Annotated in this window: 155 protein-coding genes and 48 pseudogenes (1 of these 203 only partly in view); 86 read left to right on the plus strand and 117 right to left on the minus strand. The window is 59.2% G+C overall.

All coding sequences use genetic code 11. The features are described 5' to 3' along the window. Positions 1 to 71: 71 nt before the first annotated feature. Both RPG13_RS31205 and RPG13_RS31210 read right to left on the minus strand, forming a co-directional pair. Positions 72 to 4,256, minus strand: a complete 4,185-nt coding sequence (locus tag RPG13_RS31205; RefSeq protein WP_337126791.1) for a translocation/assembly module TamB domain-containing protein — start codon at positions 4,254 to 4,256, stop codon at positions 72 to 74. Further along, entirely contained in the window at positions 4,256 to 6,187 is a 1,932-nt protein-coding gene (locus tag RPG13_RS31210; RefSeq protein ID WP_337126792.1) for an autotransporter assembly complex protein TamA, read from the minus strand. Before RPG13_RS31210 ends, RPG13_RS31205 begins: the two co-directional genes overlap by 1 nt. A 1,388-nt stretch (positions 6,188 to 7,575) precedes the next feature. Between RPG13_RS31210 and RPG13_RS31215 the strand changes: the two are divergent. Continuing rightward, positions 7,576 to 9,032: pseudogene (locus tag RPG13_RS31215) on the plus strand (NAD-dependent succinate-semialdehyde dehydrogenase). Between the two features lie 133 nt (positions 9,033 to 9,165). On the opposite strand, the pseudogene RPG13_RS31220 reads toward RPG13_RS31215, so the two are convergent. The 4 genes and pseudogenes from RPG13_RS31220 to RPG13_RS31235 form a co-directional block, all read right to left on the minus strand. Then, positions 9,166 to 9,309, minus strand: a pseudogene (locus tag RPG13_RS31220) (transposase domain-containing protein); the annotation flags it as partial. Positions 9,310 to 9,423: 114 nt separating this feature from the next. Then, complete coding sequence (locus RPG13_RS31225; protein ID WP_287064791.1) at positions 9,424 to 10,425, minus strand: tyrosine-type recombinase/integrase; 1,002 nt, start codon at positions 10,423 to 10,425, stop codon at positions 9,424 to 9,426. Next, positions 10,422 to 11,345, minus strand: coding sequence for a tyrosine-type recombinase/integrase (locus RPG13_RS31230; RefSeq protein WP_337126793.1), 924 nt, complete (start codon positions 11,343 to 11,345; stop codon positions 10,422 to 10,424). The genes RPG13_RS31225 and RPG13_RS31230 overlap by 4 nt, the downstream gene beginning before the upstream one ends. Beyond that, positions 11,342 to 12,490, minus strand: coding sequence for a site-specific integrase (locus tag RPG13_RS31235; RefSeq protein WP_337126794.1), 1,149 nt, complete (start codon positions 12,488 to 12,490; stop codon positions 11,342 to 11,344). Before RPG13_RS31235 ends, RPG13_RS31230 begins: the two co-directional genes overlap by 4 nt. A 388-nt stretch (positions 12,491 to 12,878) precedes the next feature. On the opposite strand from RPG13_RS31235, the gene RPG13_RS31240 reads away from it, so the two are divergent. From RPG13_RS31240 to RPG13_RS31250, 3 genes are all read left to right on the plus strand, one after another. Beyond that, positions 12,879 to 13,760 carry a tyrosine-type recombinase/integrase gene (locus tag RPG13_RS31240; RefSeq protein WP_337126795.1) on the plus strand — a complete coding sequence of 294 codons (882 nt, stop codon included), beginning with the start codon at positions 12,879 to 12,881 and terminating at the stop codon, positions 13,758 to 13,760. Positions 13,761 to 13,770: 10 nt separating this feature from the next. Further along, positions 13,771 to 14,970 carry an IS91 family transposase gene (locus tag RPG13_RS31245; RefSeq protein ID WP_337126796.1) on the plus strand — a complete coding sequence of 400 codons (1,200 nt, stop codon included), beginning with the start codon at positions 13,771 to 13,773 and terminating at the stop codon, positions 14,968 to 14,970. A gap of 609 nt (positions 14,971 to 15,579) precedes the next feature. After that, a complete protein-coding gene (locus RPG13_RS31250; RefSeq protein ID WP_127211011.1) occupies positions 15,580 to 17,421 on the plus strand; it encodes a type II toxin-antitoxin system HipA family toxin in 1,842 nt (613 codons plus the stop codon). 170 nt (positions 17,422 to 17,591) lie between these two features. On the opposite strand, the gene RPG13_RS31255 is transcribed toward RPG13_RS31250, so the two are convergent. The 6 genes and pseudogenes from RPG13_RS31255 to RPG13_RS35025 form a co-directional block, all read right to left on the minus strand. Next, positions 17,592 to 18,017 carry a hypothetical protein gene (locus RPG13_RS31255; protein ID WP_127211010.1) on the minus strand — a complete coding sequence of 142 codons (426 nt, stop codon included), beginning with the start codon at positions 18,015 to 18,017 and terminating at the stop codon, positions 17,592 to 17,594. A 103-nt stretch (positions 18,018 to 18,120) separates the two neighbouring features. Continuing rightward, complete coding sequence (locus RPG13_RS35015; RefSeq protein WP_281033766.1) at positions 18,121 to 18,315, minus strand: BamA/TamA family outer membrane protein; 195 nt, start codon at positions 18,313 to 18,315, stop codon at positions 18,121 to 18,123. After that, the gene (locus RPG13_RS35020; RefSeq protein ID WP_287307514.1) at positions 18,312 to 18,641 is read right to left on the minus strand and encodes a BamA/TamA family outer membrane protein; all 330 of its coding nucleotides are present in this window, start codon (positions 18,639 to 18,641) and stop codon (positions 18,312 to 18,314) included. Before RPG13_RS35020 ends, RPG13_RS35015 begins: the two co-directional genes overlap by 4 nt. 68 nt (positions 18,642 to 18,709) lie before the next feature. Beyond that, positions 18,710 to 19,039: a transposase gene (locus tag RPG13_RS31265; RefSeq protein WP_337126797.1), complete on the minus strand. Its 330-nt coding sequence runs from the start codon at positions 19,037 to 19,039 to the stop codon at positions 18,710 to 18,712. Positions 19,040 to 19,746: 707 nt separating this feature from the next. Continuing rightward, positions 19,747 to 20,262, minus strand: a complete 516-nt coding sequence (locus RPG13_RS31270) for a DUF2285 domain-containing protein (RefSeq protein ID WP_337126798.1) — start codon at positions 20,260 to 20,262, stop codon at positions 19,747 to 19,749. A 115-nt stretch (positions 20,263 to 20,377) separates the two neighbouring features. Continuing rightward, positions 20,378 to 20,668 (minus strand): annotated as a pseudogene (locus tag RPG13_RS35025) (transcriptional regulator domain-containing protein); the annotation flags it as partial. A 1,212-nt stretch (positions 20,669 to 21,880) separates the two neighbouring features. Here RPG13_RS35025 and RPG13_RS31275 point away from each other — a divergent pair. Next, a complete protein-coding gene (locus RPG13_RS31275) occupies positions 21,881 to 23,968 on the plus strand; it encodes a prolyl oligopeptidase family serine peptidase (protein ID WP_337126799.1) in 2,088 nt (695 codons plus the stop codon). Between the two features lie 175 nt (positions 23,969 to 24,143). Beyond that, the gene (locus RPG13_RS31280) at positions 24,144 to 24,869 is read left to right on the plus strand and encodes an OmpW/AlkL family protein (RefSeq protein ID WP_337126800.1); all 726 of its coding nucleotides are present in this window, start codon (positions 24,144 to 24,146) and stop codon (positions 24,867 to 24,869) included. Between the two features lie 923 nt (positions 24,870 to 25,792). Here the strand turns inward: RPG13_RS31280 and RPG13_RS31285 are convergent. Then, positions 25,793 to 26,023 (minus strand): helix-turn-helix domain-containing protein, encoded by a 231-nt coding sequence (locus RPG13_RS31285; protein WP_128177467.1) that lies wholly within the window; start codon positions 26,021 to 26,023, stop codon positions 25,793 to 25,795. A 116-nt stretch (positions 26,024 to 26,139) separates the two neighbouring features. On the opposite strand from RPG13_RS31285, the gene RPG13_RS31290 reads away from it, so the two are divergent. Next, complete coding sequence (locus RPG13_RS31290) at positions 26,140 to 26,421, plus strand: DNA -binding domain-containing protein (protein WP_128177465.1); 282 nt, start codon at positions 26,140 to 26,142, stop codon at positions 26,419 to 26,421. Positions 26,422 to 26,820: 399 nt separating this feature from the next. On the opposite strand, the gene RPG13_RS31295 is transcribed toward RPG13_RS31290, so the two are convergent. The 9 genes and pseudogenes from RPG13_RS31295 to RPG13_RS31335 form a co-directional block, all read right to left on the minus strand. Next, on the minus strand, positions 26,821 to 27,534 hold the full coding sequence (locus RPG13_RS31295; RefSeq protein ID WP_442921372.1) for a LuxR family transcriptional regulator: 714 nt from the start codon (positions 27,532 to 27,534) through the stop codon (positions 26,821 to 26,823). A 497-nt stretch (positions 27,535 to 28,031) separates the two neighbouring features. Beyond that, positions 28,032 to 28,550 carry a Mov34/MPN/PAD-1 family protein gene (locus RPG13_RS31300; protein WP_287307509.1) on the minus strand — a complete coding sequence of 173 codons (519 nt, stop codon included), beginning with the start codon at positions 28,548 to 28,550 and terminating at the stop codon, positions 28,032 to 28,034. Further along, entirely contained in the window at positions 28,538 to 30,322 is a 1,785-nt protein-coding gene (locus RPG13_RS31305) for a ThiF family adenylyltransferase (protein ID WP_337126802.1), read from the minus strand. Before RPG13_RS31305 ends, RPG13_RS31300 begins: the two co-directional genes overlap by 13 nt. Before the next feature lie 351 nt (positions 30,323 to 30,673). Further along, positions 30,674 to 31,296 (minus strand): annotated as a pseudogene (locus tag RPG13_RS31310) (electron transfer flavoprotein subunit alpha/FixB family protein); the annotation flags it as partial. A gap of 94 nt (positions 31,297 to 31,390) precedes the next feature. Continuing rightward, positions 31,391 to 32,728: an NAD(P)/FAD-dependent oxidoreductase gene (locus RPG13_RS31315; protein ID WP_442921373.1), complete on the minus strand. Its 1,338-nt coding sequence runs from the start codon at positions 32,726 to 32,728 to the stop codon at positions 31,391 to 31,393. Beyond that, positions 32,728 to 33,615 (minus strand): dihydrodipicolinate synthase family protein, encoded by an 888-nt coding sequence (locus RPG13_RS31320; protein WP_337126803.1) that lies wholly within the window; start codon positions 33,613 to 33,615, stop codon positions 32,728 to 32,730. The genes RPG13_RS31315 and RPG13_RS31320 overlap by 1 nt, the downstream gene beginning before the upstream one ends. A 1-nt stretch (position 33,616) precedes the next feature. Then, the gene (locus tag RPG13_RS31325) at positions 33,617 to 35,104 is read right to left on the minus strand and encodes an aldehyde dehydrogenase family protein (protein ID WP_337126804.1); all 1,488 of its coding nucleotides are present in this window, start codon (positions 35,102 to 35,104) and stop codon (positions 33,617 to 33,619) included. A 38-nt stretch (positions 35,105 to 35,142) separates the two neighbouring features. Next, positions 35,143 to 35,847 (minus strand): GntR family transcriptional regulator, encoded by a 705-nt coding sequence (locus RPG13_RS31330; protein WP_337126805.1) that lies wholly within the window; start codon positions 35,845 to 35,847, stop codon positions 35,143 to 35,145. Between the two features lie 139 nt (positions 35,848 to 35,986). Beyond that, entirely contained in the window at positions 35,987 to 36,163 is a 177-nt protein-coding gene (locus tag RPG13_RS31335; RefSeq protein WP_337127104.1) for a hypothetical protein, read from the minus strand. On the opposite strand from RPG13_RS31335, the pseudogene RPG13_RS31340 reads away from it, so the two are divergent. The 5 genes and pseudogenes from RPG13_RS31340 to RPG13_RS35030 form a co-directional block, all read left to right on the plus strand. Next, positions 36,078 to 37,044: pseudogene (locus RPG13_RS31340) on the plus strand (GlxA family transcriptional regulator). The gene RPG13_RS31335 and the pseudogene RPG13_RS31340 sit on opposite strands and share 86 nt — an antisense overlap. 361 nt (positions 37,045 to 37,405) lie before the next feature. Continuing rightward, positions 37,406 to 38,419: a LysR substrate-binding domain-containing protein gene (locus RPG13_RS31345; protein WP_337126806.1), complete on the plus strand. Its 1,014-nt coding sequence runs from the start codon at positions 37,406 to 37,408 to the stop codon at positions 38,417 to 38,419. Positions 38,420 to 38,629: 210 nt separating this feature from the next. Next, positions 38,630 to 40,282 (plus strand): ABC transporter substrate-binding protein, encoded by a 1,653-nt coding sequence (locus RPG13_RS31350; protein ID WP_337126807.1) that lies wholly within the window; start codon positions 38,630 to 38,632, stop codon positions 40,280 to 40,282. A gap of 475 nt (positions 40,283 to 40,757) precedes the next feature. Continuing rightward, entirely contained in the window at positions 40,758 to 41,609 is an 852-nt protein-coding gene (locus RPG13_RS31355) for an alpha/beta hydrolase (RefSeq protein WP_337127084.1), read from the plus strand. Between the two features lie 1,010 nt (positions 41,610 to 42,619). Then, positions 42,620 to 42,809: pseudogene (locus tag RPG13_RS35030) on the plus strand (IS630 family transposase); the annotation flags it as partial. On the opposite strand, the pseudogene RPG13_RS31360 reads toward RPG13_RS35030, so the two are convergent. Beyond that, positions 42,809 to 43,318: pseudogene (locus RPG13_RS31360) on the minus strand (IS66 family transposase); the annotation flags it as partial. The pseudogenes RPG13_RS35030 and RPG13_RS31360 overlap by 1 nt on opposite strands. A 485-nt stretch (positions 43,319 to 43,803) precedes the next feature. On the opposite strand from RPG13_RS31360, the gene RPG13_RS31365 reads away from it, so the two are divergent. Then, on the plus strand, positions 43,804 to 45,021 hold the full coding sequence (locus tag RPG13_RS31365) for an arginine deiminase (RefSeq protein ID WP_337126808.1): 1,218 nt from the start codon (positions 43,804 to 43,806) through the stop codon (positions 45,019 to 45,021). A 554-nt stretch (positions 45,022 to 45,575) separates the two neighbouring features. Further along, positions 45,576 to 46,505: a citrulline utilization hydrolase CtlX gene (ctlX, locus tag RPG13_RS31370; protein WP_337127085.1), complete on the plus strand. Its 930-nt coding sequence runs from the start codon at positions 45,576 to 45,578 to the stop codon at positions 46,503 to 46,505. Here ctlX and RPG13_RS31375 read toward each other — a convergent pair. Beyond that, positions 46,447 to 46,880, minus strand: a pseudogene (locus RPG13_RS31375) (IS110 family transposase); the annotation flags it as partial. The gene ctlX and the pseudogene RPG13_RS31375 overlap by 59 nt on opposite strands. Positions 46,881 to 46,980: 100 nt before the next feature. Between RPG13_RS31375 and RPG13_RS31380 the strand changes: the two are divergent. Together RPG13_RS31380 and RPG13_RS31385 are read left to right on the plus strand one after the other, a co-directional pair. Continuing rightward, positions 46,981 to 47,712 (plus strand): annotated as a pseudogene (locus tag RPG13_RS31380) (IS481 family transposase); the annotation flags it as partial. An 88-nt stretch (positions 47,713 to 47,800) separates the two neighbouring features. Beyond that, a protein-coding gene (locus tag RPG13_RS31385; RefSeq protein ID WP_337126809.1) for an IS630 family transposase occupies positions 47,801 to 48,743 on the plus strand; the annotation gives its coding sequence in 2 pieces (ribosomal slippage) (positions 47,801 to 48,138 and positions 48,137 to 48,743; 945 coding nt in all). On the opposite strand, the gene RPG13_RS31390 is transcribed toward RPG13_RS31385, so the two are convergent. Further along, complete coding sequence (locus RPG13_RS31390; protein ID WP_337126810.1) at positions 48,715 to 48,939, minus strand: hypothetical protein; 225 nt, start codon at positions 48,937 to 48,939, stop codon at positions 48,715 to 48,717. The genes RPG13_RS31385 and RPG13_RS31390 overlap by 29 nt on opposite strands. Before the next feature lie 691 nt (positions 48,940 to 49,630). On the opposite strand from RPG13_RS31390, the gene RPG13_RS31395 reads away from it, so the two are divergent. The 5 genes from RPG13_RS31395 to tnpB all read left to right on the plus strand — a co-directional run bounded on the left by RPG13_RS31395 (position 49,631) and on the right by tnpB (position 56,205). Continuing rightward, positions 49,631 to 51,151: a trimethylamine methyltransferase family protein gene (locus RPG13_RS31395; RefSeq protein WP_337126811.1), complete on the plus strand. Its 1,521-nt coding sequence runs from the start codon at positions 49,631 to 49,633 to the stop codon at positions 51,149 to 51,151. Between the two features lie 224 nt (positions 51,152 to 51,375). Continuing rightward, positions 51,376 to 52,446 (plus strand): GlxA family transcriptional regulator, encoded by a 1,071-nt coding sequence (locus tag RPG13_RS31400; protein ID WP_337126812.1) that lies wholly within the window; start codon positions 51,376 to 51,378, stop codon positions 52,444 to 52,446. A 367-nt stretch (positions 52,447 to 52,813) separates the two neighbouring features. After that, positions 52,814 to 55,240: a CehA/McbA family metallohydrolase gene (locus RPG13_RS31405; protein ID WP_337126813.1), complete on the plus strand. Its 2,427-nt coding sequence runs from the start codon at positions 52,814 to 52,816 to the stop codon at positions 55,238 to 55,240. Positions 55,241 to 55,507: 267 nt separating this feature from the next. After that, positions 55,508 to 55,861: an IS66-like element accessory protein TnpA gene (tnpA, locus tag RPG13_RS31410; RefSeq protein ID WP_337126814.1), complete on the plus strand. Its 354-nt coding sequence runs from the start codon at positions 55,508 to 55,510 to the stop codon at positions 55,859 to 55,861. A 29-nt stretch (positions 55,862 to 55,890) separates the two neighbouring features. Then, complete coding sequence (tnpB, locus tag RPG13_RS31415; protein WP_442921374.1) at positions 55,891 to 56,205, plus strand: IS66 family insertion sequence element accessory protein TnpB; 315 nt, start codon at positions 55,891 to 55,893, stop codon at positions 56,203 to 56,205. Between the two features lie 52 nt (positions 56,206 to 56,257). Here the strand turns inward: tnpB and RPG13_RS31420 are convergent, their stop codons facing one another. Further along, on the minus strand, positions 56,258 to 56,479 hold the full coding sequence (locus RPG13_RS31420) for a hypothetical protein (protein WP_337127105.1): 222 nt from the start codon (positions 56,477 to 56,479) through the stop codon (positions 56,258 to 56,260). Here RPG13_RS31420 and tnpC point away from each other — a divergent pair. After that, positions 56,390 to 57,800: pseudogene (tnpC, locus tag RPG13_RS31425) on the plus strand (IS66 family transposase); the annotation flags it as partial. The gene RPG13_RS31420 and the pseudogene tnpC overlap by 90 nt on opposite strands. Before the next feature lie 7 nt (positions 57,801 to 57,807). On the opposite strand, the gene RPG13_RS31430 reads toward tnpC, so the two are convergent. From RPG13_RS31430 to RPG13_RS31440, 3 genes are all read right to left on the minus strand, one after another. Next, entirely contained in the window at positions 57,808 to 58,986 is a 1,179-nt protein-coding gene (locus RPG13_RS31430) for a hypothetical protein (protein ID WP_337126816.1), read from the minus strand. Between the two features lie 155 nt (positions 58,987 to 59,141). Continuing rightward, on the minus strand, positions 59,142 to 60,656 hold the full coding sequence (locus RPG13_RS31435) for an ISNCY family transposase (protein WP_337126817.1): 1,515 nt from the start codon (positions 60,654 to 60,656) through the stop codon (positions 59,142 to 59,144). A gap of 111 nt (positions 60,657 to 60,767) precedes the next feature. Then, positions 60,768 to 61,517, minus strand: coding sequence for an integrase catalytic domain-containing protein (locus RPG13_RS31440; protein WP_337126818.1), 750 nt, complete (start codon positions 61,515 to 61,517; stop codon positions 60,768 to 60,770). Positions 61,518 to 61,609: 92 nt separating this feature from the next. Between RPG13_RS31440 and RPG13_RS31445 the strand changes: the two are divergent. Continuing rightward, positions 61,610 to 61,786: pseudogene (locus RPG13_RS31445) on the plus strand (transposase domain-containing protein); the annotation flags it as partial. A 28-nt stretch (positions 61,787 to 61,814) separates the two neighbouring features. On the opposite strand, the gene RPG13_RS31450 reads toward RPG13_RS31445, so the two are convergent. The 3 genes from RPG13_RS31450 to RPG13_RS31460 all read right to left on the minus strand — a co-directional run bounded on the left by RPG13_RS31450 (position 61,815) and on the right by RPG13_RS31460 (position 63,727). Beyond that, the gene (locus tag RPG13_RS31450; RefSeq protein WP_337126819.1) at positions 61,815 to 61,997 is read right to left on the minus strand and encodes a hypothetical protein; all 183 of its coding nucleotides are present in this window, start codon (positions 61,995 to 61,997) and stop codon (positions 61,815 to 61,817) included. Positions 61,998 to 62,143: 146 nt separating this feature from the next. Beyond that, complete coding sequence (locus RPG13_RS31455; RefSeq protein WP_337126820.1) at positions 62,144 to 62,956, minus strand: SDR family NAD(P)-dependent oxidoreductase; 813 nt, start codon at positions 62,954 to 62,956, stop codon at positions 62,144 to 62,146. A 9-nt stretch (positions 62,957 to 62,965) separates the two neighbouring features. After that, positions 62,966 to 63,727, minus strand: coding sequence for an SDR family NAD(P)-dependent oxidoreductase (locus RPG13_RS31460; protein WP_337126821.1), 762 nt, complete (start codon positions 63,725 to 63,727; stop codon positions 62,966 to 62,968). A 172-nt stretch (positions 63,728 to 63,899) separates the two neighbouring features. Here RPG13_RS31460 and RPG13_RS31465 point away from each other — a divergent pair. Further along, positions 63,900 to 64,356: pseudogene (locus RPG13_RS31465) on the plus strand (transposase); the annotation flags it as partial. 240 nt (positions 64,357 to 64,596) lie between these two features. On the opposite strand, the gene RPG13_RS31470 reads toward RPG13_RS31465, so the two are convergent. Together RPG13_RS31470 and RPG13_RS31475 are read right to left on the minus strand one after the other, a co-directional pair. Next, positions 64,597 to 66,204, minus strand: a complete 1,608-nt coding sequence (locus RPG13_RS31470) for a carbamoyltransferase C-terminal domain-containing protein (protein ID WP_337126822.1) — start codon at positions 66,202 to 66,204, stop codon at positions 64,597 to 64,599. A 342-nt stretch (positions 66,205 to 66,546) separates the two neighbouring features. Then, complete coding sequence (locus RPG13_RS31475) at positions 66,547 to 66,795, minus strand: O-methyltransferase (RefSeq protein ID WP_337127086.1); 249 nt, start codon at positions 66,793 to 66,795, stop codon at positions 66,547 to 66,549. Between the two features lie 913 nt (positions 66,796 to 67,708). Here RPG13_RS31475 and RPG13_RS31480 point away from each other — a divergent pair. Next, positions 67,709 to 68,865 (plus strand): annotated as a pseudogene (locus tag RPG13_RS31480) (integrase core domain-containing protein); the annotation flags it as partial. Between the two features lie 28 nt (positions 68,866 to 68,893). On the opposite strand, the pseudogene RPG13_RS35035 reads toward RPG13_RS31480, so the two are convergent. The 4 genes and pseudogenes from RPG13_RS35035 to RPG13_RS31495 all read right to left on the minus strand — a co-directional run. Further along, positions 68,894 to 69,373, minus strand: a pseudogene (locus RPG13_RS35035) (IS3 family transposase); the annotation flags it as partial. Positions 69,374 to 69,470: 97 nt separating this feature from the next. After that, on the minus strand, positions 69,471 to 70,985 hold the full coding sequence (ltrA, locus tag RPG13_RS31485) for a group II intron reverse transcriptase/maturase (RefSeq protein ID WP_442921375.1): 1,515 nt from the start codon (positions 70,983 to 70,985) through the stop codon (positions 69,471 to 69,473). A 617-nt stretch (positions 70,986 to 71,602) separates the two neighbouring features. After that, positions 71,603 to 72,043 carry an IS3 family transposase gene (locus RPG13_RS31490; protein ID WP_337126824.1) on the minus strand — a complete coding sequence of 147 codons (441 nt, stop codon included), beginning with the start codon at positions 72,041 to 72,043 and terminating at the stop codon, positions 71,603 to 71,605. Beyond that, positions 72,040 to 72,471, minus strand: a complete 432-nt coding sequence (locus RPG13_RS31495; RefSeq protein WP_337126825.1) for a transposase — start codon at positions 72,469 to 72,471, stop codon at positions 72,040 to 72,042. The genes RPG13_RS31490 and RPG13_RS31495 overlap by 4 nt, the downstream gene beginning before the upstream one ends. Before the next feature lie 475 nt (positions 72,472 to 72,946). On the opposite strand from RPG13_RS31495, the gene RPG13_RS31500 reads away from it, so the two are divergent. Continuing rightward, positions 72,947 to 74,554 carry a carbamoyltransferase C-terminal domain-containing protein gene (locus tag RPG13_RS31500; RefSeq protein ID WP_337126826.1) on the plus strand — a complete coding sequence of 536 codons (1,608 nt, stop codon included), beginning with the start codon at positions 72,947 to 72,949 and terminating at the stop codon, positions 74,552 to 74,554. Between the two features lie 120 nt (positions 74,555 to 74,674). Beyond that, positions 74,675 to 75,037, plus strand: a pseudogene (locus tag RPG13_RS31505) (IS256 family transposase); the annotation flags it as partial. A 533-nt stretch (positions 75,038 to 75,570) separates the two neighbouring features. Here RPG13_RS31505 and RPG13_RS31510 read toward each other — a convergent pair. Together RPG13_RS31510 and RPG13_RS31515 are read right to left on the minus strand one after the other, a co-directional pair. Beyond that, positions 75,571 to 75,876 carry a hypothetical protein gene (locus RPG13_RS31510; RefSeq protein WP_337127106.1) on the minus strand — a complete coding sequence of 102 codons (306 nt, stop codon included), beginning with the start codon at positions 75,874 to 75,876 and terminating at the stop codon, positions 75,571 to 75,573. Between the two features lie 137 nt (positions 75,877 to 76,013). Further along, positions 76,014 to 76,195 (minus strand): annotated as a pseudogene (locus RPG13_RS31515) (arginine deiminase-related protein); the annotation flags it as partial. 31 nt (positions 76,196 to 76,226) lie between these two features. On the opposite strand from RPG13_RS31515, the pseudogene RPG13_RS31520 reads away from it, so the two are divergent. After that, positions 76,227 to 76,505: pseudogene (locus tag RPG13_RS31520) on the plus strand (ATP-binding protein); the annotation flags it as partial. A 108-nt stretch (positions 76,506 to 76,613) separates the two neighbouring features. On the opposite strand, the pseudogene RPG13_RS31525 reads toward RPG13_RS31520, so the two are convergent. The 4 genes and pseudogenes from RPG13_RS31525 to RPG13_RS31540 form a co-directional block, all read right to left on the minus strand. Continuing rightward, a pseudogene (locus RPG13_RS31525) lies at positions 76,614 to 77,051 on the minus strand (transposase); the annotation flags it as partial. A gap of 174 nt (positions 77,052 to 77,225) precedes the next feature. After that, positions 77,226 to 77,834, minus strand: coding sequence for a 4'-phosphopantetheinyl transferase family protein (locus RPG13_RS31530; RefSeq protein ID WP_337126828.1), 609 nt, complete (start codon positions 77,832 to 77,834; stop codon positions 77,226 to 77,228). A gap of 348 nt (positions 77,835 to 78,182) precedes the next feature. Then, positions 78,183 to 78,491 (minus strand): hypothetical protein, encoded by a 309-nt coding sequence (locus RPG13_RS31535; protein ID WP_337126829.1) that lies wholly within the window; start codon positions 78,489 to 78,491, stop codon positions 78,183 to 78,185. A 141-nt stretch (positions 78,492 to 78,632) separates the two neighbouring features. Further along, a complete protein-coding gene (locus RPG13_RS31540; RefSeq protein ID WP_337126830.1) occupies positions 78,633 to 85,910 on the minus strand; it encodes an SDR family NAD(P)-dependent oxidoreductase in 7,278 nt (2,425 codons plus the stop codon). Positions 85,911 to 86,610: 700 nt separating this feature from the next. Between RPG13_RS31540 and RPG13_RS31545 the strand changes: the two are divergent. The 4 genes and pseudogenes from RPG13_RS31545 to RPG13_RS31560 form a co-directional block, all read left to right on the plus strand. Next, positions 86,611 to 87,004 (plus strand): annotated as a pseudogene (locus tag RPG13_RS31545) (IS21 family transposase); the annotation flags it as partial. A gap of 110 nt (positions 87,005 to 87,114) precedes the next feature. Beyond that, on the plus strand, positions 87,115 to 88,629 hold the full coding sequence (locus RPG13_RS31550) for an ISNCY family transposase (protein WP_337126817.1): 1,515 nt from the start codon (positions 87,115 to 87,117) through the stop codon (positions 88,627 to 88,629). Between the two features lie 171 nt (positions 88,630 to 88,800). Then, positions 88,801 to 89,243: pseudogene (locus tag RPG13_RS31555) on the plus strand (ATP-binding protein); the annotation flags it as partial. A 203-nt stretch (positions 89,244 to 89,446) separates the two neighbouring features. Further along, complete coding sequence (locus RPG13_RS31560; RefSeq protein ID WP_337126831.1) at positions 89,447 to 90,709, plus strand: ATP-grasp domain-containing protein; 1,263 nt, start codon at positions 89,447 to 89,449, stop codon at positions 90,707 to 90,709. A gap of 610 nt (positions 90,710 to 91,319) precedes the next feature. Here the strand turns inward: RPG13_RS31560 and RPG13_RS31565 are convergent. Together RPG13_RS31565 and RPG13_RS31570 are read right to left on the minus strand one after the other, a co-directional pair. Beyond that, on the minus strand, positions 91,320 to 92,453 hold the full coding sequence (locus RPG13_RS31565) for a serine hydrolase domain-containing protein (RefSeq protein ID WP_337126832.1): 1,134 nt from the start codon (positions 92,451 to 92,453) through the stop codon (positions 91,320 to 91,322). 145 nt (positions 92,454 to 92,598) lie between these two features. Next, positions 92,599 to 93,180 (minus strand): amidase family protein, encoded by a 582-nt coding sequence (locus RPG13_RS31570; RefSeq protein WP_337127087.1) that lies wholly within the window; start codon positions 93,178 to 93,180, stop codon positions 92,599 to 92,601. On the opposite strand from RPG13_RS31570, the gene RPG13_RS31575 reads away from it, so the two are divergent. After that, entirely contained in the window at positions 93,142 to 93,582 is a 441-nt protein-coding gene (locus RPG13_RS31575; protein WP_337126833.1) for a hypothetical protein, read from the plus strand. The genes RPG13_RS31570 and RPG13_RS31575 overlap by 39 nt on opposite strands. A gap of 4 nt (positions 93,583 to 93,586) precedes the next feature. Here the strand turns inward: RPG13_RS31575 and RPG13_RS31580 are convergent, their stop codons facing one another. From RPG13_RS31580 to RPG13_RS31615, 7 genes and pseudogenes are all read right to left on the minus strand, one after another. Further along, positions 93,587 to 94,630 carry an ABC transporter ATP-binding protein gene (locus RPG13_RS31580; RefSeq protein WP_337126834.1) on the minus strand — a complete coding sequence of 348 codons (1,044 nt, stop codon included), beginning with the start codon at positions 94,628 to 94,630 and terminating at the stop codon, positions 93,587 to 93,589. Then, positions 94,627 to 95,646, minus strand: a complete 1,020-nt coding sequence (locus tag RPG13_RS31585) for an ABC transporter ATP-binding protein (RefSeq protein WP_337126835.1) — start codon at positions 95,644 to 95,646, stop codon at positions 94,627 to 94,629. The genes RPG13_RS31580 and RPG13_RS31585 overlap by 4 nt, the downstream gene beginning before the upstream one ends. Continuing rightward, complete coding sequence (locus tag RPG13_RS31590; RefSeq protein WP_337126836.1) at positions 95,643 to 96,536, minus strand: ABC transporter permease; 894 nt, start codon at positions 96,534 to 96,536, stop codon at positions 95,643 to 95,645. Before RPG13_RS31590 ends, RPG13_RS31585 begins: the two co-directional genes overlap by 4 nt. A gap of 1 nt (position 96,537) precedes the next feature. Further along, positions 96,538 to 97,476 (minus strand): ABC transporter permease, encoded by a 939-nt coding sequence (locus tag RPG13_RS31595; RefSeq protein WP_337126837.1) that lies wholly within the window; start codon positions 97,474 to 97,476, stop codon positions 96,538 to 96,540. 13 nt (positions 97,477 to 97,489) lie between these two features. Beyond that, entirely contained in the window at positions 97,490 to 99,070 is a 1,581-nt protein-coding gene (locus RPG13_RS31600; RefSeq protein WP_337126838.1) for an ABC transporter substrate-binding protein, read from the minus strand. Positions 99,071 to 99,620: 550 nt separating this feature from the next. Further along, positions 99,621 to 100,387, minus strand: a pseudogene (gene menC, locus RPG13_RS35040) (o-succinylbenzoate synthase). Continuing rightward, positions 100,367 to 100,951: pseudogene (locus RPG13_RS31615) on the minus strand (IS110 family transposase); the annotation flags it as partial. The pseudogenes RPG13_RS31615 and menC, both read right to left, overlap by 21 nt. Between RPG13_RS31615 and RPG13_RS31620 the strand changes: the two are divergent. Both RPG13_RS31620 and RPG13_RS31625 read left to right on the plus strand, forming a co-directional pair. Beyond that, a pseudogene (locus tag RPG13_RS31620) lies at positions 100,922 to 101,105 on the plus strand (IS110 family transposase); the annotation flags it as partial. The pseudogenes RPG13_RS31615 and RPG13_RS31620 sit on opposite strands and share 30 nt — an antisense overlap. Positions 101,106 to 101,570: 465 nt before the next feature. After that, positions 101,571 to 103,511, plus strand: coding sequence for an MBL fold metallo-hydrolase (locus RPG13_RS31625; protein WP_337126839.1), 1,941 nt, complete (start codon positions 101,571 to 101,573; stop codon positions 103,509 to 103,511). 646 nt (positions 103,512 to 104,157) lie between these two features. On the opposite strand, the pseudogene RPG13_RS31630 reads toward RPG13_RS31625, so the two are convergent. Beyond that, a pseudogene (locus RPG13_RS31630) lies at positions 104,158 to 105,220 on the minus strand (IS5 family transposase). 497 nt (positions 105,221 to 105,717) lie between these two features. Beyond that, positions 105,718 to 106,092, minus strand: coding sequence for a hypothetical protein (locus RPG13_RS31635; RefSeq protein ID WP_337126840.1), 375 nt, complete (start codon positions 106,090 to 106,092; stop codon positions 105,718 to 105,720). Positions 106,093 to 106,428: 336 nt separating this feature from the next. On the opposite strand from RPG13_RS31635, the gene RPG13_RS31640 reads away from it, so the two are divergent. Continuing rightward, positions 106,429 to 107,055, plus strand: a complete 627-nt coding sequence (locus RPG13_RS31640; protein WP_337126841.1) for a TetR/AcrR family transcriptional regulator — start codon at positions 106,429 to 106,431, stop codon at positions 107,053 to 107,055. 532 nt (positions 107,056 to 107,587) lie between these two features. Here the strand turns inward: RPG13_RS31640 and RPG13_RS31645 are convergent. Continuing rightward, a pseudogene (locus RPG13_RS31645) lies at positions 107,588 to 107,909 on the minus strand (IS3 family transposase); the annotation flags it as partial. A 982-nt stretch (positions 107,910 to 108,891) separates the two neighbouring features. Here RPG13_RS31645 and RPG13_RS31655 point away from each other — a divergent pair. The 15 genes and pseudogenes from RPG13_RS31655 to RPG13_RS31725 form a co-directional block, all read left to right on the plus strand. Further along, entirely contained in the window at positions 108,892 to 109,668 is a 777-nt protein-coding gene (locus RPG13_RS31655; RefSeq protein WP_337126842.1) for an SDR family oxidoreductase, read from the plus strand. An 81-nt stretch (positions 109,669 to 109,749) separates the two neighbouring features. After that, on the plus strand, positions 109,750 to 110,649 hold the full coding sequence (locus RPG13_RS31660; RefSeq protein ID WP_337126843.1) for a 3-keto-5-aminohexanoate cleavage protein: 900 nt from the start codon (positions 109,750 to 109,752) through the stop codon (positions 110,647 to 110,649). A 97-nt stretch (positions 110,650 to 110,746) separates the two neighbouring features. Continuing rightward, positions 110,747 to 111,734: pseudogene (locus RPG13_RS31665) on the plus strand (thioesterase family protein). 2,640 nt (positions 111,735 to 114,374) lie between these two features. After that, a complete protein-coding gene (locus tag RPG13_RS31670; protein ID WP_337126844.1) occupies positions 114,375 to 114,692 on the plus strand; it encodes a LysR family transcriptional regulator in 318 nt (105 codons plus the stop codon). A 647-nt stretch (positions 114,693 to 115,339) separates the two neighbouring features. Further along, positions 115,340 to 116,473, plus strand: a complete 1,134-nt coding sequence (locus RPG13_RS31675; RefSeq protein ID WP_337126845.1) for a hypothetical protein — start codon at positions 115,340 to 115,342, stop codon at positions 116,471 to 116,473. A gap of 1,093 nt (positions 116,474 to 117,566) precedes the next feature. Continuing rightward, entirely contained in the window at positions 117,567 to 118,274 is a 708-nt protein-coding gene (locus tag RPG13_RS31680) for a class I SAM-dependent DNA methyltransferase (protein ID WP_337126846.1), read from the plus strand. Positions 118,275 to 118,662: 388 nt separating this feature from the next. Next, on the plus strand, positions 118,663 to 119,637 hold the full coding sequence (locus RPG13_RS31685; RefSeq protein WP_337126847.1) for a thiamine pyrophosphate-dependent dehydrogenase E1 component subunit alpha: 975 nt from the start codon (positions 118,663 to 118,665) through the stop codon (positions 119,635 to 119,637). Between the two features lie 5 nt (positions 119,638 to 119,642). Then, positions 119,643 to 120,644, plus strand: coding sequence for an alpha-ketoacid dehydrogenase subunit beta (locus RPG13_RS31690; protein WP_337126848.1), 1,002 nt, complete (start codon positions 119,643 to 119,645; stop codon positions 120,642 to 120,644). A gap of 700 nt (positions 120,645 to 121,344) precedes the next feature. Next, complete coding sequence (locus RPG13_RS31695; RefSeq protein ID WP_337126849.1) at positions 121,345 to 121,683, plus strand: hypothetical protein; 339 nt, start codon at positions 121,345 to 121,347, stop codon at positions 121,681 to 121,683. Between the two features lie 65 nt (positions 121,684 to 121,748). Beyond that, positions 121,749 to 122,228: a M24 family metallopeptidase gene (locus RPG13_RS31700; protein WP_337127090.1), complete on the plus strand. Its 480-nt coding sequence runs from the start codon at positions 121,749 to 121,751 to the stop codon at positions 122,226 to 122,228. Positions 122,229 to 122,292: 64 nt separating this feature from the next. After that, positions 122,293 to 122,640: an NIPSNAP family protein gene (locus tag RPG13_RS31705; RefSeq protein ID WP_337126850.1), complete on the plus strand. Its 348-nt coding sequence runs from the start codon at positions 122,293 to 122,295 to the stop codon at positions 122,638 to 122,640. Between the two features lie 1,302 nt (positions 122,641 to 123,942). Continuing rightward, positions 123,943 to 125,484: an IS21 family transposase gene (istA, locus tag RPG13_RS31710; RefSeq protein WP_337126851.1), complete on the plus strand. Its 1,542-nt coding sequence runs from the start codon at positions 123,943 to 123,945 to the stop codon at positions 125,482 to 125,484. A gap of 15 nt (positions 125,485 to 125,499) precedes the next feature. Continuing rightward, positions 125,500 to 126,147: pseudogene (istB, locus tag RPG13_RS31715) on the plus strand (IS21-like element helper ATPase IstB); the annotation flags it as partial. Positions 126,148 to 126,645: 498 nt separating this feature from the next. After that, the gene (locus RPG13_RS31720) at positions 126,646 to 128,751 is read left to right on the plus strand and encodes a recombinase family protein (protein WP_337126853.1); all 2,106 of its coding nucleotides are present in this window, start codon (positions 126,646 to 126,648) and stop codon (positions 128,749 to 128,751) included. Beyond that, positions 128,747 to 128,890 (plus strand): annotated as a pseudogene (locus RPG13_RS31725) (ATP-binding protein); the annotation flags it as partial. The gene RPG13_RS31720 and the pseudogene RPG13_RS31725, both read left to right, overlap by 5 nt. 119 nt (positions 128,891 to 129,009) lie before the next feature. Here the strand turns inward: RPG13_RS31725 and RPG13_RS31730 are convergent. The 4 genes and pseudogenes from RPG13_RS31730 to RPG13_RS31745 all read right to left on the minus strand — a co-directional run. Next, a pseudogene (locus tag RPG13_RS31730) lies at positions 129,010 to 129,576 on the minus strand (transposase); the annotation flags it as partial. Between the two features lie 180 nt (positions 129,577 to 129,756). Further along, positions 129,757 to 131,145 carry a CapA family protein gene (locus tag RPG13_RS31735; RefSeq protein ID WP_337126854.1) on the minus strand — a complete coding sequence of 463 codons (1,389 nt, stop codon included), beginning with the start codon at positions 131,143 to 131,145 and terminating at the stop codon, positions 129,757 to 129,759. Between the two features lie 150 nt (positions 131,146 to 131,295). Further along, on the minus strand, positions 131,296 to 132,657 hold the full coding sequence (locus tag RPG13_RS31740) for a M20/M25/M40 family metallo-hydrolase (RefSeq protein WP_337126855.1): 1,362 nt from the start codon (positions 132,655 to 132,657) through the stop codon (positions 131,296 to 131,298). A gap of 312 nt (positions 132,658 to 132,969) precedes the next feature. After that, positions 132,970 to 133,386 carry a hypothetical protein gene (locus tag RPG13_RS31745; RefSeq protein ID WP_337126856.1) on the minus strand — a complete coding sequence of 139 codons (417 nt, stop codon included), beginning with the start codon at positions 133,384 to 133,386 and terminating at the stop codon, positions 132,970 to 132,972. A gap of 292 nt (positions 133,387 to 133,678) precedes the next feature. Here RPG13_RS31745 and RPG13_RS31750 point away from each other — a divergent pair, with 292 nt between their 5' ends. Then, positions 133,679 to 134,623, plus strand: coding sequence for a LysR family transcriptional regulator (locus RPG13_RS31750; protein ID WP_337126857.1), 945 nt, complete (start codon positions 133,679 to 133,681; stop codon positions 134,621 to 134,623). Positions 134,624 to 135,139: 516 nt separating this feature from the next. On the opposite strand, the gene RPG13_RS31755 is transcribed toward RPG13_RS31750, so the two are convergent. From RPG13_RS31755 to RPG13_RS31765, 3 genes and pseudogenes are all read right to left on the minus strand, one after another. Then, the gene (locus RPG13_RS31755; protein ID WP_442921403.1) at positions 135,140 to 135,415 is read right to left on the minus strand and encodes a hypothetical protein; all 276 of its coding nucleotides are present in this window, start codon (positions 135,413 to 135,415) and stop codon (positions 135,140 to 135,142) included. Between the two features lie 7 nt (positions 135,416 to 135,422). Further along, positions 135,423 to 135,843: pseudogene (locus tag RPG13_RS31760) on the minus strand (IS110 family transposase); the annotation flags it as partial. A gap of 476 nt (positions 135,844 to 136,319) precedes the next feature. Further along, positions 136,320 to 136,616: a hypothetical protein gene (locus tag RPG13_RS31765; RefSeq protein ID WP_337126858.1), complete on the minus strand. Its 297-nt coding sequence runs from the start codon at positions 136,614 to 136,616 to the stop codon at positions 136,320 to 136,322. A gap of 600 nt (positions 136,617 to 137,216) precedes the next feature. Between RPG13_RS31765 and RPG13_RS31770 the strand changes: the two genes are divergently transcribed. Further along, positions 137,217 to 137,630: a hypothetical protein gene (locus RPG13_RS31770; RefSeq protein WP_337126859.1), complete on the plus strand. Its 414-nt coding sequence runs from the start codon at positions 137,217 to 137,219 to the stop codon at positions 137,628 to 137,630. Between the two features lie 47 nt (positions 137,631 to 137,677). Here the strand turns inward: RPG13_RS31770 and RPG13_RS31775 are convergent, their stop codons facing one another. From RPG13_RS31775 to RPG13_RS31785, 3 genes are read right to left on the minus strand one after another with little or no spacing between them, the layout of a single operon-like run. Next, positions 137,678 to 138,673, minus strand: a complete 996-nt coding sequence (locus tag RPG13_RS31775) for a tyrosine-type recombinase/integrase (RefSeq protein ID WP_287307411.1) — start codon at positions 138,671 to 138,673, stop codon at positions 137,678 to 137,680. Next, on the minus strand, positions 138,663 to 139,607 hold the full coding sequence (locus RPG13_RS31780) for a tyrosine-type recombinase/integrase (protein ID WP_287307412.1): 945 nt from the start codon (positions 139,605 to 139,607) through the stop codon (positions 138,663 to 138,665). Before RPG13_RS31780 ends, RPG13_RS31775 begins: the two co-directional genes overlap by 11 nt. Beyond that, on the minus strand, positions 139,604 to 140,830 hold the full coding sequence (locus RPG13_RS31785; protein WP_337126860.1) for a tyrosine-type recombinase/integrase: 1,227 nt from the start codon (positions 140,828 to 140,830) through the stop codon (positions 139,604 to 139,606). The genes RPG13_RS31780 and RPG13_RS31785 overlap by 4 nt, the downstream gene beginning before the upstream one ends. A gap of 149 nt (positions 140,831 to 140,979) precedes the next feature. Between RPG13_RS31785 and istA (RPG13_RS31790) the strand changes: the two genes are divergently transcribed. Continuing rightward, positions 140,980 to 142,167 (plus strand): IS21 family transposase, encoded by a 1,188-nt coding sequence (istA, locus tag RPG13_RS31790; RefSeq protein WP_337127091.1) that lies wholly within the window; start codon positions 140,980 to 140,982, stop codon positions 142,165 to 142,167. Positions 142,168 to 142,179: 12 nt separating this feature from the next. Then, a complete protein-coding gene (gene istB / locus RPG13_RS31795; RefSeq protein ID WP_337126861.1) occupies positions 142,180 to 142,935 on the plus strand; it encodes an IS21-like element helper ATPase IstB in 756 nt (251 codons plus the stop codon). 473 nt (positions 142,936 to 143,408) lie between these two features. Here the strand turns inward: istB (RPG13_RS31795) and RPG13_RS31800 are convergent, their stop codons facing one another. From RPG13_RS31800 to RPG13_RS31825, 6 genes and pseudogenes are all read right to left on the minus strand, one after another. Beyond that, positions 143,409 to 144,809, minus strand: coding sequence for a hypothetical protein (locus RPG13_RS31800; protein WP_337126862.1), 1,401 nt, complete (start codon positions 144,807 to 144,809; stop codon positions 143,409 to 143,411). Between the two features lie 363 nt (positions 144,810 to 145,172). Next, positions 145,173 to 145,926: pseudogene (locus RPG13_RS31805) on the minus strand (ISAs1 family transposase); the annotation flags it as partial. 181 nt (positions 145,927 to 146,107) lie between these two features. Continuing rightward, positions 146,108 to 146,233: pseudogene (locus RPG13_RS31810) on the minus strand (IS110 family transposase); the annotation flags it as partial. Positions 146,234 to 146,720: 487 nt separating this feature from the next. Continuing rightward, on the minus strand, positions 146,721 to 148,121 hold the full coding sequence (allB, locus tag RPG13_RS31815; protein ID WP_337126863.1) for an allantoinase AllB: 1,401 nt from the start codon (positions 148,119 to 148,121) through the stop codon (positions 146,721 to 146,723). Positions 148,122 to 148,137: 16 nt separating this feature from the next. Next, positions 148,138 to 149,448 carry a Zn-dependent hydrolase gene (locus tag RPG13_RS31820; protein WP_337126864.1) on the minus strand — a complete coding sequence of 437 codons (1,311 nt, stop codon included), beginning with the start codon at positions 149,446 to 149,448 and terminating at the stop codon, positions 148,138 to 148,140. Then, a complete protein-coding gene (locus RPG13_RS31825) occupies positions 149,445 to 150,098 on the minus strand; it encodes an aspartate/glutamate racemase family protein (RefSeq protein WP_337126865.1) in 654 nt (217 codons plus the stop codon). Before RPG13_RS31825 ends, RPG13_RS31820 begins: the two co-directional genes overlap by 4 nt. Before the next feature lie 155 nt (positions 150,099 to 150,253). Between RPG13_RS31825 and RPG13_RS31830 the strand changes: the two genes are divergently transcribed. The 4 genes and pseudogenes from RPG13_RS31830 to RPG13_RS31845 all read left to right on the plus strand — a co-directional run bounded on the left by RPG13_RS31830 (position 150,254) and on the right by RPG13_RS31845 (position 154,308). Continuing rightward, entirely contained in the window at positions 150,254 to 151,159 is a 906-nt protein-coding gene (locus RPG13_RS31830; protein WP_337126866.1) for a LysR family transcriptional regulator, read from the plus strand. A gap of 32 nt (positions 151,160 to 151,191) precedes the next feature. Beyond that, positions 151,192 to 151,415: pseudogene (locus RPG13_RS31835) on the plus strand (IS630 family transposase); the annotation flags it as partial. A gap of 305 nt (positions 151,416 to 151,720) precedes the next feature. Beyond that, on the plus strand, positions 151,721 to 152,995 hold the full coding sequence (locus RPG13_RS31840) for an IS5 family transposase (RefSeq protein ID WP_442921401.1): 1,275 nt from the start codon (positions 151,721 to 151,723) through the stop codon (positions 152,993 to 152,995). Positions 152,996 to 153,462: 467 nt separating this feature from the next. Beyond that, the gene (locus RPG13_RS31845; protein ID WP_337126867.1) at positions 153,463 to 154,308 is read left to right on the plus strand and encodes a helix-turn-helix transcriptional regulator; all 846 of its coding nucleotides are present in this window, start codon (positions 153,463 to 153,465) and stop codon (positions 154,306 to 154,308) included. Between the two features lie 402 nt (positions 154,309 to 154,710). On the opposite strand, the gene RPG13_RS31850 is transcribed toward RPG13_RS31845, so the two are convergent. Continuing rightward, on the minus strand, positions 154,711 to 155,082 hold the full coding sequence (locus RPG13_RS31850) for a hypothetical protein (RefSeq protein WP_337126868.1): 372 nt from the start codon (positions 155,080 to 155,082) through the stop codon (positions 154,711 to 154,713). Positions 155,083 to 155,595: 513 nt separating this feature from the next. On the opposite strand from RPG13_RS31850, the gene RPG13_RS31855 reads away from it, so the two are divergent. Continuing rightward, positions 155,596 to 156,618 (plus strand): IS110 family transposase, encoded by a 1,023-nt coding sequence (locus RPG13_RS31855; protein ID WP_258120175.1) that lies wholly within the window; start codon positions 155,596 to 155,598, stop codon positions 156,616 to 156,618. A gap of 269 nt (positions 156,619 to 156,887) precedes the next feature. Here the strand turns inward: RPG13_RS31855 and RPG13_RS31860 are convergent. Next, positions 156,888 to 157,064, minus strand: a pseudogene (locus tag RPG13_RS31860) (IS3 family transposase); the annotation flags it as partial. 359 nt (positions 157,065 to 157,423) lie between these two features. Between RPG13_RS31860 and RPG13_RS31865 the strand changes: the two are divergent. After that, positions 157,424 to 157,621, plus strand: a complete 198-nt coding sequence (locus tag RPG13_RS31865) for a hypothetical protein (RefSeq protein WP_337126869.1) — start codon at positions 157,424 to 157,426, stop codon at positions 157,619 to 157,621. Further along, the gene (locus RPG13_RS31870; protein ID WP_337126870.1) at positions 157,611 to 159,683 is read left to right on the plus strand and encodes a recombinase family protein; all 2,073 of its coding nucleotides are present in this window, start codon (positions 157,611 to 157,613) and stop codon (positions 159,681 to 159,683) included. The genes RPG13_RS31865 and RPG13_RS31870 overlap by 11 nt, the downstream gene beginning before the upstream one ends. 23 nt (positions 159,684 to 159,706) lie before the next feature. On the opposite strand, the pseudogene RPG13_RS31875 reads toward RPG13_RS31870, so the two are convergent. Continuing rightward, positions 159,707 to 159,793, minus strand: a pseudogene (locus RPG13_RS31875) (integrase core domain-containing protein); the annotation flags it as partial. A gap of 788 nt (positions 159,794 to 160,581) precedes the next feature. On the opposite strand from RPG13_RS31875, the gene RPG13_RS31880 reads away from it, so the two are divergent. Continuing rightward, positions 160,582 to 161,358 carry a methyltransferase domain-containing protein gene (locus RPG13_RS31880; protein ID WP_337126871.1) on the plus strand — a complete coding sequence of 259 codons (777 nt, stop codon included), beginning with the start codon at positions 160,582 to 160,584 and terminating at the stop codon, positions 161,356 to 161,358. A gap of 191 nt (positions 161,359 to 161,549) precedes the next feature. On the opposite strand, the pseudogene RPG13_RS31885 reads toward RPG13_RS31880, so the two are convergent. The 11 genes and pseudogenes from RPG13_RS31885 to RPG13_RS31935 all read right to left on the minus strand — a co-directional run. Further along, positions 161,550 to 162,562: pseudogene (locus RPG13_RS31885) on the minus strand (1-aminocyclopropane-1-carboxylate deaminase). 257 nt (positions 162,563 to 162,819) lie between these two features. After that, positions 162,820 to 163,254 carry an exopolysaccharide production repressor protein gene (locus RPG13_RS31890; protein WP_337126872.1) on the minus strand — a complete coding sequence of 145 codons (435 nt, stop codon included), beginning with the start codon at positions 163,252 to 163,254 and terminating at the stop codon, positions 162,820 to 162,822. Continuing rightward, entirely contained in the window at positions 163,163 to 163,480 is a 318-nt protein-coding gene (gene fdxB / locus RPG13_RS31895; RefSeq protein WP_337126873.1) for a ferredoxin III, nif-specific, read from the minus strand. The genes RPG13_RS31890 and fdxB (RPG13_RS31895) overlap by 92 nt, the downstream gene beginning before the upstream one ends. Next, positions 163,477 to 163,680 carry a CCE_0567 family metalloprotein gene (locus tag RPG13_RS31900; RefSeq protein WP_337126874.1) on the minus strand — a complete coding sequence of 68 codons (204 nt, stop codon included), beginning with the start codon at positions 163,678 to 163,680 and terminating at the stop codon, positions 163,477 to 163,479. Before RPG13_RS31900 ends, fdxB (RPG13_RS31895) begins: the two co-directional genes overlap by 4 nt. Positions 163,681 to 163,704: 24 nt before the next feature. After that, positions 163,705 to 164,155 (minus strand): annotated as a pseudogene (locus RPG13_RS31905) (DUF269 domain-containing protein). 361 nt (positions 164,156 to 164,516) lie between these two features. After that, positions 164,517 to 165,671 carry a TlpA disulfide reductase family protein gene (locus RPG13_RS31910; protein ID WP_337126875.1) on the minus strand — a complete coding sequence of 385 codons (1,155 nt, stop codon included), beginning with the start codon at positions 165,669 to 165,671 and terminating at the stop codon, positions 164,517 to 164,519. Positions 165,672 to 165,968: 297 nt separating this feature from the next. Continuing rightward, the gene (locus RPG13_RS31915; protein ID WP_337126876.1) at positions 165,969 to 166,208 is read right to left on the minus strand and encodes a hypothetical protein; all 240 of its coding nucleotides are present in this window, start codon (positions 166,206 to 166,208) and stop codon (positions 165,969 to 165,971) included. Between the two features lie 1,437 nt (positions 166,209 to 167,645). Next, positions 167,646 to 169,649, minus strand: a complete 2,004-nt coding sequence (locus RPG13_RS31920; protein WP_337126877.1) for a class I tRNA ligase family protein — start codon at positions 169,647 to 169,649, stop codon at positions 167,646 to 167,648. Between the two features lie 335 nt (positions 169,650 to 169,984). Further along, a complete protein-coding gene (locus RPG13_RS31925; RefSeq protein WP_337126878.1) occupies positions 169,985 to 170,764 on the minus strand; it encodes a phytanoyl-CoA dioxygenase family protein in 780 nt (259 codons plus the stop codon). Between the two features lie 201 nt (positions 170,765 to 170,965). After that, positions 170,966 to 172,270 (minus strand): lysine N(6)-hydroxylase/L-ornithine N(5)-oxygenase family protein, encoded by a 1,305-nt coding sequence (locus RPG13_RS31930; RefSeq protein ID WP_337126879.1) that lies wholly within the window; start codon positions 172,268 to 172,270, stop codon positions 170,966 to 170,968. 1,010 nt (positions 172,271 to 173,280) lie between these two features. Then, positions 173,281 to 173,531 (minus strand): annotated as a pseudogene (locus RPG13_RS31935) (1-aminocyclopropane-1-carboxylate deaminase); the annotation flags it as partial. A 286-nt stretch (positions 173,532 to 173,817) separates the two neighbouring features. Here RPG13_RS31935 and RPG13_RS31940 point away from each other — a divergent pair. Then, positions 173,818 to 175,619, plus strand: a pseudogene (locus RPG13_RS31940) (ABC transporter ATP-binding protein). A gap of 618 nt (positions 175,620 to 176,237) precedes the next feature. Here the strand turns inward: RPG13_RS31940 and RPG13_RS31945 are convergent. The 6 genes and pseudogenes from RPG13_RS31945 to RPG13_RS31970 all read right to left on the minus strand — a co-directional run. Continuing rightward, positions 176,238 to 177,251 carry a 1-aminocyclopropane-1-carboxylate deaminase gene (locus RPG13_RS31945; RefSeq protein ID WP_287230642.1) on the minus strand — a complete coding sequence of 338 codons (1,014 nt, stop codon included), beginning with the start codon at positions 177,249 to 177,251 and terminating at the stop codon, positions 176,238 to 176,240. Positions 177,252 to 177,531: 280 nt separating this feature from the next. Next, positions 177,532 to 177,924, minus strand: coding sequence for an exopolysaccharide production repressor protein (locus tag RPG13_RS31950; RefSeq protein ID WP_287230639.1), 393 nt, complete (start codon positions 177,922 to 177,924; stop codon positions 177,532 to 177,534). Further along, a complete protein-coding gene (gene fdxB, locus RPG13_RS31955) occupies positions 177,921 to 178,238 on the minus strand; it encodes a ferredoxin III, nif-specific (RefSeq protein WP_287230636.1) in 318 nt (105 codons plus the stop codon). Before fdxB (RPG13_RS31955) ends, RPG13_RS31950 begins: the two co-directional genes overlap by 4 nt. Continuing rightward, complete coding sequence (locus tag RPG13_RS31960; RefSeq protein WP_287230633.1) at positions 178,235 to 178,435, minus strand: CCE_0567 family metalloprotein; 201 nt, start codon at positions 178,433 to 178,435, stop codon at positions 178,235 to 178,237. The genes fdxB (RPG13_RS31955) and RPG13_RS31960 overlap by 4 nt, the downstream gene beginning before the upstream one ends. Next, positions 178,423 to 178,911, minus strand: coding sequence for a DUF269 domain-containing protein (locus RPG13_RS31965; RefSeq protein ID WP_337126880.1), 489 nt, complete (start codon positions 178,909 to 178,911; stop codon positions 178,423 to 178,425). Before RPG13_RS31965 ends, RPG13_RS31960 begins: the two co-directional genes overlap by 13 nt. A 380-nt stretch (positions 178,912 to 179,291) precedes the next feature. Continuing rightward, positions 179,292 to 180,388: pseudogene (locus tag RPG13_RS31970) on the minus strand (TlpA disulfide reductase family protein); the annotation flags it as partial. Between the two features lie 1,249 nt (positions 180,389 to 181,637). Here RPG13_RS31970 and RPG13_RS31975 point away from each other — a divergent pair. Then, positions 181,638 to 182,411: an acetoacetate decarboxylase gene (locus RPG13_RS31975; RefSeq protein ID WP_287230628.1), complete on the plus strand. Its 774-nt coding sequence runs from the start codon at positions 181,638 to 181,640 to the stop codon at positions 182,409 to 182,411. Positions 182,412 to 183,461: 1,050 nt separating this feature from the next. Continuing rightward, the gene (gene pyrE / locus RPG13_RS31980; RefSeq protein WP_287230625.1) at positions 183,462 to 184,058 is read left to right on the plus strand and encodes an orotate phosphoribosyltransferase; all 597 of its coding nucleotides are present in this window, start codon (positions 183,462 to 183,464) and stop codon (positions 184,056 to 184,058) included. Between the two features lie 1,109 nt (positions 184,059 to 185,167). On the opposite strand, the gene RPG13_RS31985 is transcribed toward pyrE, so the two are convergent. From RPG13_RS31985 to RPG13_RS32000, 4 genes and pseudogenes are all read right to left on the minus strand, one after another. Next, positions 185,168 to 185,680, minus strand: coding sequence for a hypothetical protein (locus tag RPG13_RS31985; RefSeq protein ID WP_442921376.1), 513 nt, complete (start codon positions 185,678 to 185,680; stop codon positions 185,168 to 185,170). Between the two features lie 64 nt (positions 185,681 to 185,744). After that, positions 185,745 to 186,044, minus strand: a pseudogene (locus tag RPG13_RS31990) (SidA/IucD/PvdA family monooxygenase); the annotation flags it as partial. Further along, positions 185,963 to 186,604 carry a SidA/IucD/PvdA family monooxygenase gene (locus RPG13_RS31995; protein ID WP_337126881.1) on the minus strand — a complete coding sequence of 214 codons (642 nt, stop codon included), beginning with the start codon at positions 186,602 to 186,604 and terminating at the stop codon, positions 185,963 to 185,965. The gene RPG13_RS31995 and the pseudogene RPG13_RS31990, both read right to left, overlap by 82 nt. After that, positions 186,552 to 187,508 (minus strand): annotated as a pseudogene (locus tag RPG13_RS32000) (flavin-containing monooxygenase); the annotation flags it as partial. The gene RPG13_RS31995 and the pseudogene RPG13_RS32000, both read right to left, overlap by 53 nt. A 336-nt stretch (positions 187,509 to 187,844) precedes the next feature. Between RPG13_RS32000 and RPG13_RS32005 the strand changes: the two are divergent. Beyond that, positions 187,845 to 188,030, plus strand: a complete 186-nt coding sequence (locus RPG13_RS32005; RefSeq protein ID WP_287230621.1) for a hypothetical protein — start codon at positions 187,845 to 187,847, stop codon at positions 188,028 to 188,030. 53 nt (positions 188,031 to 188,083) lie between these two features. Further along, on the plus strand, positions 188,084 to 188,680 hold the full coding sequence (locus RPG13_RS32010; protein ID WP_337126882.1) for a hypothetical protein: 597 nt from the start codon (positions 188,084 to 188,086) through the stop codon (positions 188,678 to 188,680). 9 nt (positions 188,681 to 188,689) lie between these two features. On the opposite strand, the gene RPG13_RS32015 is transcribed toward RPG13_RS32010, so the two are convergent. The 11 genes from RPG13_RS32015 to nifH all read right to left on the minus strand — a co-directional run bounded on the left by RPG13_RS32015 (position 188,690) and on the right by nifH (position 201,046). Further along, complete coding sequence (locus RPG13_RS32015) at positions 188,690 to 188,860, minus strand: hypothetical protein (RefSeq protein WP_287230616.1); 171 nt, start codon at positions 188,858 to 188,860, stop codon at positions 188,690 to 188,692. Positions 188,861 to 190,030: 1,170 nt separating this feature from the next. Continuing rightward, the gene (locus RPG13_RS32020) at positions 190,031 to 190,369 is read right to left on the minus strand and encodes an ArsR/SmtB family transcription factor (RefSeq protein ID WP_127209745.1); all 339 of its coding nucleotides are present in this window, start codon (positions 190,367 to 190,369) and stop codon (positions 190,031 to 190,033) included. Positions 190,370 to 191,182: 813 nt separating this feature from the next. After that, on the minus strand, positions 191,183 to 192,067 hold the full coding sequence (locus tag RPG13_RS32025) for a universal stress protein (protein ID WP_337126883.1): 885 nt from the start codon (positions 192,065 to 192,067) through the stop codon (positions 191,183 to 191,185). 99 nt (positions 192,068 to 192,166) lie between these two features. After that, positions 192,167 to 192,946, minus strand: a complete 780-nt coding sequence (locus tag RPG13_RS32030; RefSeq protein WP_127209747.1) for a response regulator transcription factor — start codon at positions 192,944 to 192,946, stop codon at positions 192,167 to 192,169. Between the two features lie 37 nt (positions 192,947 to 192,983). Next, positions 192,984 to 193,463: a NifX-associated nitrogen fixation protein gene (locus tag RPG13_RS32035; protein ID WP_128176666.1), complete on the minus strand. Its 480-nt coding sequence runs from the start codon at positions 193,461 to 193,463 to the stop codon at positions 192,984 to 192,986. A 20-nt stretch (positions 193,464 to 193,483) separates the two neighbouring features. After that, entirely contained in the window at positions 193,484 to 193,978 is a 495-nt protein-coding gene (nifX, locus tag RPG13_RS32040; RefSeq protein WP_287230687.1) for a nitrogen fixation protein NifX, read from the minus strand. Then, entirely contained in the window at positions 193,944 to 195,326 is a 1,383-nt protein-coding gene (gene nifN / locus RPG13_RS32045) for a nitrogenase iron-molybdenum cofactor biosynthesis protein NifN (RefSeq protein ID WP_287230611.1), read from the minus strand. Before nifN ends, nifX begins: the two co-directional genes overlap by 35 nt. Then, entirely contained in the window at positions 195,323 to 196,825 is a 1,503-nt protein-coding gene (gene nifE, locus RPG13_RS32050) for a nitrogenase iron-molybdenum cofactor biosynthesis protein NifE (protein WP_287064783.1), read from the minus strand. Before nifE ends, nifN begins: the two co-directional genes overlap by 4 nt. A gap of 56 nt (positions 196,826 to 196,881) precedes the next feature. After that, a complete protein-coding gene (gene nifK, locus RPG13_RS32055) occupies positions 196,882 to 198,423 on the minus strand; it encodes a nitrogenase molybdenum-iron protein subunit beta (RefSeq protein ID WP_128176672.1) in 1,542 nt (513 codons plus the stop codon). A 135-nt stretch (positions 198,424 to 198,558) separates the two neighbouring features. Next, positions 198,559 to 200,061, minus strand: coding sequence for a nitrogenase molybdenum-iron protein alpha chain (gene nifD, locus RPG13_RS32060; RefSeq protein WP_127211487.1), 1,503 nt, complete (start codon positions 200,059 to 200,061; stop codon positions 198,559 to 198,561). Between the two features lie 91 nt (positions 200,062 to 200,152). Next, complete coding sequence (nifH, locus tag RPG13_RS32065) at positions 200,153 to 201,046, minus strand: nitrogenase iron protein (protein WP_337126884.1); 894 nt, start codon at positions 201,044 to 201,046, stop codon at positions 200,153 to 200,155. A 966-nt stretch (positions 201,047 to 202,012) separates the two neighbouring features. On the opposite strand from nifH, the gene RPG13_RS35045 reads away from it, so the two are divergent. Continuing rightward, positions 202,013 to 202,135, plus strand: coding sequence for a hypothetical protein (locus RPG13_RS35045; RefSeq protein WP_127211488.1), 123 nt, complete (start codon positions 202,013 to 202,015; stop codon positions 202,133 to 202,135). A gap of 57 nt (positions 202,136 to 202,192) precedes the next feature. Continuing rightward, complete coding sequence (locus RPG13_RS32070; RefSeq protein WP_337126885.1) at positions 202,193 to 203,419, plus strand: MFS transporter; 1,227 nt, start codon at positions 202,193 to 202,195, stop codon at positions 203,417 to 203,419. 899 nt (positions 203,420 to 204,318) lie between these two features. Here RPG13_RS32070 and RPG13_RS32075 read toward each other — a convergent pair. Then, complete coding sequence (locus RPG13_RS32075; RefSeq protein WP_337126886.1) at positions 204,319 to 204,735, minus strand: DUF418 domain-containing protein; 417 nt, start codon at positions 204,733 to 204,735, stop codon at positions 204,319 to 204,321. Positions 204,736 to 205,188: 453 nt separating this feature from the next. Continuing rightward, on the minus strand, positions 205,189 to 205,443 hold the full coding sequence (locus RPG13_RS32080; RefSeq protein WP_337126887.1) for a hypothetical protein: 255 nt from the start codon (positions 205,441 to 205,443) through the stop codon (positions 205,189 to 205,191). A 1,171-nt stretch (positions 205,444 to 206,614) separates the two neighbouring features. Here RPG13_RS32080 and RPG13_RS32085 point away from each other — a divergent pair. Continuing rightward, positions 206,615 to 207,148, plus strand: coding sequence for a peroxiredoxin (locus RPG13_RS32085; protein WP_127207993.1), 534 nt, complete (start codon positions 206,615 to 206,617; stop codon positions 207,146 to 207,148). 176 nt (positions 207,149 to 207,324) lie between these two features. Continuing rightward, positions 207,325 to 208,734: an RNA polymerase factor sigma-54 gene (rpoN, locus tag RPG13_RS32090; protein ID WP_337126888.1), complete on the plus strand. Its 1,410-nt coding sequence runs from the start codon at positions 207,325 to 207,327 to the stop codon at positions 208,732 to 208,734. A gap of 12 nt (positions 208,735 to 208,746) precedes the next feature. Here rpoN and RPG13_RS32095 read toward each other — a convergent pair whose 3' ends face one another. The 6 genes and pseudogenes from RPG13_RS32095 to RPG13_RS32120 form a co-directional block, all read right to left on the minus strand. Continuing rightward, positions 208,747 to 209,352 carry a nitrogen fixation protein NifQ gene (locus tag RPG13_RS32095; RefSeq protein WP_128176714.1) on the minus strand — a complete coding sequence of 202 codons (606 nt, stop codon included), beginning with the start codon at positions 209,350 to 209,352 and terminating at the stop codon, positions 208,747 to 208,749. A 431-nt stretch (positions 209,353 to 209,783) separates the two neighbouring features. Then, a pseudogene (locus tag RPG13_RS32100) lies at positions 209,784 to 210,835 on the minus strand (LLM class flavin-dependent oxidoreductase). Positions 210,836 to 211,160: 325 nt separating this feature from the next. Continuing rightward, positions 211,161 to 213,083, minus strand: a pseudogene (locus RPG13_RS32105) (SDR family oxidoreductase); the annotation flags it as partial. Continuing rightward, a complete protein-coding gene (locus RPG13_RS32110; RefSeq protein WP_287181329.1) occupies positions 213,028 to 213,621 on the minus strand; it encodes a nuclear transport factor 2 family protein in 594 nt (197 codons plus the stop codon). The gene RPG13_RS32110 and the pseudogene RPG13_RS32105, both read right to left, overlap by 56 nt. A gap of 153 nt (positions 213,622 to 213,774) precedes the next feature. Then, positions 213,775 to 213,894: pseudogene (locus RPG13_RS32115) on the minus strand (ferredoxin); the annotation flags it as partial. A gap of 44 nt (positions 213,895 to 213,938) precedes the next feature. Further along, the gene (locus RPG13_RS32120) at positions 213,939 to 215,156 is read right to left on the minus strand and encodes a cytochrome P450 (protein ID WP_337126889.1); all 1,218 of its coding nucleotides are present in this window, start codon (positions 215,154 to 215,156) and stop codon (positions 213,939 to 213,941) included. A 417-nt stretch (positions 215,157 to 215,573) separates the two neighbouring features. Here RPG13_RS32120 and RPG13_RS32125 point away from each other — a divergent pair. Both RPG13_RS32125 and RPG13_RS32130 read left to right on the plus strand, forming a co-directional pair. Further along, positions 215,574 to 215,870 (plus strand): annotated as a pseudogene (locus RPG13_RS32125) (IS110 family transposase); the annotation flags it as partial. A gap of 577 nt (positions 215,871 to 216,447) precedes the next feature. Then, positions 216,448 to 216,591: pseudogene (locus RPG13_RS32130) on the plus strand (IS256 family transposase); the annotation flags it as partial. A 345-nt stretch (positions 216,592 to 216,936) separates the two neighbouring features. Here RPG13_RS32130 and RPG13_RS32135 read toward each other — a convergent pair. Together RPG13_RS32135 and RPG13_RS32140 are read right to left on the minus strand one after the other, a co-directional pair. Continuing rightward, on the minus strand, positions 216,937 to 217,359 hold the full coding sequence (locus RPG13_RS32135; RefSeq protein WP_128248116.1) for a hypothetical protein: 423 nt from the start codon (positions 217,357 to 217,359) through the stop codon (positions 216,937 to 216,939). Next, complete coding sequence (locus RPG13_RS32140; protein WP_128248117.1) at positions 217,349 to 218,431, minus strand: hemin-degrading factor; 1,083 nt, start codon at positions 218,429 to 218,431, stop codon at positions 217,349 to 217,351. The genes RPG13_RS32135 and RPG13_RS32140 overlap by 11 nt, the downstream gene beginning before the upstream one ends. Before the next feature lie 315 nt (positions 218,432 to 218,746). Here RPG13_RS32140 and RPG13_RS32145 point away from each other — a divergent pair, with 315 nt between their 5' ends. The 12 genes and pseudogenes from RPG13_RS32145 to RPG13_RS32200 all read left to right on the plus strand — a co-directional run. Further along, positions 218,747 to 219,067, plus strand: a complete 321-nt coding sequence (locus RPG13_RS32145) for an iron-sulfur cluster assembly accessory protein (RefSeq protein WP_127207986.1) — start codon at positions 218,747 to 218,749, stop codon at positions 219,065 to 219,067. A 175-nt stretch (positions 219,068 to 219,242) separates the two neighbouring features. Then, entirely contained in the window at positions 219,243 to 220,460 is a 1,218-nt protein-coding gene (nifS, locus tag RPG13_RS32150; RefSeq protein WP_337126891.1) for a cysteine desulfurase NifS, read from the plus strand. Continuing rightward, positions 220,457 to 221,608: a homocitrate synthase gene (nifV, locus tag RPG13_RS32155; protein WP_337126892.1), complete on the plus strand. Its 1,152-nt coding sequence runs from the start codon at positions 220,457 to 220,459 to the stop codon at positions 221,606 to 221,608. Before nifS ends, nifV begins: the two co-directional genes overlap by 4 nt. 422 nt (positions 221,609 to 222,030) lie before the next feature. Then, complete coding sequence (gene nifW / locus RPG13_RS32160) at positions 222,031 to 222,411, plus strand: nitrogenase stabilizing/protective protein NifW (RefSeq protein WP_337126893.1); 381 nt, start codon at positions 222,031 to 222,033, stop codon at positions 222,409 to 222,411. Between the two features lie 180 nt (positions 222,412 to 222,591). Then, a complete protein-coding gene (locus RPG13_RS32165) occupies positions 222,592 to 223,440 on the plus strand; it encodes an electron transfer flavoprotein subunit beta/FixA family protein (protein WP_337126894.1) in 849 nt (282 codons plus the stop codon). Positions 223,441 to 223,458: 18 nt separating this feature from the next. Further along, positions 223,459 to 224,567, plus strand: a pseudogene (locus RPG13_RS32170) (electron transfer flavoprotein subunit alpha/FixB family protein). An 11-nt stretch (positions 224,568 to 224,578) separates the two neighbouring features. Then, complete coding sequence (locus tag RPG13_RS32175; RefSeq protein WP_127207980.1) at positions 224,579 to 225,886, plus strand: FAD-dependent oxidoreductase; 1,308 nt, start codon at positions 224,579 to 224,581, stop codon at positions 225,884 to 225,886. 12 nt (positions 225,887 to 225,898) lie between these two features. Further along, the gene (locus RPG13_RS32180) at positions 225,899 to 226,198 is read left to right on the plus strand and encodes a ferredoxin family protein (protein ID WP_128176693.1); all 300 of its coding nucleotides are present in this window, start codon (positions 225,899 to 225,901) and stop codon (positions 226,196 to 226,198) included. Positions 226,199 to 226,369: 171 nt separating this feature from the next. Beyond that, positions 226,370 to 228,139 (plus strand): nif-specific transcriptional activator NifA, encoded by a 1,770-nt coding sequence (gene nifA / locus RPG13_RS32185; RefSeq protein ID WP_337126895.1) that lies wholly within the window; start codon positions 226,370 to 226,372, stop codon positions 228,137 to 228,139. Positions 228,140 to 228,643: 504 nt separating this feature from the next. Continuing rightward, positions 228,644 to 230,122 (plus strand): nitrogenase cofactor biosynthesis protein NifB, encoded by a 1,479-nt coding sequence (gene nifB / locus RPG13_RS32190; RefSeq protein ID WP_337126896.1) that lies wholly within the window; start codon positions 228,644 to 228,646, stop codon positions 230,120 to 230,122. A gap of 32 nt (positions 230,123 to 230,154) precedes the next feature. Further along, positions 230,155 to 230,349, plus strand: a complete 195-nt coding sequence (locus tag RPG13_RS32195; protein WP_127207976.1) for a 4Fe-4S dicluster domain-containing protein — start codon at positions 230,155 to 230,157, stop codon at positions 230,347 to 230,349. A gap of 84 nt (positions 230,350 to 230,433) precedes the next feature. Next, positions 230,434 to 230,686: the 5' portion of a nitrogen fixation protein NifZ gene (locus tag RPG13_RS32200; RefSeq protein ID WP_337126897.1), read on the plus strand. The gene runs 68 nt beyond the window's last position; 253 of the gene's 321 nt are visible here — the first part of the coding sequence; it begins with the start codon at positions 230,434 to 230,436; the stop codon falls past the right edge of the window.

Consider the following 230,686-nt stretch of genomic DNA (forward strand, 5'->3'; position numbering starts at 1 on the left):
TTACACTGGGACATTCGCCGCTGCGCCGCTCGTTCTTCGGACAACCAACTGTTCTGCGCGAACGGCCGGTTTCAATATTCCCGCTCGTAGAAAACGCCGCCCTTGGCTTCGCCGGCGTCGGTTGTCTCGCCACGCAGCTTGACGCCGCGCCCGACGTCGAGATCGATTGCCGCCTTGCCCGAACCCGGCTTGTCGCCCTTCTGGATCGTCACATAGGTGCGATCGTTGAGATACTTGCCCGCCGAGACCGCGGTGCCGCCCTCCTCGTCCGTGATGACGTCGAGATCGTCGACGCCGATCGCGCTGCGCAGGTTCTGGAGTAGCGACGTCGAGCCGCCGACACCGGCCAGTTGCGCGGCGGCTTCGGCAAGCTGGGCGATCTGCAGCGGCGACAGGTTCGACATCGAGCGGCCGAAAATAAGTTGCGCCAGAACCTCGTCTTCCGGCAGCGCCGGCACCGACGAGAAGTTGAACTTCGGATTGGTCGCCTCGCCCGACACCACGATTGTGACGGTGGCGCTGCTCGTCGTCGATGTCGCTGTGAGATTGAGATAAGGCACCAGCGACCCCGAAAAGCCGACCGTGCCTTCGGTGAAGGTCAGCCGCTTGGCGAAGATCGTCAGCCGACCGCGCTGCAAGGTAAAGGTGCCGACCGCTAGCGGCGACGATGCCGGGCCGGTCAGCCGTAGCGAGCCGCCGAGCTCGGCATCGACACCCCTGCCCTGGATGAATATCTGGCTCGGCGCGTTGACCGTGACATCAAGATTGAGGCCGCTGCCACCGCTGCTGCCGCTCGCCGTCGCCGGGCGCAACGCCTTGTCCTGCGCGCGCACGGCGGCCGGTGCATTCTTGTGCTTGACGTCGAGCGCCGCCAGCGAGCCCGGCAGTTTTTCGGGAACGGTGATGACGGTCTTGGCCAGGTTGACCGTGCCCGAAATCACCGGCGCCGATGCGAGCGGACCCCTGATAGTCAGGTCGCCGCCGAGATTGGCGGTGACCACCCTGCCGTCGGTGTAGCGGCCGTCGACGAGCTTGACCGACAGGTCGGCCGGAAAACCTTGCGCCGGATTGATGCCGACCGTGCCGCTGGCCGACAGGCTGCCGGGCGTCGACAACGTTCCGGTCAGGCGGTTGATCCTGGCGACGCCACCGCCGATCGCCACATCGGCGGTGATATCGTTGATCGCAAGGCCCGAGCGTGCATCGATCAAACGGGCACCTGACGTGCGGACCGTGCCTGTGATCACCGGCGCCGTCGCCGGGCCGCGCACCTTCAAATTGACGTCGGCCGTGCCGCTCAAGGACAGGCCTTGCGCGGCGAGTGTCCGAGTAAGGAAGGCGAACGGCACCTTGCCGGAAAAGTCGAGATCAAGGGTGGGCGTGCCTGATGTCGTCATCGTGCCGCCGCCCTTGAGGCCGAGGCCGGCGCCGTCGCTCATGTTGGCGTCGAACGCCAGTCTGTTGCCCGAATACGTGCCGGAGGACGAAACTCCCATGCCGCCGAAACCGGCACCGCGGGTCTGCGACGTCTGAACACCTTGAGTGTCGATCTTGAAGGCGACGGCCGGACTGGCCGGCGCGCCCGTCACCTTCACCGTGCCCGAGATCGAGCCGGCGGCATCGAGGCCCGGCGAGAAACTGTTGGCGAGCGAGATCGGGACGCGGGCCAGCGTCGCGTTGAGGTCGAGCGCCTGCCCAGCCTTGGCCGTGACCGTCGCCGTGCCGCCGCCGAGGTTGAGCACCAGCTTGTCGAGGCTGGTCACTCCCTTGGCGATGTTGATGGTCGAGGCCTGGGCGATGGCCGCCTTGATGCCGCGGATGGTCGCCTCGCCGGAGGCAAGTTCGATGCTGGTGGTGCCGTTCGCCACCCTGACCCGCCCGGACGCGCTGGCCGGAATGCCGGCGACCGTGGCGCCGCCGCTAAAGCCTGTCCAGTCGCCATTGCGCTTCAGGTCGACATCGATGCCGCTGATCACCGTGGTTCCGGAGGTGATCGTGTCGGCCTTGATCTTGCCGGAGGTTGCCGGTGCGTTGAGATAATTGGCGACCAGCGCGTTGACGGCGATTGTCTTCGCCGCCAGTTCGCCGCGCGAAATTGCGGTGCTCGTCGCATCGATCGCGACCGTCGGCGCTCCGTCGTCGTTCGCAAAGCGGATGGTGCCGCGCACGTCGCCGGCTACCGTTTGGCCGGCAAGTCTGGCCAGCGGAGCAATATCGGCGGCATCGAGGGTCAACGTGCCGAGCGGCAGCAGGTTGTCGTCGAGCCCGAGGTCGCCGGAGACCCTGTTGTCGGCTAACGAGACGGCAAGTCCATTGATGGAGCGCTTGCCATCGGTTGTTACCAGCGATGCCTTGAGGTCGAGCGGCTGGTCGTCGACCGAGCCGGTCAGCGAGACATCGGCGGCGGGACTGGCGATATCGGCCTTGCCGCTAGCGCTCAGCCTGATCTGCTTCACCGCATGGCCGGACGCCGTCAGGCTGTCGCTGTTGGCCGAAACCGAGAAATCCGGTGCGCTGCGCACCCCGCTTGCGGTCAGCGCGAAACCGACGGTACCGCCGACCTTGGCGCCGACCAGCGGCGACAGCACCGACACGTCGCCCAGCGTGCCCTTGATATCGGCCCGGATATCGGTGCCTTGCGCACTGGCGGTGCCGCTGGCGCTAAGCGTGCCTGAGGTGAGTTGCAATGCGTTGGCGGCGAACGCCCCGTCCGGGTCGCGGGTCGCGGTTGCGGAAAACTGCACGCGCTGGCCGAGAACCGAGCTGATCTGGGGCGGCAGCGCCGTCGAAGCCGCGTCGGCATTCATCTTGAGCGTCATCGACAGATCGGCAAGCGCCACTGTGGCCGTTACGGACGCATTGAGCGCGTCGCTGCGCAGCGTGCCTTCGTCGACGACGACCTGATCCTTGCTGACCGAACCGGCGAGACCGGCGCTGACCCTGCCCGTTGTCAGCGGCGCCAAAGTCGCGACGTCGGTGTTCAGGCCGGCCGCCGTCAGCTTGATGGTGACAGGCCCGCTACGGTTCTGGATATCGAAGCCATCGGAATGGACTTGCCCGATCAGGTCGTCGACCCGCGTGCCGCCCGCCACCACCGAGACCAGCGACGCGCCGATATCCACCATCGGCGCCTTGCCATCGCCGAAAGCGCGGGCCGTGGCATCCTTGATCGCAACGGTTATCGGCTGTGCCTCGCTGCCGAGGCCAAGCACGATCGGCGGCCCTTTCGCCGCGAGTTTCACAGAAAGATCGCTGGCGCCGTTCGGATCGACGATGCCGGCGGCGATAGCGTGCATGGCGCCGCTGTCGATATTGGCGCGCTCGACATCGACGCCGCCGGCCGCGGTCGCTGTGCCGGCGAGGTCGAAGCTGGTCTTGCCGGCAAACAGCGGTTTCAGGGTTTCGGGCAGGAAGCGCTCGAATTCGCCATCGCCATTGGCCTCGACATAATGACCCTTGTCGGTGAGCTGATGGCGACCGGTAAGCTGGGTGACGATCCGGCCGTCGACAACGAAGGTCCCGATGCCATTCCAGTTGGCGAGCGGTCCGGTGCCGGAAACGACAATGTTGACCGGCGGCGCGCCCGGCAGGTTGAGCAGGTTGGCGATGATGCCGCCGGCCGGCTCGGATGCCTTAAGGTCGAGGTCGAGCTTGTTGTCGGCCGGCGCGAAATGGGCTTTGGCGTCGACCATGCCTTGCTTGCCGTCATGGCGAACGATGTTGAGGTTGGTCTCGATCGCCAATGGTGAGGCGTCCGCCTTGAGCGCCCCCTTGGCTGCAAGTTCGGCGACACCACTGCCGGCCAGAGCCTGCCCGAGCGCGATTTCGGGCAGGTCGAGTTGACTGACGTCGATGGAAACCGGCAGCGTCGTCGCTCCGCTTTGGATCGGCTGTGTACTGGCCACCGGCAGCCTTGCCAATTCGATACGCTCGGCCCCGATGCGATCGGCGCTGAAGCTCTTCGACAGGAGTGCCAGCGGCGACCAGTCGACGGCCAGGTTGCGCGCTACCATCCAGGCGCCTTCTCGATCCTCCAGAACGACATGATCGATCCTCAGCGCGCCCGACCAGATACCGTCGATGCCGACGACAGTGACCTTGCGATCACTGGTCGAGGCCATGGTCGAGATGATGCCGGCAAGGTTTTCGCGGCCGCGCTCGGTTTTGGTCAGCACGACGAGCCCCCCCACCGCCGCTGCCACGACGATGAGCAGCGTGTAGAAAAGGATACGGAGGATGCGCCTGAATATTGCCATCAGAACGCCTGCCCGATTCCGACATGGATCTCGAATTTCCGATCGCCGGGGTCGCGGTTGAGTGGTATGGCGGCGTCGATGCGCAGCAGCGGCCCGAACGCCGTCAGATAGTGCAAGCCGACACCCGCGCCGATCTTCATGTCCGAAAAATCGGGGACCTGCCTGGTCGACACCGTACCGGCATCGACGAACGGCACGACGCCGATCTTGTCGGTGACGGCGATGCGCATTTCGACCGAGGTCTCGAAGAAGGAGAGCCCACCGGTCGGCTTGCCGGTGTCGTCCTTCGGGCCTACGCCTTGAGACTTGTAGCCGCGCACCGAGCCGCCGCCGCCGGAGTAGAAGCGCCGGTTGGCCGGCACATTCTGAAGCCCGGTGCCGATGATCGAGCCGATGGCGACACGTTCGGCGAAAACAAATTTAGAGGCCGAATCGAGCGACTGGTACGCCGACCCCTCGCCCCTCAGCTTGACGAAGGCAGCCTCGCTCAAAATGTCGTAGCTGGGCTCGCCATAGGCCAGCACCCTGAAGCCCCGGGTTGGATTGAGCTTGTTGTCGCGATTGTCGTAGACATATTGCAGCGGAATGCTGGCGATCAGATAGGTGTGCTTGCCGAAAGCGTCGTGGATCCTCGAATAATCAAGCGCGACTTGCGCGGAAACCGTCTGCTTCTTATCGAGTTCGTAGGATAGGCCGGTGCTGCCCTTGACCGAGAAATGATCGTAGGCGTCGGGGTGCTCCAGCACGGTATTGACGCTGGCAATGAATTTCGACGCCGGCCCGACCACGCCCGGCTTTTCGAACATGACGCCGGCACTGTAATTGAGCTGGCTCAAGTCGTTGCTGCCGATGCCGCTGATCTTGCCATCGATGCGCAGCTTTTCGGCGGGGTCAAACAGATTGCGATGCTCCCAATTGCCTTTGAGGTCCAGGCCATCGGTGCTCGACAAGCTGCCGCCGAGATCCAAATGGCGCGGCTTGCGTTCGCTGACCTCGACACCGATCGGGATATTGCCCTCGGCGTCGAGCGCGTCGGCTTCCTTCACCGTCACGCTGTTGAAGACCTCGAGCCCGAGCAGCCGGTCGCGTGCATCGTCGATCTCATCGGGCGAATACTGGCGGCCGCGCTTCAGGCCGGTCATATACTCGGTGAAGTCGCGGTCGACCTTTTCTGTGCCCTCGACAGTGGTGTCGCCATAGCCGGCGACCGGCCCGGCCGCGACGGTGAGCGTCACGTCGAGCGTCGAACCGGCGTGCTCGGCGACGATCTCGCGACCCGTCACCTTGGCCAGCGGCCTGCCTTCTTGCTTGAGTGCCCGCACGATCGCCGCCTCGGCTTTGAGCACGGCGCCCGAACTGGCGTCACCGCCGGCGATCAGGCCGAAGTCGGCACTTGCCAGCCCCGCCGCATCGCCCTCCAGCCTGATGTCGCCAAGCGTGAACTTCGGCCCGGCCGCAATGTTGATCACCACCGGAATCGGCTGCGGGCCAGAAAACTCGGCATCGGGCGGCAGATCGTCGAGCGGCTTGCCCTGAATAGTGATGGTGACGACACCCTCGTAGAGCGCGTCCGCGTAAAACGCGGCGACAAGTTGCTCACGGTCGCTGCGCGCCTTGGCCAAAAGACCCAGCGAACCTGATACCGGGTGTTCCTCGTCGGCTTTCAGCGCCGAGGCGTTTTCGAGCTTCTCGGCGAGATCCTCGTCAGCGTCGGGCGCGTCTATCGTCACCGTGTAGCGCAGCGGGTCGACGATGTCGGCGTCCTCGTCGCTGGAAAGCTCCCACAGCTTGAGGCCGAACAGCTCGAACGCGGCTGCGGACCTTGATTGCGCAGCCAGCGCGGTCGAGCAGACCACGGCCAACAGCACGATTTGCAATAGCACGCCGCCTGACGCGCAGCCCACTGCCGTCTGCCTTCCATGCACCGGCATTAGGACAACCTAGGGCAATAGTGCTGCCAAGGCGGCAGGCTGATGCTGCGGCTGGGCAAGTCCCTTGGCAAGAGCATCTCGCCGCTGTAGCTCGGGCGGGGCCATTTGAGCGACAGACTGGATGAGATCATCGTGATGGTCGCGCCGCCGCTATCGACGATCATCAAGCATCTGGCAGTTTGTAGAAGGTCGCCAGCTTGAGCTGGTTGATCCCTCCCTCGATCGAACAAATCCTTGTTCGTATATCGGCAACGAGGTGAGCTGCCCTGTCGAAGGAGGACGGATCAAAAGCCGCCAGTTCCAGCCGGCCCCGAACAATTGAACATTCTGCCGGTCATGCAGTGTGGCGGCGAATTTCAAACCGCTAAAAACAACCTGCATTATGCACAACCTGATGTGTAGGATCGTATTCATCATCAGATGCTTAAGAGCAAAAGATGTGCCACTTGAACGATCGATTTTGATCTCAGCATTTCGGGCATACCTCGATGCCGATTGCGGGAGCGGGCACGGCTGCGATCCTGGCTGCGGGGTTGTGCCTTGCGTCGATTGGGAGGGGCGGTGCATAGGCGTTCTTTCGGCGGGCACTGGTTGCCTTCCGAACAAATTGGCGGATTGCCGACATTCGGCATGTCTGCTTCGAGCGAAGAAATGGATGCCAAATGCGAAGCGGCGGCATTGCCCAGGGCGGAACCTTTCCCTGCGCGAAAGAGGCTCTGACGTCCTTTTTCCTAGTCTGTTGACGATTTCCCCCGAGAAGACCTATCCATCGCATCTCCGCTTGATCCGGCATGCGCGGCAAGCTTGGAACGAAACCAGATAGAGACCGTCGCTGCTTAGGCCCTCCGGGCTGCTGCGGATATTGGGCTGCGGACGTCGCGACGAACAGCGGCGCAAAGTGGCCTGGACTTTGCGCCGTGCTTTACTGCAGCACGGACAAAGTCAGTTACAGGACTTCCAGTTCACAATGTGCGTGTGAATGCTTCGCCTTCGCCGTTCCGCCTTCCGTGTTGTCCGTAAACTTCGAAGAGAGGCGTAATTATGAAATCAGCGATTGAGGCCGAACTCGACCAAGAACCTTATCCTGAGTTCCTCTAGAGCCGCTATTGAGACAGCGCTCCTCTGTATCCGGGAACGTGGCTGTCGCTCAGAGACATGTTGAAGCGACGTCCGACTGTAACGGCCCCAAGCATCGAGCAAGGGACACCCGCAAGCCATCGACCAGAGGAGTTCAGGAATTCTCCCTTTCAACTTGAGTGGAATGGTCTACCAGCCGTCTGGCCGAGGCCCTATAAGGAAGCCGCAGGTGCGGAGTACACACCGACGCCCTGCCGACATACACATCCGCCGCGTTTGAGAGGAATCCGGTATTGCCCCTGTGCCTGCCGATGATCCGGCACCTGAAATCCCCGGACCTGTTTGGCGCCATCGATCGCCTGCCGGCACTCGGCACGCCGGTTAGCAAGCTGACATTCGACGTCCTCAACCCGTCGAGCGGCGAAGTGCTGGCAGCACTGCCCGACATGGGGGTGGCGGAGACACGCGCTGCGATCGACAGGGCCTATGTAGCGCAGCCTGGACGGGCGGCGCTGACCGCCCGAGAACGCAGCGACGTTCTGTGGCGATGGCATCAGCTGATCATGGACCACGCTGGGGATCTTGCCGCCATACTCACTGCAGAGATGGGCAAGCCGTTTGCCGAAGCCAAGTCGGAGGTTTCGCATGCGGCCGCATATCTGCAATGGTACGCCGAAGAAGCCAATCGCATCTATGGCGAGACGATCCCCGCACCGTCGACAGACCGTCGCATGATGGTGATCAAGCAGCCGATCGGCGTCGTCGGCACAATTACGCCATGGAATTTCCCAGCGTCGATGGTGGCGCGCAAGATCTCGCCGGCCCTGGCGGCGGGCTGCGCGATCGTGCTCAAACCTGCTGAACAGACGCCGCTAGTGGCAGGTGCAATGTTTGCCCTCGCGCACCAAGCTGGCTTTCCAGACGGCGTCGTCAACCTGATCTATGCGTCCGAAGGTGACGGCGTTGGACGCGAACTCTGCTCCAATCCCAAGGTGCGAAAGATCAGCTTTACAGGCTCGACTGAGGTTGGCCGGCTGCTCATGCGCCAGTGCTCGGACCAGATCAAAAAGGTCAGCCTCGAGCTCGGAGGCAATGCCCCTTTCATCGTCTTTGATGACGCCGATATCGACGCTACGGTCGACGGCGCGATCCAGGCGAAGTTCCGCAACGCCGGCCAGACTTGCGTTTCAGCGAACCGTCTTTACGTCCAATCGAGCGTTCACGATGAGTTCGTCGAGAAGTTCGTGGAGAAAGTCCGGCACTTGTCGGTTGGCGACGGCTTCGCGGCCGGAGTGGACGTCGGACCGCTCATCGACATGCATGCTTTGGCCAAGATCGAGTCCCACATCGCAGATGCCGTTGCCAAAGGTGGGACAATTCGATGCGGAGCCGAACGTATCGGCAAGGATGGCACCTTCTTCGAACCCACAGTCCTCACTGAAATTTCCAGCATCATGGCGGTTGCGCAAGAGGAAACTTTCGGGCGCTGGCGCCGATCATTCGCTTCGACGATGCGGATCAGGTTGTGCGTGAGGCCAACGACACGATCTACGGCCTCGCCGCTTATTTTTATGCCTCGAACCTGAAGCGTGTCTGGCGCGTGGCCGAGGCATTGGAATATGGCATGGTTGGCATCAACACGGGGCGTATGTCTTCGGAAGCGGCGCCCTTTGGCGGCATGAAGCAGTCCGGCATCGGGCGGGAGGGTTCCCGCCACGGGCTCGAAGACTACCTCGAAATGAAATATCTCTGCATGGGCGGCATCTGAAGAACCTGCTTGCGGCCTCCGAATAGAAGCACTCGATTGGGAGCCGACGGGCGGCTCCGCAACCCGAGCGGGACGCCACATGGGCCCTTCAGGTGGAGACGGTCATTGCGGCGGTGATTGGTAAGCGCTGTTCTCAGGCCACGGCCCTGAGTTCGGGAGCCGGGAGGTAGGCCCAGGGCAGCAGGTCGTCGATCTGGCTGTTCGGGTGGCCATTGACGATCCTGGTGAGGACATCGGTGAGATAGCCGAGGGGCTCGACGCCGTTCAGTTTGCAGGTTTATGCCGACCGCCGAACTATGCCGAGCGCCTCTTCCGATCATGGCGGTATGAAGCGCTTTGCCCGCCATTTCGACCAAGAACCGGTCGTTGACACTCGGCATAGTTCTGATGCTCAAAGGGCATTCAGGAACTCAAGAAGCCTGTCGTTTGGTCGAAATCGTTCGGCCTTTGCGCGTTCGTATGGCTTCAGCTTGGCAAGTGCGGATTCCTTCAGCTCAAGATGTGCGTGAAGATAGGTCAGCGTCGTTTCCATCGCCTCATGGCCCAGCCATAGGGCGATGACCGAACAATCGACGCCCGCCTGCAGCAGCTCCATGGCAGCGCTGTGCCTCAAAACATGGGGCGACACCCGCTTCGAGCGGAGGGGGACGCAGTGTTCGCGAGCCTTGGCGACATATTTGTTCAGCAGCGCCTGCACGCCGTCGGCGCTGAGCTTGCCGCCGTGCGTGTTCGGAAAGAGAGCCGTTGCGCCCCGCTTCCTGGGCTCGTTGAGCCAGCCCCGAAGGGCTTGCTGTGCAACCTTTGTGAGCGGCGTACTTCGCTCCTTGCGGCCCTTGCCAACGCATCGCACGTGGGCACCGTGCCCCAGCATCACCGAGTCCCGGTCGAGATCGATGATCTCCGAGACCCGCAACCCCGTTTGCGCGGCCAGCAACAGCAGAGTGTGATCACGCCGTCCCAGCCATGTGCTGCGATCCGGACAGGCCAGGATCGCTTCAATCTCGGGCCTGGTGAGAAACTGAAGCTGTCGCTTGTCGCATCGCTTGCTCGGGATCGCGAGCACGCGTTGAATCTGGGCGCTATGGGCCGGCTCCTCGAACGACGCATATCTGAAGAAAGACCGAATGGCCGTGAGGCGGAGGTTCCGGGTCCTCACTGAGGCGGATCGCAGTGTCTCGAGGTCCTCCAGGAATGCGCCGATGAAAGGCGCGTCCAAATCCCGCAGTGTCAACTGCGACGGAGACCTGCCAAGGCGTGTCTGCGCGAATGCAAACAGGAGCCGGAAGGTGTCGCGATAGGAGGCGATGGTGTTGGAGCTTACGCCTCGATGTCGCATGAGCCGATCGGTGAACCACCGCTCGATCAGCACGGCCAGATCGTTCGAGGCACTCATGAGCGAACCTCCCACCGCTCATCCAGCAGTCGCGCGGCATGGGTCATTAGCTCCGGCGCGGCGGATAGATACCAGTAGGTGTCGCGAACATTGGCGTGGCCGAGAAAGGTCGAGAGGACCGGCAGTTCCCGCTCGACATCTTCGCCCGCACGATACCAGTTGGTCAGGGCCTGGACGGCGAAACGGTGACGAAGATCGTGAATCCGCGGACCATTGCGCTGCCCCCGCTGCCGCAGACCGATCTGTCGCGACAGCTGCCAGAACACCCGGTGCACGTATTGGTGCAGCAATCTGCCGCCCTGCTCGGCGACAAAGAAATAGGGGCTACGAGGCGCGACGAGATGCGCGTCGCGTCGCGCGGCATAGTCCGACAGCACGGCGACCGTCGTGGCATGGAGCGGGACCAGCCGCGACTTGCCGAACTTCGTCTCCCGAATGGTGAGGATACCTTGGTCGAGATCGACGTCGTCTCGGCGCAGGTCGAGCGCTTCGGAATGGCGTAGCCCGGCGACCGCTATCAATCCGAACAGACAATGATATGTCCAGCGACGCAGGGCGTTGGCCGGCGGCAGCGACAGTGCCGCCGCCAGAAGCGCCGTGATCTCAGCATCGTTATAGATGTAGGGCTTTGCCCGCCGCGCCGGCGACACAGCGTCTCGAGGTGGCACTTCCGTCATGGGGTCGAAATGAGCGAGGTGCTGAGCGAAGCAGCGCACATCGGTTAGGCGGATGGACCAACTCGGTTGTCGGCCGATCAACGTCACCCACTTCATTGCCAACGCCGTGGTGACGGTCTCGGCGCCGCGAGCCTCCATGAAGGTGACGAAATCCGACAACCGTCGAGCGGGGCCATGATACTTGTATCCCAATCCCTGGCGCATGCCCACATAGCGCTCGAGCGCTGTTCGAAGACGGCTCATTGGACACCTCCCGGCCAGGGCAGGCTCAGTTCGCGCAGCTTCTCGATGTCGAGCTTGGCATAGATCCTTGTGCTGTCGATGCTCCGGTGACGAAGCAACTGGCCGATCTCGGCAAAGCTGGCCCCCGACCGCAGCAGGTCGGTCGCAAGGCTGTGGCGGAAGAGGTGCGCGCCGTGGTGCGCATAGCCGTGAATACCCGCCCGCTCGAGGGCCTCCTTCGCGATCATCGTGATGGCGCAGCCTGAGGCAAAGCCGACGTGCGGAGCAAGCATTCGCAGAAATAACCGGCGACACGGTGAAGCCGGTCGCCCATGCCGGATGTAGGCGACGATAGCCGCACCGACGTCGTGGCGTAGCGGCATCATCGCTTGCCGCCGCCCCTTGCCATGGACGAGGACACTGCCCGACTGCCAATCGATATCGTCAAGACTGAGCGCGGCAACCTCGCTGGCGCGCAAGCCCAGCTTGGCCAGCGCCATCAAAACCGCATAGTCGCGAAGCCCCATTGCCGTGGTCCGATCGCAGGCATCGAGAACCACCTGAACCTTCTGTGGTGGCAGGAAGGTTGGTAGGCCAGCAAGCCGCCAGCGACGGATCGACGGCACACAATCGGCCAAGGCCACCGAAATGAAGCCCTTCAGATGCAAATAGCGCAGGAAGGCGCGCACCACCCCGCACATCGCCTTACCGCTGTCGGCGGAGCCATCGAGAGCATGTCGCTCGACATAACCGATGACGATTTCCGGGGTGAGCGCTGCAAACCCATCTGCGCCAGCCGGACAGACCTCCTGCAGAAATCGGCGTGAGAGCAGCTTGTGGCTTTCCACCGTCGAGGCGGCGAGCCCTCTCTCATTCGTGAGGTAAGCCGCGAACACATCAACAATCTGCTCGTACTCCGTACGCTCAATAGGAAGGGCGGTTGGTATCAAACCTTCTTGCCGTAACGCGGCAAGCAAGCGCCGAAGCGCCGATCGGTCGCCCGAATCGATGTTCCAGTGTTTGGAACGGTGCTCCAGAAACCGCTCAACATGAACTTCGCTTAAATCCCGGAGATCGTGCCCGTTACCGACATGCCAGTCTCTCAGCTCACGAAATAGGCTTAGCGATCGCCAGGTGCATTGCCGACCGAAGCCTTCGTCCGACAATCTGCCCGCATAAACGCGTGCAAACTCGCCATATGGCCGTGGATCAGCTTCCGATACAGCGTGCTGCGTTGCAGATAGTCACTTGCGTTCATGTGTCCTCTCCTTCGCGTCAATTGCGACGGAGAGAGCCTAAGCTATGCCGATCCAGCTACCGCTACGTTGAGGAAAGTGTTGGTAAAAACTTGCTCACTCGGCATAGTTCGGCGGTCGGCATAAACCGCCTTGGACTAACCCGCTCCGCGAATGCGGAGCGGCAAGGAGGGTGAGTGCCGACAGCGTGATCTGATCGCGTCGCCTGTCGCGCTGGTCATGTGTCCACAACAAGCTCCGACTGCGTCAGCATGGAGTGGCTGCTTGCAGCCTATTCCATCGGACAAAGGAGCTTGTCATGACCCAACTTCGCCAGCGCATGAGCGAGGACATGGAGGTGCGCAACCTCACGCTCAACACCCAACTCTCCTATCTTCAGCAGGTGTCGCTGTTTGCACGTCACTTCGGCAAGTCGCCGGACTTGCTCGGGCGCGAGGATATTCGGACCTATCAGGTCTATCTGACCAACGAGAAGAAGCTGTCGCCTGGTTCGATCCACACAGCAATTGCGGCGCTGCGCTTTCTCTACTGTGTGACGCTCGAGAGGGATTGGGCGCCTGAAGAGGTCCTGCCGCTTCCCAAGAAGCCGCAGAAGCTGCCGATCATCCTCAGTGCCGAGGAAGTTCAGCGGTTCCTCGGCTGCGTCCTCGACCTCAAACACCACGCCATCCTGACCACTTGCTATGCCGCCGGCTTGCGCATCTCGGAAGCGGTGCAGCTGAAGCCCACGGGCATCGACAGCCAGAGAATGGTCATCCGCATCGAACAGGGCAAAGGCCAGAAGGACCGCTACGTGATGCTGTCGCCCAAGCTCTTGGAGATCCTGCGCAGCTACTGGAAGGTGCGGCGGCCAAAGGAGTGGCTCTTCCCCGGCGATCGTGCCGGCCAGCCGATCACCAGGGATGCGGTGGGACAGGCCTGCGCGAAAGCGCGCGACCGCTCCGGATTGTCCAAGCCGGTCACGCCCCATTCGCTTCGCCACGCCTTCGCCGTCCATCTGCTGGAGGCCGGCGCCGACGTGCGCACCATTCAACTGCTGCTCGGTCACCGCAGCCTCGCGACCACCGCCCATTACCTGCGGATCGCCACCAACAAGGTCTGCGCCACGTCGAGCCCCTTCGAGCTCTTGCCAAGGCCGGCGCCCACCCCGCCGCCGCCCGCCAAGCCGCAGTACTTCTGAGCTCGCGCCGATGGCCCGCTCGGGGCCGGAAGTGGCGGACATCTTCCGCTACTACGGCGAAGCCTATCGCGAGCAGCATGACGCGCAGCTGTCGATCGCCCAGCGCCGCGTCATGACGGCGATCGAACTGTGCCGGACCGCCGCGCTCGGCGGGCATGTCGAGCAGTGCGATCACTGTGGCCACCGGCGCATCGCCTTCAACAGCTGCCGCGACAGGCATTGCCCCCGCTGCCAATCGCTGGCCCGCGCGCAGTGGCTCGAGGATCGTCGCGCCGAGCTGCTCGACACACAGTACTTTCACGTGGTCTTCACACTGCCCGGCGACATTGCCGCCATCGCCTATCAGAACAAGGCGCTCGTCTACGGCCTGCTCTTCCGCGCCGCCGCCGAGACCCTGCACACCATCGCCGCCGATCCCAAGCACCTGGGCGCCGAGATCGGCTTCTTCGCCGTGCTGCACAGCTGGGGCCAGAACCTGCTTCATCATCCGCATCTGCACTGCGTCGTCGCCGGCGGCGGCCTGTCTGCCGACGGTCGTCGGTGGATCGCCTGCAAGCCCGGCTTCTTCTTGCCGGTCCGGGTGCTCTCACGCCTGTTCCGACGATTGTTTCTGGAGCACCTGGAGAAAGCCTTCGACGCCGGCCAGTTGCAGTTTTTCTCTGGCCTGCAGCACCTGAGCGAGCGCGACGCCTTCCGGCGCTATTTGGCGCCGCTACGAAAGGCTGAGTGGGTCGTCTTTGCCAAACCGCCCTTCGCCGGACCTGCCCAGGTGCTCGACTATGTCGGGCGCTATACGCACCGCGTCGCCATCTCCAACAACCGCCTCATCGACATCGAGGACAACGCCGTTCGTTTCCGCTGGAAGGACTACCGGCACGGCAATCGGCAGAAGGTCATGACCGTCGCGGCCGACGAGTTCATTCGCCGCTTCTTGTTGCACGTCCTGCCCGAGGGCTTTCATCGCATCCGCTACTACGGCTTTCTCGGCAATCGCTACCGCGCGCAAAAGCTCGCCCACTGCCGCGACCTGCTCGGCATGCCGGTTCCAGAGCCGTCGGATGGCTCATCCGAAAGGGATTACCGCGACCGCTATGAGGATCTCACCGGTCATTCCCTCAGGCAATGCCCCGCCTGTCGTCAAGGCCAGATGATCATCGTCGATATCTTCGACGGCGCCACTGGACCCCCGCCATACTGGGATACCTCATGAAAGAACCGCTCCGCTTTCGCAGTCACCGCATCGCACGAGCCGTTCGGCCGGAAAACCGAGTCGGTCCCGCGAAGCTGCGCGCCGTCACCCCCGGCTGCCTTTGCCGGGCAAGGCGCGACGCCGGTCCTCACTTTGCCGAACCTATATCTGTGCCGCTTTCGGCGCACGCGACCCCTGCAGTCGCTGCGTCCACGACCGCATCCGCGCCCACGCCATGCCTGTTCATGGCCACGGCCTGATTGAACGCCCATAGCGGCCACCCGTGCCGGCGGCTTAGTCCAACACGTTTTTAGCTCACCGTCGCGATCCATCTCAGCGCGCTCTAGCCACCGCCTTTCTCCGCGACGCCAAGCTAAAAACGCTCTGCCTTATGCCGCGCGCGGCATAAGGCGCTTTCGATCAGCGAGGCGACGACTGCCCAGTGTTCGGCGCCGCCATCGGAGCCTGCAAAGAGGGCGTTCTTCCGATGGATTGCCGAGCCGGAGACCGCGGCGTCCGAGAACGTATTATAACTTTCACGTATGTAAAAGACGCGAAAGTTAGAATCTCTTGAAAGTTGGAGGAGGCTGTGCTAACTATACCGTATCTTAAATACGCGAAAGTTATAAGATGGCTCTTCACCTCGTCGGCGAAAACATTGATAAAACCCGGAGCCACTATCGGGCTGAAACGGGCAAGCTGGTCCAGCTAATGCGCGGCATCTACGTCGATGCCGGGGAGAACATTGAGGCCACCGTACTCAAGCACGCCGTCCGCATCGCCAAGTACCTATATCCCAACGCTTACCTCTCGGCGGCGAGCGCTGTCCTTCTCCGCCCGACCCGCGATGGCCGTCTGTTCCTGAGCGGACGGAGAATACAGCGCACTCGCTTGCGCTCGCTCGAAATCATTCAGAACGCAGCTCCCGACCACCCCTCAGTCGCTCAAGCGATTGTCGATGATGGCATGGGAGAATTCCGGATTGACGTCTCCTCGATGCGCCAGCGCTTCCTCGAAGGTTTCCGCCTGCGCAGCGAACATGCGGCATCCATCGACGAGACAGTGCGCGAGGCAATCGCGAACCGTCTCATAGAAGAATACGGCAGCGCCCAGGGCGCTGCCGACGCGACATGGGCGCTTGCCCGAGAAAACCAGTGGTATCGCGAAGGCGAGCACGCCGAGCGCTTCCTCCTCCGCCGTCCAGTGACCGCAGAGCCCGCGCGCAATGAAGCCGCGCTCGATCTGATCGTAGCGTGGCACGGCGCTCCGCTGGGCAAGCTCACACATGATGGTTTCGAGTGGCGCTGGAATCCAGACGATCAGAATGGCCCGGCGCTCATCCGCCAGACCGCGCCGGGCAAGCTCCCTCCTTTCATCCTCTCGCTGCTGCCTGAAGGCTGGCTTGAGTCAGTGTTGAACGACCGCGACGAGCGAGCGATGCTGCGCTCGGGCAAACGCTACATGTCGAACATCACCATCGTCGAGCGTGCGAGCGATCTCTCCGCCCTGCCGCCCGATATCCTACTAACCCGGCTCAATGGCTTCACTAGAAACTCAGTCTTCACTGGCCAGTATGTAGGGCCGGGCCGCGGCGATTTAGAGCAGAGCTTCGAGCGCAATCTGGCGGAGATTTTCGAGCGTACCGATACGCCACGTTTATCAGGCGTTCAGATCAAAGCGCCGATGTTCCTCGATGCCGACGGTACTCTCTCCCCCAGTACCGGCAAACCGTTCACCCATATCCTCAAGCCTGCCGGTACAGGTGGATTTGAAGCCCTGCCGGTTATCGAATGGCAGTCGCTCGCTTTGGGCCGCTCGGCCGGTTTCACGACGCCCGCGACAGCGCTAGTCCCCATGCCTGACGGGATGCCTCCGGCGCTGCTCGTCGAGCGGTTCGACATCAGAACGAGCCTCGAGGAAAAGCACCTTCTCGCGCTTGAGGACTTCTGCTCGGTACTGGGCGTGGCCACCGAAGCAAAATATGACGGCACGATGGAGCGCATCGCGCGGGCACTAAGGCCGCTATCGACCTCTCCCGAGGAGGACCTGCTGCTTGTCCTCAAGCGATCCTTGTTCGCCTGGCTGATCGCCGATGGAGACATGCACCTTAAGAACGTGGCACTGCTGAAAATCGCAGAGCCCGGCAGCACACAATTCAGCTCGGTCCGCATGGCTCCGCTCTACGACGCGGTCACGACTCGCGTGTTTCCACGCCTCGAAAGAGACCGGATGGCGCTCAAGCTGAACGGCAAGGATGATCGTCTGCGCCGCGCCGACTTCAAGGCTTTTGCGAGCACCGCGGGTCTGAAGGCAGCGGTTGCCGACATGGCGATTGATGACTTGGTTGCCGTCGTCTCACGCGCGCTCGATCACCTCCAGTTGCCGCCGCCTTTGTCTGACGGCTCTCAGGGCGCGAAGATGGCTGAGCAAATGCGCGCGATTGTTCGCGAACGTATTGAAGGGTTCTCGTAAATGATTACACCGACGCCAGGGTCCGCTCTTTAATCGAGACTCTCGGCCATGGACAGGAGAGTGATTACGGTTACCGCGCGGGAATGTCACAGTCGACCTTTGTCCAATGGCATCGGCGGTGGACGATCCGGCGATCGCCGTTTGATCGACTGCGATAGCGGCGAATTTATTCACGCAAAGAGCTGGATTCGGCGGCTGGCAAGAACCTTCGCACCTGATTTATCTATCTTGGCGATTGCTGGATCGATGAGCGGATCGGCCCCTTTCCTATACTCGCCAGCGCGTACCAACAGTTCCACCTCCTGGTTGACCAGCATGCGCGAGAAGCTCGCATGCGGCAGTCTACATGCTTCGAATTGAAGAAAATGCGGCGCCGCCGCGCCGAAGATGCACTGCATCTGGGGCACGAGATTGCCCCTCCGCCCAAGCGCCATCAGCCAGGCGCCATCAGCCAGGCGCCCTCGCGGTCCTGCACCACGAATGGTCGACTCTGAACGCTCCCGAGCAGATGCCGCCCCGATGCCGCTGACCGTGATCTTGCGCTCGTCGCTCGAAGCCAGACGCGAAAATAATGCCGGCGAGGTTGTCTTGTCCACGCTCGTTCCTGCTTAGCACAACGAGCGCCTCAATAGGCCGGGCGACCTCGATGGGCAGAGCGTAGAGGGACAATGCGAAGATGCGCATCAATATCTTCATCGCTCAGAACCCCTGTCCGAAGCGGACATAGATGCCATACTTGCGATCGCCGGGGTCGCGGTGGAGTGGTATGGCGGCGTCGATGCGCAGCGGCCCGACGGGCGTGACATAGCGCAGGCCGACACCGGCGCCGACCTTGACGTCGGAGAAGTTGGGAACCGACATATTCGATACCGTGCCGGCATCGACGAAGGTCACGATGCCAACCTGTCCGTAACGGCGATGCGCATCTCGAACGAAGTTTCGAAGAAGGACAGGCCGCCCGTCGGCTTGCCGGTGTCGTCCTTCGGGCCTATGCCTTGAGAGTTGTAGCCGCGCACCGAACTACCAGCCGCGGGATAGAAGCGCCGGTTGGCCGGCACATTCTGAAGCCCGGTGCCGAGGATAGGACCAACCGCGACCCTTTTAGCCAGAACGAACTTCGAGGCTGGATCCAGCGATTGAAAGGCCGATCCCTCGCCCTTCAGTTTGAGGAAGGCCTCGCCGCTCAAAATGTCGTAGGAGGGCTCGGCATAAGCCAGCACCCGGGATCCGCTGGTCGGGTTCCGCCAGTCGCATCTGTCTTCGTAGACATATTGGAGCGGAGTGTCAGTTACAGGACTTCCAGTTCACAATGTGCGTGTGAATGGTCCGGCCGACCGCCAACCAGATCCGCACTTGGCTCGGGACCGGGATCATGAAACACCAGCGCCTTCACCATCGCCGCCGCCGCCGCCAGTGTTGGCGGCGTGGTCAGTAGAATCCGCAACCGCACCTTGCCGGCGACCTCCCGCTCGATCACCGCTGGGGATGCCGCCGGCCGCGAAACGGCGACAGGCTCATCGGGAGCCACGACAGCTTCGGCAAAGCCCGTCTCGCGGGCTCTCACCGTGCGGCGCCACTTATAGATCAGGCTGGTCGCGACATCGTACTGACGCGCCACCGCCGCCACTGTCGCCCCGGTGCCGCGGCCAGTATCCGGCGCTGATCCGCTTCACTCCAACGACGACGACGCTCCGGCCCCGTCAATAACGTCACATGGCTCATGCTGTGCTGCTAACTACGCTCGTAAGGACGACCGTAAGAGCGCAGCCGCGTTACAGTGACATGCTCGCGCAAGGCGGCGCTCGCCGGAGGCGTAGAGCTGAATGGCAACCGGTCGCCTGATTGAGAGGCAGCTCCTGTGATCGCGCTCGCCCCGATGCCCTAAGTCTCTCGGGCACCTCTTAAATGGTCATCCCCCAATCTCTCAGACGGACATTGCTATTTCATGTGCTTAACGCCGTACACCTGAACGGCATGCCCGGCAGGAGACTGAGCTCGCTGCCGGGCCGGGTACGCCTTGGGAGGTGGCGTAAGTCAGCGGCTCTCGTGGCGGGGCGACCACTCAGTCCGCGCGTTTTGCTGAATAGCGTGCATGTAGCGTGCCAAGCCAAAAAGCGTTTAAAAACAGCCGATTGTCAGTTTTCCTCTACGTTGCGTACTCGACATTGTCGGCTATCAAACAATGCCGAACGTGCCTGTTGGCATCGACCGACGCCTGAAGCAGAGCGCACAGCCGTTCGCTGCCATGTCGACTGGGCGAACAAGTGGTGACCGGTTTAGCTCCGAACTGTTCGCCGGCTGACGCGCAGGGCGGACTGTCACTTTTCAAGTGAGGAAATCTCTGTACCCTCCGTTCATGAGCGCACGGCCACGAGAGACGGCGCGGCGAATGCGGTCGCGCAGATGATCGCGAGGATCTCTCCAGTCGGCATGGACGCGCCGGTGACCAATCAGCGCTTCGGCGAGCTCGCGATGTGACGCGCCAGCAAGTGAGCCGTCGAGCGCACGAAGAACGAAGGTTAGACGGGAACCGCGTTTTTCTGGCGGAAACAAACGGGCGGGCGGGTGTTGGCCCAGACTTAGAGCATTGAGGCACTCGAGCGCCCTCAGGCGGTGCTTCGAAAGCATCGCGGGCCAGATCGCCTCGGTTTCGAGGTAAACAGGGTGCAAGATATCGCCGCCAGAGACGGCGAGCTGGAGCGTATGCTCGGCGTTGCGAAGGAGAACATGCTGGCGCTTGTCGGGCGCCAGCAGGACCGTCGCACGACATTGTAATGCCGAGAGTTCGAAGGGCGCTCTCGTCGACGATGCTGACAGCTGTTCTGCAATGACCGGCAGCACATGGCCGCACCAGAGCGGAGACCAGAAAACGAGCGAATTGCGCCCATAAGACTCGGCGAAACAAGACACCCCAGCGCGACAGTTCGCCGGCCGACGCGACCACGTCGAAAAAGGGGCGGTATGACAAAGTATTGGCCTGCTGGCTTGCACCGGACACATCACGCTGGAATGCTGGATTGCGGCGCAAAAACTCCCAGGCCCATTCACGCGGCGTCAGACCAGCGGTGTAATCGTATGATCTTTCATCCCGCCAATCAGCCTCATCCGCTCCAGTCAGGAGAACTGCAGGCACGACTGTGTCCCCCTGCTCGCGCCCACGAACGTCGAAACATCGTGCCGTTTTGCAAAGCACCGACCCCGAAGGCACCAGAGATGGGTGGCGCCGTTTCGTCGAAGCGTGTGCCATTGGCACTGTCGAGGGCAGAAGAGGCGCGCCAATAGCGACCAGGCCGTCGAACCCCCACAGCGACAGCCAGCGCGGCCTCTGCACGCCAACGCAATCGATTTAACAGCGGTGATCGGCTGCGGCGTCCGATTCCGGACGTTCCTTGAAAGCGCGGTGGCGCCGCGGTGGATTGCACGTTGGTTTTCGGCAAGTTCTGGTAGCGCGGGTGTAAAAAGGTCAGTCATCGCAGGTCTCCTGGGGGAATTTTCCGCCATTGGAGGCCAAGTTTCACGCGATGGCAGCCTGTGCAGTTGTACAGGTTAAGCCGACCATTCAGTGGGCCGCAAAATGAACCGGTGACGCGCGCAATCGCTTCTTTGGATGGTGCTCACGCCGGGCTACTTGCGAGCGGTATGGAGACCGAGCGACCGCCTGCCCTGGATGCAGCCAATTTCCCAGGCAGACTTGCCCCCGCAATGCCCTTGTCGGGCATATCACTGCGGGGCGTCAGCGAAACACCATCGACTGATGGCAGCGTCGCCGAGATACCTGCACCGAGCCAAAGTGCCCGGTCTCCTGAACCATCATCATACCTTGCATATTGAATGAGGGGTCGCCAGCAGCTGACGTTCCTTAGCGACCACTCCAATTTGTTCGTTGGAACGCAGCTTACTCGGCTATCCATAGGCTTCGAAAATGAAAGCAAGAGGACGGTGCAGGCCAATATTGCTGGCGGGGCCTGGACAACCATCAGGACGGCCAAGCGGCGCTCTCTCTTTCCTGGATCTCCGATTTTTTGCGCTCGTGGTGTCTAGGCGCGCAGCCCGGCTAGTTCCCTCAAGGGCGTCCTTCGCCTGAGGCCGTGTGCGTGAAGCGTTCCGGAGCGAAGATGTGGGGGGCCAACCAAGTTCATTCTGAGCTTCACTGCCTGAGTTCTGCACGGTGTCACCGACTCGCGGAGCTTGATGCGGTGAATACGAGGTGCGTTCGTTGTCGGATTCTCGACGATGTCGGACATGTGACACAACGCTGTCAGGGCGATCGCATTGTTCCGAAACGATTTTCCAGTTGGCACGACAGATGCAGTCCTATGCGCAAAAGCACTGCGACGCCGCACCGACTGAGAAGAACCCACCGGATGATTGCACTTTTCGAACATGCGGTGACCGCAAACACTGAGCTTTCCCGAGCAGATGGAAGCCATTGCGCTTTCATTCCTTTGGTTGTCCGGACATGAGCGAATTCGATTTCCGTCCAACGCTGGATGCACCCGACGATGACCCCCATCTTTGGCTTGAGGATGTAGAAGGCGAACGGGCACTTGCGTGGACCGCCAGCCAGTCGGCAAAGACCTTGAAGCACTTCGCGGGAACGCAGTTCGAGCGCGACCGGGCGGCGCTGACAGCGATTTTCGACCGTCCCGACAGGATTCCCCTGGTCACGCGCTGCAGTCAATACCTCTATAATTTCTGGCAAGATGACGGAAACCCACGCGGACTGTGGCGCCGGACCACTCTTGCCGCCTACATGAAGGCGGATCCCCAGTGGGAGCTACTGCTCGATCTGGACGCCCTCGCGGCTAGCGACGGAGAAGACTGGGTCTGGGGCGGCGCATCGATCAAGCCGGAGATGCGCGAAAGAGCCGTCTTGCGCCTGTCGCGCGGCGGCAGCGACGCAGTCGTGCATCGCGAATTCGACCTGAGGTCTTTGAGCATTGTCGCCGACGGTTTCAATCTCCCGGAGGCCAAGGGCGGGATAAATTGGCTCGACCCTGACACGCTTCTGCTCTTCAGTGCGCTTGGTGACGGCATGGCCACCCGCTCCGGCTTCGCGCGGACCGTGCGGTTGTGGAAGCGTGGCGCGGATCCCCTCACCGCGCCGGTAATCTTCGAGGCGGGTTCCGAATCCCTTGGCGTGTCTGGTCATCTGGACCGCACCGCCGAGAGCGAGCGCCTTTGGTTCATCGAGGGTCCGGGCTTGTTCAAGGCGATAGGACGAATCGGCGACCGCAGTGGGCCGAAGCTTGAGATCAACCTTCCTCGGGACGCCAGGTGGAATGTCTTCGGCGATTGGCTGGCAGTAAAGCCGCGCAAGCCCTGGACAGTGGGAGGGACGACGCATGCTGCCGACGCGCTGATCGGCATCTCGCTTTCCTCTTTCATCGCTGGCGAACGCCGTTTTAGCACTTTGTTTGAACCGCACGAGAGGCGTTCCCTGCAGTCATTCTTCTGGAATGACGGGAAGCTCATCACCTCTTATCTAGTCAACCTCGTTCCGCGATTCGAGATGTTCACCCCCGGTCCCCAGGAATGGACGCGCCGAGCCTTGGACACGGTGCCCGCGCAAGGGACTGTTCACCTCTGGTCACTCGACGAGGAGGATCACGAGACAAATGGAGTGGTCCTCGTTTCGGCTCAGGATCCGATCACGCCGCCGCAGCTTTCCCTCTTGGATGTCAATGCCGCGGTGTCTCTCGGTGCCCCAGTAATCCTGAAGCGCAACCCGGAGAATTTCGACGCAACCGGTCTGGTGGTCACACGCCACGAGGCAGTCTCGATCGATGGTGAATTGATCCCCTATACGCAGGTCGGTCCGGCGAACGGAAACGGAAATGCCCCGGTTCACCTTTCCGCGTATGGCGGGTTCGGCGTATCGCTCCTGCCCTCCTACAACTCCTCGCTCGGCAAGCTGTGGCTCGAGCGCGGGGGCACGTGCGTGGTGGCGAACATCCGTGGGGGCGGCGAGTTCGGCACCAGCTGGCACGATGCCGGACGGAGGGAGGGCAAGCGTCTCGCCCATGACGATTTCGCCGCCGTAGCAGCCGACCTCGTGCGAAGGGGCATCACACTGCCGAGACGGATTGCCGCTGAGGGCGGTTCAAACGCCGGCCTGCTGATCGCCAACATGCTTACCCGTTATCCCGAGCATTTCGGCGCTCTGTTCTGCACCGTTCCGCTTATCGACATGCGCCGCTACACTAAGCTCTTCGGCGTGAGCGGGATTGACGAATATGGCGATCCCGACAAGCCGGAGGATTGGACGTTCTTGAGGGGAATCTCCGCCTATCACGCCGCGACGCCGGGACAGCCCTATCCGCCGATCCTGCTCGCCACCACGAAGCGGGACGACCGCGTCCACCCCGCTCATGCGCGCAAGATGGCCGCAAAGCTGCAGGCCCTTGGCTATCCCGCTTACTTCTACGAGCCCAGCGCGGGCGGGCACAGCTACGGCAAGGACAATCGCGAGCGGGCGGCATTCATTGCCTTGGGCAACAATTTCCTTCGCAGTGCCATCGGTTGGCAAGACGATGGCGTTCGATAGGTGGCCAAACAAGGCAACATTTCAAAAAGGTAGCACAGGTCCGTGGTGCGCGAATGCGCAAATAACGACGGCACAGTCTCGTGCAAAGTGAGCATGAGATTCCTTCAACACAATTGATCAAAGGAGATTCTTAGTAGTGCAGTGCGCCATTTCTGAAGAAAAAGGAGAGAATATCATGGCCAGAACGCGAGTGGGCGTGGTCCAGGGAATAACAGCGGCCGTGATCCTCATGGTGATGGGTCAGCAGGCCGCCGCGGCGGACCTTGTGCAGGCCGCGAGCATCCCGGAAGTAGGAGTTTTGGCCTCGGACGAAGGAGACTTGGGAGACTTGGCCTCGGAATGGCCAAGCCCTTGGCAGATCCGCCTCCGAGGGCTGGGGATCATCACCCAGGATTCGGGCTATGTCAACGGAGTACCCGGCTCCGATCTTTCCTATTCGGGCAGCGTAGTCCCGGAACTTGATATCACCTACTTCTTCACGGACAACATTGCCACCGAACTCGTACTGGCCACCACGCGTGCCAACATCTACGGCGAAGGAGCGGTCGGCGGGCTGGGCAACATCGGCACGGTTTGGATGCTGCCGCCCACCCTTACGCTGCAGTATCATTTTACCGATTTCGGAGCCTTCAAGCCCTATGTTGGCGCCGGCGTGAACTATACGATGTTCTTTAACCAGGATGCCGGCAGCGCCGATGCTCTCAAGCTCAAGAACACGTCTGGTGCTGCGCTGCAGGTCGGATTCGACTATATGGTGGACGAGCACTGGGGCATCAACTTCGACGTGAAGAAGCTTTTCCTGAAGCCAGACTTCGACGTCACTGTGAAAGGCGCGAAGCAGACGGGGAGCGCCGCGCTCGATCCATGGTTGATAGGCGCAGGTCTCACCTACCGTTTCTGACAACGGAAGGCGAAGGCGGCTTACTCAAAGCCCGAGTCAAATGAAGGGCGCCTCGTGCGCCCTTTTTTAAGGTCGCCCCCTGCACGGGCGATGTTTAAAGATGCCGTTGTCGAAGAACGGCCGCCCTCGTCCAGTGGACTAAGAAGCATACACTTGTCAACGCGGCCTCGACTAACGCCCGAATGGAAGTGCTTCGACGCGCCTTGCATCAGGATGGCTTGGATTGCTGATGGAATGCTGCGGCCAGGCTGTTTGCCGGCTTCGGTCTCCCGGACGTCATCTAAGCTTATTCGCCCCGCCAAGGCCCGCACGGAGCTCCTCGACGCCAACGAGATGCCTTGTTCAGCCATGCTGCGACAGCTGCAGGCTCTTTTACTGCAGTACTGGTGGCTGACGCCCCTGAAGCATTCCTCGGCAGGCCAAGGCCTATCTTTGCCATGCCCCATGGCTTGACCCACGGTACGATGCCGGACTCCAGCTCGGCAAACGATGCGGCGGGGGAACTCCTGATAGAGCCTGTCGCCCGAGCGCCCGCCCTCGCCAATCTCTCCGCTAGCCGTTCGCTGTCTTGCATGCATCGTTTGTCTCCGCTCGCCAATCGGGACTTTCCCTGGAAGCGGGACGGAAGCGGGGGTGGGCGGCGAATTGCGACCGGAAGGGCCGCCGTCCAGGCGGACCGCATCCGCAGGACCGAAACGAAGAGAAGGACCCGAAGCGAGAGCGAAGGGTTGCGGGGCGCCGCGGCGGGCCTACAACGGGGCGCGCCCACCTTAGCACTGCTGGGAAAGGCCCAACAGAGAAGAATTGCGAGGGCCTGACGACCCGCGCCAGGGGCTAAGCCAAATGGGCGAGACGCCGCACGTACCGAGAAGCGCGTTCGATCCACGAGCAGCCGGTGCGCGCCGCGAGGCGCGCCGGCGATATTACCGCAGGCTCAACAGAATCTCGCACGGGTCAGCGTCAAGCACCGCAGTTACGTCGAGAAACTCAATGACATCGAGACGCCGCTCTCCGCCCTCATACTTGGCCACGAAGGATTGCGGCCGACCAAGTTTCTCAGCCACCTGCGCCTGGGTCAGGCCTTTGGCCTTGCGCAGCGATATCAGCTGGGCCAGAAACCGCTGGTGGCGGGGAGATCGAAGAGATTTGGGCATGTAGGCGAACCGGTCAGGTACAGACCGGCTCAGCGACTAATCCCGGTTCCGGATTATCCCATTTTGGGATATGCTGTCTTGAATCCAGCGATCAACATGCGAGGTTCGCGGCAGACATGAATCGACCAACGGGAACAGATGGGACTGAAAGCTCAACACTGCGCGATGAGGTCCCCTGGTCGGAGAGCCTCACGAGCTATGACCGGCAGCATTTCAAGATCTATCTGAGGATCCTCGACGCCTGCGCCGACAATGCCAGCATAGAGGAGATGGCAGATCTCATTCTCGGCATCGACCCGGCTCTTGAACCGTTGCGCGCCCGCAAGGCTGTGCGCAGCCATATCGACCGGGCGAACTGGATAGTGACGACCGGCTACAAGGAACTGTTCGCCGGCTGACGCGCGGCACGGACTGTCACTTTTCAGGCAAGGAACTCACGATAGCCCCATGAGCGCACGGCCGCGAGAGATGGCGTGGCGGATGTCGCGGAGGTGATCGAGAGGATCCGTCCAGTCGGCGTGTACGCGGCCTGTCCCCCCATCAGCACTTCAGCGACCGATGTGACGCTCCCGGCGAGCGATCCGTCGAGAGCCCGAAGAACGCAGTTCACTCTGAGGCCGCGTTTTTTCCGGCGGAAAAAGGCGGCAAGCAACTCGCGGTAAACATAAAAGATTGAGGCACTCGAACGCCGACAGGGGATGATTTCGTGCGAGGCCTCCTCGGGGGAAATTCCCGGCCATTGGAGGCGACCTTTCGCGCCAGGCAGCCTGTGCAATTGCACAGGTGAAGCTAACTTGTCAGTGAACCGAACGCGCGAGGCGCGCAATTGCCCGCCTGGTAGTCGTCACCCCAAGCTTCCGGCGAGCGTTGCCCAGATGAAAGGCGGCCGTGCGCTGCGTGATCCCCAGGATGCAGCCGATCTCCCAATTGGACTTGCCTTGTGCAGCCCACTTGAGGCACTCGTATTCGCGCGGCGTCAGCAAGACACCGTCGATCATTCGATTGGTGGTCAGTTTGCGGCGAACGAACACATGAAAACAAGTCGCGATATACGACAGACCTTCTTCATAGCGCTCTGCCGCGCGGAAAAATGCAGGAACAGGCTTTTCACCGGCAAAGGTCATCGCCGCGAAATTGCCTCGGCCATCGATAATCGGAAATGTCACGCCGCAGCAGATGCCAAACTGCGCCGCTTCTTCGAACACCTGAGCCCCTGAAGCCTCTTCCGCACCGCTCAGATCGGATGCCCATTGAAATGTGCATCCGCCAGCGCGTGCACGTAGAATTACGGGGTCGACACTCTGATACCGCTTCGCGAGATAGTGTGCTGTCCAAGGCGCCGGATAATTTGAGATCAGCGTGGGCTTGCCATTAGGACGGGGTGGCAGCGAGAGGTAGGCAAAAGCGAGCAGATCAAATCCAGAGGCGACATCGGCCATAGCGCTGCGGAGATCAGCCTCATCGATGCTCTCTGAAAGCCGTTCCAAAAATCTCTCGAAGACAGCTCGCACGTATCTGGGCCCTACCTTAACTCACCCCCGCACAGGCAGCGAAGCGCTGCAACGGCGCGTACCGCCGGGCAGACAGCGGGTAGACTAGCGGCCTAACTCGCCGGGAATGCAGCACGTCATAAAGCAGACCAACGCCTTGAGTCGGCACAACGTCGCGCCGACCTTGTGTCCGCTCGAACAAAGACGCAATTTGCAAGTAGCGCAATGCCGGCGGATGACTTCCTTTCCGCAACGTGATTGAATTAATATCTACCCTGCGGGCGAGGAGGTGCGCTGCCGTGGCGTGCCGCACCGGACTGCGGATTGTTCTGCAATGGATTGATGTTGTTGCCCGTGCCGGTAGCTGCTCAAATTTCTCGAGCAATCGGGCGATCGCGCCCGATGTGAGTCTGATCCCGATAATCTGGCCACGTCGACACTGCCGCAGATTGTAGTGCGTGAGATTCATTTTACCCTCATTCTGCTGTCGGATTAAGACAGTCAGAATTTGATTTTCGCTATTCCTCGCCCCTCTCAGAACCGCGACCCGCGTAGATTAAAATGGTCCCCTCTTTCTCGTCTAACACTTCAAAGAGAAATAATCTGGTCCGCAATTGGCAGAGCCATGGATGCAGAAACCATTCGTTTGGTTTGCCGCACATGAGCACCATGAGGGGCTTCTGATTACGCGCTGCCGGTGTCTTGATGATCGACTTCAGGCATGCTCGATCCGTCCAGCTCAGGCGGTTCGAAACGGCATCCGGGTGGGTGTGCCAGTCCCCGAGATATGTGTCCAACCTCCCGGAACGTTCGTAGTGCCTTGCGATTTCCGCCTGTTGCCAGCTTTGATCAGGGACAAAGCTGCTTCGTTCGTGAGATGCTTGGGGCCCGGCCGGAATCATTGCTGTTACGACGGCAGCATCGTTTTCGGCCCAGTATCCCATGAAGGTCCCACCCGTTTCCCGATCATACCAGAGGTCGGCATCGGTTTGCATGTCCTGCACGATCGCTTGAGGCAGCCAGACTACTGGTTGCATCCGCATTCCTTCATCGGAGGCAAGCGATCGACCCGCCAAGACGGCGGCACCCGCCTGACCCCGTCATGTAATGTGAGGGTGTGAACCAAGGACTCCTTGAAGTCTTTTGGCTGGGAAAGAATGTCCACAGTCAACCGGACAGCCTCTAAAGATAATTCATGGAGGTCGAACGAAGCCCCAGTGAAGGTCAGCTCCGCGCATCCAGCCGGCTGATTCAGGCCGGACGTTTCTCCTGACCCAGGAGCTTTATCGATCAAACCTTTAGCATAGGAGAATTCGCGGCAGGTTGGACAGCCGGATTTCGGGTGGTAGGCCGCAACGACGCCTCCCTTCAATGATAGCGTTCCGAAAAGTGAGATCATCGGCTTGCCTGCGGACTTGCAGTGATCGGCCAGCAAACGTGAGATCCCGGAAGAGGCCGTTGCGTCGATGACGATGTTGGCCTTCGCAAAGATCGGCGGTAGAACTGAATGGTCTCCTCCTCCTCCGTTCCCGTCGGCCGCTGTGGCTATCCCCACGTGGTGATGGATCGCCTCGACCTCGACCCCCGGGTATTCGGACTCCACATGCTGCTTGACGGCAGTGGTCTTTCGCATTCCCCAGGCCGTCGCACCAAGTGGCCATCGGATGGAGTTTCCTGGCTCGACGATGTCATGGTCGATGACGGTCAGATGAGAACAGCCGTTGCGGGAAAGCTCGATGGCAACTGGGGCACCAATAGCTCCCATTCCGAAGATGGCAATCACCTTGTCCTTCAAGATGCCCACCGACGGAACTCGGGCGCCGATGTCGGTGGGCCCGGCTCGGAGCGTAGGCACGATGATCATCGATGGGCTGGTACCTCTCTGCCCCTGCTTCATAGGCCGGAACGACTTTGCCGGTCCGTAACGCAGTGGAAATAGCCATGTGTCGCCGTGCCTACCGTGGCTGAGTTCCGTCGACTGGACGGTGACGGACATTGAAATGGGGGGCGAGCCATAAGTGACCGCACGCCCTCCGAAGGCAATCTGGTCCTGCACCTTTCGATCACGCCAACCCTCGCGCGGTGGCGGCGCGAAACGACCTACGCGCCTCCACGGAAATGTGCCTGTGACCTTCTTCGACTCAAGTCCGTGGGGGAGAGGATATGTCCGAGTAAATAGAACGGTTCCGTCCTTGGCTTTAATTTCCTCAACCGCACCCTGGAACCTGATTCTGTTGTCCATCTTCTGCAGGGTGTAGGACACCCTTAGCGTTCCCTCTGTTTGATCTGCTACGTTCCAGTCGGAGTCGATCAACATGTAGCTCCCATCGACATAGCCAGGGAATGCTGGGGCAATGCCGTTCCACCAGACTTCCATCGGTTCGCCCTGCGGATCCTCCACGCCCGTGCCGTTCAGAGCGTTGCTGAGCTGTTTCTCAAGAAGTTTCGCCAACGTCCACTCGATGGACCACAGTCCCGTGTCACGACCCAACAAACAAAGGTTACCGTCAGTCGGTGAGCAATGCTTGTGCGGAAAGGTTTCCGGATTTCCTCGAAGGAAGACTTGCGGGCGGACGAAGGGATAGCTGTCGGGGAAAACTGCGCGAAGATGGCAGACTTCCCCGGATGCAAGCGGCCATTCGAACTGGAGGCAGAGCACCCCGTTTTTCAGTTGATCTTCGTCGATTCGCAGCGAGTCTCGGGCGAAGAATGCGAGGTCACGAAGTTCGAAATCCAATCGTCCTACGCAGGTACGCTCCCAGTGGGGGAGCATACCTGCTTTCAGATCGCCATAGCCTATCCAGGTCATCCTACTGGACGATCCGGCGGCTGAGGTGGGTCCTTGGGGCCAGGAGGAACGCCGGGGGGACGACCCGGAACGCCATCCGGAGGGCCTGGGATCGAGTCGGGCGGTCCAGGCGGGGTGTGGCCTGGATTGCCGGGGGTTGGTGGCCGTGCCATGTTGATTCTCCATTTGTGTTCGGTGGAAGGTAAAGTCACATTCGCGGCGTTCTCAGTTAAGCTGAGAATACGATCGTTTTGTTCTCGTTGAGCATGATCCGCCTCTCACCCGGCTTTCGATATCGCGGCCAGTCGCGAGGAAATCTTCCGCAGGATAACGAAAAGGTCGCCGACGAGGCCGTAGCCAACGACCTCGAAGATTGGACCTCCTCGCCCTTGTTGATGGCGACACGACCTTCGGAGCTTCGTGCCGGCAGGGTTCAGTTTCGGAGAGCTTCTTTTGGAGGAAAATGGAAAGCCTCGGGTCGGCTGCCGCCGAGATATTCTCGACGGCAGCCGCATTGCCTTGGGAGGCGCTTGGATGCGAAGCGGTGCGCACGGTGATCGATCCCTTCTTGGCGTGGGTCGAGACTGCACCGTCTGGATGGCATTGCCGGCATAGATCGGCCGCTTGAAGGTGTCGGGCGAGATGACTTCGATGATGTCGGAGACCTCCGCGTCATCGAGCAGTGCGGCCAGGCGCGGCGCGACATTCTTGCCCGACGCGGTCGCCGGCGCAATGATGGTGTCATAGGCGCCGGCTATGCTGATGACTAGCGCTGCCGGTGGTTCGGCAAGGCGTGCGGTGAGTTCGTCGGCTTCGGCGAGCAGCACCTTGCTGACGCCATTGAGCCTGGCGGCGGCATCGGCAGCTCCCTTGGCGCCCTTGCCGGCGACCAGCGCATGGACATCCGAACCGATCTGCAGTGCCGCCGACAGCGCCTTGGCGGTCTTGTCGGAAAGCGTTGCGTTGTCGTGTTCGGTAATGAGCAGAATAGCCATGTTCTTGTCTCCGTTCCGATCGCTTACCGCACGCCGGCTGTTCTTCCCGTTGAGATACCGCCCACGCGAAGCGAAGCCAGCCTGCAGAGGAGCCTTATTCGCGTCCCGCGCGCCATTGTCTGTATGCGAGGTTCAACCGTGCACCCACGTCGGTAAACGGCTGCGGCGGCAATGCCTGAGGCTTCTCAAATGAGCGGAATATTTCGCCGAGCTGGGATCGATGCCCCGCCACGAGTTCGGCCGTTGCGATGCCCGCGGCCGTGGCTTTAGTCCCCCCTATGCCGTTGCACGCGCATGCTGCGAAGATGCAGTCTTCCACTTGGCCAAACAGTGGCACCGAATTCCAAGTAAGCGCCATTGCGCCTGCCCAACGATGCTGCATCTTCAAGTGACGATGATCGGGAAAGCGGTCGGCGAACTTGCGGTCATGGAGGTCGCTCGCACACTTGATCGAGCCGGCGCCAACTTCGATCTTAGGGTTATAGGTGTAGCGCGAGCGGATGAGGATTCGGTCGCCGTCGGCCTCGTTGATACGTCGGACAGTCGTGCCCATCGGCGCGGCCGGTGTCGCTCCCCATTTCCGCGATCCGGCAAGCGTAGAGGGATCGAACGGTTCGGTCAGCGAGGCGTAGGTGAAGAGGTGAAGAAGTTGACCGGTCCCGAACCCGAAGCTCTCTGCGTGGCCGTTTGTTGCCAGGATCACCCGGCCGGCCCTCAACTCGCCTTTGGGTGTCTTTACCGTGCAGCCGCTCGACGATGTTTCGATGGACAGGGCGGGCGTCCGCTCAAACAGCCTGACGGGTTCCCGAAACAAATCCGCAATGGCCCTCACCAGCGCTGTAGGCTGCACCATGACCGCGCCGGGAGTGAAGAGCCCGGACTTGAAGGATCGCGTGCCCGTGACTTCCTCGATCTCCTCGGCACCGAGAAGCTGGTGCGGTTCACTCAATGAATTGAGCTTGGACGAGTACGTCGCGAGATGCTCCGTGCCGGCATCGGTCATGGCCACGCTGTATTTGCCACTACGATCGAACACGTACTTGTCCCAGCCATTTTCCTCCGCCAGTCGGGCGTAATGTTGAATGGCCGTCCGTGCTACCACTATCTCATTGTGGCTTTTGGTAACAGCGTCCACCCCGAAATTGCCCGACGAAATGTCGTGGGGCAAATCAATGATAAATCCGGAGTTACGGCCACTGGCCCCGTTCCCGACCACGTCGGCATCGATAACGGCGACGGAAAGTCCTGGGTGGAGATGGGCCAATCTCGTAGCGGCCGCCAACCCGGCGAAACCCGCGCCGATGATGACGACATCGACAGTGATGGTCCGATCCAGTTCGGGCGTTGGCGTCCTCGGAGGGAGCAATGCCGCCCAGCCGGACTCCACGCCATGGGCGGGCAGGCGGCGCGCACGAAAAGTCTTGCTGGTCATCATTCCGCTTCTTGTTCGACTAACGCGCCCAGCGCCGTCCGAAGCGTCGCGATGCGGTCCGTCGAAAGGGGACGGAACGGCTTTCTCGCGTTACCGCACCCATATCCAGTGAGTTCCGCGGCCGCATACACGCTTGGGACATAGTCGCCGTCCCAAAGAAGGGACATAATTGGCTCCAGTTGCCGCCAGAGCGACTGCACATCCTCCCAACGCTTTTCCCGAGCGGCCTTGACGATCGCCACGCACGTGCGTGGCGCAATGTTCGCGCCGCCCCAGATCAGACCGGAGCAACCCGCGAAAAGGGAGAACGGGACGAGCGGATCGGCACCGTTGATGACATTCAGGCCGGTGCCGATCAGCCTGACCTGTCCGATCAAGTCTCCACTGCTGTCCTTGACTGCGCGGAATTCGGGCAATTCGCAGAGTCTGCGGAGCAGGTCCGGCGTTATGCGCACACCGACCGCCTGGGGCACATTGTACCCAATGATGGGCAATCCGACCTTGGCAACTTCGGCGTAGAAGTCGAAGACGCTGTTGTCGTCCGACGGACCTTCGAAGAAGGGCGGAAGGATCATGACACCGTCCGCACCGGAATCCTTCGCGAACTGCGTCCTTTCGACGACGTCGGCCGGGAGCAATGCCGAGGCCTGGGCGATCACCTTGGCCCGTCCGGCGACGATGCGCGCACCGCGTTCGATGAGGGACCTCGATTCATCTGGCGACAGATAAACATGCATGCCCGTGCCGGAGCTGAACACGATACCGTCGACGCCCGCGGCCAGATACCGCTCGATGAGTTCCTGGAAGCGATCGAAATCGATACGCCCGTTCGAGTCGAACGGGGCCGTGATCGCGAGATTGAGACCGGAGAAAGCAAATGATGACATTTCAGAAACCCTCGTTCGAGCTGCTCAAGTCGATCCAAAGCGTTTTGGTCTGGCAATATTGATCATGCGCGTGGAAAGCCTTGTCCCGGCCGCCGAAGCCCGATTGCTTGTAACCGCCAAACGGCGTGGCGGCGTCCCCCTCTCCGTAGCAGTTCACGGTGACGGTCCCCGCCCGGATCGCCCGTGCGGCCCGAAGCGCCCGTGTGCCGTCGGCGGTGAAAATGGAGGCAGCCAGACCATATTCGGTCTCATTGGCAAGCGAGACAGCCTCCGCGAGGGAGTTCACCCCAATGACACAAACAATCGGCCCGAAAATCTCTTCCCGGACGTGCTTGCTGTCGTGGCGGTCGAATTCCATGATCGTGGGCTCGATCGTGGTTCCGTTGAAGACCTTTCCGCCAGCCACCACCTTGCCATCGCCTGCCAGATAGCTGCTGACCTTCTCGAAATGCGTGGCTGAGACAAGCGGACCGATGCGGGTTTCCGGATCAAGCGGGTCGCCCGCGGTCCAGGTCTTGGCGACTTGCGTCAGTTTTTCGAGAAGGCGGTCCTTCACGTCCTTGTGGACAAAGACACGTGAGATGGCCGAGCAGTTCTGACCCATGTTCCAGAACGCGCCGTTGCCGATGTGGGAGGCCACGGCGTCAAGATCGGGAACATCGTCCATCACGATACAAGGGTTCTTACCACCCATTTCAAGAACCACTTCCTTCAAATTGCTCTCGGAGGAGTACTTCAGGAAGCGACGACCAGTGTCGGTGGAACCTGTGAAGGAAATTGCGTCGATGCCGGGATGGCGACCGATTGGTTCGCCGACGTCCGGACCATCACCGGTCACGACGTTGAAAACCCCAGGCGGCAGCCCGGCATTCAGAGCGAGCTCTGCGACCCGCAAAGTGGTAAGCGACGTCTCTTCAGCTGGTTTGACGACGATCGTGCACCCCGCTGCCAGAGCAGGGCCGATCTTCCACGCAAGCATGAGAAGAGGGAAGTTCCAGGGGAGCACGATGCCGACGACGCCGATCGGCTCGCGCACTATCAGGCCAAGAGAGGCGTCATTCGCAGGTGACACCTGGTCATATATCTTGTCGACGGCTTCGGCATGCCATCTGAGGCTGTTGATAGTCTCGGGCACATCGATGTTGATGCAGTCGCTGATGGTTTTGCCGCTATCCAAGCTCTCCATCAGCGCCAGCTCAAGTGCGTTTTCCTCGATGACGGACGCCAGCTTGAGAAGCACCTTTTTCCTATTCGCCGGGGCAAGCTTCGACCACCGGCCGTCCTCATACGCCAGCCGGGCAGCCGCGACGGCCCGGTCGACATCGGCTGCAGAAGCCGCCGGAAGCTTCGCCAAAACCTCGCCCGTCGCCGGATTCAGGGTTGCAAAGGTTTTGCCCGACAGGGCGGCCACCTGGACCCCGTCCACGATCATCTTGCTGGGCAGTTTGAGCGCAGTCGCCTGCGTCTTGTAGTCGACTTTATTGAGCATTTCTGTTCTCCCTAGTGTCCTACTGACACCGACAATGATTATCCTTCGAGTTCACCTTGCATGCCGCTGGGCACGGCGTAGAGCGCCATATCGCTTCGGAAAACTTCGAGATGGGCGCGCACCACGTCGCCCGCCCGCTCTGCATCACAGGCTTCGATGGCCTCGATCATCTGATCGTGTTGCCGAGCAGCGGTTTCCTGGTCCTTTTGAATCCGCGGGCCGCCGTTTTGGCGATAGAAGATCTTCCCGATCCGGGCGTGATCGATGAGAAGCTTCTTCAGACTGGGAAGCAGATACTGGTTGTGTGCCATCTTCCCGATGTTCAGATGGAACTGGTGATTGAAGATCACCCTGTTCTCGACGTGGCCGTCGGCAATGGACTGCCGGAACTTGTGCTGAGTATGCTTGAGGACTTCGAGGTCCCGAGCGTTATGGTTGACAGCCGCGAGCTTCGTCGTTCCGACGTAGATCATCGGGGCGACGATCAGGAAATCCCGAAGCGTCTGGTAGGACATGATGGAGACGCGCGCAGCGCGGTTGGCCTCAAGATCGACGTAGCCCTCGCCCGCCATCTGTCTCATGAGTTCGCGGACCGGCGGACGAGACAGGCCGAATTCCTCACTGAGAGCGACTTCGTCGAGAACCGCCCCCGGCTCGAGCTGCATGGTTAGGATGCGATGCACCAGTGTTTCAGCAAGAATGCCCTTTCGATCCGTCGAGGCAGCAGGTTCATCCAGGATCATAGCGGCTCCTCAATTTCAAAGAAAGACATATGGTAGACAAAGATCATGAGTCAAGATAGGTAAATGATATTACCCTGATGCGGTGACAGCCATACGGCAGCTCGCAGGGTGTTCCAACGGGTCGAGGCAAGAGGGTGTTTCATTCATCACCACGGCGCAGACAGGCACGGTCGGTCCGGCTGAAGGTCGGGTTTATCCTGGCCAGCTCCTTCACGTTGACCGCCTTCGCCATGTTTATCGACACACTCAGACTCGCCAGCGATGAATCCGACAGGTCAGGTCGGATCAATGCGGACTGGGAGGTGTTGTCAAACACCCGGCATCTCGTCACGTCGAGCTGCGGCGTCCAGGTCTCGCCGACGTCTTTATTCCTTGACCCGATGGAGTTTGACTACATTGTCGTCGTAGGGGGACGATTGACCGACGGCCAGGCCGTCGACAACGAAACCCTGAGGTATCTTCGGGATGCCGCGTTCAAAGGAGCGCGATTGATCGGAATCTGCACCGGAACATTCATTTTGGCTGAGGCAGGTCTTATTGGCCGCGCACGAAACCTGCGTCAGCTGGCTTCACTACGTCGACTTCAAGGAGCGATTTCCTGATTTACAGGTTCGGGCGGACAGAATCTATAACTTGGATGCCACGCGGGGATCATGCGCGGGCGGCAGCAGCACTGCCGATCTGGCGGCAGAATTGGTGCGACGGCACATTGGAAACGCGGCCGAACGGAACGCGCTCGAAGTGCTGCAGATCGACAAAGTTCGGAACGCAGAGTGGGTGCAACCGCGTCGGCCGTTGACGATAGAGACGCACGGCCCGAGGCTCCGCGCTGCTCTGATCCTGATGGAGCAGAACATCGAGAACACACTGTCGGTTTCCAGGCTGGCCGCAGCATTGGGTATTTCGCGACGACAACTCGAACGGCTGTTTTTCAAGGAGGTGAACAGCTCTCCTGCGCTTGTCTACCGGCGCGTGCGGCTGGAGCGCGCAAAGCAACTTCTCAGGAAAAGCGACACTCCTTTGATCGAGGTCGCTATCGGGTCAGGTTTCGAGAACGCCTCTCACTTCGCCAGGGTCTTCCGAAGGGCTTACGGTCAATCACCCTCTGCCTGGAGGCGTTCGGAGTTGACTTGGCCAAATGGCGAACGTGGAGCTTTGCAGAATACGTACTCACTGGGCGCCGACGCGGTTGAATAACTCGGTGATGGATGGCCGTCTTCCCGTCCACGTCCGCGACGCATATTACGGCGATTACGCCTTGCGACGGGTGCCAGGTGTTAGCATCGGGTCCTGACAACCCAGTTTTAACGGCCGAGATGAGGATTTGACTAGCAAGAGTCGCCGGGTCGACCCCTCGAAGAGACATATTGTAGACAAGCTATGATAGGCTATCTATGGTGATGGGCGATGACGAATAGCCTGCCGCGCCGCTCACTGCGCTTCGGACCTGGTCGTTTACGCAGCCGATTTTTCCGAAATATACTGGGCGCGTTAGAACACATGGTTCGGGTGCGCACGCGGGTTTTACTTCTTCTCATGGCTGGAGTAATGATAACTCATGTCAAATTATCGACGGCTTCCGTTGAGTGCGCTGCGCGCATTTGAAGCTGCCGCACGGCATTTGAGTTTTACCAAGGCTGCCAATGAGCTTTCGGTCACTCAAGCGGCAGTGAGCCGCCATATCTTGACGTTGGAGGACCACCTCGACACCCAGCTTTTCAACCGCGGAAACCAGAAGGTGTCATTATCTCCCGCCGGCGAGGAATTATTTGAAGCTGCGACCCTCAGCCTGGCGCATATTGCAGCGGCTTTTGACAGCGTGAAGAGAGGCCAGAAAGCCCGACGGTTGACCGTCGGCATGCCGATGTCGTTCGCAACGCTGTTTATGAGCCACCGGATTGGAGATTTCGTCGCGAACAACCCAGAGGTCGACCTGCACTTGGTCTCGCTCGAACGCAGCCCGGCGCCGGCGACGGACGGTTTTGATGTGTCCGTGGTAATGGGGTATCTGGCGCGCCCGGGGTTCACAGCCACCGAGCTCTTCGGCGAGGAAGTCTTCCCGGTTTGCAGTAGATCATATCAGACACACTCCCCGCGTATTCTCATTCCGGAGGACCTAGTAAACGAGGTCCTCTTGGATATGGACGATCAGCATTGGTCCGCCTACCCATGGTCACCCTTCAATTGGGCCCACTGGCTTGGACAGTTCGGCGTTTCGTCCGACTTCAAACGCGCCATCACGTTCACTAGTTATCCAACGATGATCCAGTCAGTGATCAAGGGCTACGGCATCGGGCTGGGCTTCCGTCATTTGGTAAGTGATTACCTCAATGAAGGCACCTTGATAAGGCCTCTAAGTGAAAGCTATCTGACCGGCCGAAAACATCATTTGGTCATTCCGGATACCGCAATTGAGCGAGACGACGTCCAGATCTTCCGTAACTGGCTGATCACACAGGTTGCAGATCTAAATCCGCCGGCACCGGCGACCGAATACACCAAGCCAATACCGGTCCGACGCAACGAGATACCGACTGAGCATGCAGAGACGCCACCGCCTGATAACATTTAGTCCTGCGTTACATAACTTTTTATCCGGTTGTTTTATCACTCCCGCGCGGCTAGCGTCCTTGGCAATAGGAGGTTGCAGCCTCTCAAGCTGCCCCGAAGGTCCCTGTGAAGCCAGGGAGTCTGTCAGTCCTTTTCGGTGGATTTAACGTGCCCAAACCGGTGCTACGTGTGCTGGCCGGCGACCGCAGGCAATGGTCTTTGGGAGATTCGGATGCGATTTTTCAACAAGCGTGGTCAGCCTATGCCCAAGCTCTTCGGGCGTCTTGCTGGGGAGGTGAAGAGGGGCGGGATGGACCGGCGCGAGTTCCTGGCACTCGCCTCCATCTTTGGTGCGTCAACAGCTGTCGCGTACTCTATGCTGGGCGCCTTGCCGTCGGCACATGCCGAAGAAGCGGGAAAAAAAGGCGGAACGCTGCGAATTGCCATGCAAGTCCAAGGCGCAAAGGATCCTCGCCTAAATGACACTCCAGAACTAGGTAACATTTACCGCCAGTTTCTAGATAATTTGGTCAAATACACGACTCAATACACTTTCGAGCCCAGACTTCTAGAAAGTTGGACCACGAATGAGGACGCGACGGAGTATGTCTTGTACGTGCGGAAGGGTGTCAAGTGGAACAACGGCGACGACTTCACTGCAGATGACGTGATTTTCAACCTGCTGCGTTGGTGCGAAAGAGACGTGCCTGGGAACTCAATGGCCGCACGCATGGCCGCGCTCGTTGACGACAAGACAGGCAAGTCGCGGGAAGGTGCTATCACAAAGGTTGACGACTACACGGTTAAACTCAAGCTGCCCAAGCCGGATGTTACAATCATCGCTGGGATGGCCGACTACCCCGCGATGATCGTTCATCGTAACTACGAAAAGAGCGGGTCGAACCTCGTTGCCGATCCCGTTGGCACGGGCCCGTTTGAACTGGTGTCATGGGAGGTAGGTCAAATGGCCGTCCTGAAGCGTCGGACCAACGGAAGGTGGTGGGGCGGTGAAGCGTACTTGGATGAAGTCCAATTCATTGATTATGGCGCCGATACATCCGTCGTTCAGAGCGCCTTCGAGTCAGGAGAATTAGATGCGAACTACCAGACGTTCGCAAACGATATCGCCGCATTTGACGAACTCGGGTTGGTGAAATCTGAGGCGAAGACATCGACAACGCTCGTGTGCCGAACACAGATTACGAACAAGCCCTACGACGACCAGCGGGTGCGCAATGCACTCCAATTAGCAGTCGACAATGGTGCTGTGTTGCAGATTGCCTACAGTGGCTATGGAATCGTTGCCGCAAACTATCATGTGGCACCACTACACCCCGAATTTTACCCGATTCCAGAAAAGAAGCGAGATGTTGAGGCTGCCAAGCGGCTGATGACCGAAGCTGGTCAGATGGACTTCGAACACGACATTATCAGTCCCGACGCGGATTGGCTGAAGGACGCTGGCGATGCGATTGCGGCGCAGTTGCGCGAGGCGGGGTTCAAGGTGAAGCGGACAGTTCTGCCCGTTAGCACCTTCTACAATGACTGGTTGAAATATCCACTTTCGATAACGAACTGGAACCATCGACCGTTAGGGGTACAGACGTTGGTACTTGCCTATCGCAGTGGTGCTGCTTGGAGCGAGACGGCATGGTCAAACGCGGAATTCGATAAGAAACTGGATGCGGCGTTGACGGTGCCGGATCCAGAGAAGCGCAAACCGCTCATGCAAGACATTGAAACGCTTCTGCAGGATTCCGGCATCATCATTCAGCCCTACTGGCTTTCCTTGTTTAACCATTCTGCTAAGCACGTCAGGGGCTACGCAATGCACCCCACATTCGAGATCGAGCTCGGTAAAGTTTGGCTCGACGGAGCTGGCTGAGATTCGTGATCTTTACCGGATAATTAAGTGGTTTTGCCAATATGACAAAGCCGCTTTATGTCCAAGTCTGCAGCCCGCCCCGCTCCAGGAACTTCGGACCCTCCGGTGAACGCTTCCTTGCGTGCTGAGGGCGCTGCTTGAAGTCCTTGGGATAATCCTAACAGTAGCTCTAATGTCTATCCCGCGAGTGGGGATGATCACGTCGGTCGAGAGACGCCGGCGTTCGAGTTGCGAAGAAAAGGAGCGTCTGGTCGTGGCTTCGAGCCAAGCGTGTTGGAGCTCGCACGATCGGCGGGCATTCACGCGGCATCCATCTAATGAGAAGATCGTTAGTGTAGGCGCGCATAGGCACAGTCCAGTATCTGCTCGCAGTGACTGCCCATTGGATTGTGAGCGTCCACCCAAAGCAGCCCGCGATACGGATAAGAACCGCGTAATACTTCTAGTTTGTTCAATCGAGAGGTCCGCGTTGGAAGTGCAGCACAAGCTGACGAAGACTACCGTTGTATACCGCGAGATTGGTGGTCACCAGATTCGGGCCGACCTTTATCGGCCCGCGGGAAACAGGAAAGTTCCAATTCTTGTTTTTATTCACGGCGGCGCCTTGATCACGGGGCACAGGGAGTTCGACGTTGATCACTCCGCTGCGGCAGAAACGAGGGATTTCCATGCACCGGAGCCTCGCCTTCTAGCCCTTGCGGAGGAGAGAGGATATGCGCTGGTCTCGTTCGACTATAGGCTTGCGCCCGAAACTGAGCTTCCGGAGATAATCAGTGACGTAGAGGCCGCATTCACGTGGTTGGCGGGCGATGCCGTGCACAAGTTCAATCTTAACGTCGATCGCCTGGTAGTAATCGGCAATTCAGCGGGCGGATATCTCACTCTCGTTACGAGGTATCGAGTCAACCCGATGCCGAGGGCTCTCGTTGCGTTGCATGGGTACGGCAATCTACATGCTGATTGGTATGCCCAGCCGAATCCATATTCCTCCTATCTTCACCCAAAAGTCACGCAGGACGAGGTGGCGGCCCAATCCGATGGACGGATAATCTCGAATGATCGTGATCGAACAGGCCAAGGGCATCTAATTTATCTTTACTATCGCCAGAATGGCCTTTGGCCTCAGGCGGTTAGTGGATTTGATCTGAGTTCGATTTCTGAAAAGCTTGCGCCGTATGAGCCTGCCAAGAATGTGACGCGAGACTTTCCGCCGACACTGATGATCCACGGAACTCAGGATACGGACGTCCCCTATAAGGGAATCAGCGCAGATGGCGTCCGTATTCGCGCGCCATGGGGTTCCGCACCTTCTGCTGCCGATCGATAAGGCAGAGCACTGCTTCGAAGGCGGTTAGTTGCAGATAGAGAGTGCGCCTATCATACGATGCGCGAGTTCATCATCAGGCACATGGAACCGTGACTCCAGCGCATAGCCCGCTCGCTAACCTTATGTCGGCACACTCGTCGCATGATGTTGGGTCAGAAAGGGAGCCAAATGCCAAGGCATGAGCGACCGTCCCACAGGTGTAGCTTTGTGAGAGCGTGCGGAGAAAGCAGAAAGGCCATCGGCGGACGTCGGGCTGTGCCGGCGCCATTTGGTGATGCGACTACCTCAATGCGGGCACCTTGATAAGGCCTCTGAATGAAAGCTAGCGTAGACCGTATGTCCGCCACTGCCGAGCGGCTCACCCTCACTGCGCGTCCGAGGCTTGCTCGGACGGTCCGAGCCGATCCTCATCACAGGACGATGAGACGTGGCGGATTAGAGGGAAGCATTTTGTCGGAATCTATGTCGCGAAGCTAAGGAACGCCGTCGCTAATGCAGAAGGGGGCCGGGAAGGAGAACTTCGCTTCTTCGGAGGGGTCGACGAGCCGGCCACCAGCATGAGAAGCAAGCTGGTCGCGAAGGATCATGGGAGCTTGGGGCACAACGTGCTCCACGACTTACGTTATATATTTTCCGATGCTGCCGGCCCAATCTACATGGACGGCGGGCATGATGGAGAGGACGGGAATGACCGTATATCTCCCAAAATTGCAACCGACATAATGAAAATATATGCTCCCGTAAAGTGAACGCCACTGTCTCGGAGAGGCGTAACAAGCCTCTGGTCGATGCTCTCAGGTAAAGCTGCTATCAACCGAAACCTCGGCAGCCTGACGGACCTGGAGCGCGAGAAGGAGCTCCCACCTTGGCAATTGTAGCAAAATGGCGGGAGATGGCGAACGGTCACCCCTTCGCTTCCCGAATCAAGAGCACGTCCGGGATCGATGGATCGTTTGTGATGTGACGTGGGGCGCGGCCTCTGATCAACATCCACTTTGACGAGGTGGACGATGGCGAAAACTCTTAACGAGGATCTTCGGTCGCGGATCTTGAAGGCTGCGGATGACGGCCTGTCGGCCGGTAGGCTGCAGCACGGCAGGTGTCGGTGTTGGCGTATCGAGCGCGATCCGCTGGATTGCGCAAGCAAAGATTGGCGAGCGGACAGCGCGGCCGCAGGGTAAGCGGGTAGCTGATGCCGTTTAGCGCTGGCAGTTCCAAGGCATGAGCGCCTCGATATCGCTCTTTGGCCAGCCATTAGCGATGCGCTCGAATTTTAGCGGTGGTCAGCAGCGTGGCGATGGTGCCCATGTCCGTCCGCCGCCGGTCGCTGCCAGCGAAGAGGCTGTTCTTTCGGGTAATTGTCTGTGGCCGGATGGCGCGCTCGACGGTGTTGGAGTCGATTTCGATGCGGCCGTCGGTGAGGAAGCATTCCAGCGCGGCACGCCGGCCGAGCGCATGGCGGATCGCCTCGGCGGGCTTCGATTTTCCCGACAGCTTCGGCAGCTCCTTTTCCCACAACGCAAATTAGGGCGGCAACGACGGCGACGGATTTCTCCTGACGCGCAGCTATCCGAACTACTGGGTCCGGGCCGCGCACGGCCTCCTCGGGCCACAGCGGCGCCATCTGCTCTGCGCCACCGTCTGCGAGGCAAAACGGAGGAGCCTGCGGCATGCAGTCCGTAGAACTTGCGCCCCACGCGCGACCAGCACGCATTCGGATTCTATATTGTCAAAAGCCTGACAAAACTTTGATCCGAAACGGACAAGCAAAACGGACATGAACAGGTAATATGTTGAAATCAGATCCCTTTTGGCTTGGTATGGCTCTTGCGTTTTAAACGGTGACATTTACCTAGGAGCAGGGCCGTTCGATGTCTGTACCGATGATTTGCTTGAGGGCCTCACTAGCACGAGGTTCTTCGAACAGTTGCAGGCGACCGCCAGATCCGGTGTCTGCGGGTCTTTATCCTGCGGCTCGTCCACGACACCGGACGACGTGCATTTCGCCTACGTCTCTATGTGCGATGTCCTCAATCTACGCGGCATCCTCTTCCAATTTTGGGCGGGGGCGCGAGCGGGGCAAGCGCCTTCGTTCCGGCCGATCCGACCATGACCGCCCTCTTGGCGCAATTGAGTTGCCGCCAACGAGACAGGATCTGCGCCGTCGGCCCGCTCTGAAGGCAACGCAACTCCCATGATGAGCTTAGGTGTGCATTCCGAGGTCGCCCGGCTGCGAGAAGTACTGGTGCACCGGCCAGGCCTTAGCCTCCACCGCCTCACGCCGCGGAACTGCAAGAGCCTTCTTTTCGACGATGTGCTTTGGGCGGAGCGCGCCGGACAGGAGCATGACATGTTCGTGGAAGCCCTGCGCGACCGTGGCGTGTTGGTTCACTCGTTGGACGAACTGCTTTGTGCAACGATGGCGTTGCCGGAAGCGCGCCGTTGGCTCATTGACCGTCGCGTTCATCCTTCCGCTGTCGGGAAAGACATGGTCGATGACTTGCGGGGCTGGCTCGAGGAGATTCCTTCTGATCAGCTCGCTACCTATCTGGTTAGCGGCATTTTGGCTACAGAAATGCCGTTCGAACCGCGCAGCCTGACAGGGCAAACGCTGGTGCCGGAAGATTTCGTCCTCCCGCCATTGCCGAACCAGCTTTTTACACGTGACAGCTCCTGTTGGATTTATGGTGGCGTCTCGGTCAACGCTATGTATTGGCCCGCAAGACAGCCGGAAGCTGCAAATGTCGAGGCGGTCTACCGCTTTCATCCGCGGTTTCGCGAGGCCAGCTTCACTTACCTGGTGCCCGATGGAACAGACCCCGCTTCCAGTCTCGAGGGCGGAGATGTGATGCCGGTCGGCGGCGGTGTTGTGCTGATTGGAATGGGCGAACGAACCACACCGCAGGCAGTCGAGGCTCTGGCGCACCGCTTGTTCACGACGAAGGAAGTGACCCGCGTCATCGCAGCACTGTTACCGCGGAATCGCAGGTTTGTGCATCTTGACACAGTCTTCACGTTCTGCGACCGCGACCTCGTGACGATCTACCCGCAGGTCGTAGATCTGCTCAAGACGTTTTCGCTGCGACCGAACAATGCTGAGGGTGTGCTCGATGTCACTAAGGAGACCAGACCTTTCTTATCGGTAGTGGCCGAGGCGCTGGGGTTGAAGGCTCTCCGTACTGTCGAGACCGGTGGTGATAGCTTCGCGGCCGAGCGGGAGCAATGGGATGCCGCTAATAATGTGATCGCCGTCGAGCCGGGCGTTGTGATTGCTTACGAACGCAACGTATACACGAACACGCTGTTGAGGCGCGCCGGTGTGGAAGTAATCACTTTCGAGGGTGCGGAACTCGGCCGTGGCCGTGGCGGCGGGCACTGCATGACTTGCCCACTGGTACGCGATCCGATCTGACCAAAAGCACTATGACATCGACCCGAGAGGAACAGCAAAGATCCTCCGCAATCACAGCGATTTCGGCCCCAACGTCGTCTCCTGCCGGTCTGCGAAAGCGGCCGTGGAACGGGCAGGCATACCTGCACCACCGACAACATAATCGGCCCCATAAGAATGCGATCAGCGGCGATTGCGCCTGCAAGACCGAGCTGCACACGTATACTCCGATGCGCCGACACTATCGTCGAACATCCGCCGCAGACCGAGCGCGAGGTCTAACAGATGCCGCGAACTATCCTGTAACTGAACTCCGGAGCGTCGCGACTGGCACGGCACGGGGTCGGCGGCATGCTCACCCTGTTTGCGTCGGCTCCACAATCGAGACTTTCGGCGCTACGCTACGTTTGAGGGCGACTTCCAGAACGGATTCTGCCAGCGCCTCGCCATGATCGCTGACCCAAATGACCCGCGCAACCTCTGCGTCATGCCCCACCGCGCTCGATAACCCGATCGGAGTCTTTCCCTTGGCAGCACGTTCAGAATTCTCGGTTCAGGCCCCTTCCGCCGTGGTTATGGTCCGTCCCCATCATTTCACGGTCAATACTGAGACTGCGGCCGACAATCGCTTTCAAATAAGGGATGATGACGCTAGTGATCTGTCGCCGCTCGCCTATGAGGAGATTACTCGCGCCGCTGCGCTGCTTCGAGAGCAGGGTATAATGGTGCATTTGTTCGAGAGCGAGGGCAGCGACACTCCGGATTCAGTGTTTCCGAACAACTGGTTTTCAACCCACGCTGGCGGTTACATAGCGATCTATCCGATGAAGGCCTTGAGCCGCCGGCGTGAGCGTCGGAGCGATATTATTGACATGCTGAAGAGCCGATATAGGGTGCAAGAGGTGATCGACTATTCTGGCCTTGAGCCGGACGGGCTCTTCTTGGAAGGTACCGGTTCGATGGCACTCGATCATATCCATCGGGTCGCCTATGCCGTAAGATCTGAGCGAACCGATCCAATCCCGCTTGAAAGGTTTTGTACCCAGTTCAGTTTTGAGCCGATGGTGTTCTCGGCGAAGGACTGCACCGGGTTCGACATCTACCATACGAACGTGCTGATGTGCGTCGCGACCGATTTCGCCATGATCGGGCTCGACATGATCACTGACTCAGGGAGACGGCGCGAAATCGTCAATCGTTTCGAACGCGCCGGTCGCCGGGTAATCGGGCTGACCAACGCACAGATCGAGAGGTTTGCAGGCAATGCGATTGAGCTCCTTGGCGAGAACGGGCGTATCTTGGCCCTGTCGAAGACCGCATTCCTGGCATTGACGACGCAACAGATTGACATGATCGGCGAGAGCGCGCGGCTGCTGCCACTAGAAATTCCTACGGTCGAGCGGGCCGGCGGTTCTGTGCGATGCATGATCGCTGGCGTACACCTCACGCGTCGAGAAGCTGCGTGCGCTGCGCCACCAGCAGTTCGCGCATCTTGTGGTGCATGAGCGCCGCCTGGTTCTCGACTGATCGCACTGGTACAAAACGCATGGAGGGCCGCGTCACTGCCTCGCAGATGGCCGCTGCATCCGCGGCGTCATTCTTCTGGCGACGGACATAGGCCTTCAGGCCTTCACGTAGGCCGGCGGCATCAAACGCACGTCAGGGCCAAGCTTCATCAACTGGCGGGCCCAGTGATGAGCCGAGCCGCATGCCTCCATGCCGATCAGGCAAGACGGCAGACGCTCGAAGAATCCCAGCACATCTTTTCGCCGGAGCGCACGAGTGACGACGACGTCGACCGCGTGGATCTGGAAGACATGCTTGGCGAGATCGAGCCCGGCGGTGGCGACTGTGCTGAGAACGGTGGTAGTCTTGTCCATGGACGGTGCTCCTTCAGATGAGTGCTCGACAGCAGCCATCTTGGCACGCATCTCACGAGGATGATGCCGTTGCGGGCGCCGTCCACTCCATCAAGAGAGCCTGAGGGCGGTGGCCGAACGCTACGGGATCAACCAGAAGACCGTCGCCAAATGGCGGGAGCGGGCCTCGGTGGCCGATCTGCCGACCGGTCCGAGAGAGCCGAGATCGACGATGATCTCGCCCGAGGAGCAGGCCGTCATCGTCGCCTTCCTACGCTACATACTCTGTTGCCGCTCGATGACTGCCTCTATGCCTTACAACCCACGATCCCACACCTGACGCGCTCGTCACTGCATCGTTGTCTGCAGCGTCATGGCATCAGTCGCCTGCCGGATGTCAAAGGCGACAGACCGGCGAAGAAGAAGTTCAAGAGCTATCCGATCGGCTACTTCCACATCGACGTCGCGAGGTGCGAACCGAGCAGGGCAAGCTGCACATATTCGTCGCCATCGATCGCACCTCGAAGTTCGCCTTCGTCGAACTGCATGAGAAGGCCACACTGCCGTCTCCAGAGACTTCCTGCTGCGCCTGATCGCGGCCGTCCCCTACAGGATCCATACTGTGCTCACCGACAACGGCATCCAGTTCACGACGCCCGGCGCCGGCGGTTCGGCCGTGCCATTGATCAAGGAGGCCATCGCAAACGGCGAACGCTTCTGGGCCCATGCCTTCGAATACGCTTGCGCCACGAACGACATCGAGCACCGGACGACCAAGGCAAGGCACCCGTGGACCAACGGCCAGGTCGAGAGGATGAACCGGACCATCAAGGATGCGACCGTCTTCCACTATTAGAGCACATCCTGTGATCGATGAATCGATTGTGATGTGATGGCTGCGTTTTGTGCTGATTCAACATCCACCTCGATGGAGGTGGACGATGGGAAGAGCATTGAGCGGTGATCTTCGGTTGCGGGTCTTGAAGGCTGCGGACGAGGGCATGTCGGCGCGGCAAGCGGCGGCGCGGTTCGGCGTGGGAGTGTCCAGCGCGATCCGCTGGATTGCGCGGGCGAAGATCGGTGAACTGGGGCCACGCCCGCAGGGTCGCCGCCGCGCCTCCAGCCTCGATGCGCATGAAGCCTTCATCGCCGGGCTGATCGGGGAGCGCAAGGACATCACGCTGAACGAGATGGTGGAGCGGCTCGTCGCCGAGCAGTCGGTACGGATCAGCCGCAGCGCCTTGAGCGCCTGGCTTCGCGGCCACGGCTGGACATTCAAAAAAGTCCGCGCACGCACTGGAGCAGGATCGTCCTGACGTCCTGAAGCGGCGCCGGGAGTGGTTCGACGGCCAGCTCGATCTCGATCCGACGAAGCTCGTGTTCATCGACGAGACCGGCCTCTCCACAAAGATGGCTCGCCTGCGTGGAAGAGCGCCGCGCGGCGAGCGCTGCCGGGCCGGCGTGCCGCATGGCCACTGGAAGACCACGACCTTCACCGGAGCGCTGCGGCTGACGGGCATGACTGCGCCCTTCGTCTACGACGGCGCTATGAACGGCAACGTGTTCCTGGCCTATGTCGAGCAGGTGCTGGTCCCGACATTGTCGGAGGGCGACGTAGTCGTCATGGACAACCTGGCCGCTCACAAGGCCGCCGGCGTGCGCGACGCGATTGAGGCCGCAGGCGCGAGCCTGCTCTACCTGCCGCCCTACAGTCCCGACTTCAATCCGATTGAGAACGCCTTCGCCAAACTCAAGGCGCTGCTGCGAGCAAAGGCCGAGAGAACCATCAAGGCTCTGTGGGACGCGGTCGGCGCGGTCGTCGACCTCTTCACCCCAGCCGAATGTGCCAACTACTTCAAAGCCGCAGGATATGAACCGGATTAAACAGGACGTGCTCTAGAGCCATGATCAGCTGGGCCAGCACCTTGCTGACTTCATCTCTGCCTACAACTTCGGCCGCAGGCTCAAGACTCAATGGCCTCACGCGGGGGCCCGCGGCCTTCGCCAGTTCGGTGCCGCCTTTGGCATGCAGCGGCCCAACGCACATCAAATGAGTATTGATGGTGGGCTGGATAACCAAGGGTCATGACCGTCCAGGGGTCGCCTCCAGTCCGGCGTAGAGCGATTGGCTTCAGAGATTCGACACCAAGTCAACAACAGCTCGGCATGAAGGCGGCCTGCCTTGGCCAGATAACATTTTCTCCTCCGCTACATAACTTTTTATACAGTTGTTATGTAGCTCCCGCGTCGCTAGCGTTCTAGAGCAAACAGGGGCGACGGCCACCTGATCCGTGATGTAGATCCTATCAGACAAGGGCATCTATCGATACGATAGAAGTAAATGTGCCCTGAAACATGGTTTTCAGCAGCAGATAACTATTAGTCTGCGGCTAGACACCTATCGTTTTGGGCACGTTAAGCGAATATAGCCGTGACTGGACGGGGCAAGTTCACGTAGCGCTGAGCACTGCATACGCAGCGCCCGCACGGACCTTAGCTGAAAGGAAGTTTTGTGAAGCTCGAAGACGTTTTGGGCCCGTCCAAAAGCCTGGCACCTACCGTTTGGTGATTGGGTTGATTTTGGGCGGGGGTGGATAGCACAAGAATACCGCCCGTTGCTTCAGAGCTTGAGTGGCCAGTTGACAAGATCCTGACGGCATTTGATCTCGCCCTTAATCGCATAACCACAGTTCATAAGTTACATTAGTTTTTATTGTTAGTGTTGGAATAGGTTCTGTCCTATTCTGATATCAATCAGGGATCATAAGAGCATGTCAGTAAGAGCAGGAGGCCGAGACGCTCGGCAGAAGATGCGTTCCGAGAAGGCGGTAACATACTCGCCGCCAATGGAGCGTGGCCTGCCTTATATGGATTTGCTGAGCCCGGACGAATTGCTTCGGCTCCACAACTATTCCATGCAAATACTTGAAGAGATAGGCATTGAATTCCGCGATGACGAGGCCATTGAACTTTGGCGGGCAGCCGGTGCTGGCGTAATCGATCAGCGCGTTAGAATCGACAGGAACCACCTGCTGGAGCTGGTGGCGAAGGCTCCTGAATACATCACGGTTCACGCTCGAAACCCCGCCAAGACAGTCACTCTCGGCGGACGGAAGACTATCTTCACCCCAGCGTACGGCTCGCCGAACGTGCTTGATCTGGAGGGGAAGCGGCGGAACTCGACAATTGCGGATTTTGTGAATTTTGCGAAGCTCGCCTACCACGCTCCCGCAATGCATATGACAGGTGGCGTTCTTTGCGAGCCTATGGACATTGCGGTCCCGAAGCGCCACCTGCACATGAATTACAGTCTGATACGATACTCCGATAAGCCATTTATGGGAGCGGTGACCTCGCGCGAGAGGGCGGAAGACACGGTCTCTATGGCCAAGATTGTTTTCGGTGACGATTTTGTTCACAACAACACAGTGATGGTGTCCATTGCCAACTGCAATTCGCCACTGGTGTGGGACGCGACAATGCTCGACTCGGTCAAGGTTTATGCCGCGAGCAATCAGGCAATTCTTTTCACCCCATTTGTCCTCGCTGGCGCCAGCACCCCGGCGAGTACATTGGCTGCAGTTGCGCAGCTCAATGCCGAAGCACTCGCTGGCATAGCCTTCGCGCAGCTGGTGCGGCCCGGGGCGCCTTCCATTTATGGGCAGTGGTTGGCGACCGTCTCAATGAAAAGCGGGGCGCCAATGGCGGGAACCCCAGAGATTTGCCACATGAACATGCTGGTCGGCCAACTCGCCAGACACTACAAACTACCTTGGCGCTGCAGTGGAATGTGCACAAGTTCAAAGCTCGTCGATGCCCAAGCAGGCTATGAGGCAGCTCGTAATATGTACGGGGTACTTATGGCCGGTGCGAACTTCGTCCTTTCAACCGCCGGGTACCTCGAAGGAGCCCTAACCCAGAGCTATAGCAAGTTCATGCTGGATGCTGAGCAAATGGTAATGTTTTATAAGCTTGGCCAGGGCCTAGTGAAGAGCGAACTAGATGAAACGCTTGATGCGATCCGACAAAGTGAACCGGGAAGCCACTATCTAGGAACCGAACACACGCTGAAGAATTTCGAACAAGCGTTCTTCGTGCCCGATTTGATGAACCACGATAGCTATGAGCAATGGACCTTTGCCGGCGCCAAAGATGCCGACACGCGGGGACGCGATGCAGCTGAGCGGGCCCTGAGGGAATATCAAGCACCGCCACTCGACGAAGCAATCGACGAAGAGCTTCTTGACTTCATGAAACGTCGAGAAATTGTAATCGGTGAGGCTGTACTTTAGGCGACAAGATAACACAAAATGGCTCTGGTGAGGAACGATGTCTACACGGCGGGCGTGTCAGTCGAGAAGTGGACGGCACCTCGCCTAGATCGTGTCGACCGGGCTCGGCAGGGCGGATGGATCTGTCTGCCTGCTTCACCACGAGCGCTCGCCACAGCAATAGCCGAAATTGCGCCAGGCTTCTTCGGGTTCGAGAACACCTCGGTTAGCCCCTTGCGAAACGCATGGATGAATCCCTGATGAACGCACCCCCCAATATGAATGCCATGAAGTCGTTCACCCCGCCGGACGATCCGGCGAATGGTGGCCGACCAATTGAGCTAGTGGTTCTGGTATTGCCGGGATTCTCGCACCTGGCGCTTCATGCCTTCATCGAACCGTTCCGCATCGCCAATACGGTATCGGGGCTAACGCTGTTCCGGTGGCGGATCGCAGGACTCGACGCCCGTTCTGTCGAGGGTGCGAGCGGCATTTTGGCCACCGTTGATGTAACGATAGACGAACTGTATTCCTGTTCGGGCTACCGGGGGCCAAATCATCTGGCGGTGGTCTCGGGTGAGCCGGTGGGACGGCGGCTGAGTCCGCAGCTCAACAACTTTCTGCGCTCAATCGCACGCCGCGGGGTTCCAATATCCGCGGTTGGAACAGCGACGTGGCTGCTCGCGCAGACCGGTCTTCTGGCAGGCACACGCTGCACGATTCACTGGTCGCGGCTGGCCGCGTTCTCCGAAGTGTTCAGGCAGCCGCAGATCCGCGACGCCCTCTTCGTCAAGGATGGGCAGTTTTCGACATGCGCGGGTGAACTGGCAGCCTTCGACTTAGCAGTCGATCTGATCGCCAGCCATGTGGGCGGGTTTACCGCACAGGAGGTTTGCCGCCACGCGACCGTCGAAGGTCAGCGATCAGGTTCGAATCGCCAGACCGGGCCATCGGGTCTCGCCTTTGCCGGTGTAAGCGATAAGCTTCTTATGGCTATGCGGATCATGGAAGAGAATGTGGAGTGCCCGCTGACCATGAGCGAGGTTGCACATCGGGCTGGCGTGTCACGGCGCCAACTGGAACGCTTGTTTGCAGCACACGTGCACATGCCGCCGGTCCGCCATTATCTCCGAATCCGTGTAGATCATGCCAAGCGCCTGATCGAAGGGACAAGCATGCCCATTATCGATATCGCAATGGCCTGCGGGTTTTTGTCCCCTTCACACTTCGCAAAGTGCTTCAGAACTTTCAACGGCGTCTCGCCGCAGCAGTGCCGCGCTGCGGTACCGGCCTGGGTCGGGCCTGGTCTCGGTTAAATTAGAGGCGAATTAACCGATGTCTCGCCTACCGGGCCAACTCCAAAGTTTACAGCCGTTCGCGATGGGACAAGCTCCATAATTAAGCAGAGGTTTTCCCTTAAGGATTATGACCCGAAATGGACGCCCGATCGGACTTACCTTCATGAAAACGCCCCCTTCAGAGCACTTCAAGACACTGGGCCTAGATGACCACTTCAACGCGCGGCGTAAGGACTTGGAGGGTGGCTTCGCTAGGAGGCCGAGAGATGGCGGCTGGAGCGATTCGATGGCGGGGCTTCAATCTCTCCGGGGCATACCGTTTCTATTCGGAAACGCAGATGGGCCGGACGTTCTGATGCTCCGCCACGGTGATCCGGATACGATCGTGAGGATTGAACCAACGGCATGCAGCTACGTGATGTTCGTTCAAGCTGTCGCCGACCGTCCAGACATGGTTCCAGCCGGATTCGGCGATACCGCTTCAAATTATAACCCAAGCGCTGAATCGATTGCGGGTAACGCGGTAGGTGACTTGGTTTCCACATATTTTATCCAATATGCCGATGGCACTGAGATCGACGTACCGATCCACCGTCGGTTCGGAATCCAACAACGTCATGTATGTTGGGGGGCTAGCCCGTTCGCGGCGGTGCCCGCCCAAGGACCCCATGTCTACGCCACTCATGGCGAAGACATAGCTGTCGGGCGGAGTCCGCGCTTTGACTATGGTACGGCCGAGTCTCGTACGGAATCCGGACGTCTCTATCAGAAAGAGAATCTATGGCTTTATGCGCTGCCGAACGAGCACCCGGATAAAGAGGTGGTCGCTCTGCGTTTGCGGGCGGAATTGGAAGCCTCTCTGATTTACGCGATTAGCACAACGCAGCTTCAGGAACATCCGTTACGCCTTCAGGCCCGGAAAAAACTTAGGATGCGACTCCCTACCGGAGTGAGCCTCAACACTGTGGGGGAACTGGATACCGATGATCGCGGGGATCAAATCGGTATCGACCTAGGGACGGTCATTTCAGCCCGGCAGGTGCTCGACTATAGCGTGTCCGAATGGCTGAGCGACCTGCACGATGTCCAACCTAGAGTGTCTAGATCTGAAATCATAATCGAGTATTCCGCTCATCCAGATGCTCGAATATTTTTGCGGACGGAAGATGGCGAATTGCTGGCGCAAGAGCTTCGGTCGCTGGAAGACGCTTCTGCCGCCTTCAACCCACGCCGGTTGGAAGCGCTGCCGATCGCACCGGCCACCAAACCTGTTAAGTTTCTGATTGTCGAGAAGGGCACAAACGTTCGTGTAGCCGCGAGAATTCACGTTCATGGCCCTGATGGTGAGTATCTCCCTCCCAAAGGCCATCATCGCAAAGTCAACACTGGGTTTTTCAAGGACTCATTCGCCGAATTTGCCAACGGCTTGAACCAAAATGCGTACGTCAACGGGCAGTGTACGATTGATCTCCCATTCGGCACTGTTTTTGTTGAGATTTCGAAAGGATTCGAAATACAGTCCATACGGCGCATTGTTGAGATCGGCCAGGAAACTGAAAGCATCACCTTCGAGTTGGACAGAGTCCTTCACTGGCGCGAACGAGGATGGGTAAGTTCCGATACCCACGTTCACTTCCTGAGCCCCCAGACTGCATTGCTTGAAGGCCAAGCAGAAGGTGTGAATGTCGTCAATTTGCTTGCTAGCCAATGGGGTGAAATGTTCAGCAACGTCGGCGACTTTGACGGTCGTACGACCCTCGGCGCAAAGGATTTCGGTGGGGATGGTGAATTTCTGGTGCGTGTTGGTACCGAGAACCGCCAACAGGTTTTAGGACACATATCCCTCCTCGGATATGAGGGGCAGATGATCGATCCTCTGTGCACCGGCGGCCCGGACGAGTCAGCTATCGGAGACCCGCTTGAAACTACCATGGCGGGGTGGGCGGAACGTTGTCGCCAGCAAGGGGGCTTAGTGGTGATGCCTCACGCACCGAATCCGCAGGCAGAGCGTGCCGCAGATATCGTCCTCGGCCTGGTGGACGCGCTCGAAATCATGACTTTCAATCCGAGGCGTTGGCAGATAAGCGCTTATGCACTTGCTGACTGGTACCGATTTCTCAACATAGGCTACCACCTCCCGCTGGTAGGAGGTTCGGACAAGATGGACGCGGCTTCGCTCCTCGGAGGCATTCGAACCTATGCCAATCTAGGCGTTTTTGACTTCACCTATCAGAACTGGATGGATTGTATTCGACACGGCGACACTTTTGTTACGGTCGGCCCCCTGGTTAATGTGACAGTCGAGGGACGACGTCCAGGAGGGAAGATTTCTCTTCCAGCTGGGGGTGGAAAAGTTGAAATTCATTGGGAGATTGAGTCAGTCAGCGTTCGATCAAGAGCCGTTGAGGTAGTCAGCAATGGGCTAGTCGTCGATCAGTTTGAATACGACAGGCTGTCATTCTCCGGCCAATGCTCATTGCATGTAACGAAATCCTGCTGGGTGGCCATTCGGGTTCGTGGGAGCGTGGCCAACCGCCACACGGACATCGCAGCCCACACAAGTGCCGTATTCATCGAGGTAGGCGAACACCCTATATTTGCGACCTCTGATGCGGTAGCGGTTCTTACGCAGATTGAAGGATCAATCGCATATTTGGACACACTGGCTCCGAGGAGCAGCGAGGCGAAGCAGGCGCGTATGCGGGCTGCGCTGGAGCTTGCCCACCAGCGTTTGCACCACCAGCTCCACCACTATGGTGTGAGTCATGAACATACACCAGTTCATTCAGTTCACGTCGCGCACGAGCATTGAGTTGCGCAAATCGGATATTTGCAACAGGTCCAGCTTCCCGACTCAACATGGCTGCAGCAGTCGAGCAATCATTAGATGTTTAGATGGGGTATTCGGCTTGAGCCCTGTGCGACGGCAATGGTTAGGGATGCAGCGTTTCGAGCTGATGATAGCGTGAGAGTGTCGCCTCACAGTACGCCTCCGGCGAGGGCCGCCTTGCGCGAGCATGTTACGATAGCGAGGCTGCGCTCTTAAGGTCGTCCTTACGAGCGTAGTTAGCAGCACAGCATGAGCCATGTGACGTTATTGACCGGGCCGGAACGGCGGCGTGGTTGGAGTGAAGCGGATCAGCGCCGGATACTGGCCGCGGCATTCGCGCCCGGGGCCACAGTGGTGGCGGTGGCGCGTCAGTACGATGTCGCGACCAGCCTGATCTATAAGTGGCGCCGCACGGTCAGAGCCCGCGAGACGGGCTTTGCCGAAGTTGTCGTGGCTCCCGATGAGCCTGTCGCCGTTTCGCGACCGGCGGCATCCCCAGCGGTGATCGAGCTGGAGATCGCCGGCAAGGCGCGGTTGCGGATTCCACTGAGCACACCGCCGACACTGGCGGCGGCGATGGTGAAGGCGCTGGGTGTTTCATGATCCCGGTTCCGAGCCAGGTGCGGATCTGGTTGGCGGTCGGCCGGACCGATATGCGTCGCGGGATGCAAGGCCTCGCTCTGCAGGTTCAGGAGAGGTTCGGCCGGGACCCGCATGCCGGCGATCTTTATGTCTTCCGCGGCCGCAGCGGCAATCTGATCAAGATTATCTGGCATGATGGGCTCGGCATGTCGCTGTATGCAAAACGGCTCGAGAAGGGCCGGTTTCTATGGCTGTGGCCGGCGGACGGTACGGTTTCCATATCACCGGCGCAGCTCGCCTACCTGCTCGACGGCATCGATTGGCGCAACCCGCGTCACACGTTCCGCCCCCAGCGCGCGGGCTGAGTTTTTCTTTGAGTTTGCCATTTTTCGCGAGTCAGCGGACGCATTTTATGATTCACTCCAGGGCATGGTTGCCACCGCCCAGGATGCTGTTCCGGACGATATCGGCGCGCTGAGAGCAGCGCTGACCGCTGCGTTGGCCAGAGCCGAAGACGAGGCGGCGCGCGCTGCGCTGGTCGAGGCCGAACTGGCGGTCGCCAGGGCCAAGGCATCGGATGATGCGGCGCTGATCGCGCATCAGCATCTGACGATCCGGAAGCTGCAGCGGGCGCTGCATGGTCAGAGTTCTGAACGCTCAGCCCGCCTGCACGACCAAATGAAGCTCACCTTCGAGGAGCTCGAGAGCACGGCGACGGAAGACGAGATCGCCGCCGAACAGGCCGCGGCCCGGACCACCGAGGTGGCGCCTTATGTGCGCAAACGACCGGCGCGCCAGCCATTTCCCGAGCATCTGCCGCGCGAACGCATGGTCGAGCCGGCGCCGACAGCTTGCCACTGCTGCGGCGGTCATCGGCTGCGCAAGCTGGGTGAGGACATCACCGAGACGCTGGAGGTGGTGCCGCGGCAATGGAAGGTGACTCCAACATGTGCGGGAGAAGTTCACCTGCCGCGACTGCGAGGCGATCAGCCAGGCTCCGGCGCCGTTCCACGCCACCCCGCGCGGCTGGGCCGGTCCCGGCCTGCTGGCGATGATCCTGTTCGAGAAGTTCGGACAGCATCAGCCGCTCAACCGCCAGGCCGAACGCTATGCCCGCGAAGGTGTGCCGCTCAGCCTGTCGACGCTCGCCGACCAGGTCGGCGCCGGCGCCGCGGCGCTGATGCCGCTGTTCAAGCGGCTCGAAGCCCATGTGCTGGCCGCTTCACGTCTGCGCGGCGACGACACGACGGTGCCGGTCCTGGCCAAGGGCAAGACTGATACCGGCCGATTATGGACGTATGTGCGCGATGACCGACCGTTCGGCGGCGCCGATCCGCCGGCGGCGGTGTTCTATTATTCCCGCGATCGTCGAGGCGAACATCCCGCGGCGCATCTCGCCGGCTGGAGCGGCATTCTGCAGGCCGATGCCTTTGGCGGTTATGGCGAGCTCTATGCGACGGGTCGTCAGCCGACGCCTGTTCTGGAAGCCAGCTGTTGGGCTCATAGCCGGCGCAAAGTGTTCGAGCTGGCTGATATCGAAGCGGCGGCGCGCAAGAAGGCGCGCGGCGACAAGCCCAACCTGGTCTACCCGCTAGCGGTTGAAGCCGTGAAGCGCATCGATGCCCTGTTCGATATCGAGCGCGCGATCAACGGCCTGTCGCCGGCCCAACGCCACGCCGTGCGCCAGGAGCGGAGCGTGCCGCTGGTCACCGAGCTCGAGCGCTGGATGATCGAGACGCGCGACAAGCTCTCGCGCGGGCACGACCTGACCAAGGCCTTCAACTACATGCTGCGCCGCTGGTCATCCTTCACCCGGTTCCTCGACGATGGCCGGATCTGCCTATCCAATAATGCAGCCGAGCGAGCCCTGCGCGGCATCGCTCTCGGCAGAAAGTCCTGGCTGTTCTGCGGTTCCGATCGCGGCGGACAGCGCGCTGCCGTTGTTACCGCTTGCCTCATCGAGGACGTTACCGGCTCGCCCGGCATGCGGGGTTCAGATCAGTATATGACGGTAGGATATTTGCTTCGCCGATGAGTCGCTGCACTGCTTGTTGTCGCCATGCTCTCACTCGCTTCTGCAGCGTGTAAAGCTGTCGCAAGCTGTATCGCCCCGGGTAGCGGACCTGGAACTCGACGAGCAGTTCAAGCGCGGTCTGATCCGGGCGTTCTTCCAGGCAGTGCGTCATCTCCTCCCAATGATCCTTGAAGGTATCGGGACGTCGGCCACGCGGCTTGTCGCTGAGTAGACGATACGTCTTGGGTCCGATGACAACGCCACGCGCGCGGGCAGCCTCGCGCCAGACAGCGACGCGTCGGGCGAAGGTTTTGTATTGCTTGCGGGTGAATCGGCCTGGGAACTGGACGCACAACTCGTCGAAGAGCTGCATGGCGTTAATGTTGGGGAACTCCTCCAATCGGCGACACGCGATCGGCCAAGCCATGCGGAGCGCCTGGATCCGACCTTGGCCAGGTTCGGCGTAGACCGGCTTTGGCTTCTCCGATGTCTTCGTTGGCGGCGCTGCGGTCGCGGTTGGGATCGCCAGCTTGGGCGCGGCGGACGGACCCGCAATAGGAGCTTGTGTTGAGACCTTTTGGAGGCTTCGCAGATATAGCGGTTTTGCTTCGGTGGAGAATGTCGGACGGATTTCGCCGGCGTGCCAGGCGCTTGATAGGCTTGCCACGAATGCCGCCAGGTTAGGCGGCTCGGATGTCGTCGGGGGCGGTACTTCGCCGTCTGCCAATGCTGCCAGATGAGCCTGCACAGCACGCATCTCCTCCAGAAGCTTTAACGGATCGAGGTTGGCGGCGATTTCGCGCAACTTGCTCTTGGTAGCCATCGGGACACCCTCCGCTTGCAGGAGACGCTCACAGGGGGTTTGTGGCGGATGATAACGCTTTGTCACCTTCGCCCCGTCGCGATGTTTCGCAGCCAGCTTGAACGATGGCTGGAAGAAGTTCACGAACAACCTCGATGCGGCGTAGAGACGCGTGATCGCCCGGGCCGCCGCCAAGCCTTCGAAGCGCCGATAACCCAATAGCTTCCGCACAACGGCGCCATTTTTCTGCTCTATCCACGCTTGGTCGTTCTTGCGGTAGGGCCGCGAGCGCGTGAGTTCGATGCCGTGACCAAGGCTGCGGCGCGGCAATCAAAGTGAGAGCGCGTATTGCCTCACGTAACGATGTTCCTCGAGATTCGAGCGTTGCCTCATCCATTTTGCTCCCGGCTTGGGCTAAGGAGGCCGGGCGCGGAGATGGCCGGGGTTTCGCAGCGCCCGGCCTCCTTAGCGAGCGCCACGGCGCCTCAGTGTGGCCCTGCGATCTCCAGGATCGGCGGCTCCTTGTTCAAGGGGCCAAACAGCAACGCGTCCGCCTGTTCGCTGCGCCAGACCTTTAGCCGGCGCTGAAGCGTTCGAAGCAGTTTGTCCGGGTAATCGCCGGGATACTCGGCCTGCAGTCGTGACAGAAGTTCGCTGCCGGTTCGCCATGGTTCGGCTTCGAACCAATTTCGTAAGTCCGCAGTCGCCTTGACGAGAGGGTCAGGACGCCGCCGCCCCCTTTTGGCTTTCACAATCGGGCGATCCGTCGGCCGGATAGCTCCGTCCTTCCAAGCAGTCCGCAAACTCGCCAGGAAAAGGTCGATTGGCTGAGCTGTTCCGTCAGGGCGCATGGCCGGCGGAGTATCGGCAACCGCAGCGAGTCGCTCCTGCACGGCACGGATATCGCGCAATAGCAGGACAGGATCGAGCCCGGCGTAGATTTCCTGCAGACGGGAGCGGACTGCATCTGAGGTGCGAGGGTCGGCAACCAGACGCTGATGCGGCGTAGCTGGCGGACTATACGTCTTGCGCACACGCGCGCCGTCGCGCTGCTTCGCGATCAACTTGAACGATGGCTGAAAGAAGTTCACGAACAGCCGCGCTGACCGGTAGAGCTTCGCTAGCAGCGTGGCGGCCTCCAGCCCCTCGAACCGACGATATCCGACCATCCTACGCACCACGGCGCCATTCTTCTGCTCGACAAAGGCCTGGTCATTCTTGCGGTAGGGGCGGCAGCGCGTGAAGACGATGTTGGCGGCGGCGCAATAGGCCTTCAATGTCTCGTTCATGAAAACGGTGTCGTTGTCCGTATCCAGGCCGAGAAGCGCGAAGGGCAGTTGCTTGCGCAATTCTGTGAGCACCGTGCTCAACAGCGTCTGTTCGCGAACCAGCAGCGGCGCACATTCCGTCCAGCCGGTCGCGATGTCGGTGAGCACGAGGGTTTGGATGAAGCTGCCGCGAGCCGAAGGGCCGCTATGGGCCACGAGGTCCGCCTCAACGAAGCCTGGCGCTGGATCGTCCCAATCCGCCGACGTTCTAATGGGAATGCTCCGTCGCAGGGCCTGCGCTGCAGGCCGTCGTCGGGGACGTCCCAAGCCTTCTCGGATCGGTCCCAGCGTCCTGTCGATCGTGGCCGCGCTCATCGCCAGCAATTTGCCCCGGATTTCGGGCGCTAGGTCAAAATGACCGTGCCGTTCCATCGCCTCGAGAAGGATGGGCAGCAACGCTTTCAGCCGCTTGCCGCAGACGCGGTCGGACGCCTCCCAGAGCAATATGAGCGCATTGCGTTCCGCTTCATCATAAATCCGCGGCCGCGCTCGCCGGCCTGCAAACGGCCCCTCACGGCGTCGTAGCAGCCGCATCGCGTGCTTGCGGTGAAAGCCCGTGACGACGACGAACTCATCCAAAATTCTCGCCTTCTCCGCTCGCGTCGAAGCACGATAGCGCTCTGAAACCGCCGTCGTCAGTTCTTTCCTTGTCGCCATGCTCAGCCGTCCCATAGTCGCCCCTGCTCTTACCCCTCGGTAGGGAGCAACTTATGTGAGGCAACGGTTGAACATTCAGGAACATTTTCGACGAGGCAATGCGCACCTCTCTCCCAGATTGTCGCGCTATGCAAGGCAATATTCGATCAGCTTGTTGTTGACGAACTCGCTGCCGTTGTCCACGTCGAGGGCCTTCAGAGCGAAGGGTAGGCCCGCGCGAATACGATCGAACGTTTCAACTACGAGAGTGCCTTCTCGAACGACGATGGGCGCAGCCTCCGTCCATCCGCTGGCGATATCGGTCAGAACCAGACTGTGAACGTAGCTGCCGCGATTGATCTCCCCGCAATGAGCCACCAGGTCCATTTCCATGCTGCCGGGAAGCGGCTCGTTCCAATCAGCAAAGGTGCGCATTTTGATGCGCCGTCGCGGCTCTGGCACAACTCTCGGCTTTTTCGCACGGCCCGTGCGTCTCGGCATCTGGAGCAAGCGGTCGATCGTGGCGGCGCTCATCGACAGGACCTTGTCGCGTAACTCCTCCTCGAGCTTCAAATGCCCATTCCGTTCCAACGCAGACAGGAGAATGGGCAGCAAAGCCTTCAGGCGTTTGCCGCAAACTCGATCAGACGCTTCCCACAGCACGATCAAGGCGCCTCGAACGGCGTGATCATAGATCGAGGGCCTTTGACGAGACTGCCGACGCTTCAGCTCCGACGAGCTGTTCAGGACACGGATCGCTGATTTTTCGTGATATCCTGTCGCCGCGATGAATTCCTCCAAGATCCGGCGTTTGTCCTTGTTCGTTGCGGCCGCGTAGCGATCCCTGACTATATTGGCGAGCTCCTTGCGCATGGCATGCGTCATCTTCGTCTTCATGATCCCTCCCTCATGGCAAGGGCATCATGCCGGAATGTGACTTCGCGGGTAACATTTCAGGTGAGGCAACGAAGCCGATCGGTAACAAGTTTCGTGAGGCAATGCGACACAGCCTGATCGTCAGCACCGAGGTGAACGATATCGACCCGCAGGCCTGGCTCGCCGACGTCCTCGCCCGACTGCCCGCCTATCCGGCCCATCGGATCGATGATTTGCTGCCATGGAATTGGAGATCCGCAAAACTTCGGCCCCAACCAGCTGCGGCCTGATCATGCAGCGCAATAAGGTGCATCACGTCTACACCGTCGAACCTGTCACCAGGGACCTCGCGTCAGCGAAGCGCTCATCCAGGAACTGACCCTCGGTCTCGAGCCCGAGGACGGCGTCATCTGGGTGTACGGCGCCAATGATGACGACGGGATCTTGGCCTTCACCGATGAAGGCATCGAGGAGGTCAAACTCCTCCTCGAAGAATATCATCGCGTCTCCCCATCGAAAGCTTGACCCAGCACCGCGGTGCTCAGGTGCTCATGGCCGCCGGATAGCCTCACAAGCATCAGGAAAGGAAGGCTTTCAGCCGGGCGACAGCCGCTATCGCAACCCGTTCGAAGTCGCCCAACGCACCACTAGGGCTTCGGCTTCGTAAGCTTGGCCCGATACTCCTCGTCCAAGATGGATGGGAGGGATATCTTCTTGGTTCGGGCCCCGTCCACGCTAACCATTTCACCGCTAACGAAGCTGGATTCCTCGCTCGCGAGCCATAGGACCGCATTGGCTATATCCTTTGGAGTGCCGATCCTTCCTACAGGGTGAAGTTGTGACAATTCCTGCTCGACCAAGTCTCGATCAGGGTGGAGCTCGACGTAGGCGCGATTCAGGTCGGTATCGATCCAGCCGGGGCACACAGTATTGCAGCGTATACCATCGGGCCCAAGGTCAACTGCCAAGCCCAGCGTGAGACCATGCACGCCGGCCTTTGTGGCGGCATAGGCCGTATGCCAAGGGTTGACTATAAAGCCCTCGACCGACCCAATGTTGACGATCGCGCCCACGCCGATCCGTCTCATTTCCGGGGCCACATACTTGGCCATTAGGAACGGACCGCGTAGGTTGACCACCATAAGTCGGTCCCAATCCTCAACGGTCTGCTCGTCGATGGACTTATGCACGACAATACCAGCGTTGTTGACCAGTACGTCGATCCTGCCAAATTTCTGAAGGACTCCGTCTACGAATGCGCGAACTGACGCCTCCTTCGTGACGTCAAGAGACATAAACGAGAGCCTCTCGACGCTGCTGACAGGAGGGGAGCGCTCGTCGATCAAATCGCCGACGACAACCATCGCCTCTTCATCAGCGAGCCTCTCGGCAATCGCCCGCCCTATGCCTCGATTGCCGCCGGTAACGACGGCGACTTTACCTGATAGCCGATTCCCCAAAAATTCCTCCTATCCTGCCGTGAAGCCGCCATCTATTGGAACGGCAACGCCCGTGATGTGCCTGGCTTCCTCGCTCGCGAGGAACAACGTCAAGCTCGCAATTTCTTTCGGAGTCGCCACGCGGCCCTGGGGTATTGAATCAACGTTCCTTTGAAGGACCGCGTTCACGTTAACTGGCTTGCTATGTGCCGACACAAGCATGGGCGTATCGACCGCGCCAGGGCAGACGGCGTTGATGCTGATTTGTTCTTTGGCGTGATCAAGGGCCATGGCGCGTGTCAACAGAACGACCGCGCCCTTCGACGCACAATAGGCAGCCAGATTGGAACAGCCAACCAACCCCACATTCGAGGCTATGTTGACAATGCTGCCGCCGTCGGTCCTCCTCATAGACTGCACCGCGGCGCGGCTAAAGTAGAACACACCGTTGAGATTGGCGTCGAATGTCTGACGCCAATCGTCATCCGTCGTATCGACGGCGCTTCCACGCCGGATGATGCCTGCGCTGTTGATCAAGACGCTGACCTTTCCGAACCGCTCTACGGTAGAATTAATTACCTGGTCGGCGAAGGCCGAGTCAGCCACATCGCCTAGCATCAATTCGGCCTGACAATTGAGTTTGTGAACCGCCTCCAAGGCTCGTTGGCCCCGCTCTCGATCGCGGCCGACCAATACGACTGACGCCCTTGTCGCAGCGAAGGCCTCCACGATGGCCTTCCCTATCCCCGACGTAGCGCCAGTAACGATAACAACCTTCTTCGAGTGTCTCATGGTGGTGATTGCCCGGTAAAGTGATGTGGCCTTGGAGGTATCTCCGCGGCAGTGTTTAGTGATCTAGGCCCGCATACCGCGAGTTCGCAAGCGTCCAAAAGGTCATGCGGCGTACAAGCTAAAGTCATGGCCTGCCTTGAATAGGTGGCCTATTCACTATCATTGTGGACGTGATCATGCCGGCTTGGTCACGGCGATCCGCGAGGTGATTCCCGGAGCAGCCTAGCAACGCTGCTATGTACACTTCCTCGGGAACGCACTCGATCATCTGCCGAGGAAGCACGCCGACGATTGCCTGCCGGGATGCGCTGGCTCTATGACCGGCGTGAACTCGCCAAGGCCGATCTCGCCGCATGGCTTGTGTCCCCTCGCTATCCGCGGCTGACTGCCTGGGTGGAGGAGACCATCGACAACACGCTTCCGCCTGCCGAGCCAGCACCATAAGCATCTGAAATCCACCAACATGCTGGAGCGCCACGACGAAGAAATCAGGCGCCGCGCATACGTCGTGCGCATCTTCGCCAGCGCCGAAAGCTGTCTGGTCAGGGCGTTTATCGAAACCAACGAAAACTGGATGGAGGCCAACGATCTGCGCGAGCACAAGGATCGCTCTACGCCAAACCGCATGACCAGCACTATGGTCGCCCGATTTGCAGAACTTGACGCATACAATCCTTGCGCCCACGGCACCTCCCATGCGCTCTTGCAACTGGCGCAGCCGGGCCGAGGTGCTCATCCGCATAACTAAACCAGCAAGTCCTTCGTCAAACCACGCATCTACGGGTTTCGTCCATGCACCTGACGCTCCGCGATTAGATGCCAGATAGGGAATCACACGAACTTCAACCAGCGCAAAAGATGTGGGTAATTTAAAGCACCGGCGGACGGATATTTTCTCCGCTAAGCGGTCCTTTCTGTCCACTCGACGCCGTAACGGGGGCCTCCTTGAGGAGATAAAAAGCATCATCGATCACGACTCCATCGAGGCCCGCTGCCCGGGCATAAGCTAGCAAGTCGCTTGCACGATTGATGAAGCCCGCACCGTTGAAGTTCAGCGATGTGTTGCAAAGAACGCCGATTCCGCTTTTCGCCTTGAACGCGGTAAGCAGTTGAAAGAGGTGCGGGTTCTGCTCCTGCGAAACAGTCTGGGCCCGCGCTGTGCCGTCAACATGGGTGACGGCTTCCAACCGGCTATCGAGAACCTTCTGGAAAAGAAGCATATAGGGCGAAGGCCGTGCCAAGTCGAAGTGGAGCGCGAGGTCCTGCTCCAGGCAAACCGGCGCAATCGGGCGGAAACCCTCCCGGTTTTTGATGCGGTTTAGCCGCTCATGGGTTGTCTTTGAGAAAGGCGCCGCGAGAATTGACCGGTTACCGAGCGCCCGTGGCCCGATTTCGCAATTCCCCTGTACCCAGCCGATCACCTTGTCGTCGAGCAACGCCGAAGCCACTTGGCCGTAGTCGAGTGGATGGACCTCGAGTCCGGTCCGGTCGATCTCGTCAAGAACGAAAGGCTGGCCTGAATAGACGTTCCACTTGATCTTTGCATTGCCGGTGAAATGCCGCATAGCGTCGACCGCGGTTCCGATAGCCGAGCCTGAATCGTTAGCGCATGGTGGAATAAAAACGTCGGAGAAAAGATTCGTTTCGAGCCATCTGCGGTTCCACTCACAATTTAATCCGCACCCGCCGGAAATCAGCAGCGGGTAACCCTTTGTCAGGTTCTTTTTCGCAAAAGTGTGGAACGAATCGAAGATGGCGTCCGAAACTCGCCTGGCGAGGTTGGTAAACTTCTGATGGGTTACGCCGATGTTGTAGTAGGGCGAATTCCGCAGATCCTCCTTAGACAAAGGGTACAGATCGCTTGGAAGCAGGAAGTCGATTAGCGCCCGCTCGTCCCGGTCAGGCGATCCGGTCTGCCCATAGGCGCAAAGCGCCATTACCTTGCCTGCGTCTTCGATACGCGTTCCTTTGGGCAAGGTGAATGTCGGATCGGCGAGCCCATAAAGGAACGCATATTTCTCACCAGGATTCGCCATCACTTTTCCCCGATGCACGACCTGCAGGTACTCATCGATTTCATAGAAATCGCCGCACCACCCTTCCCAGATCAGCGCGTAACAGGGCATCCGGGCGGGGAATGGCGACATACCGTAGGAGCCCCAGAGATGGGAGCGCTCGTGCGTCGAGGAATAAAAATGCACCTTGCGGCCGAAAATGGTCCTCTCGCCGACAAGCTCCGATCCCTGAGCTATGCCGTAGTATCCTACTGGGTCGTGGCCGAATCCTGTGTGCCACCCACCGACGGCAATGATATCCGGAATGGCGTCCAGGCGCCCAGCGGCTTCGAGAATAGTCGTCGGGTTAATGGTCGAATATCTGGGAAAGCTATCCTTCTCAGCCTCGAATGAATAAATCAGCTCGGCTGCTGATATGTCCAACGCTGCAATTGTGCCATCATGGCCCGGTTTGAACGACATTACTCTCATGTTTCTATTACTCCCTGGACGCAATGCCGCTTGTCTGCGCGAAATTCTTTAATCCCGCTCAGCAATTCTGTTATTTCGCTGCGACAGAACAAATCAGCTGCATGCACGCCGCATCGAAAGCTCTAAGCCCCAACCTATAGGCAGGACGATCGACTCGATGCCCTTCCTCAGGCGGACGTGTTGGCGGTAACTCTCACCAGCGACCGGATCCGTTGTCGGCGATGACGTAAGTCAGCGGAGCGAGCTTTGGATTAGGTGCGTCAAACACTGGAATATAATAACTATTCCAGAGATCGATCAGATAGAACTCGATTTCTCCGTCTAAGCCCTCGATCACTTCAATTGCATCTTCCGAACGGAAACAACATGGCCCTCCAGTCCGGCTCGTCTCAGCATGTCGTTCGCTAAGACTTGCTTTTCCGCATCAAAATCGCAAGTCTTTACGATCCCGCTATTCGCGCGCGCTGCCTCGGCAAGGTAGATTGTCGAATAGCCATAGGACGTCCCAAGCTCAAGAATGGAGCGCAGCTTTAAGCCCTTAAGAAGGAAATTCATCAATTGGCCAGAATCGGGTTCAGCCAGACGTCAAACGGCCTGCGGAGCATCCGGCATAGAAAGCAGCGCATCGGACTCACATCGATAACCTTCCTCATGTTCGGCTACTATGATATTCTTTCGAAATGGACTTTTATGCTCCGAAATACGCAATTGATTATACAGCGAACGTGATTATACAGCGAACGAGAAACTGGTAAATACACTTATTCGAAATTTTTGCTAATACTTGTGAAGAACCATTGTAACATATGGGTAGGGCGAGTTGGATGCCATTGCAGCGGAGGTCGTCGGCCTCGGTCCTTGCTGCGCGATTCTGGTACAATTTTGTTACCGGCCTCGCGTGGGCCGAGACGATCCGTGCGTTGCGATCGATAATTCCTGCCGAAGCAAGGTCTATGTGGCGATACGGACCGGTCGGCTTTAGAAAAGGTCCGGACGGCCTGATAGCGCTTGTGCGCGACACGGGCGCTAATCCGTTCTTATTTGTCTGACTTCGATATGTGGCGGCGTGCGCCAGAAGTTTTTCATCCAGCCATGCACCTATTCTCAGATGCGCTCCAACAATCGCGGTCCGGCATCTTTGGATGGAAATGAGCGGCGTGGGTGCCGGAAACATCCGCCTTGTCAGTCCAGCATGTAGGCGGCGACGTTGCGATGGGTAGTGGCGACATGCGCACGCCCTAGCCATGCCTGGATGGTCAGAAGGTCCACCCGGACTGCAGCAGTATCATCGCAAGGGAGCGGCGATGAAAGACATGGGTGAGATGGATTTGCGGGCCAGACCGGGCCTGTTTACCACGGCCGCGGCGACGGCTTGATGCAGATGTGCGTTGCACCGAAACGTGTCAGAACATGCATACCGACGAAGAGCGACGTGTCAACAGGGCGATCGACACCTCTCTCGCTCATCGGTGCCTTCAACGCATTTGACGAAACCATCCGGAATCGGCAGATTGTGTTGGCCCGTCTTCTGGACGGCGAAGGCATGAGCGATGTGTGCCGGGAGTTCGGGATTTCGCACAAGACCGGCTACAAGATCTTCAACCGCTACAAGGATGATGGCCTGGAGGCGCTCACCGACCGCTCGCGGCGGCCGGTGCGCTACGCCAACCAACTGCCCGATCAGATCGATCGGACGATCGTGGCAACCAAGAAGGACAAGCCGCACTGGGGCGCCAGGAAGATCAGGAAGCTGCTGATCAGGAGGCTCGCCGGCGATGTCCGCATACGCTCGAAGAGCGCGGTGCATGCCGTGCTCGATCGTCACGGCCTTGTGAAGCGCGCCCGTCAGCGGCGGCGCTTCACGGCCGAGGGCACGCAACTATCACAGGCGGCAGTGCCCAACGCGTTGTGGTGCACGGACTTTAAAGGCGAGTTCCGGCTGGGCGATGGTCGTTATTGTTACCCCCTGACGGTCACCGACCCGGCCTCGCGCTACCTGCTCGCCTGCGAAGCGCTCGAATCGACGAAGGAAGGCACGGTCATCGGGGCTTTCATCCGCCTGTTCAGGGAACGCGGCCTGCCTGCCGCCATCAGGAGCGACAACGGCCTGCCTTTCGCTTCGCCCAACGGCCTCTACAACCTGTCCAGGCTGTCGGTCTTCTGGCTCAGGCTCGGCATCACCATTGAGCGCATCAGGCCCGGCCACCCCAGCAGAACGGCCGTCACGAGCGCATGCATTTGACGCTGAAGAAGGAAACGACCCGGCCGGCGGGCTCAAACATCCTGCAGCAGCAGGCGAGGTCCGAGGCTTTCGTCAACGAGTTCAATGAGGAAAGACCGCACGAAGCGCTCGCCATGAAGGCGCCGGCCGAAATCTACACGCCCTCTTCAAGAGCCTATGAAGGCCTGCCGGAGGTGGAATACCCCTTTCACGATCGCGACGCACTCGTCACCGCCTGCGGCCGCATCTGCATGCACAGGAAGAAGATCAACGTCTCCACCGTGCTCGCCGGACAAAGGCTCGGGATCACCGAGGTCGACGACGGTATTTGGCTGTTGAGCTTCATGCACTACGATCTCGGATACATCGACCTGGAGCAGAGGACATTGCAACCAATCGACAACCCGTTCGGCACGAGGTTGTCACCTATTGAAGTGCACCCCTCGGGTGAGACAGAGATCAGTAACAGTTCTCCGTTTCTGAGATTGCCGCAGGGGCTTCCCACCGCAATCGCATTAGGCCGGATTCATATTCATCCGGGGATTGATAATCGATCGCCGAATGTAGGCGCTGCTTGTTGTACACGGCGTCGATGAATTCGCCGATCCTGTTCCTTGCATCGTCGATGTCGCGATAGGCTCTGCCGTCGGCTTCCTCCTCCTTCAGCGTTCGCATGAAGCGCTCGGCTTTGGCATTGTCGTAGGGATTGCCTACCCGGCTCATGCTCGGCTGGATGTCGTGTGCCGCAAGTCGTGCGGCGTACTCGGCACAGGCATATTGCACGCCGCGATCGCTGTGATGGATGATGGATCCCGGTGCCGGCCTGCGCGCCGCAATCGCTTGGTCGAGCGCCTCGATCGCCAGTTCAGCCCTGAGATGGATCGCCAGTGCCCAACCGATGACTTTGCGGCTGAAAGCATCGAGCACGACAGCCAGATAGGCGAACTCCTCGGCGAGGTGGAGTGGAGTAAGAAGCGCTGCTGCGCTTCTCCTCCCCGAACCGTACGTGCACCTTTCAGCGCATACGGCTCTCTATTCAATTTTGGCCCATGGCCATAGCAACATCATGATAGTTTGAGGTGACGGTGCTGCGAGATTCGCTCCGGAAGATGTATGGATTGATCTCCGGGTTCCGCCATCGGAACTGCGCCTTGGGACTCGATACCATTCGGCGCAGCGCTTTGCCGACACGGTTTCCGCGTTCACTTCGTCCGTAGACGAGCCAGGTTTTTGCCTTGCCCGCATCCGGCGCTCGATACCAGCTCCGCATCAAGGGCTTGATGCGTGACCGATATTTTCGCGCCAGCCAGTGCGCCAGTTTCCAGAACACGACATGGTCGATGTGCCGGAAGGTGCGTGCTGTGAAGTCGGTGAACTTGTAGAAGGCCGCCCATCCCGCCAGTTGGCGGTTCAGGCGGTCCACCATGTCGACCTTGCCAACATCATGATTGCCGGAAAGGGTCTCGGTCAGTTTGCGAACAAACGCCTTGGCCTTTTCCTTGGGTATCGTCGTGACGACGGACATGTGCCCGTTCGACCCTCGCTTGCGAATGATCCGATGCCCCAGAAAGACGAACCCGTCATCGACGTGGGTGATATGGGTCTTTTCCATATTCAACGTCAGCTTCAGGCGGTCTTCCAGAAAGGCCCGGCATTCCTCGCGGATTTCCTCGGCATGGGCCTTCGTCCCTTTGACGATGACGACGAAGTCATCGGCATAGCGACAATAGGCAATCGCAGGTTTCCATTGCCGGTTCTCTCGAACCGTTATGGGGCGTCCCTGCTGAATGCTGAAGTTCCATGCCCAGCGATCCTTGCGGGCTTTCCGGTTCAGGTATTTCGCCTCCAGCCACGCATCAAACTCGTGGAGCATGATGTTGGACAGGAGCGGCGACAACACGCCGCCTTGCGGAACACCCTCGCTGGACGCCGTAAACAGACCACGATCGATGTGGCCCGCCTTCAGGATTCGCCAGAGTAGATCAACAAACCGTCCGTCCTGCACCCGTCGTCGCACGCATCGCAGAAGCAACCGGTGATGAACGGTGTCGAAGTAGCTTGCCAGATCACCTTCGATGATCCAGCGGCCCCTCGTCGTATCCGTGCCATCCTGAAGCTGCAACTTCACGGTACGAACGGCATGGTGCACGCTGCGTTCCGGCCGGAAGCCATAGGACAGGCGATGGAAGTCGCTTTCCCAGATCGGCTCCATGGCCATCAGCATGGCGCGCTGGACAATGCGGTCTGTCAGGGTCGGTATACCCAGTGGTCGTAGCTTGCCATTGGCCTTCGGGATATAGATCCGCTTGACCGGCTTCGGGCGATAGGTGCCCTTCAGCAGGTTCGTCCGCAGGTCGACCAGATGGCGATCCAGCCCGGCCTGCATGCGTTGCTTATCCATTCCGTCAATGCCCGGCGTCCGGGCGCCACTTGACGCCAGAACGATCCGGGCGGCCTCGGCAAGCCATTCCCGATCGGCAATGAGCCGAAGAAGACGATCGAACCGCCGGTTCGGATCGCTTTCAGCCCATGTTGCGAGCTTGTGCTGCATTTCGCTGATTCTCAAAGGTCTTCACCTCGTTTGGTCAGGTAATTTGCACTCCAAGCAGATTGAACTGTTCCCCTTCGCCATGTGGCAGGCTTTCCCTGCCGCGGACTACTACGGGAACTCCGCCAGCATGATGGACATCAGGGTCAACTCCCTTGCGACGCAGAACATCGTGGGCATTCCATCATGCCTTCCCTCGTTCATATGCTGGACATTCCACGCACTGGGGAGGTTGCCGGTCGCAGTCCTTGTCCTTGCGTCCCGCAAGTCGATGCCGCTGCCATGGTCTGGCTGTGTTCTCCCATGGCTCCCTGCAGGCGACCTACATGTACGCCCACATTCGGATGCCGCCGACATACGTCTCCGGCGACCTCATCAGCATTTCGCCTGTTAAGCCGTGTAGGCGAAGGCGACATTTCAGCCCTCGGATGCGGATTAACCGGTTCGTGTTCCTCAACCTTCCAGTGCTACAGCCTCGGGAACCATCTCGGCGTAACGGCTTCGCCTCAATTCCCTTTACCTGCGGGCTACGTCACCCTGCCAGTTGACGACAGGTCACCGCCGCTTGGGCTCTTGCCCCCTCACAGCAGGGAGCAGGGCATTCTTCAAATCCTCCTTTCTCAATGCATTCCAGTCATATGCACCCCGGACCATCCGGGACGAGGCGCACCATAGGTGATGTCGGCGACCCAGAGTTGGTCGATGTCCGCCAATTCGAGGCCTCTTGCCAGATTGGGCACGATCCGCCAGCCATGCCTGGAATTCGTCGTCATCGGCACGAAAGCGGCCCTGCGCAGGCAAAGCAGGTTGTCCTCCCGCATCAGGCGCAGCACGCGCTTGTGGTTCACATGCCAGGCTTCCCGGCCCAGCAGCACGGCAATCCGGCGATAGCCATAGTATGGGTTCGCCAGCGCCAGGCGTTGAATGGCATCGCGCAAGCCTGCTTCCTCGCGGCGTGGCGAAGAGGCCTGCCAGTACCGGTAATAGCCTGACCGGCTCACGCCAGCCAGCCCGCACATCCGCTCGACCGCGATCATGCCTTGCAGCCCGGACACCATCATCGACTGGATGACCGCGTAGATGTCGTCCCGCCAGGCGCGCCGCTCCGCTGGTGCGCTTCCCCGACGTGCTGCAAGGCCTCTTGAAAAAAATCGAGGTCGGCCGCCTGCTGTCCGACGAGACGCTCCAGTTCGCCGATCCGAGCCAATGCTTTCGAAAGCTCGTCAAGCGCTTCCAACGGCAATGCCGGCGCTGCACCGCCCGGGTCATGCGCCTCACCCAGCCGGCGTGCCGCTCGCAGCGGACCCACGCCATCGCGCAGAGCTGCAGGCCCGCCTGCACGAAACTGCTTCTGCCATTGATAGAGACCCTTGCGAGAGATGCCGAGCTCCCGCGCCAACTTGCTCACCTTGGCGCCCGCAGCCATGCGTTGCACCGCAGCTATCTTGAATTCGCGACTGAACCGCCGCCCGGGGTCTTCTTTCCTCATCAGCTCTCCTTAATGGAGAACTGTTACCCTTCTCGTGTCTCAGAATCGGGGTGCACTACAATCTGTTACCCATGTATCCGGGTCGGATAGGGCGCAACATCCTGCCTTGAAGGAATTCGAACCACCGACCCTGTAACTCGGCATGTCATTGCAGCCTTGTCGAAGGAACAGGACACCATGTCCAGAACATGTTTCGGCGCAAAGGTTGCGGAGCGGTGCAGTGCGGCCGACATCTTCGCCCCCCCCGGCGACGCCTCGATTGCCAAAAGGACTGTAAACAAATAGAAGCGAAGCCTTCATATGTCACAATAGTTCTTCAAAAGTACTTAGCACAAACTTAAGGATAGGGGCATTTATCAATTATAGATGGGTGTGGTAAGTAATGACGTGGAGGTCTCGTCGTGCGCGCAACGTGTAAAAATAGACTGCAACACCAAACTCGCGCAGAGCTGATTAAGGAGTTTCGTGGAGATAAGTGGCATTGCGCCCAGGGAGTAATAGAAACATGAGAGTAATGTCGTTCAAACCGGGCCATGATGGCACAATTGCAGCGTTGGACATATCAGCAGCCGAGCTGATTTATTCATTCGAGGCTGAGAAGGATAGCTTTCCCAGATATTCGACCATTAACCCGACGACTATTCTCGAAGCCGCTGGGCGCCTGGACGCCATTCCGGATATCATTGCCGTCGGTGGGTGGCACACAGGATTCGGCCACGACCCAGTAGGATACTACGGCATAGCTCAGGGATCGGATGCAGTCGGCGAGAGGACCATTTTCGGCCGCAAGGTGCATTTTTATTCCTCGACGCACGAGCGCTCCCATCTCTGGGGCTCCTACGGTATGTCGCCATTCCCCGCCCGGATGCCCTGTTACGCGCTGATCTGGGAAGGGTGGTGCGGCGATTTCTATGAAATCGATGAGTACCTGCAGGTCGTGCATCGGGGAAAAGTGATGGCGAATCCTGGATACAAATATGCTTTCCTTTATGCGCTCGCCGATCCGAGCGCAGGACGAGCGCGCAACGAAGACCCCGGCAAGCTAATGTCGCTTTGCGCCTATGGGCAGACCGGATCGCCTGACCAGGACGAGCGGGCGCTAATCGATTTCCTGCTTGCAAGCGATGTGTGCCCCTTGCCCAAGGAGGATCTGCGGAATTCGCCATACTACAACATCGGCGTAACCCATCAGAAGTTCACCAACCTCGCCAGGCGAGTTTCGGACGCCATCTTCGATTCGTTCCACACTTTTGCGAAAAAGAACCTGACAAAGGGTTACCCGCTGCTGATTTCCGGCGGGTGCGGATTAAATTGTGAGTGGAACCGCAGATGGCTCGAAACGAATCTTTTCTCCGACGTTTTTATTCCACCATGCGCTAACGATTCAGGCTCGGCTATCGGAACCGCGGTCGACGCTATGCGGCATTTCACCGGCAATGCAAAGATCAAGTGGAACGTCTATTCAGGCCAGCCTTTCGTTCTTGACGAGATCGACCGGACCGGACTCGAGGTCCATCCACTCGACTACGGCCAAGTGGCTTCGGCGTTGCTCGACGACAAGGTGATCGGCTGGGTACAGGGGAATTGCGAAATCGGGCCACGGGCGCTCGGTAACCGGTCAATTCTCGCGGCGCCTTTCTCAAAGACAACCCATGAGCGGCTAAACCGCATCAAAAACCGGGAGGGTTTCCGCCCGATTGCGCCGGTTTGCCTGGAGCAGGACCTCGCGCTCCACTTCGACTTGGCACGGCCTTCGCCCTATATGCTTCTTTTCCAGAAGGTTCTCGATAGCCGGTTGGAAGCCGTCACTCATGTTGACGGCACAGCGCGGGCCCAGACTGTTTCGCAGGAGCAGAACCCGCACCTCTTTCAACTGCTTACCGCGTTCAAGGCGAAAAGCGGAATCGGCGTTCTTTGCAACACATCGCTGAACTTCAACGGTGCGGGCTTCATCAATCGTGCAAGCGACTTGCTAGCTTATGCCCGGGCAGCAGGCCTCGACGGTTTCGTGATCGATGATGCCTTTTATCTTCTCAAGGACGCCCCCCTCACAGCGTCGAGTGGACAGAAAAGGACCGCATAGCGGGGGAGAAAGCAGCCCTCCAAGCTATGGCGGAAAATGGATGATGATGGTTTGAGAAGGGCGGCGCATCGAGGCGGGTGGTTGAAGCCTGACAGAATCTCTCAAGGAGAGCAATACGCCATGGATGAGAGTATCAACATTGTTCGCCTTCGTCAGCCGACGGACTCGATCGCCTGACGGATGTGCTTCGCACCCGCGCGCGCAAATTGCTTGCGCAGGCGATCGAGATGGAGCCGAAGCCATTCTTGCTGAGATGCGGGATCTGAAGCGCGGACGGACGTGACCGGCTGGTCCGGCACGGTCGCGGCCCGGAGCGGATCATCCAGACGGGAATCGGGGCGGTGCCCGTCAGCCCAGGGGGAGGTCCGGGACCGCGGCGCGAACGGTGAAGCAGAGTGCATCCATTTTTCCTTGTCGATTCTGCCGAAATGGGCGCGTCGGACGCGAAGTCCGGACGCGCTGCTCCCCGTTTTTTACCTGCGGCGTTTCGACGGGCGAGCGCGGCCATAGCGCGTGCCCAATTATACGCCGTGGCGCAGGTCCTTGGCAATCAAGCAGCTCGGAAGCTTCGAGAAAAAGGAATCGGTTGCTTCCTGCGCAGTCTCTTCACGAACGCGACGGTTCCATCGTCGCTAATGCCGTGGATCTGGTCGGGCTAGCAACGCGCATTGCTGCGCCGCGGTCCCCTAAGAACCGGACGTGCGGGTCACCCCGCATCCGGCTCAAGCCATTCTCCAGCGAACAAGTTGACGGAACGTTTCGCAATTCGACGGCGGGCGAAGCAAGTGGTTCACGCAGGGTCAAAAGGATTAGCCGACCCCCGGACCTTGATGTCTCGGGAAAGCCGACGCGAGGCCGGACACACATCAGCACCCGACCACATGTCCGTGCCGAAGCAAGATTGCATTCTCCGGGGTGTCCACTTGGCCGCCGTCGATGCCTCGGCACCTTGTTTTCTACGGCGAGATCCGCTGCTTCATACTCGCGCCCAACGTTTGGCTGGCCGGGATCGGCCTTCAGGCTGCTGAAGCCGGACACAGGATCCGCGGCGGCCAGCGACGAATCCAGCCGGCCCTTTCAGGCGACAGTGCTGCATCGACAGCCGCCAGCACCTGATCCTCAAAGCGACACTGCGCCGTAGCTACCAGCCGGTCAAGAGCCTCCCCTTCCAGACAGCCGACACGCTGCTTAGCAAACTGTGCCGTCAACCGGTCGACGAACTGGTGCCTGCTTCCGTTAACCGAGGCGATCGACACAACGATACCGTCGGGCAGCCAGGCAGCGTGCCGCAGCACCTCGATCTCGGACCGGGCCTCGAGCACGATTCCGGCGCGCGATACTGCTGTCGCTGGAACGTGCCGAGGTGCCGCCACTGATCTGATGGTACAGGCAGAGGTCGATCAACCTCGCAACGTGTTCCAGGTTCGTAACGGTGATGTTCATAGCGCAAGGACCGCTTCTAATCCCGGGGCGTGAGGTGTACGCCAGCGATCGTGCACGCACGGAACCGCCGGCCCGCTCGACCGTAGGAATTGCCAGCGGCAGCAGCCGCGCGCTCTCGCCAATCATGTCAATCTGATCCGTCGTCAATAATGCCAACAGTGCGGTCGTCGACAGGGCCAAAAAGCGCCCGTTCCCGCCCAGGGGTCATGAAGTTGCAAGCAGCCCAATGCTCAACCGGCTGGATCGGTTCGACTGCCTCATCCTTGATGATCTTGGTTATGCCAGCAAGGATCAAGCCGAGACGGGCGTTCTGTTCGAACTCATCGCCGAACGCTACGAACGCCGCTCGCTCATCATCACCTAAAACCAACCTCTCCGAATGGAGCCGGATCTTCCCGATGCCGCAATCACGGTCGCGGCCATCGACCGCCGCGTCCATCGCGCCATTATCCTTGAGTTCAATGCCGAGAGCTACCGTCGCCGTGCCCGGTTGCTGTCGCCGGGATAATCGAACAATTGTCGTCAATGCGTCGCTGATAGCGTATTGCCTCACCCTGGAATGTTCCGAACGATTTTCCGTTGCCTCACCATAATGTTCCTCAGGGCCGGGTTGGGATCAATGCGTCATCGGCTCGATTGCCGGCTCGACGCGCATTGGGCCAAATACCATCGCGTGTGCCTTTTCCTTCCGCCAGATCTTCAAACGGCGCTGCAGCGTACGCAGAAGTTGATCGGGATATTGCCCCGGCTGCTCCGCCTGCAGGCGCACCAGTAATTCGCGGCTCGTCCGCCAGGGCTCTTCGACGAACCAAGCACGCAGCTGGCCCGTGACCTTCACCAGCGGATCCAGCGCCGGCGTACAGGATCCATCGGCAGTGTCGACGAGGCGCCGCTGCGCCGATCGCATCTCCCGCAGCAGCTTTACCGGGTCCAGCCGCGCCTGCGTTTGCGCAAGCCTGGGCCGAACCGGTTCAGGCGTGCGTGGATCTGCCAGCAGTCGCTGGCACGGTGTTGCCGCCGGGTGATAACGCTTGCGCACGCGGGCGCCGTCCCGCTGTCATTGTCGGTGTCGAAACGAGAAGCTGGAACCAATTTTTCCAGTTCTTTTAGATGCGGCGATCAGGCGCTAGCGCCTCAAAAGTGGTAATGCGCGGCCGCTATAGAAATGCAAGACTTATAATCTTGCACAAGCGTCAGGTTTTAATAAAAATCTTCAACTTATCTTTGATCAGGATTCTTTTTGATAAGCCAAGCCGATAACGTTTTTAGAATTGTTGAGCTCAATGGAAAAAGTACAATTGTTTTTTTTCACGTATCCCGTGTTGGATTTAATGTCAATCTCGACGTCCTGAAATTCAAGGATTTCGTTGCATAGTGGGAAACAGGCCTTATAAACGGCCTCCTTAAGAACGAAAAGGTCTCGCCGCTGGAGCAGACGTGAGTCGTACATGCCTTGCTCTCTGGAAGTTGCAATCAAGTCAATCAAACCGTCCGGAAGAGGTTCATTAGGTTCAATGTCGATACCCAGCGCCCCGATGGCTTTCTTCTCTGCAATAGCGGCGGCTGCTACTGTATCGTGATGGGCCAAAGAGCCAACAATTCCGTCTGGCCAGGTCGGAACACCAGATTGCGTCTTTAAGATAGGAATCGGTGGAAATCCTAGTTTACCTAGGAGTGTTCGAGCGATAATTCTTGCCGCACCGCTTTGGCGACGGACTTTGGCGAGAGCGCGCCCCAGCGCAGCAACTTCGGAAGCGAACAAGGCGGCTTCGTCCACGCGTTCTATTGGACGAATGCCGACGAGGATGTTCGATTGATCAAACCTTATAATGTCCATCTATTTGGCCCTCCTTGAGGTTTGCGGATGGGAATCTCACGCCAGCCCGCGTTCCTATCGCAATTAATCGTTGAGCCTGACAACTGCTTGGCCCTCATCCATGCTCGCGTCGCGCAGCCCAGCAACCGCTTCAGCGCCCGGTCGCCCCGCTGGATGCATTGCTTCCCCACTCGGTGCTTAAGGTACCGTCGACCATACACTCATCAGGATCGGTCTGCTTCAAACGGCCTCTTTCGATCCAACTCAAGAGATCGCCAACCACGTTCAGGCATCGCCACGTGCCGTGGCGAGCGAGCTCGTCCTTCACTAACCGCGTAGAGCTCGACGAGATGTCCGTGGTGTCCCTCTTCAGGCGCCGAAACAGCCGACTCCTGCCCAATACTCTTCTGCAATCATATCCTGTCCCCGATCCCACGCCAGACTGACGGCCTGACCGTGGCTGCGATCACCTGAGTCCACACCTTCCCGCTCGCTGCCGAGATGCTTGGCGATGATGCGGAGCTGCTGTGGGAAGTCTATGTCTAAATGGAACCGGTGGACGGCTACATCTGGGTCTACGGCCCCGACGATCAGCAAATCCCGGCCTTCACAGACCTCAGCCTCGACAGCCTGATCGCTTTCATCCGCGAGCACAAAGCCAATCGAGGCCACGGCCAAAACGGTGGCCCAAGACAGCCAAGGTCACGACTGAGCGCTTACGTCTTCACGACTGAGGTTTCGTTCGTCGTAACCTGCAGCCCCGCACGGATATGAGGGATAGCGTCGGAGGGTATGATGCTCCCGCTCTTTCCGCTGTGGTTATTGCGACGGGTGGTGGTCACGTCTGCATATTCGCTCATACAGGTCGCCGAACGTCGCCGCCTCAATTATCTCACCCAATTGCGGCGACCTCCAGCTGTCGATTTTCTTCAAGTGAGCTTGAAGTTCTGCGGCGAGAAGGCTGTCTCCCCCAACATCGAAGAAGTTGTCGTCCAAACTTATCTCCTTGTCACCGAGAAGAGTCTTGACTTCATCAAGAAACAGGCTCCTCGGATCGCCGTGCCCCAACATGTTGTCCTTGCTCGTTTCGACTTCTTCGGGCGGAGATCTTTTCTCTTCGTCTGGCTGCTCATCGAGCGTGATTGTCCGGACCTGGTCGACCCATTGCCTCACGCGTGGAGGAAAGAGTCGCGTCGCTACAATAACCTGGCCGTTGTCAACGGTTGCCAATATGCGCTTGATGACGTCGATCCCCTCGTCGGAACTGAGCGCCAAATCCTTCGCGTGACGTGTCCGGTACGCGGCAGTCACCTGCTCATCGTAGGAGCAATCCCAGTCATCCCAGATGGAATTGATCCATCGGACACCAAGTTGGCCCTGCACCTGGCGCGCAAAGGCGTCCATGAACCTGTTGGCCGCCGCGTGGGCGGCCATCGCGGGTCCGCCGAGGATGGACGCAAGGGACGAGAAAAGGAACACGAACTCCGGTGATTGCGCGTGAGTGGACTGTATCCGCTGGATCGCACCGTAAAGGTTGCGTGTCCCCGCGAGTTTGGAGGCGAACTCACTGGCAGAGGTCGTGTCCTTCATCTCTGAAAGGAACTTCACATCGGCCAGCCCCGCGGCGTGAAAGATCCCGTCAATCCGCCCGAATTCCCGAACCGTTGTGTCGAGCGCGCCGGACAGGCTGTCGAAATCGGATACGTCGGCCTGACGAAGAATCACCTGACCTTTTGCGTCGTCAAGCGCGGCCAGTCGGCGTGTCCAGCCATCCTCATCGATATCCACGCGCCCTGAACTCGAATAGTCGGGTACGGCAAGGGGGCTTATCGCGACGACCGTCGCCCCAAGGCTTACAAGATGTTCCGTCAAGGGCAAGCCGATCCGCCCGAGAGCTCCTGTGATGAGATAGACGCCTTCTGGTCGTGGGATCTCCCGACCGGAAACCTGTGTAGCGAGGGCCACCTCGGAAAAATGCGGTACCCATCGTCGGTTTCCGCGGAGCGCGACGATCGCATCGGGACCAGGCACGTCACGCCCGATTTCATCCCCTAGCTGATAGCCTATATTCGGGTCGTCGATATTCAGATCAACAACCCGGCAATCGACCATTGGGTTCTCCTGCGGTAGTACGATTGCGGGACCGAAGACGCACGCTTTTTCGGGATCTACAGGTTCCTCATCGACCTGAACGCTTTGGTCACCAACGATCCAAAGGTCGACCGGAGCCTGGAGCGCCAGTGTGGAAAGAACTCGCGCCAAATCGAGTATGGCGTCGTAGCTCCGCAAAAGATGAGTCTGCACCGTGCCCGGATCCTCGCACGCCTCCACTGTGCCGCTCAGGTGCCAGAGGCAGAGAATGCGGTCAGCGGGGCGCTCCGAAGCAATCTCGGCGTCGAAGAACGCCTTTAGGCCTTCTCGGGTGGGATCAATGAAGATTGTAGACCCCTTGATTTTTACGGACGAGTTTGAGGGTTTGGCTCGTCGGCAAACACGGGCAACTTCATGACCCGCATCCTCCAACTGCCGCGTGATGCTGTTTGCAAGCATGTCTTCAGCGCGCCCCGCCTCACCAAACGGCCGATCGGCGAGCACCAGCCAACGTAGCGCCTTTGCACTTCCGCCACCGGGAGCCGTGCGGGGGAGCATTTTCTCTGTCCACGTTTGCGCATAAGTGAACACTTCCCCCCTATGCCGTTCTCGCTCGTCGGGCTGCCGCGGACGCCTCGGGCCCGCAGACTGATCGTCCGGCCAGCAACGGTGACCGTCAAACGAGTACGTCGGAAGGGGAAGGCGCCGGCGAGTACCGAACGGTTCCAATTGATCACTGGCCCGCTTCCAATCCACCGCAACACCCGCGGCCCAGAGTGCCCCGAGGCATTCCAGAAGGACATGGCGGTCAGTGGACTCTTCATCGTTCTCGTCGCGCGCGGCTGGGACAATCGATGGGATTCTGGTCTTGCGATTTTCTGGGTTGATCGCTCCATGTGCGAAACGCGCCAGATTAAGCGAAGGGCCAAGGTCAATGAGTGCAGTCACACCAGCCGCGACCATGGTCTGGATAGAACGATCGAATCGGATAGTCCCAATTGCTTGCCCACTCCAGTGGCTCTCTGGTAAGGGCACTTTCACCCCATGCAGGGATCCTGAATTCAGAGCAATGGCCACATCCGGCAACCGCTTTTCAACCATTCGGGCCTGCGTATCGATGATCTCAGCCGCTGGTTTCATCAACGGAGAATGACTGGGGACGCCAGCTGTATTAATGACGTGGTTGGGAATCTGTACTTGTTCGAGCCTCGCCTGAAGCCTTTGGATAAATTCTCGCTTGCCGGTGAACACGACACCGGTATTTGAGTTCACGACACCAACGCTGATCTCGTCAGCTTCAGCTCCATCACGCCAAGCGTCCTCCATAAGGATACGCTCAGCCTCGTCCGGGCCGCATCTGGCCACAAGCATAGCACCGTCGATACCAAGATTCACCATCGCGCGGCTACGAACAACCGTCAGCCGAATAGCATCTTCAAGTTTCAGTATGCCCGCTATGGTGGCCACGACGTATTCGCTCATGCTGTGTCCGACCAGATAATCGGGACGCACTCCACACAGTGCCAGCAAACGCGCCATGGCGTATTGCACTGAGAAAATCATGACACTGATTTCTTCGAAGGAAGCGGTCGCGTATCCGTCGTCTTCTCCAAACATGACCGTCTCTAGGTCACGATTCAGAACCGGGCGACTAGCGGCCGCACAAGTCAGGAAAGCGTTGCGGAAGTCCGGCACGTGATCGAACAGGTCCTTGAACATTCGCGTGTGCTGCACTCCGCAGCCCGGCACCATGAACGCAGTGGAAGGTGAAGAAAGGGTCTGATCAGCCGCACGGTTGGCCTGTTCGTCTAACTTCGCGATGGCCATGTCCAAGTTGCGCGCCACAACGACTGTTCGATAATCGAATTGACATCTCGCCACGCGTAGCGTGTGGGCGACGTCACCGAGATCGATCTCGCGCTTGCGCCGCAGGAACTCGGCTAGATTCCGGCAGGCCCGGCGTAGCGCCGAGGGGCTCTTTGCAGAAAGGCAAAGGGCGTGAGATCCCCGCGCGACTGATCCGGGCCAAGCTCTTACGTTGTCGCTGTTCCATTCCTGTAGCACGACATGGCAGTTGGTTCCACCGATACCAAGGCCAGTGACTCCGGCGGTTCGAACGCGCCCCTGCGGACGCGGCCAAGGTCTCAGCTGCTCGTTGACGAAGAAGTGCGTGTCTTCCAGCCCCAGATCTTCGTTCAGTCGGTTGATGTTGATGGTCGGGGGGATTACCCCGTGCTGAAGGGTGAGAACTGTCTTGATAAAGCTAGCGACTCCCGCGGCGAAGTTGGCATGGCCGATGTTCGCTTTAATCGACCCGAGCGCACACGCGTTGCCGGTTTTGTCTTGCCCTGCGAAAGCCTCTGCCAGAGCGCGGACCTCGATCGGATCGCCGACCTTGGTGCCAGTGCCATGAGTTTCGATATACTCCACGTCTTCAGCGCCGAGTGCCGCGGTGGCAAGTGCTTGGCGCACAACATCGGCCTGGCCTCGCGCGCCGGGCGCCGAGAACGACGATTTGGCGCGGCCATCATTGTTAATGGCACATCCCTTTACCACCGCGTGGATCGGGTCGTTCGCCGCAAGCGCATCTTCGAGCCGCTTGAGAACGACGACCCCTACCCCATCTCCAAGCACCGTGCCATTGGCGTCGGCATCAAAGGCTCGGCACACACCGTCCGAAGAATTGATAAAGTCCTTGACATACTGATACCCCGCTTGAGGAAAGGTGATGCTCGCTGCGCCTGCCAGCGCCATGTCGCAATAGCCGGCCGCAAGCGACTGAGCGGCGACCGCAATCGTCACTAGCCCAGTTGAGCACGAGGTTTGCACCGCCATGCTTGGGCCGTTGAGGTCCAGCATGTAGGACACGCGCGAGGCAAGATAGTCCTTGTCGTTGCCGAGATCCGTCAGGAAGGCGAGCGGAGCGTTAGTGGGATCGATGAGGCCCCCACCCTTCAAATGGTGTAGTAGATAGAGGGGGAAGGACGAACCTGCGAACACCCCCGTCCGCCCCTCATGCTGGGTCGGCGCGTACCCGGCCGACTCAAGTGCCTTCCAGCAGCATTCGAGAAACAGGCGATGCTGCGGGTCCATCAGCGTTGCCTCACGCCTCGAGAGTTTCCAGAAATCCGGGTCGAAAAGGTCCACATCATTGAGATGGGCACCCACGCGCACATAATCAGAGCGCTTCAGAACAACGTCCGGAATCCCCCGGGCCTTGAGCTCCTGCGCGGAGAGCGGGGCGATCGAGCACACCCCTTGGCAGAGGTTTTCCCAGAGCGCATCGACGGTCTCCGCGCCGGGGAAACGCGCGGCCATACCAATCACCGCAATGTCCATCCCGGGGCTGCGTCGCCCGTCGAACGCCTTAATATGCGCCCTGCCCGCTGAGACTGGCGGTGTTTTAGGAAGCTTCCGGATTTGGGGATGTTCCTGCTCGCTGCGGCGCTTTTGGAGAAGAGCCGCGAGTTCTTTGAAAGTCGGATTGAGGAAGACCTCCACTACGCGGAGATCCACCTTCAGACTTTGACGAAGCTGCGCGCAGAGACGGGCGGCCAGAAGGGAGTGTCCGCCGCAGTCGAAAAAGTTGTCGCCCGGCTCAGCACCTTCAGCCTGGAGAAGGTCGCGCCAAGCTGCGCGAACTGCCGATTCGACCTCGTCGGCACCTGTCACTGGAGTGCACATCTCTTTCGCGAGGTCGCGGAGCCGCGACCGATCAAGTTTCCCGTTGGCTGCAATGGGCAATTCCCTCACAGCGATGAAGTCTGACGGAATCGCGTAGTGCGGCAGCTCAGACTTCAAATGCGCCCGCAAAGCAGCCTGCCAGCCCTTGCACCCGTTCCGCAAGACTACATATGCGATTAGTCGATCAGGCTGGCCGGTGGTCGGGTCGAGCTCCGGCAATACGGCGGCGGAGCAGACCCCGGAGTACCGAAGCAAAGCAGCTTCAACAGACCCGGGCACGACGCTAAAACCTCGGATTTTCACCATGAAAGCGCAGCGCCCGATAATCTCTAATTGGCCACCGGGCAGCATGCGGCCAAGATCGCCGGTGCGGAACATCGTGCCACCAGCTCGGAACGGGTCGGGAAGGAACCTTTCCCGTGTCATCTCCGGGCTGTTGAGATATCCATGCCCCACTCCATCGCCACCGACGAAGATTTCGCCCAGGAAGCCCAGTGGTACGGGATGGCGCTGCTCCCCGAGGACATAGACACTGACATTGTACTGAGGTGGACCGACCGGTACCACCTTTTGTGTTGTCGCAGGATCGATCTCGCTCAAATCAATGTGCGCGACCTCATGTGTCTCCGCTATGCCGTAGTGATTGATAATTTTGACATGCGGCAACGCATCCTTCACACGCCCAAGCAACGCCGCTGTTACCACCTCGCCTGACAGGTAGACCAAGCGGAGATCCGGAAGGCGCGGGGGGACGTCGAGGAAGCCGCTGCTGAGAAGCACATCGAGCAGGGAAGGGGTTAATAGTATTCTGGAGATTCGATTTCGTTCGAGGTAGTCGACCAGCTGGTGAGGATCGTAGATAACGTCGTCCGGGATCAGATAGGCTGGGATCCCGGCGAGGATCGGCCGCATTATCTCCCATACCAAGAAGATATTAACCGCCTCGCGCTCATCAGGCCCGTATGGCAGCGCGTGATAATACCACTGGTAAGTGCATACATTGGTTCGGTGGGGGCAGACGATCCCCTTCGGTTCACCAGTCGTTCCAGACGAAAATACAATCTGGGCCGGCGCATCGAGATCTACCGCTTGCGGATTGGCCGGACTGGCCTTGCCAAGTTTCGCTTCCCAACCCTCATCGAGCGACAGCGCAAGACCCGACCAGTTAGGCGGAAGGCTAGCTACGAAACGGTTGTTGGTGAGAACGATTTCCACAGAGGCCTTCTCAAGCATCCGCTTTATCGCCGCAACGGGCTGAGCCTTGTCAAGAACGACATAGGCCGCCCCTGTCTTAAGAATCCCGAACAGCGCGACGGCGTATTCAGGTGAAGTATCCATTAAGATCCCGACACGCGAACCTCGGCCCTGACCATGTCCGAGGAGGTGTGTAGATAGAATCTCGCTCAGGTCGTCGAGCCGACGGTACGTCAAGATCCCAATCTCTGAGACGACGGCAGGGGCGTCCGGATTGAGGGCCGCTTGCTTACGGAATTGGTCATGCAGTGGTAGTTCGGGATAAGGGAGGGTCTCGCCAATTCGAATGGAGGCTGGGAGTTGTGCCTTTGCTTCCCCAACTTCACGCAGGAGGGTAGACACCACTTCCTCCGTCAAGGAATGGGTGTAAAAGTGATCGCTATCGAACATAATCCGGGCAAAGCGCGACGTCGTAAGCCGACGCCATTCGTCCAGGTCATTGGCATTGATCGTTTCGTCCTGAACTCCCCCCATCGCGGTAATTGCCGCACCGAGAGGCGTTGGTAAGTTCCGGTCGTAGGTCTCCGCAAGTTCGAAGTCGGCCCGCATGGGCGGCAAGATGAAGTTGTGCAGGAGTTCCTCATTCGCCAGCGCCTCCATGGGAACCAAGCCAAGGCTCCGGACCACATCGGTTAACTTGTCATCCGCATATATATACATTGGCGGCTCATCCGCCGGCACATCCGCCGACTTGTGAGCAGACACGACAAGATGGAAAGGGGATGGCCGGCCGGCCTTCTCCAGGGAGCGGGCAATCTCGTAGGCTACGAGGGCACCTACGCTATGACCGAAAAAAACAAAAGGCCGGTCGCCGTACTGGCCGAGCGCCTCAATGACCATGGGTACTAATACGTCCATGCTGCGGATGGCGGCCTCCGCTGACCGTTTGCCACGCCCTGGAAGATCTAGGCAAATGAGCTCAACGTCTTCGGGGAGATAATCAGACCAAGTGCGGAACGAGTGGACGCTACCGCCCCCATGTGGGAAGCAAATTATCCGATACGAGGGCTCAAGTGTACTCTTTACGACGCTCAGCAATGCTTTGGCTTCACCAACAACTTGTTCCATTTCTACAATGCTCCACTTAGATTCCGCTTGAGATAACCGTCTATATTTGGGCGTTAATTCTGACTGAGAGTTTCACAATCGAATCATGAGACTTGGAATATCCAATGGCGGACGCAGCACCCCGCGAGGTAATTTCCATCGTTTAGGCAGTGCACGTCCGCTTTCTGCAGACGTCGAACCGGTGGCTCAGCTGGGCGTCATCTCGCAGAAACATATGTCCGGCTCTCGAATTGATCGGTACGACCGGATCAGCGAGGAATTCTTCATTTAAGATCACGCCCTGCATTTAGATTCTCTGCAAAATAAACCAGCGACGATCCGCGATTAGATTAGTCGCCAACTCGAGTTAAGCTCATCGATATCTATAGAGAATATAACTGGATGTCTATTGTCAGAAGACGATATTTGCTACGATTACGCTAATTACTATTAACAAGGTTTTACGATTGTAAACTTTGTACAACAATTAATCTTCATTCTTCGAAATTTTGCTTTTTTGAGCATCGCACCAGTCGCAAGGAAGGCGCCGCTGTCGGCAAGAGCCACGCCAGCTACTTGGGCTTGTCTAAGATTGGCGCCCGGATGAGTGCTGCGTCAGCGGCTGGGTTGGTGAGGACTCTCAGCTCGCTCAACTTTTTTGCCGGGCCTCAATGACCAATACTCCTCCTGGAGCAGCCCCATGCGACTCAAGGCCAGTCCTTCCTTCGAGCGCGGCGAGACCATCTATGATCCCTGGCATTACGTTGCGGTGCTCGCCCGCAAGCCTGGCGCATTTCGCAATGGCGCGCCGTTCCAAGGCTGGTTCTTCCCTCGGCCACGGAGCGGGTGGGCGCGCAAACTCAAGACCGCACATGACGGAGGCCGCCAGATCCTGACGGCCGTTCTCAGCGACGGGCTCGATGCGGTCGAGGCGGCATGCCAGGAGGCGCTCAACCAGAACGTCTGCTCATCCGCGATCATCCTCAACATCCTGGCCCGCCGGCGCGATTCGGCGCCGGCCGTCACCATCCTCACCCGACGCGCTTCGCCTGCAGCATGGGCCACAGGCCGACTGCGCCCGCTACGACGCCTCAGGAGGGCAAGCTGATGTATAGCGCGACAATCTGGGAGAGAGGTCGCATTGCCTCGTCGAAAATGTTCCTGAATGTTCAACCGTTGCCTCACATAAGTTGCTCCCTACCGAGGGGTAAGAGCAGGGGCGACTATGGGACGGCTGAGCATGGCGACAAGGAAAGAACTGACGACGGCGGTTTCAGAGCGCTATCGTGCTTCGACGCGAGCGGAGAAGGCGAGAATTTTGGATGAGTTCGTCGTCGTCACGGGCTTTCACCGCAAGCACGCGATGCGGCTGCTACGACGCCGTGAGGGGCCGTTTGCAGGCCGGCGAGCGCGGCCGCGGATTTATGATGAAGCGGAACGCAATGCGCTCATATTGCTCTGGGAGGCGTCCGACCGCGTCTGCGGCAAGCGGCTGAAAGCGTTGCTGCCCATCCTTCTCGAGGCGATGGAACGGCACGGTCATTTTGACCTAGCGCCCGAAATCCGGGGCAAATTGCTGGCGATGAGCGCGGCCACGATCGACAGGACGCTGGGACCGATCCGAGAAGGCTTGGGACGTCCCCGACGACGGCCTGCAGCGCAGGCCCTGCGACGGAGCATTCCCATTAGAACGTCGGCGGATTGGGACGATCCAGCGCCAGGCTTCGTTGAGGCGGACCTCGTGGCCCATAGCGGCCCTTCGGCTCGCGGCAGCTTCATCCAAACCCTCGTGCTCACCGACATCGCGACCGGCTGGACGGAATGTGCGCCGCTGCTGGTTCGCGAACAGACGCTGTTGAGCACGGTGCTCACAGAATTGCGCAAGCAACTGCCCTTCGCGCTTCTCGGCCTGGATACGGACAACGACACCGTTTTCATGAACGAGACATTGAAGGCCTATTGCGCCGCCGCCAACATCGTCTTCACGCGCTGCCGCCCCTACCGCAAGAATGACCAGGCCTTTGTCGAGCAGAAGAATGGCGCCGTGGTGCGTAGGATGGTCGGATATCGTCGGTTCGAGGGGCTGGAGGCCGCCACGCTGCTAGCGAAGCTCTACCGGTCAGCGCGGCTGTTCGTGAACTTCTTTCAGCCATCGTTCAAGTTGATCGCGAAGCAGCGCGACGGCGCGCGTGTGCGCAAGACGTATAGTCCGCCAGCTACGCCGCATCAGCGTCTGGTTGCCGACCCTCGCACCTCAGATGCAGTCCGCTCCCGTCTGCAGGAAATCTACGCCGGGCTCGATCCTGTCCTGCTATTGCGCGATATCCGTGCCGTGCAGGAGCGACTCGCTGCGGTTGCCGATACTCCGCCGGCCATGCGCCCTGACGGAACAGCTCAGCCAATCGACCTTTTCCTGGCGAGTTTGCGGACTGCTTGGAAGGACGGAGCTATCCGGCCGACGGATCGCCCGATTGTGAAAGCCAAAAGGGGGCGGCGGCGTCCTGACCCTCTCGTCAAGGCGACTGCGGACTTACGAAATTGGTTCGAAGCCGAACCATGGCGAACCGGCAGCGAACTTCTGTCACGACTGCAGGCCGAGTATCCCGGCGATTACCCGGACAAACTGCTTCGAACGCTTCAGCGCCGGCTAAAGGTCTGGCGCAGCGAACAGGCGGACGCGTTGCTGTTTGGCCCCTTGAACAAGGAGCCGCCGATCCTGGAGATCGCAGGGCCACACTGAGGCGCCGTGGCGCTCGCTAAGGAGGCCGGGCGCTGCGAAACCCCGGCCATCTCCGCGCCCGGCCTCCTTAGCCCAAGCCGGGAGCAAAATGGATGAGGCAACGCTCGAATCTCGAGGAACATCGTTACGTGAGGCAATACGCGCTCTCACTTTGATTGCCGCGCCGCACTGATGGAACGCACACAGGTTCTGGAACTGATGGGCACCTTGAAACTCTACGGAATGCGCGGCGCTTATGACATGTCATGGCCACCGGCATCAAGCGCCAGCACGAGCCGCCCAGGATCGTCGGTGATCTGCTGACGGCCGAGATCGCCGAGAAGCAGGCGCGTTCCATCAAATACCAGATGACGATCGCCAGGCTGCCGCTCGCAAAGGAGATCGAGGAGTTCGACTTCGACGGCACGCCGGTCAACGAGGCGTTGATCCGCGATCTCGCCACCGGCACCTGGTCGCCGACCAGCGCAATGCCGTGCACCGGAACCGGAAAATCACATCTGGCCATCGCCCGCGCCCTGATCCGCAACGGCTCGCGTGGCCGCCTCTATAACGTCAGCGATCTCGTCAATCGTCTCGAGACCGAGCACAGCAGCGGCAAGCAGGGCCGCATCGCGCTGCTTGACCTCAAAGTTCGCCGATCCGCCTAGCATGCTTAGCCTTTGCAACAAAACCTCCAAATATCTTTACGGAATCTTTGCGGATGCGAGGCGCCGGCAGTGCTATGTTCAAACAAAGTCTGGGGTCAGGCACGGCTAAAAAAGCTGATTTCGATTTACGCTCAGACTGCCGCACACAACAAGCACGGAGTTGATAGCGAATGGCGAGAAGAGCGCTTATCATGGTTGAAGGTGGAAGTAATATGCTGCGGTACGTCCAAGCGGCCCGGCATCTTGGCCTTCATCCAATCACCCTGGCGGCTGATCCAATCCGGTACGAATATCTTCCGACGGAAAACAATGAGGCAATTCGTGTTGATACAAACAGTCTCGATGCGCTGATCCACGAATGTTCCCGGCTGAGTGCGGCCTATGATATTGCTGGCATCACTTCCGCCACGGAGCTGACCTATGCGACAGTTGGCAAGCTCTGCCGGCATTTCGATCTCCCAGGGCCGAACCCTACGTCGATTGAACGATGCTGCGATAAATTCGTTCAACGTCAGCTTCTCGCGGAGGCCGGCATTCCGATACCTGCATATCGCTTGGCTTCTGACGCGACGGAGGTAGAAAGGTGTGCTGCTGAGATCGGCCTGCCGGTGGTTCTTAAGCCAGCCGTAGGCATAGGCAGCATCGGTGTCCGATTGTGCCGAAACGCCGGGGAGTTGGCCGAACATACGAACTATCTGTTGGGGGGGGAGCACATATGGCGGTCTTCGCCGAGAATACTGGTCGAAGAATTCGCACAAGGCCCACATTATTGGGCCGAGATAATGGGAGATGAGATCCTTTTAATTGGCACCTCGGACTTCGGCCCCCCGCCATATTTCGTCTATCATCAATGGAGCTTTCCGGCCCCACTGTCTGATGCTGAGCATCAGCGTATCTCTGATGTTTCGCTGAGTTGTTTGCGGGCTCTCGGCCTTGGTTGGGGGCCGACGAACATTGAATTTAGATGGACGAACCGCGGCCCAGTCGTCATTGAAGTCAATCCGCGTCTTGGCGGTGCGCCCGGACCTGAAATTGTGCAGGCGGCTTGCGGTGTCGATCTCTTCACAGAGCACATCAAGCTTGTCATCGGCGACGAATTGAATTTGTGCAGGAGCCATCCGCAGACTGGGGCCGCGCGATTCCTCGTTGCGGATCGCGATGGCATCCTCGATTGGATCGATGGCGTTAGTCGGGCAGCTGCGATACCAGGTGTCGTCGAAGTCAAATTGAATGTCGAACCAAAAACACCCATCATTAGAAAAGGCGATTATCGGGACTGGATTGGATATATCATCGCCGTTTCAGCCAACCGTGCTCTGACCGAAACGATACTGCAGCGTGCCGTCAACCTAATCAGTTGGTCAATCACATCAATCCCGGCACGCGGCGAACATGAACAAATCTGTGCCTCTCCACGCACCAACGCAGGCTGACGAGAACGGACGAGATAGACCATAATCCTTATTTTGTTCTGGATACCTCTGAAGAACTCCTGCTCAAACTTAGTAGAGTTATTACGCGGAGCTTTAAGGGGGTGGTCGATTTCAAGCCCGCGCGGCCGTTTGAAGCTATCCTCTCCTGCGTCATCTGGCGTTTGGAACAGAGCGCGATCGTACGCAGAAGGACGACCAAGCCGGTGATCCTAAGCCTCTGTTTCAACGGCACAACGGCGCGGCTTCTCGCCCAGTGGAAAGTGGCATGCGAAGCTATATTCCGACGATCCTCGGTGGCCCTCGGACCGTGCGGGGAACGCGGCTACACATTTCCTGCGCATAGCGGCAGCGCGTGTGGAACTCCCAGCCGGATAGCCGCCGCAATAGGCTCGGGACCTCACTCTTGAGCTCAATGCGATTAAGAACGGGATGGATCAGCCTCCGGGTTCGCCGACCCGCGTCACTCCTACACGCGGGCACTGCTCGACGCTGTGCCAATGATCAAATCCCAGCCGGGGGGCCAGCCGGTTCCGGCAAGTGCTATCGATAAACCAAGCGGCCCGAAGAGTTCCTCGACGCCTCTTGGTCGAAGCGGGTCCACGACCAGCTCTTATTGGGCAGCTAGCTCGGCCATCATCTTAACTAGAGGGCCGGAGAAATTACTGTCCATAGCACTGCTGTTCTCTAGCACGCTGAAGTAGACTACTACAGTGCCGGTGTCGGGGTTTGCGAGCATGTACTGACCGCCGACGCCGCCGTGGCCGAGGAACGTCCCGTCGGTATTCGTGTGGTGGCTATAGCGCATCCAGTCGCGCGGCTTCTGTAGGGGAGGGCCGAGATTACGGCGCGTCTCTTCGATGAAGGCGGCATCGCCCACGCGACGGCCATCAACACCCTCGCCCTTGCGCGCAAATAGCAGCCCATATCGCGCGAGATCGCGGGCGGTGAGGCAGGCGCCGCCGCAGACCAGCGGCACACCCTCGCGGTCACATGTAATATGAAAGCATCCTTCGATGCCTGCCGCCTCGACAATCTCGATCAGCCAGTCGCGTAGCGGCCGGCCGCTGACGCGCTCGACGATCCAGCCGAGCACATCGCTGTTGGTCGACTTATACAGCGCCTCTCCGGTGCGATTCGCTAGGTCACCGCCGGTGATGCCGCAGATGAAGGAGCGGGTCGTCCCTTCCTTCTGACCATCCCGCGGCAGGCGATAGCCCCAGGCGGGCTCCCCCTCGTAGATCGCCGCGCAGGGGTCGCTGTAGTCCTCGCTGAAGTCGTTGGCGACGTTCATGTCGGCGACCGCCTTGACGGTCGCCTCGGCGTAGCCCGTTCCGATCTCCGGCAGATAGGTGCTTACCTGCGCGTCGAGGTTGACGAGGCCGTCAGCCACTGCGCGACCGAGCATTAGGTTCAGTGTCGTCTTAGTGATAGACATTATGGTATGTGGCCTATCGGGCCCGAAGTCTGGGGCATAGGCCTCGTAGAGTATGCGATCGTCGCGCACCACCACGAAGGCCGAGAAATGTGGCATGGCGAGATAGCGTGCGACCTCGGGCCGCTCGCCGATGGTCCAGTCGACCTCCTTCCTGAGCGGCAGGACGGCGGGGGCGCGCAGCGACATGGCGTAGCGCATCGTGGTGTGAAGGTTGTGGAAGCCACTGCGGCGGTAGTCGGGCAGGTTCCAGCGCGGCTTGTTATCGAACAGTGTGACGAGGTCGGTATTGGCGATCGAGGGGATCATCATGCGGCGGGCCTTTCGAAGTAGGGATGTTCATGGGACTCATGAAGAGTGCGCGTGAGTGTCTTGCAGCGCCCTCATAGCCGATCCAGGCGCTAACGCCGGAATCTTGCTGGCTTCGGGCCGCCGAAGATGCGGTCGGGTGAGAGGTTCAAGCAGACAGGCCGCAGTATGCTGCGTTGTTGCGAATAGAACCCCCGCCATCCGAGCCTCGCCGTCGAGCGGCGGCGGCTGGCTCCGCCGGCCGGGATTGATCATCGGAACAGCGTCGAGGAAAGCCCGCGTGTAGGAGCCGCGCGGGTCGGCAAACACATCGGCCACTGACCCGCAGAGTGTCAGTGGGCCGTGGTAGTTCCTCCACATAGGGACAATTCCGCTGGGCGATGACGAATGGGTCGCCGGGGTAGCGGCCGGGAAAAATGTCAAGTGCGGCGGCCCTATCGCGCACAGTTCGGCAAAGGACAAAGCCTGGAATGAGACCAAACGATTGATCCGGACGGTCCGGGCGACCGGAAATGCGTCCCCGGGACGGGAGCAGCCCGACGAGACCGCACCACGATGTCGAAAAGCGAATTGAGTCGCTACGGTCGCTGGCATGTGCAATCGGAACGATGCTGGCGGCAAGCCCCGCTGCGGCTCCCACAGAGGAGCCGCCTTTAGAGCAGCCCAGATCCCATGGATTGCGGGTGATCCCATGGAGAACCGTTCTACTCGATCCTGTTCCAATTCCGATGTTGTCCTGCCGAGGTCCTTAGCCCTCCAGCTCCGGGCGACGAAAAAAGAAGCTGTCGGTGCTGAAGCGGTAGCCTTTGAATTGCCGGCTTCCTTTCTCTTGAAAGCGACCGGCTTCGGTAGCTCCGAGAAACTCGCGAAGGAATGGCATGCCAAAAAGGCCCCTGTGGGCGGGGGCGACGAACGTAGCATCTTCGTGGAGCTCGATAGCGACGTTGATGCGCGGATTGATTGGTCGTGCGCCGTGCGGGCCAGGCGCATCGAATTCGCGGATGTCGCATTGCCCGCGCGCACGAGCGCGGCCAAACCGATGGAATCGTACTCTATGCATTCACTCAATCTCACTTCAGCGACCTTTGTTCCTTCTGTCTTCTTCGCATCGTCTGGGAGGAGCGATGGATGACTAGTCATTTCAGCGTTGGCCCAGCTTCAGACAGCCATCTCTGCTCCGACGGGATCGCGGTTTCGCGATCCAGCGGGAAATGGCATTTGAAGCTGTGATGCACGTCGTCCCGGCTTGCTGTAGGTTCGGGGAAGACGCTGCTACAGATGTCCTGCGCGTAACGACAGCGGGTGTGGAACTCGCAACCGGATGGCCGCCTCATCAAGCTCGGCACCTCACCCTTGAGCTCTATCCGGTTCAGCACCGCATCCGGGTCGGGCTCCGGATTGGCTGCAAGCAGCGCTTCCGTGTAGGGATGGCGCGGTTGATCGAAGATACGCTCGGTCGAGCCGACCTCAATAACGCGGCCGAGATACATGATCGCCATGCGATCGCTCATGTGGCGCACAACGTTAAGATTGTGCGTGATGATGAGGATCGCCATGCCGAGTTCGTCTTGAAGCCGCGCGAGGAGATTGAGCACCTCGCCCTGCACTGAGACGTCGAGGCCTGCCGTCGGCTCATCGGCAATAATCAAATCCGGATTCAGGACAAGAGCACGCGCGATACCAACGCGCCTGGCCTGACCTCCGGAAAGCTCATGGGGATAGCGGCGAGCAAAATCCGCCGGCAAGCCGACCATTCGAAGCAGGCGTGCCGCCTCCGCTCCGGCATCGCGCTCCTTCAGCCCATGGATGCGGAAAGGCTCCGTCAACAGTGATCGAACGGTCAGCCTCGGCGAGAGTGATCCGACGGGATCCTGGAACATCATCGCCATGCGCCGTAAGTAGGGCTTGCGTTCAGCCCCGGTGAGATCCTCAATTTCCCGTCCGTCGAAGCTGATGCTGCCGCTCATAGCCCGCTGCAAGCCGATTATCGTGCGCGCGATGGTGGATTTTCCTGAGCCGCTTTCACCGACAAGGGCGAGTGTCTCGCCCTTGCGGATTTCAAAGGAGACACCGCATATCGCGTCGATGAAAGGGGCTTTCGTCCCGGTTGCGAGCGCGTTCAGCGGACCCATGGTGCGGAAGCGGACCCGCAGGTCCTCAACCCGAAGCAGCGCGGTCATGCCGACACCAACCGCTCTTTGTCGAGAAGATGGCATCGGACGACTTGGTCCAGGCCGATGCGGTACTCGACCGGGTTCTCTTGCACACAGCGATTGAATGCCTGGGGACACCGGGTGTAAAAGATGCATGCTTTCTTGCTGCCGAGGAGACTGGGCACCTCGCCCGGTATGGTCGGCAAAGTGCGCGTGCTTTTTTTGATACGCCCGGGATCGCACTCAAGCAGCGCGCGCGTGTAAGGGTGACCGGGATTGTGGAAGATGTCCCGAACGGCGCCCTCCTCCACCACTTCGCCCGCATACATGACGGCGACCCTGTCGCAAAACTCAGCCACCGCGCCGAGATGATGGGAAACGAACAAGACCGAGCAGCCGATCTCCTTTTGCAGTTCTTTGAGAAGATGGATGATCTGCACTTCCAGCGTCGCATCAAGCGCAGTGGTTGGCTCGTCGGCGACGAGCAGCGCCGGTTTCACAAGAAGCGCCATGGCAATGCAGACACGCTGACGCATGCCGCCAGAGAAGTGATGCGGATAGGCGCCGATACGGCTTTCGGGGTCGGGAATTCCGACTCGGTGAAGCATGTCGAGGGCACGAGCGCGCTTTTCACTCCGGCTTCCTTGATCGTGGTGCTGGATATCGATCATCTGGGTCTCGATGGTCCGCACCGGATTGAGTGCAGTCATCGGGTCCTGCAAGATCATCGAAAGACGATCGCCGAGCAGGGCCCGTCGCGTATGAGAGGACATTTTGAGCAGGTCTTTACCTTCGAACAGGACGCTGCCGGACGTCACATCTGCATTTTCTGGAAGCAGGCCCATCACTGTATATGCGAGCGTCGATTTTCCGGATCCGCTTTCCCCGACGATGCCAACCACCTGCCCGGCTGGCACATCCAGCGATACATTACGCAGGGCATGGACGCGCCCACGCGGTGTGCCGAAATCGAGATTTAGATCACGGATTTCAAGAAGCGGGCGACCGGACGAGGGAGGCGGTTGCGGATCGTCGCGTATCATAGGTCTTTCCGCAACTTGGGATCGAATATGTCGCGCAACGCCTCACCCAAAAATGTGAAGCCGAGTGTTGCGAGAACGATGGGAATGCCGCCGGCGATGACAAGCCACGGCGACTGATTTATGTGGTTGTAGCCATCGTTCAGGATCGCTCCCCAATCGGGCGTCGGAGGGCGAACGCCCATGCCGAGAAAGCTGAGGCCAGCCGACATGGCGATGACGGCCGGAACGTCCATGCTCACGAGAATGAGAAGCGGGCCGAGGACGTTGGGCAGTACGTGCACGGCCAGGATGCGCGTTGTGCCGGCCCCCATGCTACACTCTGCGGCGATGTATTCACTGCTGCGCAGCGCTTCTGTCTGGGTGCGCACGACACGAGCGTAAATAGGCATGGACGTTATTGCGATGACGAGAATGACACTCGCCAAGCTCGGTCCCAGAAGCGCGATCATGGCCAGCGCGAAAATGATGCTCGGAAACGAGCGTATCGTATCGAAGAAAAGCAGGAGAGCATTGTCGAGCCAGCGAGGACCGAAGCCCGCGATCAAACCAAGTACAAGTCCGACTGCCAGCGAACTGCCGAGGGAGGCAAAAGCAACGAGGAGAGGAATGCGGCCGCCCATAACTACGCGAGAAAACGTGTCGCGGCCCAGTTGGTCTGTGCCCAGCAGAAATTCCTGTGAAGGAGCGGCAAAACGCGGCCCGACCATGATCCCGATCGGATCGTGCGTGATGATCAGTGGAGCGAAGATCGCAACTGCTGCTATGAGTATGGCAAGCACTGCTCCGAGCATGCCCAGGCGGTTTTTACGAAATTGCCGCAAAAAGGTGCGAAAGGCGCCGTTATCCTTGGAATCGATGGCTTCCGGACGGATGGCTTCAACCTTCGCCATGTCAGAGCTTTTCCCGGGTTCGCGGATCGAGGAATGCATTGACGAGATCCGAAAGGGTCGTGGCAGCAACGATAAGGAACGTGGTGACGAGCACGGTCCCCATTACTATTGGATAGTTGCGCGCAACAACCGCATTCACGATCAATGCGCCGATGCCAGGCCTCGCAAAGACCACCTCGATAAAGACGGCGGACGAAAGCAGCCAAGCCATGCCTACGCCGAGTATGGTCACGGTCGGCAAAATCGCGAGCGGCAGCGCGTAGCGCGTAACGATGCGCCATTCCGAGATTCCGAAAGAGCGGGCCATCCGCATGTGGTTTTCTCCCAGGACCTCAAGCATGGATGCGCGTACCAGCCGGGAAATGTAGCCCACCCAGCCAATCCCTGTGGCGAAGCCTGGGAGGATGAGGTGGATAACTCCATCCCAAAAGCCATTGCCGGCTCCGATCGCTGGCAACCAGCGCAGGGTCACCGCAAAAATCATCAGGGCGTAGATCGCCACGACGAAGGAAGGAATTGCGATCGCGGCGACTGTCACGATGCCGGCCACATGGTCGATCAAGGAGTTGCGTCGCATCGCCGAGTAGCATCCGAGCGGCACGGCTACCACGACCGCCCATAAGATCGAGACCAAAATCAGTTCAATAGTATAAGGCAATTGCTCGAAGACAATGTCGGCGACAGGTCTTTGGCCGAATACGTCGAAGCCGAGATCGCCGTGGAACAGCCCGCCGAAGAAGGTAGCAATCTGCACGATAAACGGCCTGTCCAGCCCCATTTGCTCGTAGAGTTGCGCCTTCATTTCGGGCGTCGCCCGCGGGCCGAGCAGGACCGCCGCGGGATCGCCGGGCACTGCTCTGATCATCAGGAACAGAAGCGTCACCGCGATCGTAATAATTGCGATCGCGAGGACGAGCCTTTTCAGAAGGTAAAACCACATGTATTACCCGAACCTAAACTGGCTTGAACGCAATATATAGCGGCTGTCCATCCGGGCGGGTGGCGGCCTCCGTTGTAGCGGTGCGATACACGATCTGCATTCCGCCATGGGTCAGGAAGCGAAAGCCGCCGGAATCCTCCATTAGATCCTGCATCTCCTGGTACAGCTTCCCCCGCGCTTCCGGTTCGTCGATCGTGACCGCCTCCGCAGCCAGCTGATCATAGCGTTCACTGCGGAAGCGTTCCCAATTCGAAGACCCGCCGATTTGAGTTTGTACGAACCAGGATGTCGCATAATACGGATCTGGCAACGACGCGTAGTTGGTTAACATAAGCTGCAGATCTTTCCAGCGCTCGCCTTCCGATTCCACACCGAGCGTCCAGAATGATCCGGCATCATGAAATTTTAGCTCAAGCGAAATGCCGATTTGCGATAATTGCGCCTGAATTGTCTGAGCTATAGTCGAATACGTACTATCGTTTAAGCAGTCAATAGTAAGGGCCAGATCGGCTACACCGGCTTTCTCCAGAAACTGCTTGGCCTTCTCAACGTCGCCTTCCGGCGGCACATTGCCCTTGTCGCGGTGCCCTACAACACCGGGAGCAAGGATTCCTGTTGCCGGCGCTGCTTGACCCGAATAAGCAGCATCGAGGATCTGCGGCACATTGATCGCCCATTGGATCGCCTTCCGGACATTGATGTCCTTCAGCTTCGGGTGTTCTATGTTCATGCCGATCCAGTTGAAACTAAGCGATTGGTATTCCTCGAACTTCGTGTCGGCGGAGGGATTGTTCTTGAACGGGGAATCCAGACTGACTTCAGAAAAATCGACATCGCCCGCCTGATAAGCTCGTTCCGCCGCCTTGTCGTCAACGATTGACACGAGGCGGATTTCGTCAAAGCCCGGCTTCGGGCCGGACCAGTCGGGATTGCGTGTCAAGACCGCATACTGGTTCGGCTGCCAGTCTGCGAGCACATACGGGCCGGAGAAAGCAGGGGGTTTCGTGCCAAAGGTGCCGCCGTCCTCGGTTGCCTTCATCACCGCATCTTCGGAAACGATATGCCCAATAGCAGAGGGTAGCGTATTCATCCAGAGCGGCACAAACGGCGTCTTCAGCACGATCACGCCTGTATAGTCATCTTCGATATCGACGTGATCGAGCGTACCCCAATCGGGCTTCACTGGAGAATTGTGCTTGATGACGCGCTCGAACGAGAACTTGACGTCCCTTGCAGTTAGCTCGCCATGGTCGTCGGTGAACTTGATGCCCTTCTTAAGACGGAAGCGGATATGGGTCGGATCGACCTTTTCGATTTTTTCTGCCGCCTCCAGCTCCCACACCCATTGGGAACCCGGCTTGTAGCGCGTGAGCTTCGAATACACGCAGCTCATCAATTCTGCTTCACTGTTTTGAACGTAGAATCCAGGGTCAAATGTCGTAGGATTAATAGACCAACGCGCCCTCAGCACCTTGCCCTCGGCTGCCCAGATGGCTTGCGAGAGTGGCATGCCGGCGGCAACGATACCCCCGCCGAGCGTCGCGCCGGTTTTGAGAAAGGCCCGGCGGCTCACATTTCCTATGATATCCTTCATAGTTCATTCCTCCCGTTTATGTTAAGCAATTTCCCGCTCACACCGGTTGCTTTTGTGTTCATCGACTGTAAAAAGCGCTCCTCCCGCTCTGACAGTTGAAATGATGTCCACTGCCAGTGGCTTTTTCGTCGGCGCCTCAACGTTTATCGGCGAGACTCCCTGATTGGGACCTTCAGCACAGCTTGAGAGACTGTCGCCCCCTATTGGCTCAGGAACGCTAGCGACGCGGGAGCGACAAAACAACTGGATAAAAAGTTATGTACTGCAGGACTAAATGTTATCAGGCGGATCGCAGGCCTGCATGCCCCGCTGCTACTCGTTGCGCCCGGCTGGTGTTACTCGACTGTGTTCGGCAGCCGACGCCGGGGGATCGGATTCAGGTCTGCAATGTGTGTGATCAGCCAACTGCGAAAGATCTTGTCGTAGTTCGGGTCCGTATAGGGCTTTCCTCACCTCGATGTAGGCTATGCCGATGGACTGCCGCTCAGCCTACGCGGACGCGGCGCAGTTTCATAAGGAGGCTTGTTCCCTCGCGCGTCATGGGTGAAACTCATGTCTTGATCGTCTCGACTGAAGAGGAAATGGTGTCCAGAAAATCCCAGTCCATCGTCACGCCGATCCCTGCGCCGTTCGCCGGGATGGGCATCAGGCCATTGGACGTTTCCAGGCGCTCGACGACGATGTCGCGTTCAAAATAGCGAGATGATGACGAGGTGTCTCCCGGACGCGAGAACTGTTCCAGCGTGCAGAGATGGATGTTGTGGGCACGGCCGATCCCGGCTTCCTTCATGCCGCCGCACCAGACGGGCACGTCATAGGCGAGGCAGAGGTCATGCACCTGCTTAGCCACCGTATGGCCGCCCAGACGGCCGACCTTGATGTTGATCAGCCGCCCGGCATCGGACTGCAGCGCCTTGCGGCAATCGGCAACGTGCGGATACTTTCATCTAGACAAATCGGCGTGCGCAGTACGTATTGCAGTCGCACATGGTCATGTAAGTCGTTCCAGGCCAGCGGCTGTTCTATATAGTCCAGCCCATAATCGTCCATGTTTCGCAGCACGGGCAGATCGGCCAGCGTGTAGCAGCAGTTTGCATCCACGGTCAGATGGATGTCGGGGAACTCGGCGCGCACGGCATCGAGAAGCTTCAGGTCATGGCCAGCCTTCACCTTCAGCTTGATCCGGCGATAGCCTTGCTGAACATGGTGGGCCACTTCCTGCAGGGTCCGCGGGATCTCCTTGATCCCCAGCGAAACACCAACCTCGATGTGGGAGCGAGTGCGGCCCAGCACCAGCCAGAGCGGCGGACCCTCCATCTTGGCCCAGAGATCCCAGAAGGCCATCTCGACCGCGGCCTTCGCCATCTGGTGATCGCGCCACGGCCGGAACAATAGCTCGATTTCCTGCGGATTGGCAAAATTCTTGCCGACGACCGCAGGCAGCAGTACATCGCGCATTTTCTGCCTGGCGGCGAGCAGGGATGCGGTGATGTCCGCCAGCTCTGGCATACCGTCAGCAAGTTCCCGTACCCGGACCTCAAACCCCACCTTACCGGTGATGCCCACCTTGAGGCCGAAGTTACGCAGCAAGCCGCGGATGTCGTTCTCGATCGCGATGGCCTTCTTCTGCAGCAGCTTTCGAGCGGTGAGCAGGGCTCGGCGCTGCTGGCTCGTTACTGTCTTGACGTGCACTGGCCGGAACAGGTTGACCCGCATCATCTGGGCGATGCCGCGCGCATCGTTGCGGTCGGTCTTGTTCACCTGCGCCTTGAGGAACGCCTTCGTGTGGCGGGTCTCGATGCAGACTACGGGCAAGCCTGCTTCGGCCAATCCGCTGAACAGCCACTGTGAGCCCTGCGGCGCTTGCTTATCGGAGCGAGCGCCGTGGTTCGTCATCCCGCTCGGCGTGGCGTGCCGGAAGGATCGTGGCTCGGGCCCGCAAACCGCGATGCTTGCGGTCGTTGCTCTTGCCAACAAGATGGCCCGCATCGTCTGGGCACTCATGGCGAGAAGCGAAATCTACATGGCTCCGGCCATGATCGGCATAGTTACCCGGCCTGAGGTCGTCGAGCGTGTAGGAAGGTCGAACGGAAGGTATGGCGCAACGGTCATAGAGACGCAATCGGGAGAACCAGAAGCGCGACAAGGGCTACGAGCCCGTCAGATTGATTTGCAACCGGTCCGCGAACACCCATACGGGCCCGCAAAACGTGAACAGCCGATTCAGTGGTCGGATACATGTCAGCACCCGACCATGCGCTGCCCAATCTAAAGTTTCTTCTTGCACTAAGCGGGGCGTCCATAAACGTCGCGCTATACGGTAGGGCACGAGCGTTCTCAATCAAATAAAGTCATTGGTCGCATTACATTTTTGCGGGGTTCCCAACGCTTTCAAATGTGCTAGCGGAGTGCAGCAAATCAACCTCTCTCGCCTGGATTTCATTCCAAGATCAACAGAGCGACGGGCTTGCGGGCGAGATCAACTCGGCATCCGGGCGCAATGAAATTGGAACAAGGGGCAGCTTGGCCGGATCAGCACCCCAAGAAGGAAAATAAAGTGTCTCTCATCCAGCTCTCCGAACATCTTTGGAAGTTTCAAGATTCTTGTAACGTCTACATTTTGAAAAGCGGCACGGAGTGTCTGTTGATCGATGCCGGGTCCGGCGCTGTTATGCAGTATCTTGGGGCTATCGGCATCGAGCGGGTCGCATGGGTTCTACATACTCATCACCACAGGGATCAGTGCTGGGGAACACCTATCGTTCAGAAGGCTGGGGCAAAGATTGCCGTACCGGAATATGAACGTCACCTATTCGATAATGTCGAGGCTTTTTGGCAGGCTCGACGCATCTATGACAACTACAACGACAGCAACGTGTTTTTCTCGCTAGGAGAAAATCTTGCGGTCGATGCTGTACTCGAGGACTATGGCACTTTTCTCTGGAAGGAGTACGAATTTCGCGTGTTGCCGGCGAAGGGTCACACATATGGCATGGTCAGCCTGATCACACATGTGGATGGTGAGAAAATTGCCTTCACGGGCGATCTGATGATAAGTGGCGGAAGACTCTACCAACTTCACGCGATGGAGTACAGCTATGGCGATCTTCTTGGTGTCGAATTCACAATGCAATCCGTTCTCGCTCTGAAAAAGCAAAACGTTCAGAGTGCCTATCCGTCGCACGGGGAACCAATCAGCAAGGTTAAAGCCAATATTGAACAGCTTGAATCACGGCTCGAAACACTTGCTGGTATAGGTGGCCTAAATACGTCGGGTCACGACAGTCGGGAACAGAATTTTGACGAAAAGCATGTCATCCGCGAGAGCAAACTACAGCCGATATCCGAACATCTTCTGTGGGCAGGGCCGTATACCTGTTCCAATTTCTACATAGTATTGAGTGGGAGCGGGCACGCGATGCTGATCGACTACGGGCTGGCGTCGATTGGACATTGCCATTGGGGCGCCGATTCCGACGGCTTGCAGGCCCTGCGTTTTGTTGAACATCATATCGATCAGCTGCGCGAAGATTATGGAGTCGGGGATATAGAACTTGTGATTCCCACGCATATCCATGACGATCATGTCGCCGGTATACCGTTCCTCCAGAAACATTTCGACACGAAGTGCTGGGCTCTCAATTGTATTGCTGACGTAATTGCCGATCCCGCTGCGTGGGCAAGTACACCTTGCTGCTTCCACAAACCTATTACAGTGCACCGTGTTCTCCGTGATGGTGAGGCATTTCAATGGAGAGGTTTCGACTTTGTGGTTCATTACGCGCCAGGGCAAACCGAATACCACGCTATAGTTTTGGGCAACATCGATGGTAAGCGGGTCGTTTTTAGCGGAGACAATCTGTTCCTTCGCAATGTTGGGGCCGGAGGATTTGAGCGCAAGAGTCCCAAGCAGACCACAGTTATGCGCAACAGCTTTCAGTTAGACATGCATCGCCGTTGCGCGAATGTTATGCAGGCCACGAAGCCTGATCTCGTATGCCCCGGGCACGGAGAGCTGATTCTCATGGATCAGACAAGGATCGCCGAATACACAGAATACATCGAGCGTAAGGAGACAGCCTTTTGCGAAATAGTAGATAAACCCGCAAATCATTTCATCGATCTATTCTGGGCACGAATGCTGCCATATCTTTCGGAGGCCCGGCCAAATAGCAAGGTGACTTACACGGTCAGGATCCGCAATAACTTGGAGCGCACTGCTGTATACAGTGCTCACCTTCTATCGCCATTTGGTTGGGCTCCGGATGGAGAAGCCGAGAGCATCACGCTTCAACCGGGTCAGCGAGGCGAGGTAATTCTGGGGGCCACTGCCCCGTCCCAGGTTGATCCGAGACGAAGGCTCATCACCGCCGAAGTTCTGATTGACGGTGTATCGCAAGGACCGGTCTGCGAGGCCCTCGTGTCAACCTTACTACATTAGTTTCCGTCCCTAAGAGACCGTTTGGAAATTCTACTCTGGCGGCCGTCTGTGTCGTTTTCTGCGCTTCCGGTGCTCACGGACCAGATGTCCGCTGCGCTCCGGTTCTCGAACCGCGATCATATGACTCGCAAGATCGAAGCGAAACAGTCTCTAAGCGACAACCCCTTGAACTTACAAGCGATAGCAGGTTTGCATAAACTAATACATTTGGTGCCGGTCCGAACCAAGGATACATTTATGACGCGCAGGATTTCAAGAAGCGGACGGCCGCGTGAAGCAACGGGGGAACTGTTTCGGCGCCGTTCGAAGGATATGTCAAGAGAGAGCTGTTTGGCTGGCGACGCGGCTGATCGTTAAGGAAGAATGGGGCGTAGGTTGGTAAGAACGCGCTGCGGAGGGGGAAGACGCCGTGCGGCTTCGCCGGGCCGAACCTTTTGGCGATGATCCTGTGCGAGATACGTGCAATGCCATGCTCGGCCACGGCGCATGCCCAGCGGATGCAGCTGGACATCTCGATTTACCGCCCTTTTGGCCTGAACGAGTAGCGATGACCGGGCAGCTGATGAGTGCGCGTTCGACGGAGCAATTTACCGCTGTGCGGGCCGACCAATTCGGCCGGTGGCTGCCGATCTCACCGATTTCGCCGTCATGCGCACGCAGTTCGCCCCTCGTGCCAGACGTAGCGCGTGAGATTGTAGACGAGATTGGCCATGCCGATTTTTGTCCTGACCCGCGCGATACCCATGGTTCGCAAGAACAGGCCCATGCGGGACTTCTGCTGCGCGAAGACGTGCTCGACGAAGGCGCGGATTTTTGAGCGCCGGCCATTGGCCCGTGCCATCGCCTCGCTCATCGGCCGGCCTTTCGGCTTCTTGTGGTGAATGTCGGAGAAGTAGCCGTGCTTCTCCAGCCACGCCTCATTCTTCTTCGAGCGATAGGCCGTGTCAGCCCACACCGTCGAGCCGGTGTTGTTCTTGTCCAGCACGTTTCAAAGCTGCGCCCCGTCATAGACCGAGGCGCTGGTGACGTTCCAGCCGCGGATGAAGCCGTGCCGGCGATCGATTTGTAGCCGAAGGCGGGAACGGCGATGTCGCGCTGCTTCGTCTTTCCCTCCTCGTCGGCCTTGGCCTTGGAGAACTTCACCGTCCAGCGCGTCCCGGTCCTTCTGGCGCAGCTGGCTGGCTTCGTCTGCCACTCGTCCGGCACCTTTCCTGCCTTGATGTTGGCCTTTTCGGCATCGCTGTTGCGCTGCTTCGGCGCCGCCACGATCGTGGCATCCACGATCTGGCCACCCATCGCCAGATAGCCGGCCTTGCCGAGGTGGTTGTCGAACCGGGCAAACAGGTTCTCCACTGACCGGGCCCGCGTGAGGTGCTCGCGAAACAGCCAGATCGTTTTGGCGTCTGGAATCTTGTCGCCGAGCCCCAGGCGAGGAACCGCATGAAGGAAAGCCGATCCTGAACCTGGAACTCGGCCTGATCGTCCGAGAGACTCTAGAGCGCCTGCAGCACCATGATCTTGAACATCATCACCGCATCAAAGGGCGGCCGGCCGCCTTTGGCGCCTTCGGAGCGCTTCAGCGCCTTGGCCAAAGGCTTGCGGAAAACCTCCCAAGGCACCAGAGCGTTCAGCTTCTCCAGTGGATCGCCGGCCTCGCTCAGCCGCACATAACGCTCATCAATGTCCCAGAACCCCGCCTGTCCCCGCATCCAACGCGTCCGAGCAAATCACAAGGCGAAGTGAATCAAAATACGTTCCCGATTGCGAGGTTTTTCGAGGTGTCCAGCTATCTCATCTTCCGATTTGATGACCCGAGCCCCTTCAACGATGTTGACGGCGTCAAAAAACCTCCAGTCCGCGCTGCCGCAGCGCTTGGGTTATGCTCGGGTTGACGTACTCCACCGCCACTTTGCGATTGGTGGTCCCGATTTCGCTCTGTCAAATATAGGTCAGCTGCAGTCGCATATATCACCTTAAGAGTTCTAAGTCTCGCATTTCTATAATGGCCGCGCATTACCACTTTTGAGGCGCTGGCGCCTGATCCGCCGCAGCTGAAGAACTGGAAAAATTCGCCCCAGCATCATGTCTTTGCCCTTAGAGGCGAACCCGAAGCTCGCCAGAGCGTATCTCCACGCCCCAAGTTTCTCCAACTGGGAACACGCGAACAAAAAAGGCCTGGATCGCCCGCGAACTATCACACGCTGATTTAGCGCGGCTTGCTGGCGAACCGAGGCAGATGCCAAAGGGGATTTTCGGGCCTGTCCTTCGAAATGAGGTGAGAGGTGGTTGTGGTCTGCAAAGCTGCGGTCGGGTGATTGAGAAGAATCTGTAGGAGCCCGACGGCGGCCAGCACGTTCTGGACCTGCGCGGCCAGGCCGTCCGGACCTCTCCGGATGTCGCACGGCTGCGTCGCCAGATAGACGCGCACCCCAGAGCCGGCGCAATCATGCCGCCGCCTTCCTAGCACCCGCCGCAGCGCCGCCTCGCCGACCTCGTCCACGCGCACGCCGCCGGCCAAGGCGATCTCAATCACACCGCGCCGCTCCATCTCGGCCGCCGCGCATACGGCATTTCGATTCACTTCGAACTTTCCCCGGACAGCCCTGCATCCGAGAGCGGGCTATAAAGGTTTCCTTCTCTGAACGGCGGCAGCTGGCCTTTTACGGTGACGCTTGCATACGAGAGTCCCGATGGAGCAGTCTGGCGATTCGAACCAGAGCGTTATCCGTCAACGATCGCACGGCGATATACATAGTGGACCATGTTGCATTGGCCGTCAGAGCAGATGATAGAGCATTCAGGCACCACCTCCAACGTGCTAGGAGCTGGGCGCTGCGTGTCGTCCATGACCTCTGTCGAAAATGGGCGGCTACGACATTGAAATTTGCAGCTCAGGTAAGAAACCTGCTGGAGGGCTATGCCAAAAATTATTGATGTTGAGCTAACCCGACTTCGTATCGCTAGGGCAGCCGGTAAGGCGATAGCGGGGAAGGGCATTTCCGCGGTCACGATGATCGATATCGCCAACGCGGCCGGCGTGACGACGGGGATGATTACGCATTACTTCGAAAGCAAGGCGGACATTATCGCAGCTGCCTTGCGCATCCCTTTTCTTAACATGGAACGCAAGATCGCACATCTGCTGGAAAAAGGAGAAACCGATCTTGCGGTCCTGCTTGACGCGGCGATACCAGCGTCGAAATCTCAATCCGAGGATAGTGTAATCTGGGTGAATTTCTGGGGAGTCATCGCAGCCGATCCTGAATTTCGTAAGCTCAATGCGGCGCTGCATCGCGAGGGAAAGAAAATTTATGACCGGGTCATCCGGGCGGCTTGGCCGGAGAGTGAAGAGTGGCCAACCGAGGTGTTCGAGACTGCACTGCGGTCGATTATAACATTCCTCTTCGGGCTGAACGCCGGCGGCGTCACAAATCGTGCCGTCTGGACGACTTCTGTTCAGCGCTCACAACTGGAGCTACATTTGGGCATGGTTCGTTGTTGGGCGCGACAACATGCGCGTAGCATTTGCGATAGCGGAAATTAGACAATTCGGAATAAAACCATGCGCAGTTTACATTTTGCGAACTCCGGCAGGAATCAATTGTGCCATGCAACATTAACCATGGCGGCGTGTGGTGCTGAGCGCGTTCGGGCCCTTGACACCGTGTACGACATGTAGCCGGAGTCTACGAAGTCGCTGACTTCGCACCAGATCTCGGAGTACGCCGACCGACAAGGAGGAGAACTGCAAAGGGTCCTAGTGGCCATTCGAACGCAGCAATGACCACAAGCCAAAGAGCCATTGTGAAATCCTCAACTGCGTTGGTGCAATGGCCATCACCCGCTCACGCGGAATTCTTCCGGCGTCATCCAAGCATTGCAAAAGAGGGGAGAGCATTGCAAGCTCGCATTTGCGGCCGCCACATCCGACGCCCTTGATCCTTCATAATTCCAGGATTTGAAAACGCCGTGGTTAGACATGATCATGCCGAGATTTCCGGGCTGAGCGGTCGTTCCATCAGTTCACGCCCCAAGCGGCGGCCGAAGATCGCGGTGTCCGGGGGCGCCGCCAATCATTCGCGCGTGGACAACGAGTTGAGCACGCGGAAGCGCCGGGCCGCAGGCGAACTGGTCATGGATGAAATTCAGCGACCAGCGCGTTTTGGCCTTCGCCTGGACCAGGATCGAAGCCCGCGCCCTACCGCTCGGCGCCGGAGCGTCGCTAGCGCACGGCCGTCTTGTTCGCGGTATAGCCGGTAGATGCGGTTAATACCCGATGCCTCGCGCTCGCGCCTGAGTCAGAATGAACGCCGGCGATAGCGAAGCGCAGGCGCTCGTTGGCAAGCTCGCGTAGCCGGCCGCGCGTTTCCGTTTCAGGTGGCGACAAGAACGATACCGGTGACCTGATGTGGTGGACGGCCTCCGCTCCCGGCATCGCAATGTGCCAAAGTGTGGCTGTCGAAGTCACATGAGGGAGAGCCGTCCACCACATCAGGTCACCGGATCAAAAGGAACAGGCCGGCCGTCGCGACAGGGCCCATCGTGACCTGCAGGTGCGACGGTTCCGCGCTTGATGGCGAACCCTACCATTCTATTTCGAATGAAACTCGCGCAGTACGGACGCTTCAGCATTTGGTCGGGGAGCAGCTTCAGCTTCGCGTTCCCTCCTCCCTTTCCAGCCGTTTGGCATCGGAGACATCCATCCCGCCATACTCCACCTTCCAGTTGTACAGTATTGCCTTCCGAGACCCGGTGCGTCCACCCGCTGCCTCTTCATCAGTCCACGTAACAAAATTGAGGCTGGACTCTAATCTCAGATAGAGGAGGCTAAGGTCCGCCTACTGAACTCAAATTGATCTGCTGGCTGAGATTCGGCACGCTGTCTGCGAGAGGGGAGTCGCCACCGCGCTTTACATGCTAGGGCGGGTACGATCACGCAGACATTTTGAGTTTCAAGCAATGGCATCAATGAAGTCTATTCAAATAACTTGTATTACGCGACTCGATCGCTGCGCCGATAGCTTCCATCAAGTTCACGACTGTGATCTAAGCGGAGCACTCCCCGATTACTCCGCTATGGGCTCAAAATCGGCCCTTGCAACGCCCGGGATAACCAGCAAAACCGCCTAATAAGCAATCTTGAGTGAGGCATATCCTATTTTGATTACGCACCTTCAATGTTCCAACCGTCCAGGAGACTGGCCCAAGAAACCGAGCCGCAACGGTCCTAGCCGACCTTGACAGCAGCTTTCTAATATATAATGTTCGTTTTATCTCCGAGGGTGACTGGGTTCGCCACCGTAGTGGCGCCTAGCGAAGATAACTCGTTTCTTTGCACGACTGGTTCGCGACAGAATTCTTGATTTGGAAGGGATAGGAAATGGATCTCGGGCTAGATAATAAGCGTGTTCTGATCACCGCGGGTGCTGCTGGCATTGGAAGGGCAGTGGCAGAACGCTTTGCTGCCGAGGGTGCAAAAGTGCTCGTCTGCGATGTCGACCCCAAGGCGATTCAAAGTGTTCAGCCAAGCGCGGGCATGGTTGCAGTCGCCGCTGACGTTTCGAAGTCCGATGCCGTGGCTAAGCTCTTTGAGGGAGTTGATCGCCTCCTGGGCGGGCTGGATATCTTAATCAACAACGCTGGGATATCTGGGCCGTCGAAGCCGGTGGAAGCTGTGAGTGATGATGAATGGAGAGCCACCCTCGCCGTAAATCTGGATGGCGCCTTTCATTGTGCAAGATCCGCGGTGCCACTCATCAAGGCAGCGGGCGGAGGATCCGTCGTAAACATGTCTTCAACCGCCGGGTTCCTGCCTTATTCGCTCCGCTCTCCGTACTGCACCGCTAAGTATGGTGTTATCGGTCTTACAGATGTCATGGCAATGGAGTTGGGCCAGCATAACATCAATGTGAACGCGATTTGTCCTGGCGCTGTTGATACACCCAGATTGGAACGGGTGCAGCAAATGGCTGCACAATCACGTGGTGTGCCGATTGAGCAAATCCGGCAGGCAGAGCTCAAATCGTTTTCGATGCGAAGGCTGGTGAGTGTCCAGGAAATCGCCAGCATGATTCTATACCTTTGCAGTCCTCACGGCCGAATTATTTCAGGACAATCGATCGCGATCGATGGTCAGACAATATCCTCTGAATACTGAAAAACGCAAAAAAGTTTCGACGAGCGGCCGCGCGGTATAATGCACTGCCCGCGCTACCTTCGCTCACCAGGGAGAAGATCAATGCCTCTATCTATGAACCGCGATGTCTTTATCACTTGTGCCGTGACGGGTGTGGGAGATACAGCGTCGACGTCCCATCACGTACCTCGTTCGCCAAAAGAAATTGCAGCCGCCGCCGTTGAGGCTGCCAAGGCGGGAGCCGCGATCGCTCACATTCATGTTCGCGATCCTGAGACTGGGGCGCCATCGCGCCGTAACGACTTGTACAAGGAAGTCACTGATCGCGTTCGACAAGCGGATACTGACGTTGTACTGAATATTACCGCGGGAATGGGTGGGGACCTAATATTTGGAAGCGTCGAGCAGCCGCTTCCACTCGCTCCCACCACTGACATGGTCGGCGCCTCCGAAAGGTTTAGCCACATTCTCGAGTGTAGGCCAGAGATCTGTACGCTTGACTGCGGCACAATGAATTTCAATCTCGGGGATTATGTAATGACCAACACGCCCGCGACACTTCGGGCCCTCGCCAAGATGATGACCGATTTCGGTGTCCGTCCGGAGCTTGAGGTGTTTGACACGGGGCATCTCTGGTTCGCCAAGCAGCTCGTTAAAGAGGGTATTATCGAGGATCCAGTCCTGGTTCAGCTCTGCATGGGAGTCCCGTGGGGTGCCCCTAATGACCTCAACACTTTCATGGCGATGGTGAACAGCGTTCCTTCGGACTGGATCTTCTCCGCCTTTGCGATAGGTCGCGACGCGATGGCGTATCCGGCGGCGGCCGTGCTGGCAGGCGGTCACGTGCGCGTCGGTCTCGAAGACAATTTGTACGTTGCCAAAGGTCAGTTTGCAACCAACGGCCAGTTAGTCGAGAAGGCGGTCAATGTCGTCGAGAACATGGGCGCCAGGGTCATTGGTCCTGAGGAAGTTCGTCGGAAACTAAAACTAGCCAAGCGGTAAGTGCCATGCTTCCTGCAGGGCAGCAATTGCGACCTACTTCCTTCGAAGGCTCGCAAAGGTTCATCCATGAAGATGGCAATTCGGAAGCTAATCACAAATGGCTAAATTCAGTAAGGCGGCTTGCATCGGAATTGGCGTTTTAGGTGGAGCTTGGGCTGCGCGCCCCGTCCTGGCCGGCATCGAAACGAGTATCTTCGATCCGCATCCGGAATCTCAGCGGCTGATCTCCGAAATCACGGCGAACGCCGAGCGCGGGTATCGGATGCTCACGAGCGCGCCCCTTCCCGCCAAAGGCACTTTAAGTTTCAGCGGGTCGCTCGAGGACGCTGTGCGAGGCGCAGTCGTCGGCGACCGCCTTCTAGAAGCCCTTTGGCGGGGAGCCCTCTGGCTCATCAAGGACGACGTCTGCGATACCGGTGCTCTTGATAATGTGATCCGCCAAGCCGGGGCAGCGTGGCATTCGAGAGCTCGAACGGATTCGGGATCAGAATATCGTCGGAATCATGCAGGCCCTAAAGGCCGGCGACGAGGGGCGTGGCTGGGGTGCAGGGAAGCCGATGGCTGAGTTCGAGGCTCATCACCGGAAGACGGCGCCGAAACTTTCGGCCAATCCAAGTAATGAGGTATTAAAGCTTCTCGAAGTGAAAGTTCCTGCTGATTGGATCGACTATAATGGCCACATGACCGAATACCGGTACACGCAATGTTTCACCGATGCTTGCGATGTGCTCCTCCAGGCGATTGGCGCCGACACGGAGTATGTGAAGGCCGGCCACAGCTACTACACGGTGGAGAGCCACGTTCGGCTGCTTGCTGAAGCGAAGCTCGAGGATGCGCTTTACGTCACGGCGCAACTCCTGCCGACGGACGGCAAAAAGATCCATACATTTATGCGACTGCATCGAGCTTCAGACGACACCCTGCTGTCGACTTACGAGCACCTAATGCTTCATGTTTCGTCGAAGGAGGGTCGCTCCGTTCCCCCACTACCTGAGGTGATGAGGAAGCTCAAGCCTTTCATTGAGGCCCATGCGGTTCTCCCGGTACCTGATGCTGCGGGACGATCAGTTGGAGAGAGGAACTGAATATGCGCTGCAAAGTCGCGCCAGTCCTCCGCTTTGGGTCGAGTTGCCCGTTTGATCAACCGGATTGTTGTTCTTTTGAAAATAACGGAGACATATAGGGGCCGGTTCAGTGAGAACAGATAAATTGGCCTGCCGAGGGAGGGAGACCTAGCGCGAAGATCGAGCTCGTCGCAGAACAGAATTCGTCCCACCGCTGCATGATGGGTCAGGAAAGTGACGCGCCTCAATCTGATTAGCGACGTGGGAGAGTCTGTCCCAAAATCTACTACCTGCAGCGGTTTGCGGCAGGTAAGCGGCGAGCATGGGCCGTTGGAGGCGTGTCGCGTTCGGGACACGTCGTCCGGTTGAGCGTAGTGATCTCGGCGACGGTGAGAACGCTGTGGGGCGTCGTCTGGCTTGGCGCGCGCCGACATAGTGAAGAAGAATTTGCGCCAGCTGGCCACCGCGATTAGCCGAGGAACTTCGCCACCCTCTCGGCGGTCTCGAGCCTCGTCTCCTCAGCACGGTCTTCATGACCTCATGGAACACCTCCGCCTTCCAGCGCATCCGGGCTGCTCAATCCCTGCGGAGATCGTCGACCAGCAAGTTGGTCACCAGCTTCCAATCGATCGGCTCGCGACCGGGCGGCGGATTCTCGTCAAGGGTATGGATATCACAGACCTGCGGACCCAACGACCCAACTTCCGGCCGCGCCTTGGGTCGTACGTCATCGCGCAGTGCAATATAGGAGCTCTCGAGACGTCGCTCTCGCGGCCATGCAACGCGGGCGCTCGGACGCGCCAACGAGCGCGATGGTTGGCACAGGCTCTCCAGCCAACGGGAGCTCTCCTTCGTCTCGATGGGCACGGCGTGGGATTGACGTGCCGCTTGAGCGAGCGTTCCTTTGAATTTGTAATCCAGAACTCCTTACCTCCGTCAGACCGAGGGGTGTGCCCGTGAGGGGACGGCCGGGCTCGAATGCATCGGCCTCCCGCACAAGGTCAGCACGTTGGGCTGCCCGGCTTGCAGCGCCCGGCGTTGATGGTTTTGGTGAAGCCGATTTTGCCCGGCTGCGCGCGGCTTTAGATAAATTCGGTCGTGTCCTGCAGAACAAAAAATCGGATCTTCGCTCGCCGCACGCGCGCCGCGGTCGCGGCAAAGTGGCCGGCGAGAATGTATCTTCGGCCACACGCGGATTGTCAAAGAAGCGGTAGGCCCGCCTTCGCCGCCGCCCAGTCGCCGCGGGCCGCCGGGATTGGCTTGCCCGGCGCAGCCGATACCTGACAGCAACCGTCGCAGCCGACCGACTCGTAGAAGGCGTGCAACAGCATCGTACACAGCGACGTTCCCGGCGCAATCGACGGCGCCGAGTCCGGATGGTCTCGTCGAACGCGAGCCTCAAACTCGAGCAAAACAGCGAACCTGTCCGGTTATCTGAGCCGTATCCAGAAAATCCCGAAATCATCCGGCGAGCTGTGATCACGCTCAAAACGACTGCGCCAGTACTTCTTCCGCTGCCTGTTACCCGGCTCTTGGAGACGATACCTGGATGGTTCGATCATCGCCAGTGCGTTCGCCGCGACGGTAACAGACGAGTGGCTGTTTCAGATCCGGCAGATAGTTGGCTGCGTGGCTCGGTCTTGTGCTTCCGGCAAAACTCTCCGGGCGGCAAGGATCATCTCGGCCGGATCAGTAAACAGGGCGGTCCCTTACTCCTCGACTGCTTGTAGTTGGCGACCATACCGTCGTTTAGTTCAGCCGCAAAGGCAATGGGGGCCGCTGAGCTTCTGACGCAAAAGCCGCATAAGGTGGTCGTTTTGCACTCGCAAACAAGACAGCGCAGATCGTGTGGGCTCTGACGATCACCTGCAAACGCTTTGAAGCTTCGGCCACCGCGTGACCCCTGCGTAGAGGATGCAGAAATTGATAAGGTTCTATATCGTATGACGACACGCGTCGAGCCGGATCGGAAACCCACTCAGTGGGTGCGGGTTGAAAAGCGGGTTGACCTGTTTGGATCCGATCAGCGGACGTCATAAAAGGCCAGCGGCGTGAGACGCGCCGTACTTCAAAGGCCGTATACATGGCTGTACCCGTCAAAATCACCTCGCCATTCAGAGGCCGCTCATAAACGTCCTGATTAGTGCCGCTTTTCCCGGGTTCGACGCCAAGATCGCGTCGATGTTTGCGCGGCATGAGCGTGCGCGATATCCGTGGCCGTCTTGAGGAGCATCGCGGTGCCGCCAAGGTTTGATCTCAGCCGTCATCGACGCCATCCTGGAGGAAGTGGCCGAAGGCGGAAACTGGCCGCTCGATGTGACATTCGTCTTCTTCGACGCCATCTGATCAAGATCAGGCACGAAGGCTTCGTGCGCAAGAAGGTCACCGGAATTCGCCCCGTCCGAAGCTGGCAAGAATGTCGGAAAGCCGACAAAATAGTCGATGGGCGGGCCTCTAGGTATGGACGAGTGGTGTCAACTCACATCGGTGCGCCAACTGGCGCGCAACTTGCTAGGTCACCGAGGACGCCGCAGCACGTACCGAGCCCGGAGATGGCAATTCAGTCTCACGCGTGTAGCTGCGAGTTCTTTTTGGGCCAGAGGACGCGCCTTGTATGTCCGGACGTTCGGTTCTCGACTGCCGATCTGATTAGAGTGTGGAATGGCAAATCCAGATTATGATCTCCCGTCCCTCACGGTCCTTGCTGCCCTCGAGGTATTCGAGGCATCGGCACGCCATCTTTCGCTCGAGCATGCAGCTTCCGAGCTGAACGTGACATCAGGAGAGATCACTCGGCAGATCAAAGTCATTGAGGACGAGCTAGGTGTTCTGCTGCTTGTGCGGTCAGAAAACGGCGTGGTGCTTACCAGCCTTGGCAAAGACCTCTACACCGAGCTGGCAACCATCTTTTCCAAGGCGTCCGATGTCGTCACGACGATTAAGCGCGGCGGATTGCCTCCATCGTGGCGATCTAGCTGACTCCGTGCGTGTGGCGCTTTGAGGTAAAGCACGATAACCGCATGATTGCAGAATATTGGCGCGATTATCGCCACGCTGGGTTAAGCTGGCACATCCGCTATGGCTCCGGCTCATTGCCTAACGAGAGAGGGGAACCTATTGTTTGGCGACCTCATCTACTCGGTCTGGGGTGAGCCGTAGCAGCACGGCGCGAGCGCCAGTGCTTGCTGAACTTCTCCTCTTGGACCGGCGAATGGATCGAACCCGGCTGTGCCGATTGGGAGGAAGTCCTATGCCGCAACCGGGTTCGACACGGGTGGCTTGCAAGCCGCCCAGGCTGATCACCGGGTTGCCGAGGGGGTGGGCACCGACTAACCCGAACTTAGTGGAAGATGGCAAGCTCGGGACAAAGATCAGACCCCCTTAGTTCAAACGCGTTCGGTATAAAAGACCCGTTCGCCGCGTGAATTTAGAAGGGTTCAAGGCATCTTTCCCGACAAAGGGTCGTACGTGTAGTTTTACATTCGTGCGTTTAATGATGAGCTTGTCGCAATTTTTAGTATTAATTTCACGCTTATTTCACAACAATACGTTTAACATGGTAGCTATGATGGTTCGTAAACGTAAAGGCATCCAATGTATGCTCGCTGGTTTGTTCGGAGACTTCGATGCAAGACCGCGTAAACATCTTAATTATTGGCCACGGGGTGCTTGGTGGGGCTGCCCTTGATCTTCTTAGTCAAAGCGGCAGACCCTACGATCTGTATGTCGGAGCAAAAGATGTGGAGCGGGTCTCTTTAAGGGTCAATTTGGCGAAGCAAACGGCCTTGAACCTCGGCCACCATCCGACCATAGAGGTGGTGCCCATGGATCTCATAAATGGAGAGGCTACAGCGGAACAGCTTGCGGCTCTCCGTCCTGACATCATTTTCAACGCAACGACGTTGCATTCATGGTGGTTGATAACCCAATTGCCGCCCGACGCGTATCACCAGATCGATCGAGCGCGCGGTGGCGTATGGACGCCAATGCATCTCGTTCTCGTGCGACGCCTGATGAGAGCTGTACGAGAGGCCGGGCTCGAGACTATGGTCGTGAATGCATCCTACCCTGATGTTACAAATGCCGCCCTTGCCGCCGAGGGACTCTCTCCGGCGATTGGGATCGGAAACGTCGCGAATGCTGTGCCGGGTATCAGGTTAGCGGCCGCGCAACTTCTGGGTTGCGAAGTGAAAGCAATCGATGTGCGGTTCTTTGCGCAGCACTACGTCAGTTATCGTATGCCGAGGACCGGTTCCACGGACGGCGCGCCCTACCATCTGACCGTATATCGTGAGGGCCAGAGAATTGGACCTGAGGAAATGGGCCACGATTTGATCTTCGCGAACGTTGCCGGACGTTTTCGGCGGGTGGGAGGCCTCGAGGGGGAATCGGTGACTGCAGCGTCAGCGACAGCTGTTCTTCGTGCGTTGGCCGATCGCGTAGAACGTGTCGTGCATGCGCCGGGTCCACTGGGGCTCGTGGGAGGCTATCCCGTCAGGGTTGCTCCGACAGGCATTTCGATCGACTTGCCCGAAGGCCTGTCATTTGATGATGCGGTGGAGATTAACAGGGGATGCCAGAGATATGATGGTATTGAGGCCGTGGAAAGCGACGGCACGGTGCGCTTCACGGCCGAGGCTGCAGACGTTATGCGCGAACTGCTCGCCTACGATTGCGACGCAATGGCGCTGGACGAATGCGAAGACCGCGCGAAGGAATTAGCAGCAAAATATGCTGAATATCGTCGTCGCTTCCACTAGTCTCGGACCCTTCGCGTCGCCTGGCTTCAGAGCACATCGGCGGTCGCGGTGGGAATGCCATCCCGGTATGCACGATTGGCGCGGTCGGGGAACCTGCCCAACCTCAAGGCCCGCCATCCAACTCGGCAATGTGACGGTCGACCCGTAGGTCTCGAGCTATTGCTGCGAAGCCCAACTGTGAGGCTCGACATCGATGATACGATCGATATGGTTCGCTGCTTTCAGCGTCAGTCGCTCGTCAAGGCCACTATGACGAGCTCTGCTTCCTGCCGATCGATGTCTGCGCCGCCGGCCGGTGCTTCGGCGGCCAGGGAGATCCGCCGCCATGTTTGCTATCACCACTCGGGTTGCCTCGCCTTCTCCTTGGCTACATGACGATCCTCGTGCGCGAGCTTGTGCCGGCAGACCTAGGGAGAGCCAGGACCAATCAACCAGGACGACTACACACCCCGTTCCTCGCGACGCTGCGCGCTGGCACAGAGATTAAATGATCAATGACGACTCTCTTGCTTAGATGCGCGCCCGCAATCTCGCCGGTCAGGTAAGGGTTCCAGGGCGCGTCGCTCCCCATGTGGATGCACTTCCCCGTCGGCATCGAGTGTCCCAATGTACCGTACAGGTCACCCGGGATCATCGGGACATTTCTTCCAGTTTTCCCACGAATTCGAATGAGCATCTGAGGTTGACTGGCATATGCAGCCCATGAGGTGAAAATTTTGACAGAAATGTTACGATGTATTCAGTGTTTTTTCGCAACACGAACTTCAGGTACTGTCGCATTCCGCGAAACTGTAACGTTATATAACGGAAATTTGTCAAAAATCTACTTTTATTCTGCACTCCGATCGTTACACTCTCTTTTAGAATACTAGATCGTCTTTTCTGCTACCCATGTGGGAGTGTCGATCACTTGTTGTGGATAACGTCTGCAGCACCGGCAGCAGACAGATTACCTTGTGTCCAGACGCCTTCGCATGGCCAAGCAACCATGCTCCGCATCGTGGCACGGGCTCAGTTCGTGGTTTCAGCTGCGGCCATTGCGCGCCCATGAGGGCAGTGCCGCACCTATCTGCCCTTACAAGGAGGAATTAATATGAACACCCTGGGTAAGCAGACAGCACCGGAGCAAGCCGCACGAGAGCGCATGAAGGCATCCCATGGCCTCGACGGTGACGCCGTTCGCTTGGCCCGCTTATATCGCGGATGGGCGAGTGCCTTCGATCTGGATCAGGCCCGCGTCGGGTACTGCGGGCCGATCATTGTGGCGGAACTGGCAGGCGCCGTGCAGACGGCGTATTTAGCCGGACCGCGAAATGCCATCGCAATCCTGGACGCTGGCTGCGGAACGGGGCTCGTCGGCGTGGAACTGGAACGCCTCGGCTTCCGGTTGATTGACGGGTTCGATCTCTCCGAAGAAATGGCCGAAAAGGCCCGGCAAACCGGCGCCTATCGCGACGCCCGAGGCAACGTTGATCTTAACGGGCCGCTCTCCGGCCACTCCAGCGCGAGCTATGACGTGACGGTCTGCTGCGGTGTCCTCACCCTCGGGCATGTCCGACCGGATGGGTTGCGCGAGCTGGCTCGCGTCACCCGCCCAAACGGCTTCGTCATTGCAAGCACCCGTAAGAGCTATGCGGAGACGACATCCTTTGAAGAACAGGTGCGGCGTCTCCAGGATGAGGGTGTCCTTATACCGGCACAGTGTCTAAAGAACGGCAGATACGTTGCCGAGGAGGACGCGCACTATTGGGTGTTCCGGGTGCCCGAGAAGACCAGCGCACCAGAGGAACCGAGGCCATGACGACGCTAAGTCATATTTTGCTGTTGAAACAGGCAGCCGAGCAACGGGTCAAGCTCATCCCTGACGGCTCGTGCGAGTTCACGGGCCAGCATAGGCTGACCCCTATGTCTCTCATGGCCGCTAACATACTTGAGACGCCGAAGGCCGTTAACGCTGAGGCCGCGTAGCCGCAATTCTCGTCCATACTGTTAGCAGACAATCGCGCAGTCCGCTGGTTCATCAGCGACCTCTTGCTCCAGACTTATGAGAGGACCAGGAAAGTGCATGAACAATTCCGGAATCAGGGCCTGTGCTCTGTCATCCCAGGCGGCATCCTTTGCCTTCAAATTGGAGCAACGTGTGGATCATGCAGTTAAACGGTGATCAGAGACTGGAGGCTTATCGGCGGATGCTTCGCATCCGTCGATTCGAGGAAGAGGGTATGCGCCAGTTCAAAGATGACAAGATCCCTGGTTGGTTCCACTCGAGCGTGGGTCAGGAAGCCGCTGTGGTAGGGGCATGTCTCGCCCTTCGGGACGATGACGCTATTACCGGAACGCATCGTTCGCATGGCCATCCGATCGGGAAGGGTGCGAACTTGGACGAGCTTATGGCCGAGCTGATGGGAAAGGCGGGCGGCATTTGCAAGGGGCGCGGCGGTTCAATGCACGTTGCCGACAATTCGGTCGGGATCATCAGCGAGTCGGGTATCGTCGGAGGGGGCATTCCTCTTGCCACAGGGTGTGCGTTCAGCGCCAAGGTGCGCGGCGTCGATCAGGTTACCCTTTGCTTCTTCGGCGATGGGGCGGTGAACCAGGGCACCTTCCATGAGAGTCTCAACATGGCGTCGCTGTGGAAGCTTCCGGTTATCTATTATTGCGAGAACAACGGCTATGCAATGACCACCTCGGTGGTGCAAAGCCACGGGCAGCCGGACATCAGGCTGCGGGCAGCCGGCTACGGCATGCCAGGGGTAACGGTTGACGGGCAGAGTGTGGGCGCCGTTTATGAAGTTGCGTCAGAGGCCGTCGCCCGAGCACGCGCGGGAGAGGGCCCTACTCTGATAGTAGCCAACACCTATCGGTTCGATGAGCACGATTTCGGCTCGGTGATTCCGGGAGAGCCTTATCGATCGGTTGAAGAAGTCGAGGCTCAAAAACGCGACCGCGATCCGATTTTGCTGCATCGCACTGTGCTTCTCGATGACGGCATAAATGAAAAAAGATTGAGAGCGATCGAGAACGAAGCCGACCAAGCCGTGAAGCAGGCAGTAAAATTTGCTTTGGCCAGCCCCATGCCTCGGCCCGAAACCTTACCCGATTTCATGTTCAACTCACCCCCGGCAGGCCTTCACAGCTTCGTGGCTCGGCTGGAGAGGAATTAATCCAGATGGAAACTGATGCCCAGAAATTTCCAGCGACGCCAGGCACCCATATTCAGATGACTTATTTTGAAGCGCTCATGCAGGCGCATATGGAGGAAATGGATCGCGATGAGCGCGTCGTCTTAATAGGAGAGGAGCTCTCGGTTCACGGCTGCGCCAAGCTTATTGAGCGGTTTGGCAAAAACCGGATTTGGAACACGCCGATTTCAGAAGGCAGTTTCACCGGCCTCGGAATCGGGGCTGCCATCAACGGATTGCGGCCGATCGTAGACCTGTCAGGTGCCAGCTTCGTCTATCTCGCCTCGGATCAGATCATCAACCAGGCCTCGAAATTGCGGTATATGACTGGAGGCCAGATCGAGATTCCGATCGTGTTTCGTTGCTGTATGTCCTCGCTGGGGTCCTACGCAGCGCAGCATGCCGACCGGCCTTATCCGTTCTTCATGAATGTGCCTGGCCTCAAGATCATCAGCCCGACCAGCGCAGCCGACATTAAGGGTCTGATGAAATCGGCCATTCGCGACGGCGGTCCGGTAATGGTCTTCGAAGACACACGCCTGTGGCCGATCAAGGGCAATGTGCCTACAGATCCAGACTATCTAATCCCGATTGGCAAAGCGGATGTGAAGCGCGAAGGAGAAGATGTAACCCTTATCGCTGTTGCCGGTGTCATTGGGCCGACGATGGAAGCTGCCATGGCGCTCGCCGAGGAAGGCGTTTCGGTCGAAGTGATCGATCCACGTACGTTGAAGCCGCTCGATCATGAGGCCATCAAAACGTCAGTCGCCAAGACCGGACGGCTTTTGATCGCTGAGAACGCGCACCGCGTCTGCAATGTCGGAAGTGAAATCGCCGCAGTGATGGCGGAGGAGGCCTTCGATCTGTTGAAGCGCCCGATCCTGCGGTTGAGCGCTCCAGATATTCACGTACCCTTCAGTCCGGCCCTTGAGAAGGATTTTTTCCCGACGAAGGATCACATCATCGCCGCCGTACGGCGGCTGCTCTGACAATCTCAAAGGCTCCAGCAGGATGGAAATTTAAATGACGGCCGACGTCATCCTACTTTCTGCTTTTGTGACGATCCCGCTAATCGCACGTGCTGCCGAACCGAAAGGAAACGGCCTACGGAGCAATGGGTAAAGGAAGCGGCGCGTCGAACTCGCGTGGTACATAGGAACCCGAGTCCAACCATAAAGGACGAAGCCGATCCTTGGAGTGGTTATGACTCCTGGTTATCCGGGGCGCCATTGATACTCATTTGAAGTGCAGTCAGCCACTGCCTAAGCTCAGTGCCGCGGGACTTTCTGCGTGACTGGTTAGTAGCATTGCCGGCACGAGGTGCGAGGCGCTCTATGACGAATTCCAAATTGGGTTCACCAGGTCCGGATAGGTTCGTACTCCGTGACAATTGGAGTGACTTGCGGCAGTTTCGACCGATGCCGGATATTGACTTTCAAAGGCTCGATGGATACCGGAAGGCCCGCCTAAAAGCCGCAATGCGCGAATCCGGTGTCGCACTGTGTGTCCTGGTGAGTCCAGTCACCATTCGCTATGCGGTGGACTACAATACTTTTCCCTTGTTTCAGTCGCGTATCCCCAGCACCTATCTCTTTTTGCCCCTCGATGGGCCAGTCACCCTTCACCAGGCCTATAGCTACGGATCCTCCGCAGACAGCGTGAGGCCGGGTAGGCCGATTTCGTTTTTCGATGGCGGCAACGAACTCGCGGAAGCCGCGAGACTCCTCGCCGACGACATCGGTTCGGCTCCTGAGCGAAATCGGCACCACCAATCGCAAAGTGGCGGTGGAGTATGTCAACCCGAGCATAACCCAAGCGCTGCTGCAGCGCGGACTGGATGTCATTGACGCCATTAACATCGTGGAAGGGGCGCGGGTTATCAAATCGGACGACGAGATATCCTGCATCCGCTGGGCATGGGCCGTAGCCGAGCATGGCATTGCACGGATGCAGGAGAGCGTGGGGCCAGGTGTCACCGAAGTGCAGCTTTGGGGCTACCAACCTCGCAAACCAGGGCGGCTGGCATGAGGGACGAATGCTAGCTTCAGGGCCGCGAATTAAATCCATGGCTGCAGGAAGCTATCCAACGAGTCATCGAGCCGGGAGACCTGATAGCATTTGACACCGATATGGTGGGGCCATTTGGGTATTTCTGCGATGTCTCACGGACATTCTACTACGGGAAGAATCCGCCTAGTGCGCGCCAGCGGCAACTGTACCGCTTGGCGTACGACGAATTGCAGACAGACATGAAGATCGTACGTCCAGGCCTCAGCATGAAGGATCTAGAAGCGGCAGCCTGGCCGGTGCCCGACGAATTTCAGGAGCCAGCTTATAGTTGCGTTATACATGGAGTCGGTATGTGCGACGAATATCCGCAAGTAAGGCCATTATTCCGTGGCCCGGTAGCATACGACGCGACACTCGAAGCAGGTATGGTCGTATGCGTTGAAAGCTATATTGGCGCCGTCGGCGAAAGAGATGGGTTAAAGCTGGAAGAGCAGCTGCATGTGACCTCCGACGGGTATGAATTGCTATCGGCCTACCCGTTTGAGGAGCGTCTTTTGGAGTAGTTCCATCGAAATACCTCCGGGACGTGCAATCAAGCGGCATAATTTAACGAGCTAAGGCTGACCTATGATCTATGAACTGCGGCAATACGTACCGACTGAGGGAATGAAGGACAAGATGCGAGAGCGGTTTGCTCGCGATAGCTTGCCGCTTTTCAAAAAGACGGGAATTAAACTAATCGACTTCTGGGAAACCCTAGAGAGTGGCGAAATCTGGTATGTGGTCGAGTGGCCCGACGAGAAGGCCGCGAGTGTTGGTTGGCAAGAGTTTGTGCAAACGCCGGAATGGAAAGAGATCGCGGCACGCACCGAGCGGGACGGTCCGCTGTCGACGAGCCGAGCGATCGTGTTGAAGCGGCCGCCTTTCGTCAAGGCCGAGTGGCTCACACCGATCACTCTAACGGACGACCGGTAGTGCAGGCAAGTTCACGCCCCCGTCTTCTGGCACAATCGGCTTAACGTTCGGGTGCCGCGCCCTCGAATGTAGCCGGGGATGACAATACTGGTATAGGCTAGTTTCGCGTCTTGAGACGAGCCTGCGGTATGTTGGTGGAAGCCGACAAAGAGCTCCAAACTTCAGCATCTTAATCGTAGAGGACGATTATACACTTGAGCTCTATTTGAGGAACGCTTTTGGCAAAGCGGGCGCAAACGTTGTCTATCCGGCCGACACGATCGAGGACATTCTCGACGTCATCATGTCCTCGTTTTGATAGACGGTGCTGTCCTTAGTGTGACCTTACAAGGCGAGGCAATGTTTGCCGCGGCCGACAACCGCGAAGCACTACATGTGACCGACTGCACATTCGTCGGAGGAGCTGCCTCATGAGCGAACCTCCATCGCTAGCACCCTAGCACCCGCCGCATGCTGATCTTGTTCGCCGCCTAGTATGCCGGACTTAGCCATGTGCATTGGCTGTTGAGCATCTCGACCGCAAACTCGTTCTCGATTTTCTCGACGATCTCGACGTGCAACGCCCGGCTGTCGGCAATCCGGTCATTTTCTACCATGTAGCAGCAAACGACTTCGCATCTTAGGCGTCGCCCAACGCGTTCTCGTCTTCCCGATCAAGAAGTCGCACACTGAGATAACGCATCACCTCGTACGACGTGAATTTGATGATGTCATCAGCGATCCAGATTGCAGATCAGCGAACGCCGCGGTCGTCATGATCAGGCGCTTCTGATTTCGGGCACGCACTGGCGCGCGCGTTTCAGAAGCCTTCGGCGGCGGCAATGCCTGCGACCTCCAGCTCGGCCGAGGGCGACCACAAGTGCTCCTGCGGGGTAAAGGTCGTAAAGAACGGATCGTGCCGATTGTGTTCTCTAATGAGTCAAGGGGCGGCCGCTCGGTTGTGAGCGTTCTCGACGCGTTCGGGTGTCTGGGTTCTCTTCGTGCTCACGTGGCACTTGATGGGGTAAGCTGGGTATGGTGCGGCTTGGTTGAAAGCGCAGTCGGCCGATCTGGTTGGCCGCATGCTACACAATCGGCGCCGTCATCCGCTCCGGCCACAGGCCGTGCGTATTTCAAACGATCGTGAGCATGGATTTCACCGCATCGTGAGCACGGATTTCACGGGATCATGAGCAACGATTTCAGAGGATCGTGAGCAGCGATTTCAGACGATCGTGAGCAGCCTCCTCGAAGGTTGTGGACGCTTCGGCCGACATCTCAACCGGGCTACAGGTTGCCTCGTCAATGCAACGAGGAAGCCTGATGCCAACCCAGAGATTGTCGATGCGCCGGATCAGAGAAGTTTTACGTCTAAGGCATGTCCAGGGCCTGACCGAACGCGTCATCGCGCGCACGCTCGGGGTGAGCAATGGCGTCGTGCATGGTTACCTGCGGCGTGCCCGTCTTGCGGGGCTGAGCTGGCCGCTGCCTGAAGGGATGGATGATGAAGGCCTTGAGCTGCTTCTCTTTCCGGCACCGAAGGCGGCGTCGCAAAGCCCTCGGCGGTCCGTTCCCGACTGGAACTATGTGGAGAAGGAGTTGCGCCGCCGCAGCGTCACGCGGGTGCTGCTGTGGGAGGAGTATCGCGCCGCCAATCCCGACGGTTTTGGCTACACCTGGTTTTGTACGACCTTCGAGGCCTGGAAAGGGCGCGCGCGCCCGACGATGCGCCAGACGCACCTGGGCGGCGAGAAGGTGTTTGTCGATTTCGCTGGCGATACCATCGACATCTTCGACCCCATCACCGGCGAAGCGCGTCCCATGAAGCTGTTCGTCGCAGCGATGGGCGCCTCGAACTATACCTACGCCGAGGCGTGCCCGAGCGAGAGCCTGCCCGACTGGATCGGCCTTCACACCAACCTGTTCCGGTTTCTAGATGGCGTGCCGAAGTTCGTGGTCTGCGATAATCTCAGGGCCGCCGTCACCAACCCCGACCGCTACGACCCCGGTCTCAACCGGACCTATGCGGAGATGGCGAGCCATTACGGCACCGCAGTTCTCGCAGCCAGGCCGAGACGCCCGAAGGATAAGGCAAAAGTCGAGGTCGCCGTGCAAATTGCCCAGCGCTGGGTCCTGGCGCGGCTGCGCAACCAGCGCTGCTTTTCCCTGGCGGAGCTGAACGCCGCCATCCGCCTGCTCGTCGCCGAACTCAACGCCCGCCAGATGCGCGGCTTCGGCTCCAGCCGCGCCGAGCTCTTCGCCGAGATCGACAGGCCGAAGCTGGGAGAACTGCCGGACCAGCCATACGTCTTTGCGCGCTGGAAGCGTTGCCGCGTCGCGCCCGACTATCACGTCGAGGTGGACGGGCACTGGTATTCCACGCCCTACCGCCTCATCCGTGAGCTCGTCGATGTGAGCATCGCCGACAACACCGTCGAGATATTCCACAAGGGGCAGCGCATCGCCAGCCACGCCCGTGCGCCCAACCGGCGCGGCCACACCACCGTTGCCGATCACATGCCGAGCGCGCATCGCCGCTACGGCAAGTGGACGCCGGGGGGACTGATCGCGGCCGGCGAGAAGATCGGTCCCGCCACCGCCGCCTTCTTCCAGGCTGTCATCGCTGACCGGCCGCATCCCGAACAGGGCTTTCGCACCTGTCTCGGCATTCTGGCGCTGACCAAGAGCTACGGCAACACGCGCGTCGATGCAGCCTGCCAACGCGGCATCCTAATCAAGGCACGCTCCGTCGCCTCGATCCGTTCGATCCTCAAGAACGGCCTTGATCGGGCCTTCCTCGACGAGACGCCCGACCACCAACCCCTGCGCCACGGCAACATCCGCGGTCAGGGCTATTTCCACTGAACCATGGAGTTCTCAATGCTCGCCCATCCCACCCATGAACGGCTGATCGCACTCGGCCTGGCCGGAATGGCCAAGGCCTTTGAGGAGCAGCGACGATCACCGGATCTCGATGCCCTGTCGTTCGAGGAGCGCATCGGGCTTCTTGTCGATCGCGAAGCCGCCGAGCGCGACACCAAACGGCTCACCACACGCCTCAAATTCGCCGCGCTGCGCCAGAGCGCGTGCGTGGAAGATGTCGATTTGCGCACCCCGCGCAGCATCGACCGCGCCGTCTTCGCCCGGCTCGTCGCCGGCGACTGGATCGATCGCCATGAGAATCTGCTGGTCACGGGCGCAACCGGCCTGGGCAAGAGTTGGATTGCCTGCGCGCTCGGCCACAAAGCCTGCCGCGACAATCGATCGGTGCTCTATCATCGCGTCCCGCGCCTCTTCGAGGCGCTCGCGCTGGCTCGAGGTGACGGACGCTATGGTCGCCTGCTCAAGACGCTCGGGCGCGTTCAACTCCTCCTTCTCGACGACTGGGGCCTGTCTGTTCTCAACGCGTCCGAACGGCGCGACCTCCTGGAGATCCTCGACGATCGCCACGGTCGCGCATCGACCATCGTCACGAGCCAAATTCCCGTGGAACTCTGGCACGACGTCATAGGCGACCCAAGCAGAGCAGGATGCCCCCGTCATTGATTGGCTGGTGTCTCACATCACGGTGGTTGACCCTCGACACGCGCTCTGTGGACAGCGGTTTGAGGTGGCATCACTTCGGTCGGGGCGCGGACCTGCCTTTGTTGTCATCCGCCTGCCGGATGGGCGGTTACGCAATATCCGCCGATCAGCTACGGATTTGTCGCGCGCTATCGATGATGATGATGAACATCGTGGCGCGACTGAAAAGTTAATATCCGTTCGGACTTTGCTTCCTTTAGTGTATTATGCGCGAATCACCTTTAGTAACTCAATAGAGAGTTGCGATGGTTGCTCATGCTTTGGCGCATCGGATTGCCGTGTCTCTACCGGAGACCAGTGTTCCACTAGTACGGATCAAGCCAGATACGCCCAGCCTTTGGAACAATCTCCCACCAGTATCTCAGCACCAAGTCGCGCAGATGCTCGCGACTCTGATCCGCCGGATGCCGCCGAACGCGCCAGCGGCGAGGGAGGGGTTTGATGTTGGCTGTTCCGAGCAGTCCTGACGAGCGGCTCACGGCCGTCCGGCGTTCAAAGTTCGCTTACGTGTATGTGCGCCAATCCTCGATAAACCAAGTGCGCCACCATCAGGAAAGCACCGAACTTCAGTACAGCTTGGTGGACCGCGCCGTCAGATTGGGCTGGCCGCCGGATCGTGTCGTCGTCATCGATCAGGATCTTGGAAAGTCGGGAAACGGCCAAGTCGAGCGCGGCGGCTTCCAACGGCTCATCGCCGAGATCGGGCTCGGCAACGCGGGTCTGGTGGTCAGCCTCGATGCATCTCGATTGGCGCGCAACAACCGGGACTGGCATCAACTCCTCGAGTTGTGTTCATTGTTCGGCGTTGTCATCGCCGATGGTGAACGTCTCTACGATCCCTGCGCTTATCACGACCGGCTGCTGTTAGGGCTCTCGGGGATCATGAGCGAAGCGGAGTTGCACCAGATCCGCATCCGCCTGCATCAAGGGGAGCGGCAGAAGGCGGCGCGGGGCGAGCTTCGCATACCGCTGCCAGGTGGCTTGGCCTACAACCGCTCCGGCCAGATCGTGTTTAACCCTGATGAAGAGGTGCAGGCTCGGCTGCGTCTGATCTTCGACAAATTTAGAGAGCTTCAGACCGCGCGACGCGTTATGCGTTACCTGCGCACGCATGACCTACCCGTACCTGTGCGGCCGCTTCGCGGGCCGGCGCCCCATGAATTGGTGTGGCGAGACGCCACTATCGCCCATGTCCACCATATTTTGCACAACCCGGCCTATGCCGGCGCATATGTCTACGGCCGGCGCCGAATAAATGCGGTCCGCCAAGGTCCAGGTTCGCACCGCGCAACCTCGAAGGTGGCCATTGACGACTGGGAGGTTTGCATCAAAGACGCACACCCTGGTTATATTAACTGGGAGGAGTTCATGGCCAATCAGAGACGCCTCGCCGACAACACCAATCGATACGAGGCCGGCCACCGCGGCGCGCCACGCAAGGGCATTGCTTTGCTGCAGGGCTTGGCGGTTTGCGGCCAATGCGGGCGGCGGATGACCGTGCGCTACAGCGGCCCCGACAGTGCATGCCCCGTTTACTGCTGCCTGGCGGACCGCAACCAGACCGGCAGCTCTCTCTGTCAGGAGGTTCGGGCGCCCGCAGTAGATGAGTTGGTCGCCCAAACCCTCCTGAAGGCGTTGGAACCTGACCAAATCGCCATCGCCATCGCTGCGCTCGACGAGATTGCGGAGGAAACGCGGAGCCTCGAGAAACAATGGACGCTACGGCGGGAACGTGCGCGGTATGACGCCGAGCGGGCTCGACGACAATACGACACCGTGGAACCGGAAAATCGTCTCGTCGCCAGAACCCTGGAAAAGGCATGGGAAGACAAGCTGCGCTTGGTCGATGAGATCGAGCAGGAATATCGTCGGTGGAGAGACCGAGAGCCCTTGGTGTTACAGACACAGGATCACGCGGCGCTTCAGCAACTCGCCGAGAATTTGCCGGCTATCTGGCACTCAGAAACCACCCAACCAGAAGACCGCAAACGTATGTTGCGCTTCATCGTGCAGGAGGTCGTTCTCGACCAGAAGAAGATACGCGGCCAGGTCGCCATCAGGATTCTTTGGCAGACCGGCGCAACCAGCGAACATCAAATCCAACGCCGAGTTCAATCTTACGATCGAGACTATGGCGAACTCGAGCTTGTGCGTGAGCGGATCACGCAACTCAATGCTGCGGGCGATATGGACAGGCAAATCGCCAAAATATTGAATGACGAGGGTGTCCGCTCGGCGCGAGGCAAGCTGTTCAGCTATGAGAACATCTGGCTCTTACGCCACCGTTGGGGAATCCCCACAGCCAAGATCAACGGCGTCGCAGCCAATCCGCCGCGCTGGCCTGATGGAACCTACTCTGTACAGGGCGCAGCCGCTGCAATCGGCGTGACGGCTCAAACCATCTTCGATTACCTCGCCCAGGGACTTATCAACGGTCGGCAAAGCACGAAAGGCCAGCCTTGGCAGATTAGCCTTTCCAGCGACCAGATCGATCAACTGCAACGCCGCCTGCAGCGGACCAGGCGATCAAGGAAAGGTGCATCATGAAGCATTCGCGGATCCCACCCTCGGTGACGCGATTCTGGATCGCCTCGTTCACAACGCTCACCGCCTTCAACTCACCGGAGAAAGCATGCGAAAACACAATGCCCGCGCCCGCCCTCTTGACGGCGCCTCAAACACCTGAATCAATGAACACGTCGGTCGAAACGGCCGCTCATGATCGCGCGAAATACCTGCTCACGATCAAATGAAACGAGCGCTCACCATCGCCTGAAACGGCTGCTCACAATCAGCGAAATGCGCAAGGCCGAGCTCGTCGTGCGCCCGCTCGATCATGGTCTTGGCGGCCGTCACCTCGGCTTGGCGCACCGCGGTCGAGGGCTCCACATCGACGATGACGGCGTGCTCCACGTCGATCAGATAGTTGGTGCAATAGGCGTAGACGGCCGGGCCGCCCCAAGAGGCGGTCCAGCGTGCTGCAGGATCGACAGGCGATACGAACTTTGGCTCTACCGGCGTGGCGGCCCCGAAGGCGGCGTCATCCAGAGTGGCGAGATACTCAGCCACGGCCCGCTTGGCTTTGGGATTGAGGTCCTCGGCCGTTTCAATCCCGCGCTGACGATGGGCGTCGGCGACGATCATGCTGGCATCGACCGCAAAGCCTTCGCCGCCGACGAGCCCTTCCGCTATGCAGCGCCGCACGACGGTCTCGAACAGTTCGCGCAGCAGGTCGGCATCGCGGAAGCGGCCGTGGCGGGTCTTGGAGAAGGTCGAATGGTCAGGCACATCACCCTCGAGGCTAAGCCGGCAGAACCACCGGTAGGCCAGGTTCAGATGTACCTCCTCGCACGGCCGGCGCTCCCCGGTAAGTGGTTCAGGATCAATTTCTTGATCCGAACCGTTCTTGGCCGCACGCCCAAGCCGCCGCTATGGGCACCTCCGTTGCGCAACGGAGGTGGTGAAGCGCGATGTGCCATTTGGATACGGTGCCTGCCGCTTTCTCAACCCGTTGATCGCGAACGTGAGGCAATTACTCCGAGCCGAACGAGATTACCGTGGCGAGATAGGCTGCAATCTGATCACTCCAACGCCGTTGTCGATGGTGATTTCGGTCCCAAATGGCTTCGAGATCTTTTGTAGCCGCTCTAGAATGGCACTTGCTTGTGGCGGTGAAGCGAGCCGCGGCAATCCCCGGTTGGCAAACCTCTTCGAGAAACCGAGCTCGATTGGATAGAGCCGCAGTTCCGCAAGCTGGTTCTCCTCATATCGGCTAACCGTCACGATGCTCTCATAGATGACCGGATCGTTAAATCCTTTTGCCTCTTCCGCGACCGTCACTTCGGCATCCGTGTCGATCCGTGGGTCCTTACCGTAAGCGGCAAACATGTCAGCCCCCACGGGGGTTCGGAGGTCGTCATAGATGAAATTCCCCAAGCTATAAAAGATCGGCCTGCCCTTGTAGATCTCGATGCCTCGCACCTGGTGCGGTCCATGCCCGACATATGCGTCGGCTCCGGCATCAATTAGCTGATGCGCAAACGATTGTTCGTAGTTAGGCGGCTCCTGGCTCCAGTTCCCGGGCTGGTGACAGTGGCTAGTTACGATGCAGAAGTCGGAGAACTGCTTGCCCCGGCGAATGTTTCGTAGAATGTCGGTGACATCGCGCGGGTTGGGCTCGTAGCTGTAACCGGGCTTGTCGCCCGTTTCATATGTCACTCCTCCTTGGTAGGGATCTGGAGTGAATACGACCCGTTTTGGATCTTTGCGGGCCGGATCTGGAGTAGGCAAAGTATCGCGTAGCCGCTTCAAGCTCTCGAGCATCGCCGGCGGGACCAAGATACTAACCGCTAGACGAAGGGCGTTGACTCCTGGTCTGCCTGGCGCTTCTCCAGCGGGATCGCACGCACGAGACATAGGTGTGTACCTTGCAGCAAATGACACCAACGCCACGCGACCGCGTGCGGTCTCCAGAAAGCGGGCAGCGCCGGCTTGCGCGAGATTCTCGCCCGCACCTGCATGAACGATACCGTTCTGATCAAGCAGCTGGCCCGTCTCACGCATGCCTTCAACGCCCCAATCCAGCGTATGGTTATTCGCACGACTGACAATGTTGAATCCCATCGCCTTCAAATCTGGTCCGATCTCCGGTGGGCTGACAAGATATGCACCGCCGTACTCAGCCTGCGGACTTCCCTTGAACGATCGGATATCGAAGATGTTGGTTTCCAAGTTGCCAAACGTGACATCGGCGCCATGGAGGATCTTGACGATGTCGCTGAAGCCAGGATGCTGGCCTTTGGTCAGCGACCGCGACACAATGACGTCGCCGACTGCAACCATCGTGAAGCCGTCCGCAACGTTCGTCGCAATCGAACCGACTGTATCATAGCTACCCTGCTGGACTGAGTCATAATCGGCTACGCGTGAATTACTTTCCATAGCATTCTCCATATGCTGACAGTGTTGTTATTAGGTAGAGCGAGCCACTAGACAGTTAATCTTAACTGTCCGACAAACTCATCATCACAGGCTGGACTGCATGCTTATCTTTGAGACGGGCAGGCTGTATTGATCCAGATCTCACTAAAGTCACATCGAATCAAGCTCATGCAGCAATGCAGCACCAGTACGAATTCCGCTATAGAAACAGCTGAGCTCCAAATTTTCGTTTGGTGCGTGGTTTGCTTCGTCGTGGTTTGCATAGGGCGTAACGAAGGCGGGAATTCCAAGAATTTTGGTGAAAACATAGCCCGGCAGGCTGCCGAAGCCGGCTGGAATAAGCAAAGGCTCTTCGCCCTGCGCAGCGACAAATGCCCGACGCAGCAGCGCGGTAAAAGGCGAGGCAATGGATGTTTTCGAAGGGTACATGTCCCCTAATGGTATAAGCTGCACATCGGGCGCGTACTTTTCTACATGGGCAGCAATCTTGGCAAAGACGTCCTTGGGATCCTGCTCTTCCACGAGTCGGATGTCGCACTTCACAGCAGCTTCGCTGGGCAGAACGGTCTTGCCTCCGGGGCCGCCATAGCCCCCATGGAAGCCATTGATCGTCAATGTCGGCTGGAAGCAGAGACGGTCGTAGAAAGGCCTTTCCTCCGGCGCGTCCAGCCGGGAAATATCGAGCTTTCGCTTCAACGCCTCGATATCGATCGGTAGGCGCTCGACCGCGATCAAATCTTCCTGGGAAGGCGGCTTGATGTCGTGGTGGAAACCGTCAATGGTGATTTCACCGTCAGCATTCTTCATGGTGCCGAGCAGATGCACTAGCGTCCAGATTGGATTGGGCACTACGCCGCCGTAGTTGCCCGAATGCAGATCGCTGTTAGCGTGGCGGCAGCGCAGTTCAAAGGACACCTCACCTCGCGAACCAAATTTGATCAAGGGCGCACCGCTGGCATGGCGCGGGCCATCGGCGGTAACCGCGAGATCCGCTTTCAGCATGTCTTTGTTGGCCCGCACGAAGTCGGCAATGTGCGGGCTGCCAATCTCCTCTTCGCCTTCGAGCAGCAGAATGACGTTGCAGGGCAACGCGCCATGCACCGTGAGGTGGGATTCAATTGCCAGGATCTGCGCAAAATGCTGGCCTTTATTGTCGCCCACACCGCGGGCGTAAAGGCGCCCGTCACGGATGGTCGGCTCGAAGGGCGGTGAAAGCCATTTGTCGATCGGGTCAGCCGGCTGCACGTCGTAATGACCGTAAAGCAGCACGGTCGGCTTGCCCGGAGCCTTTTCCCAGCGTGCGACCACCATCGGGTGCCCCGCTGTCGGTCTCAGACTAGTCTCGAGACCAATATCCGTCAGCACTTCCACCAGGAGAGCGGCAACTTCGGCGATGCCGACATTCTCGGCGCTGATGCTTGGATGCCGAAGGTAATCGATCAGACGGTCGAGGAAGGGGGTGCGGTTCGCCTCGATGTGCTCGAAGACAGCGTTTAACGAATTAGAGGACATACTGTACCTGTAAGAAAATGAGAGTCAAAGGATGGAGGGCGTATTGGTGGCATGCCACTGTTGTGCGGGAGTGCCACTTGTCATTCAGATGGCGCGCACTCAGTCGCACGGGTGCAAACGGCCAGTGCATCCGCTGCCGCAGCTGCGGCCCGGACGGAAAGCAGCGGCCGATGCCGGACGTACATACCTTCCCGCAGCGCCGGGCGTTCGATCTTGCAACGAGCAAAGGCGTGTCGGCGTAGAGACCGATACCGTCTCGCATCGGTATGCGGATGTCCGTCTCGAGATCAACCTCGTATCGGGCCTGCGGCACTACTTCGCGCTCCTCTGCCTGCGCGACTCGCAGGTGTGCCGACAGCCGCGCTCACCGATACGGCGAAAGCCACGATGATGGTAATCAAGCGGCGCGCTGGCTTCCTTACCGACAACTTTTCTCAGGTCGCCCGCGGCGGATGCCGCGCCGTCAGAGAGCAAATGCGTGTGCGAATCATAGAATCCAGGCAGAACGAGTTTGGCGCCTTTCAGGAAAGGCGCGACATCCTCGGCAGTACCCACGGCCGCAATGCGCCCGTCGACTAGTGCGATCGTTTCGGTCTCCGGCTCCGCCTCATCTATGGTGAGGATGCGTGCGCCGCGCAAGACTATCGTCTGGCTATCGGCGAAAACAGATCCGGACACGACAGCAAACATGGCCAACGTTACGCCGGTCTTGAGCAGCGTTTCCCTCACCCGCGCCCTCGCCGGCGAGCGAGAAAATTGGGTTCCGTTGGGCCATGCTCAATCTATCCCTCCCTTAAATGGCTTTCCTCAAAGCCGAAACACCCACCCGGTATTTGACGTCGCGGATACGCTGGCCGTCTGGAAAACACCGCCTCTCGGAGCCTCTACTTACCCCCGGCAATACGCCGAAATACGTCCTCGGGTAGGTGTTCGCCAAATAGCTATTCAGGGATAAAGCACTTGAACGCTAGGTCGCAAACCAATATTCCTCCCGGTCAGCATCAATCAGATTAAGTCTAAAATGTCCCGGATTCTTCCCCCATTACCGGCACTTCGGGCCTTCGAAGCGGCTGCGCGGCATCTCAGCTTCGCCAGAGCAGGAGGCGAATTGAGGGTAACTCCAGGCGCGATTAGTCACCAGATTAAACAACTGGAGGAGTGGGTGGGCGGCCCTCTGTTCAAACGAGAAGCCAATAGAGTTGTTCTTACGGAAACAGGTCGAATACTCTCCAATCGAGTCAATGCCATTTTTGGTCATATCATCTCTGCGGGCGCTGCCGCCCGTTCGGCGGAGGGTAAAAACGGTGTTCATATTAGGTGTCAGCATTCGATCGCCGCTAAATGGCTTGCCCCTAGAATAGGACGCTTCCTTGATAGTAATAGCGATATTGCGGTTACTGTGCAGGCTGGGCCCCAGCGTTGGACTGCCGCCGAGAAAGTGCCTGACCTTTCTATTTATAATAGCCGGGGCTCGGTTCCCGGATATCGAGAGGCTTTATTGCTTTCCGGCCACCTGGTAGCAGTCGCTGCCGCCCCACTCGTTTCGAAATTACCGCCCATGGTAACACCTGCCGACCTGTTGAGCGGCCCATTAATCGAAGTGAGTTTCAACGAACCAGGTTGGCATGACCAAGGCTGGGAGTCCTGGTTTGCTGCAGCCGGTTTGGGCCATGTCGTGCCCTCCAAATCCCTCTCATTCAGTTTGATGCATCTGGCGATCGAAGCCTGCGTTACTGGAGCTGGCTTCGCTTTGGTTCCTGATTTTCTGGTAGAGCGTGAGCTTGTGTGCGGAGATTTGGTTGATGTCTGCGGCTTTAAGCTGCCTAATACCCAACCCTTCTATCTCATTGAGCCCGATCCTAAGCCTGGTCGCTATGAGATTGAGTTGCTAAAGAATTGGATTTTAGAGGAAGCCAAAGCGTTTAGAGATCACTCCCCGTCAAACCGGCAGCTGAAAAGTGGGTAGCTTTATCTATCTTGGGCCGTGGCTGGGATGTCACGGATTCGTCGTCTAGCTTCGGATCGCGGGGCGAGGACATTCCAAAGGATAAATCGGTCTAGTCGCGACCGCTTCAGTTCGATAAACCTCAACGTGGCACCATGGATTTCAGTCTTTGATCGCTCCTGATCCTTGGCAGTCGTAGAGAACATCAGGGTACGCCGAACAGCGATTCCCAAATATTCCTTTCTCATATCGAGACTAGTGCCTCTGCGCAGGGGATTTGACGGGTTTGATGGGTTTTAACTTGGGTAGGCTGTCGGGATATCGACGAGCAGTTCGATGCTGCGCGCGAGGCCGGTCGCCTGAGGATCAATCCAGCGCGCGCCGAAGAAGCGCTGCATGTCGCGTTCGGCCGGGGAGCTACCGTTGAGCAGGCCGGAGGTCCAAATAAAGGCGAGGTACTGGCCCTGTTTTTCGGTGAAGCTGGGATGGGCTGAGGGTTCGAGGTGAGAGCCCTGCCGCAGCCTCTACAGGCGCTCCTCATTTGCGGCGCCCGTGCGCACCCCTCTTCGGACCTCGTGGGCTCCAGCCGGCGACAAAGCGGGCATAGGCGGTTTCGGCCTGCTCCACCCAGCGGCGCTCTTCTTCCCGGTGGCTATTGATATTGTAGGCATGCGCTGGTCCTTTTTGTCCGAGCGCCGGCCGATGACCTGCCTTGAGCTCGACGTCGCGCAGCTTCTTGGCGTGCAGGGACGGCCTTGCCCACGCGTAGCTCTCCCCCTTCATCAGCAGATGCCAGATCACGACGGCGAGCATGCCGCGGGCGCAACAAGCCACGGATGTCGTTCTCGATGGCGAGGGCCTTTTCCTGAAGCAACTTGCGGGTCGTCAGCAGCGCTCGGCTCTTCTGGCTCGTCAGCGTCTTGACATGCACCGGCCGGAACAGATTAACCCGCATCATATCTGGGCGATGCCGCGGGCATCGTTGCGGTCGGTCTTGTTGATCTGCGCCTTGAGAAACGTCTTTGTGTGACGGGTTTCGATGCAGTATCCGGCCGTCGTTAGGTCACTGAACAACCATTGTGACAAGGGGCCGGCCTCAAGCCCGATCCGGGTCAGGTTCCACGCGGGGTTCTTCAATGCCTCAGCAAGATCGTCCGGATGACTTGCAACCTTCGTCTCTCGTCCCCGTTGTCCACGATGCAAACGGTAGTCTCTTTTAGGAAGAGTAGAGTAGGCGGCAAGCGCCGCGCCGCCGTTCAGCGGCCGGTTTCTTCCCGCCTCTCCCGAACCGAGCATGCGCCTTTCGTTACGCACTCGGCTCTCCAGAAGACATGGCAAAGTCAGGCATCGCCATCCATGCGAGACGGAATCTGCAGACGGGGGTGGGTCCAGGCGAGCATATGTTGCTCGACCAATCTTTGCGCCAAAGCCGTCTCGTTGGCCGCCGACTACTGGGCTGGCATGACGCCAAGATGTCACGCGACCCCGCCTTGGGGCGTCTCCTATGCAGCCACCGCGCTATCCTCATGCCGACGTACCAGTCGAGACTGGTGAACATCCGACCAGCATAAGCGCAGCGGCGCGGTATCAGTTCGAAAGGTGAAGGCGCGTACGGAAACGAGTTCTGCCCCGTGCAACTTGACCTCCAAGCTTCAGGAGCTCAATCCCATCCTGCGTGGGTGGGCGGCGCAGGTTGGCAGCATTTGCTTTGGGAATCTCAATGCGCGGGCCATAGGCGTAGCGCTTGTCCCAATGCATGATGAAGCGGAATCCGAGGAACTCCGCTTGTCATGACCGTGACCTTCGTCTTTTCCGGCGACAACTCAAGGCCTTTGGTCCGGCGCAAGTAGTCCGCCAGCGCGGTCTTCTCCGCGAGGGCATCCTCCTGCGTACCGGACACCAGCACCACAAAATCGTCGGCGTAGCGCACGGGCAGGAACACACAGCGACCAGCCATGCGATCCCAGTAGCGCTCTGCCTGCCGCGGTCCTCCCGTCACATTGACGGTTGGCATGAGCCTTAGTGCGCTGATACGCCCACCGTGCGTACCGTTCTTCGATCGCGGCGAGCGCGATGTTGGCAAGCAGTGGTGAGATAATCCCGCCCTGAGCGGTTCCGGCCTCTGTGCGAAGGAACTGTGCCTCCGACAGAACACCGGCTTTCAGGAATTGCCCGATCAGCCTCGTACGGCATCCAGTTCCGCCGCGTGTCCTTGTCGCGTTTATGCGGCAAGGCAGCTCGTCGGATATGCTCCAAGGCGCCATGCGTACTTCGTCCGGGTAACCCCATAGGAGACATGCCGTGGGGCGGCATTGCCAGCCCCGGTCGAAAATCAGCAGCTTGAGAGGGGCTATTCCATGTTCACCTCCCGCGCCGCCACGGCGCACCATCCAGTCCGGCATAATGTTTCATGCTGCGCTTCCCTTTCTGATGCTTGTGGCTGTGCGGATTCCGACGTGAAGCCGGCCGCCATTCCGATCAAAGACCGGCCACCGTTCCGATTTGAAGCCGGCCACCATTCCAATCAAAAGCCGGCCAGTTTTCGGCACTGAACATTACCTCCTGGGTCAGCAACTTTGGCATCAATCACCTCGCGATGAACGGGGACATTTTGATGCCGGCAAAGAGAAGGCTGACCATGAGACAATTGAGACAAATGCTGCGGCTTGCCGGAAGCGGGACGAGCTCCCGCGAGATTGCGGTCGTATTGGGGATAGCGCGCAGTACGGTGCAGGATAATTTGCAGCGTGCAGCCGCGGTTGGATTGAGCTGGCCCTTGCCGGGCGAGCTGACCGACGATGCGCTTGAGCACAAGCTCTTCAGTCGCAACGGCGTCAAACAGGGCACGCGGCGACGCACGGAACCGAACTGGGCCGATCTTGCGGTCGAGCTCAAGAAGCCCGGCGTCACCTTGCTCATCCTGTGGGAGGAGTATCGTGGGTCGCATCCCGACGGTTACGGCTATAGTCGTTATGTTGCGGCCAAATTTATGTTGCGTCTCGGGGGGATGAGCCAAGGATCTCGGTGATTTCCTTGGCCCAAGCCACCACATAAGAAGAACGGCGAGGGAGTTCGCTACAGGGCTTTCAGGAATGCCATTAATGACGGCAGAGATCGCTGCCGTGGGGGCTCTTTCAAGCCGCTGATATCAACCTTGGCCAACGCCTTGGCCTTCATTTCCAGATCAACCTCGGCGTAGATGTGCGTGGTGTCCAACGACACATGGCCGAGCCAAGCGCGGATGGTGTTGATATCGACACCGGCACGCAGGAGGTGGACGGCTGTCGTGTGCCGAATCGTATGAGGGCTGACGCGCTTCGTCGCCAGGGTCGGCACGGTTTTGCTCGCCATGGCGGCATATTGCGTCACGACGCGGTGTATTCCGAACCGTGTCAAAGGTTCCTTCATCCGCCCCAGAAAGACTGCATCGCTCCTATCCCGATCGGTCACGAGGCGAGCCAGCGATATCGCCGTCGTTGGCCACAATGGGCAGATCCGGACCTTGTTTCCCTTGCCATGGAGTCGCACTGACGGGGACGTGCACAGCTGAAGATTGCCGACCGTCAACTTTGCTGCCTCATCGGCGCGCGCACCAGTGTTGTAGAGGAATAGCAGCAGGGCATGGTCGCGCACTCCAAGACTCACACGCCTGTCGGGTTGGCCGAGGAGCGCATCCATCTCAGCTTTTTCGAGATAGCCGATCGCGGCCTTTGCCGTCTTCTTGAATGGTATCGCCCTTATCTCGGAACACCAGGCCAGGTTGACGGGCGAACGCATGCCGATGAAGCGTGCCAGTGAATGAATGGTCGCAAGCCGTTGGTTACGGGTTGCTTCGCTGCATCGGCGATCACGTTGCAGATGGTCCAGGAATTTGCGGACGATTGCCGGCGTCAGATCTTCCACCGTCATACGATCGATAGCACGACCTCCCTGCTTGCTTGCAAACGGCAGCAGCAGTGTAAGCGTGTCGCGGTAGCTGGCTTGGGTGTTGCGGGAAAGATTGCGTTCGGCAACCAGGTGCTCCAACAGGAAACGACGGATCCACGGACCAAGGAGGCTCTCATCCTTCATGGTTGGCCCCCATTGCGTATTGCGCAAAGCGCTGGCTGGCTGCATCGAGGAGATCCGGCGTCATGTGCAGATAGCGCTGTGTTGAACGGATATCGATGTGACCAAGGTAGGTTGCGAGTTGCGGGAGCAATCGCTGCACGTCTTGGCCGGAGCGATACCAGGCAATCACCCGGTGCACGGCTGCCGTGTGACGAATATCGTGCAGTCGTGGCGGCCGAAGCTCGCCGACAGGACAACTGATTCCGGCGGCATGGCGGACATGCTGGAACCAGGAAATGACCCGCACGTAGTGCCACGGCCGGCCATCGCGCGTGGTTAACAACGGTGATTCTTGCCCGCGCGACAAAGGGAGAAGGCGCCGGCGTTCGATATGCGCAGCCAGCTCGCAGTTGAGCTTTGGTCCGATCGGCACAAGACGCGTTTTGAAGAACTTCGTGTCGCGGACAGTGATGATCTGCTCGGTCAGATCCACGTCGTGCAGGACCAAGCGAAGCGCCTCGCCGATGCGCATACCGGTACCGTAAAGCAGCAGGAGAAGGGTACGATAAATTGCCGGCACCTGAGGACTGTGCCCAACCTTCAGGATCGAGGTCGCGTCCACCAGTCGACGTAGCTCTTCGGTCGAGTAGACGTACGGGGTCTGTTGCGGCGGCAGCTTCGGGATTGTTGTCGGCAGCGGCGAGAACGTCGCATGGCCGCGGCTGACGGCGAACCGGTAAAAGCCGCTCAGGACTTTGTAGCGCAGCATCCAGGCGGCGCTGAGCGAGCCGCTGCCTTGGAGAAACGCGGCTACCGTCTCTGGGGTAATCTCGCTGATCTCGGGATTGCCCAACACACGGCAGAACCTGCGCAGCAGCACCTCGGCGGACTCGAAACGCATGCCTAATGACCGCTGCTTGGCCAGATAAACGTCGACGACATCGGTCAGCATCATTGCAGCGCTCCCAGGTCGAATGCACCAACCTCGCGAATAGCTGCCAAGTTCACCTTGGCGTAGATACTGGTTGTCGCCGCGCTACGGTGCCCCAGGTGGTCTCCGATCTCTTTTATCGACAGACCTTCGGCAAGAAGCCGGGAGGCGCAGGCATGGCGCAGCGCATGCCCGCCGCGATGGGCCGCTTCGATTCCAAGCGCGACAAATCTGCGGTTCGCGACATCATAGATGCTCCCCGCCTTCAACGGCCGACGGGGCGCTTGCATGCAGAGGAAGACTTCCGGGCACGACGACGATGGCCGTATCGTGTCGATGTAGTGGGCGAGCGCCTCAGCAACAGACGAGACGAGCGGATAAATCTGCGGCTGGCGGCGCTTCAAACGGAAAAGCCGTAGCGTCCGACCGGCCCAGTCGATCTGATCGAGGCGCAATGCCACTACTTCCCCGCTGCGCATTCCATAGACCGCAAGTAGCAGCAGGATTGCACGATCGCGGATGTCCCGCGGCTTGTCGGTCTCGGCATCGGCTAACATGCGCTGCACGTCTGACCAGTCCGGGGCGTACGGCAGAGACTCCTGTCGGTAGAGCCGGGGACGGCAAATCGATCCGGCCAGGCTGTCTGCGCACATTCCCCGCTTTCCTGCGTAGCGCAGAAATCCGCGCAGAGCCGAAGCGGTGTTGGCGACCGACACCCGGGACCATCGTCCCGTCGCCTGGGTAACGAAATAAGCGTCGATGTCCCCGGCCTGAAGATCCCCGAGTTGCCGGTTCGTCTGGTCGCACCAGCGCAGGAACCTACCGATCACACGGGTCCATTGCTCGAGCGTCGATGGTGTGAAGCCGCGCTCATCGCGCATCCATCTCACATACTCATCGAGTTGGCTCTGATACTCGAACCCGGCACTCGGTTCACGCCACCAACCGAGAAATCGAAGCCAAGGTCGTCCGATATCGATCAGTCTTCGCGCCGCGGTGACGGCTCCGTGGGCTTGTTGCCTCTCAATGGCGATCTGTCGGAGGGCCTCGATGTCGATGCCCTCCGAAGCGGCATCCGGGCCGAGACGCGTAGCAATCCACAACAGCTCGCTGCGCTTGGTTCTGAGAGAAAAGGGAGTGGCGCCGCGTTCCGCGCAGTGGCGAAGGTAACGATTCCGCTCTTCGGCAAACGGCGCGTCATCATTGTGGTGGCCCGACGAGTGGCCGGAAAAAGTCGTCTCATCCATAGCAAACCTCCATTGGAAAAGGCTTGCTAGCCAGCCATTAAGTTATGTTGCGTCAAGGACCCAACGACGGCCAGACGCCTGAGAAAGAAAAGGGCTTCCGCAACATAAATTTGGCCGCAACATAACGGCTAAAGTGTTATGCCGAACATATCACCTGCTTCTGCGAACTCTTTCGCAGTTTCGAGCAGCGGCTTTCGCCGACGATGCGCCAGGAGCATGCGGCCGGCGACAAGGTCTTCGTCGATTATTCCGGCAAGAAGATCCCAATTGTCGATCGCAAGACCGGTGAGATCCGCGAGGCGGAGATCTTCGTGGCGGTGCTGGGTGCGTCCAGCTACACCTTTGCCGAGGCCACCTGGACGCAAACGCTCCCCGATTGGATTGGCTCGCATGTCCGGATGTTTCGTTTTTTTCACGGCGTTCCCAGACTCGTCATTCCCGACAATCTGAAGTCTGGCGTCAGCCGCGCCAGTTTCTACGATCCCGAGATCAACCGCAGCTACGGCATGATGGCTTCCCACTATGGCGTCGGCGTTCTTCCGGCACGGCCCAGAAAGCCTCGGGATAAATCGAAAGTGGAGAATGGAGTGCGTTTCGCCCAGTCCTGCATTCTAGGGCGCCTGCGCAACCAGACCTTCTTCTCGCTTGCTGAAGCCAATGCCGCCATTGCCCAGGCGCTCGATCGCATCAACGACCACGTCATGCGCCGGCTGGGCGTCAGTCGCCGGCAGCTCTTCGAGACCGTCGAGCGCCCGGCTTTGGCCAGTCTTCCACTGGAGGATTACGAGTTTGCCGAATGGCGTTTGGCCCGCGTCTCGACGGATTATCATGTCGAGTTCAAGACCTTCTTTTATTCCGTGCCCCACAGCCTCATTCGTCAGCAGGTCGATCTGAGAGCAACGGCGCGCACCATCGAGATCTTCCACCGCGGCAAGCGCGTCGCGGTGCATCAGCGCCGCTATGGAGGTCCTCGCCATGGAACCGATCCGGATCACATGCCCAGTTCCCACCGGCGCTATGCCGAATGGACGCCGGAGCGCTTTCGGCGTTGGGCCACGTCGATCGGGCCACAGACCGAAGGTCTGGTCATCGCAATTCTCGCCAGCCGTCCGCATCCCGAGCAGGGCTTTCGAACATGTCTGGGCATCCTGCGTCTGTTTCGCGACATCGATCGCAATCGGGCCGAAGCCGTGTCAGCCCGCGCTGTCGAGATCGGTGGCCTGAACTGCAAGAGCATTGCTTCGCTCATCGCCAACCACAAAGCCGCACGCCATTCCACCGAACCAACCGCCATCGTCGATCACGCCAATCTGCGTGGCCCTGATTACTTTCATTGAGGAGATCCACCCATGCTGATCAATCCCACCATCGACATGCTGCGAGAGCTCGGCCTTTACGGCATGGCAACCGCTTTCCAGGAACTCGACGCACAGTCCGAAGTGCGCGGCCTCGAGCACGGCGAATGGCTTGCCATGCTGCTCGAACGCGAGGCGACCATGCGCCGCCAGAAGCGTTTCGAGGCTCGCGCCAGGGCTGCCAAGCTTCGCCATGACGCGCAGATCGAGAATGCCGACTTCCGCGCCGCACGCGGCCTCGACCGCAATATGTTCATGGCGCTTGTCGGCTGCGACTGGATCAGAAAGCATCACGGTCTTCTTGTCACCGGACCAGCCGGCGTCGGCAAAAGCTGGCTTGCCTGCGCTCTTGGCCACCAGGCCTGCCGCGAAGACTTCTCAGTCGCCTACCACCGGGTTCCCAGGCTGTTCGCCGCCCTCGCGCTTGCAAGAGGCGACGGGCGATACGGCAGGATCCTCAAATCTCTTGCCAGGACCGACCTGCTGATCCTCGATGACTGGGGACCGGAAAAACTCAATGATGACCAACGCCGCGATCTCCTGGAGATCATTGAGGATCGCTACGAACGACGCTCAACCATCGTCACAAGTCAGGTACCCGTGGATCGCTGGTGGGAGATTATTGCAAACCCAACTTTGGCCGACGCTATCCTGGATCGCCTCGTTCACAACGCCTATCGCATCGATCTCACCGGTGAAAGCATGCGAAAACAGCGCCCGCCGATCGCACCCGAAAACACCGAAGCTTGACCTGAAACAAAACCCAACCCAAACATCAACCAGACCCAGGATCAGTCCGAAAAATGGCCGCCTTCAAATCGGAATGGCGGCCGGAATGAAATCGGAATGACTGGCCGGCTTCAAATCGGAATCGATGGCCGGCTTCATCGGAACACGCATGGCTGTCCACACAGACCACGTTTCATCCTCAGCTCGAAGCGCAGCACCTCAACCCATTCAAGACGTGGGGCAGAGCCTAATACCCCACCTAAACACCTAGGCGATTGGGCGGTCGCTTCGCAACATCAGCCCGCGCGCCTACCCAGGACGGCAGTATCGAAACAGGCCGATGCTTTGTACTAATCTAGCTCAATTCCTGGTAAAAATAAAAACGGCGTAGGTGCGCCTCACCCAAAGTTTCGCGACAACTCCTTAGGACAGTTCTCGACTCGACGCCCGAGCTCTTCACGGGGGGTGACATCTTGGCAAGCGCAGGTGGAAATTCAGTCGGTAGCGACCGGTAATAGAATCCCGCTCCGCCCAACGTTCATCACGGCATCGAAGCTTGCGCGCGACTGAAAACCTGCTAAGCGGCCGCCGAATACATAACAGTCAATTCCACACAGCATTTTCTCGATAGACCGGCTTGGCGGGTGCAGAGCCGTAACCTCTCCGGGCCTGACGTACTCTTGAACGACGTACGGGTTGCGCGCGGCCCGGTCGATGTGTTCCTCCCACAGCGTTGAGGATGTGACGGGCCCAACCAGGACATGCTCGCCACGCGTCGCGTTCGTAGGCTTCAGAACAAGATTGGCCTTGTTCTCCCGGATGTATCCGATGAGCTCGATCCGACGCCGTTCTGGGTCAGTTGTTACTCCTGCTCTAACAAGACGGGTCCATGGTATATGGCGTGCAATAAACTCGATCTGCTCGGCGTTGAAGTTCGAGCTGAATCGATCATCGCTAAGTACAGCAAGAATCGCCTTGTCAGATAGTACCCATTCGGCGATCCATGGGTTTATCGATACCACTTCCTGAGCCGCGCAGGCGTCTAAGTAGTCTCTACATTCTATAGAGTCAATCATGTCTCTGACATCAAGTTTGTTGTAAACAAGTTCGATGAGTTCTCCGTCCGGCCCCACTAGGCCACGAGGCGTTCGCTTCATTGCGTTAACGTCTAGCAACGTTGCTGCAGCGCCTACATCTCGTAGACCGTTCACAATCCAATCTACTTCGTTTTTATAACGCCCGCGAAAGTTGACTACGGCGGCGGTTCTGAGTTCTCTGGCAGTCGCAGCCCGATAGGCAGACACCAGCTCCCCGACAAAGCAGTTCGGATCTTTCGCGAAAGGCTGCTTGTCCACGTCGAGTGACAGGCCATGTGTCAATGGGTTGGGTATACGGCTCCAGACTTTCGCGGCGATACCGTTCTGAATAACGCCGCCAGGCCCTCCGGTGTTCGTTTCAATTATTTTATAATTGCCATCGTCGCCGATAAGGCCATCCAGTCGGCATATTCTTACAATCGGCCGATGTTGTGGGAGACAGGTGATCCAATGCCGTAAATGTTTATAGGTTGGAAATAAATCCTGTACGTCTTCATTGCAGCAATACAGCTCAGCGGCGACATCAAGGAGTTTGATCATCACCTCAGCGGTACCGCTGAGGTGATTTGCGAGCCCGCAGTCTATCGCAAGGGGCCGGAGACATACGGGATACGCCCGCCCCTCAAAGTGCATGCCCGCCTCTGCAATCGCGCTGGAAAGTTCGTCTTGAGCCTCCCAGATTGAGGCCGAATCGCAAGTTGCGAGCTCGCAGAGTCGGCGCTCGATTTGTGCATCTGCCTCGCTGATTGCAGGCACTGTCGCAAGTGCCGCTGGTCCCGACCCCATCTGAGTTGTCATAGGCAGCTCCTATCTATTGGCCGTATTGGCATTGGAGTTTGCGCGTCCCGAAACATTCTTGGGCACAGCGCGAGTTTAGCTCTAGCGTCGATACCGGTCAGGCATCAGCAGGCCGCCGCGCGCGGCAAATCCCATCTTCGCATAGCGCCGCGTTGCCGGCCATTTTGTGCCCGTTATTCGCTAACAGCACTCGAAAGATAGTGTGTTGACGTTTTTTCAGGAACTGCCAAATCTGGTGGCTTGACGCCGCCAGGATACGCAGCTTCGGCCCGGTCGGCAGTTCATCTCTGCGGAGGCTACGCTACTATAGCTCTCGACGTAGGTATTGAGGAATGTCTACCTCTTTGCCGCTGTCGAACCACGTGGCACACGGGAAGTTACCGGCCAACGCACGGTGCGGTGCAGAAGCTCGACGCGGACACGCCGCATACTCAATCTCTCGGCAGTTCGCCGGTGAAGCGGCGGGAGCATCATGAAATGGCGCTCGATCTCGGTGCGCAAGGTGGGCTGGTTGGCCTTGACGGCGAGCAGATAGTCGGCGCCAGCCTCGCGGATCGCCGTGGCGATCACGGCATTGGTGGCGATGGCATCGATCGAGACGGGCGCGCCCTTGAGGCCGTCGTGCTTGCCGAGGCACTCCAGCAGCACGGGAATTGAGTCGTCTCGCCACTCTTGTAGGCCACCGCTTCCTAGCCGAGCACGAGGCGTGCGGTGGTGGCGAAGGCCGAGACCAGATGCGGCGGGGCCTTGCCGGCGCTCCCCATCGATAGCGACGAAGTCCGGCTTGCCCGGCAGGTTTGGCGCACCCATTTGGTGAAGGCATCCGAGAACAGCGCTGGATCGACGCGGTTCATCAGCATCGTCAACCAGCGCCCCCCGGCACGCCGTGATGATAGGGCAGATAGCGGCGCAGGAAGCCGAGATGGGCAGCGCCCCATTCGGCAATCCCGTCGTAGTCGTCGCAGTCGCAGATCGTTCCGCAGACAACAAGAAGCAGAACTTCCGCAAGCGGATGCGCGACCCGCCACGGCTCGCGCGGGTCTTCGATCGCAAAAAAGTGCTCCAGCAGCGCCTTCAGGCGCGGCTTCTCGAAACCTTCGAGTCCGGTAATGGTCATAGCGGGGCTCCGAATCATCGAAAGCCACATGAAATCAGATCAGCAACAACCCCAAAAACGCGTTAACCCGAGTTCACAGCCTGGCATCTGCCCCGGCACCCTCGTCGGCGACAGGCTTGTAGGCTAATGTCTTCGTCTCCCCACTCGGACACCGCCATTCAGCACAGCCTGCGGCGCTCCCGCTTAGCACCCGCGCCCAATGGTGCGCCGTCGCGCAGGCATCCATGCCGATGAGGCACGGCTCCATATCACGAAACAACGGAATAAGCTGATCGCGCCGAACTTTTCGACGAAGTACTGCGTTTCCTGCATTTCTGGTCCTTTGATAAGGCCATCCTGGGACATCGCGATGCCGCTGGTCGGGGGCCGGGTAATCGGGGGAGCGAGTCGCCCAGAGAACCAATCAAATCCTTGGAAGGTGGCTGTTCCCCGATAAGATGGAAATACGGGCTCACGACCTGACGCCGGGCCCAGGCATCTGATGAAGAACAACCATGGAAGAATATATCACTCTCGACGTGTCGATAAAAGATGGAGTGGTTGCCGCCCTCCCCAGAAGGCATCGCAATGTGCCAGGATAGTGGTGTTTACAGCCACTGAGCGGAAAGGACGGCAACTGTCCCTCGGCTTTAGCCGCTATCTCATCTGGAGCGGCTGATCAAACCGAGGATTCTTGCCGAGCGACTTTGTCCCGAGATCCCAATCTGCATCCCATTCTTGGACCTGATGGTTTGGACCTTCATTGTTGCGGCGGGTTTTCCTGCGGATTGTCTCTGCCACTTCAAATGCGATGCTCAAGCGACAGCTGCGTTACCGCTCGGGATATTAAACAGTGCATTCCCCGTTTGACCCGGAATGAACTGGCCGAATCCGGGCTCCACGACAATGCTTCCTATGGGCGCTGCGTCTTGGTAAACGACCGTCCCGCGAACCCACGTCCGCTTCACACGTCCGCTCACTTTCATGCCTTCGAACGGCGTCCACTTCTGCTTGTAGAACGTCTGCTTGGGATCTACGACCCACTCCTCGGAGGGGTCGAAAAGGAACATGTCGGCGTCGCCGCCGATCGTGATCGCGCCCTTCTTCGGGTAGATGTTGAAGACTTGTGCCGGTGCTGTCGCGTATACCCTCGCCAGCCTGGTGAGGGGGATTTTGCGCTTGATACCTTCGTTTATAAACAGCGGAATGGCGCTTTGAATGTTGTTCATCCCAGCTGGCGTATCCCAGACCGAGCCTTTGCCGCGCAGCTTCTCCTCGATCGTATAGGGCGCGTGGTCGGTGCCGACGCAGTCGATCTGGCCGTTGCGGATCGCTTCCCAAAGCTTGTCGGCATTGCCTGGAGCACGCAGCGGCGGATTGCATTGGGCGAATGGCCCAACCCGCTCGAAATCATCCGCGTCGAGAAAGAGGAAATGCTGTGCGGTCTCGACGCTGACCGGGTGACCTGCCTGGCGAGCTTCCGCTACGAATCGCGCGCCTTCCGGTGTGCTGGAGTGGACGACATGGAGATGCACGCCCGCGATGATCGCTAGCGTCACGGCGCGCTGCACGGCCTCCCATTCCGAATAGTCCGGACGGCTCTCCATATAGGCGCGAGGATCGTTGCGGCCGGTTTCCTTCAATTGGGCCGTCAGAAACGTGATAATGTCATTGTTCTCGCAATGCACGGCTATCCGGCTGTTGGCCGCGCGGATCGCCCGCATGCCGGCAAGGAGTTCCCCGTCCTTCACCATCGGGATCTCCGGCGAATAGGACATGAATGCCTTGAACGCGATGGGCTCGAGCGCCATCAACTCGCCCACGTGCTTGCAGCTATCCGGCGTTAGCGCCAGATAGAGCCCGAAATCGGCAACCGACTTTTTAGCGGCTTCTCCCTTCTTGAGCAGGAAAGAGGGTTTGTCGACGGTCAGCGGATTGGTGAGCGGCATTTCGAAGACGGTGGTTATGCCGCCCGCGACCGCCGCCATCGATCCGGTCTGAAAATCCTCGCCGGCCGTAAAGCCCGGATCGTTAAAATGGACATGTGGGTCGACGCCTCCGGGAAAGACAATCCGGCCATCGGCGTCGACGGAGTCGCGCGCCGAAAGCTCTTCCGAACTGATCGCGGCGAACTTGCCGTCCTTGACGTAGAGATTGCCGTAATCGACGCGGCTTTCGCCAACGATATGCGCGCGCTTTATAGCCAGATCGAACATGGACGTACCTTTGAAATCAGGAAGAAACGGTTTCGGAAACAAGCTTGGCAAGAAATCGCGAAAGCGCGCGTGCGGCGATCGCGCAATCGTCGAGTGACGAGAATTCGCGTGGATTGTGGCTTATGCCGTCCTTGCTACGCACGAAGAACATCGCAATCGGCAGGCGAGCTCCCAAAATCATGGCGTCGTGGCCTGCCCCGCTCGGCAGTTCAAAAGCCGTAAGATTGATTTCGCGCATCGCGACGGCCTGCTGCGCGCGCAACCGGCCGTCCACGGGTGTGGGGGACAGGGACAAGGTCTTCGTCCAGGACAACTCGACATTGATTGTGCCGGCAATTTCGCTTGCCACATCGACGATCCGCGCCACCAACCTGTCCAGGGGCTCCGCCACGATGTCGCGGATATCGATGCTGAAGCGGACTTCGCCGGGGATCACGTTGGCGCCATTAGGGAATACGTTGAGCTGTCCCACGGTCGCGACAGCGGTATCGCTGGACTGGGCCGGCAACTCGCTGACCGCCGATACGATGCGGCTTGCCGCCACAAGGGCATCGCGGCGATAGTGCATGGGCGTCGCCCCCGCGTGGCTGGCCAGCCCTTTCACGGTTATTTCCAGGGCGACAAGGCCGCAAATGCCACTGACGATGCCGACAGGAAGTCCTTGTCTTTCCAGCACCAGTCCCTGTTCGATATGCACTTCGACAAAGGCGGCTATTTCCGCGGGTTCGCGCCGCGCTTCGATAAAACGCGCAAGCGAGAGGCCTGCTTCCTCCACGACCGAGGAAAAGGACCTCCCTTCCTGGTCGCGCAGCGACCGGAAGCCATCCTCGGGAAGCGCGCCCATCACTGCGGTGCTCCCAACGAACCCGACATTGAAGCTGCTACCTTCCTCTTCGGAGAAGATGGCGATCTCATAGGGGCGCTCGGGTTCGTAGCCGGTGGCCTTCCACATCTCCACCACTTCCAGAGCAAGCAGGACCCCCAGCACGCCGTCGAAATGTCCGCCGTTCGGCACAGTGTCGATATGTGACCCGCAAAGGACGACAGGCAGGCGATCGTTCTTGCCGGAAAGACGGCCGAAGCAATTGCCCGCGGCATCGGAACGGACGTCGAGCCCCAGCAAACGCATCCACTCGCACACCAAATCCTTCGCCTGCTTTTCTTCTTTCGAATATCCGAGCCGGCAGGAACCGCCATCCGCCGTGAGGCCGATCTCGGCAATGGCCGAAAGGCGGCTTGCGAGCCGCTCGCCAGAGAACCCGTTGAGATCCAGCGCGCTGTCGTAACCGGCAAGAAATCGCTCGCTGAACGCTTGCATCGCGCTCATCCGGATGCCAATGCGACGATACCAATCGCCATGGCCACAGCGCTGACGCTCGGGTCGACCACAGGGACTTTGAAGGTTTCCCGCAGAAGCGATTTGTAAGGCGCCATGCCGGCACAACCGAGTACGAGCACATCGGCGCCAAGAGTCTTGAGCCGCGTTGCCGCGGCCAGCACGCGCCCTCTCGCGGCAGCGCTGGTCGGTATGTCCGCCACTGGTATGTCCACGGGCTCGAACCCCACGCAGCGTTCCAGGAGGCCGTAGGAGCGTACCAGTCTCAATTCGGCATTGCGTGTTTCCGACGAGGTCGAGACTACGCCGAAGCGCTCGCCTAAATTGAGTGCCGTGGACAATCCGGATTCGCAGATGCCGAGTACCGGCTTGGCCGTAACCTCGCGGGCGGAATAGAGGCCCGTATCGGCGAAACAGCCGATGACGAAGGCATCGGTGCGCGCCGCTTCCGCCAGGACCAGGCGGCAAAGTGGTTCGATCACGCTGTCTATGTCCCTTTGGGTTTCAATGCCAAGGGGCGCGCCTTCAAGTGTCACACAATCGATCTGGTAAGCGCCGTCGGCGCGCAACGAGTCGATATTTTGATTCATCAAATCAGTGAAAATGCGGTTGCTGTTTGGATTTATCAACAGAACACGCACTGACACTTTTCCCCAACCGATCATGACACTTTGATGACGATAAACGCTACGCCGTACCTGTTTGAGCTATCGAATTTAGTCCGAGCAAATTTATGGTCTCGACAAGGGAGACGGCGCAAGCGAAAGTTTCGCATACTCAAACCTGAGAAAAACTAATGCTTAGAAACCACCGCCGTCTTCCACCGCTGAATTCGCTACGCGCGTTCGAGGCGACGGCCAGGCAAGGCTCGATCACGCGGGCGGCGGAGGAGCTGGGTGTTACTCAAAGTGCTGTGAGCCACCAGATAAAGGCACTCGAGGCTTATACGGGGGTGACGCTGCTCGACCGGCGCGGCAACAGTTTTACGCTAACGCCTGCCGGGCTGCGCACTATGAGTTCGCTGCGGGAGGGCTTTGATTTGATCGCCGATGCGGTGGCAAACCTTAATACGCCTGAGATCCGTGGCGAAGTTGTTGTCAGTTGCCCGCCCGCCATGACGGCTCTCTGGCTGGTCAAGAGTATAGGCGCATTTCTCTTGAAACATCCTAGGATCCGGCTGGGGTTGCGTTCATCGACCTCGTGGAAAGCCGTCATCGGCTCAGACGTGGATTTATGCATCCGATATGGCACCGGCATATGGGAGAACCGACGCACAACCTTGCTCAGCGAAGTCGATCTGTTTCCGGTGTGCAGTCCTTCCCTTGCTGCGGGGCTGCGGTCGCCAGCCGACCTCAGGACCGTGCCGCTGCTCTATGCGATCGACGACAATGAATGGGATTCATGGCTCTCGTCCATCAACATGAACGAGTTGCCGCGAATGCGGCACTACATGGGCAACGATTTCGCGATGATAGAAACGGCCGTCAATGGATTTGGAGTGGCTATGGGCGACAGCGTGACCTGTCGTCATTATCTGGAGTCCGGTATATTGGTCGCGCCTTTCTCGGAGCGTAAAAAGTCAAATTACTCATTCTATTTGATCGAGAGGTCCAACTCGGAAAAGAAACTTGCCACCCTATGCATGCGCAATTGGATTACTGCTAATTTTGGAGACACTAAAAGTCAAAGTTCGAATGCTTAGTTTGGCTGCGTGGGAACGAGGCCGTAGACGGGTCATCGTGTTCCTGGTTGAACGCCGTCGAGGGCTTCTTCGCAAGCTCACACGGCGACGACTGAAAAATGGTGTCTTTCATTCCGTCGTTGATCTTCAGGCAGCCATCAACCGCTTTACCAAAGAGCACAACGAAGACCCAAACCCGTTCATTTGGAAAGCAGACCCTGACAACATCATCGCAGCCGTCAGACGTGGGCACCAAGTGTTGGAATCAATGCACTAGGCGGTGTCGGCCCAGTGTTCGGCGCGGCGTCCGATCCGGCGAAGAGCATTCTTGCGCTTGAGCGCGCGGTCGGAGGATGGACCGCGCGACTACGTTGTCGACCGTGAACTATCCGCAAGCCATTAATCTGGCATGTTGATTGAGGCTGACGTTGCCCCCAGTTTCTATCCAGTTTTGAGTTCGTTTCCGGCGTGGGTTGTGCCCTGCTGGGCGGGTGAAGCGACGGGCGCTGGCGCGGAGCCTTTGGCATAGCGCAGCGCGAGCGACCGTCGCGGGTTGAAGGTGCTGGCGAACTCGGCCGGTGTCTGCCAGGCGATTTGGGAGTGCGGCTGGCGCAGGCGATCGACTGGCCTGTGCTGGAGGAGCGTTTCGGCGCCGTCTATTCGGACGGCCCCGGCATGCCGCCGCTGCCGATCCGGCTGATGGCGGGGCTGGCGATCCTCAAGCACACCTTCAACCTGTCGGATGAGGTGCTGTGCGAGCGCTGGGTGGAGAACCCTTACTTCCAGTATCTCACCGGCGAGACGTTCTTTTGCCATACGCTGCCGTTTGACCGCTCCTCGATGACGCGTTGGCGCAGCCGTATGGGCGAGGAGCGGATCGTGGCGCTGTTGCAGGAGAGCCTCAGCCTTGCGGTCAAGACCGGGGCGATGAAGCCGGCCGACACGCGCCAGGTCATCGTCGACACGACCGTGCAGCCGAAGAACGTCATGTTCCCGACCGACGCCAAGCTCATCCACCGGGCGCGCGAACGGCTGGTGCGGCTGGCCAAGAGGAACGGGCTCCATTTGCGCCAGAGCTATGTGCGGGTCGGCAAGCTGGCGCTGATCAGCCATCAGCGCTATGCCCACGCCAAGCAGTTCAAGCGGGCGAACAAGGCGCTGCGCAGGCTCAAGACCTATCTCGGCCGGACCATTCGCGACATCTCTCGCCAGATCGCCGGCGATGCGGGGCTGGACGCGCTCTTCAAATGGCCGCTCTACCAGGCGGCCACCGTTCTCGAGCAACGCCAGCGCCAGTGCGGCCGCAAGATCTACAGCCTGCACGCACACGAGGTAGAATGCATCGGCAAGGGCAAGGCGCATATGCCCTACGAGTTCGGGGTGAAGGTGTCGGTGGCCACCACGCTGAAGCGCTCCAAGGGTGGCCAGTTCGCCCTGCATGCAAAAGCACTGCCCGGTAATCCCTATGACGGCCACACGCTGGCAAGCGTCATCCCCGACATGGAAAAGACCATCGGCAACGAGATCGGCCGCATCCTCGCCGACGCCGGCTATCGCGGCCACAACGCACCGCAGAGCCACAAGTTCAGGGTCTTCACCGCCGGCCAGAAGCGCCGCGTCACCCCAGCCATCAAGCGCCAGATGTGGCGGCGGTCGGCGGTCGAGCCCGTCATCGGCCATATCAAGAGCGAACACAGAATGGCCCGCAACTACCTCGCCGGCCAGCAGGGCGACGCCCTCAACGCCATCCTGGCCGCCGCCGGCTACAACTTCTCCCTCCTGCTCAGGTGGCTGAAGGATTTTTTGTCGCTCTTGATCGCCCTGCTTCAACTTCGGCCGAAGTCGGTCGCCGCTTAGAGCCCGGATTGTTCACGGTCGACTACGTTGCCATTGAACTCGGCCTGGCCGTTTTCGAGGAGTCGCGAGAGCCCTTCCTGGCGTGAGAGCTTTTCTCGCGGATTGCCTCTGCAGACTTGGTCTACTGACGAGTAGGTCGAGCTTATCACGCAGCCATGCGTCGAGTCCCGCAATGATTAAAGCGCTCATTTCCCGCCGCGCGAGGGGCTCGTTGGCCGATTGGCCCAACGGATGTCACCCTCGTAACCTAATTAATATTGTAATCGCAATTGTACAAATCCGCAATCTCACAAACTCTGGCGTAACTTACACTTCAATCAAAATAACTTTCTCCGTTGCGCAGCCTGATAGAGCTTTGGCGATGTCGGCTTGCGATGATGCGCACAGGCGACAACCTAGCAGCCGGCAGCTTTGTGCACCTATGCACCAGTGACGACATTCGGTGCAATTGGCTGCGGAGGAGACAAATGGAACGCCCGCCAATGACTGCGGTCTCTGAACGTCAAGAGCTGGCCACCGAGTCGTCAGACCGGTTTGCTATGATCTCATCGGCCCATTCCCCGAATGCAGTCGGGGATACGCTTGCAATCAAGTTCGACCGATTTGTCGAGCAGACTGATGGTGTCGCTCAATGCAAGCAATTGTTCGAACTGCTATCTGCGTTTGCCCTAAATTTTGGTTGCCCGTGGATCGCCTACGGCTCTCTAGCACCCGAGCGAAAATTTTCGAAGCCGTTCCGGCGCGGTCCGACAGTCATGGTGAATTTTCCTAGTGAATGGCAGGAGCGCTATTTCGAAATGGGATATGACAGAATAGATCCGATAATTAAAGCGAGTCGAAAGCGGTCAGGCGCCTTTCTCTGGAGTGAAGTCTACGACGACGAAAGCACGACCGAAGCAGAACGCCGTGTTTTCGATGAGGCAGCAACGTTCGGCGTAAGGTCCGGCATTACCGTTCCATTGCATGGTCCCAACGGAAGATTAGCATTCATGAGCTTTGCTCAACGCTGCGACAGGACACTTCAAAATAGAGCAATGACCTACTTGCAGCTTGCCGCAGTTCATTTTCATCGAATGGGTGCGAAGTTTGCAAGTTTGAATGAATTCGATGCAGGCCCCGTTCTTTCGTTTAGGGAGAGGGAGTGTATCTTGTGGATATCGAGAGGAAAGTCGTCATGGGAGATAGGAAAAATTTTGGCGATATCTCCCAATACAGTTAATTTCCACTTGAAGAACGTGAAACACAAATTGGATGCTTCTAGCAGAACGCTTGCGGCAATAAAAGCCGTAAGCCTTGGAATTATTGAATCGTGAAACGACGTCAAAAACGTCATCCTTAAGTCACGTTCCGTCTGTCCGGCGGCCCATTCATCACACGCTTGATGGGCATCCTTATCTTCCGAGGTCAAAGGGCGCGCTATGGCCACATTCTTCATTGGAGCGCCGTGAGGACCGAGATGGCAATCTGCCGACTTCCTCGGAGAGCCAAGATCGACAGCCCTCTCCGCCGAGAAGGAGGCCGCCGTCGTCGGCTTCCGGCGAAACGCTGCTGCACTCGACGACTGCCTTTGCGCTTGCCGCCGACGGTCCCGCATCTGACGCGCTTCCTCGCATCGTTGCCTTTAGTGCCATAGCATCAGCAGTCTGCCAGGCCCTAGACTTAGACTAGGGTGACAAGCCAGGACGAAAGGCATCCAGAGTTGAGGATCCGAGGCATTACTGCGAACTTCCCCGGGCTTTAGTTGCACGAACGAGCAGCGAGCTAAAAGGCGAGCGCCGTTTAGCCATTCTTGACCCAAACGGTTCGCCAATCGATCCAGGATACATCCGTTCGTGGATCTGGCGCGCCAGTAAAATGGCGCGCTCATAATCGCCCTCCAAGTGGACGCGCAGCACTGAAGCGATCAGCTCCGTCACCGCAGTTGTTGATTCAATTGAGACCGAGCAAGTGCCTGCCATCTTGGCCAGCCGCACGGCAAAATCAATGTCGTTTGTGACGCATATGCCGGCTCGGCTTTTGTCTTCCACACAGATCACGCTCATGTCGTGTTGATTAAAAAGCGCGAGGGATGTTGTCGCGTTCTGCAAGGCTGGCGCACCATATCACCGCTGCGTCCGGGGCTACTGTGACGGAATTGGGCGTCCCCATGGCCTGTTACGATAGTGCCCGTGACGACTCCGTCGCTGGGCTATGTACCCAGCAACTCGACCGTAATCTTCAGGATCGAGAAAAGATGAGCCTCCGAATTTCAGAACGGTCGCGCTCATGTGCCCACCAATCTTGTTTTTCTGTTCAAGTTGTCGATGAGGGGTGCTGCAGATCACGACACCGCTCCTTTGAGATCGCGTCAAGCGCCCCCTGTGTATAGCCCGAGAGGATGCACACAAACTATCCAGGAACCGGGCTCTCAAAAACTACTAGGATCAGTAGGTGGCAGCTATGGATGCACTCGGTGCGCCTTACACTGCACATGGTGCATGCGCGACTCAGGCTCGGCGCGCGATTTGACCTGCTGACCTGATGAGGTGGACGGCCTCCGCTCCCGGCATCGCAATGTGCCAAAGTGTGGCTGTCGAAAGTCACATGAGGGAGAGTCGTCCATGGAGAAGGTTAGCACAATCGGTCTGGATGTCGCCAAGCACGTGTTTCAGGTGCACGGCGTTGACGCGCAGGGCGCAGTGGTTGTCCGCCGGAAGTTGCGTCGCGACGATGTAGTCGCATTCTTTACGTCCTTGCCGGCGTGCTTGATCGGCATCGAAGCCTGCGCAACGAGCCATCACTGGGCTCGTGTCCTCACGGCTCTGGGGCATGAGGTTCGCCTGATGCCTGCGTCATACGTCAAGCCATACGTGAAGCGGCAGAAGAATGATGCTTCGGATGCCGAGGCAATCTGCGAGGCGGTCACGCGACCGACGATGCGCTTTGTTCCGACAAAGAGCGAGGAGCAGCAGAGCGTGTTGATGCTGCATCGCGTCCGCGAGCTTTTGATCCGGCAGCGGACAATGCTGGTGAACGCCTTGCGCGGCCACTTGGCGGAGTTGGGCATCATCACTCGTCAGGGTGCTACAGGGCTGAGCATGCTCGTCGCGTTGGTTGAGGACGAGGGGCACGACCTCATTCCCCCGCTTGCCCGATCGGCCCTCTTTCTTTTGGTACAGCAATTGCGTGAGGTGCACGAGAAGGTCGGTGAGCTGGACCGACAGATTCACATCTGGCATCGTTCGCACGAGTTGAGCCGTCGCCTCGAAACGATCCCCGGCATCGGTCCGATCACCGCCAGCGCAATCGTTGCGACCGTGACAGATGCTTCCCTGTTCAAATCCGGCCGGCAACTCGCGGCTTGGCTTGGCCTGGTGCCGCGACAGAACTCATCCGGAGGAAAGGATCGGCTCGGGCGGATCAGCAAGCAAGGCGATCCCTACATCCGTCGCCTTCTTGTTGTGGGAGCCCATGCCGTGCTTCGCTTCTGTCGTAAGGGCAAAGCGGCACCCACTCGCTGGGCTGCCGAGCTTCTGGCGAAAAAGCCGTACAACGTCGTTGCGGTGGCCTTGGCAAACAAGATGGCCCGGATCGTCTGGGCGCTGATGACTACGGGCAAGCGCTTCGCGGATTCACCGGCGTAGTGACGTAGTCGCAGAGGATGCACAGAGGTTGGTGAGGTGCTGATGGTGTGATGACGGACGGTCGAACCGGGATCGGAAAAACCCGCTCAGTGGGTGCCGCTCAAAAAGCGCGTTGACCTGTCTGGGATCCGATCCGCGGACTTCATCAAGGCCAGCGGCATGAACAGGCCGCACTCAAAGGCCGAATACATGCCTGCACCCGACCAACCTGTCATCAATGTCAGAAAGCCCTTGCCACGCGGAGGCCGTCCATACATGCCACTGAACTGTCATCCGGCGGCGATTAGAGCCTCAGCTGTTTCTGTTACGCCGTAGGGCGCGGGTTGAGCAACCGGCGGAGACGCGAAGCCCATATCGAGCGGAGCGGCATAGCCGGTTGCGGCGAGGGTTCCGGCGAAGGCCGCCGGGGTCTGGTAGGCGAGCGAGGAATGAGGCCTCGCCGTGTTAAACAACACGACGAAAGAACGCCCACAGGACCGAGGAACGCAAGTTTCTTTATCCATGGCATCCTTGGGCCGGGCGTTGTGTTCACGTTCATGAGGTGATCGAGAAGACAGACCGGGAGGTTTTCCGCTGCAGTCTCTTCGGCCACGCCTCCGATCGGTGGCTGGAGGTTCCGGCCTGGATGTTTGATCGCGCGGTCTGCACCACGTGGCGCATTGCCGCTGCCCACATGTCGATCCCAGAACGCTTGGCGTCTTGGTGACACTGCTGCAGGACTCGACGGCCAATTCCCACACCCCATCGCAATTGGAGGATTCGGGCGCAGCATCGGGTCCTCACGACGCGAATCGGGGAGAGGTCCATGCCGCGCCAGCCTACGACATATCAGTTCGATCTGTTCTCCAACCCGCACGACGCGCAGACCGCGCAGATCCCACCATGGCAGGCGCTGCCGGAAGAGACGCGCCTGACGCTGACAAAGCTGATGGTGCGCCTGATACTCGACCACGTCGACGGCGAGCGCACCGTTCCACTGGAGGAGGCGCGCCATGATGCATGAGAAGATCCGGCCCCACCATCTGGAGCGCAAGGCGATCCTTTATGTGCGGCAGTCCTCGCCCCATCAGGTTCTGCACAATCGTGAGAGCCGCGCCCTGCAGTATGCGATGCGCGATCGCCTGGTGGCACTCGGCTGGTCTTGCATCGAGACGGTCGATGACGATCTCGGCCGCTCTGCTGCTGGCGGGGTCGCGCGAGCGGGCTTCGATCGGATGGTCGCCGCAGTCTGTCTCGGCAAGGTTGGGGCGGTTGCGGCGCGGGAGGTATCGCGCTTCGCCCGCAACAGCCGCGACTGGCAGCAGCTCATCGAGATGTGCCGCGTCGTCGATACCGTGCTGATCGACCAGGAGACGGTCTACGCACCGCGCCAGGGCAATGACCGGCTGCTGCTGGGATTGAAGGGCAGTCTCAACGAGTACGAGCTCGATCTTCTGCGTCAGCGCTCCCTGTCGGCCCGCTATGAGAAGGCCCGGCGCGGTGAACTCGTCGTCGCTGCCCCGGTCGGCTTTGTGAAGGTCGGCGACCGGTTGGAGAAGAATCCCGATCGTCGCATGCAGGAGGCCATCACCCTTGTGTTTGATAAGGTGGCGGAACTCGGCAGTGCCCGCCAGGCCCTGCTCTGGTTCCTTGAACATGGGCTGGATTTGCCTGCCAAGCGCAACAATGGCGATGTGGTCTGGCGCAGGCCAAGCTATGCGACCATCCACCGAATGATCGAGAACCCGATCTACGGCGGCGCCTATGCCTATGGTAAGACTCGTGCTGCGTCGGGATATGATGCAACAGCCATTCGCTCGCGCAGCCGCCGTAAGGCGCGTGATGAATGGCTGGCGCTGATCCCGGGTGCACACGAAGGCTACGTCGGCTGGGAAAGGGCGGAAGCGATCCGCAAGATGGTGAGCGACAACGTGCCCACGAGCCGGCATCACGGGGCGCCCAAGCATGGCGACGCTCTGCTCGCCGGCCTTGTCCGCTGCCGACGCTGCGGCCGCAAGCTGACGGTCCGCTACACGGGAACCAAGCACAACATTCCGCGCTATTCCTGCTGGCGTGGTCTGCTTGACAATGGCGAGCCGCGTTGCATCGCCTTCGGTGGACTACGCGTCGACGATGTCATCGAGGAAGCTCTTCTGCGGGTTGTCGAGCCGGGAGCGATAGCCGCGGCCGTCGAGGCCGAAGCGCAAGCGGCCAGTCGCCGCGATCAGGTCCGCGATGCCCTGATGCGCGATCGCGAGGCGGCACGCTACAACGCCGATCGGGCGTTCCGGCAATACGACGCCATCGATCCGCAGAACCGGCTGGTCGCGGCGGAACTGGAGTTGCGATGGAACCGGGCACTTACGCGTGTCGGCGAGATCGAGAGCAGGATTGCCGCGCATGATGCCTCGACATCGGAGCCATCACTGCTGTCGCCAATACACGTCACCGCGCTCGCCGCCGATCTCAAGGCTGTGTGGGCGGCGCCGACGACGGATGCAAGGCTCAAGAAGCGCATCGTTCGTACCGTCATCCGGGAGGTGGTCGCCGATATCGATGACGAAGCGTCAGAGATCGTTCTCCTGATCCATTGGGTTGGCGGCGTCCATACTGAACTGCGCCTGCCGAAGCGGCGCCGTGGACAGCGCAACAGCACGTCCGGCGATATCATCTCGGCCGTCCGCCAACTGGTGCTCATCGCCAATGATGATCTGATTGCCGGTATCCTCAACCGCAATGGGCTGGTGACCGGCCACGGCAATCGATGGACACGCGAACGGGTCACCGCGCACAGATCGCATCACAAGATCCCGGTCTTCCGGCCAGCGGCGGACGGCAAAGAGCCATGGCTTAACCTGAACAAGGCGGCGCGCCTTCTCGGCGTTGCACCGAAGACCCTCAGGCTCGCCGTCGAGGCGGGTGAGATCGAAGGCATTCATCCTTTACCGGACGGTCCGCGGGTCTTCAGCCGATCAACGCTTGACGAACCGGCGGCTCAGCGCATCGTTCATCGCGCGCGGCAAAACCCAAAATACCCCATGGGATCGCATCCAGATCAGCAAAGCCTATTCACTTCAACGACATAGACAGATGGGTGTTATGAAACAGGATTTAAGTCCTGCCTCCATTCGGCGATGGCGCTTCGGGCGTGATCGAGGCCGAAGAACAGGCTCTCGTTCAACAGCTCATCGCGCATCGGCGGCCAGCGAGAGCGCGGTCCCTAATGCGGCGACAGCATTTTCGATAAGCCAGATCATAGGGCGACGTCTCGCTGATGCATTCGGAAGGTCCCCTGCATCGAATGTGCCAGAAAGGAAATATCATCAAAGCAACGAGTTAGCAGATTTGTGATCCTGTCGGGGATCCGACATTGAGGGCAAAACCTTGCAGCGGCGGCGGATTTGCACGTCGTGGTCGCTATTGCCGATAGGCTAACAGGGCAGCTCCGCACCGGTGCCTGGGTCCGGGCACAACGTCCGTTTCATGGCTGCCGCCAAGGTCGGGGGAATCCTGGCCAATAATGAACGTCCGGTCAGGTTCCTCCAGAACAATCTCGCGATCGAGCTCTCTACGATCGCGGCCGCCTTCGGGCGGCACCATCTCAGGGGGACACAACCAGCGGTTCCCGAATCGACGGTCCGCGCACACGGAAACCCACCCGAACTGGAGCAACTGTCCATTGACGAAGGCGCGCAAATTCGGCTTTTCCCCTTCTTAGAAAGCTTTGCTCGCTTTCCACGATTCAAATGGTACTTTCGGCCGGTGAAGGCGAGTCGCCCCGTACCGGACCAATCGCCGCGGTGTCCTTGATCTCTCGATTTCGGATACTTCGCAAACGCTTCTATTAATATCCTTGGGTGTCCGACAGGCACCGTCAACCATGACCAAGGAACGCCGCTATGTCGATGGCAGTAAGGGACTTCCACTCCCTACATCATCAAAGGAGGTAAAGAGAGCCGGGAACGCCTTGCCGTCATTTCGCGCGTGCTGGCGCCTTCAACGCAATCGCTGCTCGATCGCTCCGAGCCGCTTTCGGGTTCCACCGTGATTGGTGCCGGCTGCGCGGGCGGAGATGTAAGCTTCGAGTTGGCGCAGCGGGTCGGGACAAATGGCCGCTTCGTCGGCATTGACTTCAACGAAAGCAAGCTTGTGCTGGCGCGCGAAGAAGCCGCCGCGCGCGGCATCGGCAATATAGAATTTCACAACGCGAACATACTCCATCCCTGGCCGGCGGACGGAGCCGCGCTGATTCCTGTCCGCTTCGTGCTCACGCATCTTGCCGATCCTGAACGACTCCTCGAACGGGCATGGGAGGCGCTCCTGCCAGGCGGCGCGATCGTTACTGAGGACATCGACTACGGCAGTCAGTTCTGCGATCCACCCTGCCCGGCTTTTGACCGCTATGCCGAGCTCTATGTCGAAGCGGCCCGTCGGCGCGGCGCCGATCCTTTCATCGGGCGCAGGCTTGTCCGCCTCCTTGAAGGCGTCGGGTTCGCGGATGTCGACTCAGCACTGGCGCAGCCATACGGCCGACCAGGGGACGTCAAGCAGGTTCCGATGCTTACTTTCTCGGCAATCGCTAACGCACTGACGTCATCGGGTATTGCCACCAGCGACGAGGTCGGTCGTGTCACAGCCGAGCTCGACGCCTTTGCTGCGCGGCCTGATACCACAATGTCTTGCCCGCGCATCTTCCAGGCTTGGGGCCGAAAGCCTGTGGGCGCTCAGTTCCGACCGTCCAAGAGCGCGGCCATAACCTGAGGGACCATAGCTGACAGATTTTCCGCAATGAGCCCCAGCCCGAGCGGCGAGCTGCCTCGGCACGCACGGGACGGCCGCGCGGCCGCCTCAGAATGCTGGCATCCTGGGCCAGAGAGCCGGCTAAGCGGCCTCGAACGAACTTTCAGCTCATCGCCGCACGGCAGGACGGTGTAATCGAAATCTGTCGAGCGTCAGCCGTTGCGGAAGGTGTAGCCGTAACCGTTGATCGCGGGCGCGCCGCCCAGATGCGCGTAGAGGATCTTCGATCCCTGTTGAAAGAAACCTTTCTGGATAAGGTCGATCATCCCTTGCATTGATTTGCCCTCATAGACGGGATCGGTAACCATGCCCTCGAGCCGCGCGCATAGACGGATCGCCTGCTTGGTTTCCTCGGATGGAATGCCATAACGCGGGTACGCGTAGTCCTCGAGCAACACCACGTCGTTCTCGACGGGTTCCGTTCCGAGCTCGACGAGCATCGCTGTATGTTGGGCAATGCTAAGCACCTGCGTCTTTGTCTTTGCGGAAGTGGCAGAGGCATCGATACCGATCACGTTGCGCTGTCGACCGTCCTCGGCGAACCCGACGATCATGCCGGCATGCGTTGAACCCGTGACAGTGCAAACGACAATGTAGTCAAAGGCAAACCCAAGCTGTTTCTCCTGGGCGCGCACCTCCTCGGCGAACCCGACATAGCCGAGGCCGCCGTACGGGTGAACAGACGCCCCGGCTGGTATCGCGTAAGGTCTGCCGCCCCTGCCTTGACCTCATAAAGCGCTTTTTCCCAACTATCGCGGATGGCGATGTCAAAGCCCTCGTCGACCAGGCGCACCTCTGCTCCCAAGATGCGGCTCAAAAGAATGTTGCCGACCCGGTCGTAGACGACATCCTCATGTGGAACCCAGCTCTCCTGAACCTGGAGACATTTCATGCCGATCTTCGCGGCGACCGCTGCCACAATCCGGGTGTGGTTTGACTGCACGCCGCCGATGGTGACGAGCGTATCGGCATCTGACGCGATCGCATCGGGGATGATGTATTCGAGCTTGCGCAGCTTATTTCCGCCGAATGCGAGACCGGAGTTGCAGTCCTCGCGTTTGGCGTAGATTTCCACCTTGCCTCCTAAATGCTTGCCGAGGCGGTCGAGCTTCTCGATGGGCGTTGGTCCAAAGGTGAGCGGATAGCGTTCGAACTTCTCCAGCATGATTTCTCCAGTAACAGGCAATTGACGTAAACCAGCTGCGCACCGGGGTTATTGATACGCTTTTCGTTGAAGTCAGTGCGTTGGTTATTGAGACGAAAACAATCCCAGGCGGCAGGTTTCGGGGCCTAAGGAAGTGGAAATACCGTATCTTTGGACGGGAATGACCCCACTGCATTCGGCTCGAGCGTGACAGTGTTCCTCCAACAATCAGCTAGAATTTTTAATTTGTTGGCACGTGACTCCAAGATCACGAGCCCTCAAGGGAGGAGCATCGATATGCCGAGCATTTGATTGCGCAGGGACACATCTGAAGCTTCATTCCTACCCTCATCATCATCGGGCGACTGGTATCGGAGTTGGTGGCCACGATCCAAAACGTCAGCACTTTGGCGAGCTTCGCGAGCGGAACCGGATCGCCAGATCAGAAAGAGCACGCTTGCGAAATATACCACCTGGAGCAGCAGCGAGCAGGCCAGCGTCGTTACGATCGCGAGCGGGATGGAATGGGAAGCGAAGCAAACAGTCACAGCGTTGGCGCACAGGGCCAGCCCCAGGGACGCAACGCGGTTCTCCTGGTCTCGTCTCGTTAAATCCTGCTGCTCACGCTGCGATCTGGTCGGCCGCGACATGGGTCTGGCAGTTCTTAGGGCAGACGCGCCCGCAGGCTCCGCAACCAATGCATCGGCCGGCATGGTCGACGACCATGATCATGCGATTGAGCTCACCATCGAAGTCGTCGTCACCGCCGTCGCAGGCGCCGAGGATTTCACCCGCGTCATCGACGCCGTAAAGATGCATGACCTCGCGCGAGCAGACCTTGAAACAGCGGCCGCAGCCGATACAGATCTTGCCATCTATAGCGGTCAGATATTCCGGCAACCATATGGAGCCGTCGCGGCTGATGAAAGTGCACCTCATCCTAAACTCTTCATTTTGGCGAGCTCTCTCCTGGCAGCATCCAACTCGGCATAAACGGCGTGCGTTCTCTCGGCGACCTCCTCTATGTCAGTCCATTTGACCGGGAGACCCTCAGCAAGGTCGCGCAAGTTCGTTTTAGCAATTGCCGCGCGCAGCTGCAGCTTTCGGACTTTCTTCACCATCTCCTCCAGGTTTGACATGATCCTCCCTCGAAATCCGTTTCTTCACGCTCGCGCCGCGTCGGCTATAGCTGCAGTCGCATCGTCGACCAGTTTCGTGCCGGAATCTGCGAGTTTCCGGAAAGTCTCGAAGCCGAACCGGTGGACGTCTCGACAGGACGACCACTGCCGACCGTAAAAAGCACGCGCCCGTGGCCCATTGGTTTCATCTCCGTGTTGGCGATGCCATCACGCCGCGCTCCTCGATCGCAAGCCCCACTGCGGTGTAAAACATGTCGAGCCTCCACAGCGCGTCCGGATCAGATCGCCGATGATCGAATTTCCGGCGCAATTCCTTCGTGATGATGAAGTCGGCCAGCAGCTCGGGATCCGATTTGCCTTTGCGGGACCCGGAGGACTCGTGAGCACGAACCAGCCGCGCAAGGAATTCAACGAGCGGGGTGGCCAGGGCCGCCTTGTCATCGTTGACAGCAGGGCCAAGCGCTGCGTGAGACATTTCGTTTTCCTCAATTTCGGTGCTCGTCATCGAAAGACGATTTCTGCTTTCATGTACGCGGATGTCGGGCCCGCTTGCGCAGCCGACGTCCGGCTTGGCCGGGCCGTTTCCACGTAAATGCCGTCCTTTTGGCCGAACTTGAACAAGTCCTGGACCGTGACGTCTTCCACGACGGGCCAAAATCGCGTCGAACATCGCGCCCGCGGCGATCCGGTTGAAGGTCATTAAGACCCGAGCCTTGACCTGCAGCGAACGACCCACCCTGTGCTGCATGGACATACTTACAGCGGGCACGCCGCAGAAAGCTGGCGAACTGACCAGGGTTCCATTCCACTAGTGATCCCTTTGCGATCTTTGCTCATCAGGCGATTGCGCTTTGATTTTCAGGAGCCTTGTTTTGCGGAACCACGCAAAGCTGCGCGTAGCAGGCGTTCTCACCCGTGTAGTTGGCCAGGGCTTGGAGCAATGGGGTAAGGTAGTACTGTTTGATGTGGTCCGGCATCGTCTCCGGATCACCAAGAGATTTCAGTGCCACCTCGATCAACTCGATCGCGCGATCTTTGTTGCCGCTCTCGTAATAATATTGAGCGACCGGGACGTACCAACGGAATTTAAGGGGTCCGTCGCCTTGCGGAGGATTCAGTGTCAGGATCTGTTCCGAGAGCTTGTCGCCCATTGCGATGCGCTCAGCACGGGGGAGATGGGAGTTGTCCATCGCGGGATCGAAGAGTTGGTTCAGGGCCATGACCATCCAAGACACGGCCTCGAACTTTTTGTCGATCGCGTCCTCGACTAACTGTCGCACGGCTGGCAAGCCGGTCTGCATGTCGCGCAGCTTGTGAAGGAGTAGATCCACATGAGTTTCCCGGAACCCGATATAATCCGGCATCAAGGCGAGGCCTTCTTCGATGGCCGAGAGTGCTGCCGTCCAATCCTCGGCCTGCATCGCCGGCTGAAGTTTGGCATATATTGGCTTGGTAACCGATAATTCGCGCGCTGTGCGTTGGTTATTGGCGATCCGGCCGATATCGGCCGCTTTGGCTTCATCGCTGCTGCGCCAGCTGCCGTTGAGAACATTCGGTAAAATGTCATCGAGTTCCGACGGGTGTCCGATGAAAGCGATGTGGCCGTCGCGATCGACGACGAACGAGGTGGGAATCCCGAGAGAAGAACTGGCTTCCATCCATAGTCTGTCCATTTCGCCTGTGTAATCGAACGCGATCCGATAATTCAGATTCGGGAACCTCTCGGTCAGCCACGCATCCAACTTGGTCCGCGCCTCGTCCGCGGTTGGAGCCTGTTCGCTAGCTGCGACTCCGACGACCTCAAATCCGCGGTCTTTATATTTCTCTTTCAGTTCCACCAAATGCGGCATAGCCGCCACACAGGGTCCGCATCCGGTCGCCCAAAATTCAACAAGATACACCTTGCCGGACTGAAAGTTGGCGAGGGGCTCGCCACGCAGCCAGTCGTCCACTTTGATTGGAGGAGCCGGGGACTCCATACGCAACACCATGTTGTTCTCCAAAGCTCTATTCCCCACACCTTTTCTGGCGTTTATGCGCGAGTTGGCTCTTCTCTCAAAAAGGAACACACTGAGGTGACCATCACTGGGTCTTGCGCGTTCGCATGCGGTCAGCCCTCACCCATTATTGCCGCATCTCAACCAGCAAAGGCCATGCCAGCGCGCTTAGCACGCCGCAAATGTATGATCGGGCTTGGAAAAAGGTCCAAGGGCACCGACACGGCCGGTTCTCTTGAACCCGACATGTTTTCTGCCGCTGTCGAGTTCTGGACACGCATCACTCATGCGTCAGTCGCCTCGGGCAGCGAAGAGCTTGGCCATCTTGCGTACGGTGAGATTGGCACCGGCTCGTAAAGCAGCAGCACTTCGGCGCCCCTCGAAAGTGTGCTGACGACTGGATCCCGCGTGCAGCGAACGAATGCCCCACGGCTCATGGCTGATCTTTTCTCCTAGCCCCGATGAGCCCAGCGCGTCGGGTGCGAGCTGCCGGATGTTGCGTAGCTGTTTCGCTAGATGCAGAATCAGCATTCGCGATCCGATTTTTCGCCACAGACCTTAGGAAGCATTGCAGGTTCCACCACCGCGGTGCTCGGCTTAGCATCTGCTCCGCTCGTGGGCGAAGCGGATGCCGCCGTCGCCGCGAGGAATAAGCCCGATGATGATGATGATGATGCGGCCCAGGCCTGCTTTCCCTGCTGTTGCCGTCGAGGAGGTCGTGGATCTCACCGCCCCATGCGGAACGTGACATCGCGCAGAACGCGATGCACGACGTGAATCTTTTCGATTCGGAGGGCTGGATCAGCATGTGTCTGGCTTATCGCTTCTGCCCATCGGCGCCGCATCACTGCCTACCACGGGCGGCATTCGACTCGGAAACGGCCATGCCCCCGCGATGACAACCCGACACCGGGATCGACAGCCACCCGCAATTGAAGGGCCAATCACAGCCTGGTCGTTGCGCAAACTGATGCCCATCACGCTCCCCTGACCCAGGAGACGTCTGGCGCCTTATCCATCGGGCCAACCGCCCTGGGGCCGATCCAGGCAATTGAGGATCGAGCATCGGTCGGGCGTAGGCTGGGTTGCGAGTTCGGCCTTTGGTTGGGAGGACCGGCTTAGGACGCGCCTACGAAACTGGACGTGGCGAGGCCACACTGGAGTATGCCTTCCCTGAAATGGTGCTGCGCTAAGTCAAGCCAATCCTATCAATGACAACACTGCCTTCGCAGAAATGCTTGCAAAGCTAAGCTTTCAACCTTTCGACCTATGTGATTAGGCATCGAAAGGTGCGCGGCTCGCAAGAAGCAGGTGCCCGTGGTCAGACATGCAATGAGCCGGTTTGATGGCAGCGACTACAAGGCATCGAAGCTTGCGAGTTTCCTGCCACCCCAGCCGGAGTTTCCTTTGCGGGGAGCGATCAACTGCTTTCCTCATGCGAAAGACGGGTGCTTTGTGGAGAGCTTTGCCCCATCTGCCGAGGTGATCTCGTCGAAGCTAGCGGCTTGCACTGCGCAGGCCTGCATCTCCGTCCAACCCGCGACTGTCTCAGCTGCCTCCTAGGCGTCCAGCGGCAGTCCGCTGAATCAGCTTGTCCGGTTTTCGGACTCATAGAGCCTCCGGTTCAAGCTTCAGCTGAGCAAAGCAAGCAATTCCCGCCCCGGGCATAATATCTATGATTCCTTCGCGCGCGAGCAGCGCTCACATCTCATCGCTCACGTAGCTGACTTTCCGTTCCTTGAACCGGTAACGGGTCTCGGACGCATGGAGGCCGGCCACGACATAGGGATCGGGCTCAACCGTAAACGCACCATGGATTTCCGACGTTTCCAAAGAGCCGCGCTTGCCCCAGTCATCGACCAGAGCGGGCGTGAACCTTGTCGCCTAGGTCAAAGCTGTCCAGAAGCGCGGCGCCGCCGCGTATGGTGGTTTGCTAGCCTCGTAGACATAGTTCACCACCCAGGTGTCTCATATCGATTGCTGGTGCTTGAGAATAGAATTGTCGGATTTGGTGTAGAACCCTAGCACAGGTCCGAGATCAAAGATCGTCCCCGGCGCAAGGCGCCGGACAGACGTGGGCCATGTTTCGGTTGAGACGCCATCTATGCCTCGCGCCAGCGTGCGGGCAAATCGGGGCATCAGCGGTGCGAGTGTCTGCGCCAGGATCGCAGCGGCCGTAGCCTGAAGCGCAAGCGAAGTCCGGGTGCGGGCGGGATAGAGACGCCGCGCCGCTGCATAGTCTTGCGCCTGACGGTAGATCACGCAATCGCGCACGAAATCGCATGCCTGCGCGGCCGCGCGCCGGACCGAGAAGCCATCGTCCGAATAGGCGCGTTCGATCGCCGCGCGATGGATCTCTATCCGAGCAAAGAAGGCGCGGTCGGCCGGAGCCCAGTCGCCTGCGTCGGGCACACGGCCACCAAAGTCTTTCTTGATTTCCTGGTCCAGCCCATCAAGCCAACTCAGCCATATCCGTTGGAATATCTCGTTCTCGGTGCGGCGTAGCGCGTCCCGCGTGAAGTTCGTCCGCTCACCTTCCGGGCGTGTCAGGCCCAAATGAAGACGCACGATGTCGACTGTCTTTGGGCCCAGAACCTCCTTGCCCCAGACCGCATGGCCGCGGCTGGTCGAGAACTTCTGGCCGTCGAGCAGGTAGAACTCGTTCACATGATAGCGGATGCGCGGCGTCCAGTGGGAGAACACCTCGGCATAAAGAGCGGGGTAGAGCAACGCGTGGTAGAAGGAATTGTCGAAACCGAAGAAATGGACGATCTGCCAGTCATTGCTGGGCGTCGCCGCATTCCAGTCGCGACCAAGCAAGCGAGCTAGCGCCTGGATCTTGTAAAGAAAACCGAAGGCCATCTCCGGCCAAACCCAGATCACCTGCCCCGGGAGCCCTTCGGCCGGCAGGCCCCAGTCCGAGGGGTGGGTAATGGGCACGGAAAAGTCGCCGCGTTGACGTAGACGCGCGAACAGGTCCATGATCCGAACGGGAGCTCCCGACGCCTTTAAATGCCGGTCGATATTGTCGTAGCACCGTTCTAGCGCAAGTTCGGCACGACGCACGGAGCCGACCACCGGCGCCTCGGCCGAGTGCCGCGACCGGACTGCACCCAGGTCATGGCATAGGTTCGGCGCGCCGCATTCCTCGCAGATGTTTCCGCCAGCTGAGCCACCGCAATCGGGGCAGAGGCCGCTTACATCCGGTTCGTAAAGGTAGTCGCCTGTCACTGCATCGAAAAGCGCAGGGCTTTGGCGCAAATCTACCGCCGTGCTGCTCAGAAGGCTACGGAAACACGCAGCTTGAAACTCTGCATAAGCATCATCGCCCAACGTAGGTAGGAAGCTGTGGACCTCACAGTCGAGGAGTGCAAGCGTGGCCCTAATCTCGTCCGCGTAGTGGCGCGCCACCTTTGAGGGCGTCGATTGATCGGCGTCGGCACGCGTGGCGACGTAGCTCTGGTAATCGTCGCTTCCAGTCAGGTGATAGGCTTCGGCCCCTTTCATGCGCAGGAAACGCGTGTAGACATCGGCGCCAAAATAAGGGCCAGAAAGATGCCCTAAATGCAGATCGCCATTAGGCGTCGGCGGCGTCGAGAAGACGAAGACCGGCCGGCGGGGAGCCGCGACCTTCGCAGCGGCATCGAGAGCGGCCTTGCCGTCACGCCAATAGACATCCACGAAATTTAGATCTTCGTCCCCTTCGTTGCGCAGCACATGCGCTTCAAAAGGATGGAACAGAACGACATCGCCGGCTTTGACCGAGATTTCCCCAAGGTCGGTCGTGACCTTGCCCGCGCCAGACAGGACCACGAAGGCCTCGATTTCGTCGTGCCGATGGGGCTCGGATGTGACCCCCGGTCCAACCTTTCCGAATGAAAATCCCGTGCCAGCGCTTCCCGTTCCAAGCGTGGCCATGTCGATACCGAAAGCCCGCGACAGCTCCGTTCGAGAAAACGTGGATTTGCGCATGACGAACCTCAGCTGTTGAAGCAGTGGTATCTTCGTGCGAACGCAACAGCCTCCTGTGCAAGTTGCGAAGCAGAGGCGGTAGCCCGACCCGTTGGCGGCCCCGCCAGAATAATCCGGCTCTGGCCCCCAGGCGGGCGACGACGGGCGCGCCAGTTAGGGCTTTAGGCGTCACAGAAGCCGCCCGGCGACCACCTCTACAAACAATCGACGTGCCGAAGCATCGTAACGGCTGCGGGCGATGCTCCACTAGCCGGCAAATCAGAACGCCATACTCTCTGCGCATTTTTTGAGCGGTCGATCAGTTTCATGTGCATGCCTCGCCTGGCTGCGTGAGCTCAATCGCGATAGAAAATTCCATTTGGGGGCTTGAGTTTGTTGAGATCGGCCACTTTGCCCTCGGGAGGGTTGAGGGCGCGCTTAAGCACGTTATATTCAGCGCGGGTCGGTCCACCGGTTGAAGCACGCTGGAACACCAAGTAGAGTGTCCGCCGCGAACTATTGCTTTTGTTCGGTTTTGAGTAATGCGGTGCGTAATCGTCGAAGATGAAGATGTCGCCAGCCTTCCATACTACGGGTTCCCAGGAAAACATTTCGGCGACTTCAGGATCGATCACCCCGCCGGCATCCATGGTAAATACCCCCTTTTTGTGGTTGCCGGGGCTGAAGAAAAGCCCGCCGTTGTCCGGGTCGGAGTCGTCAATGCCAATCGCAACGACCGCATGGACCATCCGCTCGGGCAGTCTGTGTGGAATGTGGTAAATGTCCTGATGCGGGCGATAGCCGCCGCTGTCGGGATAGTGGAAAATCAGCAACTCCTTGAGCCTGCGCGAATCTTCGCCAAGCAAGTCCTCGACCGCAGACTTTATGCGCCGATCTTCTAGGAGCAAACGACGCAATGGATCATGGAAGTCCAGAAAATTCTCGACCTTAGAGGTGATCTTTCGATTGTCCGTCGTTTTCTCGAACCACATGAGCCATTTATCATCGCTGACCTCCCAGCGTGATACATCTTCAACATAACTGGAGATACGTTCCAGAGCTGCGGGATCGAAGAATCTTTCGAGCGTGACATATCCGTCTTTCTGCCACTTTTCTCTTTGTGCATCAGTCAACATGCGAAAAGCCTCCTGTTGGAAAGACTGGTTGGTCGAACATTCCGGTTAGGGCAATCGGGCGCTGGTCAGGTTGTGGGTCGACGGAAACAGTACTCCACGGCATATGGCACGACGCTAAGTGCGTCTCGCTCTCCAGCCTCCGCTGCAGTGAAGGCGGAATCGTTCCTTGGATGCCACCGCCAATGGTCAGTAGTCGGCCGGTCATATCCCGCTGCCCATTTCTTCTGCGACGGTGTCGGACCAGCTCTCGACAGAGGTAGGGCTGATGAAGCCGGGATGCTCGGGGTTGGCGCGCGGCGCGCGCCCCAGAAGGCTGTCGAGGATGCGACGCGCTCGCCAGGCCAGCAGGCTTAGATTCGGATCAGCCAGCCCACGTTGTCCTAGGCTCGCGTTCTGTACGAAGATGCGTCTGTCATGCGGTCCGTCCCAACACACCGAAAAATCTTCGCAAATAGCCAATTCGTTGTCGATCTTTTCCAGCCGGTCCGCCATCGGTTCCAAGAAGCCTGGCACCGCGTTCTCGTAACCGGTGGCCAGGATGACGATGTCGGCCGTGACTTCTTCGATCTCCTCCATGCCGTGCTGCAGGGTGAGTCTGTGGCCCGCGCCGGCGTTGATGCAGTGCGAGACAGTGCAGCCCGGCCGCAGTGTGATTTCGCATCGGTTTGGCTCTAGAAACGCGTGGCGGTATAGCGCCTGATAGATCGCGCGCAACGTGCTTTCCGAAATGCCGTCCGAAGCAAGCATGAAGCGCCGCAGGAACAGCTTGCGCTGCGACTCGCTCATTGCCGCGAAACGATCCGAAAAGCAGGGCATGAACAGCTCGTTTGTGAACGGGCTGTTGTCGATGGGCAGGTAGTTTTCGCGCTGCGAGGCCCAAATGATCGAAGCAGGCCGGCGTTCTTTTGGCAGGGCGACAAGATGCAACAGCACCTCGGCTCCTGACTGTCCCCCGCCAACCAGGCAGACCTGTTTGTTATGCACCTCTGGATGGATGTGCAGTAAATCAGATGAGTGGAACAGGTTGCGTCCAGTCCAGCCCTGAAACTGAGGCGGAATATGCGCCTGCTTGCCAATGCCGACCACGACGTTCCTGGCGCCGAGAACCGCGTTATCGGTGCGAACCCGAAACTCGCCGTCAAAGCGGATTTCGCGCACCGTCTCGCCGCCGCGGACGAGCGGATTCCTTTGGAAGGTCCAGTTCAGGTATTGCTCGAACTCAGCTCTGAGCACGGCCTCGAACTGTGCATTCAGGAAGTGGTACAGACGCCCGTTCTCGTGCAGGTAGTTTACGAAAGTGTAGGCTGATCGCGGATTCACCAGCGTGACCAAATCCTTGAAGTGGCTGACCTGGAGCTCCGAGGAATCGAATGCGCTGCCTGGGTGCCAGCGGAAGTCGACTTGCCGATCCAAGAACAGTGCCCCTTGCCCAATTTGCTCGTGCATCTGGCACGCAAGGCTCAAATTAGACGGCCCAGCACCCACTCCAATGCAAGAGAGCTCCACTTGTCTTTCTCCTATAGGTGCTTCCCAATTAGGCGATCTTCGCGGGGAATATTGGCTATCGGCTTCACGCTCCACGCGGGCATTCTCGACTGCGGTGCCGCTGGATTTGCTAGATTTTCTCCCCGCTTTCGTGTGGTCGGCTGTGAAGCCCATGGATCCCAGCCAAGTGATGAGATCGACACTGATGCCGGCGAGTTGTGGGGCGTGGGCGGGATCGACGTAGCTCCTCTCGCTTTGATGATGATCGCGTCTCGCTCAGCGAGATGCTTTCGAACCTTATTCCGTGTTTTAATCGGGCGCAGTCGCCCGCCTTCGACATGATGCGCGGACCTTTGACCGGCTTGGGGATCAGCGAGGACGCGATCTCGAATGCGGTACAGCATTTTTCCGTGAGCCTAATCATAAGAGGACATCCGCTGATGTGTTCGGAAGATTCTCTGCATCGAACGTGCCAGAAGGAAATTATCATGAAAGCAATGGGTAACTGGTTTGTGATCCCGTCGGTTATCCGACATTGAGGGGGAACCTTCCGCCGGCGGCCGATTTACAACGTCGCTGTCATCTTGCCGCTAGGGCTAATAGGCCAGCTCCGCACCGGAAATTAGGGACGGCCGGCAACCCAAGTTTACGGACTGTGGCGCGGAAACGGCTCTTGCCACCTCCTCGAAGCGCGAATCTGAAAAAGACGCCTTCGGAAGGCGCGGCCTCCAGGAGGTCTCTCCCGTCTTGCGAAAGATCGAGGCGAGATTCGGATGCCTTCTTCACTCACTCGAGGCGCAGCACTAAAGATGGTCACACAGCTATGTCGGGGGCATGTATGTGCCCCATCCTGCAGCACCACGAGCCTGACGGTGCTCGCGACCGGCGAGACGCATTCGGTCGCAGCTTTGTCGAGGCTGCCTTCAGGCGGTCGGGAAGGAGATATTCTGGGACGGCGAAGGTGTTGACGAGTTGGCCGCGAACGGAGGAATAACGCGGCGCTGATCCAAATAGACAAACGTTGTTTTGGGCCGTACCTCTGCTCCCATGGTCCGCTCAATAGAAAATGTCGCCGACCCGGTCGTAGTCTGCATCTCATGCGGACCCAGCTCTCCTGAAGTAGACGACATCTCATGCCAATCTTGGCGGCAACCGTCGCGATCATACAGTTTGGACTGCCACTCCGCGATGGAGACAAGTATGTCGACATCTGACGTGGTCGCGTCAGGAATGACGTATTGAGCTTACGCCGCATGTTTTCGCCGAATGCAAGATTGCCGTTGCCGAGAAGCCCCTTAGATCCTGTCGTCAATGTCCGCATTTGCCTCCATCCACCGCCGGTTGTCGAGTCCGTGACAATTGTCCTTGGCCTGTCGGACTCTCAACGCGTTGAGCAACAGGCAGAAGTTTTGAGCCCTTTTTGTAGTTGGCACAACTTTTGATGCTGACCGTTTGAAGGGCAGCAGGGGCTGCCCACCGATCTTATTGTGGTGGGTGATGTCGAAAATTCCAGTTTTGTCATTTAACTTCCTTAGGACGGAGCGTGTTGATGCGCCCGCTTTAAAACAATGAACCGTTTCCCCGTCCATCAGCGCGGCGCCACTTCTCGTGGTGTTCTCGCCTTGACTGTGCACCACTGGCACAGGCAGCCGGCCCGGCTCGCGATCATCATGGCCGCGATGCTCGCCTCCACGCTGGCTGACGTGCTGATGCCGATCTATTCGGGCCGTCTCATCGATGCTGTTGCAGCTGGCGCTGCTGTGGCAGCACCAACTTGGGATTCGGCCCTTGCAGCCTTCTCTGTACCGATTGCGCTAGCGCTCGCTGCCATCGCCATGCGCCACATCGCCTTCATTGGCATTACCGACCTTCTGCTGAAGATGATGTCCGATGTCGCGAACGAAGCGTTCCATCATGTCCAGCGCTTTTCGACAGACTGGCATGCGAACACCTTCGCCGGCTCGACAGTGCGCAAGATAACGCGCGGCATGTGGGCGCTGGACCTCCTAAACAGCACTATACTACTCGCGCTGTTTCCGTCCTTTATCATTCTTATAGGTTCGACGGCAGTGCTCGGCTGGCACTGGCTGATCATGGGCGTGATCTTTGCTTGCGGCTCCCTCATCTACCTTGCATTTTCGATTTCGCTGGCGCTCAGCTATGTCGCGCCGGCGGCGAGCCTTGCTAAAAGATGGGACACAAGGCTCGGCGGCGCGCTTGCGGATGCGGTTAGCTGCAACGCTGTGGTCAAAGGCTTCGGCGCGGAGGTCCGCGAAGACGAGCGGCTCGCAAATATCATGACCAAATGGCGGCACCGCACGCGCCGGAGTTGGGTGCGCGGAACGATCATCGGCTCAACCCAAGGCGTCACTTTGGTTGCGCTCAGGGTGGCGGTGATCGGATATGCCCTGCTTCTGTGGACTCACGGACAGGCAACGCCGGGCGAGATAGCATATGTTATCACGTCCTTCATCATCCTACAGGGCTATCTGCGTGATGCCGGCATGCATGTCCGGAACGTGCAGCGCTCGGTTAATGATATGGAAGAACTGGTTGCCATCCACAACCAGCCGCTCGGGGTTGCTGACAGTCCAGAGGCCAAGCCGATCCGGATCACGAAGGGCCGCATCGATTTCGAGAACGTCCATTTCCGCTACGGCAACCATCCTCTGCCGCTCTATAGCGAATGTTCGCTGTCGATTGAGGCTGGCGAAAGGGTCGGGTTGGTTGGTCCCTCCGGTTCCGGCAAGACAACATTCGTGAAGCTCATCCAGAGACTCTATGACCTGAGCGGCGGCCGGATCCTGATAGACGGCCAGGACGTCTCCGAGGTGACGCAAGAGTCGCTTCGTTCGCAGATCGCAATCGTGCAGCAAGAGCCAATCCTGTTTCACAGGTCGCTCGCCGAGAACATTGCCTATGGCCGGCCTGGCGCGAGCCAGGCCGACATCGAGCAAGCGGCACGACTGGCCAGTGCGCACGAATTCATCGCGCCCCTGCCGAAAGGCTATGGGACATTGGTCGGCGAACGAGGCGTGAAGCTCTCCGGCGGCGAGCGCCAGCGGGTGGCGATCGCGCGCGCCTTCCTCGCGAATGCGCCGATCCTCATCCTGGACGAGGCCACATCGAGCCTCGATTCGGAATCCGAGGTTCTCATTCAAAATGCAATGGATCGGTTGATGGTTGGTCGGACCACGCTTGTCATCGCACACCGGCTGTCGACGGTCCGCGCGCTCGATCGGCTGCTCGTCTTCGATCGTGGCCGCATCATTGAGGACGGCGATCATGCCGCGCTGATCGGTCTCGATGGCGGCATTTACCGCCCCTCTTTGAACGGCAGGCGTTGGAACTAGCGAAGGGCCTTGCCTGAGCGCCAACCGGATTGCGCGATGCGCTGGCCCGTTGCCGGAGAGGCGCGTGGCCTGTGAGCGCTTACCGAACAAGCGCGGGCGGCGACTGCCGGCGGTCGGCGGGGCCGGAAAACGGCGGCAATGTCGGCGGTCATTTGGGTGTGGAAATGCGCGGCGCCCTCCCTGCCGCCGTTACCCACATCTCGCCAAAGGAATCGAAGTCAGCGCACATTGAAATGGTGGCGGTCCTTTCCGGCCGGCTGGTACCCTGTCGCTGGCCCTACCCTGCCCAGGACGTCAACGCATCAAACTCCCTCCGGTTCGCAATGTTGTCTCTCAGAGTCTGGAAGCGCAGGAATCTCCGACCGCAGCCTTCGCTCAGATCTCGTCATTTGCTCCGGCGGATTGGATCCCATCCTCTTGCTCACGAGTGGCAGCGGAGCACGAACTCGCCGGCCTTGTGTCTTTGATTACAGCCAACCGTAGGAAGGAATTGGGAATCGCCTGCCCTCTGCGGAGCGACTGAACAGTCCGCAGATCATCGACGTCGCGAGATTGATCGCGGCCTCCGGCTCAGCGCTGACCGAGGTTATGCACGTCCGGTACGGCAGGACGGCGGAATCGTGGTCTGCCGAACGTCAGCCGTTGCGAAAGGTGTAGCCGTACCCGTTGATCGCCGGCGCGCCGCCGAGATGTGCGTAGAGGACCCTCGATCCCTGTGGAAAGAAGCCCCTCTGGACGAGATCGATCATCCCTTGCATCGATTTGCCCTCGTAAACGGGATCGGTAATCATGCCCTCGAGCCGCGCGCATAGACGGATCGCCTCCTTGGTTTCCTCGGATGGAATGCCATAACCCGGGTACGCGTAGTCCTCGAGCAACACGACGTCATCCTCGACGATTTCCGTTCCGAGCTCGACGAGCATCGCCGTATGTTGGGCAATGCTAAGCACCTGCGCCTTTGTCTTTGCGGGGGTGGCAGAGGCATCGACACCGATCACGTTGCGCTGTCGACCGTCCAAGGCAAACCCGACGATCATGCCGGCATGCGTTGAACCCGTGACAGCGCAAACGACAATGTAGTCGAAGGCAAACCCAAGCTGTTTCTCCTGGGCGCGCACCTCCTCGGCGAACCCGACATAGCCGAGGCCGCCGTACGGGTGAACAGACGCCCCGGCTGGTATCGCATAAGGTCTGCCGCCCCTTGCCTTGACCTCATAAAGCGCCTTTTCCCAACTATGGCGGATGCCGATGTCAAAGCCCTCGTCGACCAGGCGCACCTCTGCGCCCATGATGCGGCTCAGAAGAATGTTGCCGACCCGGTCATAGACAACATCTGCATGTGGGACCCAGCTCTCCTGAACCAGGAGACATTTCATGCCGATCTTGGCGGCGACCGCTGCGACCATCCGAGTGTGGTTGGACTGCACGCCGCCGACGGTGACGAGCGTATCGGCATCTGACGCGATCGCATCGGGGATGATGTATTCGAGCTTGCGCAGCTTGTTTCCGCCAAACGCGAGACCGGAGTTGCAGTCCTCGCGTTTGGCGTAGATTTCTACCTTGTCGCCCAGATGCTGGCCGAGGCGGCCGAGCCTCTCGATGGGCGTGGGCCCAAAGGTGAGCGGATAGCGTTCGAATTTTTCCAGCATGCTTTCTCCAGCAAGAGGTGATTGGGCTGCACCAGCTACGAACCGGTGAGCCCAAGGGCTTATTGACTTGAAGCCAGCCCCATTTCGAGACGAGTGCAGAACAGGTTCATCGTTGTTCCAGCGCCGAGTTCGTCATTGCGACGAAGCAGCCCCGCATCCGGCGTGCTGCGATGACTTATGTGCCCAGTTGACCAACACCTGCATCTCCTGGCGTAAGAACAAACCGAATGCGGTCGCGGCCGACTAACAAACACGTTTCCCTATACGGTCAGCTCAGTGATCAGAGCGATCCAAAGTGATGTCGACTGAGCACTGCTCTGGCGACCGCGCCCCAAAGCAACAGCGCTATGCTGGGCAGCTGGGACACAGCTGAAATTTGATTCCGCAGCCGATCAGAGTCAGGCGACTGATATCGAGCTTCCTTGAAACCATCGACATGATGGCCCCTGTGGCGAGCTGTGCAAGCGCGGCTAGACCGCCAGATAGAAAAGAGCACGCTGCCGAAATAGCCGACCTGAAGCAGCAGCGAACATGCCAGCGTCGTGACGACTGCCAGACGGATCGAATCCGCAGCGAAGTAAACAATCAACGCATTGCTGCACAGGACCAGCCCCAGGAGCCGACAAAAGGATATGAAGTGCACCGCGTTCTCCTGGTTTGTCCGCCAGATCATGCTGCGAGCTCGTCGGCCGCGACATGCGTCTGGCAGTTCTTTGGGCAGACTCGGCCGCAGGCTCCGCAGCCGATGCAGCGGCCGGCATCATCGACAACCATGATCATGCGATTGAGGTCGCCGTCGAAATCGTCGTCATCGTCATCGCAGGGGCCGAGGATTTCACCCGCGTCATCGACGCCGTGAAGATGCATGACATCGCGCGAGCAGACTTTGAAACAACGGCCGCAGCTGATGCAGATCTTGCGGTCGATGAAGGTCAGGTACGACGGCATCCAAATGGAGCCGTCACAAGTGGTGAACGTGCGCCTCATCGTACATTCTTCATTGTCGAGAGCTCTCGCTTGGCAGCATCCAACTCGGCATAAAGGGCGTGGGTTTTCTCGGCAACTTCTTGTATCTCGGTCCACTTGACCGGAAGATCCTCGACAAGTTCATGCAATGCCATCTTGGCAATAGCTGAACGCAACTGAAGCTTTCGGACTTTCTTCCTCATCTCTAGGTATGACATAGATCCTTCCTCGAACAATGCTTTTCTTTACGCGCGCTATCTCGGGCTAGGCTTCGCGTATCTGCAGTTGCATCGTCGACCAGTTTCGTACCGGCCTCAGCGAGTTTGCGGAAGGTCTCGAAGCCGAACCGGTGGACGTCTCGACAAACCGACCAACCTCCCGAAGCCCCCACGGGTTTCATTCCAACTATTGTCGACGTCGACACGCCGGAGCGCTCCTCGATCGCAAGCGCCACGGCGGTGTAAAACATGTCGAGCCTCCACAGCGCGTCCGGATCGTGATCGCCGATGACCGGGGTCGCACGTCGCTGTTCCTTGGTGATGATGAATTTGGCCAGCAGCGCGGCGTCGGAATTGCCTTCCCATAACCCGAAGGAATCCTGAGTACGGATCAGCCGCAGGAGGCATTTGACGAACGGGCGAGCAAGGGCCTCGTCGTCCTTGTTGACAGCAGGGCCAACCGGTGCATGAGGCATTTCGTTTTTCCTCAATTTCGGTCTCGTCTTCAGAGGACGATTTCTTTTTCCTGCGATGCCTACTTTGGGTCCACTTGCGTGGCCGACGAATGGCTTGGGCGGGCCGGTCGCAATAGTATCCCGTGGCCGACCTCGACATTGCCACGCGTGCGAGACCTTCCACCGCGGCACGAATTCACGGCGAACATCACCTGCGCCGCGATCCGACCGGACGTCAACGCAATTGAAATCCAACCTGCCGCAAGCCGCCCGCCCTTGCTGCACGACATAGTTGCTACGAAACGGGCCACGACTGGGCGGATCGGCCAGTGTTCAATTCCAATTGTCATCCCCTGCGCGACCTTGCTCAGGAAGTGACTGCGTTTTGAGTTTCGGATGCCTTGTTTTTGCGGAGCCACACAAAGATCCGCGTGACAGGCAGGCTCACCCGTGTAGTTGGCCAGTGCGTGGAGCAATGGGGTAAGGTAGTGCTGTTTGGCGCGGTCCGATATTGGCCCCAGATGGTCCAGCGATTTGATTGCCACCTCGATCAACTCGATCGCGCGATCTTTGTTGCCGCTCTCGTAATAATACTGAGCAACCGGATAAACGGGCCATCGCCTTGTGGGGGATTTAGTGTCAGTATCTGTTCCGAGAGCTCGTTGCCCATCGCAAAGCGCTCAGCGCGCGGAAGATGGGAATTGTCCATCGAGGGATCGAAGAGTTGGTTCAGGGCCAAGGCCATCCAAGACACGGCCTCGGACGTTTTGTCGATCGCGTCCTCGACTAATTTTCGCATGAGCGGCATGCCGGTCTGCATGTCGCGCAGCTTGTGAAGCAGTAAATCCGCATGAGTCAGCCGGAAATCGTAAGAGTCTGGCATCAAGGCGAGACCTTCTTCGATGGCCAAGAGTGCCGCCGTCCAATCCTCGGCCTGCATCGCCGGCCGAAGTTTGGCGTATATTGACCGTTCGCGCGCTCTACTTTGGTTATTTGCGATTCGCTTTGCATCGGCGGCTTTCGCTTCATAGCTGCTGCGCCAGCTGCCGTTGAGGACTTTCGGCAAAACGTCATCGAGATGCGCCGGATGGCCGATAAAAGCGATGTGGCCGTCGCGGTCGACCACGAACGAGGCGGGAATCCGGAGTGAAGAACTGGGTTCCATCCACAGTCGCTTCATTTCACCTGTGTGATCGAACGCGATTCGATAATTCAGATTCGAGAACTTCTCGGTCAGCCAGGTATCCAACCTGGTCCGCGCCTCGTCTGCGGTTGGGCCCTGTTCGAAAGCGGCAACTCCGACGACCTCAAATCCGCTGTCTTCATATTTCTCTTGCAGTTCAATTAAATGGGGCATGCCCGTTACACATGGTCCGCACCAAGTCGCCCAGAATTCAACGAGGTAAACCTTGCCGGTCTGAAAGTTCGTGAGGGGCTCGCCACGCAGCCAGTTCTCCACTTTGATCGGAGGAGCCGGGGACCCCATACGCAGTTCCATGTTCGTATCCAAAGTTATCTCACCTTTTCGTCGCTTTTGTCGCGAGTTGGTTTCTCTGTCAGAGTCGGAACACACGAGGCACGAGGCCATCGCTCCTCTTGCGCGTCGCTGCCATCGGCCCTCTCACAGTGTTGCCTCCCATCAAGCTGCAACGGACGTGCCAATTCCCTCAGCTCCGGTAAGCGGCGGGGAATGCTTTGAAAATTCTCCACGAGCCCAAATACGGCCGATTGTCGTGAACCCGACATGTCTTCTGCCGCTGTCGGGTTTCGAGCCAGCCGCCATAAGAAGGTACGATTGGGTCGGATAGGCATTCTGCCAGCAAATGAGGTCCGCTGTATTTCTCGCGATGGATGACAGGCGTTGTCGGGTGATCGGGCACTATGCAAGGCGCGCCACGCGGACCAGCGCCTCGAACCGCACCGGTAAAGACGGCCAGGGTAACAGGACGGATATCGCAAGTTCCCTTGAAATGTCTCGTCCCCCTGCGGCGGAGCGCGTCCAGCGTGAACGCTCACCTTCCGGGCCTGGCAGCGCCGAATGGGTACGCACGACGTCAACCTGCCTCTGGGCCCAGAGCCCCCTTGCCCCAGCCGCATGGCCGCGGCTGGTCGAGAATTTCTGGTCGTCGAGCTGGTAGAACTCTTTCACATGATGGCGAATGCGCGGCGTCCAGTGGGACAACACCTGGGCATAAAGAGCGTTAATTCCCGGGCCGACGGTGGTGGAGCATAGCGCCCGGTCGGAGCTATTTGCCTGAGGGGCGGAGATCCTCTTGCGCACGAACGAGACGTCCTCCCAATCGGCAAGCGGTCCCGTTCGGCGCTATCCGATGTCCGACAACGTCGGATACATAACGTAGCTGAGCAAGATCTATCGCTTTACCTCGAACGATTTCTCATTTGGCATGGCGCATGCGCGTTGATCCGCAAACCCCGTCATGAGGAGAAATCGGAGCTGGCGCCACTCCACTTCCTCCTACCACGAGGGCAGACGGGAAGCAGCGCCTTCAAAAGAGGAACAAAATCAATTTACCTCGAATGTTGCCTCTCGACCACAACCGGAGCCAGGAACCGCGTCCGCGACCATCGCCAATGAGCGCGCCCCAAGGCAATTGCCCAGCGCAAAATGGCTACGCGCGATTACGCCATGCATCCCTTACGAGGCTAACGACAGCACCTCGGAGAGCCTCGCCGCCACCATGCAGACCGATCTAAGCCCAGTTGATCCAGCACAAAGGAATTCAAACATGCACCAAGACACCGTACGGGCTAGAGCTTTCGCCATGCCCCTGACCAGCCCGGCGTATCCGGCCGACCCATATCGCTTCCGCAACCGGGAGTATCTGATCATCACATATCGCACCGATCCGCAGAAACTGCGCGACCTTGTGCCGGAGCCGCTTCAGGTGTGCGAGCCTCTGGTCAAATTCGAGTTCATTCGCATGCCGGACTCGACGGGCTTCGGGGACTACACAGAAGGCGGACAGGTCATCCCTGTCTCCTTCTGTGGCCGCAGGGGGAGCTACACCCACTGCATGTTTCTCGACGACCATCCGCCGATAGCGGGCGGACGCGAGTTGTGGGGCTTTCCCAAGAAGCTCGCTAGCCCAACGCTCCGAACGGAGACGGATACCCTTGTTGGCACGCTGGACTACGGGCCGGTCCGCGTCGCGACGGGTACCATGGGCTACAAGCACCGAGCCGCCGACCTCGCGAGCGTGAGGGCCTCGCTCGCCGAACCGAACTTCCTCCTCAAAATCATCCCGCATGTCGACGGCACACCGCGCATCTGTGAGCTCGTGGAATATCATCTAGAGGACATCGATCTGCGGGGCGCCTGGACCGGCCCGGCAGCCCTGAACCTCTGGTCGCATGCGCTTGCCCCCGTCGCCGAACTGCCAGTGCTGGAAGTAGTCTCGGCCGTACACCTCGTCGCAGATCTCACGCTCGCGCTCGGAAAGGTCGTCCACGACTATCTCGCGGAAGCCGAGCCCTCGCCATCGGAAAGGAAGAAACCATGAACTTTTAACAATGATTTCTCATTGAATCAACGGGACGGGGAGCCGGTGGCCGGCTTCTCGACAAGGTGGCGCTGATCACCGAAGCCGCGAGCGGGGTCGGCAAGATAGCGCGGTTCGGCCGCGAGGGAGCAAGAGTGGTCCGCGGATCTTGATCACAGCGAAGTCCAACAACGGCGTCCGGGATCGTCCGGGATCGATCGATTGACAAAAAATGGTTGCCAGCGTGAGGGGCAGGTGGAAAGCGGCTGATGCAGGCGATCGAAGCCTTCGGGCGCCTCGATGTCCTGGTCAGAAACGCCGGCGTCCAGGACGTAGCGCCGCTTGTGAGTTCTGCCACTAGGCACTTCCCGCCCGTGATAGGCTCCATGTCACGGTGTCGGCGAACTCAATGCCACCAAAATCAGTGTAAGGCTCGGCCTGCTGTTCGGCGTCTGCCTCAGAGGCAGACGCTCGCCCCTGTCGCCGATATCGCGTAAAGACTCGGCCGGAGGGGAGGTGGACTACGGCCTACCTTGGACTTTGCTGCTGGTTTTTACCGTCGTCAGACGAAGCGAGCCGAAATGTTGCGCCGCGGTGCTGATGAAAGAAATTCTCGGCAGCTCGAACTTTACCTCGCCTCTACGAGGAGGTTGCACGAAAAGCGCGGCCTTGCCCACTCGTCATCACAAGAGCGACACGGGCCGACATGGCGGCCGAAACGCTCACCTCATGCGCAACCTGGTTAAGAAGCTGGCGCAAACGGGGCCGAGCGAGGCGGAACTCGAGGGGGCGAGGATGAAACGCCCAAATCCTCAAAGAGACGGCCCGCGTCGAGAAAACCCGTGCCTGGCCGAGATCGGGCAAGGGCCGGTAGCCAAGGCTACCCAGCCGTAGCGAAGCCCGTGATCACGCTTTAGGCACCCAATAACGATAATGGAAAAATCTGCGCGAAACGGTCGCACCGGTATTGACATTAATTGACACACCCCGCGAACACTTGCATAAGCCACATAGCGGTAGTGACTAGGTGCATGCCGCACCCAATTTTTCCCTAGGGGCGAGGTCTGATCTATGGCGGCACTGGCGAAATTCAGACCAGTTGATTCCGGCCAACACGACAAGGACGAACTCCGCGAGATTGTCCGTGAGCGCTCTTTTCGATTCGGACGCTACACGCTCTCGTCGGGCATAGAGAGCGACATCTATTTCAACATGAAGCCTACCATGATGGTGGCGCGAGGCGCGCAACTTGCCGCTCTTGAGTTCCTAAAAATAGCTGAGCAAGTGAAAGCAGAGTACGTCGGCGGCCTTGAAATGGGAGCGGTCCCCGTAATCGGATCGATGGCGGCTGTCAGCTCGGTGATCAACAAACCCATAAACACGATCTTCGTTCGCAAGGCTCCAAAGTCCCATGGCACAAAGGACGTGATTGAAGGTCTTGGGCCTAAAGAAGATCTCGAGGGAAAAGTAGTCCTGATCGTTGACGACGTTGCCACAAGCGGCAATTCGATATTGAAGGCGATTGAAGAGGTTCGCCGCGTCGGCGGCATTGTGGGTGACGCTGCTTGCCTCGTGGACCGTGACGAGGGAGCTACGGCGCTGCTAGCCCAACATGGCGTCACGCTGCACTCCGTACTGCATGCGAGCGAATTTGTGGAACGCCACTGACAATCTCATACAACGTCTTTCCGGCGACCTAGCCTTAGAGGACATTCCGCCGCTTTGCAGCGAGTGCAGGCGCCTCGCGAGTAAGAGCGATTGCCCTTGCCCATCCTCCCTGCTTTTGGTGCAACATATGCTCGCTGCCGTTCACCAGCTGCTTGACGCCATTGACTACCTCTCAGAGCAAGGCGCCATTAGACTGAAGGCTTTTACCGATTATCTGGTGGCGGTCGTTCGAATAGCTTCAGAGAGCGGCGACGCGGCACCCTGGATTGATCTAGCAACCCGGTTTAGCGCTCTTTTCGGTCCCGACAAGGTTGCCCATTAATCTCGCGCTTATCGCTTTTTCGTGGAACGAGCAGCATCGTCGGCAAATGCGTCATCGATGCCAGCGGCATGCCGGCGCATATGCGAGCGTAAAAGCGCCGAGCAGCCGGTGCTGAATCTCGGACGTGACGCCGATTGGCGCGATGCGCGTTGGCTCGGGGCCTTGTGCCCAAGCATGGGTGCGTTCCCATTCCGCGGCATCATGCTCGCGATCCCGTCTGTGCCGTGCTCAAGCAAGCGAGCCCGAGCGAACCGCCCCGGTTGCGGATTTAGACAATCGTTGGTGGAGTTGGCTGACGAATTGGCGCGTTCGGCCTCGGTTGGAAGACCGGCTTGAGGCGGGCCAACAAAACGGAATTGGCGAAGCCACGCTGGGGTATGCCTTCACTGGGGTCGCGTCCCGCACGTGCTGTAGCGCAGCGTTAGCGAAGCCGCTCGCGAGCGCGCCCTCGATAGCGCTGAGCGGGCGAGCGGCTTCGGGGCGGGCGCAGGGGCTGGGTAGACTGGGCCGGACTCACCTCACCCGGTCCAGCCACGACATGCATCGCCAAAGGCAAGGACCCTCCCCGCTGACCGCGGGCTCAGCCATGGCCGCTGAGGCCGCTGCACTCTTTCGAGTGAACGTAAGGTCTTGTCGAGCGTAGGGGAAAGTCACGCCCACAGAATATTACGATGTGCCGCTGGGTCCGAGCACTTGTTCGGTCAAGATGCTCTCGGCTAAGGCTCCCGCCTCGCCGCAAAAAGGCGGACATCATTCCGCGGATGCCACCGCCGATGATCTCGAACATTCATATCCCGCTGCCCATTTCTTCGACTTGGAGGTCGGGCCAGCGCTCGATCAAGGCAGAGCTGATGAAGCCCAGATGCTCGGGATTCGCGCATGGGGCGCGCCGCAGAAGGCTATCGAGGATGCGGCGCGCTCGCCAGGCCAGCAGGCCAAGGTTCGGATCAGCCAGCCCCCGCTGCCCAAGGCTGGCGTTCTGAACGAAGACGCGTCTGTCTCGCGGTCTGTCCCAGCACACCGAAAAATCCTCGCCAATGGCGAGCTCATTGTCGGCATGCTCCAGACGGTCCGCGATCGGTTCCAGGAAGTCCGGCAGCGCGTCCTGGTACCCGGTGGCCAGGATGACGATGTCGGCGGTTACTTCTCTGATATTGTCCATGCCGCGCTGCAGGGTCAGCCTGTGGCCCGACCCGGCGTTGATGCAGCGCGACACGTTGCAACTTGGCCGCAGTGTGATGTCGCATTGGTGTGGCTCGAGAAATGCGTGGCGGTACAGCGCCTGATAGACTGCACGCAAAGTTGCTTTCTGAGATCCCGTCGGAGGCAAGCACGAAACGCCGCAGGAACAGCTGGCGATGCACCTCGCTCATCGCCGCAAAACGATCCGAAAAGCAAGGCGTGAAGAGGTCGTTTATGAACGGGCTATTGTCGAGAGGCATCTCGCGCGTCAAGACCCAAGTGATAGCCGCTGGCCGCCGTTCTTTCGGCAGGCCGACAAGGTGCAACAGCACCTCGGCTCCCGACTCTCCCCCGCCAACCACGCAGACATGCTTTTTGTGCACCTCAGGACGGATGTGCGCTAGATCAGATGAGTGGAACAGGTTGGGTCCAGTCCAGCCGTGAAACTGAGGCGGTATTTGCGCCTGCTTGCCAATACCGATGACGAGGTTTCTGGCGCTAAGAACCGCGTTGTCCGTCCGCACGCAAAACTCGCCGTCAAAGCGTATTCGCGGACTGTCTCACCGCCGCGGACAAGCGGATTCTTTTGAAAGGCCCAGTTCAGGTATTGCGCGAACTCGTCTCTGAGCACCGCCTGAAACTGCGCATTCAGGAAGTGGTACAGACGCCCATTCTCGTGCAGGTAGTTTACGAATGTGTAGGCTGATCGCGGATTGACCAGAGTGACCAGATCCTGGAAGTGGCTGACCTGGAGCTCCGCTCTTCGACGGGCGCGGCTCGTTCTTCGAGGGGCTAACATAGGATGACATCTCACAAATGCGTTCGGAAACTCCCATGCATGAAGCGTGCCGGAAAAGAAGTCTGCTCCCAAGCAATGAGCTCTGGATTCCAGCTCGTCCGGAACCCGACATTGTCGGATAACCGACGATGCGGGCAGATGGATGCTCGCGGCAGTGACCCTTCCACACCGCGGGCCGGGCAGGCTCAGGTCAGGCATATTTTCGCTGCGTCGAAATACGGTCGGCCACGTGTTTGGCATCATGCCAGACGCCCCAGATGAAGCTGGATCCTCTTTGCGACTGCCAAGGTAAACCCAGGAAATAGAGTCCGGGCTCGATCGAGACGCCACGGTGGTGCCTTGGCTGGCCCTTCTCGTTGAAGGCGCCGACCTTCAGCCAGCTGTAGTCGACAGCAAAGCCTGTCGCCCAGACGATCGCCGCTATTCCGGCTTCGGCCAGGTCGAGCTCGCGGATCGGATTGGTCACGCATTCCGGATCCGGGTCGATCCGACGGGCCGCGGGCTCTTCCGAGAGGTCGAGACGGTTGCGAGCGACATAGACGTCGGCTTCATCCAGCAGCGACATCAAGCCGGCGTCGCCGCGGGCAATGTTTTTCGCCAGATCGGGCGCGAAGCTCATCACGCCGTCCTGGTACGTGCTTGTCATACCGAGGAGCGTAAGCCCCTGCGCGGCCAGACGACGGAAATCGATCGTCTCGCCGCCGCGCGCGCCGCTCACCGCGACCGTGACGTGTTCGGTGCCGGGTCCCGGGGTCTCGGCGTCCCACTTGCCGAGGACGCCCAGCCACCAGCAGACGTCGCGCCCGCGATAGGCCCGCGGCGGGCGATCGTGAGGGCCCACCGAGAGGTAGACGCGCTTGCCAGCGCGCTGGAGTTCGTCCGCGATCTGCACGCCCGAGGATCCCGCGCCGACCACCAGCACCGCGCCTTTCGGCAGTTGCTCAGGGTTGCGGTGCGCGCTGGAATGCATTTGCAGCATGCCCACATCCCCGGGGACGACGGGCGGAATGACGGGGATCTGGAAAGGTCCGGTCGCGGCGACGATGCTGTTGGCTTCGATCACGCCGTCCGACGTCTCAACGCGGAATCCGGGCCGCCCGACATTTCTTTGCCCGAGCTTGACCTCCACGCCGCAGCGGATCGGCGCATGCCGTTATCTAGTTGACAAACCCACCGGCGACTGCGTGACAGGCTGGCCTCCCTAGGAGGCAAATGGTGCGCTGCACAAATTTTTTTGCCTTGCGGTGCGGCACAATAGCACCCTTTGGTGGTATTGTTGGTTTTGGGGCTGGACGGGGCGGCAATCCCAACGTAACGTGCGGCCAAGTCTCGGGAGGGAGCTTGACAATGGGTGATTTTCTGATAGGGCGCAGCCTTACCACTGGAAATGGCGTTAATAAACCTTACGTTAAGACCTGTTGTGCAACCAATCGGCGACGGGCTCGTTCCGTCTTCCAATCCCAACCCATTGAAGGAGGAACGCATGACGAATGTAATTGATCGCGCTGCTGATCTTTTGTTCCCCGAAGTAGGGAGCCGGGTTCGCAATGTAAAGTTTTTCTGCGGTGGTGATGATAACGTCTCCGCAGTCGATCTGGCGAACCAGATCCTTATTGCCGAAGAGCAAATTAGGGATGGTACAGCTAGAACTGTAAATAATATCGACTAGCGATTGACAGTTAGCCGCCTTCATGTAACGGCGCCTCCTAGGGAGGCGCCGTTATGCGTTTTAAAGATTTATACGACGAAGCTGTTGCCCAAGTTCAAGAGCCGCCGGTCCGGTTTGAGCTATTGAAGGCTCTCATCAATCAACGCCACCACGGCGTTGGCGAGATCGAAGTCAGAGCTATTTCCTATCCAGTCCAGAACCATCAAGCTCATTTTGTGACACTTGGCGAAGATCGGACAAGCGCGTATGACGAGGAATTCACTGTCGCTGAGATAAGGTATTGCGATGGTCTGGACGAGCATCCGAACGAACGCCGCTTCGCGCTCACGAAAGAGCTGATGCACGTTTTTGATACGGAAGAAGAGAAGACAAACACCCGCGCCAGGTTTGTCCAGCTTATGAGTGAGATCCAGAATACCCCGCTGCCTCAGCACGCCAGCGCTATGTACCTGTCGGAAATTGCGACAAAGTGGATGGCTGCTGTAATTCTGTGCCCCAAGCACATACGCCAGCCGCTTCTCGACCCCTACAGAGAAGGCACTATGAAAGAAGCCGAGATCGCGGCGAAGCTCCAAATCCCAAGGAGCTTCATTCCGGACATCATGGACGACTATTACAATAGAGCGTTTGACACGTTGATGGCCAAGTAGGGCTATCCGTCACCCTTTTTTGTCTCGGTGCTTCCTTCGCACTAGTTCTTCTATCTGTTCGTGCGTGAGCTTCGGCGCATGGGCAATCTTGTTCACCGCGTCGTCCGATTGATCGGTTTTCAGTTCGCGCGCCGCCTCGCGGAACTTGTCGATCTGCGATTTATCTTCCCGCTTGGCCATAGGAAATGGGCGGGGAGTGATCCCCGCCCAAACTCTATCTTATGAGGCGCGGCTGGGAATAGCCCGCCGCGCGCGAACTGAGATGGAGCATGGGAACTCCAGTCTCCCGGGAACTACCATTCTCGGGTCTGGCCGCCGTACCAAGCGGAAGATCACTCATTAAACTAGTTCGCAGATCGCAAGATGCGCCCTGGACAGGTATTGCGGAAAGTTGTGGGTGTGCCACCGCGCTCAGGTCTGCACCGGGTTGGGGGCGACCGAGGCACCAAGGCTGCGCCCGATGAAAGGATCGGGGCCGCGCCTAGGGGCTGCTTCGACATAGAGCAGGCGTAGCGGTCGAAGCCGGGCCGGGTGGATCGCAGAACTGACTGCCGTAATCGATGTCCTCAGTAACGATAGCACCGCCTGGCAGGAGCCGGTCCCATGCCCGTTCGAGAAGTCGCTCAGGTCTGCAAGATGCGTGAGCACGAAGCGGCGTAAACCAGCGCGGCTTTGTCTGCCGGCCAGGGATGGAGCTTGTCCGCGTCTGCCGATCCCTCGCGCAGCGGCATCTTCGCGCCAGCACTAGCTTGCTTTCGTCGAGGTCAATGCCGACGACGCGGCCATTAGTCCCGCCCCCGGCGCCAACTCGATGCTTACATTCCGCCCGCGCAGCCGGCGTCGATCACAGTGGAACCCGAAAGCGGCTTTAACCGATCGAGCAGCGATTGCGTTGAAGCCGCCAGCACGCGCGAAATGACGGTAAGGCGCGCCCGCCCTACTGCCGGCTTTGATGATGTGGGAGTGGGGGTCCCTTACTGCCATCGCATAGCGGCCTCTGTGATTCATGATTGACGGCGCCTCTCGGGCACGAAGCGACTTTAATGGAAGCGTTTGCGGAGTATCCGAAACGGAGAGGTCACCACACCGCGCCGATCGCTCCGGTACGATGGACATTTGAACCGCGAAAAAGCGGCTCGATCGTGACATTGTTCTGGGATGCCTCCGACTTGGGGCAGCCACGAAACCACGTCGGAACGTTGTGCCCGGACCAGACAGTCGTCGCTGCGCGGTTTTAAACTAAGAATCGTTAGCGACCCAGCCAGTTCTTGCATGCATGTCGTTACCCAAAACCGCTTTGCTCCCTCGGGTCAGGCCCAAGGGCAGGCTTTGGGCGACATGCGCTGGCCGTCAAGTGCCGGAGCGACGCGGGCGGTATGCCATCTGCCATAGCTCCCCCTCGCCGAAAATTCCGTCCAGCATGTTGAGAAGTTCGCGTACGGCATCGGATTTGCTGGAATAGTATCTCATCTGCCGGTCGCGCCGGGTCTCGACGAGATCGAGCGCCCGCAGTTTGGCCAGATGCTGTGACAGGGCCGATTGGCTGAGCAGAACCTTCTCGGCGAGAGCGCCGACCGACATTTCACCCTCAGCAAGATAGTTCATGATCAACAGTCGTTTCTCGTTGCCCATCAGCGCCAGAAACGCAGCCGCTGATTCGGCATTGGCGATTAGCTTTTTCGAGACCATCGATCCCCCATACTTTCCTGCTCATCGGACGCTATGGGGGGGCAATAGCGTCTGTTTTCCATAGACCTCACTCGCGAAAGTGCGCTGGCAATTCAACGCTACCGGGAATAGGTCCGATAACGACTGTCCACCGTAGGGCCTTCGCCTCGGGCGCGCCGGACAGCCGCGCACCACTGCGCACCCCAACCATGCCGGCGTGGCCGGAGACCAGACGCGTTTGCCCTCCAGCGAGATCATTTCACTTTAATTCGAGCGTGATTCTGTAGGCCCGACGATCGGCCTCGACCATTTGACGAGCTCATCGAAAGTGTTCTTTGGCTTCCAACCGAGCTTGGTGGCCGCCTTAGCAGGCGTCGCCAATCGGTAGGTCCAGTCGGACTGAAATAACCGCTTGTCTATCCGGATCAGCGCATGGTTACTCCTGCGTTAGCGGCCTAGCTCGTCAATGCTTTCCCCCTTCCAGACGATCTCCCTCCCGACACGCCGCAAGGCAAGCCTCGACAAAGCTGCGGACCGAATGCGTCTCGCGGTCGCAAGCACAATCGTCAGGCTCGTGGTGCTGCAGGATGCGCCAGGAAAGTGAGCGACTAAATTGAGTGGTGTACCTTGGGCATCAGAAGAACTGGGAGGACTCCGTTCCACCTTCCGCCTTGCGCATGACTGGAGAGATTTCCGGTGGGCGTCGCCTCCCGAGCAACGCTTTTTCATGTACGTTATTCTCCGTAAAATCGATTGTTTCGATGGAGCGCATCCACGGTATGAATGCGGGCATCGCCGTACCCTCGAACAGCATCGGTGCGGCTCCGCAACCAGTCAGCGAGCCAAAAACAGCGGCAATGTGGGCTTCTCGAAAATCCACCTCGTGACGCCGCCAAACAGCCGCTCACGCAGCCGACGGCTGCCGTAAGCGCCCATTACTATCATTTCGGCAGACGTGTCGATTGCGTGCTGCGCAAGTACCGTGGCAGCCGATTTGCCGGCACTTGGCAGTAGGTCAATCGACACCCGAGCACCGTGCCGAGTGAGATAGGCAGCGATGTCGGCTCCAGGCTCCGTGCCGTTCGCGTTGTACGCCTTCGGATCGACCAGGGCGACACAAACCTCCTGAGCAGCGCAAAGGAGACCCAGAGCTTCCCGAACCGCACGGCTCGCCTCCAGTCGTGAATCCCAACCGACCAGGACGCGCCTTGGCCACAGCGTCGGCTCAGCGCCGTCCGGCACAATAAGCACCGGCTTTCCCGTATCGAATAAGCTGCCGTTGATGACGAGAGGTCCGACAATACTGTCGTTGAGAAGTGCGGGGCCGACAATTGTCAGGTCGGCGCAGAGCGCCCGCTGTCGCACAACCTCACCTACGCGGGTCGCATCGCAATAATCCGTATCGACGTCATAGGAAAGGCACATGGCCCTCAGCAGTTTCTGGATATCCTGAGAGCGATTTTCCTGTCTGGCCACGTCCTGTGTGAATCTGTCGATTTGCCGAAACCGATTGTTCAATTTGGCAATTGCCTGTGAACTTCCTACAGGCCACTCGGGGACACAATCTCCAATCGGCAGAGGTGACATAACGAGCATCTGAGGCGGTGTAATCAGTACGGAAAGGTGCGCGCCGACTTCGACACATAAGGTGGCAGCAGTTCTGACGTCCTGATCGGAATGGTCAGCATCGGTCACACAGAGTACGCTTTTAAAGCCCATTTGCCTGCTTCTTCTGAGTATTCGTTTAGGGGCGTTTCAGGCCGCAAGACCGGCTCACAGCGCAAGGGAAAGGGAGTGGCGCCACACCCGGCACTTGGTTCAGCCGTCCGGCTTCTCGAGCGAATAGCCGGCCGACCTGACGGTACGAATGACGCTGCCGGGCGAAGCTGTCTTCAGGGCTTTTCTGATCCGGCTGATATGGACATCGACCGTGCGTGCACCGACATGGATGTTGGCCGGCCAGGCCGCTCCGATAAGCTCGTCCCGGCTAAAGACCTTCCCGGGAGCTTCAATCAGAAGCCGCAGCACGTTGAACTCGATGGGTCCGAGGTGGATGTCGTGGCCATTGCCGCGAACCCGGTGGGCGTCGAGCTTCATCTCGAGGCCGCCGCAGGTGAGCCAGCCGCCGTTTTCAAGACCATTTGCACCCCGCTTCGTCAGCGCCAGTCTCGCCCGTAGACAGTCGAGCAGCTTGGCCGGGGCGATCGGCCGCACAAAGCTCTCGTCAATGCCAGCCTTTAGGAGATCGAGGTGCTGGTTCTCGGCGCCGGGCGCGATCAGGGCAATAATGGGCAGCCCGCCGGTCCGGGGCTGCCGCTTGAGCCGGGCGCAGATAGGGGACCCGGTTATGCTCGCTGGCCCGCAGTCCAGCACCACGGCACGGAATTCCCGTTCGTCGGCCAATGCAAGCGCTTCCTTAGCGCCGCCTGCCGGCTCAGTGGCAAAGCCGTCCACCTCGAGTATGTGGCTGAGGAACAGATAGAACTCGGCATCTTGCGAGCAGATCAGGACGAGTGGCTTCATCAGCGCTACCCCAAGAGCCCCATCACCGGCCTGGCCCGCCTCGGCCTGCGTGGGCTGGCTATCGCGCTCGCTCAAGACCTGTCATGGCCCCTTTGCTCGACACCTGCTCCCATCACGCGCGCGCTACCTCGGGATAGGTTTCGATGGCTGCGATTGCGTCGCCGACCAGTTTCGTGCCGGCCTCGGCGAGCTTGCGGAGCGTCTCGAAGCCGAACCGGTGGACGTCGCGCAGCGTCTTCGACAGAGCGACCAACCGCCCCGCCGTGAAAAGCACGCGCCCAAAGCCTTCATGGCTCAGCTCTATCATCGGCGACGCCATCAGGCCGCAGCGCTCCTCGATCGCAAGCCCAACGGCGGTGTAAAACATATCAAGTCTCCACAGCACGTCCGGATCGGGATCGCCGATGATTGGGATTGCACGGCGCTGTTCCTTAGTGATGATGAAGGCGGCCAGCAGCTCGGCGTCCGCTTTGCCTTCCCACGCCCCGTAGGAATCCTGAGCACGGATCAGCCGTACGAGGCATTTGAGGAACGGGTTGGCAAGTGCCACCTCGTCCTCAGCGACAGCAGGGCTAACCGCAGGGCCAGACATTTCGCCTTCTCCTCTTTCAGTCACTCGTCCTCGAAGGACCGTTTCTTCTCCGCGACGCCTGCCTCAGCCAGCACCTTGCGCAACCAGGGGGGAGGACTCGTCCTGAGCATCATCTGCGTGCGCAACAGCACCTCTTGGATGCTCTGAGGCTGCCGCACCTTGATCGGATGAATTTTTGCCGAAACAAGCTTGGCTGCCGAAGGTCCGCCGATCGCCAGGCAAAACAGGAGGTGGCAGCCCTTCAGCGCTTCCACCTTCGGTGTGATACGGTCATCGCCCTCGGTCCGATGTTTCCCCCTTTCGTCGGAAACGTCGTCGAAGGCCACGGCTTCCACGAGTTTCCACTCCTCGCGCGTCACATCGTAGATGACAAAGCGCCTGGCCGACCCGAAATGCGCGTTGAGCTCCCTCATGTCTTGGGTTGCGATTGCCACGCGCAAAGCGCCTGCTCGTCGTTTACGCATCGGACCATGAACCTCGTCAGTGACGAGTGAGAGGCGACGCACGGGGAGCACCCGGCGTTTCGCGCTTGCGGAATGGATCAAGTTCCTGAGGCGTCGGCGCATGCCGGTTGGCTTGGAACATGTTGGCAACCTCGAAAACCAGATCACGGGTCCCTTGATAGAGGATTGAGAGCTTGTGCTGGCTGCCGAGCCGGTCGAAGACGGGGAAGCCGACGCGCATGAGGGGAATGCCAAGTCGTTGCGACGCTTGGCGTCCATGTGAATGCGTGACCAGAAGATCAGCGCCGCCGGCAAGCGCTTCCAAATCGCCGAGATCGCCGATCTGAATCGACTCCGCCGGTACCTCTTGCAGAATTTGCGACATATCGGTCGTCGTGACTGCCGCCGCGATTTCCGACCCCATATCCACGAAGAAGGTTGCGAATTGATAGAGTTGGTCTGGTTCAGCAGCGACCGCAATTTTCTTGCCTCCGAAATGGAAATGTCCGTCGAGCAACGCATCCTGCAATTGCGCCCGTCGACGGCACACGCCTGTCGGCACAGGCTCGCCAGAAATCCCTGACAGCAGGGAAAAGAACTGATCGGCGCTCTTCAATCCGGTCAGCGTCTCGAAGAGCACGTAAGGGACGCCGGTCACCTTGTGCAGAACCTCGGCCGGGCGGCGCATATGCTCGCCGATGGCGATGCAGTGCTCGACCGCGCCGAGCTCGCGGATGTCCTCGACGCTCGTCCCTCCATAGGTAGTCGTCACCCAGTGATCGGGCACAGTGCCGTCGAGCGAGCCTGAGACGTCCGGCAAAATCACCGGTTGCAGCCCAAAGCCTTCAACCATCTCACGCAAATGCTCGACGTCAGCCACGGTGAGATTCCAGCCGGGCAGGATCGCGATCGTCTTTGACTGCCGCGCCCGCTCGCCTGGCCGTGTAATGCCTTCGATCATCGCGGTGACAGCGGTAGCCCAGCCCTCTTCGAGGGCGCCGCTGAAATCCGGCGTGTTGGCCAGCACGATCTCAGTACCCGCGAGTTCTTCCGCCCGTTTCAGCCTGATGTCGGCGATGTCGCCTGCGGAATCCTCGCCACGGGTTTCCACCAGGGCCGTCGTGCAGACCCCGATCAGCTTTGGCTTCGTGCGAGTCTTGAGATTCATGATCGCCTCTTCCAGATTGTCCGCCCCGCCGAGGATGGTCGCCACTTCATCCATCGCGGTGGTCTGTAGGGGGATCGTTTCCTTGAAATGCCGCACTAAGAGCACGAGCGCGAAGCTGGTGCAGCCCTGGCTGCCGTGGAGCAGCGGCATTGCGCCCTCGACCCCGAGAAAGGCCAGGGCGGCACCCAGCGGCTGTGATGATTTCAGTGGGTTGACCGAGGCTGATTTGTTCTTGGAAAGGATGCGGGTCATCGAATTTCCTCAACACCAGCCGAAATCGTCCGCGTCGCGCCGGCGAATTCCTGGACAGCGCGCATGGTCGCCGTGTCATTCTTGGTGCTCGGCAATTCGTCCTTCACATCGGGCTGGCACTCCCACGGGGCCCGCTCGCGCACCTGGCACCAGATCGGGCTGTGAATGGCGAGGTCGATCTGTCGTACAAGTTCCACCATGCCGTCGTAACCGGCGTAAGGGTGTTGGCGCTCCTGGTTGATGTCGAGCCAGGGCGTCTTGGCCTTGAGCGCGACGAATTGCGTGCGCCCACCCGACAGCAAGATATCGGCCTTGCCTTCTGAGAGCATGGCGTAAAGGTCGCGCGCTGCCATCTGCTCGAACATGTGGTTGTCGTCCTTTAGGATCTGTTTGATCCGCTCCTTGTCTTCGACCGTGGATTTCTTGACCGAGGTGCCCACGATCTCCATGCCGATCTCCATCAGCGCATGGACGACCGACCAGGACTTCACACCGCCCGTGTTGAGCAGCACGCGCTTGCCTTGCAGCCGCCGCCGGTAGGCTTCGAGCTTTCTCCATGCCACCGCCTCCTGCTCGACGATCAGCGTCTCTGTGCGGTCTAGGATCTCCGGATCGGCGCCCTTCCTCACCAGCAGCTGAGCAATGCTTCGGAGTGCTTGCGACGTGTCCGAGATGCCGTAGAAGGAGCCCTCAAAGAAAGGGATGTCCCAGCGCTCGTCCATCTTGCGGGCCAGATTAATGAGGGCCGTCGAGCACACCACCATAGCCGCCCGGGCGCGGTGCGCGGAAGCAACGTCGAGATAGCGCGCGTCCCCCGGAATGCAGGCGCGCACCCGGATCCCGAGCCGATCAAGGAGCGGCTTTATCAGCCAGAATTCGCCGGAAAGGTTGAACTCTCCAAGGACGTTGATGTCGTACGGCCCGGTGTCGTCGGGTTCCACCGTGCCGATGACGTGGTCGAGCAACGCCTCGGCGGCGAGTTTGTTGCCAAGGTTCTTGGAGCCGGCCAGTCCCGGCGCATTGACCGGAACCACGGCCAAGCCAAATTTTTCGGCGGCGCGTTTGCAGACGGCCTCGATATCCTCGCCGATGAGGGCCGTTACGCAGGTCGAATAGACAAACACTGCCGGCGGCGCATACGTTTCCTTGATTTCGCGGATCGCCTTGAAGAGCTTCCGCTCACCCTGCCCCATCACCACATCGAGTTCGGTAAGGTCCGTCGTGAAGCTTGTGCGCCACAAGGTCGGCCCAGACGAAGCTGCACCGCGGTTGTCCCAGGAATTGCCTTCGCAGGCGAGCGGCGCATGGACCAGGTGCGCAACGTCAGTGATCGGCTGCAGCACGATCTTGGCCCCGTCAAAGGCACAACCGCCCGCTGCCGCTCCCGGCGTCAGCGGCCGTGCGCAGCCTTCCTTGCGCGCCTTGGCATCCTTGCCACGGTTCTTGTCGCAGGCGGGCTCGTCGAAAACGTCCTGGATCTTGGCACTGAGCGAGGTCATTGCGTCAGTCTCCAGTCGGCAATGAACGGGCCCGGGCGAATTGCCGGCGGTGTCTTCTAGCGGGTGAGGTCATAGGAATAGTCCGTCACGCCCGTCTGGCTCGTCTCGCGATCGAGCTTGTCGAAGATCTTGTCGAGGATCGTCGTCAGCACGCGTAATCCGCCCTGGTAGCCCATGAGCGCAAAGCGATGGTGGTGGTGCCGGTCGAAGATTGGAAACGTCAGCCGGATCAGCGGCGTGCCGGTGTCGCGCTCCAGATACTTGCCATAGGAATTGCCGATCAGCAGGTCCACTGGCTCGGTGAAGAGCAGCGACCGCATCGCCCAAAGGTCCTTGCCCGGCCAGACCTGAGCGTCCTTGCCGAAGGGCGACGATGCAAGCAGTTCCTTCAACTCGGCTTCCCACGCCGAGGTGCCGTTGGTGGCGAGGCAATGTGTCGGCTCGCCGCCGGTTTCCATGACGAAGCGGGCCATGGCGTACACGAAATCCGGATCGCCGTAGATCGCGTATTTCTTCCCGTGCAGCCAGGACTGGCTGTCCGCCATGGCATCAACCAGTCGGCCGCGCTCCAGGCGGATTCCCTCGGGGATTTCCTTCCCGGAAAGGGCCGAGACCTTCATCAGGAATTCGTCAGTCGCCTGGACGCCGAGCGGATAATGGAACGAAGCCGTGGCGTGCCCGACTTGCTGGCAGTAGTCCAGGGTTTTTCGGGTGTTGTAGTGCTGCAGTGAAAGCGTCGCCTCGGCGTCGAGTGCTCCCTTCACCTCTTCGATCTTCGTGCCACCGTCATACATGCGGTATTCCCCGTCCGATGGCGTGTCGAACTGGTCAGACGCGTCCTGGATGAAGGTGTAGGACACGCCCATCACATCGAGCAGGCGTTTGAGTTCCCGGTTGTTGCCAACGCAGTAGCCGTCGAAGCCCGGAATGACGTTGATGGTTCCCTTGGCTTCCGTGCGCTGCTGGCCTTTCCAGAAGTGCTCCAGAATGCCTTTGAGCATGCCGTCATAGCCATCGACATGGCTACCGACGAAGGCGGGCGTGTGGGCAAAGGGCACGTCAAAATCGCGCGGGACCGAATTTTCGTCCTTGGCGTTCTCGATGAAGCTGTGCAGGTCGTCGCCGATGACTTCCGCCATACAAGTCGTCGAGACTGCGATCATCTTCGGGTCGTAAAGTTGGTAGGTGTTGGCGAGCCCGTCTACCAGGTTCTTCAGGCCGCCGAATACCGCCGCGTCCTCGGTCATCGAGGAGGAAACCGCCGAAGCAGGCTCCTTGAAATGGCGCGACAGGTGCGAGCGGTAGTAGGCTACGCAGCCCTGGCTGCCGTGGACGAAGGACATGGTCCGCTCGAAGCCCGCGGCCGCGAACACCGCGCCGAGCGGCTGGCAGGCCTTGGCGGGATTTATCACAAGCGCTTCTCGGGCGAGGTTCTTTTCGCGGTATTCCCAGGTCTTGGTGAATTCGCCTTGATCGGTAACGATCTGATCCGGGTGCGGACATTCGAAATTCAGCTTCTTCTCGGCAAGCATCTGCCTGTATTCCGGCTCGCGGAACAGGGGAGCGTGGTCGAGAATCTCTTCAGCCGACTGCGGCATTGGTGTTACCTCTTTTACATCTGGCCGCGCCATACGGCAGCTCAGGTACGTCGAGACGTTTGCGGTTTCCCGAGGCTCACAAGCCGCGGGGGTTCATCGTCTCTCTGGGGGGAGAATAGGCCAGGGGACGGGCGTCTATTCGGCAGCTATCGCCTGCCCATGGGGCGGGCTTTCTTTCCAAGGCGCCTGGTAGAGGCCCCAGACCGGATTGTTGATGGCAAGATCCACGTCGCGCGCGAAAATGGCAAAGCCGTCATAGCCGTGATAAGGTCCCGAATAGTCCCAGGAGTGCATCTGGCGGAACGGAATGCCCATCTTCTGCACCGGGTATTTTTCCTTGATGCCAGAGCCAACGAGGTTGGGGCGAACTCCCTCGATGAACTTCTCCAACTCGTAGCCGGTAACGTCGTCATAAATCAGTGTGCCGTTCTTTACGTAATGGCCGGTGCGCTGATAGTCGTCGTTATGGGCGAACTCGTAGCCGGTGCCGACAATGACCATGCCGAGGTCCTCGTAAGCTGTGATGACGTGACGGGGGCGCAGGCCGCCGACGTAGAGCATGACGGTGTTGCCTTCGAGGCGCGGTCGGTACTTGGAGATGACCGCGTCAACAAGCGGTCTGTACTTGGCGATGACCTTCTCGGCCTTCTCCTCGATTTCCGGCCCGAAATGCTTGGCGATGTTGCGGAGGGAAGCTTCGATCTGGGACGGTCCGAAGAAATTGTACTCCATCCAGGCGACGCCATACTTTTCCTCCATGTGCCGGCAGATGTAGTTCATCGACCGGTAGCAGTGGATGAGATTGAGCTTAGCCTTTGGTGCGCGCTCGATCTCGGCGAGTGTGGCGTCGCCCGACCAGTTGCCGACCACGCGCAATCCTATCTCCTCAAGCAAGATGCGCGAGGCCCAGGCGTCGCCGCCAATATTGTAGTCGCCGATCACGTTCACGTCGTAGGCACCAGCCTCGAACTCGACGTCCTTCTTGTCGAAGACCCAGTCGCGGATCGAGTCATTGGCGATGTGGTGGCCGAGTGATTGCGAAACGCCGCGGAAGCCCTCGCAGCGCACTGGCACGATAGTCTTTTCGTGCTCCTTGGCCTTTTTGCGAGAAACTGCCTCGGTGTCATCGCCAATGAGACCAATCGGGCATTCGGATTGCACGGTGATGCCCTTGTTCAACGGAAACAGTACCTCGATCTCATCGATGATCTGTTCCAGTTTCTTGTCGCCGCCGAAGACAATGTCCTTCTCCTGGAAATCGGAGGTGAACTGCATTGTCCCGAACGTGTCGATGCCCGTTGTGCCGACGTAGTAGTTGCGGCGCTGTGACCAGGAATATTGGCCGCAACCGACGGGCCCGTGCGAGATATGGACCATGTCCTTGACTGGGCCCCAAACCACGCCCTTTGAGCCGGCATAGGCGCAGCCGCGTATGGTCATCACACCAGGAATGGACTTGATGTTCGATTTGACGTCGCATTCGGAAATGACTTCACTTTCCTCGCCAGCCTCGTCTCCGCTCTTTGCGACGCTGAGATGCTTTTTGCGGCGCTTCGCCGCTTTGTCGGGATATTGCGATAGTACATCCTCAATAAGCTTCGCATGGAGAGCACCATCATTCTCGTATTCCAGGCTCATGGGACCCCTTTCAAGGTGTCTGGTGACGCCTCACCGACGAGGCGCCGTTTTTTGCAAGGCGCGCCAGCTCAAGGAGCGCCCAATATCGTCGTTACTGGGCGGCCGCCTTCGCCGCTTCCTTGGCCTGAAGCTCGGCAAGCATCTGCTCGTCGGTCTTCATGATGCCGAAGTCGAGGAGCATTTCCTCGAGCTCCTCCATGGTGATCGGTGTCGGGATGGTGCCCTGGCCCGAATTGACATGGATCTTTTCGGCCAGCGCGCGATACTCGCCGGCCTGCTTGGAGTCGGGCGCATATTGGATCACTGACATCTTTCTGAGTTCGGCGTGCTGGACGATGTTGTCGCGCGGCACGAAGTGGATGAGCTTGGAATTGAGCCTGGAAGCCAGTGCTTCGGCCAGGTCGAGCTCACGGTCGGTCTGACGCTCGTTGCAGATCAGTCCGCCGAGCCGCACGCCGCCCGAATGGGCATATTTCAGGATGCCCTTGGCGATGTTGTTGGCGGCATAGAGCGCCATCATCTCCCCGGACATGACGATGTAGATTTCCTGCGCCTTGCCCTCGCGGATCGGCATCGCGAAACCGCCGCACACCACGTCCCCGAGCACGTCGTAGGAGACATAGTCGACATCGTCATAGGCGCCGTTCTCCTCAAGGAAGTTGATCGAGGTGATAACGCCGCGACCGGCGCAGCCAACACCCGGCTCCGGGCCGCCGGATTCCACGCATTTGATGCCTCTATAGCCAACCTTGAGCACGTCCTGGAGCTCGAGGTCTTCGACCGAACCTTCCTGTGCCGCGAGATGCAGGACCGTATCCTGAGCCTTCGAGTTCAGGATCAGGCGGGTGGAGTCGGCTTTGGGGTCGCAGCCGACGATGAGGATTCTCTGCCCGAGGTCGACAAGGGCGGCGAGCGTATTTTGGGAGGTGGTGGACTTGCCGATGCCGCCCTTGCCGTAAAAGGCGATCTGACGCAGACCTGACATTATAGCTTTCCTTCCTTCGTTCCATCCGTCACGGCTGCCCGCGACATGAATGCCGATGGGCAGCTCTTGCCGCCTCACACCGAAGGGTCTCAAGACCCGTGCCAACTTGACCGATTGATAGCCAACAAGAATTTTTGTCTTTTCTCTTCCGCGAGTTAGCTTGAGCTCTAACAAGTGCTTGCTGCCAGAATAGGTGATTGTCGGAACAAGCCGTGTAGCGGACCCGACAATGCCCGACACAAAGCGTCGGATAGCGATCCTCGAGGCCGCTACGGCTGACTAATGGGGCAGCGCCGAGGCGACTTGGTAGGGAAACGGCTACAGGGGAATCGGCCCTGCAGTCCGTGCAGCAGCTGGTATCCATCTGAGCGGTAGATTAAACACGGGCCGCCACCGAACGGCGTCGAAAGAATGTGCCGCTATTTGCATGGGCGCCAATTGAGGAGTCGGTTACCCTTCACATCCGCTGTCGGCACTATTTCGGGTTGAGCAATGGCTCGCGGAGCTGGTGTGCTCCGGCTACGGCCGCGGTGCCTCGCAGCCCCAGCGCCTTAGCAACGCCACCGGTCATTTGCGAGAAGTAGCCCTGCTCCAAAGGATCCACGACACTACTCTGGCCAGCGATCGATTTGCGGCGTCTTCCACGGTAGGACGCTGAATATAGCGCCCTCATCAACGAACGACTTTGCGGAGCCGATCCCGCCCTGGAGGGCGCGCGTCGCATTGGAATGGCTGGAGCGGGTTCTCGCCGACACGACCCAGGCTAAGGTGCGGGTGACCTGAACGAGGGAGTGGGGCGACCCTGACCTCCCGCCGCTTTGCCGCAGAGGCGTTTGAGGACACCCTGCCTGTTCCCGCCGCCGTACATCAGACGTCGGTGCTCGGTAGCTGCTTTGCGCGTGCCTGGTTCGAGACCGACCGGCGAAGTCGGATGGATTAGCCTGATGGGATGCCTCCGACGATGACATCCTCATCCGGCTCGGAGTAACCGGCACCAATGTTGCACGCCGCACTATTACAACGTGTCGGGCAGCGATGAACATTCCCTTCGTGCAACGCCGCCGGCAACGGCGGCCCCTCTGTCTTTAACGCGGGTCAACGCAGCCAACCCATGTTGCAGGGCACCCAAACTGGCGGGGCTTATTCATGACCGGATCCGCGACAGGCTTCATGGGTGCTGTTCAGCACGACCCAGAAAAGCCGGATCAACGGTCTCGTCCCGCATGGGGTGCGGTCATTTCACTTGCCTTGGGCACCTTCGGGCTGGTGACGGCAGAGTTTCTGCCTGCCAGCGTGCTGACGCCGCTCGCGCATGATCTCGGTATCACAGAGGGCGCCGCTGGACAGACGATGACAGCGACGGCGATTGCTGCGGCGATCTCGGCGCCGTCGATGGCCATCATCACAAAGCGCCTGGACCGCAGGATCGTCCTGTGTGCGATGATGCTGCTTCAGATCCTGTCCAACCTTCTGGCGGAAGTCGCGTGGTCGCTTCCGGTCTTCCTGGCGGCACGTGTCGTGCTCGGCATTGCGCTCGGAGGCTTCTGGTCGATTTCGGCATCGCTGGCGATGCGGCTCGTTCCAAATCACCTTCTGCCGCGCGCCATGTCAATCATCCTCACCGGCGTTTCGGTCGCTGTCGTATGCGCGCCTCCAATCGGCGCCTATGTCGGCGACATCTGGGGATGGCGAGCGCCCTTCATGATCACTGCGGTCATCAATGCCATTACACTGCTGGTGCAACTCGTAACGATGCCGACGCTGCCTCCGGTTGAAATGGCTGGATGCCGAAGTCTGCTAGATGTGGCCAAAAAGCCGACCATCAAGGTCGCCCTTTTAGTCATAGTCCTGGTCGCTTCTGGGCACTTCGCCAGCTTCACCTATATCCGGGCCTTCCTCGAGAAGGTTCCCGCGTTGAATATCGAGATGATCTCGCTACTGTTGCTCGTTTCTGGCATAGGCGGCTTCTTCGGCAATTTAGCCGGCGCATTCCTGGCCCCACACAGCCTCAAGGCAGTCGCGGCCCTGCCATCCCTGCTCATGGCGATAGCCGCTATCTCGTTGCTGATGCTGGGACCATCGGCCTGGGCCTGGGCGATTGCGATTGTCATATGGAGCTTTGCCTTCGGCGCGGTACCGGTGGGGCTACAGACGTGGACGGTGCTGCGCGCTGTTCCCGAGCAGGCCGAAAGCGCCGGTGTGCTAATGACCTCAACGTTCCAGGTTGCCATCGCAGCCGGCGCGATTTTTGGCGGACTGCTTGTGAAAAATGCCGGCGTCACGAGTGTCCTTGCCTACAGCGCGGGTGCCACGTTCCTCGCCGCCCTCACAGTGTTCCTACTCGGCCCGAAACGCGCAAACCTGATCTCCTGACGGGGGCCTTCAGCTCAGCGCTGAGTCTACAGGGAGCGGGCCGGGCGGAGTTGGTCAGGTTACGCATCCCGGGCGAGCTCGGATCGCGCTTGGCAGCTGATGGGTGACCGGGCGCCGTTCTTGGAGCGTCGACTTGTTCTAGTCTCGATTGGAAATCCCGCCCCGAGAAACGCCGGGCCGGCCACCCGCCACCATCAACGTGCGTAGTCGCTGAGAGGGCGGCATTCCCGACAGCACGCCTGCATCACCCGAAAGTTTTCCAACCCGCGATGTGCCGCGAGTGCTGAAGACCAAGGAATTCGACGGCCCTGAGGGAAAAAGCGCACGCAAAATGCGCGTCGCCCGCCGGAACGAACTTACGGCGCCTCAGCTCTCTGTCAGCTCGTTCGAGTACCTCTCCTCGAGAGCGATCTAATAAGGTCAAACTCATGTCGAAAGACTTCCGCCAAAGAAGGGAACGAATGCCATGTACGGATCGGATCGGTGGCTCATCCGCAAGCTCAGCCAAGCTAATGACGCGGGTGCGGTCAAAGGACAGCGACGGCTTTGGCAAGCACTTGCGCACATGGCGCAGCCTGATCTCAATGCGAGTTCGTCTTCAGCGTCGGCACGGCCGTACTCGCTAGTTTCACAGCCTCCCATCGTGGAGATCGACAGGTCTGCGTTCGGACGGAAAGTAAGGGACTTTATGGCGATGAAATCAAACACATCGCCGCCAGAGTACTCGGATTTCGTGTCCTCAAAAGCCGCGCGAACGGCAATGGTCGCAAGGCTCGGCGGTGGCACCCAGGATGAGACCGACGAAGCGCGACATTGTAGTTATCAGCTATGTCGGACCTCGGTCAGGCGCTTTCTTTGGCGAGCGTCACTGCGATCCGGAGGTCGGGGCGACGTGGGGCTCAGGGGATGTGACCCGCCAGATTTGCGATCCTACCCACCAGCGCTTCCATCGGTCCTCGCTGGAAGAAGCGCAGCCAAAGCACCGCAAAAGCGCTTACAACCACGATAAAGCCAAGGAGCGCGGACAGCGAGTGAGGTTCTCCGAGCAGGTAGATTCCCTGAAAGTGCAGGAGATAGGCCGTCAAAGGCATCGAGCCGACCGCGACTATTGGCGAGACCAGCTTTCGCACAAGCGGGAGCGCTTCCATAGCGAGCGAGCAAGCCGCCAAGACGAACATTGCGCAACCGGTGCTGCCAAGGATCCAGAACGTCGGGTCGCTATGAGGTGAGGCAAGCCATAGCCAACTCGCTTTGAGAGCGTGCAGGTGCTGCCACCAGAAGTCGGGAGCCAGGCCAAGTTCCTGCAAATCGGCCATCGGCGCTTACACCAGGCAGCAAATGCAGCGCGAGCGAGGATCCCCCAAAGCCTAACACGGCCAGCGCGACGCCAGCTAGACCAAGGCACCAATGCATTGCGCGCTTGCGAAGGTCAAAGCGCGCAATGGCCATGCCTGCGATCAAAAAAGGAACCCAGGTCAACGCGGGATAGTCGCCGCTGACCAAGAGCTTGAACACCTCGGGGGCCGAGCTCTCGGAGCCAAACATTGGGAGAAGCAGGAAGCGCACTTGCGGGAGAACCAATGCTGTCGCCGCGGCGAGCAAACCGAGTTGCTGTGCGCTGAGCCGATAGAGCGGCAGGACCAACATGAAGCAGACCCCGTAGTATGCCAGGATGGGCTCGTATGCCACATCGAGGTATTTCAGGATTGAGCCAAGGGCGAGCAGAATAAGGGCACGAACTGCGACTTTGGCAATGGCCTGTCTACTGGCTACCCCGATTTCGGCGCGTTGCGGCTGGTAATCAAGATGAGCGAAAAACCCGTTAACACGGCAAACAGGACGGACGAGCGCCCATAGGCGAATTCCATCACACGCCCGACCAGTCCTTCGCCGCTGTCGGGACCGACATGCACGGCAAACATGCCGAAGACAGCCAAGCCGCGAGCAAGGTCGATGCTGACCAGCCGAGCTGCAGCCCACCCATCTCGCAACCCATTGTGGAGGATGCGGTGCGGCCGTGCCATGGTGGGTTCCTTCCATCTGTCTATCGCGGGACCCGCGACAGGAGGGCCGGTCGGCTGCTGCCGTCGTCTCGCCCCGAAGGGAGCAAAGCTCGTGCCAATCTGGCAGTCGAGCCGGCGACAGAAATACGTTTTGTTTCAAGACTATAGCCTACGGAAACCACAGACTTGGGTCGCCGAGCCGCCTGCCAGGCAAAGCGATCGATATCGGTCACAGCAGAATCCTCTGCGGGTCGAGTTGAGCGGGAGATCAATGCGCTCCTGCATCGAGCGTCGTTGCGGCGCCGCCGATCTCCCTCGAATTGCGGACGTCCCACCGATAAGATCATCGGAGCAATTTGCGTGCCCGGTTGGCGCTCCGTTGCGTTCCACCGCTTCCCGCTAACCAGCGGCTTGGCGACCTTCGGTCGGCCTTGCGACAATTCTTGTCGAGTTTCCGACACGAGAGGTTTCGATAGAGACGCTCGGCGAGACTAATTGGAACGCCAAGCATGTAAAAATCGTACCCGATTCGAATTCGATCCTCATCGACTCTGGACCAGGGCGATCCCCGATGGCCACGGCTTGCTGCCCCGGGCCTGCGTTGGCGTTAGTCGCACAAAAACACGCCGGGGCAGACACTATGCAGTTGCTGCAGTGCCCGCCGGTGTGCGGTATTGCATCGGCTTGCGCTGTCTGGTCCGTCCTTTGCCAGCCGGTGCGGAGCGTGAGTATCCGCGTTACACAGGACTTTTGTTCAGTGTGATGACGCGACGGTTATAGCGCGTATCCGGCTTGGCGAAGACCTCGTCCTGAAGCGAAAGCGTTGGTGCGGGAGCAGCTTCATTGGAAATGGCATGCCACTTGCTGCTCGTGGCTAGAGCCCATCAAATCACAAGAAAGCTATTTGCCGAACCATGGCTGACACACGAAGCTCTCTACGATCGCCCGAGGCCGAGCAAGGGGCAGCGGCAAAAGTCCAGACAATTGCGCTGAACCAGTTCAGTCGCGCCGGTCTGTTGCGTGGTCAGTTGTTGGTACCTGCTTCGCGGATGGCTGGTGAGCCGGGCCGTTCTCATACACCCGGATGGGGAAGTGAGATTTGGAGCCGCGAGGATCTCACCTCGTGACCGGCATGCGGGCCCTGGCGCGAGCCAAAATCCGGTGCGCCAGTTTTTTCTAAAGGAGCAAGTTGATGACCGGTCAAAAGAAGGTTCCCTTCGTCACGTTTCTCACGCGTGTTCGCGATGATTCAGTCCAGGGGCCAAATCCATACCGCTGGGAGGAAAGAACATCCGACGACTACTTCGCCGGCAAGCGCGTCATCCTGTTCTCGCTCCCTGGCGCTTTCACCCCGACCTGCTCGACCTACCAACTGCCAAATTTCGAAGATCTCTATGAGGAATTTAAGAAGGAAGGAGTTGACGCGGTCTATTGCCTCTCCGTCAACGATGCTTTTGTCATGAATGCATGGGGGAAGTCCTTGGGGCTGCAGAAGGTCGAGTTGATCCCGGACGGTTCAGGCGAGTTCACGCGCAAAATGGGCATGCTGGTTGCCAAGGACAATCTCGGCTTCGGTATGCGCTCCTGGCGCTACGCGGCTCTGGTCAATGATGGCGTGGTGGAGCAGTGGTTTGAGGAGGAAGGTTTCTCCGACAACTGCGAGACCGATCCCTATGGCGTCTCATCCCCGCAGAACGTCCTTCACAAATTGAAGACCGCTGCATGACCTGGTGTACATCGACCATGTGCAGCGGTGTCTTGGACGAGACCGAGCACAAAAGGCGAAACTCTAAGGCGCGTCCCGTGAGGTGTCCAAACGTGACGCGCGTGAGAAGCGTCGACCTGTGAGAGATCCAATTAGCCGCGGCCAAGAGCTTCTTTGACAGGAATACCGAGCTGACCATGAAATCATCGTTTGGCCTACTTCAGAAACAGTCTCTTGCAGCATCGCCTCAACTCATCGAGTCGATTCGCTTGCTGCAACTGACGCATGCCGAACTGCATCAGTTCGTGGACCAGGAGCTCGAGAAGAATCCGCTTCTGGAGCATGCGCCAAACGACGACGGGCTGTCTGGCGAGGCTGAAGGACCGACCTGGAGCGGGTCCCCGGACCATCCCCGGCAAGGGAAATCCCAGCCGAACGAGACCAACACCGCGCCTGGTGATCGTCCTGCCTTCGAGGAGTTTGTCGCCTTAGCCGAAACTTTGCACGACCATGTCGCTCGTCAGATCTCCCTCACTGCCTTCACACCGCACGAGCGGCTGATTGCTAGTCAGCTTGCCGGTCATCTGGATGACACTGGCTATCTTCAGGCAAGTCCTTCGGACCTGGCTGGGTACAAGAACATTCCTCCGGCCGATGTGGAACGGGTTCTAGGTACCTTGCAGCACTTCGATCCGCCGGGAATTTTCGCACGAACTCTCGGCGAATGTCTTGAGATACAGCTGCGCCAGCGAAACCGGTTCGACCCGGCGATGGCGGTTTTGATTGCCAACCTTGAGATGCTTGCGCAACGCGATTTTCAGACGTTGAAGCAGCGTTGCGGCGTCGATGAAGAGGATCTTCTCGATATGCTGCAGGAAATCCGTGCGCTCGATCCCAAGCCTGGAAACGCATTCCAATCGGGCGCGCCGGAATGCGTTGTACCGGACGTCTGGGTCACGCCCTCGCCCGGAGGTGGATGGCAGATCGAGCTCGATCCGAACACGCTGCCCAGGGTGCTGATCAACCAAAGCTATGTCGCGGAGGTTTCGTGCCGAGCCGCCAAAAAATCGAAAGACATGACATTTATCAACGAATGCTTGCAAAACGCGAACTGGTTAATCCGCAGCCTCGATCAGCGAGCCAAGACCATCCTTAAGGTCGCGACCGAAATCGTGCGCCAGCAGGAGGCCTTTCTGGAATATGGCGTCGCCCACCTACGACCCCTCAATCTCAGGACGGTCGCTGACGCGATCAACATGCACGAGTCGACTGTAAGCCGGGTGACGTCGAACAAGTACATGGTTACCCCACGCGGGGTGTTCGAACTTAAGTACTTTTTCACTGTCGCGATCGCCTCCTGCGAAGGCGGTGACGCGCACTCCGCCGAAGCCGTCCGCCATCGGATCAAAGCGATGGTCGCCGAAGAATCCCTTGATAACGTGCTTTCGGACGATGACATCGCTGACCGGCTCAAGGAATGCGGCATCCATCTCGCTCGCCGCACCGTCACTAAATATCGCGAGGCGATGAATATCCCCTCCTCCATACAGCGGCGCAGGGAAAAGCGCTTGTGGCGCGACGGCGATCGAGGCCTCAAGGCCTCGTGACGAAAGCGGCCCTTAAATCAATGTGACGCGTTCTTCGCATTCGCCTTCCTCCGGGCCGAAGCAACTTTCGAAATCACTGCATTCGCGGCAATTGGGCGCAGCGCATAGCGAGAACCCTTCGGCCTCGCAGAGTTTGCGATAAAAGTACTTCTTCCATTTCATGTTTTGGGCGTTGCCCGCCGCTAGCGTCGGAAAATGCATAGCAAGCAGGCGGTTGAGCTCGGCCCGGTTGAGAAGCCCAAGGTCTTGCCACAGATGGCCATTGCGCATAGCGCGCCGGGCGAGGATCTTAGCGAAGCGGGCGCTCGCCGGGTCGCTTGGCCGGGCATGCGCCAGCAGCAGGCCGCGCAGAAGTTCTTCCTCCATAAGCGGCTCAGGGTCGCTGACGTCTTTGAAGGCCAAGGCTGCCATAGCGGCAGCGGGGAAACTGCGGGGCAGGATCTCGCGCAGCTCGGTAAGGGAAAGGCCGGTTGACTCCGTCGCTGTCGCCTCGCCGGCCTCGACCTCCTTGAGCGCACACGAGAGGACGCAGGCAAGCACATGCTCGTCGAACCCCTTCTCCGGCCCGATCGCAGGCCGTTGGCCGGCGCCGACACACACATCGTTTTGAGCGGACATGGTCCCGTTCTCCTGGTTTGTCTCGTCCACAGCGGCTCTGCCAGCAGCAACATGGGTCTGGCAGTCTTTCGGGCACACGCTGCGCAGGCTCAACCCCAGTGCAGCGGCCGACGGGGTCGGCGCCATAATTATGCGATTTAGCTCGCCTTCGAAGTCACCGCGCTACCCGTCGCAAGTGCGAGGATTTCACCAGAAAAACGACGCCGTGAAAGCGCTGCGCGCGAGCAGACTTTCCAGCAGAGCGGCCTTAGCCCGGACAAGCGGAGCCCTCGAAAGGTGAGATATTCGGGCACCACCTGGAGCCGTCCAGGGTAACGAAAGCGCTACTCATCGAAAGCATACAAGTTCCATTCATGAGCCGGCCGTTGAACGTGCGTTATGCCACCTGAACGACTAACAGCTGCGGGCAAGGAGCATAACCCATCGCGAATTCAAACCCGCGCATTACCCATCGCCTTGTTGATCGCGGGAATGATCTTGTCTCCCCAAAGTTCGAGCTGGCGCAGCATTGTCTTCTGGTCGAAATCTCCCAACTGGGTCTGGACTGCGATCTGATCCGTTTTCAGAATGTCGATCTCTTCCAGCAAGCGATCAATCACGCGATTCACACTGCCGATCGGCAGGTTCTTGCGCATTGCCTCGAGCGATAGATCCTGCTGGGTGGGCGTTTCCCGCAGGAGATAGCCGTCATGGCTCTGCTGGCGGCGCTGATGCAGCGCCTCCGACAGGCGGCGCTGGAAACGGGCGTTGTCGAGATAGCTGTTGATCTCCGCCTCGTTGTCGCTGGCATAGCAGCAACGCAGCAGCGATACCTTGGCATCTGCGACATTCCGCTCCTCGGAAGCCGCTGCCTTCTCGATCGCTCCGCGCAACGTTCTCAAAGTCTCCAGGCCGTCGTGGAATGCCGTGACAAAGTAATTGTGGCCCTCGCGGTAGGCCCGTTTCATGGGGCCGGCCCGCCGGCCATCCAGATCGGCGGGGCAGGCCTTTGGACGGTGCGTACCGAAATCGCCGTCGGAGGTATCTTCTCGTAGGGGCCATCGTGCTCGAAGATATTGTGGTTGAGACCCTTCAGAAGGATGTCCAAGTATTCCGAAAAGATGGCCGGCGCCTCATCGATATGGACGCCGAAGCGCTCAAACTCGAACTGCTGGTATCCCGAGCCGACGCCGAGATCCAGGCGACCGTTCGCAACGATACCGGCGAAGCCGATCTCGGAGAGCAGGCGCTGCGGTTTGTAGAGCGGCAGCACGCAGACGGCAGTGCCGAGGCGAATGGTGCTCGTCACGCCGGCGCAGTACGCCACCATCATCAAAGGCGACGGAATCAGGCTGTAATTGTTGAAGTGGTGTTCTGCGAACCAGGTTGTGCCGAAGCCGGCCTGCTCCGAAACGACGGCCTGTTCGATGGAGTTTCGGATGACGATGTCGGGGGATTGATGATAGCCACGTTGGGCGGCCAGGATGAAGGTGGCGAATTCCACTGTGTTTCCTTGTTTGCTGCTGGTTGGCGGATCTGGAAATGCGCTCGTCCGAGACACCGATTGCCTCGGATCAGGCGCCTGGCAGAGCACCGCGTTGCTCTAGGCCCCTGTGCGATTCGCGGTTGCGGGCACGCCCGGAGAGCTTGTCCCCATCCCGAGGGACGTTGCCCCGCCGACATCTTCGATTGGGGCCGCGTTGCGGGCGCCCCCAAGCCGGGGCCTCCGCTTTCATGAACGGCACCCGGTCGCCTGGCGAATGGTCGATGTTCAACCAGCGGCCTCCGCAAAGCATTCGTCGTAGAGTTGGCTGGCGCTTCCTGCGTCACCGAACGCGGTCCAGCCGCCGTCCACATAGAGGATCGAGCCGTTGATGTATGAGGCGTCGGACGAAGCCAGGAAAAAAGCAGCATCTGCAACACCTTCCGGCCGTCCCATCCTACCCAAGGGGATCTGCTGTCCGATCGTTTTCGTGTCGATGCGGCGGGCCTTCGCCAACTCACGAATGGCAGGCGTGCTGATGTAGCCGGGAGCGACGGTGGCTGTGCGAATGCCGATTGGCCCCAGTTCGGCCGCCATGCAGCGGGTCAGCATGTCCATCCCCGCCTTCGAGGCGCCATAGGCATGCGAAGGGCGGAAAGCTGTTGATCGATCCTAGGTTGAGGATCACGCCGCCGGGGCGCATCATCTTGATCGCTTCACGCGCGCAAGTGAAGGCGCCGGTGAGATTGACATGCAGGACACGTTCGATCTCTGCAGGCATTTGTTCGACGCCCGCCGCAAAAGCGTCGATAGAAGCACCGTTGACAAGGATATCAAGGCGGCCGAAGCGCCCCCGCAGCCCCTCAAACAGAGCCACCACCTCGCTCTCGATCGCCACATCGACGGATTTCGCTGTGTTCTTTCCGCCGAGCAATGCAGCCAGGAGTGTCGCTGCGGCGCTATCTTTATCGGCGATCACGACAGTGTCACCGTTCGCGGCAAAACGGAGAGCAACAGCGGCGCCTATACCGTTTGCGCCGCACGTGACGAGCACGACTCGCGCGTCGGTGCGTTCGTCCGGACGGGAGAGTTCGGTTCTGAGGGCTCCTTCCACCTCAGGGCTGGCATCCCCGGGTTGGTTGAATGACATCCAGCCGCCGTCGACCGCCAGCACCGATCCAGTGACGTAGCATGCCTGCACGCTGGCCAGAAAACTCACAACCCTGGCGATTTCGTCGGGACGAGCCAGGCGCCCCATCGGCACACGACGGCGCATCGCCGCGAGGTCAATTTTGCCCGCTCGGCCCAGTTCTGCAATCATCGGCGTGCGCACGCAGCCCGGCGCTACCGCAGCCACCCGGATACCGCGAGAAGCCCACTCGCATGCAAGCGACTTCGTCAACGAGATCAGGCCCGCTTTCGAGGCTGCGTACGCATTGCGCTTCACGATGGCACCGCCCGGCCTCATGCGTCTCGCCCCTTCGCGCGCCATGAGGAACGGCCCAATCAGGTTTACCGCCAAGCCGCGTCGGAAGTCATCGACATCGGTGTCGACAGTGGCGGCCATAGTGGGTCCCACTCCGGCGTTGTTGATGAGGACGCTGATTTGCCCCAACTGTGCTTCGACCCGGCCATAGAGCGCGACGATATCTTCCTCTCGCGAGACATCGCACTCGAGGCCGAGATGCGGCTCGCCGAGACCACGGGCCAGTTCAACCACGCCGCTCCCCGGGAGGTCCACCGCAATAACAGTGTCTGCGGCAAGAATATTGACCAGGGCACGGCCGATCCCGCCAGCGGCGCCTGTTACGATGACGATGCGTCCTGCCTGCGTCATGAGAACTTTCTCCAGGAGGCTCAGAATCTCTGCCCTCGATGTTGTGCGTGCGGATCGATGCGCCGCAGTAGAGCAATATGTGCTGGTGACGGTCGGTTGCGTTACCGGATAGAGGTCGTCCGCTTCGGCTGCAGTCCAACTCCCGGTTGGATAGCCGAAAGTGATAAGGGGCCCCTCGAGGTACAGACGCTTACCTCGATGAGCGGCGCTGCCTAGGTCCAGCCAATCGAGGCAGACCGACGTCCTCGGCGCGCTCGTGGCGGTAGAGCGGATCGCTGTCGCGGTCACGCTGTCGCGGGCGGAAAGGCAACCCTGCCGGCCGCATCTTTCACCGGGCAGGGTTGGTCTTGGGGACCGCTTTGGCGTTGCAAAGTTGTCATAGCCCGTCGTCCCCACTGATGCGTCTCTCCCGTTCGGAAGCTGACAAGGCATCGTCGCGGGAAGCAATGCGACGCTTCCCGAGCGCGTAGACCGGATCGTCCGGGTGCGGTGCTCCAATGGGCTGTCGCGGCCCGAACCGTTCTGTCTCAAGTACCGCCGGTGGGATCTGCTCCTCGACCCAATCGTAGACCACCGTCCGTTCGGCAATCCGCCACTCCCCTTCCCTCTTCTGAAACAGATCGCAGTAACGGCCGCATAGCAGCATCTGGCGTACTTCTCCGTCATTGTCTGGCCCGCGCTGGAGCGCGGAGAAATAGCTCTCGACAGCAGCTTCTGCCGGGTTGATAAATTCAATCAGGATGTTCGTGATTTGATGGACGTTGCGCAGTCCGGTCTTGAAGACACCGAGCGCAAACCGAACGAAGCCCTCGGCTGAGCCGCGATAGGCCCCATGACTGTCATGCGCATCAGGCCAGTACGCGCTGCGCAGTGCCGCCTCATCGGCGCGGTCTATCCCGCGGCTGTACCGATAAAGGCAGTCACGGATCGCCTCACGGTTGAGTAATTCGGTAATTTTTGCTTGGTCCATCGGCTCTTCCGTGGTTCTGAGGTGCTCTGGGACGCCGGCCGTCGGTTTGCGGGTGGCCTCCGATAGGATTCGCGCGGCGGGTGGATCATCGAGTTCCAGCGCAAGTTCGGGGCAGGATCGCACGCCATCTGAGGCCAGCAGTTGCTCCCCATCCGCAACATCAATGTTACCTGGTAAGATGTAGCCCGCCTCATCGAGCCTGAAGACTGCCGGTGCTCGCGCCGCGCATCGCGCATGACCCTGGCATCTGGCTTTGTGAACGATAATGCGCACAGCTACCTTCAACGTCTGTGGCCCGGCTCAGGGCGGGGGGTTACTCAAGCCCAGTCCAGGACCAGATTTTCGATCCCGAACACATGGCCGCCATGGGTGATGGGTGCTGTTCCCTCCTTGATCCGAAAGGGCGGTATGCGCGCCAGCCACTCCTCCAGGCCAATGACAATCTCCCGCCGGGCAAGGTGTGAGCCAAGGCAACGGTGGGGACCATAGCCAAAGGCGGCGTGGCGGTTGTCCTCTCGCGTCAGATCGACCGTATTGGGGGATTGGAATTCCGTCGGATCACGATTTGCAATCATCGTGGCGCAGGAAACATAGTCTCCCTTGCGGATCGGCGCGCCTTCGAAATCGACATCTTTCCTTGCCACGCGGATCATCTGAACGCTTGGATAGGCGCGCAGCAATTCTTCGGCTGCGAGCACGATCCGGTCCGGTTCGTTGCGCAGCAATTCCTGATCTTTCAGGTTGCGCGCGAGATAGGCCAAGTCAAAGCCTATGGCTGCAGCGACCGTGTCGAGCCCCGCCACGAAGATAAGCACGCCAATGCCCCGGACCTCCTCGTCTGTCAGGCCGCGACCCTCGACCTGTGCCTGCACGATGAAGCTCATGAAATCGTCGACGGGCTTTTTGCGGCGCATCGCCGCCAGTTCGTCAATGAACGACACGATCGTCCGAGCCGCCGCCGGCCGTCTCACATCGTCGCCGTGGAGCAGATCTTTCGCCCAGCCGACAAATGTATCGAGACGGTGATCCGGCAGTCCGAGAAAGCGAAGGAAGATGTTGACCGCGAAAGGAAAGGCGAAATCCTTCATCACGTCGCAGCTTGTGCCCGACGAGGCGATCCTGTCGATGAGCGTTGCCGCTCGCTCGCGGATAGTCGGTTCCAATTCCGTTACCCGCTTTGGCGAAAGCAGCGGATTGAGCAGTGAGCGAAAGACTCCGTGGGACGGTGGATCGAGTTCGAGCGGGATCATGGGCCAGTCTTCGCCCAGTGCGGATGCGAAAATGCTGCGATGACTGGAAAATACTTCGGTCTCCTGGAGCACACGCCGCTGATCTGCGGCGCGAGTGATGACCCAAGTACCCAGCCCGGTGCGCGTGTTCCACGGCGAATAAAAGATAGACGGTCCGGCATGCACGCAAGCGACTGCTGCGTGCGGGTCGCCATTGGGCGTCGGGGACATGCCTGGTGACGTAAAAAGACTGAAGTCGCCCACCATTTCCGGCGGGACATGATCTGGAACCGGTTTGGTCGCCATATGGTTTCTCCCGCGCTCAGACGCTGACGCGCTCAACTTGGATCGCAAGGCTGTTCATCAGAGCCCGCTGAGCTCCACATCGCTCTCCGACATCGCTTCCGATGTCAGATCAAGCAAATTGCGTGCCGAATCGGCGCACCGTTGGCGCTACTCATCTCTCCGTAGTATCTGCCCGTAGAGGCTACCCTTTGGTAGGGCTTCGACATTCTTGTCCGTTTCCAGACACGACAAGATTGCGCATCGAAGGCTTTACGAGGGGCCGAGTGAAAGTGGCTAAGCATCGAACGAGGTCACCTGCCAGAGCAGGTGTAGCTCGGCGGTAGCGAAGCCGCTCGCGAGCGCGCCGTCGACTGCGCTGTAGATGCTATGGGCGGCGGCGAGCGTGTGGCACCCTCCGCGCTGTTGATCAGCTATCTAAGGAGCGCCCCCTTTACCGGGGCGCCGAATGAGAGCGGCCAACGCAGGCGCGAGAAAGGTCTTGCGCGGGCCGGCAATGCTCGCCCCCGCTATGGCATGATCCTGTTGGCTCGGCGGTTCCTCCAATACCAAAAGGACAGCGCGCTCGCGCACTGGTTTTGCGTGAGGACGGCCGATGGCCGTGGCGGAACGCGCAAGACAATGATCGCGGCTTTGGCGCGCAAGCTGCTGATTGCATTCTGGCGACTTGTCACGACCGGCGAGATCCCGAAGGGAGTAGCCCTGCGCCAGGCATAAGGCTTGGAGGAACGTTCGACAGGACGAGCATTGAAGTTTGGCAGCTGCAATAGTCTGCCGATAACGATCCGAGGTGGTGGTGATCCCGGTCGCTCACATGGCTTACTACACCGCGCTGTAGAATGGGCCCACCGCCCGGAGCTTCGCCGCCGATGCGTATGGCTGCATCATGGTTTTCGATCCGCCAGGATCAACCACATACAAGCTTTCGGCGCGTTTACGGCGCCTGATGGCGAGCTCCCCTCGGTTTGCAAGTTGAAGACCTCTACGAACAGCACCTGCCGGCTCAATGTAACGCTGCCCGCCGTGCTCGTGACCATCAAGGGCAAGTCGCTTCGCGATGGCCAAAGGCCACCCTTGACCGTCACTGCGCGCGGCGCCCAATGACAATGACCCCCGAAGCCAAAGCAGGAACAAATGGGCGCCACGGCTGAACAAGGAACAAGGAGACGGAACGACTGAAAGATCACCTTACAAAGATTAGCCCATACAAGCGTGCGAGCGGCTTTGCGGTGATCTCGACAGTTCGCCGGTAAGGTCGGGTTGCTGACACCAACCTGATTCGAAGGAACCATCGATGACCGACGACATGATGAACCTGCGCGCGCTCGTGGAGAAGACTCCGGATTCCGATCTCCTGCGCGAGATGATTGGCTTTGCCGCCGAGCGGCTGATGGCGCTGGAGGTTGGGGCCGCCACCGGCCCCGCCTGTGGCAAGAAGAAGGCCTACGCCCGCCGGCGCCTAGGCCCATCACAGCGCCCGCAAATAGCGCACTTCCGAGATCGGCAGCCCGCATTCTTCTACGTCAGGATCACATCGGCCTGGCGGTAACGATCGCCATCGTCGGACGTCCCCTGCTAGCCCGAGAAATCCTCGACCGCACTGGCCGCACCGGCAAGCCGGCCGTTCACTGCTGTGTCGCTGCTGGTGGCAAGAATCTAGCTGCCCTGCGCCGATAGCACGAACAGGATGCGTGGCGTTCTTTGATGATGCGGTCTGCTTTTTTTGGCGGCTTTCAGCTTTGCATCCGTCTCGGACGCTAGCTTTTCGAGCTTGGCATTAGATCTAGACCCGAAGGCCCTTGCCGGCGAAGGAGTATTCGAGGATGCCTTTGTGGAGGCCGTCCTCTGGAAACTTGACGGAGGGACCAATCGACTTCACCTCGACCAATTCCTCCCGCCAGCTGCCGTACAGGGCTGGGGTTGGACATTGACCGACAGCACACTCCTCCGCAGGTAGCTGACGCATTTTGCCTACATTGGGCAGCTTGACCGCGGGGTTCCGGTTGTGGCTCATCGCAACGGGAGCAATGATGGCGGTCCTCGCCAAGCGCGAAGGCGCTCTCGGGAAGGAGCCTCCGATCGAGGCGATCCGCGGCGGGCCGCAAAAGACAGCTGTGCTTTCGTTGGCCCCGGCAGGCAGAGCGGTGATCACGAGAATCCAGGGTAGCGACGCGGACACCGAGCGAACACGGAAATCAATATGCATCGGTGTTGCCTGAAGCGGCGGATGAACTGGCAATGCGCGGCAGGTTCTCGGTCAGTAACCGCCAATCGTCGCGCTCGGGTTCGCCTTCCTTGCGCGTCCCGAAAAACTGGATGATCATCTTGCCGTCGGCGCCATATGCTTCGAGAGACGTGACATGGCCGTCCTTGGTCGGCTTGCGCACGGCCCAAACCTCGCGGATGTGGTGGGTCCTGAGATGCAGGTGGAAAGTCTCGTCGAGCACGTTGATCCAAGGCCCGATCTGCTTGACCGACTTGATAGGGCCGGAATGGATCTGGATGCAGCCACGATTGCCGACGAAGCACATGATCGGCATCTCGTCCTCGGCCGCATGATGGAACATGGCGCTGACGGCATCGTTGTCGAGCAGCCAGGCGTAATCCTGGCCGACGATGCGCACCGCCTGGCGGCGGCTGAGGTTCAGCGCCTTCAGCATGTCGAAGAACTGATGCACGTCGGTCAGCCGGCTCCAGTGCTCCCGTAGGTCGTCGACGATAGCGGCTTGGTCCGGAATCTTTGCGATATTTTCGGCTGACCTCTGCTTAACCGACAGGATCGGTTCCTGGTTTGAGGATTGGAGCTCGTCTGTCAGTTTTTGATAGGCGTAGAGGTTGGAGGACGGCCTCAGATGCACCTTGTGCACTGCCTCGCCGGCGGCGTCGAAGAATTGCAGGCAGCGGCAGATCTCCCCGCCATCGCATGTCTCGACGGCAAAGCCATGCGCCCACACCTTCAGGAAGATGCGCAGATCGATGTCATTGCCGAGCACGATAGCGTGATGCTTGCCCGTGAATACCCTATCGTAGATCCCTATCTTCTCATGCACGGCACTGTCATTGCGGGTCAGCGCCATGACCTCGCCAACCGCGCCGAGGCCGGTTAACACGTCATTCACACGCGGCTCGATGCGCACCGTGCCAAAACCACAATGTGCCGCGACGAGCTCCGCTTCCGAAATACCCAATCGGGCAGCGAGATCCCGGCCGCGGATTTTGGGACTGTCTTCCCGTGCCCGCCGAATTCTCTCCGGCGAAGGTTTCTCTGGCTGGTGCATGTGTTACCTGCTTGCGCATTGTCGGTCGGGAGCCTTAGCCCTCGCCAAAAGAGAGCCTCAAAACTCGTACCAACTGCTCGAAGGGTCTCGAAAACCTGGCCTACGTGCCCGTTCAGCGGAAACTCCGGTCCAACCCTCTGTGGCGGTCTCGACAAATCCGACAACACGTGTCGAAAGCCGACGCCTTAGCGACAATAGCCGAACCAGAATCGTGGCCGTCTAGCGAAGTTCCACTGTTCGGAAACGGGTTTTTCCGTTGGCACGGTTCATGCGCGGTGATGCCCAAACCGTCACGCACCGAGGAGAAAGGGAGCAATGATTACACTCACCGAGAAGGCCGTTGCCGCCGTTAAGACCGCTCTTTCCGCCGCTAGTGAGCCGGCAGAAGGCTTTCGCATCATGGTCGAGCCCGGCGGCTGCTCCGGCTTCAAATACTCAATGGGCTTGGAGAGCTTCTCGCGCGAGGGCGACGCGATCATCGAGGCCGATGGGATCAAGGTGTTCATAGACGCCGGCTCCCAGTCTCATGTCGGCGGCATGGCCGTCGACTTCGTCACGGGTCTCGAAACCTCCGGCTTTGTCTTCGACAATCCGAATGCGAGCGGGAAGTGCTCCTGCGGCAAGTCCTTTAGTTGATTGCCGAAGAAGAGAGGGCGCCTGAGGTGAGCTTGTCGGTGCGATGGCGGCCCAGTCTACGCTAACATGTGGGGCACCTGCACCGGCTCTAGATCGTCTCCGCCAGCAATGCGCAAGGCTCAGTGAAACCGGGTTGCGCCTTCACGTCATTCCAATCCATTGAGGACCACAGCCCATGAAAGTTGTCTATCTCGACAACAACGCAACGACACGGGTTGATCCCGAAGTCGTTGAAGCGATGCTGCCGTTGCTTACGCATCAATTCGGCAATCCTTCGTCGGCGCACGGTTTTGGCGCCCTTGCCGGCGCCGCGTTGAAAAACGCGCGGGGGCAGTTGCAGGCGCTGATCGGCGCGGAGTTCGACGACGAGATCACCTTCACCTCGGGTGGAACGGAAAGCGACAATGCGGCCATTCTTTCGGCGCTCGAGGTGATGCCCGACCGGACAGAGATCGTGACTTCCGCCGTCGAACATCCGGCCGTGCTGACGCTCTGCGCGCATCTTGAGGAGACGCGCCGCGTCAGGGTGCACAGGATCCCGGTAGATAGCCACGGCCGGCTCGACGTTGACGCTTACCGGGCTGCTCTCAGCCCGAACGTGGCAATCGTCTCGATCATGTGGGCCAACAACGAGACCGGTACGATCTTCCCTGTCGCCAAGCTCGCCGAATTGGCCAAGGAAGTCGGCGCTCTTTTCCACACTGATGCCGTGCAGGCAGTCGGCAAGCTCCCGATTGACCTGAAATCGACCGCAATCGATATGCTGTCGCTCTCCAGCCATAAATTACATGGACCGAAAGGGGCCGGCGCACTTTTCGTCAAGCGCACTGTGCGCTTCCACTCGCTGATCAAGGGGGGTCACCAAGAGAGCGACCGGCGTGCGGGCACCGAAAACACGCCCGGCATCGTCGGGCTCGGCATGGCAGCCGAACTCGCCTTGAAATTCATGGATGGCGAGACCAGACGGATAAAGCGGCTCCGGGACCGGCTGGAGAAAGGGCTTCTCCATCGTGTGCCAAACACCTTCGTCAACGGCGACCCGCTGGAGCGCTTGCCAAACACCACAAACATCACCTTCGAATTTATCCAAGGCAATGGTATCCTGAAACTCCTCGACCGCGAGGGGATCGCCTGTTCGTACGGATCCGCCTGCACCTCCGGCTGTTCGGAGCCGAGCCATGTCCTGAGTGCGATGAAAATACCACATGGGGCGGTCCGCTTCTCTTTCGCGCGTGACAACGACCAAGAAGACGTGGACCGGGTGCTCGAGGTCTTGCCGGCAATCGTGGAGAAGCTGCGCGACGCCCCCGTTTCTGGGCCGGATAGGCGGATTACCGAAGACCTTCAATGCGTTGCAGGTCTCAGCGCCAGAAGAACCGGCGACCATTCATGAGCAGTCGGATCTTTCTCAACGATACGACCCTGCGTGACGGCGAGCAGGCACCCGGCGTTGCCTTTACGGTGGCGGAAAAGCTTGAGATCGCCGAGTCGCTTGCGGCAGCCGGCGTTCCGGAGATCGAGATCGGCACGCCGGTTATGGGCGCCGACGAAATCGACACAATTCGCGCTGCGGTCGCACGGGGTCTCCCGGTGCGGCTCACGGCCTGGTGCCGGATGACCTCGCAGGATTTGGATGCAGCGGTCGAGAGCGGCGTCCCCGCCGTCAATCTGTCGTTGCCTGCGTCGGACATGCAACTTGCCGCCAAGCTCGGCCTCGATCAGGCAGGAGCGCTCCGGCTCATCGAGCGTATGGTCGGGCGCGCAGTCGCCAGCGGCTTCTTCGTCGCGGTGGGCTGCGAGGATGCTCCGCGGGCCGAGCGGGATCATCTAGCCCGCGTTATTGAGACGGCGGCGCGCGCCGGCGCGAGCCGTGTCAGGCTGGCCGACACGGTCGGCGTCCTCGACCCCTTTTCGACCTTCGAACTTGTCACCCAGCTCGCAGCGCAGTCTCCCGTCGACCTTGAATTCCATGCGCACAACGATCTCGGCCTCGCTACCGCCAACACGCTGGCTGCGATCCGCGCCGGCGCGCGCCATGCCTCGGTCACCGTCCTTGGACTCGGCGAGCGCGCGGGCAATGCCGCGCTGGAAGAGGTGGCCGCCGCGATGGCCGTGCTCCAGGGCGCAGATACCGGCATCGACCTGACCGCACTGCCCGCACTGGCAGCCGAGGTCGCGCAGGCAGCCCGCCGACCGATAGCCGCCACTAAGCCGATCGTCGGGGCTGATGTTTTTGCCCATGAATCAGGAATTCACGTCGCAGGGCTGCTGAAGGACCCGCGTACATATCAGGGGCTCGATCCAGTTCTCGTGGGCCGCTGCCGACGTATCGTCATCGGCAAGCATTCTGGCGCCACCGCGATTGCCCATGTGCTGAGCGAAAGCGGCCGCGATCTTGACCCCGATCTGGCACCCGCGATGCTTGCCTGCGTCCGTCGCAAGGCGGCCGAGATCAAATCGAGCATCACAGCGATTCAACTGGTCGATCTCTACGACAAAATGTGCAGCGATGCGGTCGGCAGAGATCTTGGATTTGGGTGAAGGTGGTGATGTCGGCTGTCCTCGCCATCATCTCAAATCGGAAAAGCAGCCACGCGGCGCGACGCAGAAGACGTTCGGCCGTCCCATCGGCTATGACGTCCAAACATTGCGGAGACCAAGGCGCGGGATACGGCCGTAGCCGGCCGGTGTCCTCATTGGTGCTGCCGACAAGACGGTGGTCCCAGCTCGGTCGGAGCCGACCCAGGTCGAGGCCCAATGCGGAGATAGTCCCCCATTCCCTCTGCACGGTACTGCGGCCATGCACGCCCGTGCGCCACGCCCGGCCACCGGATGCACAGCCTTGTCGACGAAGCGATTGCCTCGCTGGCTCCGCCCCACTCGTCCATCAAGTTGCGGATTTCGCGGCTGCAGACAGAGTTTTTCGTATCTGGCCCCACAGTTTTCCGACAAGGGAGAATGCAATGACTTGTTCCGCTGACGGCCGTCCCATCGATGTCACCGACGTCCTCGCGCGACTGAAAGGCCTGTCGGCGGCGGAGGAGTTCTTTGCTGTCCTTGGCGTCTCATATGATCCGAAGGTGCTCAATGTCTCACGGCTCCATATCATGAAGCGCGTGGGCCAATACCTTGCCGAGGAAGATTTCTCCGGTCTGCCCGACCAGGTGATCGCCGCGCGCGTACGCGCCATGCTGGAACGCGCCTACGAGGACTTCGCGGTTTCCTCGCCGCTCACGCACCGGGTCTTTAAGGTGCTCAAAGATCACGATCCGGACAGGTCTTGCACGCCAGGCAGCACCTTTGTTCCTTTCGATTCAGTCCTGAAGCGGTTCGGCAGGGAATAAGCGCGACATAGTTGCGACGAGACAATGTCAAGAAGCCGACAATTCGGGCATCGCAACCACGCCTCCCAAAATGACCAGCCGAATTTCCATGGAATTCGAGCTTCAAAACACTGGCACGAATGATGCAGCCAAGAACTCGCACCGCCATTCCGCATCGGATAACAGCGTAGAGAAACGCCAATGCACATCGTCGTCAGCATCAAGCAGGTGCCGGACTCGGCTCAGATCCGGGTCCATCCGGTGACGAACACCATCATGCGCCAGGGTGTGCCGACCATCATCAACCCTTATGACCTATTCGCTCTCGAAGAAGCACTTAGGCTACGCGACGCTTATGGTGGGGAGGTCACAGTGCTCACTATGGGTCCACCCATGGCGGAGGACTCCCTGCGCAAGGCGCTCGGCTACGGCGCTGATCGCGCGGTGCTTTTGACCGACCGCTATTTTGCCGGTTCCGACACACTGGCGACCTCCTTTGCTCTTTCCCAGGCAATCGCGAAGATTGGCGAGACGTTCGGCCCGCCGGAAGTGGTCTTCACGGGCAAACAGACGATCGACGGCGACACCGCCCAAGTCGGGCCCGGCATAGCCAAGCGTCTCGATCTTGTGCAACTCACCTACGTCGCGAAAATTGCCTCCATTGATCTTGCTGCGCGCGAGATCACGGTCGAGCGCCGTTGCGAGGGCGGCACCCAGAAGCTGAAGAGCAGCCTGCCCTGCCTCATCACCATGCTGGAAGGCACAAACGAGATGCGTCGGGGCTCGATCGAAGACGCATTGTGCGCCGCGCGCAGCCGGATTGTGAAATGGAGTGCGGCCGAGGCCGGCATTGAGGACCTCACCAAGTGCGGCTTGCGTGGCTCGCCGACGGTCGTCAAACGCGTTTTCGCCCCTACCGCGCGGTCGGAAAAGGCGGCGCAAATTGACACGGCCGAGAAGACGCTGCGCGATCTCGCCGACGAACTGATTGTTGCAATTTTCACCCGCCAACCGGCACTGGAACCGGAACTCGCCTTCGACGGCGCCTGACGGCAAGGAGCAGACCATATGTCGAGCGCGAACCCAGACACTCCCCGCCCGCCCGCCGGCCGTGCCGGGATGAAGAAGGAGCTGCCCGAGCGTTCAGGGCCTACCGGCACGTTTGGGTTTTCATCGAGCTCGAACGCGGCCAGGTCCACCCCGTATCCTTCGAATTGCTCGGTGAGGGCCGCAAGCTAGCAGATAAACTTGGCGTCCAGCTCGCGGGCGTTGTGCTCGGACCGCCGGAAGAAGCCACCCAGAACGCAGTCGCCGAAGCCTTCGCCTATGGCGCCGACCTTGTCTACTTCGTCGAGGCGCCGCTGCTCGCCGACTATAGGAATGAGCCTTTCACCAAGGCGATGACCGATCTGGTTGACACTTACAAACCCGAGATCCTGCTTCTCGGTGCGACCACGCTCGGCAGGGATCTCGCCGGGTCAGTCGCGACGACCTTGCTGACAGGACTCACTGCCGACTGCACCGAACTGGACGTTGATGCCGATGGTTCGCTCGCAGCGACCCGTCCGACTTTTGGGGGTTCCCTGCTATGCACGATCTACACGCTCAACTACAGGCCGCAGATGGCGACGGTGCGACCGAGAGTCATGCCCATGCCGCACCGGGCGGACAGAGGGATCGGGCGTGTCGTCACGCACAAGTTGTCGCTGGCCGAGGATGAAATCGTCACCAAAGTCCTTGGCTTCCTGCCGGATAGCCAGTCGGGCACGGCCAATCTCGCCTATGCCGATGTGGTCGTTGCGGGAGGGCTCGGTCTCGGCGCGGCGGAGAACCTGCAGCTTGTGAAGAGTCTCGCGCGAGCGATCGGCGCCGAATTTGGCTGTTCGCGGCCGCTGGTCCAAAAGGGCTGGATGCCGGCCGATCGGCAGATCGGCCAGACTGGCAAGACAATCCGGCCGAAGCTTTACATAGCCGCTGGTATTTCCGGCGCGATCCAGCATCGCGTCGGAGTTGAGGCAGCCGATCTCATCGTGGCCATCAACACCGACCCGAACGCTCCGATTTTCGATTTCGCTCACCTCGGGATCGTAACTGATGCGGTCCGCTTCCTGCCCGCGCTGACCGAGGCCTTCACCCGCCGGCTGTCACCGCACAGTCGCGACAAGCTTGCGAGCTAAGGGAGATGGAGATGATCAACGAAGAGTTTGACGCCATTGTCATCGGGGCCGGCATGTCCGGGAACGCAGCTGCTTACACCATGGCAAGCGACGGCTTGAAGGTACTCCAGTTGGAGCGAGGTGAATATCCGGGCTCCAAGAATGTCCAAGGCGCCATCATGTACGCGAACATGTTGGAGAAGATCGTCCCGGACTTCCGGGATGATGCACCGCTCGAGCGGCATCTGGTCGAACAACGCCTATGGGTGATGGACGAGACCTCCCACACCGGGATTCACTATCGGTCGGAGGATTTCAATGAAGTGAAGCCCAATCGCTATACGATCATCCGTGCCCAGTTCGATAAATGGTTTTCGCGCAAGGTGCGCGAGGCCGGCGCGACGGTTCTGTGCGAGACGACCGTGACGGAACTCGTCCGTGATGGCAATGGCAAGGTAATCGGGGTCCGGACAGATCGGGCCGGCGGAGCGATCTACGCGGACGTCGTGGTTCTTGCAGAAGGTGTCTGCGGGCTGCTTGGCACGCGAGGCGGCCTGCGAAAGATGCTGAAGCCGGAAGCCGTGGCGCTGGCCGTCAAGGAAATGCATTTCCTGCCCGAAGAGATCATTGAGCAGCGGTTCGGCGTCAAAGGGAGTGAAGGCTGCGTGATCGAGGCAGTCGGCACGATATCCCACGGAATGGCCGGGCTCGGGTTCCTCTACACCAACAAGGAATCGATCTCACTGGGGATCGGCTGCCTCGTTTCGGATTTCACCGCGAAGATGGAGAGCCCTTACACCCTCCTGGACGCGCTAAAACACCATCCTTCGATCCGGCCGCTGATCGCCGGTTCGGAGGTGAAAGAATACGCGGCGCATCTCATTCCTGAAGGTGGCTACAAGGCAATTCCGCAGCTCTTTGGCGACGGTTGGGTCGTTGTTGGCGATGCTGCGCAATTGAACAACGCCATTCACCGCGAGGGTTCGAACCTCGCCATGACCTCCGGTCGGATTGCGGCTGAGGCTATCATCCAGGTCAAGAGACGCAACGATCCTATGACCAAACGGAACCTCGCCCTATACAAAACGATGCTGGATGAATCCTTCGTGGTGAAGGACCTGCGGAAATACAAAGACATGCCATCCCTACTCCATAATAACGCCGGCAATTTCTTCACGACTTACCCGAAGTTGATGTCGCAAGCCGCGCAGAACTTCATGCGTGTCGACGGCACGCCAAAGATCGATAAGGAAAAGGCGACCACGGCAGCCTTCATCAAGGCGCGATCGCGGTTGGGGCTGGTCAGCGACGCGATCCGCCTGGCATTGGCGTGGCGGTGAGGCACTGACGACATGACAAATCCAGTGACGAAATTTCGGGTCGAGGACAAGCTTTACCAGAACCGCTATCTGGTGGACTCCGGCCGTCCGCATATAAAGGTGCGACCGCACGAGCAACCAAGCGCGAATCTGCTCGCGCTGACCCGTGTCTGTCCAGCGAAATGCTACGAGTTGAACGACAAAGGTCAGGTTGAAATCACCGCTGATGGCTGCATGGAGTGCGGCACCTGCCGGATCTTGTGCGAGACCAGCGGTGAGATCGAATGGAACTATCCGCGCGGTGGCTTCGGTGTACTCTTCAAGTTCGGATGATCGGCGTCCGCACCGTTTGATGGGTACGCACCTGTGCACTCCTGAAGTTACGACCAAGCGCCGACCCTTCCTGGCACCATCTCGCAAAAGGGGGAGCGGGTGAACACTGTGCTTGAAATGCAAAAGGCGCTTGGGAGGAGCATTCGGGACCACAACTCCTGAGGTGTTTCCATGGCTGACATACCGCCGGATCGCGTTAACGAAGTAGGACCTCGAGACACCCGCCGCGAACCGGGCAGCGATGCGCTGTCCCATGCAGATATCCGGGTCAGGGGAATCTACGAGATATCGAAAGCCCTGACCGCTCCGGCGCGGCTGGAGATTACGCTTGCCAATGTCGCGAATATACTCCCATCGTTTGTGCAAATGCGTCACGGAGCAATCGTTGTACTGGACGCTGAAGGTGATCCGGAGATTGCCGCGAGTGCTGGCGACGCCGATACCGCCCGATCAGGCACACACCCCATCGTACCACGGGCCGTGATAGAGCACATCGTCGCTACGGGGACGAAGCTCATGATACCGGACGTCAGCACGTCCGAGCTATTTCAGGCTGACCCTGAAACATATCACAGCGGCAATTCCCTCCCAATTGCCTTTATTGGCATCCCGGTGAAGGCTGAGCATAAGATCCTTGGAGTGTTGTCGCTCGACCGCGCAAGGGACAGCCCCACCGGCTCCCTCTACGATGAGGACATAGTGTTCCTGACGATGGTCGCCGACCTCGTCGGCCGAACTGTTCGCCTCCATCGCGCCCTGACTACGGATCGTGAGCGGCGCGTCGATTCGCAATGGACACTGGAGAATTCGTCAGATGAGGACAGGACCGACTCCATCCCGCATCCGCCTGTCAAAATGGAGGGGATCATCGGGGAAAGTCCCGCACTCAAGCAGGTGCTCGAAACCGTATCCATAATTGCAAGGACGAATTCTACCGTGCTTCTGCGGGGCGAAAGCGGCACGGGCAAGGAATTTTTTGCGCAGGCGATCCATAAGCTCTCACGTCGGAGGAAGAAGCCTTTCGTCAAATTGAACTGCGCCGCACTGTCTGAAAGCGTTCTGGAGTCGGAGCTGTTCGGGCATGAAAAAGGTGCCTTCACAGGGGCCATCTCGCAGCGCGCCGGCCGTTTTGAATTGGCAAATGGCGGAACGCTGCTACTGGACGAGGTCGGCGAGATTTCGCCTGCCCTTCAAGCCAAGCTGTTGCGCGTCTTGCAGGAAGGCGAACTAGAGCGTGTCGGCGGCACCAAGACGCTACAGGTGGATGTCCGCCTCATATGCGCCACCAACAGGGACCTTGAGACGGCTGTTGTAAACGGGAGTTTCAGGGCCGACCTTTATTTTCGCATCAATGTGATGCCAATCATCCTGCCTCCGCTTCGAGAGCGACCCGGGGATATTCCGCGCCTTGCGAACGCGTTCCTAGACCGATTTAACAAGGACAACCATCGCGAACTCGCCTTCGCGCCGTCGGCGCTGGAGCTGATCTCGCAATGCTATTTCCCCGGCAACGTCCGCGAGTTGGAGAACTGTGTGCAAAGGACGGCGACGCTAGCGCGTTCAAGGACAATCGCTCCGTCGGATTTTGCCTGCTACAATAACCAATGCCTGTCTTGGCTCCTCTGGAAAAGAGCTGATCGTTCGCACGGCGGCAATACCGGCGACGAGCGGGCTCGAAGCAACATTACGCCCGTTGGATCGCGGATGCCGGCCGGGCGCTTCCGCGACCCACAGGACAGCGTATTGCCTCATACGGCCGACGCTCTAAACGATCCCGCTTTTCCTGCAATAGGCCCGCGCCTGACGGAACGCGACCGGCTGCTCGAAGCGATGGAGAAGGTCGGCTGGGTTCAGGCCAAGGCCGCTCGTATCCTCGGCGTCACGCCGCGGCAGGTCGGATACGCTCTGCGCCGACACAATATCGAGGTGAAGAAATTCTAGCGTGCTCGTGACCTGAGAACAAGACTATGCGCCAGGTTCGCGAGAACCTGTCGGAGCCCGAGCCAAATCTACGCGAGCGTGCGACGATCGTCACGCCTTCATCGCGGTGACGCCACCGGGGCCTTTTCCAGCGTCTTGACAAGCGTAGGGGGGCGCACTGACTAATCCTTATCCGAACCATGCCGACGCGAGTATCGCGCGATAACTTTACCACGGGCGAGTTTGCCGTCGCCGAGACCGACATCTTCGTCGCAGACCGGTCGAGCACGTTGTGCCGAAGCGATCACGGGTGAAAGGGTCGACTTTCTCTCTCGGAATCATGTCCGCCGGAGTCGTCTTCCTCACGTTGTGTGCGTAGCCACTGTCGGAGGTCCGACAAAGTCATGTCGGGGCAACCCCACGATATCAGACGCGAAAGCCAATTCGTGATCTAGCGCCACCTTTTGAGTTTGGCATTGCGCTTGCGCTTTGAACGGCGACGTTAACCCGCAACGGAGCCGTTCAATGTCCGCACCGGTAATTTCGGTTGAGAGCCTGACCGGCAGGTTCTCCGACCAGCTTCGGGCGAGCGCGGATTCGGGTGGCTGCGCATCTTCCTCCTGCGGCTCGTCGACAAGGCCCAGCGATGTTGATCCGGCTGTCTGGGACAAAATCAAGGATCACCCGTGCTTTTCAGAAGAGGCGCATCACTATTTCGCGCGCATGCACGTCGCGGTCGCACCGGCCTGCAATGTCCAGTGCAACTACTGCAATCGCAAATATGACTGCGCCAACGAAAGCCGGCCCGGGGTAGTGTCGGAAAAGCTGACGCCCGACCAGGCGGTACGCAAGGTGATCGCGGTCGCCAACGAAGTACCGCAGCTTTCCGTGCTTGGCATCGCCGGACCGGGCGATGCCTGTTACGACTGGGAGAAGACGAAGGCAACGTTCGAACGCGTCGCCAGGCAAATCCCCGACATAAAGCTGTGCGTCTCTACCAACGGGCTCGCGCTGCCAGACCACGTCGACGAGCTTGCCGAAATGAATGTCGATCACGTGACGATCACCATCAACATGGTCGATCCGGAAGTCGGCGCAAAGATCTATCCCTGGATCTTTCACGATCATCGCCGCTACGTCGGCTCACAAGCCGCCAGGATTTTGCACGAGCGGCAGATGCTGGGATTAGAGATGCTGAGCGCGCGCGGCGTCCTCACAAAAATCAATTCGGTGATGATCCCTGGCGTGAACGATCAGCACCTGATTGAGGTGAACAAGTGGGTCAAGCAACGAGGCGCGTTCCTGCACAACGTCATGCCTCTGATCTCGGACCCGGCGCACGGCACGCACTACGGACTGACCGGGCAGCGCGGCCCAAATGCAATGGAGATGAAGGCTCTTCAGGATCGTCTTGAAGGCGGCGCCAAGTTGATGCGCCACTGCCGGCAGTGCCGGGCAGATGCCGTCGGCCTGCTGGGCGAGGATCGTGGCCAGGAATTCACACTCGATCAGATTCCCAGGGAGCTCACATACGATGCCAGCAAGCGCGAAACCTATCGGGAGCTGGTCGCGGACGAGCGTCGCGATCACCTGGCGGCCAGGAGCGAAGCGATCGGAATGGTCAAGACAGCGAGCTCCGGCAAGTCCCTCCTCGTCGCGGTGGCAACTAAGGGCGGCGGCCGCGTCAACGAACACTTCGGCCATGCCAAAGAATTCCAAGTGTATGAAGCCTCGCCGACAGGGATCAACTTTGTCGGGCACCGCAAGGTTGAGCAGTATTGCCTTGGCGGTTGGGGCGAGAATGCCACTCTCGACGGCGTCATCGCTGCGCTGGAAGGCATAGACTTCGTGCTTTGCGCCAAGATTGGAAATTGCCCCAAGGATCAGCTCGCGGACGCCGGTATCCGAGCGACCGACGCTTACGGTCATGACTACATTGAGACGGCAATCGGCGCCATTTACGCCGCCGAGTCTGGCGTCCCGGCACTCACGGCGACCGCCTGAGCCGTCTCATTCCACTCGAACCAGGAGTCAAAATGGCTTTCAAGATCATCGCATCCCAATGCACGCAATGTGGCGCCTGCGAATTCGAATGCCCGTCCGGTGCGATCAAGTTCAAAGGCGAGAGCTACGTGGTCGAGCCGCAGAAGTGCACCGAATGTGAGGGAGCCTTCGAGACGCAGCAATGTGCCTCGGTATGTCCGGTGCCGAAGACCTGCGTTCCTGCCTGACCCCAATCAGGCTACCGCATAGCGGCTGCCTCCGGGAGCCTGCGAACATCAACAACTGTAGCCTCAAAGAAACAAGGAACCGCCATGTGGCTCGCACGCGAACAGGAGGTCGAAATCCACAGGCCTCCCCGATTTAGGCCGGGAGAGCGGGTCCGTGCCATCCGTCACATAAAGAATGACGGCACCTATCCTGGCAGGGAGATCGGCGAAAATCTCGTGCGCAAGGGTGAAGAGGGCTATGTGCGGGACATTGGCACCTTTCTACAGCAGTTCTTCATCTATGCGGTCGAATGGATCGACCGTGGCACCGTCGTTGGCATGCGAGCGCGTGAATTGA

Source organism: Mesorhizobium sp. ISC15 (assembly GCF_037162615.1).
Classification (GTDB): domain Bacteria; phylum Pseudomonadota; class Alphaproteobacteria; order Rhizobiales; family Rhizobiaceae; genus Mesorhizobium; species Mesorhizobium mediterraneum.

Coding starts and splice junctions, on each gene's coding strand:
- nifD (WP_127211487.1), bottom strand. CDS start 200,061: ATGAGCCTGGAATACGAGAATGATGGTGCTCTCCATGCGAAGCTTATT.
- RPG13_RS32145 (WP_127207986.1), top strand. CDS start 218,747: ATGATTACACTCACCGAGAAGGCCGTTGCCGCCGTTAAGACCGCTCTT.
- RPG13_RS31750 (WP_337126857.1), top strand. CDS start 133,679: ATGTCCCGGATTCTTCCCCCATTACCGGCACTTCGGGCCTTCGAAGCG.
- RPG13_RS32135 (WP_128248116.1), bottom strand. CDS start 217,359: ATGCATATTGATTTCCGTGTTCGCTCGGTGTCCGCGTCGCTACCCTGG.
- RPG13_RS31225 (WP_287064791.1), bottom strand. CDS start 10,425: ATGAGTGCCTCGAACGATCTGGCCGTGCTGATCGAGCGGTGGTTCACC.
- RPG13_RS31305 (WP_337126802.1), bottom strand. CDS start 30,322: ATGACCTGGATAGGCTATGGCGATCTGAAAGCAGGTATGCTCCCCCAC.
- RPG13_RS31775 (WP_287307411.1), bottom strand. CDS start 138,673: ATGAAGGATGAGAGCCTCCTTGGTCCGTGGATCCGTCGTTTCCTGTTG.
- nifH (WP_337126884.1), bottom strand. CDS start 201,046: ATGTCAGGTCTGCGTCAGATCGCCTTTTACGGCAAGGGCGGCATCGGC.
- RPG13_RS31230 (WP_337126793.1), bottom strand. CDS start 11,345: ATGAGCCGTCTTCGAACAGCGCTCGAGCGCTATGTGGGCATGCGCCAG.
- RPG13_RS31625 (WP_337126839.1), top strand. CDS start 101,571: ATGAAATTGGAACAAGGGGCAGCTTGGCCGGATCAGCACCCCAAGAAG.
- RPG13_RS31800 (WP_337126862.1), bottom strand. CDS start 144,809: ATGACAACTCAGATGGGGTCGGGACCAGCGGCACTTGCGACAGTGCCT.
- RPG13_RS31675 (WP_337126845.1), top strand. CDS start 115,340: ATGCAAGACCGCGTAAACATCTTAATTATTGGCCACGGGGTGCTTGGT.
- istB (WP_337126861.1), top strand. CDS start 142,180: ATGCTGATCAATCCCACCATCGACATGCTGCGAGAGCTCGGCCTTTAC.
- RPG13_RS31765 (WP_337126858.1), bottom strand. CDS start 136,616: ATGCCAACCGTCAATGTGACGGGAGGACCGCGGCAGGCAGAGCGCTAC.
- RPG13_RS31470 (WP_337126822.1), bottom strand. CDS start 66,204: ATGTCGTTCAAACCGGGCCATGATGGCACAATTGCAGCGTTGGACATA.
- RPG13_RS31870 (WP_337126870.1), top strand. CDS start 157,611: ATGATGCATGAGAAGATCCGGCCCCACCATCTGGAGCGCAAGGCGATC.
- RPG13_RS31785 (WP_337126860.1), bottom strand. CDS start 140,830: ATGGATGAGACGACTTTTTCCGGCCACTCGTCGGGCCACCACAATGAT.
- RPG13_RS32095 (WP_128176714.1), bottom strand. CDS start 209,352: ATGTCCGCTCAAAACGATGTGTGTGTCGGCGCCGGCCAACGGCCTGCG.
- RPG13_RS31925 (WP_337126878.1), bottom strand. CDS start 170,764: ATGTTGACTGATGCACAAAGAGAAAAGTGGCAGAAAGACGGATATGTC.
- RPG13_RS31350 (WP_337126807.1), top strand. CDS start 38,630: ATGCGATTTTTCAACAAGCGTGGTCAGCCTATGCCCAAGCTCTTCGGG.
- RPG13_RS31580 (WP_337126834.1), bottom strand. CDS start 94,630: ATGACCGCGCTGCTTCGGGTTGAGGACCTGCGGGTCCGCTTCCGCACC.
- RPG13_RS31915 (WP_337126876.1), bottom strand. CDS start 166,208: ATGCTGATTCTGCATCTAGCGAAACAGCTACGCAACATCCGGCAGCTC.
- ltrA (WP_442921375.1), bottom strand. CDS start 70,985: ATGCAGCACAAGCTCGCAACATGGGCTGAAAGCGATCCGAACCGGCGG.
- nifB (WP_337126896.1), top strand. CDS start 228,644: ATGTCCGCACCGGTAATTTCGGTTGAGAGCCTGACCGGCAGGTTCTCC.
- RPG13_RS31590 (WP_337126836.1), bottom strand. CDS start 96,536: ATGGCGAAGGTTGAAGCCATCCGTCCGGAAGCCATCGATTCCAAGGAT.
- nifN (WP_287230611.1), bottom strand. CDS start 195,326: ATGACCCGCATCCTTTCCAAGAACAAATCAGCCTCGGTCAACCCACTG.
- RPG13_RS31655 (WP_337126842.1), top strand. CDS start 108,892: ATGGATCTCGGGCTAGATAATAAGCGTGTTCTGATCACCGCGGGTGCT.
- nifW (WP_337126893.1), top strand. CDS start 222,031: ATGACTTGTTCCGCTGACGGCCGTCCCATCGATGTCACCGACGTCCTC.
- RPG13_RS32120 (WP_337126889.1), bottom strand. CDS start 215,156: ATGGCGACCAAACCGGTTCCAGATCATGTCCCGCCGGAAATGGTGGGC.
- RPG13_RS31205 (WP_337126791.1), bottom strand. CDS start 4,256: ATGGCAATATTCAGGCGCATCCTCCGTATCCTTTTCTACACGCTGCTC.
- RPG13_RS31720 (WP_337126853.1), top strand. CDS start 126,646: ATGTTGGCTGTTCCGAGCAGTCCTGACGAGCGGCTCACGGCCGTCCGG.
- RPG13_RS32070 (WP_337126885.1), top strand. CDS start 202,193: ATGACCGGATCCGCGACAGGCTTCATGGGTGCTGTTCAGCACGACCCA.
- RPG13_RS31900 (WP_337126874.1), bottom strand. CDS start 163,680: ATGTCAAACCTGGAGGAGATGGTGAAGAAAGTCCGAAAGCTGCAGCTG.
- rpoN (WP_337126888.1), top strand. CDS start 207,325: ATGAAATCATCGTTTGGCCTACTTCAGAAACAGTCTCTTGCAGCATCG.
- RPG13_RS32025 (WP_337126883.1), bottom strand. CDS start 192,067: ATGGGCTTTAAAAGCGTACTCTGTGTGACCGATGCTGACCATTCCGAT.
- RPG13_RS31460 (WP_337126821.1), bottom strand. CDS start 63,727: ATGAGACACTCGAAGAAGGTTGTTATCGTTACTGGCGCTACGTCGGGG.
- RPG13_RS31565 (WP_337126832.1), bottom strand. CDS start 92,453: ATGATGATCCCCTCGATCGCCAATACCGACCTCGTCACACTGTTCGAT.
- RPG13_RS31690 (WP_337126848.1), top strand. CDS start 119,643: ATGGAAACTGATGCCCAGAAATTTCCAGCGACGCCAGGCACCCATATT.
- RPG13_RS31735 (WP_337126854.1), bottom strand. CDS start 131,145: ATGGAAAGTAATTCACGCGTAGCCGATTATGACTCAGTCCAGCAGGGT.
- pyrE (WP_287230625.1), top strand. CDS start 183,462: ATGGCGGCACTGGCGAAATTCAGACCAGTTGATTCCGGCCAACACGAC.
- RPG13_RS31595 (WP_337126837.1), bottom strand. CDS start 97,476: ATGTGGTTTTACCTTCTGAAAAGGCTCGTCCTCGCGATCGCAATTATT.
- RPG13_RS31420 (WP_337127105.1), bottom strand. CDS start 56,479: ATGCAGCGCCCGCTGCAGCTTCCGGATCGTCAGATGCTGATGCGCGAT.
- RPG13_RS31365 (WP_337126808.1), top strand. CDS start 43,804: ATGATGAGCTTAGGTGTGCATTCCGAGGTCGCCCGGCTGCGAGAAGTA.
- RPG13_RS32175 (WP_127207980.1), top strand. CDS start 224,579: ATGATCAACGAAGAGTTTGACGCCATTGTCATCGGGGCCGGCATGTCC.
- RPG13_RS31275 (WP_337126799.1), top strand. CDS start 21,881: ATGAGCGAATTCGATTTCCGTCCAACGCTGGATGCACCCGACGATGAC.
- RPG13_RS31695 (WP_337126849.1), top strand. CDS start 121,345: ATGGCGGCAACGAACTCGCGGAAGCCGCGAGACTCCTCGCCGACGACA.
- RPG13_RS31820 (WP_337126864.1), bottom strand. CDS start 149,448: ATGAGCGCGATGCAAGCGTTCAGCGAGCGATTTCTTGCCGGTTACGAC.
- RPG13_RS31585 (WP_337126835.1), bottom strand. CDS start 95,646: ATGATACGCGACGATCCGCAACCGCCTCCCTCGTCCGGTCGCCCGCTT.
- RPG13_RS31910 (WP_337126875.1), bottom strand. CDS start 165,671: ATGGTGTTGCGTATGGAGTCCCCGGCTCCTCCAATCAAAGTGGACGAC.
- RPG13_RS31245 (WP_337126796.1), top strand. CDS start 13,771: ATGGCCCGCTCGGGGCCGGAAGTGGCGGACATCTTCCGCTACTACGGC.
- RPG13_RS31280 (WP_337126800.1), top strand. CDS start 24,144: ATGGCCAGAACGCGAGTGGGCGTGGTCCAGGGAATAACAGCGGCCGTG.
- RPG13_RS31950 (WP_287230639.1), bottom strand. CDS start 177,924: ATGATCTGGCGGACAAACCAGGAGAACGCGGTGCACTTCATATCCTTT.
- RPG13_RS31400 (WP_337126812.1), top strand. CDS start 51,376: ATGGATGAATCCCTGATGAACGCACCCCCCAATATGAATGCCATGAAG.
- RPG13_RS31660 (WP_337126843.1), top strand. CDS start 109,750: ATGCCTCTATCTATGAACCGCGATGTCTTTATCACTTGTGCCGTGACG.
- RPG13_RS31285 (WP_128177467.1), bottom strand. CDS start 26,023: ATGCCCAAATCTCTTCGATCTCCCCGCCACCAGCGGTTTCTGGCCCAG.
- RPG13_RS31345 (WP_337126806.1), top strand. CDS start 37,406: ATGTCAAATTATCGACGGCTTCCGTTGAGTGCGCTGCGCGCATTTGAA.
- RPG13_RS31530 (WP_337126828.1), bottom strand. CDS start 77,834: ATGGACATTATAAGGTTTGATCAATCGAACATCCTCGTCGGCATTCGT.
- RPG13_RS31920 (WP_337126877.1), bottom strand. CDS start 169,649: ATGCGCAAATCCACGTTTTCTCGAACGGAGCTGTCGCGGGCTTTCGGT.
- RPG13_RS31395 (WP_337126811.1), top strand. CDS start 49,631: ATGTCAGTAAGAGCAGGAGGCCGAGACGCTCGGCAGAAGATGCGTTCC.
- RPG13_RS32010 (WP_337126882.1), top strand. CDS start 188,084: ATGCGTTTTAAAGATTTATACGACGAAGCTGTTGCCCAAGTTCAAGAG.
- RPG13_RS32110 (WP_287181329.1), bottom strand. CDS start 213,621: ATGGACCAAGCAAAAATTACCGAATTACTCAACCGTGAGGCGATCCGT.
- RPG13_RS31855 (WP_258120175.1), top strand. CDS start 155,596: ATGGAGAAGGTTAGCACAATCGGTCTGGATGTCGCCAAGCACGTGTTT.
- RPG13_RS31755 (WP_442921403.1), bottom strand. CDS start 135,415: ATGCTCGCCGTCGTGATCTGGCATCTGCTGATGAAGGGGGAGAGCTAC.
- nifK (WP_128176672.1), bottom strand. CDS start 198,423: ATGCCGCAGTCGGCTGAAGAGATTCTCGACCACGCTCCCCTGTTCCGC.
- nifE (WP_287064783.1), bottom strand. CDS start 196,825: ATGACCTCGCTCAGTGCCAAGATCCAGGACGTTTTCGACGAGCCCGCC.
- RPG13_RS31450 (WP_337126819.1), bottom strand. CDS start 61,997: ATGATATTCTTCGAGGAGGAGTTTGACCTCCTCGATGCCTTCATCGGT.
- RPG13_RS31210 (WP_337126792.1), bottom strand. CDS start 6,187: ATGCCGGTGCATGGAAGGCAGACGGCAGTGGGCTGCGCGTCAGGCGGC.
- RPG13_RS32140 (WP_128248117.1), bottom strand. CDS start 218,431: ATGCACCAGCCAGAGAAACCTTCGCCGGAGAGAATTCGGCGGGCACGG.
- RPG13_RS32005 (WP_287230621.1), top strand. CDS start 187,845: ATGACGAATGTAATTGATCGCGCTGCTGATCTTTTGTTCCCCGAAGTA.
- RPG13_RS31780 (WP_287307412.1), bottom strand. CDS start 139,607: ATGATGCTGACCGATGTCGTCGACGTTTATCTGGCCAAGCAGCGGTCA.
- RPG13_RS31300 (WP_287307509.1), bottom strand. CDS start 28,550: ATGCAACCAGTAGTCTGGCTGCCTCAAGCGATCGTGCAGGACATGCAA.
- RPG13_RS31685 (WP_337126847.1), top strand. CDS start 118,663: ATGCTTCGCATCCGTCGATTCGAGGAAGAGGGTATGCGCCAGTTCAAA.
- RPG13_RS31740 (WP_337126855.1), bottom strand. CDS start 132,657: ATGTCCTCTAATTCGTTAAACGCTGTCTTCGAGCACATCGAGGCGAAC.
- RPG13_RS31975 (WP_287230628.1), top strand. CDS start 181,638: ATGCACCAAGACACCGTACGGGCTAGAGCTTTCGCCATGCCCCTGACC.
- tnpA (WP_337126814.1), top strand. CDS start 55,508: ATGAGCCATGTGACGTTATTGACCGGGCCGGAACGGCGGCGTGGTTGG.
- RPG13_RS32180 (WP_128176693.1), top strand. CDS start 225,899: ATGACAAATCCAGTGACGAAATTTCGGGTCGAGGACAAGCTTTACCAG.
- RPG13_RS31490 (WP_337126824.1), bottom strand. CDS start 72,043: ATGATGGTGTCCGGGCTGCAAGGCATGATCGCGGTCGAGCGGATGTGC.
- RPG13_RS31320 (WP_337126803.1), bottom strand. CDS start 33,615: ATGTCATCATTTGCTTTCTCCGGTCTCAATCTCGCGATCACGGCCCCG.
- RPG13_RS31670 (WP_337126844.1), top strand. CDS start 114,375: ATGGCAAATCCAGATTATGATCTCCCGTCCCTCACGGTCCTTGCTGCC.
- RPG13_RS31440 (WP_337126818.1), bottom strand. CDS start 61,517: ATGAAGACGAAGATGACGCATGCCATGCGCAAGGAGCTCGCCAATATA.
- nifA (WP_337126895.1), top strand. CDS start 226,370: ATGGCTGACATACCGCCGGATCGCGTTAACGAAGTAGGACCTCGAGAC.
- RPG13_RS31965 (WP_337126880.1), bottom strand. CDS start 178,911: ATGCCTCATGCACCGGTTGGCCCTGCTGTCAACAAGGACGACGAGGCC.
- nifV (WP_337126892.1), top strand. CDS start 220,457: ATGAGCAGTCGGATCTTTCTCAACGATACGACCCTGCGTGACGGCGAG.
- RPG13_RS31330 (WP_337126805.1), bottom strand. CDS start 35,847: ATGATCCTGGATGAACCTGCTGCCTCGACGGATCGAAAGGGCATTCTT.
- allB (WP_337126863.1), bottom strand. CDS start 148,121: ATGTTCGATCTGGCTATAAAGCGCGCGCATATCGTTGGCGAAAGCCGC.
- RPG13_RS32075 (WP_337126886.1), bottom strand. CDS start 204,735: ATGGCCGATTTGCAGGAACTTGGCCTGGCTCCCGACTTCTGGTGGCAG.
- RPG13_RS31680 (WP_337126846.1), top strand. CDS start 117,567: ATGAACACCCTGGGTAAGCAGACAGCACCGGAGCAAGCCGCACGAGAG.
- RPG13_RS31240 (WP_337126795.1), top strand. CDS start 12,879: ATGACCCAACTTCGCCAGCGCATGAGCGAGGACATGGAGGTGCGCAAC.
- RPG13_RS31560 (WP_337126831.1), top strand. CDS start 89,447: ATGGCGAGAAGAGCGCTTATCATGGTTGAAGGTGGAAGTAATATGCTG.
- RPG13_RS32080 (WP_337126887.1), bottom strand. CDS start 205,443: ATGGCACGGCCGCACCGCATCCTCCACAATGGGTTGCGAGATGGGTGG.
- RPG13_RS31705 (WP_337126850.1), top strand. CDS start 122,293: ATGATCTATGAACTGCGGCAATACGTACCGACTGAGGGAATGAAGGAC.
- RPG13_RS31890 (WP_337126872.1), bottom strand. CDS start 163,254: ATGCCGGCCGATGCATTGGTTGCGGAGCCTGCGGGCGCGTCTGCCCTA.
- fdxB (WP_287230636.1), bottom strand. CDS start 178,238: ATGAGGCGCACGTTCACCACTTGTGACGGCTCCATTTGGATGCCGTCG.
- RPG13_RS31640 (WP_337126841.1), top strand. CDS start 106,429: ATGCCAAAAATTATTGATGTTGAGCTAACCCGACTTCGTATCGCTAGG.
- fdxB (WP_337126873.1), bottom strand. CDS start 163,480: ATGAGGTGCACTTTCATCAGCCGCGACGGCTCCATATGGTTGCCGGAA.
- RPG13_RS31830 (WP_337126866.1), top strand. CDS start 150,254: ATGCTTAGAAACCACCGCCGTCTTCCACCGCTGAATTCGCTACGCGCG.
- RPG13_RS31995 (WP_337126881.1), bottom strand. CDS start 186,604: ATGATGCCAAACACGTGGCCGACCGTATTTCGACGCAGCGAAAATATG.
- RPG13_RS31315 (WP_442921373.1), bottom strand. CDS start 32,728: ATGACCAGCAAGACTTTTCGTGCGCGCCGCCTGCCCGCCCATGGCGTG.
- ctlX (WP_337127085.1), top strand. CDS start 45,576: ATGGTCCGTCCCCATCATTTCACGGTCAATACTGAGACTGCGGCCGAC.
- RPG13_RS31550 (WP_337126817.1), top strand. CDS start 87,115: ATGGGACGGCTGAGCATGGCGACAAGGAAAGAACTGACGACGGCGGTT.
- istA (WP_337126851.1), top strand. CDS start 123,943: ATGCCAACCCAGAGATTGTCGATGCGCCGGATCAGAGAAGTTTTACGT.
- RPG13_RS32085 (WP_127207993.1), top strand. CDS start 206,615: ATGACCGGTCAAAAGAAGGTTCCCTTCGTCACGTTTCTCACGCGTGTT.
- RPG13_RS31960 (WP_287230633.1), bottom strand. CDS start 178,435: ATGTCATACCTAGAGATGAGGAAGAAAGTCCGAAAGCTTCAGTTGCGT.
- RPG13_RS31290 (WP_128177465.1), top strand. CDS start 26,140: ATGAATCGACCAACGGGAACAGATGGGACTGAAAGCTCAACACTGCGC.
- RPG13_RS31770 (WP_337126859.1), top strand. CDS start 137,217: ATGCCGGCAAAGAGAAGGCTGACCATGAGACAATTGAGACAAATGCTG.
- RPG13_RS31575 (WP_337126833.1), top strand. CDS start 93,142: ATGGAGAACCGTTCTACTCGATCCTGTTCCAATTCCGATGTTGTCCTG.
- RPG13_RS31945 (WP_287230642.1), bottom strand. CDS start 177,251: ATGCTGGAAAAATTCGAACGCTATCCGCTCACCTTTGGGCCCACGCCC.
- RPG13_RS31865 (WP_337126869.1), top strand. CDS start 157,424: ATGCCGCGCCAGCCTACGACATATCAGTTCGATCTGTTCTCCAACCCG.
- RPG13_RS32035 (WP_128176666.1), bottom strand. CDS start 193,463: ATGTCTGGCCCTGCGGTTAGCCCTGCTGTCGCTGAGGACGAGGTGGCA.
- RPG13_RS31540 (WP_337126830.1), bottom strand. CDS start 85,910: ATGGAACAAGTTGTTGGTGAAGCCAAAGCATTGCTGAGCGTCGTAAAG.
- RPG13_RS31250 (WP_127211011.1), top strand. CDS start 15,580: ATGGCTCTTCACCTCGTCGGCGAAAACATTGATAAAACCCGGAGCCAC.
- RPG13_RS32020 (WP_127209745.1), bottom strand. CDS start 190,369: ATGGTCTCGAAAAAGCTAATCGCCAATGCCGAATCAGCGGCTGCGTTT.
- RPG13_RS31435 (WP_337126817.1), bottom strand. CDS start 60,656: ATGGGACGGCTGAGCATGGCGACAAGGAAAGAACTGACGACGGCGGTT.
- RPG13_RS31325 (WP_337126804.1), bottom strand. CDS start 35,104: ATGCTCAATAAAGTCGACTACAAGACGCAGGCGACTGCGCTCAAACTG.
- RPG13_RS32165 (WP_337126894.1), top strand. CDS start 222,592: ATGCACATCGTCGTCAGCATCAAGCAGGTGCCGGACTCGGCTCAGATC.
- RPG13_RS32015 (WP_287230616.1), bottom strand. CDS start 188,860: ATGGCCAAGCGGGAAGATAAATCGCAGATCGACAAGTTCCGCGAGGCG.
- RPG13_RS31600 (WP_337126838.1), bottom strand. CDS start 99,070: ATGAAGGATATCATAGGAAATGTGAGCCGCCGGGCCTTTCTCAAAACC.
- RPG13_RS31495 (WP_337126825.1), bottom strand. CDS start 72,471: ATGAGGAAAGAAGACCCCGGGCGGCGGTTCAGTCGCGAATTCAAGATA.
- nifS (WP_337126891.1), top strand. CDS start 219,243: ATGAAAGTTGTCTATCTCGACAACAACGCAACGACACGGGTTGATCCC.
- RPG13_RS32195 (WP_127207976.1), top strand. CDS start 230,155: ATGGCTTTCAAGATCATCGCATCCCAATGCACGCAATGTGGCGCCTGC.
- RPG13_RS31845 (WP_337126867.1), top strand. CDS start 153,463: ATGGAACGCCCGCCAATGACTGCGGTCTCTGAACGTCAAGAGCTGGCC.